The organism is Leifsonia poae, from assembly GCF_050632195.1.
GTDB lineage: Bacteria > Actinomycetota > Actinomycetes > Actinomycetales > Microbacteriaceae > Leifsonia > Leifsonia poae_C.
In genome coordinates, this window is record NZ_CP192580.1 from 3392395 (window position 1) to 3618737 (window position 226343).

Genomic DNA, 226343 nt, shown 5'->3' on the forward strand with positions numbered 1-226343 from the left:
GCCGTCATCGACCGGTGGCGACAGAACTCATCGATCCACGACCGGACGCCCGGAGCTCAGCCGGTGAAGCGTCGCGCCGGAACCCTGCGTGCCATCATCGGCTCGGCGGGCGTCGACCCGATGCATCTCGATCTGCGCACGCAGGGACCGCACGCCCTCGTCGGCGGAACGACCGGCGCCGGCAAGAGCGAGTTCCTGCAGGCCTGGGTGCTCGGGATGGCGGCCGAATACAGCTCGGACCGTGTCACGTTCCTCTTCGTCGACTACAAGGGCGGATCGGCGTTCGCGGATTGCGTGACACTCCCCCACTGCGTCGGCCTGGTCACCGATCTGAGCCCGCACCTCGTGCGTCGAGCGCTCACCAGTCTGCGGGCCGAGCTGCACCACCGGGAGCACCTCCTCAACCGCAAGAAGGCCAAGGACCTGCTCGAACTCGAGAAGCGCGGCGACCCCGAATGCCCGCCCGCCCTCGTTCTCGTCATCGACGAGTTCGCGGCGCTCGTCGGCGAGGTCCCCGAGTTCGTCGACGGCGTCGTCGACATCGCCCAGCGCGGTCGCTCGCTCGGCATCCACCTCATCATGGCGACCCAGCGACCGGCGGGCGTGATCAAGGACAACCTGCGGGCGAACACCAACCTGCGCATCGCGCTCAGGATGGCCGACGAGTCCGACAGCCAGGACGTCGTCGGCGTGACGGATGCAGCGCACTTCGACCCGGGCATCCCCGGCCGCGGCATGGCCAAGACCGGCCCGGGCCGTCTGACGCAGTTCCAGTCCGCCTATGCGGGTGGCTGGACCTCGCGCGAACCGGAGCGCGCCGGTGTCGAGGTCGCGGAGCTCCGCTTCGGCGGCGAGAACCGCTGGGAGGAGCCCCGGCCGGCGGTCGAGGTGGAACGCGACCTCGGGCCGACGGATCAGCAGCGCCTCGTCACCTCGATCGTGCACGCCCAGGCGGCTGCGCGCATCCCCGCCCCACGACGCCCGTGGCTCGATGAGCTGGCGAGCGTCTACGACCTCGGTCTGCTGCGCCAGCGCACCGACGCCGAACTATTGCTCGGAGTCAGCGACGTGCCCGACCGCCAGCAGCAGGCGCCGGTGTACTTCCACCCCGATGTCGACGGAAACATCGCGATCTACGGCACGGGTGGCGCGGGAAAGTCCGCTGTGCTGCGCTCCCTCGCCTCGGCCGCCGCGATCACACCGCGCGGCGGCCCGGTGCGGGTCTACGCGCTGGACTTCGCCGCGGGCAGCCTCAGGATGCTCGAGAAGCTGCCGCACGTCGGCTCGGTGATCCCCGGCGACGACGCAGAGCGGGTCATCCGGTTGTTCCGCACGTTGAAGGAGGAGCTCGAGAGCCGCGGACCGCGCTTCGCCGAGGCGAACGCATCGAGCATCACCGAGTACCGGCGGCTCGCGAACCGGCCGAACGAGCCGCGCATCCTGCTGCTCATCGACGGGTTCCCGAACTTCCGCGAAGACTTCGAGATCCCCGCGGGACGCTCGGCCTGGTACGACGTGTTCAAGGACATCCTGAGCGACGGGCGCCAGCTCGGGATGCACGTGGCGCTCACCGGCGACCGCGCCGGTGCCGTGCCCACCGCGATCCGCTCGCTCGTCCAGCGCAAGGTCGTGCTGCGACTCGCTGACGACGGTTACGGGATGCTCGATGTGCCGAGCGACATCCTCGGCCCGTCATCGCCTCCCGGCCGGGCGATCGTCGACGGGTACGAGACGCAGATCGCGGTGCTCGGCGGGAGCGCGTCGGTCTCGGAGCAGTCCGCCGCGACGACCCGTCTCGCTGAGGCGATGACGCGCGCGGGCGTTCCGGAGGCTCCGACGATCGGGTCTCTGCCGCGCGAGCTGCCACTCGCCGACCTGCCTGATCGGCACCAGGGCGAACCGGTGCTCGGCCTGAGCGATCTGGACCTGGGACCGTTCGGTTTCGACCCGGCGGGGACGTTGCTCGTGGCCGGCCCACCCGCGAGCGGACGTACCAGCACGCTGGCCGCGCTGGCCGCATCCGTCGCCCGGTTCGATCCCGAATCGCGCCTCTACTACCTGGGCAACGCGCGCTCGCCCCTCGCGTCGGCGTCGCACTGGACCGACAAGGCCACGACTCCGGATGCGGCGGCCGCCCTCGCCCGCGACCTCGCGGCCGCTGTCGCGGATCCGGACACCGAAGGTCACATCACCGTGATCATCGAGAGCATCGGCGACTTTCTGCAGACCCCGGCCGACTCGGCGATCGTCGAGCTCGTGCGCGCGGTGCGGCGCAGCGACCACCTGCTCGTGGCCGAAGCGGAGTCGTCGGCTTGGGGTCGTCGTGGCCGCTGCTCGGCGAGGTGAAGAACGGGCGCCGCGGCATCCTGTTGCAGCCGGACTCGATGGAAGGAGACCTGCTGCTGAAGACGCCGCTGCCGCGCCTCAACCGGTCGGAGTTCCCGCCCGGACGCGGCATGTACATCGCGAAAGGCAAGTTCGCGCGCGTGCAGGTGCCGCTAGTCGACTAGGGGCGCCAGCCGCTAGCCCTGTGCGCCCCCGAAGTACGGGGTGAAGATCGCGCCGGTGTCGTCGAAGGAGATGATCCCGCGGATCTGGAAGACGATCTCGTCGCTGCTTCCGGTGCCTGTCGCTCCGTCGGACGTGCGGGTCAGCTTCGCCGTCGCCGTCACGCTGCCGTCCGCCGAGCTCTCGACCGCCCATCCGCCGATGGTCCAGGCCGGGTCGACTCCGATATCCGGCCGATGCACGAGCTGCCAATGCAGGTCGCTGAGCGTGACGGCGTCGTCGGACTGCACAAGGAAAGGACAATCAGCGGGTTCTGCCTCTGTCGAGGCAAGACAGGCGTCGAGCCAGGCATCGACGGCCTGTCGCGCCTGGTCGGTTCCAGCTGAGGACAGTTGGGCCACGAAATTGGTCGGCACGACCTTGTTGCCGGCGGGGATGGACGTGGCGTCGGCATTCCAGACGACGTACGCCGCGTTCGGCGACTGGAACTTCACCGGGTAGGTGCCGGGGAACGCCCGAAGAGTGGTCGCGCTGCCGATCAGCATGCTCGATGGATGCTGGCCGGCGACGGTGAATGTCAGCCCGACCGGGCCCGTGACCAACACGTCGACCAGATCCGTCTCGACCGCTCCGAACTTCCAGAGCGGAAGACCCGGGAGACCGCCTGCGCGCTCGATGGCGAAGGTCTGATGACGGCTGTGGTCGCCCTGCCGGATCGTCGCGTCGATCGTCGCCGAGTTGCCGTGAATGACGGGTCGGGCCAGCGAGAAGGAACTGATGCGGTTGGTCGCTTTGGCGTACGCGGCATCGGTGAGTAGCACATCCCCCGAGTTCGCCTTGATGCCGGCCAGGTGCATGGCGTCGCCGGCCTTGCCGTGCTCCAGCGCGGTCAGATAGTTGCCGACCAGAGCCCTCGGCACGTTCTGATATGCCGCGAGCGTGGCTACGGAGAGCGCCACGGCGACTGCCGCAAGCAGCCCGGCTGCACCGATGACGACCCACCAATACCAACGGACAGACGGAACGGCGGCAGCATTGGACGTCATCGGTCCCCCTTCAAGATGATTCCCGGAGTGTATCGGCGCGCAAACGTGCCGCGCATTCACCCCGTTCGGGGGAGTGGGGGTGGCGACGGATGCGTCACTCGTCGTCGTCGCGCTCCCACGGCCACCGCGGGCGGCCCCGATCGCGGAACCGTCCGACGATCACGAGTTGGTAGAGCAGGGTCACGACGAAGGCTGCGATTCCGACGACGACCGCGTACCAGCTTGCCAACTGACCCAGTGCGAACACGAAGTAGTGGAACGGTTGCGAGGGATCGCCCGCTCCCCCGGCGATGCCTCCGGCCGCTGCGTAGACGATGTACGCGGCGAAGCCGACGATGAGCGCGACCAGCGGCGAGATCCGTTGCTTGTCAGCGTTGACCTGCGTGCCCAGGGAGATGAGGAAGACGAGAACCAGCAGCGTCGCGGAGCCGACCATGATCGGGCCGACGAGCGGGCCCGCATCCGGATCGTCGATCGGGTCGGTGTTGGTGGCGAGCGAGATCAGCCCGAACGCCGCGATCACGATCGCGAGGTAGAGGAAGGCCGCGAAGACGGCTACGACGGCGGCGTATGCACGATCGTCACGCATCTTGCTCCGTGATAGAGGATCAGTAGATCAGTAGCCGCTCTGCTGCGGTGTGGCGTACGCAGCGACGGCCTGGTTCTGGGCGTCGGCCAGCTGCTGGTCGTACTCGGCCTGCGCCTCGGCGTTGCGCACCTTGAGCGCGCGGCCGCGGGCGGCGAGCCAGGCACCGGTCCACATCGAGACCTCGCGAGCGACCACGCCGGCGAGGATCGCGAACGGGTTGACCCACTGGCGGCCGATGAAGAGTCCGGCCTCCTCTGCGGTCAGGCGGGTGAAATCCTGGTCGAGCAGTGAAGACCCGACGTAGGAGGCGTAGACGAGAACGGCGACGACGAGGCCGCCGAGGATGTACGCCCACCAGCGTGCGCGGTTCAGTACCTGGATGAGCAGCACCATGGCGACAAAGAAGACGATGACCGGTCCGCGGAACGCCCACGAACCCAGGAAGTGAACGAACAGGTCGACGAATTCGCGTCCCGGCGTCAGCAAGCCGCCGACGAGCGCCACGACCGCGGCCCACAGCAGTGCGAACACGACGGTTCCGACGAGGGCGATCAGGATGCCGACGCCGCGGTTGCTGCGCTTCTTGGGCGGCTCGGGTCGCTGCACGTAGATCGGGGTGACCGGCTGCGCGGCGTACGCGGGAGCAGTGGCGCCAGCGGCGACACCGGCCGCCGCTGCTGCGGGCGGGGCGTCGTATGCGGTCGTCGCCGCGGTGTCGGTTGTGGGCTGCGCGGCCTGCTGCGCGGCGATGGTCACGGGCGCGGCCGACTCGGCCGGCGAAGCTGTGTCGATGGTCGCGTCGCCCGCGGCAGCTGCTGCGGCGGGGGCCTCACCGGTGTTCGAGCGGGCGACGGCGGCGGCGATGTCGTCGTCGGATGCGACGACGGGCTCGGGCTCGATCGCCGGGGCGGGGGTGGCCGGAGCCGGCGTGGCTGCGGCTGACGCTGCGGGAGCGGTGGCAGGGGCGGTTGCGGTGCCGCTTTCCGCGTCCTCGGGGTGGTTCACGTGTCCGCGAGCGGAGACAGGGCTCGACGGCGGGTTGGCGAGGCCGGGGTCGGTGTCGGGGCTGGAGCCGGCGGCATCCGGGACGGAAGTAGGCTCTTCCGGCGTCGCATTGCTCATGGTGTCACTCCTCGATCGGCCTGGGCAGGCATCCACTGATGGTGACACTGTAGCAATCGGCCCGCCGCTCGCAGGGAGGGCGGGCCGCTAACGCATGCTCTCCTCTTTATTTGCTAGCCGGGGTGGATTCGGTCGATTTGAGGGTGTAGATGAGCCCGCTGATCGTCGCGTCCACGCCGGTGCCGACGGTTGAGGCCTTCGTGACGAACCCGGTGACCAAGAACAGTCGCTGGCCCGACTGAGCGCCCTTCAAGAAGGTCAGGACGTTCGCGTACGGTCCGCTCACCGAGACAGTGACGGGGCTCGCAATGAAGTTGTCTGAAGTGATCAATGTGCTCATCACCGGGGGCAGGCCGGCCACCTTGACGGGAACGGCGGGCGTCGGCGTCGGCGCTGGGGTGCCGGGTGCCGGTGTCGGCGCAGGAGTGGCCGTCGAACCCGCTGCCGGTGCTGCGGCGGCGGCCGCCGGCGCGACGGGAGCCGTATATGCCTGCCCGTCCGCGGCAGTCCACTTCGCCACGGTGACGCCGGCGCCGCTCGCCACTGCGGTCATCTCGTCCATGAACGCGGGCATCTGCACGTCGCCAGGAACCGACGAAGCGAGCGCGGCGAGCTGCGCCTTGAGCGCCGGCAGATCCTTGTACTGCTTCTGCAGTTCGGCGAGCGCGAGCGCGTTCTTCTGGTTGAGCGCCTCGACCTGAGCGGTCTGCGCGTCGGCCGCCGAAGCAGCGGAGAGTTGCGGCTGGATGCCGACGACCCAGCCGAGCGCCACGATTGCCACCATCGCCACCGCCGAGCCGATGATCCAGAGACGGGTCTTGTCCATGGCTACTTCTCCTTCGGTTCGAAACGCTTGGCGAAGGCGCGCTCGTCGACGTGAATGGTGACGGTCGCCGTGTAGATGTTCGTCGACTGATCGAGTGAGATCATGCCGGCGACGCCGTCCACATACCCCGGCAGCGTCTGAAGCGAGCGCATCCAGGAAGGAACGTCCGGCAGAACAGCAGTCTCACCGGTGAACACGACCGTCGCGACGCGCGGTCCCTGGGTCGGGTCGCTCGACTGGGCGTAGATAGCCAATGGCGATGACGAGTCGACGTTGACCGTGGTCACGGAGACGCTCGCGGGAAGCTTCGCCTGGACCTCCGCCAGGTAGGGGCTCCAGTCGATCTCGGTCGACGCACCAACCTGCTGCGCCGCCTGGGCGGTGGCGACTTCGTTCTGCACCGTGCGTACGTCCATGAACTTCTGCTGTTGGGCGAGGATGGTCGCGGTCTGCCCTTGCGTGACGAGGAGCTTTGCCTGCGCGGCCACATTCAACGCGAATCCTCCGCCGACGGCCACGACCATCACGATCACGGTCGCGAGCACACCGTATCCCAGCGCACGACGCGTGCCTCGCGAACGACGCTCGGTACGTACCTCGGGGGAAGCAGATCGACGCGGGGCTCGCCACCGACGACCAGTGCGTTGGGGGCACGCTTGGCGGTCGACCGCGGCTTCGGCGCCGCCTTCAGGCTCTTCGCTCCCGTCTCGGGTTTGGTGCCCTTCGGCGCTTTGCCGGACGCTTCGCGTCCTTCTTCTCAATCGGCTCGGTCTTGGCGTCGGTGGGGCGCCGAAGTGTGATGCTCATGCTGCACTCCCTAGGGCGAGGCCGAGGGCGACTGCGAGCCTCGACCGATTCTGCCGCAGCACGTCCGCGTTGAGGTTGCGCGACAGTGCGACGGTGTGGAAGGGGTCCCCGACTTCGACGGGGAGGCGTGTCATCTCGCTCAACGCGTCAGTGAGGCCGGGCAGCTGTGCGCCGCCACCGGTGACGACGAGTTCGCGGACCGGAGCATCCGGATGCGTGTTCACGAAGTAGCTGACCGTGTTCCGCAGGCTGGTGAGCAGCTCGCTCGTGACGCGATAGATGATCTCGACGACGCGCTGCTCTTCGATGCTGGTGACCTCGCGGGCCAGTCCGATGGTCGCCTTGAGCCGCTCCGCCTCGCCGGGCTCGATCTCCAGTTCGGATCGCAGGGCCTGGGTAAGGTCCGCTCCACCGGTCGGGATGATACGTACGAACTGGGGAACACCTTCGGTGGCGATCACGACGCTCGTGGTGTTGGCCCCGATCTCGATCAGCGCGACGGTGCCCGCCACATGCGGGCGACCGAGGAGCACACGGGTGAGAGCGAACGGGATGAGGTCGACCTCGACCGTCGTCAGACCCGCGAGCTGGGTGGCCTTCACGTTGCCGAGCACCGCATCCTTCACCGCGGCGACCAGGAGACCATGGATGACCGGGCCCGCCTCGGTGTCGCTCTCGGAGATCGGGTAGAAGTCGAGGAGTGCGTCCGCGACCGGCACGGGCAACATCTCCTGCACCTGGTACGGCAGGCTCTCCCGGATGCGCGTGCGCGACATCTTAGGAACCGTCAGGTCGCGAGCGAGAACGCGCTGATTGCCCATCCCGAGCACGACGTCCTTGCTCTTGAAACCGCCCTGGCTCCAGAGCTGACGGAGTGCCGCTGCAACCGTGTTGGGCTCCAGAACCTCGCCTCGACTCACTGCGCCCTCGGGGAGCGGGACCTCGAAGTGGCGCACCAGGGTCGGGCGTGCCTTTCCAGCGTCCGCCACCTCGACGGCACGAATCGTCGAGCTTCCGACGTCGATGCCTACGATGTTCGTGGCCATGCGATCTCCTTACCTATGCGATTCCGAAGAGCGACAGGTAGGCGCCCCACAGTGTGTTGCCGAACAGAATGCCGATCCAGGCGCCCGCGAGCATCCATGGGCCGAAGGGGATGCCGCTCTTGCGGCCCGCGCGGCGGGCGGCGACGAGCGCGAGGGCGAACAGCCCGCCGAGCAAGAATGCCGAGAACGCGCCGACGATGAGTGCACCCCAGCCCAGGTAGCCAAGGAAGAGCCCGAGGACTCCGGCGAGCTTAACGTCGCCGAGCCCCATGCCGCCCGGATACGCGAACGCCATGATCAGGTAGGCGACGAACAGCGCCGCAGCGCCGATGGCAGCGCGAATTAGGGCCGACCAGTCGCCGCCGAGAACGCCGGCCGCGCCGAGCAGAACCGCTCCGACGAGGTAACCGGGCAAAACGATCGAGTTCGGGAGCCGCTTCACGTCGAGATCTATGAGCGCGAGCGCGACGCTCACGCCCGCAAGATAGAGGAACGCGATCAACTCGAGGATCGACGCGACCAAGTCGAAGGTGGTCGTAGCCGAAAGGATCCCAGGAAGACGCCAGAACCCGACGACCGCGAAGAACACACCGGTCGCAGCCTCGACAAGCGGGTACCTGAACGAGATCGGGTTGCGGCAATCGCGGCACTTGCCACGGAGGAGGAGCCAGGAGAGCACGGGGATGTTGTCCCACGGGCGAATGGCGTTTCCGCACTGCGGGCAGGCGCTCGGCGGAGACACGATCGAAGCACCGATCGGGACGCGATACACGACCACGTTGAGGAAGGAGCCGATGAGGAGGCCGAGGACGCCGACGACGGCGATCCCGAAAGCGGTGGCCCAGAGGGCAGGGATGAGGTCGATCACGGGATGGCCGTCCCGTCTGCCGAGTAGGCCGCTTTGACCTCGACGAGCACGTTGACCCCATACGTCGTTGACACCGGCGACAGGAACTTCGGCGGCGCGATATTCCGAAGTCGCGGGTCGTACACGTACTGCTTCGTGTAGCCGGTGGTGCCGTTTCCTGTGCCGACCGTGCCTCGGAACTTCTGAGCGATAGCTCCGGTCACCTGCAATTGGCCGCGGTATCCGCCGGTCGTGTAGTTCTGCACCTGGAAGGAGTGAGCGACCGAGAGGATGGCCGCCTCGATCTTGCGGTTGGTGTTGCCCAGAAGCGATGTACCGGAGGAGTTCACGGGGTTCCAGACCCAGACCGCGCCGGTACCGACGAGGCCGAGTATGTCGTTCTGCGCATCCTCGCGAACGATGTCGCCGACGACGTACACGTAGTGGGAGGCGGCCACGGTCATGGCGGCGTTCACGGTGCCTTGGACGAACACGTCGCCCGCCTGGCAGTCGTAGGACTTTCCCATCGCGGTGTCGTCGGGGACTTTCTCGTTCGTCTTGGGATAGCCGAGACCGTTGCCCACGTCGGTCGTCGTCTGGCCGACGCATTTGAAAGAGCTGTTGTTCGGGGTCTTGTTTGAGGCCCAGTAGTTCGGGTCCGTCGCCGTGGTCTTCACTCCCTGCACGTAGACGAGGTTGTGGTCGAGAATGTGGTTCGTGATCGTGATAGTTTGACCGTTTGCTCCGGACAGAGTGTTCACATTTTGCGCTTCGGACTTCGTGGGGTCCCCCGGGGTGCCGCAGTCGGCGGGCGCGGTCGATCCAGCGACCGTCGGCGGGTCACCGGCGATCTGGGTCTTCTTGGTCCACGGCGAGCGCACGGTCATGGTCCCGTCGGCATTGAACTTGATCGTGGTCGGACCCGTGTAGAGGCAGCCAGGACGCTGCACCGTCTGAGGCAGGTCGTTGCGCGTCTCCTGGATCATCTTCGAGTTCGTGGCCGGCATGCTGATCGGCTTCGCGAACCCGACGTTCAGTGCAGCGCCCGTTCCGTCAGTCGGCGTGTAGGTGGGCGAGCAGCCGATCGTCGTGTATCGCACGCCGTTCTTCAGTGTGGAGTTCGACGACGTGACAGTCTGATCGAACTTCCCTCCACAGATGTCGAGGGTGTCGTTCGAGTGCAGCGGGCCCTTGATCTCATCCGCCTTGACGAACTGGATGACGCAGCTGGAGCTGCGGGCGGTTGAAAGCTCCCAAGCGTGGGCGACCGTGCAGCTGGTCGAGTTGATGTCGGGGTCGAGCATCTCGTAATCGGTGAAGTACAGGAAGTCGATGAACCCCTGCTGCTTGAGGTCGGCGACGATCGTGCGCGTCACATTCCCAACCTTGCCGGTTGACCGCAGTCTCAGGATGCCGGTGGACGAGTACTTCGAGTTATCCACCTCGTACCGGTACGACGCCCGAGGGGTTCCGCCGACCACATCATTACTGCCCGCGACCGTCGCCCACGTACCGGTAGGACCGATGCCGAACGCAGGGTTGGGAGCCGATGTAGGCGGCAGCGCGACCACGTTTCCGGGCACTCCTTTCGCGAACAGCGCGTCGGGGTTGCCGTACTGAACATACGAGTAGTCGTTGGCGAGTCGGCTCTGGTAGTCGCTGATCCCGGCGTACGCGGCCGAGATCGCGCCGGCCCAGTCCTGTTCGCTTGTCGCCTTCGTGATCCCGGAGATCGCAACGCTCGTGACCGAGGTGACCAGCAGGATCAGCACGGCACCTATGCCGACGACCATCGCCATGGCCATACCCTCGTCGTCGTTCTTTCGCCACAACCGGCGGAACCAGAAATCACGCATCACGAACCCGTTCCTGATCGCGTTAGGCCGAGATTCGGCATCGCGACCGTGTTCTGGAGAGTGACCGCCGACCAGTTCGAGCCTGCGGACTTGACGGGCAGCGCGATCGTAATCGCCCTGATGGAGAGGAGCGTCGTCGAATCGGCAAAGCCACCGGTCGGCACGGGTACCGTCGTGCCCTGGTCGGTGAGATAGGTGAAGAGTGGCGCCGTCGGATCGACCGAGTCGCTGAGGACGCGAGGCGATTGAGGTGTCGTATTGAAGTTCCAGTGACTGTTCGTGAGCCCTGTGGCGAGATACTTCGTCTCGATCAGCTGGTTCTTGGCGTTCACCGAGAAGGTGACCTTCACGGGAGTCTCGCTGGCGGAGTCCAAATTAACGTACGCATAAAGCGTGATGCTTCGAAGGCCTGAACCAGCGACGATGGCTGACTCATTCGGATAGACACCGGATGCGGGATTCGCGAGCGGGTTCTCAGTCGCGGCGCGGATCATGCGCGCCATTTCGTTCATCCCATTGGATGCAGACCGGGTGTCCGTGTTGATCTTGTTGTTCTCGTTCGAACTCTTCGTGACGCCCACGAACATAGCGAGAACAACCGCCGCGACCAGGCTGGTGAGAAAGACCGCGATGGTGATCTCGACGAGTGTGATGCCTCGCTCGTCGGCGGCCAGCCGGCGAGCACGAGCGCGGAACAAAGAGCGGCTCATTGGATCACCCGCGGATCGATGGTGATGACGCCGGGAGCGACGTTGACGGGACTGCCGGAGGGCAGCGAGATCGATGTCGTGGGAACGATCGTGGTCTTCGCGCCAGACGTGGCTCCCGAGTAGATGATCCAGGTTCCGAAAGGAAGGGCCAGATTGACATTGCTGGAGGCGACTTTCGTCGTGAACGTGAGCGTCGGAGGCGTCGCGAGCGCGCATCCGGGATCCCCGACGAGGGGGATGCGGTCGCGGCCTGGACCGTCAGGAACTTGCCCTGGACGCCCGAGACGTTCACGACGCCCATGCGTAGATTCGACATTGTCGCGCTCCCGCCGGGAAGGGTCGAGACGTGCTGCGCATCCATTCTTTGGCCCACGACGCCCGCGAGGTTGGGCGTGGTCCACTTTCCGGGATCCGGCGAGATGCAGTCGGGAGCTTTCGCGCCTCCCGGGGTCAGCGACGGAGCCACGTATGGTCCGGTGAACGCGTCGTATCCGTTGGCGAATGGGTGCAACAGGTACCGGACGGTCTTGGAGACGGGCACGCTCACGGGCGTCGAATACACGGCGTTCTCACTCGCCCAGTTGACGACGAGATTGCTCGGGAATTGGATGCCCGAGGTGCCGACATTGCCCGCGAAGATGGCGTCGATCACGCTGGCCTTGTCAAACTGAAAATCGGCCTCGGTCGAATCTCCGGCGACGACAAGCTTGGTCTGGGTCTCGGTCGCCTGCTGCTTTTCGTTCACGTAGTCACCCGCGGTAGTGCTGATCTTCACGTCGTAGTTGCCCGGGGCGACTTTGAGGGCGTAGCTGCACCCCTGAACATCGGTCGCGGCGGGGCCTGGGGTAACCGGGAGCGCACCGTTCGGGTTGGTCGCATTCGGGGTGACCGTCACAGTCAATCCCGGAACGCCGGCGCCGTTGACGCCCGTGACGGAGACCAGGATCGTTCCCATCGTCGGATCGTTGATGCGGCCGTTCGGCGCGATAAGGGTGTCGGCCTGCACTTGAGGGTACAACCTGGCTGCGGCCCTTCCAGTCGACACGCACGTTGATGTGCTTGTACTGGAGAGCGCCGTCAGCCGTGCCGCAGGCGCCGTCTCCACCGCCCGAAGTGACCCAAGCCACTGAGCGGGTGATCGTGTACTGGAGACCGTCGACGACGACGTTCGTCTGAGCGGGGAGGATGGTCATCACGTCGCTGATCGAGCGGGCGACGTCGATGTCCTGCGCTGCGAGGTTCGCGGCGACTTCACGCGAACGGGAGTCTTTGGTGAGGGTGAGGCTGCTGGTCATCGCGGCGGCGACGCCGACAGCGATGATCATGAAGATCATCATCGCGACCATGACCTCGATGATGGTGAATCCTGACTCGCGGTCGGCAGGCTGGTTCAGACGGGCACGGAGCAAGTTCACGATTCACCTCCTCGGGTGTTGGGAATCGATGGTGGTGCGGGGTGGAGCTGAGGTTTTTCTTCGGCGGTAACGGGCTGGCTGTTCGGGTGCCGGGCCCTTTACGCCTCGGGTGGGGCGCCGCTTGCGCGACGCCCCACCCTCGGTCTCTCCGGGCTGGTTACGGTGCGACGAATGCGCCTGTGGCCGAGCAGGATCCTGGGGCCACACCAGTCGAGTCGCTCGCGGCGAACGACGTGCCAGTGGTGCTCGTTGCCGAGATGCAGAACGCGTTGCCGGTCCCCTTCGTCAGAGAGGGGATCGAACCGCCGGTGTAGTTGGCGTCACTCGCCTTCGGTGCGGTGTAGCCGTTGTTTGCGAGGTTGCTCAGATCGTTCGGCATGGATCCGTTTCCGGTAGTCGAGAACGCGACGACAGCCGTCTTTGCGTTCGAGATGTCGGACTTGACCGCGCTGTCCTTCGCGCTGTTCTGGATGCCGAGGTAAACGGGGATGGCGATCGCGGCGAGGATGCCGATGATGATCACAACGACGAGAAGCTCGATGAGCGTGAAGCCCTTCTCGTCCTGTTCGAGGAGTCCCTTGCGGCGGGCGTTCAGTTTGCCCATGAGTCGGAAGTACATTGCGGTGTCCATTCGGTCGGGTGCGGGGTGGTGCGGTCGGTTCGAACGGTGCGAGTTTCCGTTCGGTGGCTTGATGGTATTTGCCAGAAGATTCTCGGCAGAATCCCACGTCCGGGGGTGTTTTTGTTCAGTTATCACCCCAGTTAGAGGGAGGAAACGCGCAACACGTACCCAGGTTGGGGGCGTTTATTTGACGAGCGTGGCAATCTGGAAGATCGGCATGTAAAGCGCCACGACCATGCCGCCGATGACGACTCCGAGGAAGGCGATCATCAAAGGCTCGATCATGGCGGTGAGCTGCTCGGTCGCAGACTCCACCTCCTGGTCGTAGAAGTCCGCGATCTTGGTCAGCATCATCTCGAGGGAGCCGGAGTCCTCGCCGACGGCGATCATCTGCGTCACCATCGACGGGAAGACGGGCTGATTGGACAGCGGGGTGGCGATGGACTCGCCCTGTCGGACCGACTCTGCGACCTTGACGAGCGCATCCTCGATCACCCAGTTGCCGCTCGTCTCCCCCACGATCTTGAGCGCCTGGAGGATGGGGACACCCGAGCCGATCATGTTCGCGAAGTTGCGACTGAACCGCGCGACGGCGATCTTCTTCATCAGCGGACCGAATACCGGCAGCTTCAGCTTGATCGGGTCAATTCTCCGGCGGACCTTCTCCTCGTTCTTATTGCGGCTCCACCAAACGGCCACCACGATGATGATGACCAACAATAGGGGCGCCAGCCAGGCCATGGCGTGCGAGAGCACGACGAGGATCTCCGTAGGCAATGGGAGCTGACCACCCATCTGGGAGAACATCTTCTCAAAGACGGGCACGATGAAGAGCAGCATCGCGATGACCGCGACGAGCGACATGATTAGGACGATTACCGGGTAGGTCAGTGCCGACTTGATGGTGCCCCGAAGCTTGACCTCCTTCTCGAAGTTCGTTGCGATCGACTCCAGCGATTGATCGAGGAATCCGCCGGTCTCACCGGCGCGCACCATGTTGATCATCAGGGGCGGGAACACATCCGCGTGCTTGCGCATCGAATCGGAAATGGAGACACCGGTTTCGACGTCATCTCGCACCGTGCCGAGAATCTTCGCGAGCTTCTTGTTCTCGGTCTGCTCGGCCAGGATGTTCAGGGTTCGCAGCAACGAGAGGCCCGAACCGATCATGGTCGCCATCTGGCGGCTCATGATAGCGAGATCCTTGAGCTTCACTCCGGATCCGAAACTGATGTTGAGGTCGCGGTTCAGTCCCGTGCCCTCCGGCGCCTCGGCGATCGAGACCGGTGACAGGCCCATCGTCTTCAGCCGCGACGCGACAGCGGCCTCGCTGGGCGCATCCACTCGACCCTTGACGATCTTGCCTTCGGCGTCGCGCCCCTTGTAGGCGTATGCGGTTGCTCCAGCCACGGGTTACCTCACCATTCCTGAATAGTTGTCGCCGAAGTCGGGCCCACTGGCCGCGATCGCGCGCGCTGACGCCTCCGTGGGCGATTCGACGCGTTGGATCAGTCGGTGGATGCCCTCGAGGTCGTGCGCCTTGTCGAGCGCGGACTTGCGGGTGATGGTGCCGTTGTTGACCAGGTCGGCCAGATGCTGGTCCATGGTGTGCATCCCGGAGTCCCGTCCGGCCTGCATCATGGAGGCGATCTGGTAGGTCTTGCCCTCGCGGATGAGGTTGGCGATGGCCGGGGTCATCATCAGCACCTCGGTGGCGACGACACGACCGCGGCCGGATGCGCGTTTCACGAGCGTCTGGCAGACCACGCCCTGCAGGGTGGCGGCCAGCTGCGCACGCACCTGGTCCTGCTGGTGGGGCGGGAACACGTCGATGACGCGGTCGATGGTCTGCGGCGCATCCTGAGTGTGCAGGGTCGCGAAGACGAGGTGGCCGGTCTCGGCCGCGGTCAGTGCCACCGAGATCGTCTCCAGGTCTCGGAGCTCACCGATCAGGATGACATCGGGGTCCTGGCGCAGCACGTGCTTGAGCGCGTTATTGAAGCTGTGGGTGTCGTGGCCGACCTCGCGCTGGTTGACGATCGACTGCTTGTGCACGTGCATGAACTCGATCGGGTCTTCGACCGTCACGATGTGGTCTGCCCGGGTGCTGTTGACGAGGTCGATGAGCGCGGCGAGCGTCGTCGACTTGCCGGAACCGGTCGGTCCGGTCACGAGGACGAGCCCGCGGGGCAGCTGCGAGAAGCCGCCGATGCTGTCGGGCACGCCGAGTTCGTGAAGCTGCTTGATCTCGGTCGGGATGAGACGGAAGGCCGCTCCCACGGAGCCGCGCTGCTGGTAGAGGTTCACACGGAAGCGGGAGTTTGCCGAGATGGTGAACGCGAAGTCGAGCTCGAGCTCGCGTTGGAAGACCTCGAGTTGACGCGGGGTCAAGAGGCTCGTGAGGGCGGAGTATGTGCGCTGAGTGCTCCACGGCTCGGTCGTCCCGGCTGGAGTCAGGGAGCCGTCGATGCGCACCATCGGAGCGGCGCCAACGGTGACGTGGAGGTCGGATGCGCGCTGGTAGACGACCTCGCGCAGGGCCGCGACGAGGTCGGGGTCGGCCTTTTCGAGCGCTTCGCGTTCGGCTGGCGAGAGTGTCTCGTCGATGGGGACATCCGGGCGGGATGTCGGCTGCTCAGGTTGAGCGGCTACCTCGGCGGCCTGGGCTGCGCGACGGCCCTCCGGCACCAGACGGGGGCCGGCTGGGGCGGCGGCCGGCGGCGGGTAGTCGAGGGCCGCGGTGGCCGGCGGCGCGTATGCGGCGGGCGCGGCCGGGGCGGCTGGCGCGGGGAAGTCTGCCGCAGGAGCAGCCGGCGCCGGGAAATCGAGCGACGGCAGGTCGTAGGCGACGGTCGCAGCCGGCCGCTCATACGGGGCAGCCGGCGCAGCCGGCGGAACCGGCGACAGCGACGGCGGCGAGAACACCGGCGGCTCGAACGTCGGCGCAGGGATGGTCGCGGTCGGCCCGGTCAGCCCGAACCGTTCAGCAATCCCCTCCCTCGGCGATGCGACAGGGGCAGGCGACGCCGACACGGGCGGCGCAACCGGCGCAGCCAGCGGTTCCGCGATCGGCACCGGCGTTCCCGGCGCCCACCCATCGACCGCAGATCCCGGTGGCGTCACCGGGATCTCGTAGAGGGCTTCGACTGGGGATTCCCCAGTGCTGTCCGTTCACTGCGGCACTGTCCATGTCGGTGTCCATGCGCCCTCCTAGGCGACCACTCTGAGGATTTCTTCGACCGAGGTGAGGCCGAGCTTGGCTTTCGCCCAACCGTCCTGGCGGAGGGTGAGCATCCCCTGCTCCTGGGCGGTTCTGGCGATTTCGGCACTGGATGCACGCGTGACGGCGAGGCGTTCGATCTCCTCGGTCACGGCCATGACCTCGTGCACGGCGATGCGGCCGCGGTAGCCCGTGTTCGAGCAGGTGGCGCAGCCGACGGGCGCGAAGACGACGGGCATCTCGGCCTCGTCGAGACCGAACCGGAGGTGGCGCAACTCGGCCGCCGTGTACTGGGCGGGCTGCTTGCAGCGGTCGCAGAGGCGGCGCGCGAGACGCTGGGCGACCACGCAGTCGAGTGCGGATCCGACGAGGAACGGCTCGATGTCCATCTCCGTCAGACGGGTGACCGCGCTCGGTGCGTCGTTCGTGTGCAGGGTCGAGAGCACGAGGTGGCCGGTGAGCGACGCTTCGATGGCGATCTGCGCGGTCTCGTGGTCGCGGATCTCACCGAGGAGCACCACATCCGGGTCGCTTCGCAGGATGGAACGCAGTGCGCTGGCGAAGGTGAGCCCCGCTTTCGGGTTGACCTGCACCTGGTTGATGCCGGGCATCCGGTACTCCACCGGGTCCTCGACCGTGATCACGTTGATCTCGGGGCGCGCGACCGCGTTGAGGGTCGTGTAGAGAGTCGTCGACTTGCCCGAACCCGTCGGACCGGTGACCAGGATCATCCCGTACGGCTTGGAGTAAGAGGTGCGGTATGTCTCGAAGTTGCGCTCGAGCAGGTTCAGGTCGCGCAGGGTCATGCCGGTGTTCGTGTTGTCCAGGATTCGCATGACGACCTTCTCGCCCCACACCGTCGGCAGGGTGGCGACGCGCAGGTCGATCTGGCGGCCGCCGTGCACGACCGACATGCGGCCGTCCTGCGGCTTGCGGCGCTCGGCGATGTCGATGTCGCTCATGATCTTGAGCCGGGAGATGACGCCGTTCTGGATGCTCTTGGGCGCGCTCTGCATCGCGTGCAGCACACCGTCGATGCGGTACCGCACCCGCACGTCGTGCTCGGCCGGCTCGATGTGGATGTCGGAGGCGTGGTCCTGAATGGCCTGGCTCACGAGCAGGTTCACGAATCGCACGATCGGTGCGTCGTCCTCGGCGTCGCCGCCGATGCTCAGGTTGGTGTCTTCGGAGGGAGCGTTCTCCTCCTCCAGCGTCGTGGTCAGGTCGCTGAGCTCGTCGTCGGCTCGGATGTAGCGGTCGATCGCTGCCAGCAGGTCGGCCTGCTCGGCGACGGCCGGCGAGATCTGCATCCGGGCCGCGGCGCGCACGTCGTCGACGGCGAAGACGTTGCCGGGGTCGGCCATCGCGAGGATGACCATGCCGTCGGCGAAGCCGATCGGGAGGACCATGTGCCGGCGACAGATCGCGCCGTTGACGAGGGAGACCGCCGTGCGGTCGACGGGGTAGTCCGCGAGTTCGACGAAGGGCAGGCCGGCTTGGGCGGCACGAGCCTTCGCGAGCTGGACTTCGCTGATCGCGCCGCGCGAGAGCAGTTCGCGAACGGCCGCGTCATCGGCAGCGGGTTCGCTGGTCACCGCGTCGAGGTACTCGATCGGGAGGTGGCCGTGAAGAATCAGGATTTCTGTCATAGAGGCCACGGGGGTACCTCCTCGGGCAAGGACGATGCCGGGGGTCGGAGTCTCGGCACGGTGCAGCGGGGATGGAACGTCGCTTCTTTCGGGTTGAAGCGTTGTCACACTATTCGCAGGCGTTACTCAGGCACATCCCCCGCTTCCGGTGCCACACATGCGGGGGTCAAGCGAAGAGGCGCGCCGACGGACGCGAAAAGAGCCGAGGGAGGTGAGGCGTCAGCGGCGACGGATGTCGGCGCGACGGCTCGCGAGGTAGACGAGCACGCCCGCGATCACAGCGGACCCCATCGTCGTCAGCCAGAACGGCAGGGTCGTGGCGGCCTGTCCCGTGGCGGCACGAACGATGCCGACCACGAACGACACGACGGCGACGACCAGCAGCACCCCGGCGATGCCGACCATCGCACGGCCGACTGTGTCTGTGTATTCGAGGAGCTGGCGCCACATGGTCTCCATTCTCCCGCATCCGGAGACCCCTCAATAACGAGAACGGCCCCCGATGCCGAAGCACCGGGGGCCGTTCTGGTCGGGTGACCTAGTTGTAGGTTCCCGGGGTGTAGTCGTCAGAGCTGAAGCTGTCGAAGTCGACGAAGCTCAGGTCGTTCTCGTTGAAGGCCGAGTCGTCGGCGAAGATGCGGTTCGGGTAACGCTCCGCCTTCGCCTCCTCGGTGGCTTCGACCGTGACATTGCGGTAGCGAGGCAGACCGGTACCGGCCGGGATCAGCTTTCCGATGATCACGTTCTCCTTCAGACCGATCAGCGGGTCGGACTTGCCCTCCATGGCCGCCTGCGTCAGAACGCGGGTGGTCTCCTGGAAGGACGCGGCCGACAGCCACGACTCGGTTGCGAGCGACGCCTTGGTGATACCCATGACCTCCTGGCGAGCAGACGCGGTCTTCTTGCCCTCGGTCAGAGCGGCACGGTTGACCTCGTTGTACTTCGAGCGGTCGACCAGCTCGCCGGGCAGCAGGTCGGTGTCGCCGTGCTCGACGACGGTGACCTTGCGCAGCATCTGGCGGACGATAACCTCGATGTGCTTGTCGTGGATCGGAACACCCTGCGAGCGGTACACGCCCTGCACACCACCGACGAGGTGCTTCTGCACCTCACGGACACCCTTGACGCGAAGAACTTCCTTCGGGTCGACGGCGCCGACGATGATCTGCTGACCGAGCTCGACGTGCTGACCGTCCTCGACGAGGAGGGTCGAGCGCTTGAGCACCGGGTAGGCGTGCGGCTCGTCACCGCTGTCGGGGGTCAGGATCACCTTGCGGCTACGATCCGTGTCCTCGATGGTGATGCGACCGGCGGCCTCGGCGATCGGGGACGCACCCTTGGGGGTACGAGCCTCGAACAGCTCCTGCACGCGGGGAAGACCCTGCGTGATGTCGTCGGCGGATGCGGAACCACCCGTGTGGAAGGTACGCATCGTGAGCTGGGTTCCCGGCTCACCGATCGACTGGGCCGCGATGATGCCGACGGCCTCGCCGATGTCGACGAGCTTGCCCGTGGCGAGCGAGCGGCCGTAGCAGGCAGCACACACACCGACGGCCGACTCACACGTGAGCACGGAGCGCACCTTGATGTCGGTGACACCGGCAGCGACCAGGCGGTCGATGAGCACGTCTCCGACGTCGTCTCCGGCCTTCGCGACGACCTTGCCCTCGGGGGACACGGCGTCGGCGGCCAGGGTACGGGCGAACACCGAGTTCTCGACGTTGGCGTCGCGGATCAGCACACCGTCTGCACCGGGGGCTGCGATCGGCAGATCGAGGCCCTTGGTGGTGCCGCAGTCGTCCTCACGGATGATGACGTCCTGCGAGACGTCCACCAGACGACGGGTCAGGTAACCCGAGTCGGCGGTACGGAGGGCCGTGTCGGCCAGACCCTTACGGGCACCGTGCGTCGCGATGAAGTACTCCGCCACCGACAGACCCTCGCGGTACGAGGAGATGATCGGACGGGGGATGATCTCACCCTTCGGGTTGTTCACAAGACCACGCATACCGGCGATGTTGCGAACCTGCAGCCAGTTACCACGGGCGCCCGACGTGACCATGCGGTTGATGGTGTTGTCGGCCGGGAAGTTGGCGCGCATGGCCTCGGCGACCTCGTTGGTCGCTTCGGTCCAGATCTTGACCAGTTCCTGACGACGCTCGAGGTCGGTCGTGAGACCCTTCTCGAACTCGGCGGTGACCTTGGCGGCCTTCTTCTCGTAGCCCGCGACGATCTGCGGCTTGTTCGGCGGCGTGAGGAAGTCGCTCAGAGCAGCCGTCACACCGGAGCGCGTGGCCCAGTAGAAGCCGGCGTCCTTGATGCGGTCCAGCGCAGCCGCCACCTCGACCTTCGGGTAGCGCTCGGCGAGAGCGTTCACGATGGCGGAGATGACGCCCTTGTCGGCGACCTCTTCGACGTACGGGTAGTCCGCCGGCAGCGTCTCGTTGAAGAGCGCGCGACCGAGGGTCGTCTCGACGATGGCGGTGATTCCCTCGACGCCCGTGTCGGCAGCATCCGACGGAACGTAGTCGTTCAGACGGATCTTGACCTTGGCGTTGAGGTGCAGCGAACCCTGGTCCTTGGCGAGGATCGCCTCGGAGACCGACGAGAACGCACGGCCTTCACCCTCGGCGCCTTCGCGCACGGTGGTGAGGTGGTGCAGACCGATGATCATGTCCTGCGAGGGCAGGGTGACCGGACGGCCGTCCGACGGCTTCAGGATGTTGTTCGACGCGAGCATCAGGATGCGGGCCTCGGCCTGAGCCTCGACCGACAGCGGCAGGTGCACAGCCATCTGGTCGCCGTCGAAGTCTGCGTTGAACGCAGCACACACGAGCGGGTGCAGCTGGATGGCCTTGCCCTCGACGAGCTGAGGCTCGAACGCCTGGATGCCGAGACGGTGCAGGGTCGGTGCGCGGTTCAGCAGCACGGGGCGCTCGCGGATGATCTCCTCGAGCACATCCCACACCTGCGGGCGCGAACGCTCGACCATGCGCTTGGCGGCCTTGATGTTCTGAGCGTGGCTCAGGTCGATCAGGCGCTTGATCACGAACGGCTTGAAGAGCTCCAGAGCCATCTGCTTGGGCAGACCACACTGGTGCAGCTTCAGCTGCGGACCGACGATGATGACCGAACGGCCGGAGTAGTCGACGCGCTTTCCGAGCAGGTTCTGGCGGAAACGACCCTGCTTTCCCTTGAGCATGTCGCTCAGGGACTTCAGGGCGCGGTTGCCGGTACCGGTGACGGGGCGTCCACGACGACCGTTGTCGAACAGTGCGTCGACGGCCTCCTGCAGCATCCGCTTCTCATTGTTCACGATGATCTCGGGGGCTCCGAGGTCGAGCAGACGACGCAGACGGTTGTTGCGGTTGATCACGCGGCGGTACAGGTCGTTCAGGTCGCTTGTCGCGAACCGGCCACCGTCGAGCTGAACCATCGGGCGCAGCTCCGGCGGGATGACCGGGACGACGTCGAGCACCATCGCTGCCGGCGAGTTGCCGGTGGCGAGGAACGACGAGACGACGCGCAGGCGCTTGATGGCGCGGATCTTCTTCTGACCCTTGCCGTTCGCGATCTGGTCGCGCAGCAGCTCGGCTTCGGCCGCGAGGTCGAAGGAGAGCAGGCGGCGCTTGATCGCCTCGGCGCCCATGTATGCCTCGAAGTACAGGCCGAAGCGGTCCACGAGCTCGTTGAAGTCCGCGTCCTCGGGCTTGAGGTCGCCGACCTTGAGGGTGCGGAACGACTCCCAGACGCGCTCGAGACGAGCGATGTCCTCGTCGTACGACTTGCGGATCTGGCCCATTTCCTTCTCGGCCGTGTCCTTGACGCGACGCTTCTGGTCGGCCTTGGCGCCTTCCTCCTCCAGTGCGGCGAGGTCGGTCTCCAGGCGCTGCAGACGGTCCGCGATGCGCGCGTCGCGCTGGTCGCTCAGCGTCTTGATCTCGAGGCGGAGCTCGTTCTCGAGACCGGGCATGTCGGCGTGACGGCCCTCTTCATCGACCTCGATCACCATGTAGGCGGCGAAGTAGATGACCTTCTCGAGGTCCTTCGGAGCCATGTCGAGCAGGTAGCCGAGGCGCGACGGAACACCCTTGAAGTACCAGATGTGCGTCACGGGAGCGGCGAGCTCGATGTGGCCCATGCGCTCGCGGCGGACGGAGGACTTGGTGACCTCCACGCCACAGCGCTCACAGACGATGCCCTTGAAGCGCACGCGCTTGTACTTGCCGCACGAGCACTCCCAGTCACGGCTCGGCCCGAAGATCTGCTCTCCGAAGAGGCCGTCCTTCTCGGGCTTCAGCGTGCGGTAGTTGATGGTCTCGGGCTTCTTGACCTCGCCGTACGACCAACGACGGATGTCGTCAGCAGTGGCCAGGCCGATACGCAGTTCATCGAACGTTGTTGCGTCGATCAATTTTCCTTCTTTCCTGGAAAAAGTATTCGTCAGTAAGGGTCTGGCTTAGATCTCGTCGATCGACGACGACTCGAAGCGCGAGGAAATGTTGATGCCGAGCTCTTCGGCGGCACGGAACGCTTCGTCGTCCGCGTCGCGCAGGCTGACCTGCTGGCCGTCGGCCGAGAGCACCTCGACGTTCAGGCAGAGCGACTGCATTTCCTTGATGAGAACCTTGAAGGACTCCGGGATGCCCGGCTCCTGGATGTTCTCGCCCTTGACGATGGCCTCGTAGACCTTGACACGGCCGAGGATGTCATCCGACTTGATGGTCAGGAGCTCCTGCAGCGCGTACGCGGCACCGTAAGCCTCGAGGGCCCACACCTCCATCTCACCGAAGCGCTGTCCACCGAACTGAGCCTTACCACCGAGCGGCTGCTGGGTGATCATGGAGTACGGTCCGGTCGAACGGGCGTGGATCTTGTCGTCGACCAGGTGGTGGAGCTTCAGGATGTACATGTAGCCGACCGACACGGGGTCGGGGTAGGGCTCACCGGAGCGACCGTCGAACAGCTGCGTCTTACCGGAGGATCCGATCAGACGGTCGCCGTCGCGGGTGACGGTCGTGGAGTCGAGCAGTCCCTCGATCTCCGCCTCAGCGGCACCGTCGAACACCGGGGTCGCGACCTTGGTGTTCGGAGCGGCGCTGTGCGCGGCCTCGGGCAGACGAGCGGCCCACTTGGGCTTGCCCTTGACTTCCCAGCCCTGCTTGGCGATCCAGCCGAGGTGAATCTCGAGCACCTGCCCGAAGTTCATTCGTCCGGGGACACCCAGCGGGTTCAGGATGACGTCGACCGGCGTGCCGTCGGCGAGGAAGGGCATGTCTTCGACCGGAAGGATCTTGGAGATGACACCCTTGTTGCCGTGGCGGCCGGCGAGCTTGTCGCCCGCGGTGATCTTGCGCTTCTGAGCGATGTAGACCACGACGCGCTGGTTGACGCCCGAGCCGAGCTCGTCGTCGCCGTCCTGCGAGTCGAAGACCTTGACACCGATGATCGTGCCCTCTTCACCGTGGGGAACCTTGAGCGAGGTGTCGCGCACCTCGCGGCTCTTCTCGTTGAAGATCGCGCGCAGCAGGCGCTCCTCGGCGCTCAGCTCGGTCTCGCCCTTCGGCGTGACCTTGCCGACGAGGATGTCGCCGGGGCGAACCTCGGCTCCGATGCGGATGATGCCGCGCTCGTCGAGGTCGGCCAGGAGGTCCGGGCTGACGTTCGGCAGGTCGCGGGTGATCTCTTCCTTGCCCAGCTTGGTGTCGCGAGCGTCGACCTCGTACTCCTCGATGTGAATCGAGGAGAGGGTGTCGTCCTTCACCAGGTTCTGGCTGAGGATGATCGCGTCTTCGTAGTTGTGACCCTCCCACGGCATGAACGCCACGAGGAGGTTCTTGCCGAGCGCGAGCTCGCCGTTCTCGGTGGCCGGGCCGTCTGCGACGACCTCGCCTGCCTCGATGCGGTCGCCTTCGGAGACGATCACCCGGTGGTTGTACGACGTGCCCTGGTTGGAGCGGTCGAACTTGCGCAGGTAGTAGGTCTTCGTTCCGCCCTCGTCGAGCTGGATGGTGACGGAGTCAGCCGACACCTCGGAGACCACACCGGCCTTCTCGTTGATGAGCACGTCACCGGCGTCGATGGCTGCGTAGCCCTCCATACCGGTTCCGACGAGCGGGCTCTCCGAGCGGACCAGCGGCACCGCCTGGCGCTGCATGTTCGCACCCATGAGGGCGCGGTTCGCGTCGTCGTGCTCGAGGAAGGGGATGAGCGAGGTCGCGACCGACACCATCTGGCGCGGCGAGACATCCATGTAGCCGATCTCCTCGGCGGGGATCAGGTCGACCTCGCCGCCCTTCTGACGGGCCAGGACGCGGTCTTCTGCGAAGTGGCTGTCAGCGGTCAGCGGAGCGTTGGCCTGGGCGACGATGAAGTCGTCCTCCTCGCTCGCGGTGAGGTAGTCGATGGTCTCGGTGACCTTGCCGTTGACGACGCGACGGTACGGGGTCTCGATGAAACCGAACGAGTTGATGCGCGCGAAGGATGCGAGCGAACCGATCAGACCGATGTTCGGGCCTTCCGGGGTCTCGATCGGGCACATGCGGCCGTAGTGCGACGGGTGGACGTCGCGGACCTCGACGCCGGCGCGCTCACGGCTCAGACCACCCGGGCCGAGGGCCGAGAGGCGACGCTTGTGCGTCAGACCCGCGAGCGGGTTGTTCTGGTCCATGAACTGCGACAGCTGCGACGTTCCGAAGAACTCCTTGATCGCGGCGACGACGGGGCGCACGTTGATCAGGGTCTGCGGCGTGATGGCCTCGATGTCCTGCGTGGTCATGCGCTCGCGGACGACGCGCTCCATGCGGGACAGACCGGTGCGCACCTGGTTCTGGATGAGCTCGCCCACCGCGCGGATGCGACGGTTGCCGAAGTGGTCGATGTCGTCCACGTCGAGGCGGATGTCGACGGGCTTGCCGTCGCGCACACCCTTGAAGGTGGTCTGGTTGTCGTGCAGCGAGACGAGGTACTTGATCGTCGCGATGATGTCGCTGACGGTCAGGACCGAGTCGCTGAGCGGCGCGTCGATACCGAGCTTGCGGTTGATCTTGTACCGACCCACCTTGGCGAGGTCGTAGCGCTTCGGGTTGAAGTAGAAGTTGTCGAGGAGCGCACGCGCGGCCTCGGCAGCGACCTGCTCACCCGGACGCAGCTTGCGGTAGATGTCCTTGAGCGCCTCCTCCTTGGTGAGGATGGCGTCCTTCTCGAGGGTCAGCTCGATCGACTGGAAGCCCTTGAACTCCGAGAGGATCTCTTCGGAGGTCAGACCGAGCGCCTTGAGGAACACGGTGACGGACTGCTTGCGCTTGCGGTCAATGCGAACGCCGACCTGGTCGCGCTTGTCGATCTCGAACTCGAGCCAGGCACCGCGGCTCGGGATGATGCGCGCCGAGTAGATGTCCTTGTCGGACGTCTTCTCGGGGGTGCGCTCGAAGTAGACGCCCGGGGAGCGCACGAGCTGCGACACGACGACACGCTCGGTGCCGTTGATGACGAAGGTGCCCTTCTCGGTCATCAGGGGGAAGTCGCCCATGAAGACGGTCTGCGTCTTGATCTCACCGGTCAGGTGGTTCATGAACTCGGCCTCGACGTAGAGAGGCGCGGAGTAGGTCTTGCCCTTCTCCTTGCACTCGTCGATCGAGTACTTCTTCTCTTCGAGGAAGGGGTTCGTGAACGAGAGCTGCATGGTCTCGCCGAGGTCCTCGATCGGAGAGATCTCTTCGAAGATCTCCTCGAGACCGGTGTTGCTGGGCAGATCCTGACGACCCTGAGCCTCAGCTTCTACGACTCGAGCCTTCCAGGCGTCGTTTCCGACGAGCCAGTCGAAGCTCTCCGTCTGCAGAGCCAGAAGGTCTGGAACAGTGAGGGTGTCTGTGATCTTTGCGAACGAGAGACGAGATGCGTTTCGTCCGTTCTTGGGTGATGTATTGGTGGTTGCGTTGCGCGCAGCAGCCAAGGAAATAACCTCCGTTGGGCCCCGTCGGGCCTCAAGTTACTGTCGGTCTGGGTGAGTACTGTTGTGGACGAGAACTCCCAGGAGCGGCGCCTATCTGACCGAAGACGGCCCAGGCGCGCGCGAAGATAATTCGGTGCCGACCGCAATATGAGGGCAGGAGATTGTCTGGGAGCGCAAAGTACGAGTATATGTCAAATGGGCGCGCCGTGTCCAGTCTTTTCTTGACCGATCGCCCCGACTCCTGTATAACCTCGACCCTACCCCTTCTATTCCGGCCTCAGGGAGTACAGCGAATCGACCGTCGCGAGGATGGCCTCGTCGCGCGGAATCGGCGTCCAGCCCAGTATTCGTCTGGCCTTTTCCGAGGTTCCGCGCCTCACCTCGCCCATGTCGCCGAGGTTGCTGCGCACCGATCTGCTGAAGGGCGCCGCGGCGCGTAATACCCAGTCAGGTATCAGCTTCGTGCTGATCCGCTTGCCCGACGGACCGAGATGACCCCGGATCAGCAGGGCGAGTTCCTGCGCCGAGATCGGGTCGCCCGAGACCGCGAGAAATCGCTGACCCGCGGCTTCAGGATGCGTCATCGCCAGTCGGTGCAGCGTCGCGACGTCGCGCACATCCACAATCCCAAAGCTCACCCGCGGCAGTCGCGGCAGCTTCCCGTCCCCCACCGTCTTGACGAGCTTCACCGAGCTCGAATAGTCGGTGCCGAGCACCGGGCCCAGGACCCCGACCGGGTTCACCGTCGCGAGTTCGAGGTCGCCACCCTCGCGGGCGATGAAGTCCCAGGCCGCGCGCTCGGCGATGGTCTTCGACTTCACGTACGAGCTGATGTGCACACCGGAGTCGAGTTCGGTCCAGTCCTCCTCCGTGAACGGGCGGGCGGCGGACGCGTGGCCGTAGCCGATCGCCGCGAACGACGAGGTGAGCACTACCCGCTTGGCCCCCGCATCCCGAGCCGCCGTCAGTACGCGCAGCGCGCCGTCGCGAGCGGGAACAATCAGGTCGTCTTCGTGTTTCGGCTCGCCCGTCGGGAACGGGGATGCGACGTGGAGCACGAACTCGCATCCTGCGACCGCCTCGGCCCAGCCGTCGTCCGACATGAGGTCGGCGATGGCGAACGTCAGCTCCTCCCCCACCTCGATGCCGGCCGCCTCCACCTGGGCGCGCACGTCGGCAGCGCGAGCGGGGCTGCGCACGGTCGTCCTGACCGTGTAGCCCGCGGTCAGCAGGTCGACGATGCAGCGTGCGCCCACGAATCCGGAGCCGCCGGTCACCAGCACTTGTTGTGTCATGGCACGATCCTCCGCTCGTCGTGACGCGAGCGCCAGGCCCCCATGGGCCCCGGGAGGCGGATGCTCAGGAACGCGCGAGGGCGATGGCCTGAGCGCGTGTGCGCACGTCGAGCTTCGCGAACAGGGCGTTGATGTGGGTCTTGACCGTGGCGACGCTGACGAACAGGCGGCCGGCGATCTCGCCATTGCTCAGGCCGTCGGCCACAAGCGCGAGCACCTCGGCCTCACGCGGGGTGAGCTGGGGGAAACGGGCGGCGAGCGACGCGGGCACCTCGGGCTCCTGGCCGACGGCCGACGGGGTTCCGGATGCGCTGGTCACCGCGCTCGCGGTGAGACTGTTCACGAGCAACGCACCCACCTCGGGCGCGAAGGTCGATTGGCCGCGGGCGACAGCCCGCACAGCGGCGGCCAATTCGGCGCGACCAGCGTCTTTGGTGAGGTAGCCGCGGGCTCCGGCGCGGAGAGCCCCGAGGATCGAGTCGTCGTCGGCGAACGTGGTCAGCACGAGCACGGCGGTCTCAGGATGCGCGGCCACGATGCGAGCGGTGGCGTCGACGCCGTCGAGCACGGGCATCCTGAGGTCCATCAGGACGACGTCCGGATGCTCACGCGCCACGAGTTCGACCGCTTGCTCACCGTCGGGCGCCTCGCCGACGACCTCGATGTCGGGCAGCAGGGACAGCACGGTGACGAGCCCGTCGCGGATGATCGCCTGGTCGTCGGCGACGACGACGCGGATGATCGGCTCGGCCGGGGTCACGACGTCGCCTCCGCGAACGGCGCTTCGGCGACGACCGTGAAGCGATCGCCGACCACTCCGGCCGTCGCGGTGCCGCCCCGCGGAAGGGCTGCGAAACGTTCGCGCATCCCCTCGAGCCCGTGGCGGCCGCCGGTGGAGGCGAGTTCAGGATGCGCGCCATCGCTCAGCGGGTTGGAGACGGTGAGGCGCACCCGGCCATTCTCCCAGTCGAGCGCCGCGCGCACGGGCTCGCCGGGCGCGTGCTTGCGGACGTTGCTCAGCGACTCCTGAAGGGCTCGCTGCACGGCGGTGGCCGCGGCACGATCGAGCGGCTCAGGATGCCCGGTGACGGTGAGATCGACCACCCCGCCCAGCGAGCGGTGCGCGGCCAGGAAGTCGTCGAGGGTCCCGGCGAATTCGGCGGGGTCGACGCGATCGATGGCTGCATCCGTGGGTGCGGTGTTCGGGTCCCGCAGCGCCGCGACCGCGCGGCGGGCCTCGCCGAGGCCGTCTGCTGCCAGTCGACGCGCATCCGTCACCCGCTGCTGCGCCGCGTCGGTGTCGCCGGCTTCGAGCAGGGCCTCGGCGGCGTCGAGCTGGATGACGAGACCGCCGAGGCTGTGCGCGAGCACGTCGTGGATGTCGCGTGCAACCTCCTGGCGTTCGCCGAGCAGCTCGACCCGTGCCTTCTCCTCGCGCACGGCGAGCTCGCGCTCGCGGAGCTGCGCCGCCTGTTCTTCCGACAGACGGAACTGGCGGCGGCTGAGGCCTGCGAACGCCGCGAGAACGACACCGCCCATCATGGCCAGCACCGCGGGGATCCCCACGCCGAAGGGAACAGCCCCGATCGGGACGAGGGCTGTGGTGACGAGAGCCACACCGAAACCGACGGGAACGGGACGGTAGACCTGGCTGATGATCACCATCACCGCGACCGCGGCAGGGACGATCGCAAGGCCGTCCGTCGGGGCCGCGACGAGGCCTCCGGCGAGCGCGGCGACCACGCTCAGGCCGAGGTCGGCACCGCGCAGTCCGAGAACACCGGCCAGTCCCCGCAGGATCCAGGCACCGACGGCGATGAATGCGACGACGAGCACCCAGGTGGGGCGTGCGCTCAGGTCGTCCCTGATGAGGCCGAACGCGACGGCGACACCGCCGAAGAAGTTGAGCGCGAAGCCCAACCAGGTCGGCGGTGTCGAAGTGTTCACGGAACCATCATCCTGCGTCGGCGGGCGGGGCGGGTGAAGGCGGCCCCGGCACAGAATGCGCTACTCACGCCGTGAGCGCCGCGTGCCGGTCGAGCCGGGCGGCGAACACCGCTGTGCGGGCGGCACGGTTTGCCGCGAGCGTCAGCAGGATCACGCCGGTCGATGCGGCCAGGTGAGATCCGGCCATCCCCGCGAGCACGTCGATGCCCACGCGGACGGCGATCACGGCGATCCACAGCGCCAGCCCCAAGACGCCGGTGCGCGACTCGTAGATCGCGACACCGCGGTCGCGGCCTAGGTGGAGCGGCTCGGGAAGCGGGCGGAAGTGGGCGATCGCGCCCATCCATGCCCCGATGCCGAGGGAGATGACCAGCTCGGCGGCCAGCACCGAGAGGTCGAGCGGGGTGAGCAGGGTCGGCTTGACGGTCTGGACGAGCATGACGATCCCGACCAATCCCAGGATTGCGGGGAACCTCCACATGCGACCGATCGAGACCGCCCGCCAGGTCATCTGGCGAAAGCCGACCCAGCCGATGAGGACGACGATGAGGAGCGCGTTGCCGATCATCTGGATGGTCATGAGGTGTGCCTTTCGGGTCTGTGCGCCGGATTCCCGGTGCTCTTCGAGTCTTCCGGCATCGTGTCCGCGGCGGCACAACCCGCGGGTGGGGATCGGGTGGAGACCGGGTGGAGATCGGGTGAGGTTGTGGCGGCACTCACCCGCTCGCGGCCCGTTAGTGTTGGTGACGTGGCAGAGAATCCGGCGGTCATCCTCGCAGAGAGCGGCTACCGGGCTGTCATCGAGCCCGACCGTTTCGTGCCCGGCGCGTATCAGCTCGTCGTCGACGGCACTCCCCAGTCGCACGTGAACCTCGACGATCCGTCGCAGCTGTTCTTCGAGTACGTGCAGCGGATGGGCAACGTCATCGACCTCATCGGCGAGCCCGGCCAGCCGATCACCGCCGTGCACCTCGGCGCGGGCGCCATGACGCTGCCGCGCTACGTCGCCTACACCCGGCCCGGCTCGCGTCAGCAGGTCGTCGAGTTGGAGACCAACCTGGTCGACCTCGTTCGCGAGAACCTGCCACTGCCGCGCTACGCGCAGGTGCGGGTACGACACGGGGATGCGCGCGAGGTGCTGGGCAAGTTCCCCGCCGGCCTACGCGGCTCGGTCGACCTGCTCGTGATCGACATCTTCAGCGGTGCCCGCACGCCCGCGCACGTGACGAGCGCGGAGTTCTACAGCGCCGCGGTGTCCCTGCTCGCCCCCGACGGCATCGTGCTGGTCAACGTGGCCGATGGCCCACCGTTGAACTTCGCCAAGAGCCAGGTGGCGACACTCGGTTCCGTGGTCAAGAACGTCGCCGCGCTGGCCGAGACCCAGGTTCTGAAGGGCCGCCGGTTCGGCAACGTGGTGCTGGTCGGCTCGAATGCTTCGCTGCCGCTCGACTGGCTGCCGCGCATCCTCGCCGGCGGACCGCATCCCGCCAAGGCCGTCGCCGGAGCCGAGCTCAAGACCTTCGCGGCCGGCGCCCCGATCGTGACGGATGCGACGAGCGTGCCCTCACCGCCGCCCGCGCGCAGCATCTTCCAGACCGGCACCCGCCGCGACTAGTTCGCTGTGCTCGGGTAGATGCCGTGAAATGCTATATATTTCATGCATCAGTCGCAGTGATGCGCGTTTCGCGCTTCGCGGGCTGATGGCGCGTCCGCTCGCACCATCGCTGCCGGATGCGATCCGGACTGAGAGGTGCACGATGAGTAAGCAAACGATCGCGTCCATCGTCGTGGTGGCAGTCGGACTAGTGCTTTGCGTGTTTGCGGCTTCTTCGCTCTACGACAATGGTGCTCAGGCCGATTCGAATGGCACATCGGGCGTGTTGGATCCGGTCATGGTCGGTGCGTTGATCATCGGGATGATCTCGGCGTGCGTGGGAGCAGTGCTCCTCGCATACTCCGTATCGAAGCAGCACAACCGACGGCACCGGTCGAGTGGCGAAGAGTGACCGAACACTGACCGACCTGCGCTGATCCGGCTGAGTGTGGCGTCAGGCGTGGCGGAAGGTGAGGCGCTGGCCGGGGCGTAGTTGGGCAAGCAGGTCGAGCGAGGCGGAGGCGACCACCGCGATCGCAGGATAGCCGCCGGTGACGGGGTGGTCGGCCAGCAGCACGGTGGGGCGGCCATCGGGTGAGACCTGCACCGAGCCTGCGACCATGAGTTCGCTCGGCAGTTCGGCCGTGATCGCGCGTTCGAGGAGAACGGCCGGATGAGGGTCGCGGCCCACCACGTGGGCGGGCTGACGCACGGGGTCGAGCCGCGCACCCACGCGGTTGCTCTCGGCGCTGAACTCCCACTCGACCGAGAAGAAGGCGTCGAGTGCGCCCGCCGTGAACCACTCCGCACGAGGACCGAGGTGCGCGCGTACCTCGACGACTCCATCCGCCGGCGGATCGACCGGCAAGAAATCGAGCAACGGAATCTCGGCGTCAGGATGCTCGCCGACCGGCAGCGAATCCCCGGCCGCGAGCGTTGCCGGGCCGAGCCCGGAGAGCAGATCGCTCGACCGCGAACCCAGTACGGACGGCACGTCGATTCCGCCGCGGACGGTCAGATAGCTGCGAACACCGGCCGTCGGCGTCCCGATCCGCAGCGTCGATCCGGCGGGCGCGAAGAGTGCGCGATGAGGATCGACCGGTTGTCCGTCGAGATCGAGCGGCCCGATCGCACCCGTGACCGCGAACCAGGCTGGGTCGTCGAACCGCACCTCGAAGCCCTCGAGCAGGATCTCGATGCCCGCGCATCCCTCATTGTTCCCGAGCAGACGGTTGCCGAGCCGCAGCGCACCGCGGTCGAGCGCGCCCGACGGGCTCACGCCGATGTCGGCCAGCCCCGGACGCCCGAGGTCCTCGATCACTGCGAGCGGGCCGGGGTTCAGGATGCGCAGGCTCACGAGACCTCCACGAACCGCACCGCGGTTCCCGGCGCGAGCAGCGCGGGTGGTTCGGCGTCCGGGTTCCAGAGTGGCGCATCCGTCGACCCGATGAGCTGCCAGCCGCCGGGGCTCGAGCGCGGATAGACGCCGCTGAACTCGCCGGCGAGGCCGACCGAACCAGCGGGCACGGTTGTTCTGGGCGTCTGGCGACGCGACACGGTCAGCCGGTCGTGGTCAGTGACGAGGTAGCCGAAGCCCGGCGCGAATCCGCAGAACGCGACGCGCCAGAGGGATGCGGTGTGCAGCGCGACGACCTCGGCCGCGGGCATCCTGAGCAGCGTTGCGACCTCCTCGAGATCTTCTCCGTCGTACCGTACGGGGATCTCGACAGTCGGACGTGCCTGATCGGCAACGCGCGACCGCGGCTCGGTCTGGGATAGCCAGCCGTGGGCGGCGCTCAGCGGCAGCACAGTCGGGTCGACGGTCAGCCCGATCGTGCGAGCGGCGGGAACGAGGTCGACGACACCGGTGGGGCGGGATGCGGCGAGCGCCTCGTAGAGGGCGAGCACCGCGTCGAGGTCGTCCAGCTCAACGAGCAGGGCTGCATCGCCGAGCGGCAGGATGCGCCGGGTCGCGCTCATCGGAACGCCGCCACGGTCACGCCGGCCGCGGCGAGCGCGGAGCGCACCGCACCGGCCATCGACACGGCGCCGGGGGTGTCGCCGTGCACGCAGAGGAGTCCACCTCGACGGTCACGTCCGTTCCGTCTTCGGCGACGACCATGCCCTCGGTGGCGATCCGCACAGCCCTGGCGGCGATCGCGTCGTCCCCGGCGAGCACGGCGCCGGGGCGTCCGCGCGGAACCAGGGTGCCGTCGGCGAGGTAGCCGCGGTCGACGAAGGCCTCGCGTACGAAGGCGAGCCCCGCATCCTGAGCCGCGCGCGCCGCTTCGGACCCGGCAAGACCGAGCAGCGCGAGCGACGGATCGAAAGCAGCGACCGCCTCGACGACCGCGCCAGCTTGGGCGTTGTCGGAGACGATGCGGTTGTAGAGGGCGCCGTGCGGTTTCACGTAGGAAACGGTGGTTCCTGCGACCCGGGCGATGCCGCTCAGAGCCGACAGCTGATAGAGGACTTCGTCTCGGAGTTCGGCGGGCGGCACATCCATCGAGCGCCGGCCGAAGCCCGCCAGATCGCGGTAGGAAACGTGCGCGCCGACGGTGACGCCGTTCTCGGCGGCCAGACGGCAGGTCGCGAGCATCGTCGAGGCGTCGCCGGCATGGAAGCCGCAGGCGACGTTCGCGCTCGTGACGAGTCGGAGCATCGCAGCGTCGTCGCCCATCGCCCAGGCGCCGAAAGACTCACCCAGGTCGGCGTTGAGGTCGATGGAACGGTCCACGATTCCAGTTTGGCGGAAGTGCGCCCGGATGTGCGTCCGGATGCACCCGCGTCACCGCTCCGGCGTGCCGTTGTACCGTTCGAGCAGCGCCGCGAAGCGATCGATTTCGTCGGGAGCCCAGTCGGCGAGCCGGTCGGTCAGGGCGGCGAGCGTCACCCGCGTCGACGTGAGCATGGCATGCTCGCCCGCTTCGGTGAGACGCAGCGCCTGGCCTCGACCTCTGGCGGGATCGGTATCCGTCGCCGCCATCGCCTCGGCATTCTCATCGGGGAGCGTCGTGATCAGCCCGAATTCGGCGAGCGCGCCCAACTGCCGCGAGACCGTCGATCGGTTGAGCCCGAAGTGCGCGGCGATGTCCACCGCTCGGCTGCCCGGGTTCGCCGCGATGAAGGAGAGGAGAGACTGGTCGACGAACGAGAGCGCCTCGTTCTCACGTCGCACCCGTGCCGTTCCCCGCCGGGCCACGGTGATCAGCTCTTCCTGCACGCGAGCGATCGCGTTCTCACGGCGTTCGGATGCGGGCATGACGTCAGCCTAGCCGCGCTCTCGGTTGCATTGTGCAACAATGTATGTTGCATTGCGCAACGTTAGCGATCGCATCCCTCCCCGACATCAGATTGGACGCCCATGTCCGCCCACCGCGTCGCGCCCCTCCTTCCCGCCGTTCAGCGACCCTCGTTCTGGCCGACCGCCGTGTTCTGGAAGTCGCTTGGGACGCACATCCTGATCCCCCTGTTTCTCGCAGCCGGCATGGCACTCGCTTACCTCGGTGCGTTCCACCAGCCGACACCGCACGATCTGCCCGTGGCGATCGTCGGTACGGGGCCGGCCACCGAGGTGTTCGCGCAGACCATGAACGACAAGGCTCCGGATGCGCTCGACGTGACAACCGTCGCCGATGCTTCGACCGCGCGTCACCTCGTCGAGACCGAGAAGCTCGCGGCGGCGTACCAGGCGGATGCGACCCACGCCAGGATCATCCTGTCCACGGCCGCCTGCGCCACGACCGCGGAAACGGCGCAGAAGATCTTTCTGCCGATCGCCTACGAGCAGCACCTGCCGGTCACCGTCGACGACGTACGACCCGCAGCGCCTGCCGACCTCACCGGCCAGGGTCTGTTCTTTCTCCTCGTCGCGTTGAGTGTCGGTTCGTACGCAAGCGCCATCGCCGTAGCGGCCGTGACAGCGAAACTTGCGATCGGTTGGCGCCTTGCCGTATCCGCGGCGGTCGCTCTCGTCGTGGCGGGAATCGGTGTGGTCGTGGCCGGTCCGATCTACCACGTTCTCAGCGGCAACGAATGGAGCATCTGGCTTCTCGGTGGGCTGTACGCGCTCGGGATCATCTCGCTCGGCGTGGGACTGCATCCTGTACTCGGCAAATGGACGACCCCGGCGCTCACGCTGCTGTTCGTGATGCTGAACTTCACCAGCTCGGGCGGTATCTTCGCGTCGTACCTGCAACCGGCGTTCTTCGCCGGGCTCAACACTTTCTGGAACGGGGCCGCCTGGTTGCAGGCAGCGAAAGCGCTCACCTACTTTCCCGGCGAGGCATTCGGATTCGCGGGGCTCCGATTGGCGCTCTGGGCCACTGCGGGCATCCTCCTGGTCGTGGTCACCCACGCACTGAGCGTCCGTCGTCGTCGACTCGCGAACGAGTCGCTCGTTGTGAGTGCGGAGGAAGAGGAGTCGGTGGTTGCAGCCTGAGCGTTGCTAGTTCGCGGCCGCTCGGGCCCGGTGTGCTCGCACCTTCGCGCGGTTGCCGCAGCGCTGCATCGAGCACCACCGGCGGTTGCCGCTGCGGGACGTGTCGAGGTAGACGTACTCGCAGTCTTCGGCCGAGCACTCCCGGATGCGCCCACCTGCCGCGGGTCCGAACAGCCGCACAGCGTCCCGGGCGATTGTGCCGAGCGCCTGGTGCGGGCGGGCGCTGCTCCGTCCAGCCTGGCGTGCGCCCCCGGCCAGCACCGGCGGTATGTCCGGCGTGGCCGCGAACAGGTTGACCACATCGACCAGGTCGGGGCTCAGACTCTCGCCGCGGCTGGCCTGGCGCGCGAGTCGCCCGATCGCCTCGCGGAGCGTTCTCGCGTCGGTGAACTCGCGATCTCCGGCTGTCGGGGCGACCTCGGGAAACCGCTCGGCGAACCATTCGTTGAGTTCTCTGGCATCATGGACCGTCTCCCCTTCGGGAGTGGTGAGGTCTCCGCCGGTGTAGGCGAAGTCGAGGGCGACCGAGCCCGCGTCGAACCACCAGTGCTGGCCGTCGGACGAGTCGATCCATTGGCCGGTCCCCCGGGAGTGCAGTGTCTCTGTCGCCATGTAACCAATATAGTCGGTTACGACGAGGAGCCGAATCGACGGATGCGCGATCGCTGGACGCGATAATGGTCGGGTGACTGCGACCCGCCCCGACCCCTCTCTTCCGCTCGACGGAGAGACCGTGCGCCTTCGGGCGCTGCTTCGCGAAGACCTGCCCGCACTGTTCGCGGCGATCGGGCATCCTGAAGTCTTCGCCGGCGGCTGGGGCGGCGGCTCGGCGGGCTACCGCGCCGACTACGAGGGCTGGCACGACTTCATCGATGGCTACCTGCAGTGGGATGCGGGCAACGTCTACGCGGTCTGCCTTCGAGCCGACGACGATCGGATCGTGGGCACGAGTACCCTCGGCGACTTCGATCTGGCCAACGAGTCCGCCCACATCGGCTGGACGGCATATGCCCCCGAGGTCTGGGGCACCCGCGTCAACGCAGAGGCTAAACGCCTGCTGCTCGGAACGGCCTTCGACCACGGCTTCGAGCGGGTGAAACTGCAGGCGGATGTAGTCAACGCACGGTCGCGCGCGGCCATCGAGCGCCTCGGGGCCAAGCCCGAGGGCATCCTGCGCCACACGCAGCGACGCGCGGACGGTACCTGGCGCGACACGGCCGTCTTCTCGGTGCTGCGTGAGGAGTGGCCGGATGTGCGCGACGGCCTGGACGCGCGCCTCGCGACGTCGACGGGCGTCGACCTCGAGAACGCGCGCTAGGAGCCGTTCTCGGCGATCGTGCTGCGCTCCGACTCGCTCGCGGCGGAGGCGGCCGTTCGACGTTTCGCCGCGGTGACCTCGCGGTGCTGCCAGGTGATCAGGTTTGCCGCGTCGAACCGGCGCGAGCACGCCCCGCAGGCGAGGGCGCGCGCGGGCTTGCGGTAGCGGTAATGGGTGTGACCGTTCGGGCACGTTCCCACCCAGGGCGCCAGCTCGTCGGCGATCGCGCCGCCGTGCAGCCGCTTGCCCTCGTAGCCGAGGTCGATGGCGATGGATCGCCAGCGCGGACCGTGCCCGGCACGGGAACCGGCGAGAGCGTGGGCGACCTCGTGCAGCAGGATCTGGTGGATCTCGTCGTCGTCGTAGCGCGAGGCCAGATACCGCGAGACCGTGATGCGCTTGGACGTGTAGTTGCAGAGCCCGGCGCGAGTCTTCGCGTTGTCGAAGTCGAAGCTCCAGACGTTCGTGTCGAGGTGCAGGGCGATGAGCGCGTTCGCCCAGCGCCGCACCCGATCGAGGTCGGCCATCAGCGACCGCTGCTCTCGCGCAGTGTGGTGGCCGACGGGACGTTCATGCTCCGCATACTACGCGGTGGTCCCGACACGGCTGAAGGGGTCGTCGAACTCACTTGCCGGGTTCGCTGCCGGGCTCCGGCGCGGCCGACCCCGGTCGCTCCGACTTCGCCTGGTCGACGAACGACTGCACCACGGCCACGGCGATGAGTGAGCTCTCGATGTCACTCGGGGATGCGCCGAGCTTCTCCCGCAGGAAGACAGCAGCGGTCACATCCGCCAGCGCGTTCTCGTACTCCTTGGCGTCGAAGTGGGTCTTGCCCCGGCTCTGCACGGCGAACGCCTCGAGTGCGGTCCAGTCGTGCGCGCGAGCCTCGTCGACGCATCCGGTGAGCTCGGTGATCGCCTCGTCGAGCTTGCCCTGGTACTGCAGCACCTGCGCGCGGCGCACGCGGGCGCCGAGCAGCTGTTCCCGATCACCCGTGAACCGGGCCTGCCGCACGGCCTCGTTGGCGACGTCCATCGCCTCGTCGAGGCGACCGAGCAGCCGGAGCAGCACCGCCTTCTCGTTGAGGGCGCTCAGGCTGCGCAGGCTTCCGAGTTCGTCGAGGCGCAGTCCCGCCGCGCGAAGGTCGACGCGTTCGCGCAGGGTGGACGGATCGTATCCGAGGATGATGCTCAGTGGTTCAGCTCCAGGTCGATGGACTGCCATCCAGACTAACCCGGCCGCTTGAACGACTGCGCCGGGATGAGCGGCACCTCGACCAGCTTGTCGTCTCCACGCCGCGGGCTGCCGCGGCCGTCGGTGTTGTTCGTGAGGATCCACAGCGCGTTCCCGTGGGCGACGACATCGCGGATGCGGCCGAAGGTTCCGTCGAAGAACGGCTTCGCGGTCACGGGCGCGCCTCCGCCGGTCGTCCAGATCGTCCACAGTCGCTCGCCGCGCAGTGCCGACATGAAGATGGTGTCGCCCACCACGGCCAGACCGCTCGGGCTGGCCTCGCTGGTCTTCCATTGGAAGACCGGATCGGTGTACTTCGGGTCGTTGCCGATGCCCTCGACGTTCGGCCAGCCGTAGTTCGAGCCCGGCTTGATGATGTTGAGCTCGTCCCAGGTGTTCTGCCCGAACTCGCTCGCCCACATCGTTCCATGCGAATCCCAGCCGATGCCCTGGGGATTGCGGTGGCCGTACGACCAGGTCGGCGAACCCGGGAACGGATTGTCGTTCGGCACAGCGCCCTCGGGCGTGAGACGCAGGATCTTGCCGCTCAGCGAGTTGACGTCTTGAGCGTTCGTGGAGTTGGAGGCGTCGCCCGCAGTGACGTAGAGCATCCCGTCGGGCCCGAAGGCGATGCGGCCGCCGTCGTGATTGCCGGCTTTCGGGATGCCCTTGATCACGTCGACCGGCGCCCCGATCGAGTAGCTACCCGGCACGCCGTCGAGCGGCATCCTGACGACCCGGTTGTCGGAGGCCGTGGTCTCGTAGGCGTAGAGGAAAGGCGGCGCGGACACGTTCTGGACGGCCAACCCGAGGAGCCCGCCCTCTCCGTTGTGGACGACGGCAGGGACCTTGCCGACAACGCGCGTTCCGCCCTGAGGGAGTCTCTCGAGGATCGTGCCCGAGTCGCGTTCGCTGATCAGCGCGGAACCGCTCGCCAACGGGACCACCGACCAGGGGGCATCCAGACCCGTCTCGAGGGTGGTGGTCTGGTCGCTGGGCTGCCACGGGATCGCCGGGATGGCCGGAAGGCTGCTCGACGGCGTCGGGCGGTGCGTGGGCGTGCGTGTCGCGCTGGGCTGCGCCGGGGGCGTCGCCGTGCAGGCCGCAAGCAGGGCGGCGACGGCCGCAAGGGCGACCCCCGCGCCGACGGAACGACGTGCTCGCATCAGACCCTCCCCGAACCTCGACGTGCCCGCCATGGTAACGCCCGCCGGTTCGAGAAGCGTGAGTCGCGGCGAATCGACCTTCCGAGGGGAGGGAAGGTCGATTCGCCGCGACTCGAACGCGGGCGCGCGCAGCGCGGGACGCCGGCGCTAGGCGGCCCGGCGGCGCCGGGTGACCAGGGCGGCGCCGAGGAGCGTCAGCACCGTGCCCCACATGCCGATCAGCCAGCCGTCGATGTTCGAGCCCGTCTTCGCCAGCTTCGTCGGGTCCGTCGGGTCGCTCGGCGGATCGACCACGACAACCGACGCGCAGGAGCTGTCCGGGTCGTCGCCGCACGGGTCGCTGACGAGCGGCGGCGTCCACGGGCCGAGCGGCGGAGTCGTGACGGTCGCCCGGTTCACGAAGCTGCCCGCCGCGGGGAACATCAGCGTGACCTGCAGCGCCATCCTGTCACCCTTCTTGAGCTCGACGACAGGCCACGTGACCACGCCGTTCAGCTCGGTGCCGCCCGCGCTCGACGAGACGTACGTCGAACCCGCAGGCAGGGTGTCCGTCACCTTGAAGGCCTTGGCGTCGAGGGCGCCGGTGTTCGTCACGGTGATCGTGTATGTCACCTTGCCGTTCTGATCCACCGCGGCCGAGTCAGCTGTCTTGGCGATCGCCAGCTGGCCGAACTCGTAGGTGTTGGTGATCGTCACGGTCTGAGAAGACGGAACCGCTCCGCTGACCGCGCCCGAGGCGATGTGGACCGAGCCATTCGACACCGATCGGGACGCCTCGCCGTAGCTGCCGGCGGCTCCTGCTTCGGCGATCGTGCAGTCGGCGCCGACAGGGATGCCGTCGATGCTTACCGTGTATCCCGCCGACTTCGCGAGCACCGGACTGGCCGACGCGCCCAGGTCGACCGGCGCTCCGGCAACGGTGCACGCAACATCAGCGGTGAACTCATCGGGCGCGGCCGAGGCCGCAGCGCCGGTCACCTGCTTGTCGATCTGCAACGGACCGGTCGCGATAGTCACGCCCGCTTTGACGGGTGCGCGCCGCACCATTCCGCCGCCCGTGAGGGATGCGGTCGCGCCGAATTGGTTCCACGCGTACGACGCCGGCGCAGCGATCGTGACGGGAGCGCCGTCGGGGGCCGCAGCCGTCGCAGGCCGGTTGACCGTGCGGTACCAAGCGGTGACCGCCCCACCCGCCGGCAGTGTGCGAGCCGCGGTGGTCGAGAAGTCCATAGTGACGCGCACGCCGGTGACAGCCGTCCAGTCGCCCGTGGCGGCGAAGACACCCGAGTCGATCCATGAAGCGGCCACCGGATGCGCGTCGCACGTCGGGTCCGTCGGCCAAGCCGTCGAGCCGTCGGGGTTGAGGCACACCGAGTCCGCCGTCGTGACCTGCCAGGTGACGGTGGTTCCCGCCGGAGCGTCGAAGGTCAGCCCGTAGGTCGGGTCGAACACCGGACGGTAGGTGGAGCCGCGGGAGGAGCCGGTCGCGAGCATCCTGTCGCCCGCGTGGGGAAGCGGCTCGACGAAGACGAGCGAGTCGTAGTTCACGGTCCCGCTGTTGGTCGCGCGCAGACGCCACTCGTCGGTCCCGCCCACCACGGTGTTCGCCGCGCACGGGGTGATGTAGTAGCCGTCGGCGTCGGGCGCACAGGTCGCCGTCGGGACGGATGGGTTGACCGCTCCGCTGACCGTGTGGCCGACGACGTCGCCCTTGACTCCCTTAACAGTGAACAGCGACGGACCGGTCACCGGCTGCACATAGTTCGTCGTGCCGCACTGGGTGGCGGCGAGACCGGTGAGCGTTCCCTGGCCGTTTCCGGAGGTGTTCGTGCACGCCGCGAGAGTCTGGGCCGTGGAGACGACCACTTGGTTCGTCGCTCGCTGCGTTCCGCTCAGCCCGGGCTGCAGAACCAGTCCGATCGCCACGGTGAAGCGCTCGCCGGGGGCCATCCGTGCCTGACCCGCGGGCCACATCAGCGTCAGCTTGCCGGTGCTCGCGTCGAGCGCGACTGTCGGCGTGAGCGAGAGCATCCCGCCCGTGCTGGTGCTGAACACGGGGTCCTCGCCGTCCCAGGCGAGGGATGTGGGCAGCGTGTCGACGAGGTTCCTCACGTCGAGGTAGCCGGTTCCGGTGTTCGCGAACGTGATCGTCCACGTGTTCGGGTCGCCGACACCCACCGTGTGAGTGTTGTTCGCCGGCGACTTGGCCACGTCGAGGGAGAACGTGCCGGGAAGCAACTGCATGGTCGCGGTTGCACCGGCGCTCGCGTCCGCGAAGACCGCCGGATCGTCGGTGCGGTGCGAGACCACGGTGACCGTGTCGGTCAGCGTGCTCGGGAACGGGATGGCGGTTCCGTCACGAGCGGTGTCGAGCAGCTGAACGTGCAGAACAGCACGCGCGGTGTAGTCGTCCGGCACGGCCATCCGGCTGAACAAGCCGCCGTCGGCTCGGCTGAACACGAATCGGATGCCCGTGATCTGATCGAGCGCGACCGTCGGCAGGGCGGCGGTCGCCGCTGCCGTGCCGGCGATCCACGTCCCCGTTCCGCCCGTCTGCACGTCGACGCGCGCCTGGTCGGCGCCCGCCGGCATCGTCACGTCCGACCCAGCGAACGAGGTCAGCTTGAAACGGTTCCAGAAGGCCTGGTCGACATCCGCGACGGTCACCTCGTTGGTGGCGACGGATGCGTTGCCCTGCGTCGCCGTGAGAGTGACGGCGACCGGGTTCTGCCGGTCACGCTCGAGCAGGCTCGAAACGGAGAAGGTCTTCGCCGCGGTGACGTCGAGCTCGCCGGTCGTGAGGGCGAGCGGTACGGCCGCGCTGTCGTTGGGGCGCGACTGCTGACCCGACGGGAACAGCACGGGGTCGTAGCTCTGGCTGAACGCATCCGTGTCGATGCTGATGGCCGTGACATCCCGGTCGGCGTGGCTGCGCTGCGTGACGCGCACCTGGGTGCTGAGCGTCATCGTGAGCGGGGACCCGGAGACAATGGAACCGCCGTTCAGGGCGGGATCCGTCCCCTGGTAGACGACGCTCACGCCGACCACGTCGAGGAGATCGGCCTCACCGAGGGCTGCGGCCGCGGTCATCGTGACCCCCGTCGTCGTGAGCGTGCCGTCGGCGGCTCGGTGCCAGAGCGTGACGAGGGATGCGTTCGCATCCACCTGGTCCGCGGGAACAGTGAAAGCGATCTTCGTGAGGTTCAGCCGCTCATACGGGCTGGCCGTCGAATACGTCTTGCCCGCGAACGGATCAGCCGCCCAGTCGGACGCGTCGGAGACGCACTCCGCAACGGCGCCGCTGCTGCAGGGCGCGGAATCGGTGACTCGCAGGTACGAAGCGCGCGACGTCGCGTCGTTCTTGGCGACGACCGTGAAGGTGTTCCGCGGATAGTCGACGGGGTCGACATCCGTCGACTTCGGCACGACGATCGTCGACCGTTCGCTCGTCTTCGTCACGCTGACGAGCGGCGGCTGATCGATGAGCGCAATGTTGTCCTCAGCCGCGACCGGACCGACGGGTGAGCCGTTCTGCACGCCCGAGACCGAGCTGCGGTTCCAGATCGCGCCGACGTGAGTGTCGTTGAACAGGCGGTGGGCGGTCACCCACGGATCGGGCGAACTCGAGTTGTCGACCCGCACGACGTTGCGCAACTGCCAGACGAGTCCGAAGCTGCGCGTCTCGGTAGACGAGATCGTGGCGATGCCCGAACCGATCGGTGGCACGAGGGCGCTCGTGCTCGCGCGGCGAGCGGCGTCATCCGGTTCGACGGTGATCCGCACGCCGGTGGTGGAGGCCGACTCAAGGTCAGTCAGGGTGTATCCGACGAAACCGGATGCGTTCATCCAGTCGCCGCCGGGCTTCGGCACGGTGGTCCAGGCGCCGTTGCGGAAGAGCTCGATCGCGGTGACCTGATCCCACTGAAGCAGTGGCTGCGACGTGAAGGAGACCGCAGCTATCTTCTTCAGGTCGAACGCATTGAAGACCGTGTTCGCGGGCAGGTTGGCGTCGCTCGCGGGATCGGTCACCGTCACCGCGGTATATCCGGTGTCGGTCACGCCCCAGTTCAGAACGGTGCCGGCCTGCTCACCGGACTGCGAGTCGAGGATGTCGACAGAACCGGTGAGATCGGGCTTGGTCCACTTCTTCGAGCCGCCCAGCGATCCCGAATCGCCCGAATGGGTGACGATGGAGCCGGTCGCTGTCGCGGTCGCCGGGGTGGTCTTCACGCCGGGGCCCGCGCTCGCGTCTGCGGTGCCGAGGTTCTGGTAGACGCTCGCGGACGCATCCGGAACCGAGGTCGGATCTCCCGTGGAGCGGAGGTCGGCCCGCGCTTGTGCGGTCAGAGCCGGGCTCACCGAGGTGCCCTGCGCGAAGCCACCCGTCTTCGTGAAGGTGAAGCGCACGCCCGTGATGTTCGGCACATCGCCGGTCGGGAAGGTGCCGCGGAAGATCTGAGCGGTCGCACCGTCCCCGGCGGGGAGGGTCTTGTAAGTCGCGCCACCGTCTGTCGTGTACTCGACGAGCAGTGTCGCCCCCAGTGGAATCTGGGTGGGCGCGACGGCGATCGGGTTGAAGGCGTTGAAGAAGTCGTCGGCGTTGCCCGAGCGCCACTCGTCGACGACGGTGATCGTGTCGGGTCGCACGTAGGCCGAGTCGGTCGAGGTCGTCGTCGGCAGCTGCGCGACGACCGTGGCGCCAGGAGCGACCGCGCCGCCGGGCGTGATCGACTTCGAGAGCACCAGCTTGATCTCAGGGAAGAAAATCTTCAGGGGCGCGGTCGCGGAAGCGGTCGCGGAGCCGGCGGCGTTCGTTCCGGAGACGCCGAGGGAGTTGGGCGCGTCGGCGGGGCTGTCCGCCTCGGCCACGAAATCATCGGCGGGAGTGATGCCGAACTGCGCCGTCGCGGTGACTCCGCTCGTGATCGCGCCGGTGTACTCGAGCGCGAAGCCGGTCAGGTGGGCGCCCGACACGGCAGGGGCTGGGGCGGTCGGAGTGGAACCGTTCGAGACCGCGATCGTGACGGGAGCGCCGGCCGAGTAGTACCAGACGACGGATGCGGCGGTCGCGCCGGTCGGGTAGGCGAGCGGCGCGGAGAACCCGCCGAACGCGAGCTTGTCGGTGAAGTAGTCGAGGTCGCTGAGCTTCAGCGAGGCCAGCGGCCCGTTCGAGTTGTTCTTTCCGGTGATGGTCGCGATCGCGGTCGTTCCGGCAGGGATGCGGTTGGGCGCGATCGTCTTACCCGCCGCGACCTTCACGTTCAGCGCACCGATCGTGTACGGCGCCTGAGCCTGCTTCGTCACCACGGCATGACCGGGGGCGGCGACAGAACCGGTGACCTTGTTCGTCACCGTAGCGCCGGTGACAAGGGAGGCGTTCGTGATGCGGTTGGTCGAGCGCTGCACGACGTTGAGGGGAACGCCTGCCGACGCGCTGAGGTCGATGGTCGCGCCTGCCGTGCTGGCGAAGGTGAAACGCAGGCCCGCGACATCGGCCGGGATCACGCCGGTGGGGAGCTGCACATCCGCGGCCGCGGTCGGCGGGCCGATCGCCCAGTGCCACGCGCCGGTTCCGGGATCGAACACATAGGCATCGACCTGAACGGTGTCGGCGCCCGACGGCAGCACGACGGTCCCGAACCCGGAGAAGTCGACGAGGGCGAACGGGTTCGCCGAATCCAGCGCGGTGGCCGAGTCGGCCGCGGTCGCCGGCTCCTGCAGCGCGAGGGTGCTCGCGACGACGTTCGACGTGTTCTTGACCGTGAGGCCGATCGTCGAGGCTGTGCCCGGGGCGAACTGCTGGTTCGCGGGCGTCCAGGTCTTGCCGACTTGCACATCCACCGTCTCGGGGATGCTGACCGTCACATCGGCCGTCGACGTCAGCGTCGACGCCGTCGAGGAAGTAGCGGTCGCCGTGTTGTGCACGGCCACGTTGTTGGAAGCCCAGGTGGGCGTGAGGCCCTGCGGAGCCTTCAGGGAGACCGTGACCAGGTATGTGCCGCCGGCCTTGATCCCGACGCCACCCGCATCCAGAGCCTGCCCGAAGGTCACCTCGAGGCTGCAGTTCACGGTCACGGAGGTCGAGCATCCGGAAAGCGTCTTCGTCGCGGGCTGGGATGCCGGGGTCACGGAGGTGCCCACGATGTCGAAGCCGCCGAACTGTGCGGGGAGCGGATCGATCAGCTTGGCGTCGACGCAGTCGTTGTCGTCGCAGCCGATCTCGATCGTGTACTGGAACTCGTCGCCGTTGGCGATCGTGACCGCCTTCTTGTCGTTCACGGTCTTCTCGAGCGTGAGAGAGGCATCGGCCGCGTAGGCGGGTGCGGCCAGCACGGTTCCGCCGACGAGAGCGACCACCAGCGCGGCGGTCACTGCTACGAAAAGGCTTCTGATCGGGTGTTTTTGGGCAGGGCGGAGCGCAAAAGGAGTCACGAAATCGGGTTTTCGGCTTCACGGAGAGTCGGGTGGCGCTCGTGAGGGCGGGATGGGGTAATCCCCTCAGCGGGCGACTCCAGGGTTCGGGTCCAGGAGTATCTCCGTCATTCATTTATATCGGCCGGTATGTCGAAGCCGGAAGACATTCTGTACCCCACCTTGTGGTGACAGTCCTCCAAATGGAGGACCGCAATTCGGCAATGAAAAAGGCCCCTCTCATGGAGAGGGGCCTTGACCGTCACTCGTCTCAGTCGACGACCTGGACGTCCTTCCAGAACGCGACGTAGTTGCTGTAGTCCTTGCCGACGCGCTCGAACGAGCTCGGGTACGGCGTGGGATAGCTCCAGGCGCGGTCCTGCAGCAGGGCCTCGCCGTTCTTCACAGAGAAGTACTGGCACTCACCCTTCCACGGACACGTGTATGGAGTGGGGCTCTTCTCGAGGTACTCGGCGTTGACGCTCGCCGGCGGAAAATACCAGTTGCCCTCGATGCGGATGAGCTCCGACTCGGGTGCCTCAGCGATGACGGTGTCGTTCAGAACAGCTTTCATAGGTCAAACCTCCTGACCGTGGCAACACGACGACCCGGCGGATCATTCCGAAGGTGTGCCGCCTCGCAGAACGTTCACCGAGCTCTCAGTGTCCACACGGCCGTACGGGGCGATCTCGGCCGGCGTGCGGCCCGCGGCGATCTGCTCCTGACCGGAGACGGATGCGGTGAGCAGGTGAGCCACCGCGCCACGCAATCCGGTGAACGCGGCACAGGCGACGGCTGCTTCCGGCGACGCGTAGTCGATGCCGACCGCGGCGAGCGCATCGATCACGGCGCCCGCGCCGAGCTGGTCCTCCACGGCGAAACGCCGCTGGTCGCCCGACGTCGGGGAGCCGGCGGCGACGATCGAGACCATCGCCCGACGGCCGATGCGCACCTGCTCATCGAGAATCCATGCCGCGACGACGGATGCGGTGGTCAGGCCTCCCGCGACGACCGCGGTCGACGCGGGAAGGGTTGCGAGGAGCTCCTGGATCGCGAGGTATTCGCCCGCATCTGCCGGAGCCAGCACGTCCACCCACACGACGATGTCAGCGTCCTGGCCGATGGCGCGTGCGCCGCCTGTGCCCCAATCGAAGCGCACCTGGTACTTGGCCTGGGCTTGCGGGGCGTGCTGTGGGGGCTGGGCCTGCTGGTGGGGCTGGGCGGTCGACTGCTCGGTCACCGAGCCATCGTAGCCCGGCCGGAACGGCGTCTCGCTTGTGGGTCGTCCGGTGACGGCGGCCACATCTGCTGACGGATCACCTCGAAGTCGTGGCGCGAGATCTCGATCACGCCGCGGCGCAGCTGGTAGCCCCAGTTCGGATTGTCCCGGGTGAACTCCAGCACGGGAAGGAGTGGGCGGATGGGCGCCGACACAGCCTCGTGCTCCCAGTCGACCCGTCGCCGCCAGGGCAGGAAGTCACCGGCCGGCCCCCGCATCATCACGCCTTGCGTGACCTGGAAGACGTCGTCGTCGGCGATCCGTCCGATGGCGGTGAACTCTTTCAGCGGCTCCCCGTCGGGGTAGGCCGTCTTCGGGGAGTAGTACACGAATCCGTCGGCCGTGTTCATGTGCACCAGCGGGGCCTTGGCGCCGTGATTCACCTGCACGAACCCGCCCGCGACCCCGCGCAGCACATGCTCGCGCTGCACGACTCCGAGCCAGAACCGGATGGGCATGTTCCAGTTGTAGCGCATCCCTCCGTCACAGGCGGTCGCTCGTGTCGCAAGATGGACGAGCACAATGCGATCAGATTGTTCAATTCCGCGAGGAGACGAAGCAGTGCAGACCGAGGACGAGCGGCGCGAAGAGGCCCGGCGCACGATCGAAGCCGTCTGGCGCATCGAGTCCGGCAAGCTCATCGCTGTTCTGGCGCGTCTCGTCGGCGATGTCGGGGTCGCCGAAGAACTGGCTCAGGATGCGCTGGTCGCCGCCCTCGAGCAGTGGCCGGAATCGGGTGTCCCCCGCAACGCCGGCGCGTGGCTCACCGCCGTGGCCAAGCGTCGCGCCATCGACGGCTGGCGCCGCCAGGAGCGACTCGACGACCGGTACGCACGGCTCGCCCGCGACCTCGAGGTCGAGTTGGGCTCCGACGATCCCGCTCTGGCTGTCGAGGACGAGATCGATGACGATCTCCTGCGCCTCGTCTTCGTTGCGTGCCACCCGGTGCTCACCAAGCCGTCGCGGGTGGCGCTCACGCTCAAACTCCTGGGCGGTCTCACCACTGACGAGATCGCGCGTGCGTTCCTGGTGCCGTCGGCGACCATCGGCCAGCGCATCTCGCGCGCCAAGCGCACCCTCTCGGACTCGCACATCCCCTTCGAGGTGCCCGAGCGGGCGGAGTTCCCGGCGCGGCTCAGCTCGGTGCTCGAGGTCATCTATTTGATCTTCAACGAGGGATACTCGGCGACGGCCGGGGAGGACTGGATCCGCCCATCCCTCTGCCAAGAAGCTCTGCGACTCGGCCGGGTGCTCGCCGAACTCACCCCGCGGGAGCCCGAAGTTCATGGGCTCGTTGCGCTCATGGAGTTCCAGGCGTCGCGACTCGGCGCCCGCACCACGCCGGACGGCGAGCCCGTGCTGCTGCAGGACCAGGACAGGGCGCGCTGGGACCGCATCCTGATCGGTCGCGGTGTTCACGCCCTCGCCCGGTCGGACCGGCTCACCGGCGGTCGCGGGCGCGGTCCGTACGCGCTGCAGGCGGCGATCGCAGCCTGCCATGCGACCGCGCCCAGCGCCGACGACACCGACTGGGAGCAGCTCGTCACGCTCTACGGAGCACTGGCCGACCTGATGCCCTCGGCCGTCGTCGAGCTCAATCGCGCCGTCGCGCTCTCAATGGCGCATGGGCCGCAGGCCGGCCTCGAGGTCGTCGACCGCCTCGCCGCCGAGGGGGCGCTCGATGGCTACCACCTGCTGCAGAGCGTGAGGGCCGACCTGCTGTTCCGCCTCGATCGCCGCGCAGAAGCCCGCGAAGAGTATGAGCGAGCGGCCGCTCTCACCGCCAATCAGCGCGAACGCGCGCTGCTGCTTGCCCGCGCGGAAGCCTGCTGACGGCGAGCGTCGCCGGCATGCTCCACATCTCCCGCATTTCCCCAGCCGCTAGGCCCCGTTTGCGCGAGACTGTATGGATGCGCGTGCTGCTCAAGTTCGTTCTCGACTGCGACCCGGATGCGGCGTGGCGGGCACTCCAGAGCCCGACCGCGTTCCGGGAGGTGGCGTTGCCGTGGTTGGACTTCCGTCCGGAAGGCTCCGACCGGCTCCCCACGGTCTGGGGCACCGAGGAGTACCGCGTCAGCGTGCGTGCGCTGGGGGCCATCGGCGTCGGCACCCAGGCGATCAAGCTGAACGCGATGGGCGCGCGCGAGCCGGGAGTGCGCATCCTGAGAGACAGCGGCGGAGGGACCAGCGGCCTGCTCGCCGCCATCCCGCACCTCGACCACCGGATGGCGATCGCGCCCGACCCGGCGGGACCCGACGCCGACGGTCGCATCCGCACGCTTTACCGAGACAAGCTGGACGTGCACGCGGGTCTGCTGACGCCGCTCGCGTGGTACACCCTGTGGGCGTTCTGGCAGTGGCGCGGGCTCCAGCTGCGCCGGCTCGCGCCGACGTGGGCGTACGATCCGCCGCCGCCGGAGGGCGATCCGGTGGCCGAGCCTGTGGCCTCCGACGAACCTGCGACCGGCGCCACCGCCACCGCTGACCCTGAGCATCCTGACAACCCGGAGGTACCCCGATGACCGACACAGAGACACCGGCAGCCGCAACCCCTCGCGGGCCGTCACAGCCGTGCAGACCGCCGACTGGCGCCGGCGCGTCTTCGGGATGTACGCCTCGGTGCGTCAGCTCGCAGCCACCGACCCCGCCACCGCCCACGCGCACTGGATCTCGTGCCGCAACGACCTGTTCGCATCGCATCCCGCGAGCCCACTGCTCCCCGAGGACCGCGCCGACTTCATGGGCCTCCCGGTCGTGCCGTACGACCCGGACTGGCGATTCGAGGTGCCGATCCTCGCCCCGAGCGAGCCCCGCCGGATGGATGTGGACACGGGCACGGACGGAACCGTGCCGTTCGAGCTGCTCGGGACCGCGCGCATCCCTCTCGCCGGAACACTCGACGTCTGGCGGCTGGAGTCGTACGGCGGCGGACTCTTTGTACCGGTGAAGGATGCGCTGGCCGGCAAACCCGGCGGAACCTACGGCGGCGGACGCTACCTCATCGACACCATCAAGGGCGCCGACCTCGGCCTGGACGCCTCCGACGGCGAGCCCACCCTCGTGCTCGACTTCAACTTCGCCTACAACCCGAGCTGCGCGTACGACCCCGCCTGGGCGTGCCCGCTCGCGCAGGCGGGCAACACCCTCCCGATCGAGGTCCCCGTCGGCGAGCGCTACACCGGCTCGTACTGACCGCCGCGCTCACCCCTCTCCGCCGGCGCCGAGTGGCGCCAAATCGACCCTCCCGCGCCCCCGGAAGGTCGATTTGCCGCGAGTCGCGGCTCGCGCAGGTTCCCGGGCGCGCGGAAGGTGCGTTCGGCGCGACTCAAAGCGCCGGCGCGCGCAGCGTCAGCGCGTGACGAGGGTGAGGCGCTGGGTGGGGCGGGTCATGGCGACGTAGAGGGATGCGGCGCCGCGCGGGGTCTCCGTGGCCAGCGCATCCGGGTCGGCTAGCACCACAGCGTCGAACTCGAGACCCTTCGCCTCGTAGCCGGTGAGCACGGCAATCGGACGCATGAGTCCGGATGCGCCCCGCGCCGCCAGCTCGCCGAACCGGTTCGCCACCGCCTCCGCCACCGCATCCACCTCGGCCGTCGGCGCGATCACGGCCACCGTGCCGCTGGCGTCGATGTCGCGGTCCGCCTGAACGGCGTCTGCGACCGCCTCGGCCAGAGGTGAACCCTCCGCCGAGACGTTCCGGATCGGCCAGTCGCCCTCGCGCACGGCCTGCGTCCGGGTGATCGGCAGCCCGGCCTCCTCTGCCATCCGCTCGGCCTCGCGCGTGATCTGCGCGGGCGTGCGGTAGTTGACGGTCAGTTCTTCGAGCCGCCACGCATCCTTGAAGTGCGGAGTGAGCGCTGCTTCCCAGCTCGTGGCGCCGGCGGCCGATGCCACCTGAGCGATGTCGCCGACGATCGTGAACGACTTCATCGGGCTGCGCCGTACGAGCACGCGCCACTGCATCGGGGAGAGCTCCTGCGCCTCGTCGACGACGACGTGGCCGTAGGTCCAGGTGCGGTCGGCGGCCGCCCGCTCGGCGGTGGTCCCGTTGTCGACCTGCTCCGCGAATCCGTCGGCCAGCTGCTCGGCACTCACCAGACCCTCGACGCCCATGTTCCGGATGGCCGCGCGTGCGTTCTCGAGGTCGCGCTTGCGCTGGCGGTCCCGCTCGCGGGCTCCCGCATCCGGTTTGCCGGGGAATGCCCCGAGCAGTTCCGCCGCCTCGTCGAGCAGCGGCACGTCGCTCACCGTGAAGAGCGCGCTGCGGTCGCGGTGCAGGGATGCGCGCTGCGCGTCGGTCCAGCGCGGCGTCAGCTCGGCGAGCCAGGCGGGCCGCGCGTAGAGGTCCTGGATGAACTTCTCGGGGGTCATCGGAAGCCAAGCCGTGTTGAGCAGCACCCGCACGTCGTACGACGTGCGCAGATCTTCGCGGAGCACCTTGAGGTCGGCCTCGTCGATCGTGGCCCCGCGCTGGCGCAGCTGTGCCGCGAGCTTGTCGGTGAGCTCGCTGAGAGCCTGCTTGACGAACGTGACGCGGGCGAGATTGTGCTGTTTGCCGCTTCGCTGCGCCCGGGCGATCGCGCGGGTCACCAGTTCGGGCTCGACCACGAGACGTTCGCCGTTGATCTCGACCGTCTGCGGTTCCGTCGGCGCCTTCTGCCGAGAACGGACGGCCCGCGACAGCAGTCGCACCATCTGCGCCGACCCCTTCAGCCTCGCGGCAAGGGGCTCGTCGTCGTGAGTGGCCTCGATGCCGGGGAACAGCTCCCCCAGCGTCCGCATGACCACGCCAGTCTCGCCCAGCGACGGCAGCACGGCCTCGATGTACCGCAGGAACGCGACCGACGGGCCCACAACGAGGACTCCGGATGTGCTCAACCGTTGGCGATTCGCATACAGCAGGTAGGCGGCCCGGTGCAGTGCCACCGCGGTCTTGCCCGTGCCCGGTCCGCCCTGCACCACGAGGGCGCCGCGGAGGTCGGAGCGGATGATGCGGTCCTGCTCTGCCTGGATGGTCGCGACGATGTCGTGCATCCGGCCGGTTCGCTGGGCGGTGAGGGCGGCGAGCAACGCGCCCTCGCCCTGCACGACCTCGCTCCCCGCATCCCCACCGTCGAGCAGAGCCTCGTCGAAGACCTCGTCGTCGACGCGGGTGACCTGCCGACCGCTCATCGTGAGGTGCCTGCGGGCGCGGACGCCCATCCGTTCGCTCGCGGTGGCCTGGTAAAAGGCACTCGCCTGCTGCGCGCGCCAGTCGATCAGCAGGGAGACCTGGTCGTCGTCGCGCAGTCCGATGCGGCCGATGTAGCGGTGTGCTGTGCCGTCGACAGGATGCTCGAGCAGCAGCCGGCCGAAGACGAGTCGGGAGTCGACCTCCCGCAGTTGGCCGAGCTGGTCCTCGTAGAGGCGGGCGAAGGCGTCTCGTTCGCTGCGCGCCTGGTGGTTGCTCCCGACGCTCTCACGCCTGACGCGGGTGAGCCTCTCCTCTGTTTCGACACGGAGTGCGTCCAGTCGTTCGTAGAGCCCGGCAACAACGCTGCGCTCACGTTCGAGCTCCGATTCCAGCACGCAGACCACCCTCTCGATCCAGGGCCGATAGTCTACGACCTCCAGCCTGGGAGGCGCTTGGAGCCCGATCCTGTAGACTGGTACCACTTGCGAGTCCAAGAGGGACTCCCTGCGTCGCAGAACGCACCTCGCGCCGCGCCGGGCAACCGCCCCGTGAGCGTCGATTTTTTCTACGGCGAACGATCGTGCCGCACGGCACCTTCGCCATTTTCACCCCGAACGACGCAGCACCGACGTGTGCGGCGGACGCGGGGTCTCGATGCCTGAAAGGCACCACTCCTTTGTCAGAACAGACTTTCTCCTCCCTCGGCGTGCCCGCGCCGCTCGTCGCCGTGCTCGCGGCCGACGGTAAGACCGAGCCGTTCCCCATCCAGGCGGACACGCTCCCCGACACCCTCGCCGGGCGCGACGTGCTCGGCCGCGGTAAGACCGGATCCGGCAAGACCATCGCGTTCGCGCTGCCCATGGTCGCGCGCCTCGGCGGCAAGCTCGCCGGCGGCAAGCGCCGGGCCGGGCGTCCGCTCGGGCTGGTGCTCGCACCCACCCGCGAGCTCGCCACCCAGATCACGGCCGCGATGCAGCCGCTCGCCGACGCGTACGGCCTCAAGTCGACCACCATCTTCGGTGGCGTCAGCCAGCAGCGCCAGGTCGCGGCCCTCAAGGACGGCGTCGACATCGTCGTCGCTTGCCCCGGCCGCCTCGAAGACCTGATGAAGCAGGGCTTCGTCTCCCTCGACGCCGTCGAGATCACCGTGCTCGACGAGGCCGACCACATGGCCGACCTGGGCTTCCTCCCCGTCGTCACGCGCATCATGGACAAGACCCCCAGCGGCGGACAGCGCCTGCTGTTCTCGGCCACGCTCGACAACGGCGTGGACAAGATCGTCAAGCGCTACCTGCAGAACGAGGTGCTCCACTCGGTCGACGAGGCCACCAGCCACGTCGACGCGATGACCCACCACGTCTTCGAGGTCGAGAGCCTCGAGGGCAAGAAGGACCTCGTCGAGAAGCTCGCCTCGGGCCTCGGTCGCCGCATCCTGTTCACCCGCACCAAGCACCACGCCAAGAAGCTGGCCAAGCAGCTGACGGCCTCGGGCATCCCGGCCGTCGACCTGCACGGCAACCTGTCGCAGGTCGCGCGCGACCGCAACCTCGCCGCCTTCGGTGCCGGGGATGTGCGCGTGCTGGTCGCGACCGACGTCGCCGCCCGCGGCGTCCACGTCGACAACGTGGAGCTCGTCGTGCACGTCGACCCGCCCATGGAGCACAAGGCGTACCTGCACCGCTCGGGCCGCACCGCGCGTGCCGGCAGCGCCGGTGACGTCGTGACCGTGATGGTGCCGAGCCAGCGCTCGGACGTCAAGACCCTGCTGCGCAAGGCCGCGATCAACGCTCAGCCGCAGGCCGTCGACGCGACCTCGCCTGCCGTCACGAAGCTCGTCGGCGAGACCGCCGCATACGTGAAGCCCGTTCCGCGCGAGGAGAACCCGCGCGGCAACGGCGGCGGTGGCGGACGCTCGCAGGGCGCGAACGCTCAGCGGAAGCGCGCTGCGCGCGACGGCCGTGTCGAGGGCGCCGGTAACGGCGGCCGCTCGGGCGGACGCAACGGTGGCGGCAACGGCGGACGTAACGGCGGCGGAAACGGCGGCCGTGACGGCGCTCGCGACGGCGCCATCGGCGGCGGCCGCAGCACCGACTCGGGCGCTGGACGTCCGCGTCGCGACCGCTCGGGTCGCCCCGCGGCCGCATCGTCCGGTGCCGCGTCGACTGGCGCATCCCACGGCTCCAAGTCGCAGGGCTCCAAGACGCGCGGCGGCAACTCGGGCCACGGTGCGGGCAACGGCCTGCGCGTCGGCAGCCTTGTCGGCGGCAGCACGCAGCGCGGCAACGGATCGCGTCGCGCCCGCGGCTGATCCGGCACCAATTTTGACAGGCGCAGGATGCGCGGCCCACGGGTCGCACATCCTGCGCCTGTCGCGTTTCAGCACCGCGACCGGCTGATAGCGCCCTGTGCGCGCCCGCCCAGCGGAATGCTCAAGCTGTCTCGCGCGTTATCCACAGCATGGCTACTACTGAAATCACGACGGCCAACCACGACGCCACGGTCTCGGAGGGCATCGTCCTCCTGGACTTCTGGGCCGACTGGTGTGGCCCCTGTCACATGTTCGCACCCGTCTTCGAGAAGGCTTCCAACGAGCACTCCGACATCACCTTCGGCAAGGTCGACACCGAGGCGCAGCAGGATCTGGCTGCCTCGTACGGGGTCCAGTCGATCCCGACGCTCGTCGCCTACCGCGACGGCATCCCCCTGTTCTCGCAGGCCGGCGCCCTGCCGTCCGAGGCGGTCGAAGACCTCATCAGCCAGCTGCGCGCGCTCGACATGGACGAGATCCGCGCCGAGTACGACAAGCAGGTCGCCGAGAACGCAGCCAAGTAGCTCCGGCTACTGGTTCCGGCTGGTCTCGCGTTCCGGTTCCGCATTCACTGAGTCGCGTCCGGTGCATCCTCCCGAGGTTCGGGAAGGTGCGCAGGGCGCGACTCAGTTGTGTTTCGGGGGTTCCGCGGACACAGAGGGGGCCCGGGTGCCGGGGAAGGCTTTGCGGGCGACGAGGATCACGGTGAGGCCCGCCACCATGAGCGCAGCGCCGACCCAAGGCAGTGCGCCAAGTCCCGAGAACTCGAGTGCGGCGGCTCCGATCGCGGCGCCTCCCGCAATCCCGACATTGCTCGTGGCGTTGACCCAGGCACCCGCGATGTCGGGCGACGTCGCGTGCGTGCGCACCGCAGCCGTCTGGAAGAAGGATGGCGCGGCGCCGAACGCGGCGTTCCACACCGCCGCGCCGATCAGCACGGCGACGAACGACGGATAGCCCAGCCCGATCCCGATGATCCCAAGGATCGAGACGCCGATCACGATGATGCCGCTCCAGCGACGCCAGCGGTCGAAGGTCGCGGCGCCGAACCAGAGCCCGAAGAGCCCGCAGGCGCCGATCCCGATCAGCAGCGGACCGACTGCCGCCTCGGTCGCGCCGCTTCCGAGCAGGATGACGGCGACGTACGTGTAGACAACGAACTGGCCGAGATACGTGAGCCCGTTCGCACTGACCGCCGCGACCAGGCGACGACGGCCCTCCCGATTGCCGCTCGTGGGCGTCGGGTTCTCGTTGCTCACACCCGGCAGCACGATCGCGATCGCGACCGTGGTGAGTGCGCTGAGGACGGTCAGCGTCCCGAATGCGACCCGCCAGCCGAGAGCATTGCCCAGCGAGGTCAGCAGGGGAACGCCCAGGATGAGCCCGGCCGATACGCCGGCCGCGACGAGCGCATTAGCGCGGCCGATGAACTCGCGGTCGACGAGTCGCGCCGAGTATCCGATGCACAGCGAGAAGAACAGCGCGTGCGAGACGCCGCCCAGCCCGCGCCCGACGGCGACCAGCGCGAAGTTCGGGGCGACCGTCACGATTGCGTTGCTCAGTACGAACACCACGAGCGTGCTGAGCAGCATCGCCTTACGCGGAAAACGACGGGTCAGGATGGTGAGCGGCACAGCGAGCACGGCAACCGCGATCGCGTAGACGCTGACGAGCAGCCCCGCGATCGACTCCGAGACGTCGAAGGCCCGGCCGATCGCCGGGAGCAGCCCCACCGGCAGAACCTCGGTGGTCACGGCGAGGAACGCGGCCAGTGTCAGGGCGATGAGCCCGCTGAGCGCGGGGCGGATGCCTCGCGCATCCGGATGCGTCTGCGTTCCGGTCTCCCCTTGCCGGATACCCATCAGGCGAGCCTACCGCCCTCGGTTCGGGATGCTCCAGGCCCGGTCGCGCGCAGGATCCGTGACACTATCGTGAGTGAGGCGAAGCACGCCCGGTGGAAACGAAGGTGTAGCCATGAACGATCTGAGCGGCCGCGTCGCGGTCGTCTCCGGCGGTGCGAGCGGGATCGGACTCGCCTCAGCGCGTGCCCTGGCCGAGGCCGGCGCGTCGGTCGCCATCGCCGATCTCGACGGCCAGACGCTGGAGCGTGCGCTCGAGAGTCTCAGCAGCTCCGGCAGCGCCGACGGCGAGCGCGGCGACCACCTCGCACTCGTTACTGACGTCACCGACGAGGCGTCGATCGCTCGCTTCATCGCAGCCGTGCTCGACCGCTTCGGCCGCATCGACATCGCCGTGACCGCCGCCGGCATCCAGACCTACGGCGACGTCGCGGCCACCACAGCGGCAGACCTTCACCGGGTGCTCGACGCCAACTTCGCGGGAACGTTCCTCTTCGTGGCCGGGGCGCTGCCGAGCATCCGGAACTCGGATCACGGATCGATCGTGCTGGTCTCCTCGGTGCAGTCGACCGCGTCTCAGGCGAAGGTGGCGGCGTACTCGTCGACCAAGGCGGCGCTGAACGCTCTCGCGCGCTCGCTGGCCGTGGATGAGGGTCCGCATGGTGTGCGCGCGAACGCCGTGCTCCCCGGGTCCGTCGACACCCCGATGCTGCGGGCATCGGCGCGCAAGTTCTCTGACGGCACGGATGCACAGGTTGAGGCGCTCGTGGAGCAGTGGGGCCGCTCGCATCCCCTCGGCCGGGTCGCGCAGCCCGAGGAGGTCGCCGCGGCTGTGGTGTTCCTCGCCTCCGACCGGGCGAGCTTCATCTCGGGCGCCTCCCTGCCCGTCGACGGCGGCCTGCTCGCCGGCCTCGCCGTCGGGCTGCCCGAATGAGCGACGGTGTGACCGTCGAGACCGTCGCCGAGCTCGGCGCGGATGTCGGCGAGGGCCCGGTCTGGCTTGCGGACACGTCCGAGCTGCTCTGGGTGGATATGGAGCCCGGCCTGCTGCACCGCACTCGCTACGACGGGAGCCTGACCACGAGCACGACGACCACGTCGACGGGCCTCTTCCTCGGTGCCGTCGTTCCTCGCGTCGACGGCGGCTTCGTCGCAGCCACGGGTACCGGGTTCGCACGGCTGGCCGAAGAAGGCTCGGTCGAGCTCGAGGTCTACGTTCTCGACGCCGGCTTCCGGATGAACGACGCCAAGTGCGATCCGGCCGGCCGGTTCTGGGCGGGGAGCACCGATCGGGGGTTCGCGCCCGGGCGGGGCGCTCTGCACATCCTGAGCCCCGATTGGACGAGCCGGGTCGTGCTCACCGGGCTCACCCTGCCGAACGGGATGGGTTGGAGCCCCGCCGGGGACGTGTTCTATCTGGCCGACACCATGACGCATGAGGTCTTCGCCTACGAGGTCGACCCCGACACCGGGCTTCCCGGGCGCAGTCGGCTGCTGCACACATTCAGCGACGGCGACGGGATGCCCGACGGCCTCTGCATGGACGATACCGGATGCCTCTGGGTCGCGCTCTGGGGCGGTAGCGCGGTCGCCTGCCTCACCCCCGACGGCGAGCGCATTCGAACGGTCGAACTTCCTGCAACGCAGACGTCGTCGTGCGCGTTCGGCGGTCCCGACCGGGACATCCTCTTCGTCACCTCGGCCGCGAGCGGGCTCGACCCGACCGAGACCGGACGGAACGAAGGCGCACTCTTCGCCGTGCGCGGCCTCGGCCGCACCGGGCCTGCTCCCGCGCGTTTCGCCGGCTGACCAACCCGACACTCGACCGACCCCCACTCGACAGGACACCATGAGCATCCGCCTCTCCCTCGGACACGTCGACAGCTACGACGACAGGGTCGCCGCTTTCGCGCATCAGCTCGGCCTCAGCAGCGTGCAGCTCCACAACCCGGACAATCTCGACAACACCGGACCGTTCTGGGCGTACGACGACCTCAAGGCCCTGCACGACCGGGTGACCGGCGACGGTCTCGCGATCGAGGGGCTGGAGAACGTGCCGTCGTCGCAGTTCTGGAAGGTGCAGCGCGGTCTTCCTGGGCGGGATGAGCAGCTCGAGAACTACCGCATCACCATCCGGAACATGGCGCGGGCCGGGTACACCGTGCTCGGTCACCACTTCATGCCGACCTACGTGTGGCGCACCGACATGTTCGCTCGCGGGCGCGGAGGCGCGCTCGTCAGCTCGTTCGACCTCGACCGGTCGGCCGAGGTGAACATGCTCGCCACCTACAAGCTCAGCTCCGTCGAGCCCCTCGCCGAGCCGATCGACGCCGAAACGATGTGGGCGAACTACCAGTACTTTCTTGACGCGGTTCTCCCGGTGGCCGAGGAGGAGGGCGTGCGGTTGGCGCTGCATCCGGATGACCCGCCCGTCGACGAGCCGCTGGGAGGTGCGGCACGCATCTTCATCTCGCCCGACTCGCTCATCGAGGCCCACCGCCGCGCCGGCGGCAGCCCGGCCTGGGGGCTCGACTTCTGCATGGGGACCGTCTCGGAGATGGGCGGAGAGGATGCGGTCAACGTCGTCATCGACGCGCTCGGTCCGGTCGGCGCGATCGCGTACGTGCACTTCCGCGACGTGATCGGAACCGTACCGTCTTTCCACGAGGGCTTTCTCGGCGAGGGCAACTTCAACCCGGCGCGCGTGCTGCGCCGGCTCGACGCATCCGGATTCGACGGGTTCCTGATCGACGACCACGTTCCGGCCATGATCGGCGACGGGGACACCTGGGGCGACACGAGTTCGGCCGCATACTGCAGCCGGGGCCGGGCGCACGCGATCGGTTACATCCAGGGCGTGCTGAACGCCCTCGCGTGAGCTGACCCGGCCAGGGCCGGGACCTGGCCTGACGTTCCTCCGCGCCGGTGCTAGCGTCACGAGAGTCCGTTCCCTTCGAAAGGTCCTCATGAAGTACACGCGTCTCGGCAGCACCGGCCTCGAAGTCTCCGTGGTCACTCTCGGGTGCATGAGTTTCGGCGAACCCGATCGGGGTGCGCACGAGTGGTCGCTGACCGAGGACGCGAGCCGTCCGCTCATCCGTCAGGCCATCGAGGCCGGAATCACCACGTTCGACACCGCCAACGTGTACTCGGCGGGCAGCAGCGAGGAGATCGTCGGACGCGCTCTGGCCGACTTCACGACCCGCGAAGAGGTCGTCATCGCGACCAAGGTGCACGGCAGGATGCGGCGCGGCCCGAACGGCGCCGGCCTCTCGCGTGCCGCCATCCTGACCGAGATCGACAACAGCCTGCGCCGCCTCGGCACTGACTACGTCGACCTCTACCAGATCCACCGCTGGGATCCCGAGGTGCCGATCGAGGAGACGATGGAGGCGCTGCACGACGTCGTCAAAGCAGGCAAGGCGCGGTACATCGGGGCGTCTTCGATGTTCGCTTGGCAGTTCGCGAAGGCCCAGTACACGGCCGACCTCGGCGGTTGGACCCGGTTCGTCTCGATGCAGGATCAGTACAACCTCATCAATCGCGAGGAAGAGCGGGAGATGCATCCGTTCTGCCTCGATCAGGGCGTCGGCGTGCTGCCGTGGAGCCCGCTCGCCCGTGGCAAGCTGACGCGTGACTGGGATGCCCAGACCGCTCGGTCGGGTGCCGACAAGTTCGGCGGAACCCTCTACAAGCAGGATGTGGAAGGCGACCAGCGCATCGCCGAGGTCGTCAAAGAGGTCGCGGACGAACTCGGCGTGACTCGCGCGCAGGTGGCCCTCGCCTGGGTGCGGCAGCAGCCGGCCGTCACGTCACCGATCGTGGGTGCAACGAAGCCCCTGCACCTCGAGGATGCGATCGCATCCGTCGAGCTGACACTCACCCCCGAGCAGCTCGAGCGTCTCGAGGCGCCTTACCGCGTTCGCGAGCCGGAAGGCTTCTAGCCCTTCCGCCTGCGGCCGGCTTCAGGCGTCGAGCAGTTCCAGGATGCGCGTCGTGGTCCCCCAGCTGCGCACGGTCATCTGCTGAAAGACCGGCATGCCCATGAACCGCGTGATCCGCGTCTTCGTGGCCCTCGCCGCCACTCGGGAGAAGTAGATCGCTCCCGGCCCGAGCGCCACCGCATCCACACCCTCGCGCAATTCCGGCATCTCGGCGAAGGTCGCGGCGGCAGCCGACGTGTCTTTCAGGAAGAAGACCTCGCTCCTCAGCTCGGAGGAACCGTGGTCGGCGGGCGCCTCGGCGACCGTCTCTGCGAGCTGCTCGCGTGACCGCAGGATGACGAGGATCGGGATCTCGAACCGCGCCTCGAGCATCCGCTCGATCTCCGACTCGAACTTGGTCGTCTATGCGCGGCGTGCGGTGAACAGCACGTTCCCGCTCGCGGCGAGGGTGCGTACGTTTTGAAACCCCGCATCCTGAAAACAGGCAACGAGGTCCGGCATGCCGATCAGATTTCTGCCGCCGACGTTGATCCCGCGCAGCAGCGCCACGAACTCGGTCATCGGCCGGCCCCCGGCTCGAGCCCCAGCACCGCGCCGATGCCGAGGTGGTCGAGACGCGCGGGGTCTGCGAGCACCTGCAGAGCCGTGATCCGGTCGCCCGTGATGTCGAAGGCCATGATCGACGAGACACGGCCGCCGAGCACCGCGGCGACTCCGGGCCGACCGCCGATGAGCACCGGGGTGGAGTGGGCGGCCAGCCGACCGGACAGCACCGCCTGGGCGGCGATCGCATCCGCACCCGAGACCGTCTGGGTGCTGGTGCCGTAGTCCGCGCGGAGCACGGCGCCGTCGTCGAGGAGCGCGAGAAGAGCGGACACGTCGCCGCTCTCGGCGGCTATGAGCCAAGCGTCGATCAGGCGCCTCGCTCGGCGAGGATCGGGGCGGGCCGGATCGGTCGCGTCGCGCACCCGCCGACGGGCCCGGGATGCGAGCTGCCGCGCGGCATCCGGAGACCGGTCGAGGGCGTCGGCGACCTCGTCGAACGGGCGCCCGAAGACGTCGTGCAGCACGAACGCGACCCGCTCGGCGGCGGTCAGCGTGTCCAGTACGACGACGAGTGCCGTCGTCACGCGATCGCCGCGCTCGGCTTCGAGCGCCGGGTCGCCGATCGCGGACTGCGGCTCGATCGGCCAGGGCTCCACCTCCCACGAGCGCTCGCGAGCGCGTCGGGGTGCCCGCAGGATGTCGAGGCTCACCCGGGAGACCACGGTCGTCAGCCACGCGTCCAGGTTCTCGATCGTCGAGACGTCGGTCCGGCTCAGTCGCAGCCAGGCCTCCTGCACGGCGTCGTCGGCATCGGCGGAGGAGGAGAGCAGGCGGGTCGCGATCGCCCGCAGCCGCGGTCGCGCAGTCTCGAACCGGTTCGCCAGAATTCTCTGATCGGTCATGTCACATCCTCCGTGTGTTGCTCGTCACCCTATCGACGGGTCGCACGGCTCGGATGTGACACGACCGACAGGAGAAGCTCATGAACACACCCATCCTCGTGACGGGCGGCACCGGCACGATCGGCCGCCGCGTCGTCCCCCTGCTCCGGGCGGCCGGGCGGGAGGTGCGCATCCTGAGCCGTCACCCTCAGCCGGATGCGCCCGGCGTCCAGCACGTCGCGGGTGACACGGTCGCGGGAACAGGGCTCGCTGAGGCGCTGGACGGCGTCGGGACCGTGCTGCACCTCGCCGGCGGGGCGAAGGGCGACGATGTGTCCGCGCGCAACGTGGCGGCGGCTGCGAACGCTGCAGGCTCGACGCATCTGCTGCTGATCTCCGTCGTCGGCGCGGACAGGATGCCGATCGGCTACTTTCGCGCGAAGGCCGCCGCCGAGCAAGCGGTCGCCGAGTCCGGGGTGCCGTGGACTGTGCTGCGGGCTGCCCAGCTGCACGAGTTCGTTCTGCCCATCGCGCGCGGCCTCGCGCGGCTGCCACTCATGGTCGTGCCGGGCGGGCTGAGGTTCGAGCCGGTGCACGGAGACGAAGTCGCTGCACGCCTGGCCGACCTGACGCTTGGCGCTCCTGCCGGACGTGTGTCCGACATCGCGGGTCCGGATGTGCTGGACGTCGCCGAGCTCGTGACCGCATACACGGCTTTCCACGGCAAGCGGCGGCCCCGTGTTCCCGTGCGGCTTCCCGGTGCCGTGGGACGCGCTTACCGGGCGGGGGACAATCTCGCCGACGCGTCGGCGCTGCGGGGTCAGCGCGGGTGGCCGGAGTTCCTCGCCGAGCAGGCGGCCTCGACGCAGGCCGGGCTGCCCTCGGGCGTCAGACCAGTCGACCCACTGAGGCGAGCGCGGCCTTGAGCAGCACGCCGCGGCCGCCCTCCATCTCCTCCGCGATCTGCTGGGTGACGGCCTCCTCGGGCCGCATCCAGGTGAGTTCGAGCGCATCCTGTCGCGGCTCGCACGTGCCGGTCACGGGGATGACGTAGGCCAGCGAGACGGCGTGCTGGCGGTCATCCGTGAACGGTGTCACGCCCGGCATCGGGAAGTATTCGGCCACGAGGAACGGGATGGGGCTGGCCGGCAGCTGGGGGAAGGCCATCGGACCGAGATCCTTCTCGAGGTGGCGGAAGAGCGCCTCACGCAGGGTCTCGCCGTACATCACGCGGCCGGAGACCAGGGTGCGGGTCATCTCGCCGACAGCGTTCGCGCGCAGCAGCACGCCGACCTCGGTGACCTGGCCCAGCCCATCCACCCGCACCGGAACGGCCTCCACGTAGAGCAGCGGAAGGCGGCGGCGCGCCTGCTCGAGCTCGATGTCGCTCAGCCAGGCGGGCCCCTCCTGGGGCATGTCGTCGGGCGACTGATCGGGGTTCGGGTCTGGGGTGCGAACGCTCATGCACTGATACTACGGAAGCCGAGGCGAGAGAATGGGGAATCCGACCCGACCCACCCGACCACAATCGCCAGGAGCCCACGTGCCGCTGCCAGCGCCAGACCTCACCATCGACCGCGAGGCCGTCCTCTGGTCCGCCTCCGAGCGGGACAGGGCAGGCCGGCCGTTGCTCGTACTCCTGCACGGGTACGCGTCCGACGAGGCCGACCTCTTCGGGATCTCGGCGTACCTCCCGCTCGAGCCGGTGATCGCATCCGTTCGCGCCCCGATCCCCGAGGGTCCCGGGTTCGCCTGGTTCTCCCGGTTCACCAACGTTCCGGGCAACCCGCTGGCCGCGAACGCCGATGCGGCGGCGCGCGCCCTGCTCGAGTGGCTCGACGAGCAGCCGGCCACGCCCACGGGTCTGCTGGGCTTCTCGCAGGGTGGATCGATGGCCTTGCAGCTCCTGCGCCTCGCTCCCGAGCGCTTCGACTACGCGGTTCAGCTCTCGGGCTTCGCGGTGCAGGGTGAGCAGCCCGGGGATGCGCGGCTCGTGGAGAACCGCATCCCCGTCTTCTGGGGCCGAGGCACGCTCGACGAGACCATCCCGACGGCGTCCATCACGCGCACCGCGGAGTGGTTGCCTGATCACTCGGAGCTCGACGCCCGCATCTACGAGGGGATGGGCCACTCCATCTCGTCGCGTGAGCTCACCGACGTCTCGGGCTTCATCCGCCGCCACCTCCCCGCCCCCTCAGCCGCCTGAAACGAGGGGTCGCAACACGCCGTCTGTGCGGCGCACCCGACGGCGTGTTGCGACCCCTCGATTTCTGGGTCGACGAGGACGGGTGACGGGTGTCGGTGGATGGGGAGAGGATAGACGGATGAGCGACGTGCTCGACCGGTTCTCCCCCGCGACCCGTGAGTGGTTCAGCGGGGCCTTCGCCGCGCCGACGCCCGCGCAGGTCGGGGCGTGGGATGCGATCTCCCGCGGCAAGCACGCGCTCGTCATCGCCCCGACCGGGTCGGGCAAGACGCTGGCGTCCTTCCTCTGGGCGATCGATCGTCTTGCGGCGAGCAACGAGTCGGGCGCGCCGAAGACCCCCGGCACGCGTGTGCTCTACATCTCCCCGCTCAAGGCGCTGGGTGTGGATGTCGAGCGCAACCTTCGCGCTCCCCTGGTCGGCGTCACGCAGACGGCCAAACGTCTCGGCGCCGAGCCGCCGCACGTCTCCGTGGGCGTCCGCTCCGGTGACACCACCTCTGCCGACCGGCGCGCGCTGCTGCGAACGCCGCCGGACATCCTGATCACCACTCCGGAGTCGCTGTTCCTCATGCTCACCTCGGCGGCGCGCGAAACGCTCGCGACCGTCGAGACGGTCATCGTCGACGAGGTGCACGCCGTCGCCGCGACCAAGCGCGGCGCACACCTCGCGCTCTCTCTGGAGCGACTGGATGCGATGCTCGAGAAGCCGGCACAACGCATCGGGCTCTCGGCGACCGTGCGCCCGCCCGAGGAGGTCGCCCGCTTTCTGGGTGGCCGCGCCCCGGTCGAGGTGGTCGCCCCCGCCTCGGGCAAGCGCTTCGACCTGACCGTCGTCGTGCCCGTCGAGGACATGAGCGAGCTCGGCACCTCCACTTTCGCCAGCGACAACGACGACGGCTCCCCGCAGACCGGGTCCATCTGGCCGCACGTCGAAGAAGCGATCGTCGACCGGGTGCTCGACCACCGGTCCTCCATCGTGTTCACCAACTCCCGGCGGCTGGCGGAGCGTCTCACCGCGCGGCTCAACGAGATCTATGAGGAGCGCATCCTGGGCGGGGTACCTGTCGAGGAGTCTGGTGGTCAGGGCGCCCGCCCGCCAGCGGAGCTGATGGGCGCATCCGGGCAGACCAAGGGCTCCCGCGAGGCCGTCGACGACGGACCCGAGACGCTCGTCCTGGCCCGCGCCCATCACGGCTCGGTCAGCAAGGAGCAGCGCGCCCTCATCGAAGACGACCTCAAGTCGGGGCGACTGCGCTGCGTGGTCGCCACGTCGAGTCTCGAGCTGGGCATCGACATGGGCGCGGTCGACCTCGTCGTACAGGTCGAGGCTCCCCCGTCGGTGGCGAGCGGACTGCAACGCGTCGGCCGCGCCGGCCACCAGGTCGGCGAGGTGTCTCGCGGCGTCGTGTTCCCGAAGCATCGTGCCGACCTCATCCACTCGGCGGTGGCGAGCGAACGGATGGTCGCCGGGCTCATCGAGACGCTGCGGGTGCCGGCCAACCCGCTCGACATCCTCGCGCAGCAGACAGTCGCCGCCACGGCGCTCGAACCCATCGACGCCGACGACTGGTTCGATACCGTCCGCCGCAGCGCGCCGTTCTCGACGCTCCCCCGTAGTGCTTACGACGCCACGCTCGACCTGCTCGCGGGGCGCTATCCGTCTGACGAGTTCGCCGAACTCCGCCCGCGCGTGGTCTGGGACCGCGACACAGGAACGATCACCGGCCGCCCCGGCGCCCAAAGACTCGCCGTCACCAGCGGCGGCACCATCCCCGATCGCGGGCTCTTCGGTGTCTACATGGTCGGGGAGAAGGCCAGCCGGGTCGGCGAGCTCGACGAGGAGATGGTCTACGAGTCACGGGTCGGGGATGTGTTCGCGCTCGGTTCCACGAGCTGGCGCATCCAGGAGATCACCCACGATCGCGTGCTCGTGACCCCGCCTTCGGCGAGCCGGGCCGATTGCCGTTCTGGAAGGGCGACGGATTGGGGCGGCCCGCCGAGCTGGGCGCTGCGGTCGGTGCGTTCATCCGCGAGGTGAGCGGAGCATCCCCAGCCGACGCCGAACTACGCTGCGTCGAAGCCGGACTCGATCGGTGGGCCACGACCAATCTGCTGTCCTTCCTCGAGGAGCAGAAGACCGCGACCGCCCACATCCCCACCGACCGCACACTCGTGGTGGAGCGCTTCCGCGACGAGCTCGGCGACTGGCGCGTGGTGTTGCATTCCCCATACGGCATGCAGATCCATTCGCCGTGGGCGCTCGCGGTGCAGGCGCGCGTGCGAGACAAGTACGGCATCGACGGCGGTGCCATGGCGGCCGACGACGGCATCATCGTGCGCATCCCTGACACCGAGACCCAACCTCCTGGAGCCGAGCTCTTCGTATTCGAGCCGGAGGAACTGGATGCGCTGGTCACGAGCGAGGTCGGCGGGTCGGCGCTGTTCGCCTCGCGTTTCCGCGAGTGCGCGGCGCGGGCCCTGCTGCTGCCGAAATACAACCCGGGCAAGCGCTCGCCCCTCTGGCAACAGCGGCAGAAGGCGTCGCAGCTGCTCGACGTGGCCCGCAAGTACCCGAGCTTTCCGATCATCCTCGAGACCGTGCGCGAATGCCTTCAGGATGTGTACGACCTCCCCGCCCTCGACGAAGTGACCAAGCAGATCGCGCAGCGGCGCATCCGGCTGGTCGAGGCGAGCACAGAGACCGCGTCGCCGTTCGCCCGGTCGCTCCTGTTCGGATATGTCGCTGCGTTCATGTACGAGGGCGACAGCCCGTTGGCCGAGCGTCGGGCGGCCGCGCTCTCCCTCGACGCGGGGCTGCTCGCGGAGTTGCTCGGGCGGGCCGAGTTGCGAGAGCTGCTCGACCCGGCGGTCATCGAGCGGGTCGAGAGCGAACTGCAGCGGCTCGCACCCGACCGGCGTGTGCGGGGCATGGAGGGTGTGGCCGATCTGCTCCGGATGCTCGGTCCGCTCGCCGTGGACGAGGTGTCAGCGCGGTTGCAAGGGCAAGGGGTCGCCGTCGCTGACGACGCCGAGGCCGCGCCCGCTCCGGCGGCGGACCAGGCCACCGCATCCGCTCACCTGACCGCGCTGGTCGAGGCGAAGCGAGCCCTGCTCGTGACGATCGCGGGCGTCGAACGCTATGCGGCCATCGAAGATGCCGCCCGGTTGCGCGACGCCCTCGGGGTTCCGCTGCCGATCGGCGTTCCCGTCGCGTTCATCGAGCCGGTCGACGACCCGCTCGGCGACCTGGTGAGCCGGTTCGCGCGAACACACGGACCGTTCACGTCCGCCGACGTCGCCGACCGATTCGGACTCGGAGCAGCGATCGCCGCCGACGCCCTGCGCCGGCTCTCCCACGAGCGCCGCGTGATCGAGGGTGAGTTCCGCCCGCATGCGTACGGCGCCGAGTGGTGCGACGCAGAGGTGCTCCGGCGCCTCCGTCGCATGTCGCTCGCCGCGCTGCGCCACGAGGTCGAACCGGTCGACACCGCCACCCTAGCTCGGTTCCTGCCCGACTGGCAGCACATCGGCGGAACGCTGCGGGGTGTGGATGCGGTCGCCTCGGTTGTCGAGCAGCTCTCGGGCACGCGCATCCCTGCCTCGGCCTGGGAGTCGCTCGTGCTGCCGAGTCGCGTCACCGACTACAGCCCGGCGATGCTCGACGAGCTCACGGCGACCGGGGAGGTGATCTGGTCGGGCGACGGCGCGCTCCCGGGGTCCGACGGCTGGGTCAGTCTGCATCTGGCGGAGGCGGCCCCGCTGACGCTCGCGCCGCCCGCCGAGCACGAGACCGACGAGCTGCAGCGCGCGGTGCTGGCCGAGCTCTCGCGCGGCGGCGGCTACTTCTTCCGTCAGCTCTCGGATGCACTCGGCACTGCCGCAGGGTCGCCCGTCGACGACACCGCTCTGGTCACGGCGCTCTGGGATCTCGTCTGGGCGGGGCTGATCACGAACGACACGCTCGCTCCGCTGCGAACGCTGACCGGCGCATCCGGAGCCCACAAACGCCCGAAACAAGCGCCCCGATCGCGGATGTATCGGGGTCGGGCTGCGGCCCGGTCGGCGATGGTCACCCGGATGGGGCCGCCGACCGTCGCCGGACGCTGGTCGATGCTGCCCTCCCGCAACCTCGACGCGACCGTGCGGGGGCACGCGACCGCCGAGACGCTGCTCGATCGCTACGGCGTCGTCACTCGCGGATCTGTGATGAACGAGGGCGTGCCCGGCGGCTTCGCGCTCGCCTACAAGGTGCTGAGCGGGTTCGAGGAGACCGGACGCGCGCGGCGCGGATACTTCGTGGAGACGCTTGGCGCCGCTCAGTTCGCGACCGGTGCGACCGTCGATCGTCTGCGCTCGTTCGTCGTCGACCACACGCAGGAGCCCGAGAACGCGGCTGTTTCGTTGGCCGCGACCGACCCGGCGAATCCCTACGGCGCGGCCCTTCCGTGGCCGACGGTTCCCGGCGACGCGGGCACGGGCCACCGCCCCGGACGTAAGGCCGGGGCACTCGTCGTGCTCGTCGACGGAGCGCTCACCATCTACGTCGAACGGGGCGGCAAGAGTCTCCTGTGCTTCGTCGACGCGAGCGAAACGGGTTCGGAACTCACGCTACGGGCCGCCGCGCACTCGCTGGCTTCGCTCGTCACTCGCGGCCGCGTCGACAAGCTCGCCATCGAGACGGTGAACGGCGACTTCGTGCTGGGTTCACCCCTCGGGGATGCCCTCGGCGACGCAGGATTCCTCGCCACGCCGCGAGGATTGAGGCTCCGCAAGCGAGCCGCCGGCACGGAGCCGTCTGATGCCGGAGGGGGACACCGTCTACCAGGCCGCGCGGCGACTGGATGCAGCGCTGGCCGGGCGCATCCTGACCGCGAGCGACTTTCGTGTGCCCAAGTTCGCGACCGTCGACCTCGCGGGCGAACGGGTGGATGAGGTCGTCAGCCGGGGCAAGCATCTGCTGATCCGGGTCGGTGATGTGACGATCCACAGCCATCTGAAGATGGAGGGTTCGTGGGAGGTCTACGGTCCCGGGCAGCGGTGGCGGCATCCCGCGTTTCAGGCGCGCGTGGTGCTCCGCACCGAGGAGACGACCGCCGTCGGGTTCCTGCTCGGGCTGCTGGAGGTGATCCCCGCGACCGCGAGGACGAGTCGGTGGGCTACCTCGGCCCCGATCTGCTCGGGCCCGACTGGGATGCGGAGGAGGCGGTGCGCAGGCTCGCCGCGCATCCTGAGACCCCGATCGCCGTCGCGCTGCTCGACCAACGCAACCTGGCGGGCATCGGCAATGTCTACGCCAACGAGCTGTGCTTTCTGCGCGGGATGCTGCCGACCCGGCCGGTAGGCGAGGCCGACCTTCCGGCGACGGCATCTTTGGCGCACCGGCTGCTCACGGCCAACCGCGACCGGACGGTGCGGGTGACGACGGGCGACACCCGACGGGGTCGGAACACGTGGGTCTACGGGCGTCGAGGCGATCCCTGCCGGCGCTGCGGAACGCCGATCCAGCGCTCCGAGCTCGGTCGCGTCGAGGGCGAGGAACGGGTCACATACTTCTGCCCGAACTGCCAGACCTGAGGAGGGTCACGCTCGGCCCGCGTTAGCTCGCGGTTCGCGCCAGGTCTCTTGTTAACCGGGCCGCAGACACTCCTGTCGGTGAGGGATGCGCGGGGCCGGGTACGGAAGAGGCGGGGCGCACCACCCCGCGCCCCGCCTCTTTTTCGCGCGAACTCTGCGTTTCGCGCCGCGGCCGGTCAGGCGGCCGCGTTCCGGACGGCCGTCGGGCGACCGTGCTCAGAGGGCCGTGTTACGCGGCCTGCTCCTCGGCATCCTCGTCCTGCGCGCTGCGCACGCCGGCGAGGGCGGTCGACCACGACTCGAGCTGCTCGAACAGCGGGGTGAGGGCCGCGGCCTGCTGAGGGGTCGCCTTCAGCGCCCAGTTCTCGAAGTCGTGCGCGAGGCTCAGGCCGACCTGCGCGGTGACGGTCGCCACCTGCAGGGTCGACAGCACGAGTCGCAGGTGCTCGACGGCGCGAGCGCCACCGAAGACTCCGTAGCTCACGAATCCGGCCGCCTTGTTGTTCCACTCGGCGCCGACGTAGTCGATCGCGTTCTTGAGCACACCGGACGTGCTGTGGTTGTACTCGGGCGTCACGAATAGGTAGCCGTCGAACTCACCGACCTTCGCCGCCCAAGCCTTCGTGTGCTCGCCGACGTACTGACCCATCGCGGCGGGCATGGGCTCGTCGAGGTGCGGCAGCTCCCAGTCCTTCAGGTCGACGAGCTCGTACTCGACACCGGTGCGCTGCTCGGCGTGCTCGAGCACCCACCGCGCGACGGATTCGCCGTTGCGTCCCGGACGCGTGCTTCCGATGATGATGGCGATCTTGGTCATGGAGAGACCTTTCATTGTTGATGACATGTCACCGATCCGAACGCGCACCGCTCACGATCCATTCCCGCGCTATTCATTCCCGCGCCCGCGCATCCGTCGCCCGTTGCCACCCCTGCCGCCGCTCCTCCGCCGTCGAATCGTGCGAAAAGTGCGGTTTCGGGATGCGCGACCGCACGTTTCGCACGACTCCACAGGCTCGCCCGTCCACAGGCACCGCATCCGCACCCGCAGCGCCCTCACGCGCGGGCCCCACACGCGCACTCGGCCGGGTAGGCTCGACGCCCGGGAGAAGGGATCGCCGATGGCCAGGTCGGAGCGCAAGCGGCAGGACGACACGGAACTTCCCGAGAACGCGACCGAGGAGGAGCGGCGGGAGGCGGGCGACCGGCTGCGGGAACGCATCTACGCCACCTTCACGGCGCTGGCCGTGCTGGTCGCGCTCAACAGTCACGCCGAGACGCCCGACGCCGGCGACATCATCTGGACACTGGTGATCTCGGTGGTGGGCGTTCTCCTCGCCGGACTCACCTCCGACCTCATCTCGCACATGATCGTGCACAACACGCTGCCCAACGGCCGCGAGTTCCGGCACATGGCGGCCGTCGCATCCCGTGCCCTCGGGGTTCTCGGCGTGCCCGTGATCGCGCTCGTGGTCGCCGCGTTCGACGTGATCGAGACCGGCACCGCACTGATTATCGCCCTCGTCGCGCTGATCGTGTCGCTCGCGGTGATCGCGCAGCTCGCCGTGAAACGCACCGGCCTCAGCTTCTGGAAGAGACTCGTCGTGCTCGCGGTCATCGTCGCGCTCGGGATCGCCGTGGTCGCCCTCGAGCAGCTCGCCCACTGACCTCGCCCTTAGCCCACGCCCCTCGCCGACCACCATTTGCCACTTCCCGTCGCTCTCAGCCCCTGAAAGCGACGTTTACTGTCATCCGGGCCTCGGCGCCCCTGTCGTGGGAGGATGCCTTATGCCCAGCGCTTTCCCGAAACCCGACCCGCGGAAGCTGACGGCCGACGAGGACGACCTCTTCACCGCCTTCTACCGGATGCGCCGCGGATTCGACCGCGCGCTCGACGCTCAGCTGCAGCGCGACCACGGCGTCTCGATCTCCGAACTCGAGGTGCTGATGGCGCTCGTGCGCTCCCCGGGCCGCCGCCTGCGGGTGCGCGAGCTCGTCGCGATGACCGGCTGGGAGAAGAGCCGCGTCTCCCACCAGGTCACGCGGATGGAGGCCCGCGGCTTCGTCGACCGGCAGGAGTGCGCGGAAGACAAGCGGGCCAGCTATGTGCACCTCACCGGCGAGGGCCGCAGGGTCGTGGTGCGGGCGCTGCCCGAGCACACGGCGACGATCCGGCGCATCCTGTTCAACCCGCTGAGCGACGAACAGCAGGCTGAATTCCTGGAGATCTCACAGCGGATGAACGCCGCCATCGACGAAGAGCCTGAGTCCTCGCATCGCCTCAACTGACGAAAACCGTCAGTTAATGCAGACCGTGTCGCTGTAGTTGTGCGCAGGTGAGCTCGCGGTCGGAGCGGGAACGCTGGTCGCGGGCGTGGATCCGGCAGTCGGTGCGGCGGGCATGATCCCGTCCTCGCCGAGCACGACGGTGACCCCGGTGACCTTCGACGTCTCCTGGACGGTCGCACCGGGCAGGTACGCGGCGACGGCCTTGGCCTGCGCCTCGTGACCCGACGGGTACTGGATGGTCGTGGTCGCGGTGGTGCTCGCATCCCCGGCCGTGCCCGTCTTGAAGCCGGCTGCAGCCAGCGTCTGGGTCGCAGCCGTCGCCGCACCGTTGGCGCTGCCGCCGTTCAGCACGGTGACGGTCGTGTCGGCGGGCTTGGCCGCAGTGGCCTTGTCGTATGCGCCGGGGCTCGGCGGGTTGACCAGGTTCTGGATGAATCCGGGCATCGCCGCCGTGTCCACCTGCACGATCGACAGATTCTGGCCGTTCACCCGGATCGTCGGCGTTCCGGAGATCGGGATGGTCGCGGACTGGATGCCGCCACCGGTCAGCCCACGCATCTGGCCCGCTAGAGAGAGGAAGTTGAGGTCGGGGTCGGTTTCGAGCGAGCCGCTGACCGCATCCAGAACCCTCGTCAGTTTGCCCGGATTGAGAAGCGTGCCCGCCGAGAGGAACTTGTGCGCCTCGACGGAGAGGAAGTACTGCTGACGCACGACCCGGTCGAGGTCGCCCCGAGGCAGGCCGTGGCGCTGACGCACGAAGGCGAGAGCCTGGTGGGCGTCGAGGGTGGAGACACCGGCCGGGAATTTCGCCTGCGAGTACGGGTCGTTGACCGCGTTGTTCAGGCACACCTGGATCGGCCCGAGCGAGTTCGCGATGTCGTAGAAGCCCAGCAGCGAGACGCGCACGTAGTGGTCGATCGTGAGGCCGGTGAGATTCTGCACGGTCTGGATGAGCAGCTGCGCTCCACCCGCCGGGTTGGCATTGCCGCCGCCCATCGAGAACGCCGAGTTGAGTTTGTTCATCCCGTGGCCGGGGACATCGACCCACGAGTCGCGGGGAAGGGAGATGAGAGTCGCCGACTTGCCGTCAGCGGGGAGGTGCAGAACCATCATGGTGTCGGTGTTCGTGCCGCCGCCGTCCGCTGTCGTCCCGAGCTGGTCGAGCTCGGCCTTCGAAGCGTTGTCGGGACGGTGGTCGTCGCCGACGAGCAGGATGTTCTGGGCGGTTCCGTCGGCATCGTTGGCCGGCTTGTTCGACTGCGAGATGGCGTCGACGTGCTTCACGCCGTTGACGAAGCGGAAGTAGCTGTACGCCGCGTAGCCGCCGACGACCAGCAGCACGACAGCGAGGCCGAACGCGGTCCAGCCCAGGATGCGCGTCGAGCGCCTGCGACGCTTGCGGGGCTTACCGGGCTTGCCCGGTTCGCTCGGGCCGTTGCCGCCGTCATCGCCGTTGCCGCCGAAGCCGCCGCCGTTGCCGCGGCCGTTGCCGCCGCCGTTGCCGCTGCCGCTGCCGTTGCCGTTGCCGCGGCCGTTGCCGCCGCCGTTGCCGCCGAAACCGTTGCCGCCGCCGAACCCCGCACCGCCGCGGAACCCCGCAGCGCCGACCCCCGCCGCACTCGCCGCCTGGCTCCCCTCCGCCGGGCGCGTCGCACGCACGGGCCGCCGCGGGTCGCGCTCGGGAACGCGGCCGAAGATCTCGGTGGCCGGGTCACGATCGTCGCGGGGCTCGTCGGATGAGGGAATGGTCGGGCGTCGCACACGCAAACGTTATTGGAACGCGCCTGCGAAAGAACTGGCTGAAACGGGGTTTCCCCAGGAATCGTCAGCGGGCTCTCAGTCGAAGAGCCTCCGGAACACGTTGGTGTCTGCGAGGTCTATCAGCTCGTCGCCGCGCCCCGACATGATCGTCCGCAGCGCGTAGAGCGTGAAACCCTTCACCTGCTCGGCCGTGATCGCCGGCGGAATCGACAGCTCCTGCCGCGCCACCACCACGTCCACGAGCGCAGGTCCGTCGTGTTCGAATGCCGCCCGCAGCGCCCCCTCTAGATCGTCGGGCTGCTCGACCCGCTGGCCGTGGATCCCCATCGCATTGGCGACGTCGGCGAAGTTCGGGTTGTCGAGTCCCGTTCCGAAGTTCACGAAGCCGGCGGCCTTCATCTCGACCTCGACGAAGTTCAGCGACGAGTTGTTGAACACCACGATCTTCACCGGGAGCTTGTTCTGCCGCAGCGTGAGCAGCTCCCCCATCAACATCGCGAGGCCGCCGTCCCCGGCGAGCGCCACCACCTGCCGACCCGGAAAAGCGGATTGGGCGCCGATTGCCTGCGGCACTGCGTTCGCCATCGAGCCGTGCGAGAACGACCCGATCAGGCGACGCGAGCCGTTCATCTGCAGGTAGCGGGATGCCCACACGACGGGCGATCCGACATCCGGAATGAACACTGCATCGTCGGTGGCCAGCTCGCTGATCTGGCGCGCGACGTATTGGGGGTGGATGGGCATGCGGTTGCGGTCGTTCACCGCGAGGTCGTCGAGGCTCTTGCGCGCCTTCGCGTAGTGCGCCGTCGACGCGTCCAGGTGCTTCGTCTCGGTGCGGTCCTTCAGCAGCGGGAGGAGCGCATCCACCGTGTCCCGAACGCTGCCGACCAGCCCCAGGTCGACAGGAGTGCGGTGTCCGAGCTGCTCGCCGCGGATGTCGACCTGGATGATCTTCGCCTTCGACGGATAGAACTGCTGGTACGGAAAATCGGTGCCCAGCATGAGCAGCACGTCGCAGCTCTCCATGGCGCGGTATCCGGATGAGAACCCGAGCAGTCCGGTCATCCCGACGTCAAAGGGGTTGTCGTACTCGATGAACTCCTTGCCGCGTAGCGCGTGGACGACGGGCGCCTTCAGCTTGTCTGCGATCGCGACCAACTGCTCGTGCGCGCCCTCGGCGCCGGCACCGCCGAGGATCGTGACCTTGCGCGCCGAGTTGAGGAGATCGGCCGCCGCCTGCAGCTCGGTGTCCGCCGGGCGCGTGACGCGCGGCGAGTATGTGATCGGCGCCGACTTGCGGCGGCTGATCGCGTCCTTCAAAAAGACCTCGCCCGGGATGACCACCACGGCGACCCCGCGCCGCTCGATCGCCGTGCGCATCGCGATCTCGAGCACGCGGGGAAGCTGCTCCGGGATGCTGACCAGCTCGCAATACACGCTGCACTCGCGGAAGAGCTCCTGCGGGTGCGTCTCCTGGAAGTAGTGGCTGCCGATCTCGGCCTCGGGGATGTGCGCAGCGATCGCGAGCACCGGAACCCGGCTGCGGTTCGCGTCGAAAAGTCCGTTGATGAAGTGCAGGTTGCCCGGGCCGCAGCTTCCGGCGCACACGGCGAGCTCGCCCGTGAGCGCGGCCTCCGCGCCGGCTGCGAACGCCGCCGCCTCCTCGTGGCGCACGTGCTGCCAGGCGACGGCGGCTGCCCGGCGCAACGCATCCGTGAACCCGTTGAGGGAGTCGCCGGGAAGTCCGTAGACCCGTTTCACCCCCGCGTCCTTGATGATCTCCACGATGGTGTCGGCGACGGTCGGCATGGCGGGGCCTCCTAGCGATGGGTCGAACTTTTACGACCATACGCTTGCGGTCCCTGCCCCGATACCTCGGGTCGGCGCGGCCTCCCTGCTGAGACCTAGCTGTCTACCGTTACGGTGGATGGTAGCCGTTTCCGGTCCGGGGGAGCCGGGAACGAGGTCACCTCAGACCCGACCTCAGGAGTCGCCCGCATGGTCAAGCAGGCTCGCGCCCAGCTCACCCGAGACGCCATCATCGCCGGTGCGGCAACCGTGTTCGAGCGGCAGGGATACGGTGCCGCGTCGATCGCGGAGATCGCCGCCGCCGCATCCGTCACCAAGGGCGCCTTGTACTTCCACTTCCCGTCGAAGGATGAGCTGGCTCACGCGGTCATCGAACGGCAGCACGAGATCGCGATGATCGCAGGCGGCGCCATCATGGAGCAGGGGTATCCGCCGGTTGAGACGATGATCCGGCTGTCGGCGGGGCTTGCGGCGCAGCTCGTCAGCGATCCCATCGTGCAGGCGGGCATCCGGCTCACCACCGAGGTATCGAACTTCGAGCGACCGGTCGTCGACCCTTACGAGGACTGGCTGGCCACCATCGAGGGCCTTGCACGGCGGGCTGTCGAGGAGGGCGAGTTCGAGCCGACGGTCGACCCGGCCATCCTCGCCCACTTCATCATCCCGTCGTTCACCGGTGTGCAGCTGGTGTCGGAGACCCTGACCGGCCGTGAAGATCTGCGAGAGCGCGTGCGGCAGATGTGGGCGATTCTGTTGCCGGGGCTCGTGCCGGCCGACCGCTACGAATCGCTCAAGGACCTGCCCGACCTCATCACTGCTGACTGATCCCTGGCGCGCGCGGGCTGCGCGGACCCCAGGAACCGGCAAAGGCGCCGACGGGGACCGTCACACCCCCAATCTGCGACGGTCGGGCAGCGTCGGCGCCCCACCCCTGAATAATACACGCAACCGGACGCACGGTATGTTTCGTGGTTTCACAACGAGGTTTCACAACCAGGGGTCGCAACACGCCGTGAGCACGCGGTGCTCGACGGCGTGTTGCGACCCCTCGTTGATCGGGCGGCGGCGGGAGGAGCGGGTCAGCGCTCCCAGTCGACCTTGATGCCCTCAGCGGCGCCGAAGCGCTCGAGGTGGCTCGCGAGAACGTTCTCGACGCGCTCGAGGGTCTCCTCGTCGTCCGCGACAGCGGTCAGCACGAGCCGACCCGGTTCCACCAGGACGCGTCCCTCGGCGTCGCCGATCTCGAGCGCGTGGCCGTTGGGGACCTCGCGCGTCGTCAGCTTGGTGCTGAGGTGCGAGACGAGCTGCTTGGCCCAGCGTTCCGGGCGGTCGGTGTGCACTTCGGCGCGGGAGGAGAGAGCGTATTCGGTCACGCGCCCCACCATACCCACCGGCGGCACGGCGTCGATAGAGCACATCCGTCGACATCGCCCTGCGGTCGACTCGCACCGCGTCGCTAGGGTGGGCTCGTGCCCGAGACCTTCCCGGCGACCGCCGACTTCACCGCCCTCACGAGGCCGATCACCCCCGCCGACGTCGCAGCGTTCCGCCGCGAGGTGCGTGCCAGCGGCGCTCGGTGGGGCGGAACCTCCACGACGATCATCGTGTGGAGCGTGCTCGGCACCCTGCTGGCTGTCTTCGTGTTCGGCCCGGCGATCTTCTCGGTCGTCTCGGCCCCTTCCCTCTCGGGCGCGATCTTCCTGGCGATAGCGGTGGCAATCGTCGCCGTGGCCGTGACGTTCGCGGTTTTCGCGCGCCGAACGAAGTGGGGCGGCTGGATGCGTCTCGCCCAGTTCGCCCGCGCCAACGGTCTCGCATACAGCCCTGTCGCAGACGCGCCCGGATACGCAGGAGCGATCTTCCACGAGGGCTCGGCCCGGCGCATCCTGGACCGTCTCACCGCGACGGCGGGCCGTTACTTCGACGTCGGCAACTACGAGTACACGACCGGATCGGGCAAATCGCGCCAGGTGCATCGGTGGGGCTACCTCGCCGTGCAGCTCGACCGGCCGATGCCGCACCTTCTGCTCGACGCCAAGAGCAACAACGGCCTCTTCGGCGCCACCAACCTGCCCGACGTCTTCGCCCGCTCCCAGCGCCTCTCGCTCGAGGGCGACTTCGACCGCTACTTCACGCTGTACTGCCCCGCCAAGTACCAGCGCGACGCACTGTATTTTCTGACTCCGGATCTGATGGCCCTCTTCATCGACGAGGCGCAGGCCTTCGACGTGGAAGTGGTCGACGACTGGATGTTCGTCTACTCCTCCGCGCCCTTCCGCATGACGGACGCCTCTGTCGTGCGCCGGCTGTTCCGCATCCTGGCTACCGTCGGCGCCAAGAGCACCGACCGAGCCGGGCGATACAGCGACGACCACGCCGGTGCCGTCCCTGGGCAATCGATCGCCCCGCAGGGAAGGCGCCTGCGGCACTCGTTCCCGCTCCTGGGCATCGCGATCGCCGTGATCCTCGCAGGCTGGTGGCTGTTCAGCATGGTCGTGGCGCGTTGACGCTCAGGTTCTGGACGGCCCCGCCGGTACACTGACTGCGGGGATCACCGACCAGAACCACGGTGACGGATGCGGGGCAGCAGTGAGTACCAATCGCAAGAAGAAGCGGGTGACGCTTCGACTCGTCTTCATCGACGCCTGGTCGAGCGTGAAGCTCGCCTTTCTCGTCGCGCTCGCGCTGGCGGCCGTGACAATGGTGGTCACATTCTTCGCATGGAGCCTGCTCGCGAGCACGGGCCTGCTCGACACGGCACGCAGCCTTCTCACCGACATCGCGGGCGCGCAAGGCTCCTCGCTGCTCGACGGCATGACCTTCAACAGTGTGATGGCGTTCACGGGCGTGGTCTCGCTGCTCGAGCTGATCATCGTGACGGCGCTCGGCGCGGTCTTCGCCGCCCTGTTCAACCTCGCCGTGCGGGTGACCGGAGGCGCGAAGGTCGGCTTCGGCAACGACTGAGGCGGCTCAGTTCGCTGCGGTGGCTTCGGTACGTCGCGCGAGCACGAGCTCGAAGAGGTAGCGCTTGGTCACCCGCCCGCTGAACTGCTCGTCGATGACGTGCCCGATGCAGTCGAGCAAGTTCGCGCGCTGATCGGCCGACAGGCTCAGGATGTTCGAGTACGTCTGCAGCAGAGCGAGATAGTCGGCGGTGGCGTACTCGATCTCGACCGGGAACCGGTGGTCCTCAACGTCTGTCAGCAACGGGGAATTGAGCAGTTCCGCAGTGGCGGGCTCCAACGCATCCTCTGCCGGAAGCTCCTGATCCTTCGGGGTGTCAGGATCGAAGCGTTCGTAGCACTCCCGCGTGGCCGCGAAGAAGCCCTCGGTGCCTCCCGTCACGTGGTGTGTCCACACGATCCCTACGCTGCCGCCCTCCCGGACCGTCCCTGCTGCCCTCGCGACCCTGGTCGAAGGGTCGAGCCAGTGGAAGGCAGTGGCGCAGAAAAAGAGGTCGAACCGCGCATCCGTCGGCTGCCAGCGATCGAAGTCGTCGACCACGATGTCGATCTGCGGAAAGGCCTCGAGATTTCTCTTCGCGACGGCCGCCAGGCTCGCACCGAGCTCCACCGCGGTGACGGTCCATCCCCGCTCGGCCAATGAGCGGGTGGCCTGACCGGTGCCCGGGCCGACCTCGAGCACGCGCGCATCCGTCCCGAGGTCGCCGTACTCCGCGACCGCGTCGAAGAGAGCGGGCGGGTAGGTGGGGCGGGTGACGGCGTATCGTTCCGCATCCCGGTCGAAGGTGTGCCGACGGCTCCCGGTCACGATGGTCAGGCGACGACAGTCAGGCGACGGGGAGTCGCTGGAGGCCGGTGACGAGCAGGGTGACACCGAACGCGAAGGCGTCGGCCTGGTTCTCGGAGCCGTCGAGCGCATCCGGAGTCGCCCCGTCGGCCAGAACGCCGAGGCTGTCGTACTGCAGCCGCTGCTGCTCGTGCGAGACGTGCCCGAGGATGAAGTGCAGCAGGGCGGTCGCGGCACGATGCGCGGTCTCTTCGTCGAAGCCGCCCGCCTCGATCGCCGCGGTCAGACGGGTCAGGGGTGCGGATGCGCCCAAGCCGAGTGCGAAGGTGCTCGAGACCACCTCGGCTCCGTCACGGTAGGCGAGTAGCGCATCCCGGAGCCCCGCCGCTTCGGCACGGGTGCGCTCGACCCAGTCGGCGTCAGGATGCACGGCCGGAGCGTGCTGCGCGACGATCCGGTCGGCGAGTTCGGCGAGCAGCGTCTGCTTGTTCGGGAAGTGCCAGTAGAGGGCGCTCGGCTGAACGTCGAGCGCCGCGCCCAGCCGTCGCATCGTGAGGTCGGGAAGTCCGAGCTCGTCGAGGATGCGGAGGGCCGCCTCGGCGACGTCGTCGCGCGAGTGCCGCACGTATCGGGGGTTCGCGCTTTCGGTTCCGGCCATGGCGCAAGTATAGTGAACGCAGTTCAGGTGAACGGTGTTCAGGTGAACGCCGTTCAAGCCCCATCCGACGCTAGGAACCAGGACCTCATGACGCGCCTTCGCCTCGACACCACCGACATCGCCCGGATCGCCGTGTTCGCCGCCGTCGTCGCCGTGCTCGGCCTTCCGGGCGGATTCTCCGTCTTCGGTGCGGTTCCCATCACAGCTCAGACGCTCGGCGTGATGCTGGCTGGGGCCGTGCTCGGTCCTTGGCGCGGCGCCCTCTCGATGGTCGTTCTGCTGGCGCTTGTCGCCGTCGGCCTGCCCCTGCTCTCTGGCGGTCGCGGCGGGATCGCGGTGTTCGTCGGTCCGTCGGCCGGCTACCTCATCGGGTGGATCTTCGGCGCTTTCGTGATCGGCGCGATCGTGCACGCCGGCGGGCGCAAGCCGAGCTGGCTGCGCACGGCGGTGGGCGTCGTGGTGGGCGGCATCCTCGTCGTCTACGCGTTCGGGATCCCTGTGCAGGCGTTCGTCACACGACTTCCCTCGCCGAGACCGCCCTGCAGAGCACGGTGTTCCTGCCCGGCGACCTCATCAAGGCCGCGATCGCCACGGTGATCACCATGACACTCGTGCGCGCGTACCCGCGGGCGTTCCGGCTCCCCACGAGGGTGCCCGTCGCGCAGAGCACGTCCGACGCGGCCTCGACGGCGACCGACCGCGAGACAGGCAGCCGGGTTCTGTGACGCTGCTCGCGCATCCGGAACTCGTCGCAGCGGTGGCGGGATACGAGACGCCCGTCGAACCCGGACGGATCGTGCCCGTACTCGACGGCGACCCGGTCGAACGGATCGTCGCCGCGTTGAGCATCCGTTCCCGCGGCGGCATCCCCCTGGTCGGCGACGACCGGTGGAGTGCCGAGTATTGCGAGAGTGTGCGCCGACTGGCCGACGAAGCCGGCACACACCCCGAGCAGGCCTGGGCGACTCTCACGTCGGGCAGCACCGGCACTCCGCGCATCCTGTTGCGTACCGCCGAGTCGTGGGCGGCGTCCTTCGGCGCTATCGCTGATCTGCTCGAGCTGACGGATGCGGATGCGATCTATCTGCCGTCGCCCGCCGCATCCTCGCTGAGCCTTTTCTCCGTCGCACACGCGTTCGCCGCGGGGGTCTCGCTCGTCGTTCCGCTCGGACACACCGTGACCGCGGCCGACCTCGCGGAGTCGACGGTCTTCCATGGCACACCGACCTCGCTGCGTGCGGTCGTCGAGGCGGGCGGGGGCCCGCGCCTCCGGGTCGCGCTCGTCGGCGGGGCCGACCTCGATTCGGCGCTCCGGGAGCGGGCCGAGTCGCTCGGGATTCGCGTCGTGGCCTATTACGGCGCCGCCGAGCTATCGTTCGTTGCGGTGGATGCGGGCGATGGTCTTCGCGCATTCCCCAGGGTCGATCTCGCCCTGCGTGACGGAGAGCTTTGGGCCTCCTCGCCCTACTTCGCGTCGCGCGCGCTTTCCGCGCGCGGCGCCCTCCGCAGCGACGACACTGGATGGGCGACGGTCGGCGATCGCGCCGACCTCGTCAACGGTCGGCTGACCCTGCGCGGGCGCAGCGATGACGCGATCCTCACCGCGGCGGCCACCGTGATTCCCGCGGAGGTGGAGGCCGCGCTGCGCCGGATCGACGGGGTCGGGGATGCGGTCGTCTTTGGCTTTCCTGCGCCCGGAGTCGGGGCACTCGTGTCAGCCGTACTGGAACCGGACGGTGCACACCCGCTGCCCGCGGCGGCCGTTCTGCGCGATCTCGTCACGACGGGCCTGGCGTCGGCGTATGTTCCGCGGCGGTGGTTCACGGTCGCGGAGCTTCCGCGGACGGTGACAGGGAAGCCGGCGCGTGCGGAGATCGTGCGAAGCGTTCTGGCCGGGGAGGTGGCGCGGCTTGGCTAGCGTTCCCCTTGTGGTGGCGGCACGGCGGACCCCCATCGGCACACGCGGTCGGGGCCTTGGCGCGCTCACTGTCGATCAGTTGGCGGCGCCGGTGCTGCAGGCGAGCATCCGGGATGGCGCGGAGGCGCTCGGGGCCACCGCCTTCGACCTCGGCGACGTCGTGCTCGGCAACTGCATGGGCCCCGGCGGCAACCCGGCCCGGGTCTCCGCATTGGCCGCTGGTCTCGACGCGACCGTTCCCGGTCTCACGATCGACCGGCAGTGTGGGAGCGGGCTGTCCGCGGTCCTCGTGGCGGCGGACGCCATCCGTGCGGGCGACGAGCGCGTGCGCCTCGCAGGCGGGGTGGAGAGCGCCTCGACCGCGCCCGTCCGCTCGATCGACGGCGTTCCGTACGACCGCGCGCCCTTCGCACCCCACGGATTTCCCGACCCCGGCATGCCCCGAGCCGCGGAGGACCTCGCGGCCGCGACCGGCATCTCCCGCGAGCGACAGGATGAATACGCCGCGCTGAGCCACCGCCGCGCCACCGACGCGGTGCAAGACAGCCGCTTCGCCGCCGAGCTCGTCCCGCTCGCGGGGCTCACCCGCGACGATGCCATCGGTTCGGTCGACGACCGCACCCTCATCCGCTTCCCCACTCTCTTCGAGAGCGGGACGCTCACGGGCGGCAACTCTTGCCGCGTCAGCGACGGAGCGGCGGCCGTGCTCCTCGCACCGAGCGGCCTCGCCTGCGACGCACCCGGACTCGCTCTCCGCTCCCAGGCGACCGTGGGCTGCGATCCCGCACTCCCGGGTCTCGGTGCCGCGTTCGCCATCACCGCTGCGCTCGACCGCGCCGGGGTATCGCTCGCCGAGGTCGCCGCCTTCGAGATCGTTGAAGCGTTCGCCGCGCAGCTGCTCGCCGTGCTCGGCACGCTCGGGCTGGCCGACGACGACCCGCGCGTCTGCACCGACGGCGGGGCCCTGGCACTCGGACACCCCTGGGGTGCCAGCGGCGCCGTGAGTGTCGTCCGGCTGTTCTCGCGGCTTGTCCGTGGGGGCGCGCCCGCCGGAACACTCGGCGTCGCTGCCGCCTCCATCGGGGGCGGAATGGGCGTCGCCGCCGTCTTCGAGGTGCAGCGATGACCGACCTGTCACTCCGCGACGTCACGGTGCGACTGGATGAGCGCATCGCCCTCGAGTCCGTCACCGTCTCACTCGATCAGCCCCGGATCGCCGTGGTCGGCGCGAACGGTTCGGGCAAGTCGACCTTCGCCCGGCTCCTCGGCGGCCTGATCGCTCCGACGGCAGGAACGCTCCGAGTGCACGGCCTTGACCCCGCCCGCGAGGCGACAGCGTTGCGCCGCCGCACGTCGTTCGTCTTCAGCAATCCCGACGCCCAGATCATCATGCCGACCGTCGCGGAAGACGCGGCCTTCTCGCTCCGCGGCGAGCGCCTCCCCCGCGCCGAAGTCGCCGACCGGGTGGCCACCGCGCTGGCGCGATTCGGGCTCAGCGACCTCGCCGACCGCGCTGCGCACGATCTCTCCGGGGGCAGAAGCAGTTGCTCGCGCTCTGCGCAGCCCTCATCCGTCGGCCATCGCTCGTGATCGCGGATGAGCCGACGGCGTATCTGGATGCGCGCAACAGCATCCTGATCGCCGATCACCTGCTCGAGTCTGCCGAGGAGCCGGGGCACCAGCTCGTGCTCGTCACCCACGACCTGCGCCTGGCCGCGCGCTGCGATGTCGCGGTGCGTTTCGAGGACGGGCGGCTGGTCGACCTCGGCAACCCGGGCGACGTGGTCGATCGCTACGAGGAGAGTCTGCGATGCTGACGCTCTATCGACCGGGTTCAGGATGGCTGCACCGCGCACCCGCGGGCCCGAAAGCCGCCGGTCTGCTCGTCATCGTGCTAGCGGTCTCGTTCCTACCGTCGACGTTCTGGGCGGCCGGAGTCGCCGCGGTGATCGCTGTGCTCGGGTTCCTCGTCGCGGGCCTCGGCTGGCGCGAACTCGGTCGCCAGACCGTGGCCGTTCGCTGGGTGATCGTGATCACGCTGGCCGGGCAGCTGCTGTTCCTCGACGCCGAGTCCGCTATCGCCAACACGTCCCGCGTGGTCTGCGCCGTGCTGCTCGCCTCGCTGCTCGTGCTGACGACCCGGGTGTCGGACCTGCTCGACGCTTTCGAGCGTGGACTGCATCCGTTCGCCCGGTTCGGGCTCGACCCAGCGCGGGTCGCTCTGGTGCTCGCGGTCGCGGTGAACACGATCCCGGTGCTGGCTCGGCTCGCCGCCGGGGTGCGCGAAGCCCAGCGTGCCAGAGGTGTGCGCGGCAGCCTCAAGGGGTTCGTGATCCCGTTCCTCGTCGTGTCGCTCAAGCACGCGGACGACCTCGGAGACGCCCTCACAGCAAGAGGCGTAGGGTGACCGGGATGCGCATCCACGGCCAGACGATCGACGAGCAGACCCGTTGCGTGCACTACGGCACCGCGGAAGACGTCATCGCGATCAAATTCGCCTGCTGCGGCCGTTACTACCCCTGCCACCTCTGCCACCAGGAAGATGCCGACCACCCCGCCGAGCAGTGGCCGCTCAACCAGCGCGACCGGCTCGCGGTCATCTGCGGCGTCTGTTCCACGGAGCTCACGATCGCCGACTATCTGCAGGTCTCCGGATGCCCGACCTGCGGCGCCGCCTTCAATCCCGGCTGCAAACTCCACACCCCGCTCTACTTCCAGACGTCCTGACGCCGCCGCGCCGCGCCGCGAGTCGCGGAAAATCGACCTTCCCACCGCCCGGGAAGGTCGATATGCCGCCACTCGACGGCAGGCGGAGTCAGAACGCGAGCACGACCTTGCCACGGGCGCGGCCCTCCGCAAGGTGCCGGATCGCGTCAGCCGCCTGCGCAAGCGGGTACACCGTGTCGATCGCGGGGTCGAGGCTGCCCGCCTCGACGAGCCGCCCCAGCTCCGCCAGGTCGGCGGCGTTCTCCTTCGAGATCAGCCCGAGCAGAGCCTGCTTGGTGAACGGGTTCAGGATGCCCGCGAGCACGACCCGCCCCATCCCGCCGAGCAGCGACCCGCCCGATTCGCCGCCGACGAGCACGAGCCTGCCCTCCGGCGTCAGGATGCGACGCAAGCGCGAGAGCCGTCGGTTTCCCGCGGTGTCGATGATCGCATCCCAGCGTTCGGTGCCGGTCGTCACATCCTCGACCGTGTAGTCGATCACAGCGGCCGCGCCGAGCTCGCGAACGAGGCCTGCCTTGGCGCCACTGCACACACCCGTGACGGATGCGCCGAGCCCGACCGCGAGCTGCACCGCGTAGCTGCCGACGCCGCCCGCCGCTCCAATCACGAGCACGCGCTGACCCGCCTGCACTCCCGCGGCGCGAACAGCCTGCAAAGCAGTGACGCCTGAGATGGGCAGCGCGGCGGCCTTCTCGTAACCGAGCTCGGCGGGCATCCGGACGACCTCGGGCTCCGCTGCCACGAGGTACTCGGCAAAGCTCGCCTCGGCGCTGCCGAACACGTCGTCACCGGGCTGGAACGTCGTGACCTCGCCACCGACCGATTCGACCCGGCCGGCGTATGCGAGCCCGCGCACGGGCTGCTTCGGGCCACGCATCCCGAACCCCATCAGCCGCATGAGAAGGGGGCGGCCAGTGAGCAGATGCCAGGTGCCCGCGTCCACTCCCGCCGCTCGCACCCGAATGAGCACCTCGTTCGGCGCAGGCTTCGGGATGCTCAACTCGGCCTGCTCGAGAACGTCGTACGAGCCGTAGCGGTGCTGCCGGATGGCGCGCATCGTCGTGGTGGAAGTCGTCGCGGACATGGTGGAACCTTTCGAATCAGTCGGGGTACTGGAAGACGGAGTCGAGGGGAACCCCGAACACCTGAGCGATCTGGAACGCCAGCTCGAGGGAGGGCGAGTACCGCCCCTGCTCGATCGCGATCACGGTCTGACGGGTCACGCCGATCCGGTCGGCGAGGTCGGCCTGCGTCATCTCGCCGGCGGCGAATCTGAGCGACCGGATGCTGTTGGTCACCCGCGTCGGCTTCACCATTCGGGGAGTCCCCTGCGGTAGGCGGTGAGCCGGGCGACGGAGCCGACGACGGCCGAGAGCACGAACGCGAGGTAGACGGCGTTGGCGATCCAGAAATAGTCGGTCTGGAACATCGCGAGCACCAACGCGGCGAGCGCGCCGATGACGACGAAGGATTGGCCGACTCGGTCGCCGAACCACCTGATCTGCTTGTCGCGCAGGTCGGTGCGGTCTTGCGGCCGGGGCGATCCAATCGAGACGAGGATGCCCGCGATGATTCCGGCGACGATCGCGCCACCGACTGTCCACAGCAGCGGCGCAACGTAGTCGGCCTGGGCCAGGGTCGTCGCGCCGCCCACCTGGGACAGCACGAGCACGAGGTAGACCGTGTACCCCACCACCGAGATGACCAGGAACGCCCAGGCGTTCTTCTCTTCGTATGACATCATCACTCCTGTAAAACATTGTTGACATTCTCAAGGTAAAACAGAAGCGACATCGTGTCAAGAATTATTTACACACAATCCGGCTGAACGACGTCTCGACCGCGCGCCACCATAAGGAACTTCTCACCCCGCCTCCCGCCCGCTGAGCCGGGATGCCGTCGATAATGAGCAGATGTCCGACTCGCGATCCGAGCCAGTTGCGCGCCAGCGCGTGCGGGTCTCGGTGCGGGTGCGCATCCTGGCCACCCTGCTGCTAGCTGCGGGTGTCGGGATGGCCGTGGCCGGCGCTACTGCGTACCTCGTGCAACGTGAGCGCGTACTGACGACCGTTGACGATCGCCTCACAACGCTGGTCACAGACGCGAAAACGGTGGCTACGGATTCCGGCGCGACCGCGCTGGACGGCGTGCTGTCCGCGATCATTCAGCAGCTGCGCCCGGGAGCGAATGAGTCGAGCCTCGCGATCATCGACGGCTCGCCCGCCCTCTCCCCAGGCGGCAGCGTCGACTTCCGCCTCGACCGCAACCCAGCGCTCGTCACACGGGCCGTCTCCGAGACCGCCGACGGGAAGGTCGTTCGCGGCACGGTGACGTCCGACGGCCGCACCCTGCGCTACATCGCAACGCCCGTCCAGGTGACGTCGGATGCGCGCGCCGGCGTCTTCGTCGCGGCCGTTGACCTGCAGGCCGAACTCGGACCGCTGACCGACGCATTCACGACGTACGCGGTGATCGCCGCCATCGCGCTGGTCGTGGTCGGCATCGTGGGCTGGTTCGTCGCCGGACGACTGCTCAGACCGATCCGATCGCTGACGAACGCGGCCAACCGGATCACGGCGTCCGACCTGTCGGAGCGCATCCCCGTGGCCGGCAACGACGACATCTCCCAATTGACGACGACGGTCAACGGGATGCTCGACCGCCTCGACGGTGCACTCACCGGCCAGCGCCAGCTTCTCGACGACGTCGGCCACGAACTGAAGACGCCCCTCACGATCGTGCGCGGGCACCTCGAGTTGATCGACGTGTCCGACCCAGCGGATGTGGCCGCATCCCGAGACCTGGCGATCGACGAGCTGGACCGGATGAGCGGGCTGGTCAGCGACATCACCAGGCTCGCCGACAGTGGGCGCGCGGGTGCGATCCACCCAGCGCCGGTCGACATCGCCGAGCTGACCGAACGCATCCGGGCGAAGGCCGCAGCCATGGCCGACCGCGAGTGGGTGGTGACGGCGAGCGCCGAGGGCATCGTGGATCTGGACGCGGACCGGATCACGCAGGCGATGCTGCAGCTCGCGGCGAACGCCGTGGCCTACGGGGAGTCGGCGGGCGGCGGGATCGAGCTCGGCAGCGCGCTCGATGGCGAGCACGTCCGGTTCTGGGTGCGCGATTTCGGCCCCGGCATTCCGCTCGACGCCCAGGAGCGGATCTTCGAAAGGTTCCAGCGCGGCCCGTCGACCCGCGGCCGTGGGCCCGGCGGATCGGGCCTCGGCCTCGCGATCGTGTCGACCATGGCCGCCGCGCACGGCGGGCACGTCACCGTCGACTCGCGTCCGGGCGAGGGCGCGACCTTCACGATCGTTCTCCCCGTCACCTCCGCTACCGCGAACCCCGCCTCCCCCTCGACCGCCGCACCGAAAGGAACGACATGACCGGCATCCTCATCGCCGAGGACGAAGACCGCATCTCCTCCTTCATCGAGAAGGGGCTCAAGGCGGCCGGGTTGCAGGCGACCGTGGTTCGCACGGGTCCGGATGCACTGAGCAGCGCATCCACGGGCGACTACGACCTGCTCGTGCTCGACATCGGCCTTCCGGGGCTCGACGGCCACGAGGTGATGCGGAGCCTACGGGCCGCAGGCTCGAAACTGCCGGTGATCATCCTGACCGCGAGGTCGTCGGCCGAGGATGTGCTCACGAGTCTCGAGGGCGGCGCGAACGACTACATGCCCAAGCCGTTCCGCTTCGACGAGCTGCTCGCGCGCATCCGGCTGCGGCTGAGCGATGCTTCGAAGGTGGTGGAGACCGTGCTCGACGTGGAGGGGCTGGAGCTGGATACACGCACGCGTCGGGCCACCGCGAACGGGCGCCAGGTCGACCTGTCGGCGCGGGAATTCGCTCTCGCCGAGGAGTTCTTCCGCCATCCGGGCCAAGTGCTCAGCCGCGAGCAGTTGCTGAGCCGAGTGTGGGGGTTCGACTTCGATCCGGGATCGAACGTCGTCGATGTGTACGTGGGCTACTTGCGCCAGAAATTCGGGGCCGAGCGCATCGAGACGGTGCGCGGAATGGGCTACCGACTCGTCTGAGCCGGCAGCCCGTTCCGAAATGCGATCAGCCGTGGTTCGGGCCGTCGTCGTGTCCGCCACGTCCACTCCCACTGTGCCCGCTGTCGCCGCCGTGGTCATCTCCGGGCTCGACCTCACCGCGACGGTCGCGGTCGCCGACGTGCGGGTTGTCATCGGCATGCGGGTTGTCGTCGACGCTCGGAGCGGGCGACGGGACCGCCGGGGAAGGCGCGACCGGGACCGTCGGCGCAACCACGGGCGGGGTCGGCCGCGGATCGTCGGAGACCGAGGGGGTCGGGGTGGGAGTCGACGACCTGCCCGACGTGGGATCGTCACTCGACGTGCGCTGACCGCCGTTGTCGTCGACGACAAGGCGGCTCTGGTCCGCCTGGGCGGCGTTCGCGGCGACCGCGAAACCGGTGCCGCCGGCGATGAGGGCGGCCGTCACGACGGCTGAGGCGATGAGCTTCGAACGCTTGGTGCTGAGAACGAACATCGATCTTCCCTTCGTCTGCGCCGCGAGGCGGCGAGTGGCTTCTGCCACATCTCCACACTCGTTGGCGACTCTAAGACGCAGGAAAGCTGGCAATGAGAGTGCTCTTAGCCGTCGTCCTTCAGGATGCGCGCATCCCGAGACTCAGCCGTCGTCGCCTCCACCGCCGCCGCCGCCCTTGCCGCGGTTGCCGTTGTCGCCGCCGTGATCGTCTGCCGGCAGCGGCGTGGGAGCGGGAACGACGACCGCTCCCGTGTCGGTCGGCGTCGGAGTCGGGGTAGACGATGGGGTGCCGGTCGGGATCGGTCCGTTGTCCACGGTCACACTGCTGACGCCGACGGATTCACCCGGTTGGTCGGGAAGAGTGGTCGAGACGGCGAAGACGACACCGGCCGACACGAGCACGACCGCGATCGCCGCCGCGCCGAGCGTGAACGCCCACCGCGAAGGCCGCTTGCGCTGCTCCATGTCCCGCCCCGTTCCGGGCGGATCCGCCCTCGCTTCCATTGTCCCCTCCGGCGGAACACCGGACACCGGATGGGGATGAGAATGCTCTTATTGCGTATCCTGAGCCCCGGCGATCGCTGCCCGGGTCATTCATTCATCCCGTCGATGAATGGTAGAAGGACACCCTGTTGGATTCGATGAATCAGCCTGCGTAGCATCGAAATCAGACATGAATACGCCCGACTACAAAATCGAGATCGTGGTCAGGGACCACCTCGGCGCGATTGCTGCCCTCATCACCGACCGCGGCGTCATCGACGCGACGACGGCCTCCGCCCAGATCGCCCGGGGCGAGGCGCGGTACGTCGCCGGCCCCGATTCCTACGTGCGCACGCCCGTCAAGGCGATGCCCGGCATCGGAGGCGGATACCTCTTCGCCAACTGGGACGGCTCGCAACGCAACAACCTCTACGATCTCGCGCCGGGCCGCATCCCGGTACGAGTCTGGCGGCCGGATGTGACGGACGACGAGCCGCGTCGCTCGAGAATCCTGTCGGCGCTAGGTCGCGTTCTGCGGAGGAAGCGCGCGCGGACGAACGCGGACCCGTGTCCGTGTCCGCCGACCGCACCGGCACCCTGCTGAAAGGTGAGTGACTCCCCTCGCGGGTTGCGGACCTCGCGCGTATCGTCGCGACCATGACAACTGTGGGAACGGGAAAACTCCTCGTCCGGCTCGTGGTCGGCGGAATCTTCGTGGGGCACGGGCTGCAGAAGCTCCGTGGCGCATTCGGCGGCCCAGGGCTCGAGGGCACGGAGAAGATGGTCGCCAGCATGGGGATGCAACCGGCGCCGTTGCAGGCGCGCGCCGTCGCCCTCACCGAGACGCTCGGTGGCGCGGCCATCGCCGCAGGCGCCGCCACGCCGCTCGCGGCCGCGGGGCTGATCGCCACGATGGTGACGGCCATCCGCAAGGTGCACTGGAAGAACGGTCTCTGGAACTCGAACGGCGGGTTCGAGTTCAACGCCGTACTGATCTCCGTCGTCACCGGGCTCTCGATCGAGGGGCCGGGACGCGTATCCGTCGACGCCGCCTTCGGCAAGCACCGCTGGGGCATCCTGGGTGGCCTCTTCGCCGTCGGCGCTGGCGTCGCCGGCTCGATTGCCGCAGTCGAGTTCGGCCGCCGCGCCGCCGAGGCCCAAGGGCCCGCCGCCGCGGAGCCCGCCGACACCGACCCCGCCTCGGCCGCGACGGCCGCGGACAACCCCGAGTAGCCCCCGTCGAGTCGCGGCAAATCGACCTTCCGGATGCTCGGGAGGGTCGATCTGCCGCGAGTCGGTGCCCGCTCGATGCCGCTGGTACTCTGTGCCGATGACGTTGCCCTCCATCCTCGCCTTCGCCGGGCTGTGCGTGCTGCTCGCGCTCACGCCGGGGCCGGACACGTTCCTCGTGCTGCGGTACAGCCTGGTGCGGATGCGAGCGGGCGTCGCCGCATCCGTCGGCTCCGGCATCGGGTCGCTGATCTGGGCCGCTGCCGTCGCGTTCGGCCTCGCGGCCCTGCTCGAACAGTCGGCCGAGGCCTATCGCGTGCTCAAGATCGTCGGCGGGCTGTATCTCGTCTATCTCGGCGTGAGCGCGTTCCTCGCTTCGCGCAAGGGCGCGGGCAAGCTCGAGGTCGAGCCGCCGCGTGTACGGCTGCACTCGAGCCTCCTCGCCGGAGCCGTCTCGACTCTGCTCAATCCCAAGGTCGGGCTGTTCTTCCTCGCCGTCGCGCCGCAGTTCATTCCGCAGGACAGTGCATCCATCGGCAACACGATGCTGCTCGGCACGATCGACGCCCTCGTGGCACTCGTCTACCTCGCGATCGTGTCGCTGCTCGCCTCGCGCGCGGTCATCTGGTTGCGGCGCCCGCGGGTGACCAAGACGCTCGAGCGCGTCTCCGCCGGGGTGCTCGCTGCGCTCGGCGTCTTCACCGTGGCGACGAGCTCCGAGTAACCGTCGCTGGCGGATCCGCTCCGAATTCCCTAGGTTGGCTAGGGAATAGCCGCACCGACCGAGGGGACCCGCCATGAGCGAGGCGATCGCACCGACCACCACATCCATCCGACCCATCGCCGACAAGGACCGGTTCGGGCGCCAGCTGGAGCGCCGCGACGGCGTCGACTTCCCGTATTACAACGGCGTGCCGGTGACGATCGGTGTGTGGCAGTGGGTGGCTGTCTGGGCTGCGTGCCTTGCCGGGCTGCTGGCCCTCATGTTCATCCCGACGCCCGGGAACATCCTGGCCCTCATCCCCCGGTTCCTTTTCCTGGCGATCCCGCTCGCGGTGCTGATCCTCGTCGCAGGGCGGTACTGGAAGGCGATCTTCCGCAAGGTCACCGGCTGGGACGTGCTGAACATGTTCTTCTTCTGGGGCCTCAACTTCGTGGTGACGTCCCTCGCCGGCGTGATCGTCAAGGCGTTCTTCCCCGTCGCCGGAAACGCGGCAGCGAACACACTCGGCAAGGACGGTGTTCCGGATGCGATCGCCTTCTACATCGGCACCGGCATCCAGCTGGTCGGCGAGGAGGTCTTCACGATCCTTCCATTCCTGGCCCTGATGTACTTCTTCTTCGCGAAGGCCAAGTTCTCCCGCAAGACCGCGATCATCCTGGCCTGGCTGATCTCGGCCGTCTGGTTCGGCGCCGCCCACCTGCCCACCTACGACTGGAACGTCGCCCAGGCCTTCATCATCATCGGTGTCGCCCGCCTCGTGCTGACGCTCGCGTTCATCCGCACGAAGAATCTGTGGGTGTCGAGCGGGGCGCACATCCTGAACGACTGGTCGACGTTCACCTTCGTGCTCGTGAGCAACCTCGCGCACTAGGTATCGTCGGTGGGGCATGGCACGATTTGTCAGGTGACCACAGCCACGAACACGGATACTCACTCGACCGCGCCGCACGTCGGCGACAGCCATGATGTCATCCGGGTGCAGGGCGCCCGGGAGAACAACCTGAAGGACGTCAGTCTCGAGCTCCCGAAGCGCAGGCTCACGGTGTTCACTGGAGTCTCCGGCTCCGGCAAAAGCTCGCTGGTGTTCGGCACGATCGCCGCCGAGTCGCAGCGGATGATCAACGAGACGTACAGCGCATTCGTGCAGGGCTTCATGCCGAACCTCGCCCGCCCCGACGTCGACGTGCTGGAGGGTCTGACTACGGCGATCATCGTCGACCAGGAGAGGATGGGCGCCAACGCCCGCTCCACCGTCGGCACCGCGACCGATGCGAACGCCATGCTGCGCATCGTGTTCAGCCGCCTCGGACAGCCGCAGATCGGGTCGCCGCAGGCGTTCGCGTTCAACGTGCCCTCCGTCACCGGGGCGGGAGCGATCAGCGTCGAGCGAGCTGGGCAGACCGTCAAGGAGCGGCGCAGCTTCACCGTCACCGGCGGCATGTGTCCGCGCTGCGAGGGCATGGGCAAGGTCAACGACATCGATCTGAGCCAGCTCTACGACGACTCCAAGTCGCTGAACCAGGGTGCCCTGACCATCCCCGGCTATACGGCAGACGGCTGGGGCGTGCGCATCTTCACCGGATCGGGATTCGTCGACGCAGACAAGCCGATCCGCGACTACACCGAGAAAGAACTGAACGACTTCCTTCACCACGAACCGGTCAAGGTGAAGATCGGCGACATCAACATGACCTACGAGGGCCTCATCCCCAAGGTCCAGAAGTCGTTCCTCTCGAAAGACCGCGAGGCGATGCAGCCGCACATCCGGGCCTTCGTCGACAGAGCGGTCACCTTCACGACCTGCCCCGACTGCGGTGGAACCCGCCTGAACGAGGGCGCACGCTCGTCGCGGATCGCCGGCATCAACATCGCCGACGCCTGCGCGATGCAGATCAGCGACCTGGCCGAGTGGGTCCGCGGCCTCCACGAGCCGACGATCGCACCGTTGCTGGATGCCCTGCGCGAGACCCTCGACTCCTTCGTGGAGATCGGTCTCGGCTATCTCTCACTCGACCGGCCCGCGGGCACGCTCTCGGGTGGCGAGGCTCAGCGCACCAAGATGATCCGTCACCTTGGCTCCTCGCTCACCGACATCACGTATGTCTTCGACGAACCGACGATCGGACTGCATCCGCACGACATCGAACGCATGAACAAGCTGTTGCTCCAGCTGCGCGACAAGGGCAATACGGTGCTGGTCGTCGAGCACAAGCCGGAAGCGATCGCGATCGCGGACCACGTCGTAGACCTCGGCCCCGGCGCCGGCGCGTCCGGGGGCACCGTCTGCTTCGAGGGCACCGTCGAGGGGCTGCGCGCCAGCGGGACCCTGACAGGTCGCCACCTCGACGATCGGGCTCGGGTCAAGGATGCTGTGCGCACCCCCACCGGCAAACTGGAGATCCGCGGGGCGACGGCCCACAACTTGCGGGACGTCGACGTCGACATCCCCCTCGGCGTGCTCGTGGTGATCACGGGCGTCGCGGGCTCGGGCAAGAGCTCGCTCGTGAACGGTTCCATCCCCGACGACGCGGGCGTCGTCTCGGTGGACCAGGGCGCCATCCGCGGCTCGCGGCGCAGCAACCCGGCGACGTACACCGGACTCCTCGAGCCCATCCGCAAGGCCTTCGCCAAGGCCAACGGCGTCAAGCCGGCCCTGTTCAGCGCCAACTCGGAGGGCGCGTGCCCCAACTGCAACGGCGCCGGCGTGATCTTCACCGATCTCGGGATGATGGCGACCGCATCCACCCCCTGCGAGGTCTGCGGCGGCAAGAGGTTCGACGCTTCGGTTCTCGACTACCACCTCGGCGGCCGCGACATCAGCGAAGTGCTGGCGATGTCGGTGGACGAGGCGGAGACGTTCTTCGCGTCAGGTGAGGCGCACATCCCGGCCGCGCACGCCATCCTGAAACGTCTCGCGGATGTGGGACTCGGCTACGTGAGCCTCGGCCAGCCGCTCACGACCCTCTCGGGCGGCGAACGGCAGCGTCTCAAGCTCGCCACGCACCTCGCTGAGAAGGGCGGGATCTACATCCTCGACGAGCCGACCACCGGGTTGCACCTCGCCGACGTCGAGAACCTTCTCGGCCTGCTCGATCGGCTCGTCGCATCCGGAAAGTCGGTCATCGTCATCGAACACCACCAGGCGGTGATGGCCCACGCGGACTGGATCATCGACCTCGGCCCGGGCGCCGGCCACGACGGCGGGTTGATCGTCTTCGAGGGGACGCCCGCCGACCTGGTCGAGTCGCGCTCGACGCTCACCGGCCAGCACCTCGCCGCCTACGTCGGCGCCTGAGCGGCGCCGACGCCTGCCCCGGGGTCTCGCTGCCTCGCCACCCGCCGTGAGTCGCGTCGTGCGCAGGTTCCCATACCGTGGGAAGGTGCGCTCGGCGCGACTCAGCGAGCGTGACCGCCGAGTTGCGGCAGATCGACCTTCCCGAGGTCCCGGAAGGTCGATTCGCCGCCACTCGGTGGCGGCCCAGGCCGGCGCAGCGGCGCGCGAAACGGCCGGCGCGAAGCGGGCGGCGCGGCTAGCGCGAAGCGCTCAGCAGGCCGCGGCGGAAGCCCTCGGCGACCGCTGCCGCTCTGTCACCGACGCCGAGCTTCGCGTAGATGCTGAGCAGGTGGGTCTTGATCGTCGCCTCGCTCAGGTGGAGGCGCACGCCCGCCTCGCGGTTCGTCGCTCCGTCCGCCACGAGTGCGAGAACCTGGAGTTCCCGGGCGCTGAGCAGGCTCGCCTCCGGCGTGCGCACCCGGTCGACGAGTCGGGAGGCCACCGACGGAGCGAGCGCGGCGTGGCCCTTCGCCGCGGCATGGACCGCGCGCACGAGTTCGTCCCGTGGCGCATCCTTGAGGAGGTAGCCGGTCGCGCCCGCCTCGATCGCCGGGAGCACATCGGCGTCCGAGTCGTACGTGGTCAGCACGACGACCCGGGCGGTGAGGCCGAGGCGGGCGAGTTCGCGGATCGCGCTCACGCCGTCGGTGCCCGGCATCCTGAGGTCCATCAGCACGACGTCCGGTTCGAGCACTCGGGCGAGTCGCACGGCCTCAGTGCCATCCGACGCCTCGCCCACGACCTCGATCTCCGCATCGGACGAGACCATGCCGACGATCCCATCGCGGACGACCGGATGATCGTCGACGACGAGCAGGCGCAGGGGGCTCACCCGGGCACCTCCGCCCGCACCGCCGTGCCCTTCCCCGGGCTGGACTCGATGATCAAGTCTCCGGCGAGCGCGGCGAGGCGTTCGCGCATGGCGATGAGCCCGTAGCCGCCGCTGACAGAGTCGGCGCCGGGTGACGAGGGATCGAAACCGCGACCGTCGTCGCAGACGTCGAGGCGTGTCGCGCGTCCATCGTGGCGGAGGGTCAGCGTGACGTGGTGTGCATCCGCGTGGCGTTCGACGTTTGCCAGCGCCTCCTGCGCTGTGCGCAGCAGCGCGACCTCCGCATCCGTCGGCAATGCTCGGGCTGCATCGATCGTGCGCACATCGACAGGGATGCCCGTGCGGCTCGACCACCGCCGCGCGGCTTCTGCGATGGCCTCGGGCAGAGCCGCGGTCTCGAGGGCGGCCGGGCGGAGGGCTTGCACCGAACGCCGGGCCTCGCCGAGTCCCTCCCGGGCCAGGGACAGAGCAGCGCCGGTGTGGCGGTCGCGAGCCGCTTCATCCTGAGCCTGCTCGGCGGCCTGCAGCTGGGTCACGATTCCCGCGAATCCCTGCGCCAACGTGTCGTGGATCTCGCGTGCGAGGCGGGCACGCTCGGCCTCGGTGGCCGCGCGCGCCTGTTGCACCCGCATCAACCGGAGTGCCCACGAGAGGCCGCACATGATGATGACGTTGAGGGCCACGACCAGCACTCTGCCCGCCGCACCCACGACGTCGAGGCCGAGGCTCGAAGCCTGCGCGAGACCGGCGACCACGGCTGTGGCTCCGACGGGAAGGAGTTCCCACGGCCATTCGGCGATCGAATACGCGATCGAGAATGTGGCGATCGTGAGAAACGCGAACCAGCTGTCGAGCATGACGAGCGCGAAATTGATCACGATGATGCCCGTCAAGAACACGGCGATCGCGGAGGGTCGTGTGGTCCAGGGCGGCTGAAGATCGCGGAACAGCATCACCAGAAGGGCGTATCCCGCGCAGAGGATCAGTTCCGGGATGACCCGCTCCCACGCACCCCAGCCGACGCCGAGGGCGAAGGCCGCCAGCAGCCCGAGCACCAGGTATGGCGTGACCGTGAGCACGGTCCGCCAGCGCGGATCGACCATATGCCGACCCTACGCGTCCTTCGGGAAGTGGGCTCGCATCTGGGGCAGGTTGGCCAGGATCGCCACGGGCAGCACGAGCGCACCGCAGATCGCCTGCTCGACGCGAACCCAGTCGGGCAGGAACCCGGGGATCAACACGATGACGACGACCGCCACGACGACGATCGGGCTGATGATCCGCAGGCGCACCAGCGCAGGGCGCGATCCGCGGGCGGCGGAGACGGCGATCCAGAGCAGGATGATCGAGCTCCCGAGCACGAGGGAGCACCGGATCCAGATCGCGATGTCGACATCGGTGCCGGTCGCGCTCTGTACGATCAGCACCGCTTCCATCGCGAGGCTCACCACCAGGAAGCCGGTCAACAGGATGAGGATCGGGCGAAATGCCGCCCGACGCAGTGCGCCGGCAGCGGGACGGATGGATGAAGGAGCGGCTGTTTCTGTCATGACTCCAGCGTCGCGTTCGGCGCCGGCGACCGTATCCACCGATCGGCCCGAGTGCGTCATCGTTCGGTGGACCCGGCGATCAATGCCGCGCGTCGAGTTTCCTCGTCGCGTGTGGGGTGGTCACGGTCGCGGCGTTCAGGAGGGACTCGGTGCCGTTGTCGAGGTAGCCGTAGCGGGTGAAGTGGGCTTCGAACGCTTCGACGAAGAGCTGCTCGTCCTTGATGCCCGACCAGGCGGAGGAGAGCGGGTCGTCGTTCCAGGCCGAGTGCAGAATCGGCTCGTGGCCGGTGACGGCGAGGAGGCCGGATGCGGGGTCGCCGTCCACGGAGAGCAGGATCGCGCCGAAGCCGGGCGAGCGGGGGTCGCGACGAGTCAACCGTCCATACCGGGCCTCCGGATCGGCCGCGGCCTCGCCCGCGTAGACGTAGCGGGTGTGGAGGTCGGATGCGGTGGCGATCCTGTTCTCCACACCGGCCGAGCCGAGCATCACGAACGCATAGATGTTCAGTGAGGGGTTGTCGGCGAGCGCGTCGGCCGCCGTCGTTGTGCCGTATGAGTGCGCGATGACGCTGACCGCATCGGGCGGCCGCTTCGCGCGAGCGGCGGTGACCCCGAGCAGGTCCGACGCGAGGCGAAGTGCGCCTTTCGCCGCGAACTCTCCGAGCGTCGCATCGATGCCGGGCGGTGGAGTGACGTATCCGATCCAGGAGACGACCGCTCGTGCTTTCGGCGCCCCGACCCGCCCCTGTGCGTCGTAGATGTTCTGGGCCGACTGGGTCCACAGCTGCATGTCATCGGTGTACGTCCCCATCCCGGGCACGGCGAAAGTGATCTGATCGGCGGTGTCCAGATTGCCGATCGCGATCGCGGCGAGGGGCGGCCGCTCGGGCGTGAGCGTGATCAGGTACCGTCTGGGGCTGTGGTGTCCACCCAATGTCGCCACGATCGCTTTGAGCGCGTGCAGCATCCGTTGCTGGGATGCGTCGGCCGGGTTGGTAGCGAGTCGCTTCGTGGCCGTCGTGATCTCGGCAGCCAGAACTGCGCGGTTGGCCCGGTCTCTCGTGGAGTATGGGATGCCGTCGAGGTTGCCGACGTATTGAGGCAGTAGACGCTCCAGCAGAGCGCGGTCTTGCACGCTCGTTCGTTTCCACGTTCTCGCCGTGTCTTCAGGATTCGTGTTTCCGTACTGCACCGCCAGCGTGGGGTGCCTCATGAGGAAGGCGATCCGGTCGGCGTCGTTCATCCGCCGCACGGTTTCGGCGACGGTGGCTATGTGCTCCGGCCCCGCTGCGGGTGCCACCAGCACGGCGACGACCACGGTGATCGCAGCGAGCAGCCAGGCCAGTCGGCGGTGCCAGTTGGACCACATCCTGTGCCCTCCCCACAGCCCCGAAATTAATTCGGGGGTGCTGAGAGCATGCGTCCTGTGCGGCCGGTTCGGCAATGACCTCTCACGAATCGGACGGCCGAGCGTTCCTCACCACGGGTCAAGTCGTCCTGGAGCCCATCAGGGTTCCGGATGCCAGCACGTGGCCCTCGAGCGCCGACGGCAGAAGCGCCGGCTCGGTGACTGCGGCGAGATCGACCCGGCTGTCGAGGGCGTAGAGGTGGAAGCGGTAGCGGTGCGGACCATGCCCTGGCAGCGGCCTTGGCCCCGCGTACTTGCGCGGGCCGCGACGGCCGGGTGCGAAACGCATGCCCGGCGTATCCGGAGTCAGTGCTCCTTCTGGCAGGCCGTCACCGGTCGGGGCGAATGCGGCCAGCGCGTGGATGCGCGGCATGGCGCCCGGACTGTCGATGTCCTCCATGAGGAGCACGAGGTCGGCTGTGCCGTCGGGAAGTACGCCCCAGGTCAGACCCGGCGAGATGTCGTCGCCGATGAACACGCTGCAGTGCTTAGCGGGGATCTCCTCGCCGTCGTTGAAGCTCGGCGAGCGTAGCTCGAAGTGGGTGTCAGTTGCGAGCTCGGAAGCGCGGGAGATGCTCGCGGTCTCGTCCGCGCGGCGGTTGCGGAATGCTTTGCCGAGGGGGATCAAGAGGACTTCGACGGGGTGCATGGTGCTCCAGTTCAGGAATTGGCGATGCGGAGAAGAAGGGGGCGACGCGCGCGATGTCGTCGCGTTCGGTGGCGCTGAGCTCCGCGAGCCGGCCGTTCAACCAGTCACGGCGGTGGCGACGGGATGCCGCGACCGCGGCCCTGCCCGCATCCGTCAGCGTAAAGGCGACCTTGCGCCGATCCTCGGTGCCGCGGGTCTTCGTCACGTAGTGGAGGTCCTCGATCCGCCGGACCGTCTGGCTCATCGAGCCGAGGGTGACCCGCGCCGCTTCGGCGAGATCGGTGAGGCTCATCCTGTCCTGCTTATCGAGATGGATGAGCACGAACAGGGCGGCATCCGTGACCTCGCCGTCGAGGCGCTCCGAGAGGAATCGGCTATAGAGACGCGTGACCGCACGGCGGAGCTCGGCTCCGACGTCGTCGATATCTTCGGGCACGACATCTCCAATGCTTAGTAGACCTTCGTAAATTACTAAGGCAACCATAGCATTTTTGTCGGGCGGGGTGTCGCGGTCGCTGTCCGACGCGATTACCCTCGGAGCAAGTCCCGAGAACCTGTCGCGAGGCGCATCCTGATCCCGGATGAGGGAGGAACGTATGTCTGCAGATTCCACCGCCGCGTCGGGTCGCGGGATGCGGCGCGCGCTGACGGCCGCCGCATCAGGTGCCACCGCCGGCATCGTCGTCTTCGGCCTCGCGACCAAGGCCAGGCCCGCGAGCTCGTCGAGGACCACTCCCGTCGGCGCCATCGTTCGCGGCGCCGCTGCCGGAGTCGTAGGAACGATGGCTTTCGACCTCTGGCTCTACCTGCAGTACCGGAGGGGCAAGGGCACCGAGCCGTTCCCGGACTGGGAGTTCTCGGCCGACGTGACAGGCTGGGACAACGCTCCCGCACCGGCGCAGGTCGGCCGCCGACTCGTCGACGGCCTCTTCGAGACAGAGCTCCCCAACTCCCGCGCCGCCGGCTTCAACAACGTCGCCCACTGGGCGTATGCGCTCTCCGGGGCGGTCGCATACGGGGTCGTCGCCGGGTCGCTCAGACGGCCGAAGATCGCATACGGCCCCCTCTTCGGCGCAGCGATGTGGCTCTCCGGATACGTGATCCTGCCGCCCATGCACCTGTACAAGCGCATCACGGAGTACGACTCGAAGACCCTCGGAAAGGATCTGCTCGCCCACCTCGTCTACGGGACGACGACGGCGGCAGCGTTCTCGTTGCTGTCACGGCGGCGGCGGTGACCGGGCGAGCGAAAGAGCAACCAGATCGCGCCAGATTCGTGATGCGTCAGACCAGTGCGGTGAAAGTTAACAGAAGGTAAATACTGGTATTTTCTTTGGATGCTCTCAGGTGCGCGTCGACTCTCCTCCCGTGTGCGCGATTCGTGGTGGAAAGTCCCGCGAGCTCGCCGGCTCGAGGTCTACGCGTTCTGGCGTTCGCGGCCTGTGAATCCGAACCAGGTACTTTACGAATCGTTCGCGGGTAACGGGGCGCTCTGCAACCCTGAGGCCCTCTTCCGTAGGCTGCGCGCCGACCCCGAGTTCGCCGGGCTCAACCACGTGTGGGTGCTCTCGGACTCTGACGACAATGCCTCGTTCGTGGCCGAGTTCGCGCGCGAGCGGAACGTTCGCTTCGTGCATCCTGGAACCAGTGGGTACTACCGCGCGCTCGCGACCAGCGGATACCTCGTCAACAACGCGACTTTCCCCGTCGAGTTCAGCAAGCGCGACGGGCAGACGTATCTCAACACGTGGCACGGCACGCCGCTGAAGCGGATGGGCTACGACATCGGTGACGCCGCGGCTCGAGTCGCCAACGTCATCCGCAACTTCCTCGCCGCCGACTTTCTGCTCACGACGAGTCCGTACATGACCGAGCGCCTCTATGAGGAGGCGCACCTGCTGCACGACATCTATCGAGGGCGGGTGATCGATGAGGGCTACCCGCGCGTCGACCACCAGTTCGCTGATGCGGACCACGTTCAGGCGATTCGTGCGCGCCTCGAAGACGTGGGCCTCCGCCTCGGCGGGAGGAAGGTCGTGCTCTACGCCCCCACCTGGAAGGGTGAGTCGTTCGGCGATCCGCACGACGACGCCGAGTTGCTCCTCGCGCGCGTCAGAGAATTAGAGGAACGCCTCGATCCCAGCCGCTACGTGGTCCTGCTGAAGACGCACCAGATCGTGCACAAGTACGCCGCCGGGCGACCCGAGTTCGCCGGACGCCTGATCCCGAACGAGATCCCCACCAACTCCGTTCTTGCCGCGACCGACATCCTCGTCACCGACTACTCGAGCATCTTCTTCGACTTCCTCGCCACCGGCAGGCCGATCGCGTTCTTGACGCCCGACATCGACGATTACGCCGGATACCGCGGTCTCTACCTCGAACCCGGCGAGTGGCCCGGCCCGGTGACCAAGTCGGTGGAGGAACTCGCTGCCGAACTGAACGAGATCATCGCTTCAGGCGTGTCCGAAGACGTCGCCGCGCGCTACGAGACCATGCGACTGCGGACCGCGGCGAAAGACGACGGCGGGGCGACGACCCGCGTCATCGACATCGTGTTCCGCGGCCGACCCGACGGATACTCGGTCGAGCCGATCCGGGGCAGTGAGCGACAGACCATGCTCCTCCACGTCGGCGGGATGCGCCCGGGCGCAATCACCGATGCCGCCGTCGCCCTGCTCGACACCATCGACCACACCCGCTTCGATGTCTCCGTCGTCTTCCCGTACACGCGACGAAAGGCCGTGTTGGAGCAGCAGGCGCGCATCCATCCCGCCGTTCGGCAGTTCGCCCGCGTGGGCAGCTTCAACGGCTCGCAGTTCTCGCAGCTTCTGCACCGCCGCGGCGACAGGGCCACGACGACCTCCGGCGCGACCGAACGACGCCGCCGGCTCTGGGACGACGAGTGGACGCGCTGCTTCGGGATGAGCACCTTCGACATCGTTGTCGACTTCCAGGGCCAGGGCCGACTGTGGTCCCGCCTGATGCTGCACGCTCCGGATGCGCGGCGCATGATCTGGCTGCACGGCGACCTGGCGGCCGCACGGTCCCGCGCCCTCGCCTCAGGCAACCACAAGCGCGCCCGCGAGCTCTCCTCGGTTTTCGCGACCTATCGGGACTACGACGCCCTCGTCTCGCCGACCCCCGAGCTGCGCGAGGCGAACGCGCGCGAGCTCGGGGAATACGCGGAGTCGACGGCGTTCGTCACCGCGGCCGATGTAGCCGGAGCTTGGTGAGACGGACACCGCGTCCTCTCAGGATCCGGAGAAGTCGACGATCGACGCGGAGTGGAACCCTCAGGCTCCGGCACCCCCGTCGACGGGGATCATCGCTCCGGTCACGTACGAGGCGCGATCGCTGAGCAGCCAGGCGGCGACCTCCGCGATCTCGCGCGGTTCGGCCATCCGCCCGAGCGGAATCGTGCTCTTCATCCGTTCGATGACACCGGGGGTCGCAGCCTCCCAGGCGTCGATCATCTCGGTGGCAGTGCCGCCGGGCGTGATGCCGTTCACGCGGATACCGTCGCGGGCCCAGCTCACCGCAGCGGTCTCGGTGATGCTGTTGAGAGCACGCTTCATGGCACCGTAGGCGGGCAGAGCGGGATTCGCCCGACGGCTTCCGATGCTCGAGGTGTTGACGATCGAGCCGGAGCCGGCCCCGTTGCGCCGCATGAGTGCGGCTTCAGCGGCCATCGCGGTCCAGTGGCCCCGGAAGTTCACGGCGAACTGCTCATCGATATCGTCGTCGGACGTCGTGTCGAGCGGCCCCGGATGCTGGATCGCTGCACCGTTGTTGAACGCGCCATCGAGCCGGCCATGAAGGTCTTCGACCCGAGCGACGGCGGCACGGATGCTCGCCCTGTCGGCGAGGTCGAGACCGACCGCGTCGGCGACGCCGCCATCGGCGCGAACATCGGCGACGAGGCGGTCGAGTGCTTCCGCGCTGCGGGCGGCGAGCACGACGGATGCGCCCTCCCGCGCGAAGAGACGGGCCGCCGCCGCACCGATGCCGCGGCTGGCGCCGGTGATGAGCACGACCTTGCCGCCGAGCAGGCCGATGGGAGTGGGATCGATTCGTGTGGAGTCTGTGGTGTTGGTCATGCAGTCAGTGTCGTCGCGACCCGCATCCTGATTCAGGCACAGACGGTACCAGGCTGCGGAGTCGGGGTGAGCGCAGACTGGGGGTATGGACAAGCAGGAGCTCGGAACGTTTCTTCGCAGTCGACGTGAGCGCCTCCGGCCGGAGGACGTCGGTCTCCCGTCAGGCTCTCGGCGCCGCACACCTGGGCTGCGTCGCGAAGAGATCGCGGTGCTGGCACACATCTCCACCGAGTACTACGTGCGGCTCGAGCAGGGCAGGGCGCCGCGGCCGTCCAGCGAAGTTCTCGCGGGCATCTCGGGAGCGCTCCGACTGACGGATGCGGAGTCCGCCCACCTGCACCTCCTCGCGGGCACGGCGCCGATCCAGAACGGGCTCCACTCGCGCGAGGTGCGTCCGAGCATCCTGGCGCTGCTAGAAAGGCTGCCGGGGACAGCAGCGATCGTGACCTCTGCCCTCTTCGAGGTGCTCGCGTGGAACGACCTGGCAGCGGCTCTCATGGAAGACTTCGGCAAGGTGGCCCCCGAACAACGCAACCTCGCGCGAAAGGCGTTCCTCGCGCCACCGGTTCCGGATGCTCCTCCTTACGGAATCTCCGACGGCGCCGAGTTCCGGCAGACCGTCGTCATGCAGCTTCGCACCACACTCGCGCGCTATCCCACCGATCCCGCGGTGGTCGGTCTGGTCGACGAGCTGCGCGAGAGCAGTACCGAGTTCGCGCGACTGTGGGAACGGCACGACGTGGAGGCGAGCCCGGTGCTCACGAAGACCTTCCGGCATCCGGTCGTCGGCGACATCACGGTCGACTGCGACTCGATGTCCCTCACGGATCGGGACCAGCACCTGGTGCTTTACTCCGCGCCCCAGGGTTCCCGTGACGCTGAGGCCCTCGCACTGCTCAACGTGCTCGGCACCGATAGCATCGCGTCAGCGGCTCGGTGACGTGGCCCGGCGTCCATCCGTTCCCGCAACACCCCGAAGGAGACCTGACATGACCCGCGTACGCATCGACCTCTTCGCCTCTCTCGACGGCTACACCGCAGGGATCGATCCTTCCTCCGACAATCCGATGGGTGAGGACTGGGGACGTCTCACCGCGGCATACACTGCGACCCGAACCTTCCGCAAGAACATCTTCGGCGACACGAGCGGCGACGGTACGACCGGGGTCGACGACGCATACGCCGCCGCATTCTTCGAGGGCGTCGGCGCCGAGATCATGGGGGCGACGATGTTCGGCCTGCACGCGCACCCCGATGACGCCGCGTGGAAGGGCTGGTGGGGCGACCGCCCGCCATTCGGTACGCCGGTGTACGTCCTCACCCACACGGCGCCGCGTCCGTCGATCCCGATGGAGGGAGGGACGACGTTCCACTTCCGCAGTGCCCCCATCGAGGACGTGCTCGCCGAGGCTACAGAGGCAGCGGAGGGTCAGGATGTGCGCGTCGGCGGCGGGATCGGCACCGCACTCGACTTCCTCCGCGCCGGCCTGGTCGATGAGCTGCACCTCATGATCGCCCCGATCGTCCTCGGCCGGGGAACACGGGTGTGGGACGACCTGGCCGGTCTCGACCTCACCCACACGGTGAAGACCGAAGTGGCCGAGAGCGGCACGATCCACGTCACCTTCACGCGCTAGGACTCGCACCCAGCGGCCCAACTCCGGATTTCTCGACCACTCGCCTGGGCGACTCAGCCCTTTGGTCCGGACGCCCGGTGACCGGGCGCCGACAGACCGAGAAGCGGATAAGCGACCGCGAAGCCGTCGCCGAGACCTCCCTCAAGGGCGTCGGCTCCATGACCTGCGTGATCAAGCAGTCGCAGTTCTGCATTCATACCGCTGTTCTTGGCCGCCTGAGTCAGTTTCTGAGCGACCTGCATGTAGTGCGTGTCGTCTTTGCTGGCGGTGAACACCGCAGTGCTGTTCAGCGGACCGCGTTGCGCCAGCAGGTTGATGGGCTTCTCTGCGTCGTACGCTGATTGGCTGTTCTTGAACAAGTCGTTCAGGGCGTAGGCCGGGTTCGAGGCTCCGGGGAACTCCTCTCCCGAGACATCGATGATCACGCGATAGAGATCGGGGCGTTTGATCCCCAACGAGACAGCGCACTGACCGCCGTTCGAGTATCCGGCGACCGTCCAGTATTGGTGGTCCTTCGTCACGTTCAGATGGGCTGTGATCCACGCGGTGACATCCTGCGTGAGGTAGGTGTAGACCTTCCCGTACCGGTCGGAATCGACGCAGCCCGTGTCGTTGATGCCTGGTCCCAGTTGATCGGGCACCACTACGATCGGGGCGAGTCCCTCGTGCTGTTCCGCGAACCGATTCAATACCGATGCGATCGGCGCAGGGTCGGGGTTCCCGGGCTGGCCCATGAGCATCACCACGACGGGCAACACAGGCGGATCCGACGTGCGGGCGGCCGGTGGGAGGTAGATCCCTGCCGCGCGCGCACTGAATCCGCTGACGGTGGGCGGAATGGTCACCGTTCCCGTCGTGCCCTGCTTCGGCATGCCCGCCGGCGGTTTCCAGCGAGACCAGAGGGGTGTATCCGGTCGGTCCGCTTCTCCGTTCGACGTCAATGGCGCGAGACGAATCGGCTTGCTGACCACGATGTTCACGAGATTGCCGACGGTGCGGTTCACGCCGAAAACGGCGTTCACCCCCAAGACGCCGCACATCAGGAAGACGACGATCGCTCCGGATGCCACAGCCTTGCGCCACCAGCGCACCCCACGAAACGAGACGACAGCTACCGAGACGGCGATACAGGTCGCAGCCACCCATAAGTAGCTGCCCATTCCCGGCGACCCTCCGAACAGGTCCAACCACCGCACGCAGATCAACCACAATGTGATCGCAGCAGCACCACCGGTCACGACAGCCACTGCGAGGGTGAGGAGACGACGCTTGTCGGGTCTGCGCGCCAGGAGGACGACCAGCCCCGCGAGGCCGAGCACGAAGACGATCGTGATGAGCGGCCCCTCCAACACATCCAGGTTGAGCAGGCCGTCCCACATCCCAGCGAACCCCTTAATTGCCGATATACACATAGAATAGCGTCATCTTACCTGTAGATATATCGGTCAGATTCACCAGTTGCCGGCTTTCTGCCAATATGGGTTCACGCCTGCAAAGTTGCGGGGATGCAAGACCGCCCCCGTTTGGGGGAAACCTGGGAGGTCATTCATGGACGTCAGCGGATTCGTTGGCATTCTCGTCATCATCGGCATCGCGGTTGTCATCGCGATCGTGCTCTTGTTGGTACTGCTGCTGTTCGCGCGCAGCTGGGTCAAGGTCGCCCGAGCCGACGAGGCGCTGGTCATCTCCGGGCGCAAGCAGAAGATCCAGCGCGCGATCGTGACTGCTGACGGCACGACCAGCTCGGAATTGGCCGAATCGCCGGTGACGGTGATCGTCAACGGCAAGTCGCTGGTGAACCCGATCACCCAGCGCCACGAAATCATCTCCCTGCGGTCGCGACAGGTATCCCTCAAGGCCGAGGCTCAGTCGCTCGACAGTGTGACTCTCAACGTCGATGGTGTCGCGATCGTGAAGATCGGCTCCGACCCGCTGTACGTACGTCGGGCTGCCGAGCGCTTCGCATCCCAGGACACGGCAATCGAGCAGTTCACCACCGAACAGCTCGAGGGTGCGCTCCGCGGCATCGTCGCAACCCTCTCGGTCGTCGAGCTCATGCGGGAGCGCAAGAAGTTCTCCGACCAGATCGCCTCCGACGTATCCCAGGAGCTGGCCGAACAGGGCCTGATCCTGGACTCTTTCCAGATCAAGGGAATCACCGACGACGTCGGCTACATCCAGTCGCTCGGAGCCCCCGAGATCCAGGCGAAGCGTCAGGCTGCCGAGATATCCCAGACCAATGCCGATCGTGCGATCAACCAGAAGAACATCGCGAACAAGGAAGCGAACCTCATCGAGCAGACCGCGCTCGACACGAACACGGCCAACGCGGACTCCGGGATCGGCCGCGCTCGTGCCGAGGCTGAACAGGCCGAGGCGCTCGCCCGCGCACAAGCAGAACAAGCTGTGCTGCAGCAGCAGGCCGAGAACAAGCAGGCCCAGCTCGACGCGGACGTCAAGCGTGTCGCCGATGCCCAACGCTACGAGGCCGAGACGCGAGCCCAGGCCGAACTTTTCACTCGCGAACGGGCAGCCGAAGCCGCTGCGATCGAGCAGGTCAAGCAGGCGGAGGCGCGCACCCGTATCGCCGAACAGCAGGCGCAGGCCGACAAGGCTCGCGCCGACGGCGAGTCTGCGGCCGCCATCGCGAAAGCAAACGGTGAAGCGAACGCGCTTCGCGCGCAGGCCGAAGCTGAGTCCGAGGCGCGAAGGTTGCGTGCCAACGCCGAAGCCGACGCCATCCGTGCTGAAGGTGACGCCCGAGCCGCGGCACTCGAGGCGGAAGCGAAAGCCATCGCCTCCAACCAGGACGCGTTCCTCTCGCAGCGCGTGCTCGAAGTTCTGCCCTCGATCATGGCCGAGTTCGCCAAGGGCTATTCAGCGATCGGCAACGTGTCGATCATCGGGAGCTCCGGCGAAGACGGCGCCTCGAGTCTGGTCGGCGCGGACAACGCCAAAGCACTGCGCTCCGTCTTCGACAGCGTTCATGCGGCCACGGGTCTCGACCTCGCCGGCATCATCCAGGGACAGGCGATCGGCCGAGGCTTCGGCACCGGCGTCGCGGAAACCTCCGCCCCGAGGAAATCGTCGCCGACAGCGGGGGCAGCGACCGTCGCACTGACACCCACCGACTAGCTCTGGATCGGCGCGCTACACATTGCGGAGTGCGGTCTACTCGAAGACGGGGCTGAGGAAGCGTCGCTCGTAACGACGGATGCAGCCCGTGTCGCGCGCGAACTGGAAAGCCGCCTGGCACTCGGGGTCGGAGGCCGCCGCCAAGCGGTACTGCTCGTAGTCGGCGAGCGACGGGAACGTGAACAACGCGAAGGCCTCGTCACTGTCACCCTCGCTCGGCATGAAGTACCCGTGATGCGTGCCACCGAGCTTCTCAACGAGCCGGATCCAGCGCTTCCCGTACTCAGTGAAATCGTCCAGCTTTGCGTCGTCGATCTCATAGCGGAGGTGCACGGTGATCACGAAGGGTCTCTCTCTCGTCGGCCGGTGATGTAGTCATCCTGTCAGCTGTTCGACACCCCGGCTTGAACGAGACCGACTCAGGTCGGGTCAGGTGCCTCGACGAGCCCTTCGGTTCCGATGGGCCGGGGAGTGATCCCGGCGCGGAGGAGACGGCGCTCACGGTCCCACCGCGTGTACTCCGCCACGGTGTAATGCCACTTCTTGACACCACGCGGAGCGAGGACGCGGAAGCCGACGACCTGCATGACGAAGCCCATGAAGAAGCCCAGGATCAGGAGGCCGAAGATCCAGTCCCACCAGTGGATGAGTCCCTCCTGATACACGGCGACGATGTACCAGATGGCCAGGGGAAGGTGGCCGAGCACCACCGCACCGAGGCCGGGGTTGTAGAAGAACTTGAGCTTGCGCGTGGTGATGACACCGTGCACGACGAACTGCGCGGGGAAACCCATCAGGATCGGTGCCAGGCCCAGCCACACCTGGTCGGGGAAGAGCACAGCGACGAAGTAGAGGATCCACGCCGTCCCGTTGATCCAGATACTGGAGAGCTCGTTGGTGGGCAGCGTGTCCGGGCGCACGTTCGGGTCCGGCTTGGACAAGAACACCTCGTTGAGCACCCACGGCTCCCCGCCCGGGAACCTGTACTCCTCGAACTGGTGGATGAAGATCACGGCCAGGTTCAGCAGCAGGATGAACTGCACCGTCGGCCAGTGGCCCAGGAAGGCGACGAGGAGCACCGGGACGACGAGCACCCCGCCGACGTCGTACCAGTGGCGCAGGATGAACCTGGTCATGGGACGAGGACTGTCTTTCCCTTGGTGCCGCCCGCTTGCACGTCATTGATCTCTTCGAGTGGGCGTCGGTCCGCGACCCAGACCGTGAGCTGGCCGAGGTCGACCTTTCGTACAAGCTCATCGAGCTGCTCGGCAGAGGCATGCACTCCCATTCGAATGCCCGTGACTCCGGCGCCGGCGTCCTGCTCGATCGGGCTGGTTGCCGAGACGATCCGGCCGCCGGGCTTCACCAGCCCGACGAGAACGTCTGTCGGCGTGGGGGCAACGTTGAACACGAGGTCGACCTCACCCTCGATGGCCTCACGAAGGGGAGTCGCCGTGTGGTCGACGACTTGGGCAGGCCCGTAAGCGCTCACCCTGTCGAAGCTGGCTGGGCTGGCGGTGGCGATGACCTCGGCGCCGGCGAGTACAGCGAGCTGAACGGCATAACCGCCGACGGCACCGCCTGCACCGTTGATCAGAACGCGCTGCCCGCTCTGTAGGCCACCGTGCTCGAAGAGCGCCTGCTGCGCGGTCAGCCCCGTCGCTGGAAGCGCGGCAGCATCCGCCAAAGGAATCGCGGTCGGTGCCGCAGCGAAGAGCTCCGCGGAACCGACTACATACTCCGCCGCAGAACCCGGAGCGTTCATCGGCAGGAATGCGATGACTGCGTCACCTGCCGCCAGGTCCGTCACTCCGTCGCCCACCGACTCGATCGTGCCCGAGACTTCCACGCCCGGCGTATGCGGAAGATCCAGCGGAAGCATGGCCTGAAGTGCCCCGGCGCGAACGGCGCCGTCTGCGGGATTGTTGGCACTTCCTGCGACTTTGACGAGCACTTGTCCCGGTCCGGGTTCCGGAATCGGAACATCCTCGATGACCAGGGGACCGCCGTACTCGTGGAATCGTGCTGCCTTCATTGTCTTGCTCACAATCTCAATAGCCTCTCGACGTTCTCGTGTGCGATCTTCTCCTTGTCCGCGTCCGATATCGGCGCGTTCTCGAGAAACGGGCGGGCGCCCTCCAACCCCATGATCGGATAGTCGACGGCGTACAGGATGCGGTCGACCCCGATCATCTGGATGCACAGTTGCAGATCCCGGTAGTCGAAGATGCCGCTCGGCGAGATGTGGAAATTGTCGACGAAGTAGTCGGTGATGCGCCGGTTGAGCTCTGTCACTCGCGGCGGCATCCTGTCCTCCAGTCGGGGCAGGTAGTAGGGGATCAGCTCTCCCCAGTGGCCGAGGATGATCTGAAGCTCGGGATAGCGGTCGAACACGCCCGAGAGGATCAGGTGCAGAGCGTGCACGCCCGTGTCGACGTGCCATCCGTAGCCGAAGCTGGAGAAGATGGCGCCGACCATCGGGGACAGCCTGGCAGTGGTCGCCGTGCGGATCGCTTCCGGCGGCAGGCCGGGGTGGATGTTGATCGGCACACCCAGATCGACCGCGGTCTTCAGCACGGGGTCGAACTTCTCCGCATCCAGGAACTCGTCCTCGACGCGATTGGTGACGAAGGCGCCGACGAACCCGAGGTCATCGACGCAGCGCTTCAGCTCCACTGCGGCGGCTTCCGGATCCGTCCAAGGAAGCGTTGCGAATCCGGCGAACCGTCCCGGGTATCGCCGAGTCGCTTCGTGAGCGTAGTCGTTCGTCTCACGGATGTGGTCCGCCCGGGTTTCCGGAGATGAGAGCACCTGGAGATCGATCCCGGCCGCATCCATCGCCGCAACCCGTGCATCGTCGACGGCCATTCCCAGTTGGTCCGCGCCGCCGACGAGTGACGGGTCCATAGTGGTGGCGTTCAGCGAGCCGCCTGCGGAACCCATACTCTCCATCGCACTGGTTCCGGGAACGCTGAAGTGCTCCTCGACAGTGATGATCCTCATGCGGCGTCCTCGGGCTCTGCATCAACCTCTTCTTCCGATGGCACGTCGTAGACGCCCATCTGGTTGTCGGGGATGACGTACGGGGACTTCTTGTCCGCGGCGAGGTAGTTCGGGGCGATGACCCCCGCGAGGAGGAACACTCCGAGGGCGCCAGCCGACTTGGCCACGTCCGCACGCGTGATCGGCCCCTTGGCGTGCACCGCGCGAATGGTCGCGATGCCGATGGGAACGTGTAGGAAGAACGACGTCAGGAAGCCCGGGCTGTAGCGCTTGTGAGCGAGCCGAGGCATCAATATTCCGTGTCCGACGGCTTGGAAGATCCCGAGCGCGGCCGCTGGAAGAGTGAGCCATTTCACTTTCGGGAAGAGAACCGGGAGCGCGTAGAACACCGAGAATCCGACGTTGGCGCACATCAGCCCCTGGGTGTTCATGGGGTAGTTCCGCGGCTGGTCGCTTTTGAACATCGTGCGATTGGCCATGCCGGGGAAATAGCCGGGGTCGACGTACTCCTCGTATTGATGAGCGGACATCGCCATCGAGTTCATCGCCGACAGCGCCCTCAAGTTGAGGTCCGACTTCTTTCCGGTGGCCACTAGGACGCTTGCGCCGCCGAGAGCCATTGCAGCGACCGCCCCGACGCGCGGCCACTCTTTGCGATAGAAATCACCAAACTTGCTCATGGAACCCCTCCAGTCATCTCGTTTGTTCACGCATCCGGTTCATCCCTGATCACAGAAGCCGATCGAGGGTGATCGGAAGATCTCGCACCCGCACTCCGGTCGCATGGTAGACCGCGTTCGCGACGGCGGCTGCTGCGCCCGTCACCCCGACTTCGCCGAGGCCGAGCAACCCGAGCGGTGAGGTCGGGTCCGGCTCGTCCAGGTAATCGATGTCGATCCTCGGGATGTCGGCATGTACCGGCACGTGGTATCCGACGAGGTCGGCATTTGTCTGTCGCCCGGTTCGCGGATCTATGAGGGCTTCCTCTGCGATCGCGGCGCTCAACCCCATGATGATGCCGCCGCGCAGCTGACTCGCGGCCAGTTTCGCGTTGATGACGCGACCCACGTCGAAGACACCGAGCCACCGCGAGATGCGGATTTCACCCGTGTCGATATCGACCTTCACCTGACAGAAGTGAGCACCGGTCGCTGCTCGCACGAAACGTCGTCGGTCGCGAATCAGGCCGGTGATGAAGCGCACCTGGGAGAGACTGCGTCCGACCACCGAATCGGATCCTGTTCGCGCCTCCAGATATGGAAGCCCCGCGTTGGCGATGACCGAACCGACAGCCCCTCGCGTCGTCCCGTCGCCGGACTGCTTGCGATCGCGGCTGGCCAACCGTTGCAGGTCATGCGTGATCTGCTCGCACGCTTGGAGCATGGCTGCCGCGAGACTGGCGGTCTGCGCCGACGCGAATGCGCCAGGGCCCGCCGGTTGGTCGCTGTCTCCGTGTTCGACGGTCACGGCTTCGACAGGTACGTGCAGTGCGTCGGCGACGATCTGCGCCTGGGCCGTGGCAGCGCCGACTCCGATCTCGTGGAAGGCGCAACGCACAAGGACGGTGCCGTCCGCATTGAGCCGCACCAAGACGTCGGCCGGCATCTGAGCCGGCAGATAGAACGCGCCGGCCACACCCCATCCGACCAGCCAGCGGCCGTCGCGGGTGGCGCGGGGCAGCGCGGGTCTCTCCGCCCAACCGAACTGCTCCGCGCCACGTTCGTATACCGACCGGCGGGCTCGGCGAGTGAATCGCTTGCCGTCGATCGGACTGCGCTCCGGGTCGTTCAGGAGGCGGAACTGGATCGGGTCCATACCCAGCTCGGCGGCGAGCTCGTCGACCGCCGACTCGAGAGCGAACGAGCCCATCGCCTCGCCGGGCGCCCTCATGAAGGTGTTCGGCAACACATCCAGCTCCGTCGTCGCCTGCCGCAGGAGGATGTTCGCCACGGTGTAGACGTGTCCGGACTGGGACGCCACCGGTTCCACCATCCCGCCGACTCGCCCGACCTGGGAGATCCCGGTGTGAACCAACGCGGTGAGGTGCCCATCCGATTCTGCAGCCAGCGCGACGCGCTGCGCTGTTGGGCTGCGCGCGCCGACGGTGCGATACACGGACTCCCGACTCAGTGCCATGCGGACCGGGCGATCGCATGCGCGAGCGGCCAGGACCGCGAGTACCGTTCCTGCCCACACTGCCGCCTTCCCGCCGAACCCGCCGCCGACATACGTCGCGATGACGCGCACTCCACTGGCCGGCACATCGAAACGGAGCGCTAGATAGCGGCGGGTCCAGTCGATGTTCTGGGTCGCGTCGTAGACAGTGAGGGAGTCGCCCTCCCAGACGGCCGTGGTGGCGTGCGGCTCCAGTGCATTGTGATTGTGCGGCGGCGTCGCATAGTTGTTGTCGACCTTGACGGATGCTGCTGCGAGCGCACCGTCCGGATCTCCGACCTTCGCCTCTCCGACGAAGATGATGTTGTTCTTGATCGTGACCGCGTCCGCCTGCGCCGCGACGAAGTCCGTGACCGCTGGAGACACTTCGTACCGCACCTCGACCAGGCGAGCGGCTTCGTTCGCGGCTTCTTGGGTCTCCGCGACGACCACGACGACAGGCTGACCGTTCCAGAAGACCTCGTCGGTGTTGAGGTAGTTCACCCGAGTGCCGCCGGCAGCGCTACCCGCTTTGAGAAAGTTGACCTTGGGCGGCGACGCCATCCGTGGCGCGTTCTCGTGGGTGATGACCTGGATGACGCCCGGTACGGCCGCCGCAGCGTCGGAATCGATCGCGGTGATCCGGCCTCGGGCGATGGTCGAATGCACCAAGGCCGCGTAGGCAAGGTCGGCGAAGCCGTATTCGGCCGAATACCTCGCCTGCCCAGACGTCTTGACGACTCCGTCTACTCGGTCGACAGGTTTGCCGACGTAGGTGGTCGCCTCTCCCGCCGAGCTGCGTTCGGTCGTCGTGCTCATGCCGCATCCGCCGTCGCTGCGAGAGCGGAGAGGGTCGCCACGATGGTCCTGCACGCGAGTTCGGCTTTGAACGCATTCTCGCCACGACCCTGGGCACTGGCGAGTTCGGCGTCAGCCGCCGCCCGAAAGGTCTCCTCAGTGGCCGGTGCGCCGATGAGGATCCGCTCCGCTTCCACGGCTCGCCACGGCTTGTGTGCCACGCCACCGAGGGCGACCCGCGCGACCGTGATCGTCCCGTCAGCAACTTCGAGCGCTGCCGCGACCGAGCACGAGTGCGAAAGCGAAGGATGCCCGATCGCGCACCTTGCGATACGTCGAATTCTCGCTCGCCGGTCGCGGGATCGCGACGGCGACGATCAGCTCATCGTCCTCGAGAGTCGTGTCGCGCTGCGGCGCATCGCCCGGCAGCCGGTGCAACTCGGCCAACGGGATGCGCCGCTCGCCCCGAACGCTCCGCACGTCGACGACGGCGTCCAGCGCCACCAACGCGACCGCCATGTCCGACGGATGCGCCGCGATGCAGTGCTCGCTCGTTCCCAGAATCGCCGTGTTGCGGTTGAACCCGTCCAGAGCCGAGCAACCGGTACCCGGCTCGCGTTTGTTGCAGGCGGCCGAGGTATCGACGAAGTAGAGACAGCGAGTGCGCTGTAGCAGGTTGCCCCCGACCGTGGCCATGTTGCGCACCTGCGCTGAAGCGCCGGCCAGCAATGCCCTGGCGAGCATGGGATATCGCTGCCGCACCAGGGCATGAGCGGCGAGGCTGCTGTTGCGCACCAGTGCACCGATCCGGATGCTCCCATCGGGGAGCTCTTCGATTCCCGTCAAGGGGAGCCTCGAAACGTCGACCAGCGCATCCGGCCGCGATACTCCGCGCCTCATCAAGTCGACGAGGTTGGTTCCACCACCCAGCGCCACAGCGCCCGGCTCGGCGAGGGCACGTACCGCGTCGTCAGTGCCGGTCACCCGCACATATTCGAACGCCTTCATTGCTCGGAGACCCCAGTGGACACGGCAACCTCGCGGATAGCGGCGACGATCCCGTTGTACGCACCGCAGCGGCAGAGGTTACCGCTCATGCGCTCCCTGATCTCGCCATCGGAGAGCCTGATGTCTGTGGCGCCGATATCCTCGGTGACCACGCTCGGCGCTCCCGCGCGGTACTCGTCCAGCATCGCGATCGCCGAGCAGATCTGACCGGACGTGCAGTATCCGCACTGAAACCCGTCATGCTTGACGAACGCTCGCTGCATCGGATGGGGCGCTTCGGCCGTCCCGAGGCCTTCGATCGTGGTGATCTGTCGCCCGTCGTACTGGACCGCCAGGGCGAGACAGGAAGCGATTCGCTGACCGTCCACGATGACCGTGCAGGCGCCGCACGCGCCCTGGTCGCATCCCTTTTTGGTGCCAGTCAGACCCAGATGCTCGCGCAGCGCGTCGAGCAGGCTGACCCGCGTGTCCACTCGCATCCGGTGATTCTCGCCATTGACCGTCAGCTGCACATCCTGCACGCGGACCTCCCTCATCGCTCCGTGGCATCAGAATAGGACAACACCGTTGACTTACCAAGACCCGTCCGCGAATCGTCGGCGCGCCGGAGCTAAGATCAGCGAGTGGAGACCGGACCCGAGGAGCTCGAAGTCGCGTTCATCCGCGCTCGGAGGCCGGAGCAGAAAGAGCAGCGGTACGCCGCGATCCTCGACGCAGCCAGACAGGTCGCCATGCGCGATGGAGTCGGCGCCGTCAGCCTCGGGACGATCGCCGCGAGCATCGGCATGCACAAGACCGCCCTTCTGAAATACTTCGCCACCCGGGAGGAGATCTTCCTCCGCATCGCCGAGATCGAGTGGCAGTCCTGGGCCGATGCGGTCGTCGCCGAGCTGACCGGTGACAAAGCCGACGACGCCCGGCTGGTTACGGTTCTGACGCGCTCGCTCACCGACCGCCCGCTGTTCTGCCAATTGCTGACATATTCGGCACTCACTCTGGAGCGGAACGTTCCACTCGATGCACTGCGAAGCTCGAAGAGCGCGGCCTTCGGCGCGGCAGGGCGAGTGGCCGACGCACTGCACACCGCCGCTCCGACCCTCCCCCGCGAGGCCTACCTGGACCTGGTGACCATGACCAGCGTGACAGCCGCGGGCCTCTGGCAGGTTGCTCATCCGCCACCCGCGGTCGTCGCCCTGCACGAGGAGCTCGAAGCCCAGGGCGGTTCCGCGTCGATCCGGTTCGACGAGCGAGTCGACCGGTTCATCTGCGTCTATCTCGAGGGGCTGCGCCACCATCCTGAGCCGAATCTTCGGGCGGAACCGGGCACGCGGCCTCGCTCTCAGCGGGCGAGTGGTGCATCGGACCAGAGATACTGCGCAATGGCGAACCGGTTCCGCCGTGGCGCGCAGCCGTGATCTCGGCGAGGATTGAGAGCGCCGTCTCGCCCGGCGTCGAGGCGCCCAGATCCAGGCCGAGCGGCGAGTGGAGCCGGCTCAGCGCGCTGTCGTCCACCCCGGCCTCCCGGAGGAGAGCGGCCCGCCGAGCCACCGTCGCTCGCGCTCCCATCGCGCCGACGAACCCGACAGGCATGCCGAGAGCGACGCGCAATGCAGGAACATCCAGTCGCTCATCATGGGTCAGAACGCAGATGGCGGTGCGCGTGTCGATGTCGTCCCCCGTCAGCGACGACAGGTACTCGTCGGGGAACGCCGTGACGACTTTGTCTGCATCCGGGAACCTGGACCTGGTCGCCAATGACTCCCACGCGTCGCACACGGTGACGGCGTATCCGGCCGATGTCGCGACCTTGCAGAGTGCCGCGGTGTACTCGCCCGCGCCCAGGATGATGAGTCGAGGCATCGGGGCGCGTGAGAGCACGAGCAGGTCGAGCGGTTCGGCTGCTCCGGATGGGGCGGCCGCCGGCACGAGGACGTTTTCCCGACCCGCGACAGCTGCCGGGGCGAACAGACCCGGCTCGGTGATGACGCGACCGCGGCCGGGACCCGAGGTCACGACACCGATCGAGACCGCCTCACCGCTCGCGGCGCGTTCGAGCACCGCGATGTGCTCCGCTCCGACGACGTAGGAGATGACGTCGATCGTGCCGCCGCAGGCGAGCCCGGCCGCGTGTGCGGTCGTGTCGTCGAAACCGAATCGAGCCGTGCCGGTCGTGCCGTTGCGAAGCGTCGTCAGGCCGAGCGCGACGGAGTCGCCCTCGACGCATCCACCCGAGATCGACCCGATGATCGTTCCGTCCGCGGTCACCGCCATCGTCGCGCCCACGCCGTGCGGCGCACTGCGAAGAACCCGGGTCACAGAGATGGCGGCGACTTCCGCGCCGGCGCGCAGGAGCGGAAGGAGACGTTCGGCGAGCTCAAGCATGAGCACCCGATATCGCTACGCTGTGCAGACAATGTCCGGACACGTACACGGCCTGTGCGGCCTCGTTCTCGCCGCCGGTGCGGGCTCCCGCTTCGGAGGGCCGAAAGCCCTCGCGCTCGACGCGGACGGCACCCCCTGGAGCGCCCTTGCTGTTCACATGCTTGTCGATGCCGGATGCGATCGCGTGTTCGTTGCTCTCGGAGCCGGATCGGCGGAGGCCGCCGCGCTTGTCCCCGCACACGCCGAGACCGTACTGGTCGAAGACTGGGCCATGGGGCTGTCGGCGACCTTGCGCGCGGGAATCGCGGCCGCATCCCGCACGCCCGCTGAGGCCCTTGTCATCACGCCCGTCGACACCCCATCCGCTCCTGTCTCGGCAGTGACCCGACTGCTCGCTGCCATCGGGCCATCGCTGAGCGACGGATGCGCCCAAGCCACGTATTTCGGCCGCCCCGGCCATCCCGTCATCATCGGCCGTCGGCACTGGAGCGCGCTGGTCGAGACTTTGACCGGGGATCGCGGAGCCCGCGCCTACCTTGTCGACAACGGAGTTCTGGATGTCGAATGCGGAGACCTGTGGGACGGAGCCGACGTCGACGCGCGCTAGCAACGGACCCTCGTCAGTATCTCGAACCGGCAGGATCAGGGCTCGTGACGCGCTGATCGAATAGTTGGTCGATACCCGCGAAGTACCGTTCGCGATCGAAGCCCGGAACGATCGTCTTCTGCACGACGAGACCCTGGCTCAGTGCCACCATCGTCGGGAGAAGTCGCTCCGCCCATTCGGTCGCCGCGTCGTCGTCGAGGCCATAGTGCTCTCGTGCCCAGTGAACGAGTGGGCGTCGGAAGGCTCGGCTCAGTTCGCCGAACGCGCTGTTCGCGATCTCCGCGAATGCCGGATCCGTTGCGGCTTCGCTCCACAGCTGCAGAACGATTGTCGGCGCATTCGGTTGACGGAGGAACGCGTCGTCCAGAATGCGAAGGACTCCGCTCGGCGGGATGGGCGCGTCCTGGCCGGCCGCGTCGATCGCCGCCGCTCGGCCTGCTCCTTCTCGTCGCACCGCCGCGAGGACGAGTTCCTGCTTGCTGCCGTAGTAGTCGTAGATCGCCCCGGAGGACAAGCCAGACTCCGCGATCACATCCGCCATCGTTGACGCATGAATGCCATTACGCACGAAACAGGCGACCGCAGCGTCGAGGATCTGGTTGCGGCGCGCTTCGCGATAAGCCTCAGTCACCTTGGGCACGGGACCCCTTTCCGAAAGCATCCTATCTCCGCTATGGTTCAAAGCGAACGATTGATCGCTTTTTTGCAGCTGAGGGGTTCCCATGACTACGACGAATTCGACAGGCTCGCCCGAACCGCGTGCACCTCACACTCCGTGGTTGAGGGCCGGTGTGATGGGAGTCCTCCTCTCGGCTGTGGTTTGTGTGATCGTGCTCGCGTTCACCTGGCCGAGCGCGACGCTGAACCCGCAGAACGTGCCGATCGCCATCAGCGGCCCTGCCGAGGCCGTGCAGCAGGTCCAGACCGCTCTCGACAAGCAGGCGGACGGGGCCTTCAAGCTGATCACCGTCTCGGATCGCGACGAGGCCGTTTCGAAGATCAAATCGCGCGACGCCTACGGCGCCGTCATTCTGGGCAGCGCCCCTGAAGTCCTCACGGCATCCGCGGCCAGCTCGGCGACCAACATCCTGATGACGCAGATCCACACCCAGATCCAGCTCATGGCGACGCAGCAAGCCGCTGCCGCAGCTGCCGCTGCGGGTGCCGCAACGGCTCCGACCGTCGAAGTGCCGCTGACCGACGTCGTCCCCCTGATCAGCACCGACCTCCGTGGGGTCGGCCTCACCGCCGCTGCCCTGCCTCTCGTCTTCGGCGGGCTGATCGGCGGCATCGGTATCACGTTCGTCGTGAGCGGCGCCTGGCGTCGGGTCGTCTCCCTCTTCGCCTACGCGATCGTCGGCGGCCTCGCAATCGCGGGGATCATGCAGGGATGGTTCGGATTCCTCGGCGGCTCATACTGGGCGAACGCCGGAGCCTTCGCGCTCACACTGCTGGCGATGGGCGCGACCATCGTCGGTTTCGCTTCACTGCTCGGCCGCATCGGCGTCGCCGTCGGTCCCGTGCTCTTCATGCTGGTCGGCAACCCGATCTCGGGCGCGGCCTTCCCGAAGGAGTTCATACCCGTCCCGTGGGGCACGGTCGGTCAGTTCCTGCCACCGGGCGCCGGCATCTCGCTCCTACGCGACACCTCGTACTTCCACGACGCGAACCCGGCATTCCCCATCCTGGTGCTCTGCGGATGGGCAGTGTTCGGTCTCATCCTCATCGTCGTCGGCCACTTCCGCGACCAGGGCCGAATGACCGTCGAGGAGAACCCCACCGACGTAGCGGCGGAACCCGCGCTCGCGTGACACGAGCGTCGGGTCGCCCTCGTTCGAGCTGAAACATCGACGCGGTCGCCATGAGTAGTGGCCCGGGATTCGTGGGTTCTCCACGATTTCCGGGCCACTCCGTTTGAAGCGCATGACCTGCGCTGGCTGCCATGATCCGTCTAGACGCGAACCCTCGGCACGGTTACAGTCGCCAAACGATCGGTGTTGCGCGTCGATGCCCGATCACAGTCCGAACCCGTGAGGATCAAGACGATGGCTGAGCGACGAAGTTGGTGGCCGTTCCACAAGCAGCACGAGGCTCCGGCCCCACCCCCAGCTGAGGAGGCATCGGCGCAGACAGACTCCGGTCGCGGCGTGCGCATCTTGCTCGGCCTGGCCAGCGCGGTCGTCATCGCGTTCGGGATGCACGCGATCGGCGGGATCCTCGCTCCCGTTCTGCTCGCGCTGATTCTCACGATCTGCGCACAACCGGTGCGCGTCTGGCTCACCAGACACGGAACGCCGGACGGCCTCGCCACGGTCGCCGTCGCTCTCACCGTATTTGCATTGCTCGCTGGTTTCGTCGGGCTCCTCATCCTGGCGACCGCCGAGTTCGTCGGGATGCTCCCTCAGTACACGGAGCAGCTCGAGCAACTGGGTCAACAACTCGGATCGTGGCTGGAGAGCATCGGAATCGGTGCGGCTCAGGTGCAGACGATCGTCTCCGGCTTCGACCCGGGCAAGCTCCTGAATCTGGCGACCAGCGTCCTCGGCGACGCGTTCGGTCTGGTGAGCTTCCTCGTCATCGTGCTGACGATGCTCATCCTGATGCCCGCCGATGCCGCATACACGCCCACCGTCATGAAGCAGCTCCAACCGACGAAGCCCGGCCTGGTCTTCGCACTGAGCGGATACGCGCGCAATGTCCGTCGGTACATGGTGGTCACCGCGGCGCTCGGCATCGTGCAGGGCCTCATCAACGGGTTCGCTCTCGTGATCCTCGGCGTCCCCGCCGCCCTCCTCTGGGCGATACTCTCGTTCCTCTGCAGCTTCATCCCGAACGTCGGCTACTTCGTAGCCCTGATCCCCCCACTCGTGTTCGGCTACCTCACGGGCGGTTGGGGCACGGTCATCGCGGTCATCGTCGTGTACGGGCTCATCAACGCGGTGGTCCAGTCGATCGTGCAGCCGAAAGTCGTCGGCAACGCGGTCGCGCTCAGCCAGACCCTCACGTTCTTCTCCGTGCTGTTCTGGGCGGTCGTCATCGGTCCGATCGGCGCGATCCTCGCCGTCCCGCTCACCCTCTTCGTCCGAGCGATCCTCATCGATGCGGATCCCGGGGCTCGCATCTGGCGAGCGCCAATCGGTGACCTCACCGAGGCGAAGCGGCTCATGAAGCAGGAGTCGCAAGCCCGCAAGGCGCAACGACACAGAGGCCCAGCGGGCGGCCCTGCCGCATCCGGCTCGGGTTCCTGAGCGGCGAGCGGGAGAGGACAAGGCTGTGTGGGATGCACTGGGGCACGTTCTCCCGCTCGCTGTGGCGGGACTGGTCAGCTCGGTACCACTGACGGCGACGATCGTCATTCTCCTGTCACCGAACGCGCGACGGTCGTCGATCCCGTACATGATCGGCTGGGTCGCCGGGATCTTCGTGACGACGGCGGTGTTCTCGCTTCTGGCGCAGGCGCTGCCTCTGTCGAGTCATCGGCAACCGCAAGTAGCGGTCGGCATCGTCGAGATCATCATCGGCTTGGCACTCGTAGTGCTCGCCTTCGTCCAGTGGCGCCGACGCCCGCGTGAGGAGACTACGACGGAACCGCGGTGGTTGCGCGCCGTCCGCTCGTTCGGCCCGTGGACATCGCTGGGCTTCGCGCTTGCCCTCAGTCTCCGGCCTAAGGCTCTACTGCTCAGCGCTGCCGTCGGTCTGGCCATTCGCGGCGCCTATGTGCCCGTGAGCGGAGCTGTCGTGGTGATCACCGTCTACACCGTGATCAGCACCTCGGCCGTCATCGGTCTCGTCGTCTTCGCGCTCGCTTCCCCGACCCGCACACAGCCTCAACTCGAACGCGCAAGAATCTGGATAACGGCAAACAGCGCGATCGTCACCATCCTCGTCCTCGTTCTGGTCGGAGTCTTCATCCTGGGCAACGGCATCTCTCGGCTCGGCTGATCTGTCGGCTGGGCTGATCCGCCGCCGCGGGTACTCATCGCCGCGTGACGCGGTTATCGGGGTAGCAGCAAACCGTTCTCGGATCGGTTCAGGGCCCGACGGGGCCTCGAGGTTCGTCCCAATGGCCGCCCTGCTCGGGTTCACCGGTGGCGGCGAGGATGGTCTCCTCGACCAGCCGGGGGTTCGACGGGCGACGGTCGAGCACAAAGAGGTAGACGGCATCGAGCACGCCCAGCGTGTTCGTCAGCAGCAGGGCGATGAACCACGGCTTGCTGCCGTTCTTGGCGGCGCGCCAAAGCGACGCGCCTTTCCACCCGAGACTCCAGGCGATCGCCACGACGAGGAGCGCGCGTCGAGCCGGCGTGATGTCGGGCATCCGCTTTCTGAATGAGCCTGGGTTCTTTCTCATGGCGTTCATTCCACTGCGGTCGCGCTTCCAGTGTCAAGCGTCGAAAAGGCGCCGGGCGAGGCACCGCTCTCGACGAGGGTCGTACCCTGCTCATCATTCCGGGCGGCCGGGATTCGTGGAATCCTGTGGTGATGGACGCTCACGAGATCCGCAACTCGTACCTGCAGTACTTGGAGAGCAGGGGTCACACGGTCATTCCGCGCGCCAGTCTCGTTCCTCCCGACCCGAGCACCCTCTTCACGGGAAGCGGGATGCAGGCGCTGCTTCCCTACCTCCTGGGCGAACCGCATCCCGCGGGCGTGCGCCTCACCGACAGCCAACCGTGTGTGCGCGCGCAAGACATCGACGAAGTCGGCGACAATCGCCACACCACATTCTTCGAGATGCTGGGCAACTGGAGCCTCGGCGACTACTTCAAAGAGCAGCAGATCCGGCAATTCTTCAGCTTCCTCGTCGACACCGTCGGGTTGGATCCCGATCGGTTGTCGGTGACCTGTTTCATCGGCGACGAAGCTTCCGGCATCCCGCGCGACGAGGAGGCCGCGCGGATCTGGCAGGCCGTATTCGCGGAGCGGGGCATCACGGCCGACATCGCCGCAATCGGCAGCCAGGCCGACGGCGATAGAGCGGGGTGCGTGCCGGGGAACGGATCTTCTACTACGACGGGAACGAGAACTGGTGGTCGCGGGGCGGTTCGCTCGGCGGTACTCCGATCGGCGATCCTTGCGGTCCCGACAGCGAGGTCTTCTACGACTTCGGTCCGGAGCACCACGACCCGGCATACGGCGAGGCGCATCCCGCGAGCGACGGCGGCCGATTCATGGAGATCGGCAATCAGGTCTTCATGCAGTACCGGCGGCTCGACGACGGAACGTTCGCGCCGCTTGCTCGGAGAAACGTCGACTTCGGCGGAGGGCTCGAACGTATCGCGGCGGCGGCCATCCACTCGGCCGATGTCTTTCGCATCAGTCTGCTGTGGCCCATCGTTGAGAAGCTCGAAGAACTCACGGGCAGGCGCTACGAGGATGAGACGCACGCGATGCGGATCGTGGTCGATCATCTGCGGGGAGCGACCTTTCTCGCGGTCGACGGGGTGCGGCCGTCGAACAAGGAGCAGGGCTATGTGATGCGCCGCTTGCTGCGTCGCGCGATCCGGCTCGCACTGTCCCTCGGTCTCAACGAGAACTTCCTGGGTCAGATCGTGCCCGTGATAGCCGACCTCTACGCCGACGACTATCCCGAGGTGCAGCAGCGGCGCGAGGAAGTGATCGACGTCCTGGTCAAGGAGGAGCGAGCGTTCAGGCGCACCATCGAGGCGGGCCTGCGCGCCGTCTCGGCGTTCGCCGGTCGCACGATCACCGGACGCGACGTCTTCACCCTCTCCGACACGAACGGGTTCCCCAAAGAGCTGACCATCGAGGAAGCTGGCCGCCTGGCCATAGACATCGACCCTGACTGGGAGCGCGATTTCGATTCCGCGCTCCAAGCGCAGCGAGATCGCTCCCGCTCTACCACTCGGCTCGGCGCCGCAGGACTTCCCGGAGGTGTCGAAGTCGCTGGCGCCTGATCCCGGGGCTGTCACCTTCGTCCCCGGATCACGGAGACCGCTCAGTCTTTGTGAAGCATGTCGATTCCGGCGGCAGCGAACTGTCGGATCGTCGCATCCGGAAGGAAGGCACGAACCAGACCTTGGCCGATCCGAGCGAGGTCACCCTCATCCCGGTAGAGCAGGTAGATCGGTTCGTAGCGCGGATTGAACTTCTCCTTGAATCGGTGAAGTGACGAGAAGCCGTACACCGGCTCCAACACCGTGGCGAGCTGTCCGAGGAGTTGCGCGATACGCCCCTCCTCGGCACCGACCGCGTGCGACAACGGTGCGCCCGACAACGAGATGATCTGCGCGCCCTCGTCGGCGAAGACTTGGGCTGAGGAACCGATGAGGAACTCCATGACGGCACCGAAGCCGCCATCCCGGCGACGCATCAAGTCGAGCGTCCAGCCTCTATGCCTGCCTCCCGGTCCGAAAACCGGCAGCCACGACACGAACCCTTCGACATCGCCCACGTTCGAGACGGCCAGCGCGAGCCGCACCTCCGGATCTTCTGCTTCGTGCATGGTGCCCAACGTGAACCGCATCTCGGGAAGACCCTTGTCACCGACCCACGACTCTGAGATCGCGCGAAGCTGCTGACGCACACCCCACGTCTCGGCTGCCAGTGTCGTCATCCGAAACGAAACCTCTTCGCGAGCAGCCCGATTCAATGCCGTCCGGACGTGCTGCCATGGCTTGCCAGTGAATGTCAGCCCGGGAAGGTCGACGATCGTGTCGTCGGCGATGACAAGGCTGCGCCAGCCTTCCGGCATCGCATCGCGGGTGAGTTCGCTCGCGCTGAAGAAGCACGGGATGAGCGCGTCGCGCTCGGCCGCGTCGACGAACTCCTCGACGCTCGACGCCGCGGTCGAAGGGGCCCCGAGAGGGTCGCCCAGCACGATCGCGACACCCGCGTGCTTCTGGTACGCCACCATGCCGCCGGTCGTGCGGAAATACTCCATCCCCGACCAGGTCGACATCCACGACAGGGTCCCGCCGCCATCCGTCTCGACGACGATGCGTGCGTCGTCTGGAGTCGGGCTCTGATCAGGATGCGTGCGTCTTGCATTCGCTCCGAGCGCGCGACGTCTGTGTGCACTGAACGCACGACTGGTCGTCACAAGGTAGAGCAGAAAAGCCAACCACAACACGGAAGTTGCGATCGAGACATCGACATCGCCCCAATCGAGTCTCACCACATCCGGGTACAGCAAGGACAGGACCACGTACAGTGCCGCGACCAGCACATTAACGGCGCCCCAGACAACCGACAACACCCACGCCCAGCGCCTGCCGAGCCGCAAGCCGTTCGCCACGAAGACAATGACGACGACGTCGATGACGACGTCGAGCCACGGGCCGGCGAGCGGCGCGGTCGAACCGAAAGGGCCATTCGTCGGCACGAGCAATGCCAGCACCTGGATCGCCCCGAGCGCGACGCTTGCGGCGAAAGCAAGAAGACGCCGTTCCCGAATGCTTGCACGCCGGATGCGGAAGGATCGATCGACAGCCAGCACGAATACGACCGCGAAGGCATGCTCCAGATCCGCGAGAGTCCCTAAAAGAGGACGCTGATGGCAGCGTAGAGGAAGGCGATCAGCCAGCCCCGCTGACGCCACGGTGAGGCAAACAAGCCCACGCACGCCGCAAAGCATGCCACCGTGCCACCGGACGGACCGACGTCCAGCGAGCCGGCGAGCTCAATAGCCCACGGCCAAGGCAGCATGCTGGCGAAGTAGAGGAACGCCGCGGTCGCCAGGATCGCGACCAACTGCCCCGCACCGAAGTATGCGAACGCGGCGCGTGACCCACGCTTCCACTCCAGGAGAGCCATCCAGAAGAACCCGATCAGTGTCGGGATGTACAGCAGGGGTGAGGCGACGAAGAACGTACCGGTCAGCGGTGTCCACCAACGCCCTTGCTGGAAAGAAGGGAGCCCGTACGCGATCGCACTCCACCACGGTTGCTGCTCGGTCGCGGACCAGAGTCCCTGCCCGACAAATCCGACAGCGACAATGACCGCGACAAGTCCGAGCGTGACGGGTACGCGGCCAATGAACGAAAAGACTGCCGCCCGCATGTCCGTATTCGACGCACCCAGCGGTGCCCCTGAGTCCTGCCCGTCCCCCGACCCGGTCATGTCCGCAAGCTCAGATGGGGCGGCCCGCTCGTGCGGCGATCCGTCGTCGGGCCATGGTTCGTCTCCGTCTGTGAGAGATGATGACGTTCACGTAGGTTCGTGCTGCATCTAAAGCTAGCTCGGCGAGCCAAACTTGGCCAGGGCGGGTGGCCAGACCCGAAATCCGAGGAGGCGCGAGCGGCTCTTGTGATCTCGTAGGACCTCACAGCGGCGCACACGTTTGTAGTCAAAATGCTGTCAAAGGCAGACTGAGTGCGCATGTTCTATCAGGGGGCCGACAACGCTGAGCCGGTCGGCGGACATACCACCCGTGTTTGTTAGCGTGGAGCGGCAGCTTCTGGCCGCACCGTTCACCTCGGAGATGGGATGTTCGCCGTGACTGAACTCAGAGTACGACCGCGCGTCTGGATCGGCCTCGCGATCTGCGCCGCCTACCTCGTGGTGGTTTTTCTGATCCAGCTCGCCTCCGGCATCCCGTACACCGCCTGGGGGGACAGCGCGGAGAATCTGTTCCTCGGGGCAGACATCTCACTGATTGTCGCCGGCGCCCTGCTCGCGATCACTACGAGCGTGCTCGGCTGGTGGCGGCCGGCCCTCGTTGACGAGCATCGGAGTAGGTACGCGTGGCCGATCGTCGCACCGGCACTCTTCGCGCTGCTTGCTGTCGTGAATTTGGCGCTGACGGACTGGGGATCGGTCGGCACACCGTTCATCGGCGCGGCGGCCCTGCTCCTGTTGGTTGGATTCACCGAAGAGCTCACAATCCGCGGCCTTCTTCTGGTCGCACTGCGGAGCAGACTCGCAGAGGGCTGGGTGTGGTTCCTCAGCTCGCTGATATTCGCGCTCCTCCACGGTGTGAATGTGCTGCTCGGCGCCGATCTCTTCGGAACAATCGAACAGATGCTTTTCGCGTTCGCCGTGGGCAGCGCGTACTACATCGTCCGCCGCGTGACCGGCTCGCTGATCCCGGCCATGATTCTGCATGCCGTCTGGGATTTTTCAGTCTTCATGGTTACTCAAGGCCATCCGACCGACCTGGCCCAGATCGTCAACGCGGTGATCCCGATCGCCGGGCTGCTGACGCTCGTATGCGTACCATTCGTGATCCGCGGTACCGCGAGACCGGCTGCGGCATTGCGATCGGGGCGGAAGTTGGAGTAGTCGACGCCCGGTTCCGGGTCGCGCGCTACGGGCGAACCGGCGTGGCGGCTCCCTGGCCGACGACCGTCGTCCATGGCCGGGCCACCCACTCGCGGACGACGCCCCCGACGACGTAGGGATCGACTTCCGCGAAGTTCTGGGCAAGCTTCACCGCGTCATCCCCGGCGAAGACGAGGAGGCCCGAGTACGGCCCCTCCCCCAGCGCACCGCCCAGCACGAGATCGCCCCGGTCGACCGCCGCCCACGCCACCTCGAGATGTGCCGCTCGATACTCTTCACGCGCTTCGAGATAGTCGTCGCCGTAGGTGTACTCGAGCACCGCGTGGGTGAGCGCCATTTCTTTCGTCCCTCCAATGACTGGTTTCACCATTGTCTCGCACGCTTCGGCATGGATTGTGTTTCCGCCGCAACCCATCAAGACCGTTCGCACGAGTGAGCCGACGGCCTGGCTACACGAGTAGCAGGCAGGCCGGCGTGGGCACGGATGCGAGCGAGAGGAACTCCAGCGTCCGCGTGTCCTCGTCGAAGCCGAAGACGGCAACGCTGTCACTGTCCTGATTGGCGACGATGACGCGGCGCGCATCCTGAGACAGGATGAGGTCTCGTGGTGCACCGCCACGGCTCGGCTCGCTCGCCACGAGGACCAGACCGGCCACCGGGTCGAACGAGAACACGGCGACCGTGTCGTCCCCTCGGTTTGTGGCGAACACGGTGCCGCCGGTGGGCGAGACCCGCACGGCTGCGGTCGCACTCTCGCCGACCGCATTCAAGGGCCGAGTGGATGCGCTGCCGGCCCGCTCGAACCGGTCGCCGTCGCGCCGCAGAACGTCGACCGTGTTGCCGAGCTCGTTGACGACGAACGCGTGCTGTCCGTCGGGGTGGAACGCCAGATGTCGTGGCCCCGCGGCCCCGGACGAGATCGTCGCGTCCGGGCGCAGGGTCAGCTTCCCGTCAGGGGCGAATCCGTAGAAGAGCACCTGGCCGAGTCCCAAGTCGACGACGACGAGGTCTCCGGTGACGTCGTCGAAGATCACCTGATGCACGTGCGGGCTCTCCTGGCGGCGCGCATCCGGACCGCTGCCGTGATGCTGCACGAAGGCGACCCGTTCGCCGAGAGCGCCGTCGTCGTGGAGCGCGATTACCGAAATCGAGCCGCCGCTGTACGTGCCGACGACCAGGAACCGTTCGCTCGGGTCGAGTGTGAGGTGGTCGGGCTCGGCACCGCCCGCCGATGCCGTGCCGAGCAAGGTGAGCGAGCCTGCGGAATAGCGGGCGAAAGCGGCGACGCCTCCACCCGGTGTCGTCTCCATCACCGAATAGACACGGGAGCCGTCGGTACTGGCGGTGAGCCACGACGGGTTCGGCAATTGAGCCGCGACCTCCGCTCTGGCGACGTTGTCCCCGTCGAAGACCGCGCTCACGATGCCATCGGCGTGACCGTCGACGTCGGGGACCTTCTGTGTGTATGCGCCGATGAGGAGTGCGCTCGTCATCACCCCATCCTCTCAGGGACGGTGCTCAAGGCAGCGTCATCGTCATCCGAGCAGCGCTTCGAGCTCCGGAAGCCGGGCGAACATGTCGGGGAGGCCGCGGAGGCCGTTGCGGACGGACTCCTGCGACAGTGCGAGGTCGGGGCCGGTGCTGGCTGCGACCGGGGCGAGGCAGCGAAGGATGTTCCACCTCGTGTGACCCAGCCAGCTGTCGATCATGTACACGAACCAACTCCGGGCCTGTCGGCGGGAGCGTTCCGCCCCCGTCGACATAACCCTCGAGGACCGACCGGAAGACGGTCGACTCGATCTGGTCGAACCCCGGTCCCTTGGCGATACTGAGCGCAGTCGATCCGAGCTCACCAGCCAGGTCGAGCATGCCCGAGAGCTCCCAGTCGAGCACGACCGGCCGACTGTCGCGAGCGAGCAGGTTCCACGGTTGAATGTCCCTGTGGGTGAGCACAATGGGACCCGGCCGTTCGCACGTGTCAACGAAATGGGCGATCGCGAGGAGGGTCTCGACCTGGGAAGCGAGTTCGTCGGCCCACGGCTGTCCGGTCGCCGCCGCTCGCTCGGCGAGTTCGGGCCAGTCACGAGCGGGCTGGGGCACGAGCGACTCGGGGGCCCACTGGACGTCGAGCGCGTGGATGCGCGCAAGGATCTCACCGACCTCGAACGCGTACGCCGCTGACACCGGCGCTTCTGGCACCGTTTCCCCCTCGACCCACCGGTGAACAAGCGTGTGACGGCTGGCCGATATGGGCTCTGGCATGGGGATGCCGGCGGCAAAAGCTGCTCGCTCGAACCGGAAAACGTCCTCGACGCGGTACGTCCAGCGGCGATCCACGAGGTTCAACTCCTTCACCGAGAACGAACCGCAGTCGGTGTCGAGCCGGTACATCCTGTTAGCGAAGCCACCGTGGACGCGGATCATCGGCCCGAGGGGCGTGCCGAGATCCGACAGATTCACCCACACAATCTAGTGCTGAAAGTTCGTCGGCACACCGGAAATCGCCCGGGGCGACGCAGGCTCCCGCAGCCAATCCTTGATCGGACGGCTCTCCGAATTGCAGCGCTCCGGCGTGCCCTGTGAGGGGAGAGTCGAACGCTACGCGTGCGGCCGGTTGAAGCGCAGGGCGCGCACCCGATCTCGTCGCGTGATCGTCAACGTCCCTCATCGGACTGTCGCGAGCACGCTCCATCGGTTTCTGCGCCGCGGCCTCCGGCGAGGCCGGCGACAGAACGAGCCATTTGAGATCCTCCACGACACGAAAAAGGACAGACTTCGTGGCAGAAAGACAATCCTTCTGGCGGTCGAACGGCGCCACTGTGGATGCGCGCAGAAGATTGGCCCAATCAGCAGCCCTCAAGTGCTTTCGCCAGCAGATTATCCGCGATCTATGCCAAATAAATTGTCCGGGGGCCATAACGTGCAAGCCGTCCCGCTAGAGGATCCCTCAGCGGGCAGCGGGCAGCGGGCCTGCTAGCGCTCGCTGCCGGCAGGCCCGCTTGATCAGGCGCCCTCGACGGGGAGCCACAGCTCGCAGGTGGCCGTGCTGAAGTTCTCGGCCCGGTCGAGTACCGCGACGATGGATGGCCCGGGCCGGAGCCGCCACGGGTTCGACGGGAACCAGTCGGTCGCGGTCGCAGCCCAAGCCTCCTGTAGTGCGGTCGGATACTCACCTTCGGTGCGGAACACTGCCCACGTGCCGGCGGGTACCTCGATCGTGTCGAGATCGTCGTCCACTGTGTCTATGCCTGTGACGGCTACTCCGTGCAGGTAGGTCAGCTCACTTCCCTCGGTGTAGTCCGGGTCGACGTCGGCGCTGACCTGGAGCAGGCCGGCTGGTTCGGTGTCGCTCAGGGCTCTAAGTCGTGCGTGCTCCGCTGCCGGCAGGGAGGCGATGTGGGATTGGATGTGGGGGTTGATGCCCTCGTGGATGAGTGGCACGCGAGTGGCGTGGCCGACCAGGTGAAAGGCCGGTCGATCGGTGATTCGGGTGTGCATGGTGATGTTCCCTTCTACGGTCAGGCGGAACCTGAGCTGCGGTTGCGTTCGAAGGGGGCCGCCGTTTCGCTTGACGTCGCCGACGCTGGCACCGTGCACAGAGCGGAACGCCCGACCAAACGCCTCGGTCGAGCCGTAGCCGTATCGCACCGCGATACTCAGCAGGTCGTCGTCTCCGAGAACCTTTGCTGCCGCGACGGACATCCGGCGACGACGGACGTACTCTGACAGCGGCATCCCGGCCAGCGACGAGAACATCCGCCGGAGGTGGTACTCCGTCGTGCCGAGCTCACTCGCTAGCGCCGCCACGTCGAGGTCGTCGTCCAGATGGTCCTCGACCAGCTCTACCAGTTTGTTCAACTCCGCGATCATGCCGCCTCCTTCGACACCCACACTTCCGGGTCGTCACGATCGGCACCCTACTATCGCGGTCCGATCTGATCGCCTACGTCCTCTAGAACGTGCCCGTTAGACGGTCGACGTCCGAACGACGTTGCGCTGCAAAAGCGAGAGCGACGATGCCAGCAACTAGCCGAAAGCTGAATGCGACGACTCTCCTGAACGAGTACTACATACCGGCCAGCGCTTGCGGAGCTCATCGGACACATAGCTGGTCGCACGATTCTTGACGTCGGTTGTGGCTCAGATCCGATCTCCGCGATGGTGGCGACAATCACACCTCGTTCTTCTCCGACCCCCTCGCGTTTGTCGGGGAGCCGCGTAGCGTTGGCGCCGTTACAGAGCGACGCCGAGGGGATATCGGATATACGCCAGCATCTGTCGATCGACCGATGGAGGCAGGAAAATGAAGGCAGTAGTGTACGAAGGTCCGCGCACGGTCACCGTCCAGGACGTACCGGATGCGCGCATAGAACGTCCGACCGACGTCCTGGTGCAGATCACCACGACCAACATTTGCGGGTCGGACCTGCACATGTACGAGGGCAGGACCGACTTCGAGACAGGGCGATGGTTTGGGCACGAAAACATGGGCCAGGTCATCGAGGTCGGCGACGGCGTCGACAAGGTGCAGGTCGGCGACTACGTCGTCCTCCCGTTCAACGTGGCATGCGGCCACTGCAAGAACTGTGAGCGCGGTCTCACCAATTACTGCCTGACCGCGCAGCCGAACCCGGCCTGGGCGGGAGCCGCCTACGGGTTCGCCGACATGGGACCGTGGGCCGGCGGCCAGGCCGAGTTGCTGCGGGTGCCGTGGGGCGACTTCAACTGTCTGCGGCTCGGGGAGGATGCCGAGGAGCGGCAGACCGATTACGTCATGCTGGCCGACATCTTCCCGACCGGCTACCACGCGACGGAGATGGCGCACGTCAAGCCGGGTGATCAGACAGTCATCTACGGTGCAGGACCGGTCGGGGCGATGGCGGCATACTCGGCGATCATCAAGGGCGCGAGCAAGGTCATGGTCGTCGACCGGCACCCTGACCGGTTGAAGAAGATCGAAGAAATCGGCGCGATCGCGATCGACGACTCGAAGGTCGACCCGGTCGAGGCGGTGAACGAGATGACTATGGGGCTCGGCGCAGACAACGGATGCGAGTGCGTGGGGTACCAAGCCCACGACACCGAAGGACACGAGCACGCGAATATGACGCTGAACCGGCTGGTGCAGTCGGTCCGGTTTACGGGCGAGATCGGGGTGGTCGGCGTCTACATTCCGCAGGACCCCGGCGGTGCCGACGAGTTGGCCAAGCAAGGCGAGGTGGCCTTCGATTTCGGTGAGTTCTGGTTCCGAGGCCAGAAGATGGGCAGCGGCCAGTGCCCCGTCAAGCGATACAACCGCCAATTGCGCGACCTCATCGCCGGCGAGAAGGCGAAGCCATCCTGGATCGTCAGCCATGAACTCCAACTCGATGAAGCGCCCGACGCATACGAACACTTCGACAATCGCGACGACGGATGGACGAAGGTCGTGCTGCACCCGGCAAACGCATAGGACGACGGCAACAGGGCACGGGCGGTGCCGCTCTCGCGTGCACCGCCCCTGTCAGTCGGATCGATAACGGCTTCGCGTCAGCCAAAGATCGTGGCGTGGGCCCGCGTGGTGAGGAGATCGGACTGATCAAGCGTCCAGGCAGGACCGGAGCGGACGCCTAGGGCCAACACGAAGCTACCGCTGAGCTTGGCCGAGGCCAGAGTATTCGCGCAGTGTGCAGTGTTTCCAATCGAACGACCAGACCCTCCCCTGGCGCGACGAAGAAGAAGCCGGCCAGGATCTCCACCGCAACCCCTGCCGCCATACCCCGCCGCAGTCGTATGAGACCGCCCTCCCGCCAGACCAGGAATGGCGCCAGTCAAAACACCCCGATCGGCGCCTGACTATAGAGTCTCCACCACTCCATACAATCCTCTTGATCGTCCAACTCGATGCCCTGAGTGATATGAAATTGGATCCTGCGGCTCGGGCGGCTGCGCACGAACCTTCATAGGCCCACGCGAATGGAGGGGTTTGACGCGAATGGGGCGAGCAGGTTCTGAAAAAACAAGTGACTGGCGCAATCGGCTAGTGCGAGAGGAGTATGTGGTTCATTGAGAGTGAGGGCGGGGCATGGCTGATCAGAAGAGCCCGTCGCCGGCGACGGTGGCAGCAATCGCGGAAGCGAAGTTGCAGTACGCGATGGATGACGTTCAGGACTATGTGGATGCTGAACGCGGTTTGATAGCACCCTTGCCGGGTCCCGTTATGGGGGCGGACGGCCACATCATCGTCGACCCGACCTTGCAGTCCTTTCTGGCGGCAGAGCAGCCGGATTCCGTGGACGCGAGTCTGTGTCGCTGAGCACGAAAGCGCGCTTCGCGGACCCGTTGCTTGAGCCCGGCGAGGACGGTCGCGTAGTCCTCCGGAAGCGCCAGATCAGGTCATGCAGGGAGCCTATCCGGTGCCGCCGACTTCTCACCTGGCCGACCCTCCACGGTTCAAGTGTGGGCAAATCGTGGGCAAATGGCAGTTTCGGACCAAGCAAAACCCCCGGATCCCTTGTAAACACGGGGATCGCGGGGGTTTCACGATGGCGGTACCGGTGGGATTTGAACCTAAAGGTGAGGTCCTTTCATTCATTGGAAATCCGCCCACAGCCCAGTGTTTGCAAGGGTTTTTGAGTGATTATGGGTCAGGATGCATCAGCACAAACCCTCTTGAAAAGGGGGGCAAATGGGGGGCTGGGCGGTAGTCTCCGCTCATGGATGACGATTTCGCGAAGGCCACGAGCGACTACCAGCGGCCGATGGGCGACGATGAATCACTCAGTGAGTACCTCGACCGCATGCACCTTGCCCTTCCTCCCGCCGATTACCCGATCACCGCCAACCTCGTGGCGTTCGTGAAGGCAAGCGTTGACGCGTACGAGACGGTCGACACCGGCGACATGGCCACGCAGCTTCTTGGTGCGGTGTTCGCGCTGGAGACGCGCGTCGCAGCGTTGGAGCACCGCCAGGGGTAGCAGGCCCCTGTGCGCCTGGTGGGGGTGGGATTTCGTCCCCCTCCGATGAGGTAACACCCGCAGGTTGGGTTGAGCGCCTGTACGAGGCGCGTGCGGTGCCGCAGGGAAAACCGGTGGTGACGTCACTACCGGTTTCGCAGGAGCAAGAGTGGTGACGGCACTACTCTTGCACGCCCGGATAGCACCACGGGGAACGCAAAAGCCCCCCGCCCGAAAGGACGAGGGGCCTCGTCGCACCGATCGATGCGACGAGCAGGTGCTGCTACTCCGTGACGGGCACCAGGTCGATGTACCGTCCACGCACCCCCATCGGGCTCATGCCCAGGTCCTTCGCGATGGCCGCCCACGACTCACCTGCGGCCCGCCGCTTCTCCACCAGCTTCCGTTCGGCCTTCCGCTCCGGCGTGCTGGCCGGGTCGATCTTGGCGGGCTTGGCTACGGGCTTCGTGGCGGGGGTCGTGGTGGTGTTCGTCATGGTTGCCTCCTACAGGCGCTCGGCCCCGGGCGGGGCGCTTCGTAGGTACGACCTTCCAGGCGAAGACTGGGCAGAAACTGTCGACGGGCTACTTGCCCGCCCCTTCCAACGCGGACAGTTCGCGCACGATTTCGTTGACAGCCAACAGGCTCTCGTATTCCCACTTCTTGAAGTCCTTCTCCTGTGGGTCATCGAGCATCTTCCTCAGGGCTTCGTCGGTCACGTTCATGCGCCGTTTCCACAGCCTGGGTATGCGCTTCTCGCCGAGGAGGCCCACCAGCGCCATCTGTTCAGCTCCGAGTCGGGCCCGCTCAAGAGGGTCCGTCGATCCTCCCCGGCTGGTGTTGGTGAGGAGGCGCATCGCAAGGTCCAACTCACCCCGGAGGCTCTGGAACTTCCGTTCCCGGGAGGCCTCCTCCGCCGCCGCGCGCCGATCCTTCGCTGCGATGCATAAGGCGATGATCGAGGAGCCAACGGCTGCGATGACGACAGCAATCTGGATGATGTCCGATGTGGTGAGTGGGTCCATACGCTCATCTTGCCGGTGCGGTGCCCTCGCGCGCGCGTCCAGGGGGTGCCTTGTTTTGCGGGGGTACCGGTTCACTACCGGGAAGAGTGATGCGGTGGTGCGCAGCTTGCGATGTTGACTCCTTGCCGAGGGCTTGCGTTGTGCGAGGCGTGGGGGGTCCCTGCGTGCGGTGGGGATGCTGGGTCATCACCTGCGACCGCTGCGCCGCGCAGGTGGGCGTACAGCGCGCATGGTGGAGGCCCGCAGTCTCATGGAAGGAACTGCGGGCCTCGCGCTAATCCGCTTAGCACCTGCATCGTATGTCGCTGGTGCTGTGGTGGCTAGCTCTCTGCGCTGAGGATGGCGAGGCGTAGTGCCAGGGTCTGGGTGGCTGGACTGCGGGGTGTGCTCTTGACCGCGACGACGCTGGTGTCTTGGTTGGCTCCGACCGGGACCAACGAGATTTCGTAGAGGCGGACCTCCTGAAGCTCGTTGGCTTCGGTCCCCCTCCCGCCTTCACGGGTCCGGAGGTGATGGTGTCGTAGGCGAAGGACAACTGGTTGAGCCGCCTGCCTTTCACGAGGCTGTAGACCTGCTGCGCTGTCGGGGTGTCATCGAACTTGCCGTGGACCTTGAGCCCGTGGTCGTCTTCGGCCAGGTCGAGGGTGGCCCCGACGTTCATCGAAGGGTCGTCGGACCGGTGGCCGTAGAGCACCGGGACAACGTTGCCGCTGGCTTTCCAGTCCTTGATGGTCTGCGCGAACGCACCCTGTTTCACCACGTCGCCGTACGCGTCGGGCGTGGTGGTCCAGGTGCTGGCGTATGCGATGAACTCGCCGTCGCCGAGCCCGTCAGCCGGCCCCGCCTTGAGGCCGGTCATCGGGGTGATCTTCGTCTTCATGTCACGCCCCTGCGGTGAGGGTGACCTTGACCAAGCCGCTGGGGCGCAGGATGTCCTGGTTTGCCCTCGTTTCGGCACGGGCCACCAGTTGGTTCTGCTCGAACGCGGTACCGGGTGTTCCCCAGTCCACCCGCATCTGCCCGTCGGTGGACAACTGCACCGCTCCCTGACCGACCGCCCAGGCGGTGCCCGCGGGGACGGCTGCGGTGGGGACAACGGCCACACCCCACGCCTGCTGACGGCCCGCGTTGACCGGGGAACCATCGACGGCCCAGTCGAACGCACCACTCGAATTTCGGGCCAGTTGCGCGGCCTCAAAATCGCCGGGTGCGACCGCGAAGAACGACGGGACGATGCCGACGCCCTGCAGGGAGGTGATCGCGGAGCGGAGGCCGGAAATCAAGTCGGGTGCTGCAGGCACAACCTGCACCCCGCTCTGAGACGCCCAGCCGTGGAACTCTTCGCCCACGCCGGTGCCGTTCACGACCTGGTCTTCGATTGCCCGCTGCACCGCGTAGGACAGCGTGGAGCTGAGGTACTGCTGCAGCGTGGACGAGTCCTCTAGGGCAAAGCGATCTACGGCGTCTGAGAGTGTTGCAACCACCCGCAAGTGATCGTCCACCGAGGTGATCGTGATGGCCGACACCGGCTTCGTTCCACCCGGAGCCACCACGCCCGCATTCGGCGTGAACGCGGACTCCTGGAGGTAGCGATACACGGCGGTGCGCTGCACCGCAGGGATGGCCTCCAGCAGGGACAGCGGGCGCGGCTGCCGGGCTGGATGGCGGGGAGCAGTTCGGTGCCGAGGACGACGCTGCCGGTGCTGATGACGGCTTTGCTGCCTGCGGGCCGGAACGCCGAGAACGCTTTAGCCGGGACGCCGCGCAGGGACAGATGCTTGGACCCGAATTCGGCGGGGCCGTCCTGGTCGGCGCTGTCCGGACTGTACGCGTTCTCAAACTTGTGAATGATGGCCCCGGAACGCTCCGACGCCTTGATGCTGGCATCGAGTCCGGACACCTGGTCGAGGTAGGCGGTGGCCTGGGTCTGTTCGGCGTCGGTGAGGTCGCGGTCTTTCGCGCCGTCGATGATGGTGCGGGCTTGGTCGAGCAGCGTCGCGCGCTGCTCCTGCAGGGTGGGCATGAGTGCTCCGAGGGGATGCGAAAACGACGCGCCAGGACTGGCGCTTGGATGTCGCTTCTGCTCGCCTTGGCCCACACCAGGGTTCGCTGTCCTGGTCAGGCTCCTCGAAGGGCGTCTGCTTGCCCGGTCGCGTCCCGGCCCGGCTGTCCGGCTCCTCGGTCTTGACCTGCGACGGTTCCTCGACCTTGGCCGGAGAGCGGGTGGGGTGCTCTCGTGCTACCTCAAAGAATACGCGGTGTTATGTGCTGACGGAAGGGTTCACGGCTGGGGATGCCACTTGCGTGCATCCCAAGCGTCGGCGTTCTCCACCGGCACCCACATCCACTCGATGGGGGTTCCGGTGTCGTCGTAGGCCAGCGGCACCTCGCGCATGCCGGGAGGGTCCTCGTCACCGAGGAAGCTCATCCGTCTTCACCTTCGTCCGTGACCTCTATCACGGCTTCCAGGTCGGTGTCGAGGATGGCGAGCTGCAGCACACGCTCCGCGTCGATGCCCGGGTGACCCTCCTCCAAGTTCCCGACGGCGATGCCCGCGAGGGTGTCGATGACCTGGATGACTTCCGGGCCGAGCGGAATCGTGCTCATCAGTCGCACCCATTCGTCCTCGTCTTGGCGTTTGCGAGCCAACATCAATTCCAAGGCAATGGTGTTCGGGTTCATCATCGCTTCTTCGCTCTCAGACATGACTTCCTCTCGTCGTATGGGTCCTGCTCTGGCACCCCTATGGGTCTCACCATGGGACCCCTACCCAGGTCTCATGGTGAGACCTGGGTCAACAGGTGGGGTGGCTGGTGAAGCCGTCACTGACGACCGCAGGGTGCAGGGGCAGGCCGCACACCGTGCAGCGCGCCCCGGACCAGCCGGCCTCGGTCAGGCAGGACTCGCACACGCCGAACGGGTCAGTCACCTGGTCATGGTTTGGGCACAACGGGGCTCGACGTTCGGATGCTAGATCTAGCAGCCAACGGTACGGCTGGCCGGGCGTCCTGGTTGCCCACTCCACCGCGCTCATGACAGCCACCCCTCCCGCGACACCCACCGGTTTTCCACCGGGTCGAACTGGGCACCACGGCCACGAAGGTGCTCGGGGACCTCGTTGCCGTTCTTGTCGTACTCGTCTTCTTCCTGTGTGTCCTGCGGACGGTCCCGCGGACTGTCCTGCGGTCTGTCGGGTACGGGTACGGGTACGGGTACGGGAACCTCTACGGCCTGCCCAAACGACAAGGAAGTAGGGGTGGACGCGGACAGGGACAGGGGCTGGATCTGGGACGCAACGATGTCGCAGTTCTCGGGGGTGCAGTACGAGTGGTTGTCTTTGGCGTGCGCTCGCTGGCGTTGCTTGCGGAGTCGATCCTTCTCTTGCGCTGCCGGGTGGGTTCGTCGGGGACGTGGTTCTCGATGCCGATGATGTGCACGCCGTCCGGGATGGGCTGCAGCAGGCCTGCGGTGAGGAGGCCGCGTAGTGCCGTGTCGGGGTCGTCCACGTCGGAGGCGCGTCGGGCGTCGGAGAGTCGAAGGTTGCCGTCCCAGTTTTCGTTGCGGCAGCAGTAGACGATCATGCCGATGAGGTGCCACCGTTCGGGGAGGGTGAGTGCGAGGATGTCGTCGCGTTCGGTCCAGTTGTCATCGAATCGAGCCCACACCATCAGGTGTCCCCTTCCGCAGTGTCGGCGGCCAGGCTTACGATGCTCGTGCGAGCACGGCCCGTCCGGCTGCTTGCGATCTGATAGGTGCTGGTGGCCCGCCGCGGCGAACGGCGGGCTTCCGTCTGTCCGGGGCTCATCGCGCACCCTCCCCGACCGTCCGGCCACGCGGCCCGATCACCGTGACCGGTCGGTCAGGTGTCCGGTCACTGGACACCTGGGAGTGATCCACTCCCACCACGGGGGCACCCTCGTTGTGCCCGGGCTGGACCGTAGACGCCGATCTGACAACGGCAGCAGCATCCCCGGCTACTGAGACACCCTCCGATGCTGTAGTGCTCATTTCAGGACGTTCCGGCCAGGACGACCCCGAGGCTGCTGACCCTTCCACGGTGCGCCACATGTTCGGACGCCGCGTCGGCAGCAACGCCACCAGCGGAGCACACACCAGGCACGGCGGATGCTCAAGCCGGCCGAACCCGATCTGGTGCCCCCACGCCAGTTGTGCGGAGCAGCGTGTGCACAGCCCGTAGCGCAGCGCGTTGTTCCTCGTGGTCTCCCAGGTGGTCGCCTGGCGAGGCGTTTCCGGGGCGTCGTGATAGCGGGTCATGCGGCATCACTGCCGTCCCTCGTGCTCGTGTGCAGCCGCGATTCAAGCCACTCCTGCAGCTTGTCCTCCGGATACACGACCTTCTTGTGGGACAGCTTGATGTAGGGCGGCCCGGTTCCCTTGACGCGAAGCTCGGCCCAGTACGCGGGTGTGGTGTCCGGGACCAGCTCGCAAAGCTGAGCGATCAGTAGAAGTAGGACCATCGCGGTTCCTCCCCTGGGTGGGTGGTGATGGGTGCTCAAGGTAGGCCGATGGTTGTGGGTATGTCAACTCTGGGGTAATCTTACCCATTATGGGAGAAAACAACGAACCCGCGTCAACCGGCCAGATTGCAGCCGACCGGCTGCGATCCATTCGCACCGGCCAGCAGATGAGTCTTCGCCAGCTGGCCGAACGGGTCAACGCCCTCGGGTACCCGTTGAGCCTGGCCATGATCAACAGGATCGAGCTGGGCTTGCGGCGCATGGATGTCGATGACCTCACCGCACTGGCAGCGGCTCTCGGCGTCGCCCCTGCCGCCTTGCTCATGGACCTGGACGTCCGCAGTCAATCGGACATCGTTTCCGCGACGGGTGTGCAGGGTGACGCGGAGGCCATGTGGGACTGGCTCACCGGGCAGAAACCTCCGCCCGGTTATGACGACGACGACGAGGTGTTCAGGCACATTCGCTTCGGCCTACCCTTCTGGATTCGTGCCGGTGCAGCCCAGATGACCTGGCAGGACTTCCTGTCAGCAGGTGTAGAGCCAGAAGAGCGGGCGAGATGGATCGCTGATCGCCTGGGCAACGACATCGCCCCCGGACCCGAAGGGGCGAAGTGATGGGAACCGTAAAGCCGTACGACACCAGCGGGGGCAAGCGCTTCAGGGCGCGTTGGTATAACCCTGAAGGGCGCCGGGAGGAGAAGTGGGGGTTCACCACGAAGCGGGAAGCCGACGACTTCGTTGCCCAGCAGCGCACCAGCATCGTGCGCGGCGACTACGTGGAAGCGAACGCGGGCCGGGTCACCGTCGCGCAGTTGGGTGCGGAATGGTTGGCCGCGCAGACGCGACACAAGCCGTCATACCGGCGCACCGTGGAGAGCACCTGGCGCATCCACGTCCTGCCCCGCTGGGGCGACGTGCAGATCGGTCGGATTCGGCACAGCGCAGTGCGGGACTGGATCGCGGAACTCACCGAGGAGAAGAGCCCGTCAACAGTCCTGCGGGCCCACGGCATCCTTGCCGCGATCCTCGACAACGCGATGGCCGACCGGCTGCTGAGCAGCAACCCGTCACGCGGCCTGAAGAACCTGCCTCGGAGGCAGATGCACCGGCACCCCTACCTGACGCATGCGCAGGTCGAGCTGCTGGCCAGCCACAGCCGCGAGCATGCGACCCTGGTGCGCTTCCTCGCCTACACCGGCCTTCGCTGGGGTGAAGCGACAGGCCTGCGGGTGCAGGACCTGGATGCGCTGCGGCGCAGGGTGTTCGTGACGGAGAACGCGGTCGCAGTCGGTTGGGAAATTGTCACCGGCTCACCGAAGTCGCATGAGCTGCGCTCCGTCCCCGTCCCGGCATTCCTGATCGAGGAGTTGAGCCGCCTCTGCATCGGCAAGCGCCGCGACCACCTCATCTTCGGTCACGGCACCGACCATGTGCGGAGCCCGGACAGCAGGCGCGGCTGGTACGTCGCCGCCATCAGGGACGCGCAGCAGGTCGACCCGTTGCTCCCCCGCCTCACCCTGCACGACCTGCGGCACACTGCCGCAAGCCTGGCGGTCAGCGCCGGGGCGAACGTGAAGGCGGTGCAGCGCATGCTGGGTCACAAGAGCGCAGCGATGACGTTGGACGTGTACGCGGACCTGTTCGATGACGACCTGGACGCCGTGGGCAGCGCCTTGGACGTGGCGCGCACTGCAGCGAACAGGGGGCAAATGGGGGCAAAGCCGTTTGACCGATACGCAAAAGGCCCTGCATCCCAGTGTTTACAAGGGATGTAGGGCCTTCGCTTTGGCGGTACCGGTGGGATTTGAACTCTAGTTCGGGCCCTTGTGATCCTTGGTGCCTGGCCAAACTTCCGCGGAAAATCAACGAAGTTGAGCTCCTGTGATCTCTTACGACCTCATAAGAACTCACACGTTTGTAGTCAAAATGTAGTCAAACGGCAGATTTTCGGAGCTTGGGCTCTGGTGAACGCGTGCCTGCCGAACCCGTCGACGGATCGTACGCCGCACGCGTGGGTCCTGAACTCTAGCCGCGGCCCAGCCCACGCCTACTAGATGTCCCGAACCGGGAAATTCCGGTACTCGTGGACGGTCTTGGACATCGCAGGATCCCCTCGGATTTCACCCGAGTGTCAAATTGTTGTCACGCCCGCGTGCCAACGTCCCAGTGAACAACCGGCCGTTCGGCAACGGTTTTGAGCGACCCGCGTTATCGAGTCCGCGCCTTGTACTTTGCGCGCGCCTCTTCAAAGTACGCATCATCCTTCTTGGCCAGATAGGAAACTGCCTCGTGCGAGTAGACGTGGCTGGGAGCGGTGTCATGCTTCCAGGCATAGCGTCGATCTTCTTTCAACCTGTCGAACCAGATTGCGGCGTCGCGATCGTAATTGGTGAGAGGGCGGCCGATCTTCCTCTTCGAATTGACCAGAGCCAGTAGCGCGGTCGCGCTAAGCGGGTGCCCCTTGTTGGGATCGTAGGCGCGCGTCACAACCTTGCCGGAGGCGTCCTGATTGACGGCCACGGACAAGTCCGCGGCACTCGCCTGCTTCTTGTCGTGCAGGTTCACGTCGTAGTACGTGTAGATCCGGCCCGTATCGCCGCCAGCGTGTTCGACTGATTCGATGCCCTTTCGAAGCTCTGCGAGGAACTCGTTAATGGCTGGGACAGCCCTCGAGTCTGGATCGACCCGCATGAACTGCACCGCTTCGCTTGGGGTTGTCGCGCCGAGAGGCAATAGGTCCCACGTAATTGACTCCGCGATGTCCTTGCCGCTGACGATCACCAGGAAGTCGCGAAAATTGAGCACGGTCTGCTGGAGGTACGAATAGACGACCGCGCCGAGGCCATCGGCGTTATAAAGGTGTGTGGCGCGATTTCTGAACTCTTGAAGGCCTTGTATGTTCACTGAAACGGCGGCTCCATCCAGAGCCGCTGGCCACAGTTTGCGGTTGCGCGCAATCTCCAGGCACTGGTCGAGCGTCAGCGATTCGTACGGGCGCCCCCTTTGTTTCTTCTTGAAGATGCGGATCTTGTTTTGCCGCAGTAGACCCTTGAGCGCAAGCTCCCATGCGTTCACGACCAGGATGACTGTGATTTCGTTGCGGTAAGCGATGCGCGGCTTGTTGAAGAGCTCAATGGCTGACAACATCGCGGAGTGCGCGTTGTCAAACAGCTTGACGTGTGAAACGTAAGGTGGACCGGCCATGGAAGCCCTCTCATTGCCACCCGATGCGGCTCAGAAACCCAGCGGCTTTGCGGAATTCTCAGCATACTGATCCCGGCTAGCGCCCGGTTCGACCGTATTTGCTGAAGGGCAAAACTAGGGGCGTGGTTCGTCTGCCTGGCCTGTTGATCGTAGTTCGCTCTCGCGGTTGCGTGCCGGGCTTTCGCGGCATATCCTCGCTGCGCTCCGGTATTCCACGTCCCGGCACTCCGCCCGCTCCCGCTCTCCTTCGATCCCCTTGCCAGACAGGCGAACAAGAACAGTTGATCGGAGAAGAAACACATGAACGACACCACCACCGTTGCGGGCACCATCGAGCACCTCGACCCGCACACCCTCGTCATCGAAGCCAATGTGCGGCTTTCCGCACCGATCACTCCCGCATTCGTACAGAGCATCCGCGAGAACGGAGTCCTCACGCCGGTACTGGGACACCGTGGCGCGAACGGCACCATTCAAGTGCGGGCTGGGCAGCGGCGCGTCTTCGCGGCGCGCGAGGCCGGATTCACGACTATCCCGGTCTACCTCGTCGACGCGGATGATGTCACCGCGGAGCGGATCGTGCAGCAGATGGTCGAGAACGACCAACGGGAAGCCCTCACGGACGGCGACCGGGCCGCCGCGTTCCAGCAGCTCGCGTTCGAAGGCCTCGCCGTCACGGCAATCGCGCGCCGCACCGGCACCAGGGCGAAGGACGTCAAGACCGCTCTCGCGGTGGTCGAGAACGCCTCCGCGGCGAGCGCTCTTCAGGAACATCCGCTCACGCTGGATCAGGCGGCAATCCTGATCGAGTTCGACGCCGATGAGGAGGTCCGGGCCGATCTGATCGGGGTCGCAACGAAGGATCCGGCGCAGTTTGCGCATGCAGCGCAGCGAGCTCGTGATGAAAAGGCTCGCGCTAAGGTCAAGTCTGGCGTCGAAGCCGACCTGGCCGGACTTGGGTACATCATCCTGGAGAGCGACCCGGGCTACTACGACACCGAGTACACCCGCATCAGCGAACTGCTGACCGCCGACGAGCAGCGCGTCACCATCGAATTGATCGAAAACGTGGGCGGCCGCGCTGCGCACGTGCGCGTGTACGCGGACGGCGACGCCAACGTCACCTACTTCCTCCGCGACGCGAAGGCTGCCGGATTCCACACCTACGGCGGTAGCCAGTCCAAGTCCGGTCCGATGACGGAGGAGGAGAAGGCAGAACGTCGCACCCTGATCGCCAACAACAAGGCCTGGGCATCCGCCGAAGTCGTCCGCCGCGAATGGCTGACCAGTCTCCTGTCCCGCAAGGCCCTGCCGAAGGATGCTGTCGTCGTGATCGCGAAGGGGCTCACCGTCCACCGGCAAGCGATCAGCACAGCAACCCGTGAGGGCAACGAACTCGCCCAGCAGCTGCTCGGACTCGAACCGTCCAGCTACTTCGAGAACGACAAGCTCGCCACACTCATCGAGCAGACACGCGCCAAGGCGCAACAGGTCGCTCTGTCCATCGTGCTGGGCGCGTGCGAGTCCGTCACCAGCAAGCAGACCTGGCGCTACCCGTCCCCGACAGACGCGGACTACTTCACACAACTTGCCGCCTGGGGTTACGGCCTCAGCGAGGTCGAGCAGATCGTCACCACGACAACGACGAGCACGGACGACGATGAAGGGGCGTCCGTGAGTACTAGCGAAAACGACTGACGGACCGAAGCCGGGTCCCGCCCAAGAGGGCGGGACCCGATCCAGTTACCGCAATCGAGCTCAGAACAATTCGTGGGCTCCAGCAACCGGAGCGGCCGGCCCGAGCATCGGGCCACCGCGCTGGGGCACGCGGTTGAACGCCAGAAACGGGACGCACGCCGTTTCCGCCGTCAGCGCGGCCAGCCGGCCGATCGGCGTGCGCGGGTCGGCGGCAATCGCCCACCCATCCATCACATACCGGCTGATGGTCTCCACGCACTCCCGTCTCTCTTCCGCGGTCGGGTCCGTGGATCCTTCCACGCCGATGAGTCCTCCTTGCAGTTCCGGGCCCATGTTTTTGGTGTTAATGATGAATACCCGCATCCCAATCCACTCCCCTTGGTCGATCGACCCTTCTATGGGTCGGTGTCAAATTGGTCTGCCGGGCCGGCCGACCAGGTGGGGGCGTTTGTGCTGTCCTGCTCCTGATCGTTTTTCTTGCCGTTCCGGCACAAAGATCGAGAGCGGGCGGAGGCAGCGCAGTGCCCGGAAGGAGCGGTTGCTAAGCGCAAGGAGCGCAGCGAGTGAAGTCTGCAAAAAGCGACTGGAGGGAACGAAGCTGGCGGAGCTCGCTATGATCGGCTGCCGGATCGGAAAGAAAATCTAGGAAAACAGCACGCCGAAGGCGTTCCCTCCAGCGAAGACAGCGCCGCCTCCGCGCGGCTCCGCCCCCATCCGTCCTGTCAGGATTGCCGCGACGAGGAGCTCAGACGTTCGGCGTTGTGACCTCGAAGGTCGGCATGGTGTAGTTGCCGTCTTGGATGGCTTGGCTCGGTCCGTAAAGCCGGAGGATGAGGTAGGAGTCCTTTTCCGGGATGGGCAGGAAATTCGGGTTGTCGCCATTGATGTCGGTGTCCGAGCCGAGTTCGATCGTGTAGTAGCCGTCGGTATCGGGCGTAAGGGTGCGGTCGCCACGACTGTGCCGGTTGAGCGCGTTGTGCGCCATGAGACGGTTGTCGTCACCGTAGACGGTGAAGGACCAGAACTCGCTGACCTCCGGTGGAAGGAACCGTGCACGGTAGGTCTTCCCGTCGGCGCCGTTCAATGGGAGCCCATCGGACCCGGTCTCGGCTTTCAGATACACCGACTCGATCGGTGGAAGACCCCATTGACCGAGGAAGGTGCCCTCGGCGAACACGTCGCGCAGCTCGTGCTGCAAGTCGTCCCGTGTTCCTAGCAGCCGCTTCGAGTTCGTCATCTGCGGGGCGAGTGTGCGAATGCGTTCCATTCCGAGGCGCTGGCCGCGGTCGGCGGCCTCCAACTGGTTGGCGGTGAGCACGGTGTTGCCGGGTGCGAGGCCGGCGCCGTCGAGGTCGGCGAGCCAGTTCGCATCCGCTGTCGCCATGGACCCGTCGGCCAGGACGAAGTTCACCCGTTCCAGCCACGACGTCGTCGCGGGATCGGGGAACACTCGCTCCACGCGGTCGGGGGCCGACTGCCCAGTGACCTCGGACAGCGGCTGCAACAGCCATCGATCCTGCAGATCCCGTGCGACCACAAGGTCGTCACCGCCGATGGTCATGATCCGACCCATGACCTTTATCAGGTTCGACTCGGAGCGAACAACCTCATCGACCCCTTCGGGGACCTCACCGTCCCACTCGCGTGCGGCGAAGAGGAACCGGCCGCCCTTCACGCCGCGGGTGCGGGATCCGATCATCGCATTCGTGTAGTGCCCAAGATCCATCGTGTGCAGAATCCAGTATCGGCCCTCGTCGAAATCGGGGATCGTCACCAGCACCGGTTCGGCGGCGACGTCGAACCAGCCTTGGAGATGGAGGGTGTCGTTGTTGATCGTCGGGTGAGCGGTGTAGCTGTCATCGGCGAGATCCCGCAACTTCTGGAACGCATTGAACGGCAACCCCGGCGCCACTGTTGTCTCGTAGAGGAACTTGTAGGCCTCATCGATCGAGTAGCCGTACAAGTAGGCCGACGTGGCCAGATCGTCCGAAAGAGGCTCAAGCGTCATGGCTGAAGCCTAATTAGAGCATCCCATTCCCGCATAGGCGCCATCACGCCATCACCGCACTCAACTGCCGGAAGAGCTGACGGGCGATATAGCGCTTCAAGCTTCGCCGGACCTCGCGTTTGCTCTTGCCTTCGGCTAACCGTCTGGCCAGATAGTCGCGGGTCGCGGGATCGCAACTCAACCGGACACGGGCGATAACATCCAGCGCTCGGTTCAGCTGCCGGTCGCCGTGCCGATTGAGCCGATGCCTGGTCGTGTTCCCGCTCGAGGCTTCCAGCGGCGACGCTCCTGCCAGTGCGGCGAATGCTGCCTCGCTGCGGACGCGGCCTGGATGCGAGTAAGCAGTGACCAGGATCGCGCCAGTGACAGCGCCGACTCCAAGAAGCTCCTGCAGGCCGGGTGCGAGCTCCTGAACGTGACCGGCGAGCGCAGCCTGATTCTCCACGAGCTGCGTGGTGAGCGCTTGGACGGAGACGGCCAGCCGTCGAGCTTCCTGCCTGATGGTTGTCATCGCGGCGTCATCCGCAGCGCGCTGACGCCAGCCCGCGACCTCGCGGACCTGGCTATCGGTGAGCGGCTTACGGGCATTCATACCAAGATCGAACCCTCGGAGCAGGGCCGTCAACGCGTTCCGCTCCGCAGTCCGCCGACTGTCCATCGCCTGCCGGGCGACCAAGAGAACCCGCAGGGCCGCACGCGGAGTCGTCAGCCGTTCGACGTCAGAGGCCAGCGCGGTCCTGGCCGCGGCGATGGCGTCGATCTCGTCCGACTTGCCGCGGCCCGCGCGGGCGGTCCGCTTCGGCGGCCGGACGTCGCAAACGTCGACGCCGGCGGCGATCAGAGCCCGCCTGAGGCCCGACCCATAGGAACTCGCGCCCTCGATCGCGACCAGAACGCGGCCTTGGGCGCGTCGTCGCATCCAAGCCAGAGCTCGACTTAGGCCACGCGCCGTTGTCGGGAACGTCGCCGCGTCGAGTCGGCGGCCTGTGCCCGCTTCCAGCACGGCGTAGGTGTGTGTTCGTGCATGCGTGTCGACGCCGACGACGTGGTCATAGTGATCAGCCACGGAGCTCACTCCGATGGTCCCCTTCCGGTTGGCGAACAGTGCAGTTCATCGGTCTGGAAGTGTTCGAGGCGGAACTCTTATGAGTCACGCGAGCCGGTTAACCGGTCGCGGACGACCTTCTATCAAGCCATCGGAACAGACAAACCGACGCCCAGCTCAGCGCGCGGACAGATCGATCGAAAGGCACCCGAGGGCCACTTTTGTTTCGAGTCACGCGACGCCGAACCGAACGTCAGTCTGCCAGCCAGTCCCAGACCAACCGGTCTCATTAGAGTTTTGTTTGCCTTTCCGGCAAGGGGATCGATGGCGAGTGGGAGGTGCGGGAGGGCCGGGACCGTGGAACACCGGAGGGAGCGAAGCGAGTGAGGATATGCCGCGAAAGCCCGGAACGGAAGCACCGGGAACGAGCTACGATCAACGGCCGGGAAGACACACAAACGCGGTAGGAGCAGCGCCGCCAGCGGCGGCTCCATTCGTCTCTTACTGCCGGCGCCCGGCGGCGGTTCCAGTCGATCTCCGACGCCCCCGACTGCTTATCTCCCGGGAGATCGACTGGCGCGGGCGATTGCAAGGCGCCCGATTTCGCAATCCGCAGCGCCCAGCGAGCTCAGCTGTGCCATCGGGACAGCCGCCACCCTGACCTCATCTAAGGAGCCGCTTAGCGGCACAGCCCGTTTGGAGGTCTTTTGTGACCTTTCCGGCCGGTCATCATAGTTCGCTCCGCGCCTACGCCCCGGGCTTTCGCGGCATATCCTCATTCGCTGTGCTCCCTCCGGTATTCCACGACCCGAGCTCCGGCGCTCCCCCTCTCTATCGATTTCTCTCGCCGGAAGGCACAAAAAAACAGGCGTCCACCTCGAGGGAGAGAACCATGACCACCACCCGCCGACCCGGCACGACCATCGAAGAGGAAGAAGGCTCAGGCCGAAGCGCTACACAACTCGATCAGCGACCGGGTGCAGCAGCTGCGCAACTCCGACCGGTGGCGGGCGTTCCTGGACTTCGCAAAAGCCTTCCACGCTTACTCCCTGAACAACCTCCTGCTGATCCTCACTCAGAGGCCCGCGGCATCCCAGGTCGCCGGATTCCGCACATGGCAATCGCTCGGCCGACAGGTCCGCACGGGCGAGAAGGCCATCCGCATCTTCGGCTACAACACCAAAAAGATCACCGAGGAGGACGAGAACGGCGACGAAGTCGAGAAGCGGGTCGCCCGCTTCCCCATCCTCTCCGTGTTCGATATTGGACAGACCGACCTGGTGGACCGCGCCCGGGGCGCCGGAACGATCACGGCGCAGCTCACCGGGGCCGATGATTTCGGCATCGGAGATGCCCTCTCGGCCTACCTCATCCAGGAAGGCTGGACCGTCGAGCTCCGACCCATCGAGGGCCCCAAGAACGGCTACTCCAACCCCGACGAAATGGTGGTCGTCGTCGACGCCGACATGAGCCCCGAGCACATGGCCAAGACCTTGATTCACGAGGCCGCGCACATCATCCTGGGCCACACCGAGGACGTGGCCGGATACGTCGAGCACCGCGGGCTGATGGACACCGAAGCCGAGAGCGTCGCCTACGTCGTCGCCGGCCTGATCGGCTTCGACACCAGCGCCTACAGCATCGGCTACATCGCCGGATGGTCGGACGCAGACACCGACCTGATCAAAGCCACCGCTGCCCGCGTTCTCCGCGCCGCCCACCACATAGCCGGGATCCTCGACCCCGTCGACGAGGGCGACGACACCGAGCACGAGGCATGACTCCGGGGCTTACCGGTCACGAGGTCGGCTATCCCCGTTACCGACCGCGCTGTGGCGATCTCGGTGGGATTTGAACTCTAGTTCGTCCCGTCGTCGAGATGGATCACAGCCGCGTAAAGCACTGGATTCTAAATCCAACGCGAAGCCGAAACCTTTGCGACCGACACTCGAGCCGCTCGCCAACACCCCATTGGAGGAGCTCACGACCTGCGCCGTGCAAGCACATGCTCGAGCTATTCCCGGCTGCGAGGGGGTCCTTGTCCTCAGCGAACGTCGTTCATACACTGGACACGCTGCTGATTCATGTCGATCGCGGCACCGGGTCGATGCTCGATCATCCTCACAGGCCCGACGTATCGGACCGATGGCGATGAGTCTTGACTGACGAATGCGGTGGAGAGGGACATGCCCAAATTCTCGTTGAACGGATACCGCGAGCAGTGGCCACGGATCGGCGCGGTGCTCGGGATGGCCGTCGCAGGTGTCACCGCGCTGACTTCGCCGCGGATGTCGAAACCACAGCTCTTCTCCACGCTCAATTTCGGCGGACTGTTGGTGCATCAATACGAGGAATATGTGGATCCAGGGTGGTTCCCCGGCCAGTTCAATCACGGCGTGCTCAAGAGCGATCAGCCGCGAAACTTTCCTCTCAATCCGAATTCGGCGTTGTGCGTGAACGTGCCGGCGGCGTACCCGTTCTACATTCTTCCTATTCTGTTCCCGAAGGTGAAGTGGCTTGGTTTGGCCCCTGTGTTCTTCGGCATTTTCCAGTCGGTCGCGCATGGAGTCTTCATTCCACGCCTCGCCGGCGACAAGTACAGCCCAGGCTTCCTGGCGTCGATCTTCCTGCATGTGCCGATCGGCATTCGGTACATCCAGTCTCTGAAGAAGACTGAGGGACTGAGCCGTGGTGACATCGTCGGAGGGGTCGTCTACATGATTGCGTTCGCGTTCGTCGGTGTGGTGCTGCCCAACGTCTTGGGCGACAGACGCGACAGCAAGTACGTCTGGGGCAAGAAGCAGATGGGCCGACACGACGTCGGCACAATCGGAAAGAAGCGCTGACGACCACGACCGGCACCGCAGCCGGCGCACCGCCGTCAAGCTAGTTGAGGATCGGCACTCCTGAAGGGATCAGGCCTCCGTCGTAAAGATCCGCAGCCAGATTCTGCAACGCGGCGAGCGCCACCCGCTGGGTAATGGGCCCGTAAGATATCCTGGCCACCCCGAGAGCCTCATATTCCGGCGCGGTCAGCGCGCCGAGGAACGCTCCGGTGATCGACAGGCGACCTCGGCCGAACGCGTCGACGATTCGCTCCACATGCGCCCGCTCGACGACACCGGGAACGAAGACCAGCGGGGCGCCCGCCCCCAGGAACGCGAGACCACGACGAATCGCATCGTCGACCCTCGCCTCCATCGGGGCGTCGCCCCCGCGTACGATCGCGTCCGTCCGCGCGTTCAACTGAAACGGGACGCCTTCCTTCTCCGCGGCTCTCATTGACGCGTCCACGCGGCGGACGGACTCATCGAAGGGAAGGAGTCGATCCTCGATGTTCGCACCCACCACCCCGATTCCGATCGCGCGTCGAACCGTCTCGGCCGGGTCGTCGTATCCGTTGTCGAGATCCGCACTCACAGGAAGATCGACGGCATCCACGACCGGCTTCACCGCGGCGAGGGCCACGTCGGAGGGCATCTCGCCGTCCCGATACCCCAGGCTGGCGGCGATCGAGTGCCCCGCGGTCGCGATGGCCGTGGTGCCGGGTACGGCCGCGATCGCCTTCGCACTCACGGCATCCCACACATTCACCACCTGGAGGATCTCAGGGGACCCATGAAGACGCTGCAGTTCGCGTGCTCTTTCCAAGGTGCTCATCGATGAATACCTTCATTCGCCCGGCCAGTCGTACGCTACTCCTGGCCGCCTCTCGAATGTGATCAGCGACCCTCGCGCGCGAACTCCCGATCACCTGCGAGGTCCGCGCCGGAATCCGCATCCCAGAGGGGGACGGTGAGAAGTTCCGAAATGGCCGCCTCGAGGCTTGCCGCGAGGGGAATGCCGACAGGGTCATCGAGCCACTGCCGCTGCAGCCCCTCCTCGAGAGCGAGCAGTCGGACCGCGCTGGCCATCGGATCAGCACCCGACGCGAGAAGCCCGGCCCGCTGGGCGCCGCGGAGCGCCCACGCTATCCCCGAGCGAACGCGGCGGTAGTTCTCGTGGACGTAGTCGTGGGCAGGATGCTCCGGCGACGTCGATTCGGCGGACACCACGACGTAGAGCTGGACGAGTCCTGGCACAGTCTCGTTGTGGCGCGCGAGCGCGACCATTCCCCTGAGGACGCCGAGCCCATCCGGGCGGCCGGAGTCGTGCGCCCGGAACACGTCGCGGTCCAGCTCTTCCCGGCGATCGAGAACCGCGATGAGGAGTTCCTCCTTCGAACGGAAGTGATGCAGAAGGCCGGCGCGGGTGAGGTTGCACGCTGCTGCGATCTCGAGGATCGAAGCCCCGGAGTATCCGGCATTGGCGAACGCCGTCACCGCGGCGCGGAGGATCTCCTCGCGACGTGCGCGTCCCTTCGCATATCCCATGCGTTCCATTCTCTCCGAATCGATCGGGCGCCCCGAATGGCGCGTGTTGGCCCGATTAGGAAAACCTACACTAGTGAGGGTATCTTGGCCGCGTCGGCACCTCGCCGACCGTGAGACAAGGGAGTCCTCGTGACCACATCCGTCGAGGACGGGCAGCCAGCCCGTGCCGCCACAGCACCGATCAGCCAGACAACAACGCCGCCGACGCGTGAACCGCGCGGGTTCGCAATCACGTACTGGCTCGCGACCTACGGGCTGTTCCTCGGCATCCTGACCCCGATCACAGGTGGACTCGCCGTCCGGGTCCAGAACTTGGTCGGCCTGGACGCGGCGCCCGCGGTCCTCGGACTGGTGATGGGCGTCGGCTCATTCTTCGCCCTCTTCGCTCAGCCGCTCGCCGGCCGCCTTTCCGACCGCACCACGTCCCGATTCGGTATGCGCCGACCCTGGATCCTCGGCGGTGTGATCGTCGCTGGAGTGACGCTCGCCCTCGTCGGCGTCGTCCCGAGCGTCTGGATGTTGCTGATCGTCTGGTGTATCGCTCAGCTCGCGAGCAACTTCGCACAGGGCCCGGAGACAGCAGCCGTCGCCGACCAGGTGCCCCACCTGCGCCGCGGATTCATCAGCGGCTTGGCTGGCACCGCCACGCCGATCGCAATCCTGACCGGAGCCATCCTCCTGAACGCGATGCCCAATGACGCTCTGCGCAGCTTCGTCCCGGCGCTCCTCGCGACCGCGTTCGGCCTCCTCTTCGTGTTCACACTGAAGGATCGAGTACGCACCGAGCCGCCCGCCGAGAAGTTCAACCTGAAGGAGTTCTTCGGTACCTTCTACTTCAACGCCCGCACCCACCGCGACCTCGGCTGGGCGTGGCTCACCAAGGCCATGATCATGTTCGCGTTCGGAGCGCTCGGCGGGTTCCTGACGCTCTTCCTCGGAAGCCAGTTCCACCTCGATGTCGCTCACCAGCTGTCGTTCAACCTGAGCGCGACGATGATCCAGGTCGCCGGAATGGTCGTGATGAGCATCATCGCCGGCAAATGGTCGGACAAGATCAACCGCCGCAAGCCGTTCGTCATCGTCGGCGGAATCCTCGTCGGCCTCGGCGTGATCACGGTCGCACTGTCCACGCTGGCCGGTGACGGAGGCCTCACGATGATCCTCATCGCCGAGGCGATCCTCGGCGTCGGCGCCGGCATGTTCCTGGGCGTCGACCAGGCGCTATGCATCGATGTGCTGCCAGACAAGGACAACATGGCGAAGGACCTCGGCGTGCTCAACATCGCGAACACGCTGCCCGCGATGATCGCCCCGCTGTTCGCCGGCACGATCTTCATCCCGCTCGGCACCGCCCTCTTCGGGGGCGGCTATGCGCTGTGGTTCGCCGTCGCCGGCATCGTCGGAATCGTCGGCGCTCTGCTCGTCCTGCGGATCCGCAGCGTCCGCTAGCCCGTAGCCGCAAACATCTCCAGGATGTACTAACTGATTGATCAGGAGAACGAAATGACATCGACCACCGACAGCCGGTTCCCGTACCAGGACGCCGCGTTGTCGCCCGGACAGCGCGCCGACGATCTGCTCGGGCGGCTCACTCTTGAAGACAAGGCCGGCCTGCTTTTCGTCGCCATCGCCGTCTTCGGAGATCCGACGCAGCCGAGTCCGATGTTCCCGGCGCCCTCGCTGGAGTCGACGGTGTCGAAGCTCCGGATCAATCACATCTACGTGATCGGGGATGCCGAGTCCGCGCGCGAGTTTGCACAGTGGCACAACACTGCGCAGGACATCGCCAGCAGCGTCGGACTCGGCATCCCGATCACCTTCGGAACCGATCCGCGGCACGGGTTCACCTTCAACCCGGGCGCGAGCGCCGCCGCCAAGGTGTTCTCCCAGTGGCCGGAGAGCCTCGGATTCGGCGCCCTCCGGTCGGAGGAGCTCGTCGAACGCTACGCCGACGTCGTGCGCCGCGAATACACCGCCGTCGGGCTGCGGCAGGCGATGCACCCACAGCTCGACCTGGCGACAGAACCGCGCTGGGCACGCATCAACGGCACGTTCGGCGAGGACCCGGCCCTGGTCGCGCGCCTGGGAGCCGCGTACATCCGGGGCCTGCAAGGCGCCTCCCTAGGGAACGGCTCCGTCTCAGCCATGGCGAAACACTTCCCCGGTGGCGGACCGCAGAAGGATGGGGAAGATCCGCACTTCGCCTACGGCAAGGAGCAGATCTATCCCGGCGGCCACTGGGACGACCACCTCAAGCCGTTCATCGCCGCAATCGAGGCGGGCGTCGCGCAGATGATGCCCTACTACGGCATGCCGAGCGGAACGCCGTACGAAGAGGTCGGGTTCGCCTTCAACAAGGCGATCGTGACCGAACTGCTCCGCACGGAGCTCGGTTTCGACGGGATCGTCTGCACAGACTTCGGCCTGGTCTCCGACGTCGAGATGTTCGGAGCCCCGTTCCCAGCGCGCGCCTGGGGTGTCGAAGGCCTGTCCACGCGCGAGCGCATCGCACGGCTCCTCGACGCCGGCTGCGATCAGCTCGGCGGGGAGTTCTGCAGCGCGGAACTCGTGGGCGCCGTCAAGGACGGACTGGTGACCGAGGCGCGCATCGACGAGTCGGCACGGCGTGTCCTGATCGAGAAGTTCACCCTGGGGCTCTTCGACGACCGTCATGTCGACCCCACGCTCGCCGAGCAGATCGTTGCGACCGACGACCTCAAAGAGGCCGGGCTCGACGCGCAACGCTCCTCGATGACGCTGCTGACGAACGGTCCGTCCGACGCTCCCACACTCCCCTTCGCTCCTGGACTGAAGATCTATGCGAAGAACATCGATAGTTCGGTATTCGACCGCTGTGTAAGCGTCGACGACCCCTCGGCCGCGGATGTCGCCGTCGTACGGATCGCAGCGGCCTACGAACCTCGGACCAGCGGCTTCGAGCTGTTCTTCCACGCGGGAAGCCTCGAGTACAGCGCCGAAGAGCGGGACGAACTCCTCTCTCTCTGCGCGTCAACACCTACCGTGATCGTGGTGAACCTGGACCGCCCGGCGATCCTCACCCCTTTTGTCGATGCCGCAGCAGCAATCATCGCCGAGTACGGCGCCACGGACCGGGCCGTCGCCGATGTCCTGCTCGGCAACGCCGGCCCCGAGGGCAGGCTCCCTCTCGATCTGCCGAGTTCGATGGCATCCGTCTCCGCCAATAAGTCCGATACCCCGTTCGACATGCCCGACGCCCTGTTCCGCTTCGGGCACGGCCTTCGCTACACGGACTGAGCGACTCAGGAGGGACCTTGCTTTCAGTGACCGGCTAAGATCCCTGACACATCCGCCGGCGCCCGAACCGCAGTGCGCTTGGGGATGACCGGCACGCGCGAGTTCGCAAGTGCCCGGCTGGCCCCACTATAAGATCCCCCGGTACGTGCACATCGTGGAAAGCTTCCCGATAACCGTCACCGGCAAGCTGCGCAAGGTGGAGATGCGCGCTATGGCGGTCGAAATCCTCAGCGCGCCGACGCACTGATCGGCAGGCCCCGGGATCGACCTCCCTCAACGGGCGATGATGTCAACGGGCGATGAGAGCGGCGTCATGATGACGAAATGAGCGCGCTCGGAGTACGCACCGGCCGACCAGCCAGCGGGGCGACAACCGCTCTGCGATACTCGCCGCAGCTCGGCAAAAGTTCGCGACGGCCGGATTCGGCGGTGCGACGCTTCGCTCGATCGCAACACGCACCGGCGTCGACGTGGCCCTGCTCTCGCATTACATCGGAAACAAAGACAGTCTCTTCGCCGCGACCCTCGAACTCCCGGATAGCATCCGTGAGGCTTTCATCGCCGCGCTCACCGGACCATCTCCGGGCCGTGCGACGGACCGGCCTTTGACGACGCCATCGATCACAACCGAGTGGGCCTGGCGCTGGCAATGACCCAGCTTCTCGGCATCGCAGTCGCTCGCTACCTCACCCACCTCCCGCCGCTGGCGGACATGGACTTCGAAGCCCTCGTCGCCGGAACCGCGCCCGCGGTCCAACTCCACCTGTCGACCACAGCGTAATCCGCTCGACCGTGCCCGGTCTCACGCCTCATCAACTGTTGACATCATTGGTCGTTGACATCAGCATGATTGCAGGCTGAGAGTCGCAGATGGCGGCTGAGCCCAAGGATGTCATCGTGAGATTCCTACTGCGGCACTGGTACGACATCGGCGGAGTTCTCATCATTCCGGTGGTCCTGTGGGCGATCTTCGGAAACCTATCGACGGTCCAGCTGATTCTGGTACTGAACCTCGGGGTGATCTTCTGGCACCAGTTCGAGGAGTACCGATTCCCTGGCGGGGAGCCGTGGGTACTCAACGAGGCATTCATGAAGCCCAGCGGTCACGCAGACCGACTCCCCACGAACGAGGTCTCAGGGATCTGGATCAACATCAGCGCCTGGGTGCTGTACTTACTGGCGGCCATCTTCCCCGACGTGATCTGGCTCGGACTCGCTCCCATCCTCATGGGCTTTCCCGCCCAGTTCGTCGTGCACGGCATCATCACCACCCGCAAGCTCAAATTCTTCTACAATCCCGGCCTGGCCGCGGTCGTCTTCGGGCACACTCCGCTCGCGATCTGGTACGTCATCGTCGTGTACCAGGAGGGTCTCATCCACTGGTGGGACTGGATCTTCGGGTTGCTCATCCTCGGGTTCTTCATGGGCTTCGTCATGCAGGTCGTCGGCTTCCGGCTGATCGCCCCGCGGGCCGCCAACACGCACCCATACACGCCCGACGAGTACAACAAGTGGGACCGCGAGCGCCGCCTTCGGCGGGTCGGCATCGAACCCGGTGTCGTGCCGTCACCGCTCGTCCCCGAAAACACAGAAGCAGGAGTCAACAAATGAAAATCACCGTTCTTGGTACGGGTGGCGCGGCGAAGACGCTGGCCGGCGGCCTCATCGCAGCCGGTCACTCCGTGGTCTTCGGCTCCCGGGATCCGTCGGGGAAGACCGACCTCCCGGCACCGGTGCTCCCCGTCCTCGAATCGACGGAGGGCGCGGAGTTGGTCATCAGCGCGATCATCGGGACAGCTGCCCTGGAGGCGCTGAAGAACTATGAATCAGCACTGGCCGGACACGTGCTTCTAGACATCAGCAATGCCGTCGTGCCTTCGTTCGATCTCCTCTATCCGACGGGAAGTCTCGCCCAGCGAATCCAGGACGCACTGCCACAGACGCGAGTCGTGAAGTCCCTCAACACCCTCAATCTCGGGACCCTCGTCAATCCGGACGTACTTCCGGCCCCGACTCACCTCTTCCTGTCCGGCGATGACAACGACGCGAAGAGTCTGGTTTCCGGCGTCCTGACGAGCCTCGGGTGGCCGACCGACCAGCAGATCGACCTGGGCGGCATCGAAACGGCAAAAGCGCAGGAACACTACTTCCTGCTCTATTTCGGCCTGTTCCGGCGAGCGATGAAGGCCTGCAACATCGCCGTCGTCTACGCGGACTAGTCGGTCGGACCACCCGCTCCTCCCCGTGGGCTCACATCCTGCGGAGGAGGAGCGTCACGTTTTGGCCGCCGAAGCCGAACGAGTTGCTGAGGGCTGCTGGAACCGGCGTCTCGCGGGGGCTGCCCATGACGAAGTCGAGTTCGACGCCCACGTCCGGATTCTCGAGGTTGATGGTGTGCGGCACGACACCGGCTTCGATGGTGCGGGCAGTGATGATCGCCTCCACAGCCCCGGCCGCACCCACGAGGTGACCGATCGAACCTTTCGGGGCGGCCACCATCGCTTGCAACCCGAACACCGAATGGATCGCAGCCGCCTCCGCCTGATCGCCGATCGACGTACCCGTGGCGTGGGCGTTCACGTGGGCGACCTCGTCGGAGTTCATATGCGCAACGTTCAGCGCGTTGGCGATGGCGCGGATCTGCCCCCGTCCAGCAGGTTCCGGTGCGGTCATATGGAAGGCGTCGGACGTCACGCCCCAGCCGGCAAGTTCAACCCGCACGTTCGCGCCGCGTGAGCGTGCGTGCTCTTCACTCTCGAGGATGATAATTCCGGCGCCCTCCCCCAGCACGAATCCGCGGCGATCCCGATCGAAAGGCCGGGACAGTTCGGCAACGGGCCTCCCGTCAGGCTTGGCGAGGGCATGCGCCTGCGCGAATGCGGCGAGTGTGAGGGCGCGATCGCTGCCTCAGTTCCACCGGCGATGACGATGTCTGCCTCGCCCGCTCTGATGAGCCGCGCGGCCGCTGCGATCGCCTCAGCGCCAGAGGCGCAGGCGGCGGCCGTCGTGTAGGTTCCTGCACGAGCGCCGTAGTCGATGCTCAGTTGTGCCGACGCACCGTTCGGCATGAGCATGGGCACCGCGCGTGGCGAAACGCGCCGCGCTCCGGCCGACTCCAGCGTGTCGTCTTCGCGCAGGAGAGTCTGCATGCCGCCGATGCCCGTACCGATCACCACGGCCAGCCGGTCCGGCTCCGGGGCAGGACTCCCGGCGTCCGCCCACGCCTCTGCTGCCGCGATCACCGCGAGTTGCTGCGCCCGGTCGAGTCGTTGCGCGGTCACCCGACCGAGTTGCTCGACGACCTCGACGCCCGCGGGCGCGGCGATCTTCACGGGGAGGGTGTCCCCGCCGGATTCTGGGGCGATCGAACGTACGCCACTCTCGCCGGCCAGCAGGCCGCCCCACAGCGCATCGACACTGTCGCCGAGCGGCGACACGCTTCCATAACCCGTGATGACCACTCGCATCTTTATCTCCTTTTGTATGGCAAACAAGGACAGTTGTATCATATACAACTTTTTGCCTCACTTGTATGCCCTACAATTACGGGATGGGCAACGGGACGAGCGCGCGCGGAGCCGCCACCCGGGCACGAATCAGGGAAACGGCGATGGCCCTCATCTCGGAACGCGGAGAAATCACCACCGTCGCCGAGCTAGCGGCACGGGCCGGGGTGTTTCCCAACCAGATCACACATCATTTCGGGTCCAAGGATCGGCTCTTCGCAGAAGCCGCCTTCGCGCTCCTTCTGCGCGACACGAACCGCTTGCGCGACTCGGTTCGCCGAATGAGGACCCCGGACTCCTTCCGGACGGCGTTGGCCCGCACCGCTTTGTCGATGCCCTCGCTCCCCTTCGTCGTCGAGGCGATCACTCTGGCGCGTAACGACGCCGAACTTCGCCCCCAAGTTCGCCGCGCAACCGGCATCCTCTTCCGCAAGTCGGAAACATATCTCGAGCGCGTGCTCGCCGAGAACAAGTGGACCAGCGAACAAGGGATCAAACGTGACGTGGCCACCTTCTGGAGCACCGTCTTCGGAGCAGTGCTAATCTCCGGCTCCGGATTCCCTGGTGGCCCTTCGGACATCGACCTCGCCGGCTCCCTTAGCATCGTCACTGAGTGAATGGCCGTCGGGCAGTGCTGCGGAGAACAGCGCTAGCCGTCTTGTTGCTCACACAGCCCCGACGACCTAAGGCGCGCGTTGCTCGTCATTCGTCGATGTCTTGCTCGGCGGGGGAACTCTGGCGAAGGCACCACACCGGGCGCGATTCCAGCACGAGTGAGTCGGCGTTCGCGGTTCCACCGACCGTACGCGGACTCGGTGTAGTTGTGGGTGTTCGCTTCGGCCGGACCGAGGGTGCGGAAGCCGATCAGCAAAATGAAGACGATCAGATAGAAGGCCAGGCCGAGGATCCCGAAGATCCAGTCCCACCAGTGGATGAGGTTCTCTTGGTAGACCGCGATGACGTACCAGATCGCCAGTGTCAGGACCGGCTGGATGTATGCCGCGACGGATTCGTGCTATGAGCCAACTCTTTCAAGCGGCGACGGCGCGGCTGCGTTCGGCATGAAGTCAGAATAGCTGGGCTGATTACCAGAACAGCTTGTGTCGCAATGCACTAAGACCACGGGCGAACAGGTCGCGGTTCGCGGTTATCGCCGTTCATGTAGCGGGCCGACACTGTGGACGGCAACACCCTCCTTGTGTGTCATGGTGTCGCGGAACGCCAGAATGGTCGCCAAGAGTCGATCATCCTGCGTGCTCACCAATCGGTCGCGGGGTGATGCCGGCGCGGAGGAGACGACGTTCACGGTCCCACCGGGTGTACTCAGCAAGGGTGTAGTGCCACTTCTCGACACCACGCGGAGCCAGAACGCGGAAGCCGACGATCTGCATGACGAAACCCATGAAGAATCCGAGAATGAGGAGGCCGAAGATCCAGTCCCACCAATGGATGAGTCCCTCCTGATACACGGCGACGATGTACCAGATGGCCAGGGGAAGGTGGCCGAGCACCACCGCACCGAGGCCCGGGTTGTAGAAGAACTTGAGCTTGCGCGTCGTGATGACACCGTGAACCACGAACTGCGCGGGGAAACCCATCAGGATCGGTGCCAGGCCCAGCCACACCTGGTCGGGGAAGAACACAGCGACGAAGTAGAGGATCCACGCCGTCCCGTTGATCCAGATACTCGAGAGCTCGTTTGTCGGCAAGGTGTCCGGGCGCACGTTCGGATCCGGCTTGGACAAGAACACCTCGTTCAGCACCCACGGCTCCCCGCCCGGGAACCTGTACTCCTCGAATTGATGGATGAAGATCACGGCCAGGTTCAGCAGCAGGATGAACTGCACCGTCGGCCAGTGCCCGAGGAAGGCGACCAGCAGCACCGGAATGACCAGCACCCCGCCGACGTCGTACCAGTGGCGCAGGATGAACCTGGTCATGATCTTCTCCTCATCTATTACGTTCGAACATGGCTGACAGTCTCGGCGGCAGTTCGACGTTCCCGTAGCCCGATTCTCTTGTTATCCGCTTCCATGATCGGTGCGTTTCAGCGGAGTGGCGGATGACCGGGCGAGGATGCTCGCTACGGGCACGTTTACACCTAGCACGGTCCTATTTCGGCGGGACGATGGGCAACACGAGGTATGAGTCGTACTGTCCGCCGGAGTGGACGATGTGGGTGCCCGTGTTCCTTGACACCGGAGGAGCGAACATCTGGGCCGACGACGCCAACTCTGCCGGAGCCGGCTCGGCGCCGCTCATGTCGCCCGCGACCTGCAGGCGAAGCTGCTCACCTGCTCTGAACCTGACGGCGATGGGGGCGAGCCCGATCGTGACGGGGACGCGCTCTCCTGGCTCGAGCAGCTGTTCTTCACGGTGAGTGTGATAGATCATGAAGTCCGTCGATCGCTCCTCGTCGATCTCTCGATGTGAGACTCGGAGCCCTTCCACGTTGATCACGCCCTGGAACCGACCATCTACGCCCAACTTGTCGAGCCGCACGAACAGGTCAGCATCCTGGCCATCGGTCACTTCGAGCCAGAGCTTCGCGACGACATATCCGATCACATCGGTGTCCTCGGTGAAGGTGTAGGTGAATGTCGTGCCACCTCCGACCGCCGGGTACTCGGCTGTCGCTTCGTTTCCGAGTGGTTCGTCGACGAGGGCACCCGCCGATGCATCCAGGTGCAGGGTTGCGTAGCGTGTGCGGGCGATGGGCCATTCGTGCTCGGGTCGGTCGACCTCCGCCGCGGGCAGGTAGATGGCGGCGTCGGCGTATTCGTGGTTCGCCTGCTGGTCCGGCTCGAGGCCCGGGTCAAGCACGGCGACGCGCACGCGGGGCGTCGACTCCCAGCCGTTGTTCTCGCCCTTCAGATAGTGGTCGAAGAAGCGCCGCAGGTCAGCAACGTACTCGGGGGCGTATTGGAAGTACCACTCGTCGGTGTTGAAGATGCGCAGCCACTTCTCCTCGGTCGGCAGCTGGCGGAACACCTCGGAGGTGAAGCGGTGCAGGAAGCCGGGCTGGGGGCCGGCGGCGACGTACGCGGGAACCGTCACCTTCTCGACGGCGGCTTCCTTCGCTGCCCAGTAAGCGTTCTTGAGGGGGTACTTGTCGATCATCGCCACGAGGTCCTCGACCCTGTTGCCGTTGAGCAGGTTCGTCATCCAGGTCGGAAAGCCCGGGAGCGGCATGCCGCCGGGAGCGATGAGACCCTCGTAGACGTCGGCGAATCCGTTCCACGGCGCGATGGCGGCGAGATGCGGCGGCTGCTCAGCGGCGATGAACCACTGGATGACCGAGAGCCACGAGTTGCCCTCCAGCCCGACTCTGCCGTTCGACCACTCCTGATCGGCGACCCATTCGACGAGGTCGTAGCCGTCCTTGCCCTCCTTGGTGCCGAACCAGTGCAGGTCGCCTTCGGAACTGTACGAGCCGGGGGCATCCGCATTGATCACTGCGTACCCGTTCGCCACCCATTCCGCAGGGTCTGGGCCCTCGAACTTCTGCAGGCCGGAGATCCACTCCTCGCGTGCGGAGAATCCCATCACGTGGCCGACGGCGTGACTCCAGAAACCGCCCTCCTTGCCGTAAGGGCTCCAGGCGATGATGGCGGGGACGTCTGTGGCGCCCGGCGGGCGATACACGTCGACGAAGATCGTCGTTCCATCGCGCAGCACGACGGGGACGTCGCGTTCGAAGAGGATGTCCACGGGGAGTTCGCGGGTACCGCCGTGCCATCGCGATCCGACCGGATCCTGGCCGCCCGTCGGGCCGTACGTCGAGCCGGCAGGCAGAGTGATCGTCTGTGACTCGAGACCGGGATAGAACGTCTCGGGGTCGGATGCCGGCCGGAGCTGCCGATAGATGATGTCGGACTCGACCGTTACGCCGTCGTCCTGTGGTCCAGAATTCTGATCGGACATCTTCGTCCCTCTTTCGTGCGATTGATTCAAACGGTGGATTGCGTGGGTCGAGCCCGGCCGGATACGCCGTCGGGCGCATCCGGCCGGGCACTCCAACGCGTCAGTGCCCTCCGAACAAGCCGGAGGTGTCGGCCGGCTTCGCGACGAGTGCAGGCTTGGGAATAACCGGCACGAGCAGGTGAGAGTCGTGCGTCCCGCCGGTGTGCAGGATGTGCGTCCCCTGGTTACGCGTCTCCCAGGCGGCCGGGATGAACAACCTCGGCTGTCGATGCCCCGACACCACGAGGCGCAGCCGTTCACCTGCGTACCAGATCCGGCTCGACGGCCAGATAGCGATGTCCACCGGCACGACCTCGCCGGCCGTCAGCAGCTGTTCGCGTTCGTGCTTCTGCACCGGCGCGAACGGCTCTGAAGCGGCCTCATCCAGTTCACGGTGGGATACACGCAGAATGCCCATCGCCCCGGGATGCGCGTTTCCGAGGTAGGCGACCGGAGAGAACTCACCGTCCGCGTCGGCCTTCTGCACGGCGAGGAAGATGTCCATGTCATCGGCGCCCTCCGCCTCCACCCAGAGCCGGAGGCTCATATAACCGGTGAGCTCGGTGGTCTCCTCGAAGGCCAGATCGAACGTCGCCGAACCGGTGAGTGCATCGTACGAAACGGACGACTCGGTCGCGACGGGCTGCTCGGACAGGCTGAGAGCACCGGCGTCCAGGTGGAGCTTCTTGTACTGGGTTCGGGGCAGCGGGAAGTCCTCCTCCCCGCGGAGCGACTCGTAGTTGATGTGAGCGGTGTCCATCACGTCCACCCGCACCCGCGGGGTCATCTCCCAGCCATTGCGGATTCCCTTCAGGTAGCGATCGAAGAACCGCTTGAGGTCTTCCATCGTCTCGGATTCGTAGTAGTCGGGCCACTCGAACTCGCGGTGCGCGCGCAGCCACTTCTTGTCCGTGTTCAGGCGCCGGAAGCCATCGATCGAGCCCTTGGTGTGCAGCGGGTTCGTCCACCCTGCGCTGACGTACACAGGGATGGAGATCTCCTCCACACGCGCAATCTTGTCCAGCCAGTACGCATCTTTGACGGGATGCGTTCGACCCATCTGGACAGAGTCCTCAACCCCGTTGTTGCCCTGCATGCCGGCGATCACCGCCCCGCAGAAGCCCGTCTCGAGAACGCCACCGGGGACGAACAAGGAGTCATAGGCATCGACGAACCCGTCCCACGGTGCGATGCATGCCAGGTGCGGCGGCTGCTCCGCAGCGGCGAACCACTGGCTCACTGCGAGCCAGGAGTTGCCGGTCATCCCCACCTTGCCGTTGCTCCACTCCTGCGCAGCGACCCACTCGATGAGATCGGCCGCATCGCGGCCCTCCGCTGAGCTGAAGGTGAGCACATCTCCCTCGGAGTTGCCGGCTCCGCGGGCGTCCGGATTGATGACCGCATAGCCCTGGTAGCACCAGTAGTACGGGTCGGGACCCTCCATCTTGGTGGCCGGGGAGTATGTGTCCGGGCGCACCCCGGGTGTCGGCCAGGACGTCGCGTATCCCGCGCGCTTGCCGTACGGGCTCCACGCCACGATGGCCGGGAGCAAGCCCGTGGAACCCTCAGGACGATAGACATCGGTATAGATCGTGGTTCCGTCCCGCAACTGGACGGCGACATCGCGATCGTAGACGATCCCGTCAGCCACCGTCTGGCCCGGGGTGAAGGCATTCGACTCGTGGACCGGGCCGGCGTCGACATAAATCACATCAATCGGCTGACCTAGGAATGTCCGCGATTCTTTCCAGTTCTTGCGTTGTTCCGTCATTCTCTTACTCCTCTTCGAGCGTTCAATCGGGTGGGGTGCGGTGTGGGAGGTCAGACATGCGCGACGCGCTCCTCGACGACGGGGTACTCACCAGGCGTGATCCCGGCGCGCAGAAGCCGGCGCTCCCGGTCCCAGCGGGTGTACTCGCTGACGCTGTACGCCCAGTTCGTCGCACCACGCGGCGCGATGATCCGGAAGGCGATGATCTGCATGATCACGACGATGAAGAACAGCATGTAAACGATGGCGAGCGCCCAGTCCCACCACTGGATCATTCCCTGGCGGTAGACCTCGACGATGTACCAGATGCCCAGTGGAAGGTGCCCGAAGATCACTGCGACGACACCGGGGTTGTAGAAGGTCTTCAGCCGGCGGTTGGTCATGAAGGCGTGAGAGAACAGCTGCAGGACCGCCCCGAAAAGGATCGGAGCGAGACCGAGCCAGACCACCGTTGGGAAGAAGATGGGCACCAGGTAGAAGATCCACGCGGTTACATTGACCCACACCCCGCTCAGCTGGTTGGTGGGCCGCCGGTCGATCGGCGGGCCCTTCGGCATCACCACCTCGTTCAGCACCCACGGCTCGCCGCCAGGAAGGCGGTATTCCTCGAACTGATGGGCGAAGAGCACCCCGAGGTTCAGGACCAGGATCAGTTGGACCGTGGACCAGTCGCCCAACCAGGCCCACAGCGCCACCGGGATGATGAGCACACCGGCGATGTCATACCAGTGCCGAACGAAGAACCTCATCGCAACTCCCTTGTTGTCGACGGTGGTCGGCATCTGACGACGCCGTTTCGAACATAATGTGCTCAACAGGCGTTGATGTCAACAGTTGATGATGTGCGGATAGGCTGATGCCATGGCGACCGGCGACCTGTCCAACCGTGACCGGATCCTGCGGGCGGCGCGAGATGAATTCGCTACGCACGGCTTCCGCGGCGCGACGATGCGGTCCATCGCCGCGGCGGCGGGCTTTGATGTGGCCCTGCTTGCGCACTACTTCGGCAACAAGGATGGTCTGTTCGCGGCCACGTTGCAGATGCCAGATGGAGTGCTGACGAGTCTGAGGGGCGCGTTCGATGGCCCTCAGACCACACGCGGCGAGCGCCTCACCCGGCTGTATCTGACCACCTGGGAGGAGGGCCCCACCGGTAAGCAGATGCAGTTGCTCGCCCGTTCCGCCCTCAGCAACGACGCCGCTGCTGCTGCGATCCGCCAGATGTTCGGCGGCGGACTCGCCGAGGAACGCGCGATCGCGATCGCCGAAGGTCGCCAGTACGGGACCACCTTGGCCATGACCCACTTGTTCGGGGTAGCGTTTGGTCGCTACGTCCTGCGCGTCCCACAGCTCACCGAACTCGACCTCGACGCTCTGGTCGCTCGAACGGCACCCTCGGTCCAGCTCCTCCTCGATACGCCCGACAGCACGTCGGTCGCGGGCGAATAGCGGCAGGCTACGGAATGAAGCCGGCGGCCTTGGCGCGCAACACCGCCTCGTAGCGGGTGCCTGCGCCCAGCTTCCGCATCGCCGACGACACGTAAGCCTTGACCGTGGTCTCCCGCAGGTGAAGCAGTTCGGCGACGCGTGCGTTTCGCATCCCGAGTGCCACATGGGCGAGGACGTCGAGTTCGCGTGCGGTCAGGTGGACCTCGGAGTCCGCCGAGCGAAGTTCGATGAGGGATGCAGCGATCTGGTCATAGCGTCGCCCTGCCGCCGCATGTTCGCCGGTCCGGGTAGCGACGCGCAACTGGGCGAACTCTTGACGATCAGCGAGCGTCTGACGGCCCGACGTGTTGCCGGCCGCGATCATCTCGTTCTCGGCGAAGATCTCGTCGAGACGTCGCTCGACCTCGTCGCGCACGGTCATCTCCCATTTCATCCGCTGCGCCGCGGTCACAAGCGCATCGAGCGATTCTGAGCCGACGTGCGTCGGCGCCCGGAATCCGCCGTAGAGGATGGCGCGCACGCGCTCTCTGACGACCACGGGCACGGCTGCGATCGACACCATGTGCTCTGCAGCGACCTCGCGCTCGTAGCGGTGCGTGATCGTGTTCGAACGCAGGTAGTCGACGGTGACGCCCGGCGCTCGAGTGGTCATCACGCGGCCGCCGAGACCCTCGCCGGGTTGGATGAGCAGGCCGTGGATGCTCTGACCAATGGTGTGGGCGAACGCGCTCAGTTTCGCGTTCTCCGTGTCGACCAGGCCGCCGAATCCCACGTCGAACCCGCCCTGCTTCGTCGCGTAGGCAACGGATTCACCCATCAGTCGAGAATCTCGTGACGCCATCGTCGCCTCCTATCGAGAGGATAGTCCTCTCTGCGCCCGACGGAGCTCACTACGACTTTTCGTAAATACCCCGGTCCGGGGGTCCACTCGCATGCAACCGTGCCGGCGCGAGACACCATCCTTAGGAGGTAGCGGACGGTGCCGACCGGCTTGATCCTTTTGCTATGCGCAAAGAAGCTCAGCCGTCATACGGATCCGGAACCTCCACGACTGCCCTCCTCGGAGACACCATCGCGGACAACTTCGACCGCACCGCGTCCCGCTACGCAGACCGCGAAGCACTCGTGGACGTGGCGACCGGTCGCCGGTGGAGTTACGCCGAGCTGCAGCGGGCCATCGACGGACTCGCGAAGGGTCTGATGGCGCGCGGAGTCGCCAAGGGTGATCGCGTAGGGATCTGGGCGCCGAACTGCGCTGAATGGGTTCTGACCCAGTACGCGACGGCGAAGATCGGCGCGATCCTCGTCAATGTGAACCCGTCGTACCGGCTGTCCGAACTCGAGTACGTCGTCGGTCAGTCCGGCATGACGCTCATGGTCAGCGCGATCGCGCACCGTACCAGCGACTATCGAGGCATGCTGGAGGCGATCGGCTTCGCCGAGACGGTCTTCATCGACGACTCGAGTTGGGATGAGCTGATCGCGTCCGGCCGCCCCGTCGACGACGAAGCGCTCGCCCAGCGTGCCGCCCAGCTGACCTTCGATGACCCGATCAATATCCAGTACACCTCCGGGACCACCGGGTTCCCGAAGGGTGCGACCCTGTCGCACCACAACATCCTGAACAACGGCTACTTCGTCGGCGAGGGCGTGCATTACACCGAGGAAGACCGGATCTGCGTGCCGGTGCCGCTGTATCACTGCTTCGGAATGGTCATGGGCAACTTGGCCGCCTACTCGCACGGCGCCTGCATCGTGCTGCCGGCTCCAGCTTTCGATCCGGAGGCGACGATGGCCGCCGTGCAGGCCGAGCGCTGTACGTCGTTGTACGGCGTTCCCACCATGTTCATCGCGCAGCTGAACCACCCCGCTTCAGGGACTTCGACTTCTCGAGCCTTCGGACGGGCATCATGGCGGGCTCTCCGTGCCCTGTCGAGGTCATGCGACGCGTCGTCGACGAGATGCACATGTCAGAGGTGGCCATCTGCTACGGGATGACCGAGACCTCTCCGGTCTCCAACATGACCCAACGAGACGACACATTAGAGCAGCGCACGGCCACGGTCGGCCGCCCGATGCCCCACGTCGAGGTAAAGATCACTGACCCGGAGACCGGGCTGATCGTGCCGCGCGACCAGGCCGGAGAACTGTGCACACGTGGATACTCCGTGATGCTCGGCTATTGGGATGATCCCGAGCGCACCGCCGAGGCGATCGACGCTGCCCGCTGGATGCGAACCGGAGATCTCGCGACAATGGACGACGACGGCTACGTCAATATCGTGGGCCGCATCAAGGACATGGTGATCCGTGGCGGCGAGAATATCTACCCGCGCGAGATCGAGGAGTTCTTCTACCAGCACCCGGATATCAGCGACGTGCAGGTCATCGGGGTTCCGGACGAACGGTACGGCGAGGAGCTGATGGCCTGGATCGTGCTGCGTCCAGGCGCCGAGCCGCTGACCGCCCAAGCACTGGCCGCGTTCGCCCGCGACCACCTCGCTCACTACAAGATCCCCCGCTACGTGCACATCGTGGACGGCTTCCCGATGACGGTCACCGGCAAAGTGCGAAAGATCGAGATGCGGGAGATGGCGGTCGAGATCCTCAGCACACCCGTCTGACCGTGCGGCGTCGCGGGGTGCTCAGCTGAGGGATCGGACCGTCAGCGTCTGCTCGGCTCTTCCCACCGGACCCGACTCGTCGTGAAGCTCGGTGCTGGTCAGTCCCTGCCCGGCTGGGCCGAAGGTGACCGTCGTGTCGAGCCCGACCCACTCGCCGGCCGGCTGCCGGAAGAGGTGGATGGTCAGGTCGAGGTTCGGGAACATCCACTCCGTCGGAGAGCGGCGCACTGCGACGCCGTTGGCGGTGTCGACGAGCGCGATGAATGCGGCATCGCGGCTGACCTTCTCGCCTCCCACCAACTGACTGTCCGTGCGAAGCCACGCCGTCGCGCGACCAGGCCGAGGCGCCTCGGCAGCGCGCATTTCGAGGGACGCAACGTAGCCGCCCGGCCACGTGTCGGTGATCGGCCAGCGATGCTCCGGTCCGGGGATGCTGAGCGACGGCGACTCTCCCCGGCGATCGCCCTGGTGTCCGAAGCCATCGTGTACCAGGCGCGCGCGAGCACAGCGGGCCGTCCTTTGATGATCACGGTGGCCTGGATTAGCTCGATCGTTCGGCCGGGGCGGATCGTCTCGACCTGCACCTGGCACACGTCTGCCGCGAGGAAGCCGAGAATGTCGAAGCTGACGCGGGCGAGGACCATACCGGCTGCGTCGCCCTGCAATGCGCGATGCTCGTCGATGGCATGGACGATTAGGCCGCCCAGCGGGCTGAAGTGAATCTCGCCGTCCTTCCACGCTCCTCCCGCCTCCGCGGTCGGCCGGTAGCGGTCGACGGCGACCCGTTCGAAGTACGGCAACTGATTCGGCGTCATTCCGCGAGAGTAGGAGTTCCTCACGCGGTCACGCTCCATCTGGCCCGAGTGTTGCCGAATCGTCAGGCCGCCGTAGCCGGAACGGCCGTTCCGGCGTCTCCACGAGCCCGTCGGAGCCGATTGGTTGGGACGCGGCTCGCGCGCGGAGGAGCCGGCGCGCGCTTCACTGAGCCGTCGGCCATGCCCACCTCTGGTGAGCAAGTGCGCTCAGATTCGACGTACAGAGGACTCGGTGGGTCAGCCAAAGAACTAATCGAGGCGGACGGTGACCAGAGGCATGAGGAAGGAAAGGACACCCCACGGATAAGAGAGAAGAAGAGAACGGAGCAGGAAAAGCAAAAGCGAGACGAAATGGACGGGACATGAGACGAATGAGCGAGTGATACAAGAGCAATGCACGTAGGCACTCTTTGAGATGTGCGCGCCGCGTGCGCGCCAAAATGAGCGCGCGACCGGAACGTGTAGGTGTGCGAGGTGGAGTGGCGCGCTGGAAGCGCGGGCAAGCAGCCCAAGGAGTGAAGCAGGCGGTGCGGTATGCCTTCGGCGGGGTCTGCGACGCGACCCTGACTGCGAGGACCGCCGAGGGGGCGTTGGCTGCAGTCGGGTACGCGGATGCCGTAATGACCCGGTACATCGTGGAGGACGGCGCGATCCGTGACGATCTGCTCACCCGCTCCCAGTTGAGGGATTGGGTCGACGGGTTGGACCCGCTCACCGGTGAGCGACGCGGCCGGGACCTTGAGTCGCCGGTGGCGGATCTGATTCTGGATGCGACGATCAACGCGCCGAAGTCGTTCTCGATCGCGGCGATGTTGGATCCGGAGTTGGCGGCCGCGTACGAGGATCTGCAGGACCGGTTGCGGGATCGGATCATCAAGTTGTGGCAGAGCGAGCTCAACGCCCGCCGAGGCAAGCAAGGATCCATCCGCGAGGACCTCGCACGGATCGAGGTGGTCGAGCTGCGGCACGAGCGCTCCCGGTCCCTGGACCCGCACAAGCACCGCCACCTCTGGTTGAACGTCAAGGTCCAAGGCCTCGACGGCAAATGGTCGAACATCGACACCCGCGTCGCCTTGCGGTTCCAGAACGTGATCAACGCCGAAGGCGATCTTGCCACGCGTACCGACCCGGAATGGATCCGCGCCCTAGCTGCGAAGGGATTCTCGCTCAATGAGGACGGGGAGATCACCCAGTTGCAGCGCCTGGTGCGTCCGCTGTCTAAGCGGTCCGCACAGATCGAAGCCAACAGGATCGCCCGCACCGTTTGGTGGAGACACCAGCATCCAGGGCAGGAGCCGTCACACGATGTGCTTGCCCAGATCGATCATTGGGCGTGGGCTGTCGGCCGCCCCGACAAGCCGGGTGAGCTGGACGAGGGCGGATGGGCTGCACTCGTCCGTGAAGAACTCTTCACCGCCGACCCTGCGCTGGGCATGCGACGCGCACCCGCACCGCTACCTACTGTCGCCATGCAGGATCTCGACCTCGAGTTGCTGGCAGCCAAGGCCGTTGTCGACGCGGACGCCCGTTCGACCGGCAGCGGTGGTCGGTTCAGCGTAATGGACGTGCGGGCGGGCGCGCTCCGCGCGATCGCCGCGACAGGTGTTGTCGCCGACCGAGACGAACTCACGAAGCTCGCTGAGGAAGTCGTCGCGCACTCGCCTACGGTGACGCTGATTTCCGAACCGGACGCCCCGAAGCACGTCAAGCACCTCATGGCAGTTTCCACCGCCACGTTGAAGGCCACTCTCGCGCAGGAGGTCGATGCGTTCTCCGCATCCGGACAGATCCTCGACACAGGCGAGGTCGCCGTGATCGGTCACGCAATCGAGCCCAATCACCCGCTCGACGACGAACAACTCGCTGGTGCTGCCGCGATCGGTGGCACATCCCGTAACGTGGTCATCTCTGGCCCGGCCGGCACCGGAAAGACCACAATGCTCAAGGTCGCGGGCGCTGCTCTGCGGCGACGCGGCCACAAGATGATCGTCGTCGCGCCGACCAAGAAGGCTTCCGCCGTGGCGGGACGCGAGACGATGAGCTCGTCGTCATCCCTCCACCAACTGCTCCACGAGTATGGGTGGCGCTGGGCGACCTCCGCGTCTGGCGCAACTCAATGGCGACGGCTCTCGATCGGTAAGGTTGACCCAACTTCGGGCGCCGTCTATCGCGGCCCCCGAATCAGCATCAACCCTGGAGATCGCATCGTCGTGGATGAGGCCGGCATGCTGGACCTCGAGGCCGCGTCGGCACTTCTAGACGTGGCGCACGCGACCGGCGCGGGAGTCGCTCTCGTTGGCGACCAGCGACAGGCCTTGCCGGTGGGGCACTCGGGCGCCATGGCGCTGTTCTGGCGCCGCTCGCCTGATCGCGTGGAGCTCACAACTACCCACCGCTTCAATGACCAAGCTTGGGCAGAACTCACGCTTCGTCTCCGCCACCCCTACAGCGAGGACCAAAGGCGCGAGGTGGCCGAGGACCTCATCCGTACCGAGCATGTCGTACTGACAGATAACGACGTCGCCGCGCGTGAGGCGATGGTCGAAGGATGGTTCGACGCCACGCGGCGCCACGAGACGATCGCGCTAGTTACGGCGACGCACGCTGAAGCGCAGGAGATCAGCGAAGCCGTCCAGCACCGCAGGCTCGAATCCGGCGCGATTCGCCCCGGGCGAGCATTCTCCGGACAGGCGGGGCAGGCGATATTCGTCGGTGATGTCGTTCAGACCCGGCGCAACGACAGTGCTGCGGACATCCAGAATCGCCAAAACTGGACCGTTAAGACGATTGGCAGGGACCACGCGATCCTCGCCGCGAGCACCGACTCGACCGACCTGAGGAAAGTCAGCCTCGCTTATGCCGAAGCGCATATCCACCTCGCCTACGCCACGACGGTCTACGGAGTTCAGGGCGAGACAACAGACTGCGCCCTCGTGGGACCCGGAGTCGATGGCGCCGGCCTCTACGTCGGCCTCACCCGAGGGAAGCGGCACAACGCCGCGGTGCTGGTCGCTCCGACCGCGGACTCGGCAAAATCGCAACTTGTCGAGATGATGCAGCGTCAGACGCTAGAAGAGACGATGGAGAAGTCGCGAGCGGCAGCGCAGACCGAACTCAGGCGGGCTGCCCAAGCCTCTGCTGGACCGATCATTCCTGCACACGATGCGCAACGCGCCCCGAGTGGCGTCACATGATTCGGCTAACGGCTCTACCCGACGATCCCAGCCGCGCACAACTCTCGGCCGAGCTGGTTCACTCCGTCCAGAGTCCCGCCTTCTGGGTCGAACCCGAAAATGGCGATCCCGAGTTCGTCGGCAGCAACCCGAGCAGCTGGGATCACACCGTCACGGACGAATATCAGCGCCCGACGACCGTCCGCCGCCGAGACAGAAGCCGCTCTCTCCACGCATCGGACCTCGAGATTGCCTCGTTGGTTGTCGACCCACGCGAGGCTTCTCGCACTGTAGATGTCGCAGACTTCGGTAGTCGTTCCGGAAGCGGCAACCGCGTCCATAGCACCGAGGTAGATCATCCACTCGCGGCACAGTTCGATTGCTTCATCGTCCGAAGCGCCCCGAGGCTTCGGCTCTGGCGGCTGCCGTTTCACAAGACCAGTGTGCCCCAGACCGCCGTCCTCCCTACGTGTCAACTGCACCGAGAAGGCGGGATGTCGGCGCTCGCGCGTAGCCTGACGCCACCCACCTCATCGCTGGGCAGAGCCGCGAGAGGCGATTGGAGCTGAGGTATGGGCAGCATTCACGCTTACGAAACGGCCAGCGGCAAGCGTTATCGGGTCCAGTACAGAACGCCGGAGCGCGACCTCACCGGCAAGCGCGGCTTTCGAACGAAACGAGACGCCGAGCTCTTTCTAGCCTCCGTCGAAGTCGCGAAGGCCCGTGGCGAGTTCGTCGATGCTCGAGCATCACGATCGACCATTAGCACACTCGGCGGTGAGTGGCTGGCCAACCAGCATCATCTGAAGCCCTCGTCACTTCGTCCCGTCGAGATCGCCTGGCGGCTGCACGTAGAGCCGAAATGGGGCAGCCGGCGAGTGGGCGAGATCCGCCATTCGGAGGTGCAGAACTGGGTGACGGCCTTCACACAAGGCGACGGCAAACCGCGCTCCGCAACGACGGTACTCCGCGCCTATGGCGTACTCGCGGGCATCTTGGATACCGCGGTCTTGGATCGCCGAATTCCCTCGAACCCGCGCGCGGCGTCAACCTTCCTCGTAAGCTCAAGGGCAAGCACAGGTACCTAAGCCACGCCCAAGTCGAGCTCCTCGCGGAGAATGCGAAAAAGCACCGGACCATGGTTCTCTTCCTCGCCTACACCGGGCTGCGATGGGGCGAAGCAACGGCCTTGCGAGTTCGTGACGTCGATCTTGGTCGCCGACGCGTGGACGTTCATGAGAACGCGGTGGAAGTCTCGGGCATTATCCATGTCGGAACGCCAAAGTCCGGCGAGTCCCGGAGCGTTCCTTTCCCGCCATTTCTCGCGCCGCTCCTAGCGACAACCATCGAGAACAAGGCCCCGTCCCAGTTAGTGTTCGGCGATGGGAACAGCCACCTGCACCAGCCAGATCGTCGTCGAGGTTGGTACGTATCGGCGATCGCTAGGTCGCAGTCCGCCGACAAGACCTTTCCACGCGTCACGATCCACGACCTTCGACACACTGCGGCGAGCCTGGCGATCAGCGCTGGGGCCAACGTGAAGGCCGTTCAGCGAATGCTTGGCCATTCCTCAGCCGCGATGACCCTCGACACTTATGCAGACCTTTTCGATGATGATCTCGATGCCGTGGCTGTAGCCCTAGACCTCGCTCGAGCTGTCGCCAACACGGCACGAGTCTCCGGGTCAGTTGCGCCCACCCGCTCAGCGACGTAACGATGAAGCTCGCCAGGCCGCACTCGGGCGAGAATCCTGGCAACGGACAACACGGGTGGTTGGCTTGTGGCCGCCGAGCTACCTACGTGAGGCGACCGACGCCGGTGAAACTGTATCCGAGTCGAGACCCACCAAAATGGCAGATCAGTCTTCGGTGCTCGCCTCGGAGGCCTTGCGGGCGGCAGCACGCTGGCGGCGCTGACGGGAGACCTCAGCGTTGCGAAGCACCCGCTCTGTGAGGTCCTTCCGCACGTTGGGGTCTTCGAGGTCGTAGACGCGCACGGCACGGGGGTTCGCCAGAGGAACCGTTCCTGCAGCTGCTGCGATCGTCATGTGTTCAGTCTACGACGGAGGGCTGACGTTTTGCCGGAGATTCTTCCCGGCGCCAGCACGCGAAGACCACGGCAGCGATGCCGGCCACCAATCCAACCTCGTCGACGTTCTCTTCGGTGATGTCGTCGGTGTACACCGCATCGAGCGTGACCATCCCGTACGCGGCGGCGCTCGAAGTGACCGGGTAGGCGATGAAGGTGTTGTACCCCTTACCTGAGCCAGCCCAGTCGTTTGGCGCGTCGGCGATGTCGGCGACGAACAAAGGCTTGTTGCTCCTCACGCGATCCATCGCGAGCTTGCCCCGCTTTGTGCCCTCCAAGAACGGACCAGCTGCGTCGCGGCGGCCGTGTGAGACTTGGCCGACGACGTTCATGTTCCGGCGCGCGTCGTCAAACGTATAGACGACCGCCCGCAGGCCCTCGACACCGCTGTAGACGAAGCGGAGCGCTTCGAGCAACTCTTTGACGAGGACCTGAAAAGTCGCGTCGCGCTCGGCCTTGTTCTGGATCACCATCGCGGCAGCCGCACGCTGAATCGGCTCCAGCGTGGTCGCCAACAGCCCGAACCGCTTAGCCTGGCTAAGGTAGTCCTCGCGCGCTGCATCCTCAGCGGCTTCGAGCTGTCGCTTGTAGTTCTGCTCTGCAAGACGAGCCACACGCTTGGCCCAGAGATTGGAGCTCACCTGGGACACCATCAGCAGGATGGCAAGCGAGCCACCAACGATGAAGAACACGAACGAGGCGGACGCCTGCGTCAACAGGAGCCCGGAAGCGAGCGTCAGGGCCGGCTGGATGTATGCCGCGACGGTTTCGTGCCATGAGCCCACTCTTTCAAGCGGCGACGGCGCGGCTGCGTTCGGCATGAAGTCAGAATAGCTGGGCTGATTACCAGAACAGCTTGTGTCGCAAGACACCCAGATCGCGAGCGAACAGGTCGCGGTTCGCGGTTATCAGCCGTGCTCGCTTCGGCGGGCAGGGTACGCTCTTCTTGGTCACTTACCCAAAGTTCGGAGATGACGGGGGGCGCTTGGCACAATCAACCGTCTAGCGAATGTAGTCAAAATGTAGTCAAACACCCATTTCGTGGCAAGCAAAAGCCCCCGGATCCCTTGCAAACAAAGGAATCGCGGGGGCTTGCACGTGGCGGTACCGGTGGGATTTGAACCCACGGTGGGCTTTCACCCACACAACTTTTCGAGAGTTGCACCTTCGGCCGCTCGGACACGGTACCGCCGACTACTTTACGTGATGCGATCCTTACGCGCCAATTGACCGATCCGCCTCCGCGGAGGAGGGTCGCCACGCGGAGTAAAGTCTCGCTAGTGGGGACGAAGAAGAACATCGCGCTGGTGACCGCGGGAGTCTCGACTGCCGCTGTCGGCGTCGGCGCGTGGGCGGGCATCCGGAGGGCACAGGCGAAGCTCGCGCAGGGGCGCACCGCCATCAATGAGACGCTCCCTGTGCACTCGAAGTGGTGGCGGGATACGGCCAAGGCAGAGGGAGAGCTGCTCTACGTGGCACTCGGCGACAGCGCTGCGCAAGGTATCGGCGCCTCCGCCCCCAAGAACAGCTACGTCGGGGTGATCGCCGACCACATCCGCACCGTCACCGGCAGGACCGTGCGCGTCGTCAACCTCAGCGTCTCCGGAGCGACCGTCGCGCTCGCTGTCGCCGACCAGCTGCCGCGGTTCGCGACGTTCCAGCCCGACATCGTCACCTGCGCCATCGGCGCGAACGACATCGCAGCCTTCGAGCCGGAATTGTTCGAGGCGGGCATCCGCAAGGTCTTCGCGGCACTCCCCGACGATGCGATCGTGGGCGACCTCCCCTGCTTCTACCTGCCCTGGAACGAGAAAAAGTCGCCGTCGGCAACCAGATCCTGCGCCGGGTCGCCGCCGAGCGCGGGCTCACGGTGGTCCCCCTCCACGACACGATGAAACGCGAAGGGGTGCGCGGGATGCTCACCCAGTTCGCCGAGGACCTCTTCCACCCCAACGACCACGGCTACCGCGTGTGGGCGTCGGCTTTCCTGCCGGAGGTCACCGCCCGGATGGCCGCACGCTTCCCGCGCCGGCCGCGCAAGGTCGAGACCGCGACCGAGCGCGGCGTCGGGAGCGGCGAGAGCGCCGACGTGAGCGCCGCATCCGGAACCACAGAACGCCCCGCCGCAAGCGCCTGACTCAGTCGCGCAGCGTTCCCGGAGCGAGGTGCGACAGCACCCGTTCCCAGGCCGGAATCACGACGAGATGCCCCGCGCCCGGGAACATCTCCATCCGCGCATCCGGAAGGCTCTTCTGGTACCAGCTCGCGTGAGCGCTGCCCGCGATCGCGTCACCTCGACCCGCCACGATCAGCGTCTTCGCGGCGACGTCGCCGACATCGAAGCCCCACGGATGCGCCGTGTAGCTCAGGATGTCCGCCGCCACACCGCGCGGCCCTTGCCGGAACGCGTCGCGAACCATACGAGCCAGTCTGTCGCGCGCACCCGGGAGGCGCAGCACCTCAGCGTCCACCCCGGTGTCACCGAGGAGATCGAGCGGAACATCGGCGTCGTCGGTGGCGGCCTTCACCGCATCCGCCTGCGGCTGAAGCATCGGGGCGAGCTGATCGAGCGCCGTGTCGGGCGGCAGTTTCGCGAGTCGATCCGACTCCGCCTGCAGCTGCGGGTCGATCCACTGCACATGCTCGTTCGGCGCGGGCGTGGCGATGATGGCCACCCGGTCGACGAGCTCAGGATGCCGGGCTGCGAACGCCAGGGCGACGCGCCCACCGGCCGACCAGCCGGCGATTCCGACCGTGCGCGGCCGCACGACGCCGAGCTCCGACTCCTCCCGCCGCACTGTCGCCAGGTATTCGGCGATGTCGTCTGCGTACCTGGGGATGCTCGGCGCCGTTCCGAACGGAAGCGGATCGGACGACCCGTAGCCCGGTCGGTCGATGGCGATGATGTGCACGTCGCGGGTCGACGAGACCCCCGGATCCGGATCGAAGTTCGACGAACCAGGGGCGGAGTGACAGAAGACGACAAGGCGGTCCGCAGAAGGATCGCCGAGCGTTGTGATGCCGACCCTGCGGCCGGATTCGAGGGTGAAGGTCAGATTCGCCATGCCGCCCATTGTGCTCCGGGCCGCCGACGCTGGCTAGGAGTTGTCCACAGGCCGAACGATGGGCCTCCGGATGACAGTGGCCGGCCATACAGTGAGACCCGTACCAAGGAGGACGAGTGGCGAAAGCGCAGCTGAACTACCGCTGTACCGAGTGCGGCTGGACGACCGCCAAATGGGCCGGGCGCTGCGGCGAATGCCAGGAGTGGGGCACCGTCATCGAGGCCTCCGCGCCGACCGGAGTACTCCGGGCGCTCAAGCCCGTCAGCATCGGCGGCGACCGCGTTGCACGCGCCATCACCGACGTCCAGTCAGACTCGGTCACCCACTGGCCGACCGGTATCGCCGAATTCGACCGGGTGCTGGGCGGCGGAATCGTTCCGGGCGCCGCAATCCTTCTCAGCGGCGAGCCCGGGGTGGGCAAGTCGACGCTGCTTCTCGAGGTCGCATCCCGTGCCGCCCATGCACGCTCGCGCGTGCTCTACGTGAGCGCCGAGGAGTCCGTGAGCCAGGTCAAGATGCGCGCCGAGCGCACCGGCGCCATGCACGACCACCTCTTCCTCGCCTCCGAGACCGATCTAGCCACGATCGTCGGCCAGATCGACGCTCTCGACCCGCAACTCGTGATCGTCGACTCCGTACAGACCGTGTCGAGTTCCAACGGCGAGGGGCTGGCCGGAGGTCCCAGCCAGGTGCGCGAGGTCGCGAGCACGCTCATCCGGGTCGCCAAAGACCGCAATCTGCCGGTGCTGCTGGTCGGCCACGTGACGAAAGACGGCTCGATCGCGGGCCCGCGCCTCCTGGAGCACCTAGTGGATGTGGTCTGCCAGTTCGAGGGCGACCGCCAGACCGCCCTCCGCTTCGTGCGAGCGCTCAAGAACCGCTTCGGGCCGACGGATGAGGTGGGCTGCTTCGAGATGACCGGTGACGGCATCGCCGAGGTCGCCGACCCCAGCGGGCTGTTCCTCAGCCGCACCACGACTCCCGTCTCGGGAACCTGCGTCACCGTCGCCATGGAAGGCCGCAGGCCGCTGCCGGTGGAGGTGCAGGCGCTCGTGGTCTCGACGACGGCTCCGAACCCCCGACGCGTGACCAATGGGGTGGACTCGTCGCGGGTCGCCATGCTGCTCGCCGTGCTCGAACGGCGGGCGGGCATCCGTCTCGGCGACAAGGATGTGTACGTCTCGACCGTTGGCGGCGTTCGACTCACCGAGCCGGGCGCCGATCTCGCCATCGCCCTCGCGATCGCGTCGGCCGCGAACGAGAAGCCCATCCCCCACACGCTCAGCGCGTTCGGCGAGATCAGCCTCGCCGGCGAGATCCGTCCGGTCTCCAGCGGCAAGCAGCGCGTCGCCGAAGCCACCCGCCTCGGGTTCACGACACGCATCGACTCGACGAGTCAGAGCATCCGGGAAGCGCTACGTCTCGCATTCACCGCCGCGACCAGTTCCCGCGAACGGGAGCTCGACGCCGCATTCTGACGACGCTGGACCGACCAGCGGTCAGTTCAGGATGCGGGCAGAACCGCTCAGCTCAGGATGAACTGCTTGGTCGCCGCCGCCTCGATTCCCGCCACCGACACCGACAGGTGATACGAGGCGCCGCCGGCTGGAACCGGGGTACGCGTCGCCTGGCAGGTCGAGGGGTCGGACCGGGTGCGGTCCCACTCGATCGGGGTCTGCGACGAGATGGTCTTGCCGGGCTGCAGCAGCACCTCGGCGTCCACCTTCTCGGCCTGGCAGTCGGTTGACTTCCAGTACACCTCGCTGCCGCTGGTAATGGTGAAGACCTGCTGGGAGGTGCCGGCGTTCAACTTGCAGGGGACAGTGCCCTTGTTCGTGACCGAAACCGAGAGCTTCGGCAGCTGATCGGCCGCATACGTGGTGGCATCCGTCACCGCCTCGACCGTCACATCGGAGGGTTTGCAGGGATCACCGCTGGCCGTCGTCGGCTCGGTCGGGATGCTCGTGGTGTCGGCCGCCGGAGTGGTGACCGTTTTCGGAGTGTGGGTGCTCGCCGGGGCGCCGCTCGAAGATCCGGGGCGCACGACGATGAGCACGATGATGACGATCACGGCCAGGAGGCCGAGGCCGACGAGAAGCCGACGTCGCCAATAGACTTTGCTCGGCTGCGGGCCGACAGGGTGCTTGAACGTCGACATGCCTGCAGGATAGCCGCGAGCACGCGCAATGCCGCGGCAACTCGCTACAGAAGCTTCAACATCCGGGTATTTCCAAGGGTGTTCGGTTTGACCCGTGCCAGGTCCAGGAACTCGGCAACACCCTCGTCGTGCGAGCGCACGAGCTCGGCGTACACCTCGGGATCGACGGTTTCGTTCCCCATGTCGACGAACCCGTTGCGCTCGAAGAAGCCGACCTCGAACGTGAGGCAGAAGAGCCGGTCGAGTTCGAGTTCGCGTGCATCCGCCTCGAGCCGGCCGAGCAGGGCCCGCCCGACGCCCTTGCCGAGCCACGCATCCGCGACCGCGAGTGTGCGCACCTCCGCGAGATCCCGCCACATCACATGCAGAGCGCCGACGCCGATCAGCTCGCCATCGGCCGTCTCGGCCACACGGAACTCCTGAAGCGACTCATAGAAGACCACCGCATCCTTGCCGAGCAGGATGCGTCGCTGCACGAGAGGTTCGACCAGGTCCCGGATGCTCGCCACGTCTCCCGCGCGTGCCCGACGGATGCTGTATCCCGCGTTCTCACCACTCACCCGTCCAAGCCTACTGAGTTGCGGCAGATCGATGCTCCCGCTCCCCAGGAAGGTCGATTCGCCGCAACTCGACGAGCCGCAACGGACCCGTCCGCCCGCGCACACGAAAGCGGGGCCGCCCCCGAAGGGACGGCCCCGCTTGTCGTGGAGACGCGCTGCGCGCTACTCGCCGGAGGAGGCGGCGAGGTCGGGCGTGACCGGGCCAGCGCCGATCGCGGCCGTGGCGTTGATGCCAGCACCCACGGGCTCCTTGCGGGACTCCGTGGTGAACACGAACTCGCCGTCCTTGAAGTCGACGTGCACGTGGTCGCCGGCGTTCAGCTCACCCTGCAGGATGCGCTCGCTCAGTCGGTCCTCGATCTCGTGCTGCACCGCGCGACGCAGGGGCGCGCACCGAGTGACGGGTCGAACCCGACCTCGATGAGGTGCTCCTTGGCCGGAACGGTGAGCTCGATGGTCATGTCGCGGTCGAGCAGACGGGTCGAGAGGCGCTTGATGAACAGGTCGACGATCTGCAGGAGCTCGACCTTGTTCAGCTGCGGGAACACGATGATCTCGTCGACGCGGTTCAGGAACTCGGGCTTGAAGTTCTTCTTCAGCTCCTCCTTGACCTTGCCGCTCATCCGGTCGTAACCGGTCTGCGAGTCACCCTCGACCTGGAAGCCGACGGGGCCGCCGGTGATGTCCTTGGTGCCGAGGTTGGTGGTCATGATGATCACGGTGTTCTTGAAGTCGACGACGCGACCCTGGCCATCCGTCAGACGTCCCTCCTCCAGAATCTGGAGCAGCGAGTTGAAGATGTCGGGGTGTGCCTTCTCGATCTCGTCGAACAGCACGACGCTGAACGGCTTGCGGCGAACCTTCTCGGTCAGCTGGCCGCCCTCTTCGAAGCCGACGAATCCGGGAGGGGCACCGAACAGTCGCGAGACCGTGTGCTTCTCGCCGTACTCCGACATGTCGAGGGAGATCATGGCCGACTCGTCGTCGAACAGGAACTCCGCGAGCGCCTTGGCCAGCTCGGTCTTACCGACGCCGGTGGGGCCGGCGAAGATGAACGAGCCGGAGGGACGCTTCGGGTCCTTCAGACCGGCGCGGGTGCGGCGGATCGTCTTGGAGAGCGCGGCGATGGCCTCCTCCTGACCGATGACCCTCTGGTGCAGTGCCTTCTCCATGAACACGAGGCGAGCGGACTCCTCCTCGGTGAGCTTGAAGACGGGGATGCCCGTGGCCTGAGCCAGCACCTCGGCGATGAGTCCCTCATCCACCTCGGCCGTGGTCTTCACGTCGCCCGAACGCCACTGCTTCTCGAGGCGCAGACGCTCGCCGAGGAGGTTCTTCTCCTCGTCGCGGAGCGAAGCAGCCTTCTCGAAGTCCTGGTCTTCGATCGCGGCTTCCTTCTTGGAGCGCACGGCCGAGATCTTGTCGTCGAACTCGCGCAGCTCCGGCGGGGCCGAGAGGATCGACAGACGCAAGCGGGCACCGGCCTCGTCGATCAGGTCGATGGCCTTGTCCGGCAGGAAGCGGTCCTGGATGTACCGGTCGGCGAGGTTCGCGGCCGACACGATCGCGCCGTCGGTGATCGACACCTTGTGGTGCGCCTCGTAGCGGTCGCGCAGTCCCTTGAGGATGTTGATCGTGTGCGGCAGCGACGGCTCGTTCACCTGGATGGGCTGGAAGCGGCGCTCGAGGGCCGCATCCTTCTCGAAGTGCTTGCGGTACTCGTCGAGCGTGGTCGCACCGATGGTCTGCAGCTCACCACGGGCGAGCAGCGGCTTCAGGATGCTGGCCGCGTCGATCGCGCCCTCGGCGGCACCCGCACCCACCAGGGTGTGGATCTCGTCGATGAACGTGATGATGTCGCCGCGGGTGCGGATCTCCTTGGTGACCTTCTTCAGGCGCTCCTCGAAGTCACCGCGGTAGCGGGATCCGGCGATCAGCGAGCCGAGGTCGAGCGTGTAGAGCTGCTTGTCCTTCAGCGTCTCCGGAACGTCGCCGCGCACGATCGCCTGGGCGAGACCCTCGACGACGGCGGTCTTGCCGACGCCGGGCTCACCGATGAGCACGGGGTTGTTCTTGGAGCGGCGAGACAGGATCTGCATGACCCGCTCGATCTCCTTCTCGCGGCCGATCACGGGGTCGAGCTTGTTGTCGCGCGCAGCCTGGGTGAGGTTGCGGCCGAACTGATCGAGGATCTGGCTGCCGGCCTGCGCGGTCGCCTGATCGTTGCCGCCGACCTGCACCTGCTCCTTGCCCTGGTATCCGCTGAGGAGCTGGATGACCTGCTGGCGGACGCGGTTGAGGTCTGCGCCGAGCTTGACGAGCACCTGGGCGGCGACGCCTTCGCCCTCACGGATCAGGCCGAGCAGGATGTGCTCGGTGCCGATGTAGTTGTGGCCGAGCTGCAGGGCCTCGCGAAGCGAGAGCTCCAGCACCTTCTTGGCACGCGGAGTGAAGGGGATGTGGCCGGTCGGCTGCTGCTGACCCTGGCCGATGATGTCTTGCACCTGCTCGCGCACGGCGTCGAGCGAGATGCCGAGCGACTCGAGCGCTTTGGCGGCGACACCCTCGCCCTCGTGGATCAGGCCGAGCAGGATGTGCTCGGTGCCGATGTAGTTGTGGTTCAGCATCTTGGCTTCTTCTTGGGCCAAGACGACGACCCGGCGGGCTCGGTCGGTGAATCTCTCGAACATGTCTACTCCTCAGACGCGGTTGCAGGGGTCGCGTCGATACAAAGAGAGTAACCACCCGCACCCCCGAAACTGCCCCTGTTCGCCGTGGGCGTGAAGGGATGGACGTTCTTCCCAGGGTGTGCCGCAGGCTCGGCCCCAGGACGGGCGTCAGAGTCAGCCGCGCAGGCCGGGCAGGGTCAGGGTCGTGTCGGGGAGCATGATGGACACATCCGAGGTCGTGGTGACACCGCTCGGCGTGGCGAACACTGTCGTGTGCGGCACGTAGTCGCGGGTACAGATCCCGCCGGGAGCCGGTGCGAGGGTCGCTTTCATCTGATTGCTCGCGGTGACGGATACCGAGGCGACCTTGGGTGGGCAGCTGGAACTGCCGTAGAGGGCGATCGCGAACTGCGCGCCGTCTTTCAGCCACACGGCGAAGGCTGCACCACCGGCGCTGGATGCGGGCGCGTCGACGCCTTTAGGCTCGCCTTTGTAGTCCTCGATCGGCTTGCTCGACGCGCCGGAGCATCCGGCGAGCGCGAGTGCGACCAGTACGACGCCTGCGGCTGCGAAGGGGAGACGGACGCGGGCAGCGGGGCGTGAGATCAGGGGCACGCGACCATTCTAGGAAGCAGCGTCGTCAGCCCGCTGGGCGAGTCCTAGGATCCTCATATGAGCAACCTGGAACGCGATCCCGCCGAGCTTGTGGCCGGCGACACCGCCGTGATCGAGACGGGCACGATCGAGGTGCTCGAGCCGCGCGACGTCCCGCTCGGCGGCCCGCGGGCGATGACCGTGCGACGCACGCTCCCCCAGCGCAAACGCTCGCTCATCGGCGGCTGGTGCTTCATCGATCACTACGGCCCCGACGACGTCTCGGTGAGCGGCGGGATGCGCGTGCCGCCGCATCCCCACACCGGGCTGCAGACGGTGAGCTGGCTGTTCGCGGGGGAGGTCGAGCACCGCGACAGCGTCGGGAGCCATGCGCTCGTGCGGCCGGGCGAGCTCAACCTCATGACGGCGGGCCACGGCATCAGCCACTCGGAGGTCTCGACCGAGCGCACGACGACCCTGCACGGCGTTCAGCTCTGGGTCGCTCTGCCGTCGGCGTCTCGGGATACCGCACCGTTCTTCGAGCACAAGGTGCCTGTCGTCGGGTGGCTTGGCGATGCCGAGGTGCGAACCTTCGTCGGCTCGCTCGCCGGGAGCGGAACGGACGCGACGGTCTTCAGCCCGCTCGTGGGCGCACAACTCACCGTGCGGGCCGGATCGACGATCGTCGTTCCCCTGGATCCGACGTTCGAGCACGGCATCCTGGTCGACTCCGGCGAGGTGACCGTCGACGGAACTCCGGTGCCGGTCTCGCACCTCGCATACGCGTGCCCCGGCCGGTCGTCGATCGAGGTGACGATCGGGGCTCAGGATGCGCGCCTCATCCTCCTCGGCGGCGAACCGCTCGGCGAGCAGATCGTGATGTGGTGGAACTTCATCGGCCGCAGCCACGACGACGTCGTGCGCTCTCGCGCGGAGTGGCAGCTCGAGGTCATCGACGACATCGATCCGGATGGGCGTTTCGGCCACGTCGCGGGCTACGACGGCTCCCCGTTGCCCGCTCCTGAGCTGCCCACCGTGCGGCTCAAACCGCGCGGCTAGTGCTCGCTCCTACTGGAGCGCCGAGGTCAGGCGGGCGAGGTTGTCGAGCACGGTCGAGCGCAGAGGCTGACGCATCCACTCGTCGAGGGTGAGTTCGCGGCTCTGGCTGCGGTAGCCGTCTTCGACCTCGCGCATCTGGTCGACGAACGACCGACCGCGCACCATGAGCGAGACCTCCATGTTGAGCTGGAACGAGCGCATGTCCATGTTGCTCGATCCGATCACCGCCACGTCGTCGTCGATCGTGAAGTGCTTGGCGTGCAGGATGTACGGCTTCTTGTACATCCAGATGCGCACGCCCGCCCGCAGGAGCGCCTCGTAGTACGACCTCTGCGCGTGGTAGACGAGAGCCTGGTCACCGATCTCGGAGACGAACAGCTCAACGGCGATACCGCGCTGCGTGGCGGTCGTCACGGCGGTGAGCATCGACTCGTCCGGCACGAAATACGGCGAGGTGATGACGATGCGCTCCTGCGCGTAATAGAGCAGCGCGAGAAAGAGCCTGAGATTGTTCTCACCTTCGAATCCGGGCCCGCTGGGCACGACCTGGGCGTCGAGGGACTCGTCGGTCAGCTCGGTCAGGATGGGCTCGGTCTCGCGGCGGAGCAGCTCGTCGGTCTCGCTGTACCAGTCGGTGATGAAGATGGCGTTCAGACCGGCGACGATCGGGCCCTCGAGGCGCACGATCAGCTCTTTCCATTTGAGCCCGCGACGGATGTTCGACTTCTTGTTGTACGTGCGGTCGATCACGTTCTGGGAGCCCATGAAGCCGACCCTGCCGTCGACGATGAGGAGCTTGCGATGGTTGCGCAGATCCGGTCGCTGGTACTTGCCCTTGAACGGCTGCACGGGAAGCATGAGCTGCCACTTGGCGCCCATCTCGGTCAGCCGTTTGAGTGTGTGCTTGTAGTCGCGCGTGCGATACGAGGCGATGTGGTCGAGCAGAACACGCACGGTCACGCCGCGTTTCACCGCCGCCTCCAGCGCGTCGAAGAAGGGCTTCGTCGTCTGATCGCAGGAGAGGATGTAGAACTCCACGTGGACGTACCGCTTGGCCTTGCCGATCTCGGCGGCCATCGAAGCGAGCGATGCCTCGTAGTCGCCGTTCAGTGACGCGTGATTGCCACCGACGAGCGGCATCGCGCCGAGGTTGCGGTTCAGCTCGACGACCGACTCCAGCCATGGTGGCCAGGGATGATCGCGGCTGACCCGCTCCATACCCTCGGTGCTCTCGATGATGAAGTTGTTGATCTCGACCTGCTTCTCGCGCCGGCGCTTCGGCAGCTTATAGCTGCCGATCAGCAGGAAGAACAGGACTCCGATGTACGGGATCAGAAAGATCGCCAACAGCCAAGCCGTCGCCGATGTGGGCTTGCGGTTGCGGGGAACGATGATCACGGCGATCACACGGATCACGAAATCGATGAGGAGCGCCAGACCAACGATGATCGTCCACAAGACGGCAGCATCCACAGGCGCGAGTTCCCTCCGATAACGGATGCGGCACGCTCGTTGCGCGCCGCTATCGCTACCGTATCGAAGCGTGGCTCGGATTGCTCGCTAGGGCTTGTTCGGGAGCCCGCGGCGAGCGCGCTCCTCAGCCTCCATGCGGGCGTACGCCTTACGCTCGGTTCGGTCGGCGCGGATGATCGCGCGCATGATCAGCCAGAAGAGCAGCCCGACGAGAACGGTCGGGGCGAGCGACCAGACGATACCTGCGACGACGTCATTCATAACCCGATCATCGTAACGCGCCAGACTGTGAACGGAGTCATCACGCCACCACTCACCACCTTCCTCACGACCTGGCGGGTCGACCCCGTCGCAGTGGTCGTCATCCTGATCGCAGGAGGGCTGTATCTGTCCGGGATCCTGTCGCTCAGGCGGCGCGGTCACCGCTGGCCGCTGCGACCCACCGTCTTCTTCTTCGTGCTCGGTCTCGGGTCGTACGCGTGGATCTCATTCGGCTTTCTGGGGGCCTACAGCTCCGAGCTGCGCTGGGCGTTCAGCACACGCATTGCGCTGCTGTTGTTCGTGGTGCCGGCTTTCCTCAGTCTGGGCAAGCCGATCGGGCTCGCCCGCGCCGCACTGCGGGGCAGCGCCCGACGGGTGACGGACTCGCTGGTGGGCTCGCGCATCGTGCGCCTCTTCGGAAACGCGATCTTCGCTCCCCTGTTCGCCTGCGCCGCGTTCCTGGTGTTCCTCAGCCCGATCGCCGCTGTCTTGCGCGACAGCCCCTGGTCGGAGTGGACCATCACGGCGCTCGTCCCGTTCGCGGGGCTGCTGATGGTGCTGCCGATAGCGACTCATGCCGTCGTGCGCACCACCTTCTTCATCACGGTCGAGTTCCTGCTCGCCTTCGTCGAGATGCTCCTCGACGCCGTGCCGGGCCTGCTGCTGCGACTGAACAACGGTGTGGTGGACCATGCTCCCGCGGTGCTCGGGCGACTTCCGCTCTGGTTTCCGAACGCGCTGCACGATCAGCACCTCTCGGGCGACCTGCTCTGGTTCATCGCCGAGATCGCGGACATCCCCGTGCTGATCTACCTCTTCGTGCGTTGGACGCGGAGCGACCGGCGGGAAGGGAAGACGCTCGACGAGCTCACGGACGAGCAGATGGAAGAGCTCACGCAGGCGCACCTGCGAGCGCGCGGCTGACGCCCGGTCGATCTGACGCTCGGCGCTCTGCCCTGGCTCCGCCTTACTTCTTGACGAGCGGGAACAGGATGGTCTCCCGGATGCCGAGCCCGGTGAGGGCCATCAACAGGCGGTCGATCCCCATCCCCATCCCGCCCGATGGCGGCATGCCGAACTCGAGCGCGCGCAGGAACTCCTCGTCGAGCTGCATCGCCTCGCCGTCGCCGGCTGCGGCGAGCTTGGCCTGCTCGACGAAACGCTCACGCTGCACGACGGGGTCGACCAGCTCGGAGTATCCGGTAGCCAGTTCGAAGCCGCGAACGTAGAGGTCCCACTTCTCGACGACGCCTTCGCGCGAGCGGTGGGCACGCACGAGCGGGCTCGTGTCGACAGGGAAGTCCATGACGAAGGTGGGGCGCGCCAGCGTGCCCTTGACGAAGTGCTCCCACAGCTCCTCGACGTACTTGCCGGGGAGCGGGTGCTCGATCTCGATTCCCTCCACAGCCGCGATCTCGCGCAACCTCTCCACAGAAGTGGCCGGGGTGATCGGTTCGCCGACCGCGTCGGACAGGCTGTCGTACATGCGAATCCGGTCCCACTCACCGCCGAAGTCGAACTCGGTGCCGTCGTCCCAGGTCACCACGTGCGAACCCGAGATGGCCTGCGCCGCGTTCTGGATGAGGGTCTGCGTGAGGTCGGCGATGGAGTTGTAGTCGCCGTACGCCTGATAGGCCTCGAGCATCGCGAACTCGGGCGAGTGCGTGGAGTCCGCACCCTCGTTGCGGAAGTTGCGGTTGATCTCGAAGACGCGGTCGATGCCGCCGACGACGGCGCGCTTGAGATAGAGCTCGGGCGCGATGCGCAGGTAGAGCTCGGTGTCGAAGGCGTTCGAGTGGGTGACGAACGGGCGGGCGGATGCTCCACCGTGCATCACCTGCAGCATCGGCGTCTCGACCTCGACGAAGTCACGGTCGGCGAAGGTCTGGCGCAGGCTTGCCACCGTCTTGGCACGGTTGATGACGTTGGTGCGTGCCTGGTCCCGGGCGATCAGGTCGAGGTAGCGGTTGCGAACGCGCACCTCTTCGCTCAGCTCGTTGTGCAGGTTCGGCAGGGGCTGAATGGCCTTGGCCGCGATCTCCCATTTGGCGACCATGATCGACAGTTCGCCGCGCCGACTCGAGATGACCTCGCCGGAGACGAAGAGGTGGTCGCCGAGGTCGACCAGCTCTTTCCAGGCGACCAGCGACTCTTCGCCGACAGCGGCGAGCGAGACCATGACCTGGATGCGCGAGCCGTCTCCGGCCTGCAGCACGGCGAAGCACAGCTTGCCGGTGTTGCGCAGGTGCACGACACGACCGGCGATGCCGACGACCACGCCCGTGGTCTCGTCTGCCTGCAGGTGGCCGTACTCCGCGCGTACCGCGGGAATCGTCGTAGTCAGGGGAACACCCACCGGGTAGGCTCCACCGCCGGGCGTCTTGGCTTCAGCGATCAGACGCTCGCGCTTGGCCAGGCGAACCGCCTTCTGCTCGCTGATCTCGTCATCAGTGAGTTCAGGCTCGGTGGTCTGCGCGTCCGTCATGAGTGTCTTTCTTTCGGTGGCGGTGCCGTTGCTAACGGGAGGGGTGGGGCTCAGGGGATGCTGATGCGTTCGTTGTCGATCAGCCTGGTCGTTCCGAGGTGGGCGGCGACGAGCACGACGGCCTGGCCGTGATGCTCGGCGTCGACGCTTTGGAACGTGTCCGGGTCGACGACCACGAGATAGTCCAGCTTAACGGCAGGCTCGGTGTCGAGCTGTTCGCGGGCGGCGGCCAGAACGGCGTCTGCGCCCTCCTGCGCGGCCGCAGCGGCCGCAGCGAGCGCTCGGGAGAGCACGACCGCCGCCTGCCGCTGCCCGTCATCGAGGTAGCGGTTGCGGCTCGAGAGGGCGAGTCCGTCGCTCTCGCGCACCGTGTCGACGACGGCGATCGTCACGGGAAGGTTCAGGTCCTTCACCATTCGGCCGACCAGGTGCACCTGCTGCGCATCCTTCTGACCGAACACGGCGACGTCGGGGCGCACGATGTTGAACAGCTTCGCGACGACGGTGAGCATCCCGTCGAAGTGGCCCGGACGGATGGCGCCCTCGTACAGTGAGGCGACCTCTCCCGCGCTGACCCGCGTATTCGGAGCCCCATCGGGATACATCTCGGCGGCGCTCGGCGCGAAGACGACGTCGGCGAGACCCTCGAGGCTGGCGATGTCCGTGTCGAGCGTACGGGGGTAGCGGTCGAGGTCTTCAGTCGGACCGAACTGCAGAGGATTCACGAAGATCGAGACGACGACGATGCCACCGAGATCCCTGGCGCGACCGACGAGCCGCACATGTCCGTCGTGCAGCGCGCCCATCGTCGGTACGAGGACCACTCGTGCGTCCGGCGCATCCGAACTGCCCTCACGAAGGGCTGTCTCCCGCGCTTCAGCCAGGCGGCTGCGCAGCTCGGCGACGGTGGTCACGACCTCAGGCATCTGCTCCCCTACGGCCGTCGCGCCCGGCGGGACGCTCACGGAAAACGGCCGGAGTTCCAGGCTACTCGGCGTTACGGCCACGCGGGTGGCCGATGGGGCCCCGATGGCTTCGGCTTCGCGACTACGCGCGAGGCGCGGCTGGTCCTTCGTCGTCGTCGCCGCGTATCCCGAACTCGTCCAGGACAGCGCTGGTGTCGAGTGGGGAGGGGGCGGACGATCGGGTGAGCGCGTTGTCGACCGCCGAACGCACCAGCGAGCTGAGGAACGGTCCGGCGTTGTCGACGCCGATGTCGCGGAGGATCCCTGTGGCTTGCTCGACGATCGCCCTCGAGAACGAGGTCGCGGTCGCGATGGCTTCCGCGTACGCGGCGCGGTCTCCCTCGGCTACGACCACGGGCTCGCCTCCCATCTCGACGACCAGTGCCTGCGCGATCGGGAGCACGGGGGCGGGGGCGGTGACGGCGAAGTAGCTCTCGGCGAGCCGCGCGAGGTCGAGGCTCGTGCCGGTGAATTCGAGGGCGGGATGCACGGCCAGAGGAATCGCGCCCGCCGCCATCGCGGGCGCGAGCACTCCGACGCCGTACCCGGGAGCGGTGTGCAGCACGATCTGTCCGGGCTGCCAGGAACCCGTCGCGGCGAGACCGGCCACGAGCGCGGGAAGCTCCTCATCGGGCACGGCGAGGATGACCAGCTCGCTCCGCTCGACGAGCACGGGGACGTCGAGGATCGGCACCCCGGGGAGCATCGCTTCGGCGCGCTCCCGGCTCGCCTCGGAGACGGCGGAGATCCCCACGATCGCGTGCCCGGCGCCGGCGAGGGCGGCACCGAGGGTGGGGCCGACCTTGCCCGCGCCGACGATACCGAGGCCGAGTCGTCCTGAGCGTTCCATCACGAGCCCTCTCGTTCGGTGCCGGGAGCAGCGGGAGGCTGCATGGGCGCCGGCGGAGTATTCCCCGCCGCCCACCGATGGCTCCGGTCCGACTGCGCCGACGCGACGGCGCCGGCCGACACGGTGTCGAAGAGCGAAACACTGTGGTCGCGGTCGACGCCGGGCAGCCGGGGACGCACCGGTCCCGAGACCGTGTGAAGCCGCGCGGAGGCGAGGCCGAGCATCCGGTCGATCGGTCCCTGCTCGATCTCGAGGCTCTGCAATCGCGCGAGCGGCACGATGGCCAAGCTCTGCCAGACGACGCCGCGGCGCAGCAGGATGACGCCGTCTAGGATGCGGTATCCGGTGCGTTGCCAGGAGAAGGGACGGATCCACCGGGCGCGACGAGGGCTGCCGACGAAGTCATCCCGCCCACGCGACGACATGCCCGCTGCGATGGTCGCACGGTGCTCCTCGGTGGCAAAACCTGGCAGCACCAACGACAGCACCCGGGCCACGTCTTCGGCGTCGCCGACCGGAAGAATCGTCGTGTTGGCCTGCCCGGCCGCACCCTTCTCCTTGGAGTGGCCGGCGGTGTCGATCCGGATCTGCCACCAGCCGAACGGGCGCCACATCAACGGCTGCATCACCTCGACCGCGTGGATGCGCCCCGGCGGCAGCGTCTCGTTGCTCGTACTGAGCAGACCGAAGCCCACCCGTACACCGTCGGGAGTGCCGGCGATCGAGTAGCGGAGCGACTTCGTGAACCGGTTGATGTAGAAACTCGCGGAACCGATCAGACCGGGCAGCACGACGAACAGCAGCCAGTAGCGGCCCGTCGAGGCGCCGACGACGAGCACGACGGCAACGATGATGACGAAGATCGTGAATCCGCTCAGGATGAGCGACCCGAGCAGCCGTACCGGCGGGATCTTCACGACGGAGTGCGGCGGCGCGACGTTCGGATCGAGTTCGGGCGCGAGGAACTCGTTCACCCGACGGTTGACCATGCCGGACACCGCGCTGGCGGCACCTGCTGCACCCGAAACGACAGCGCCCGCGGGCGTGCTCGCACCGTCAGTCGCAGCCGCCGTGTCACCCTCGACACCGACCCCCGCCACCTCCTGCTCGGCCGCCCGGACTCCGGATGCGAGTCGCAGCACGTCCGCACGCAGCCCGTCGGCGAGCACCGACCCGAGGTAGCTCAGCTGAACGTTCGCGTCGTGGCCCGCGACCGAGATGTCGAGTTTCGCAGCCCCGAAGATGCGGGCGAGCAGCGGACGCACGACGTTGATGCCCTGGATGCGGTCGAGTCTGGCCTTGCGCTGAGTGCGGAAGAAGATGCCGCTGCGCACCTCCACGGCGTCCCCCGTGATGCGGAAGGAGTGCATCCGCCACGAGAGATAGAACGCGCCGATGGCGAGGCTGAGCGCGACGATGATGGCGAGCAGGGCCCAGCCCTCCCAACCGTGATCGTAGATCTGGTCGATCGGGTCTCCGCTGCTGTAGTAGTCAGGGGCGCCGACGAAGAAGTTGATGATGCGATCGCGCAGATTGGAGATCACGAGGCCGAGGACGGCGACGAAGAAGATGCCGCCGCGCAGAAGCGGCGTCGCGGGGTGCAGTCGGTGCCATTCGCCGTCGGTGAATCGCTCGGCGGCCTTCTCCGATGCGCTCAGCGGACCCCGGGCAGGCGACTCACAGTCCCGCCCGCCTGCTCTCCGCCAGCTCGACGAGCCGGTCGCGCAGCTCCGAGGCCTCGGCTTCTGGGAGACCCGGGATGAGCACACCGGTCGCGGCGGCGGCGGTGACGAACTTGAGGTCGGCCAGACCGAGCATCCTGCTGACCGGTCCGCGGTTGATGTCGATGAGCTGCATACGCCCGTACGGCACCGAGACGAACCGCTGGAACATGATCCCGCGTCGAAAGAGCAGGTCGTCATCGCGCATCAGGTAGCCGATGGCCCGTGCCCGGCGGGGCGCGATGATGAGGCTGATCAGGGTGATGACGACGATCGCTGCTAGTAGCACCCAGCCCCAGGTCCAGCCGGCGATCAGCCACAGGAAGGTCGCGACAGCTGCGGCTACGACTCCACTGATCAGCGCGCCGACGATGACGACGACGACGTACTTCGGCGACACCCGCTTCCAGTCGCCGACGGAGAGGTCAAGACGTGGGGGCATGGGCGTTCTCCGGGTCGTCGTCTTTGTCATCCGGGGGAAGGGTGCAGAGGAACTCGGCCACCAGGCCGGCCGCAAGGAGGATGGCGGCGCCGACCGTGGCGGTCACCGTGTACACGATCGACGAACTGGCCGGAATGACGGCACGGCTCAGCAGATACACGAGGAAGCCGATGCCGGCGCCGGTGAGCAACGATCCGCTGAGGCTGCATGCCTTGGCGAGCACGACGACACGCGTCGCCTGGAACGGGTCGATGCGTCGGGCCGTACTGCCCTTACGCGGATGCGTGGCCCGCCGGATCGGTACGGCGAAGGCCACGACGATGATCGCGATCGCCACCAGGGTGATGGGCAGCGTCAGCGGCGGGATGAAGACGGCGAGGCCCGCGCCGGCGGCGGCCAGCTCGACGAGAAAACCGATCACTGCACCGATCACGCCGAGCGCGATCAGGCTCGTTGCTCGTGTGCGCCTCACGAGGCTCCTCCCTGGGCCGGCGGTTCAACGTAGAGCGTCACGGTATCTGTCGCGCGAGCGGCGAGCGCGGCGACCGGTCCGTGGCCGGTGAGCACCGCATCCTGATCGACGTCGAGCCAGGGCACCAGCACGAAGGCACGCTCGGCGGCACGGGGATGCGGGAGGGTCAGCCTGTCGTCGGAGCTCTCGCGGCCGTCGAGGTCGACGATGTCGATGTCCAATGTGCGGTCGCCCCAGCGTTCCTCGCGCACGCGACCGAATTCGTTCTCGACCTCGTTGACGGCGTCGAGCAGGGCATGCGGCGGGAGGGCCGTGTGGATGCGTGCGACCGCGTTGAGGTAGGCGGGCGCGTCGTGATCCACCCCCGTCAGCTTCAGCGCGGGAGTCTCGTAGAGCGCCGACACGGCCTCGATCCGGATGCCCGGCACGGCGTCGAGCGCTTCGAGCGCCGCACGGATGGTCGCCGCCCGGTCTCCCTGGTTCGATCCGAACGCGAGCACTCCCTGCACACCGACCCGCAGCCGCTGGGGCTTCGGGCGAACTCCCCGCTCATCGACGCTCCCTCAGGATGCGCACGGCGACATCCTCGAACGGCACCTCGATCGGCGCATCCGGCTTGTGCACGGTCACCTCGACCGCGGTGACGGGCGTGTGGGCCAGCACCACCCCGGCGATGCGCTCGGCGACGGTCTCGATGAGGTCGACGGGATCGCGGCGCACCGCATCCGTCACCTCGAGTGCGAGCTCGCCGTAGTGCACGGTCGCCTCGACATCGTCGCTCGCGGCCGGCGTCGACAGGTCGAGCCACGCGGTCACATCGATCACGAAGTCCTGACCGTTCTCGCGCTCGAAGTCGTAGACGCCGTGGTTCGCGCGCACTCGCAGCCCGGTGAGGATGATCGAGTCGGTTCCGGTGGTCGAAGCTGGCCTAGTCATCTCGTCCAGCTTGCCATGCGCGGGCGACGTCGAGGGCGAGGCGGGTGGATGCGACATCGTGAACCCGCACGGCCCAGACACCCGCTTGCGCTGCGAGCGCGCTGATCACCGCGGTCGGCGCATCCCGATCGACCGCAGGAGACCCCTCCGGCAGCAGGGCAGACAGGAAGCGTTTGCGGGATGCGCCGATCAGCACCGGATACCCCAGCGTCTCGAACGCCGGGAGATTGCCGAGCACCTGCCAGTTGTGATGGGCGTTCTTCGAGAAGCCGAGACCCGGATCCACGATCAGCTTGGACGGATCGACGCCTCTGTCGAGAAGGTCGGTGAGCCGGGCGCTCAGTTCTGAGCGCACCTCCGCGACCGTGTCCGTGTATGTGGCGAGAGCGTCCATGGTGTCACTCTGCCCTCGCCAGTGCATGACGACGTACTGGAGGCCTGTGTCGAGCACGGCCTGGGGCATCGCCTCGTCGGCCAGGCCGCCGGAGACATCGTTGATGATCGCGGCTCCGACGTCAGCCGCGGCGCGAGCGGTCGAGGCGTGCATGGTGTCGACGCTGACGGTGATGCCGCGGGCGGCCAGCGCGCGGATGACCGGCACGACCCGCTGCTGCTCCTCGACGGGGTCGACGCTGCGAGCACCGGGCCGGGTGGATTCGCCGCCCACGTCGATGATGTCGGCGCCTTCGTCGACGAGGTCGACCGCGTGCGCGATCGCCGCATCCGGCTCCAACCAGAGACCGCCGTCGCTGAACGAGTCCGGCGTCACGTTGAGGACGCCCATGATGAGCGTCACGCGACGCCACGCCCGATCAGGGCGACGATCTCGGCGCGGGCGGCCGGCTCGGCCAGCTCCCCGCGGGAGGCGATCGTCACGGTGCTGCTCTCGGTCTGCCGGGCGCCGCGGGTGGTCACGCACTCGTGCTGCGCATCCAGAACCACCAGTACACCCCGGGCTTGGGCGCCGTGTTCGATCGAGTCGGCGATCTGCTCGGTGAGACGCTCCTGGAGCTGCGGGCGTGCCGCGAGCGTCTCGATCACGCGCGGGATGCGTCCGAGCCCGACCACGCGCTCGCCCGGCAGGTAGGCGACGTGTGCAACGCCGAGGAACGGCAGCAGGTGGTGCTCGCAGACAGACCTGAACTGGATGTCTCGCAGGATCACCGTCTCGGCTTCGTGCCCCTCGAGCGGCACCGGCTCGCCCAGCTCGGCCAGCGGATCCTTGCCGAGACCGGCGAAGAACTCCTCATAGGCGTCGGCGACCCGGGACGGAGTGGTCTCGAGTCCCGGACGCGACGGATCCTCGCCGATGGCGGCGAGGATCTCGGCGACGGCTGCCTCGATGCGCGGACGATCGAATCCGGTCATGCGCGCTTCGGCTCTACGCTGTGGCCGGGCGCGGCTTGCGAACGGGGGCGCGCTTCGGCTTCGACGGCGACTCGGAGTCGACGCCGCCGTCCACGGCACCCGCGTCGATCAGGGCCTTGGCCCGCGGGTAGTCGATCGGCGGCACGTCGGAGAGCGGACGCTTGTCGCTCGACAGCCACTGCGGGCGCTCGGGCAGCTTCTCGACATCCTTGAAGATCTCCGCGATCTCGTTGTGGTCGAGCGTCTCGTGCTCCAGCAACTCGGCGGCGAGCCGGTCGAGGATGGCGCGGTTCGCGTTGATGACCTGCCAGGCCTCGTCGTGCGCCTTCTCGATCAGCGCGCGCACCTCGGCGTCGACGCGCTCGGCGATCGTCTCGGAGTAGTCGCGCTGGTGACCCATGTCGCGGCCGAGGAACATCTCGCCGTTGGCCTGGCCGAGCTTGACCGAACCGATGTTGGAGCTCATGCCGTACTCGGTGACCATCTTGCGAGCGATCGAGGTCGCCTTCTCGATGTCGTTCGAGGCGCCGGTGGTCGGGTCGTGGAACACGATCTCCTCGGCGACACGGCCGCCCATCGCGTAGGCGAGCTGGTCGAGCAGCTCGTTGCGCGTCACGGAGTACTTGTCTTCCAGTGGCATGACCATCGTGTAACCGAGGGCCCGGCCGCGCGGAAGGATCGTGATCTTGGTGACCGGGTCGGTGTGACGCATCGCGGCGGCGGCGAGGGCGTGTCCACCCTCGTGGTACGCCGTCATCAGCTTCTCCTGGTCCTTCATCACACGCGTGCGCTTCTGCGGACCCGCGATCACGCGGTCGACCGCCTCGTCGAGGGCGCGGTTGTCGATCAGCTGCGCGTTGGAACGCGCGGTCAGCAGCGCGGCCTCGTTCAGCACGTTCGCCAGGTCGGCACCGGTGAAGCCGGGCGTCTTGCGGGCGAGCACTTCGAGGTCGACGGATGCGGCGAGCGGCTTGCCGCGCCCGTGCACCTCGAGGATCTTCTTGCGGCCGAGCATGTCGGGCGCATCCACGCCGATCTGACGGTCGAAGCGACCCGGGCGCAGCAGCGCGGGGTCGAGGATGTCGGGACGGTTGGTGGCCGCGATCAGGATGACGTTGGTCTTCGGGTCGAAGCCGTCCATCTCGACGAGCAGCTGGTTGAGCGTCTGCTCGCGCTCGTCGTGCCCACCGCCGAGGCCTGCGCCACGGTGACGGCCGACGGCATCGATCTCGTCGACGAAGATGATGGCGGGCGAGTTCTCCTTGGCCTGCTGGAACAGGTCGCGGACACGGCTCGCACCGACACCGACGAACATCTCGACGAAGTCGGAACCCGAGATCGAGTAGAAGGGAACGCCCGCCTCACCCGCGACAGCGCGAGCGAGCAGCGTCTTACCGGTTCCGGGAGGACCGTAGAGCAGCACGCCCTTGGGGATGCGCGCTCCGACCGCCTGGAACTTGGCCGGCTCCTTGAGGAAGTCCTTGATCTCCTGCAGTTCCTCGATGGCCTCGTCGGACCCGGCGACGTCGTCGAAGGTGACCTTCGGCGACTCCTTGGTGACGAGCTTCGCCTTCGACTTGCCGAACTGCATGACCTTGTTGCCGCCGCCCTGCATGCCCGACAGCATGATCCAGAAGAACACGCCGATGAGCAGCACCGGGATGAGGAAGCCGAGAGCCGAAAGCAGCCAGTTGGGCTGCGGGACCTCGTCGTCGAATCCCTTGCTCAGGCTGGCACTGTCGACCGCCTTGACGATGTCGGCACCACGAGGGGTGACGTAATAGAACTGCACCTGCGTGCCGAGGTTGCCGTCGGCCTGCTTCAGCGTGAGGTCGACGCGGTTCTCACCGTCGACGATCTTCGCGCTGGCGACCTTGTCGTCTTGGAGGAGTTCGAGACCCTTCTGGGTCGACACTCCTTTGAACCCCGACATCGTGATCAGGCTCGAGCCGATCCAGACGGCGACGATGGCAAGCACGATATAGAGGAAAGGCCCGCGGAAGATCTTCTTGGCGTTCATGGTGGTGCAAGGGTATCGCGCGGGGACTGTATGGCGGCTGCGTGTTCGCTTTGGGCGACACGAGCGTTCCGGCGGCGGCCACCGGGCTGCTTGCGCTGTCGCTCAGCGCGTCGGTCAGTGGGTCAGCGCCAGGTACTGATGCGCGTAGGCGATGGCCATCCCGCCCTCGCCGACGCCGGCGGCGACACGTTTGACCGAACCCGAGCGCACATCCCCGATCGCGAAGACGCCCGGGGCGCTGGTCTCGAGCGAGAACGGACGACGCTCGAGCGGCCAAGAGGAGCCGGCCGCCGCATCCCCGCCCGTGAGGATGAAGCCGTGGGAATCGCGATCGATCGACGGCGGGAGCCAGCCGGTGACCGCATCCGCCCCGATCATGACGAACACGACCGGAAAAGGGCGCATGGTCGTGGCGCCCGTCGAAGCGTCAAGCACATCGATGGCCTGCAGGCTGCTGTCGCCGTGCAGCCCGACGACCTGACTGCGAGTCTCGACGCGGATGCCGCGGTTCGCGCCGATCTGCTCGATGAGGTAGCTCGACATGCTCGCCTCCAAAGACTCTCCGCGCACGAGCATGGTGACGGATCGCGCGTGCCGCGAGAAGAAGATGGCCGCCTGCCCGGCGGAGTTGCCCGCCCCGATGATGCAGACATCCTGACCCTGGGCGATTCCGGCGTCGCTGCGGGCGGCCCCATAGAAGAGGCCGTTGCCGAGGTATCGCTCCACCGACGGCAGGGGGAGCGTGCGCCACTCGACACCGGTGGCGACGATCACCACGGATGATCGAAGGGTGTCGCCGCCGTCGAGTTCGATCTCGTGGCTGGTCGGATCGATCGCGCGCACGGTGCGGGTCACGACGATCTCCGCGCCGAGGCGCTTGGCCTGGGTGAGGGCGCGGCTGGCGAGGTCGTCGCCGGAGATGCCGAACGGGAAGCCCGTGTAGTTCTCGATCCGAGTGGAGGTTCCGGCCTGACCGCCGGGGGCGAGGCTCTCGATGACGACGGTGCGCAGCCCTTCGGCCGCGCCGTTCACCGCCGCGGTGAGGCCCGCCGGGCCGGCGCCGAGGATCACGACGTCATAATCGGCCTCGGTCGGCTGCACTTCGAGTCCGACGGCTTGGGCGACGTCGCGGATCGCGGGCGCGACGAGCTGTGAGCCGTCGCGGAGTTCGAGGATGGGGAACGGCTGGTCGTGTGTGGCCGCATCCGTCGTGTCCGTCGCATCCGTCGCATCCGTCGCATCCGTCGTCACTCGGTCGAACGGCACGTGGTTGCGGGTGAGGAACGTCGTGATCTCGCGCACCTTCGCGTCGAGCCGCGGACCGATCACGCGAGCCTCGGCATCCGGCTGCTCGGCTGCGAGCTCCTGGAGTGAGTCGAGATAGCGACGCGCAAGCCCGGCGACCTTCGTCGGAACCGACGGCGCCATCGCGGCGAGTGTGTAGTACGCCGTGACGTCGAGCTTGATGATGCGTGCGGGTTCGACCGCCCGGCCGCTCGCCGGGAACTGCGTGCTCAGGGTCATCGGCACCTCGCCGAAGAACTGTCCGGGCTTGCGCACCCCGATGACGCGCTCCTCACCGTTGACGACCTTGGTGAGCTCCGCCCGGCCCTCGATCACGACGAAGAGCGCGCGTTCGTCGCCTTCGTGCGCGAAGTACTCGCCGGGGAGCAGCTGGATGTCTTCGACAGTGTTCGCGAGATGGGCGAGGGTCGTCGGGGGAAGTGGGGCGAAGATCCGGATGCCACGCAGTTCTTCGACCGTGATCATGCGCTGAAACTATCCACACCGCCGCCCCAACGCAATCGAGTCCGGCCAAAATCCCGAAATCAGCGCGTGAATAAGGGGATTTTGGCCGGACTCGATTGCGTTAGTCGCGGAGCGCTCGCGACGCGGGCGCGACGCGGTCGCGGAGCGGGCGGAGCGGCGCGGCGCGGAGCGCGGGGTCAGCTGTAGACGGCGGGGGCGAGGATGCCGACGCCGCGCAGGTTGCGGTACTTCTCGGCGTAGTCGAGGCCGTAGCCGACGACGAACTGGTTCGGGATCTCGAAGCCGACGTACTTCACGTCGATCTCGACGCGGGCAGCCTCCGGCTTGCGCAGCAGCGCGACGATCTCGATCGACTCGGGGCCGCGCGAATGCAGGTTCGCCAGCAGCCACGACAGGGTGAGACCGGAGTCGATGATGTCCTCGACGATCAGCACAGTCTTGCCCTGCAGGTCGGTGTCGAGGTCTTTCAGGATGCGCACGACGCCGCTCGAGGCCGTGCCCGAACCGTAAGAGCTGACCGCCATCCAGTCCATCGTGACGGGGATCTTCAGCTCGCGGGCCAGGTCGGCCATCACCATGACCGCACCCTTGAGCACGCCGACGAGGAGCACATCCTTGTCGGCGTAGTCGCGCTCGATCTCCCGGCTCAGCTCGGCCAGACGGGAGCGGATCTGCTCCTCGGTGATGAGAATCTCGGTCAGGTCGTCGTGAACGTCCGTGAGTTCCATGAGGGCGGTGCTGTCCTTAGATGTTGTCCGAAAAGATGAGCAGTCCGTTCTGCCTGACAACTCTAACGCCTGGGAGGCTGAGCGGTTTCTGGCCGTGCCAGTCGGTGATCAGCTCAGCGACTGCGAGCGTATGCGCGCGACTGAGCGAGACACCGAACTCGGCGGATACGACCAGCCGGATGATCCGCTGACGCAGTGCGGGCGGGTCGGCGGCGAGGCCGCGGACGTCGAGCGCGACGCCTCCCTCATCCGTCTGGCTCACGAGCTCGAGTGCCCACTCGAGAGCGAGGCCATCGAGTGCCTCGTTGTCCTCCCGCAACTGATCGGCTGTGCGCGCCAGAGCCTCGGCGACTCCCGGCCCCAGTTCGCGTTCGAGCACGGGGAGAACGGATGCGCGCACGCGCACCCGCGCGTACGCCGGGTCCTCGTTGTGCGGGTCATCCCAAGCGGCGAGTCCGCTGTCGACGCAGAACGACCGGGTCGTCTCTCGTCGCACACCGAGCAGCGGGCGAAGCAGCCGCCCGGTGTCGGGCAGCATCCCCTGCAGGCTTGTCGGCCCCGAACCGCGGGCAAGACCGAGCAGCACCGTCTCCGCCTGGTCGTCCAGGGTGTGGGCGAGCAGGATGCGCTCGGCGCCGGTCGCCACGAGCGCACGGTCGAACGCGCCGTGTCGCGCCTCACGCGCCGCGGACTCGGGACCGGAGGCGTTCGCATCCACGGTCACGGATTCGATGAGAACGGGATCGAGGCCGAGCTCGCGAGCCTGCTCGGCCGCTCTCTCGGCTACCGCTTCCGAACCCTGCTGCAGATTGTGGTCGACGATGATCGCGCCCGCGCGGAATCCGGCCCGCGGCGCCTCGAAGGCTGTTGCCGCCGCGAGGGCGAGCGAGTCGGCCCCGCCGCTGAGACCGACCAGCACCAGTGCATCCTGAGCCAAGGGATGCGGCCGGCGCGGCCCGTGGTCGTCGTGCGGGTCGGGCGCGGGCAGGGCTGCAGCGGCGGCGAGCGAGTCGCGCACCGCGCGACGCACGTCGGCGATCGGCGGAGTCAGGCGGGGGCGCCGGGACGGCGTTGGCTGAGAAAGGTCCGGTGAACCGTCTACGTGCATCCAGTAACGTTATTCCAGTCTTTTCAACACGAGGGAGAAACAGTCATGGCCGAATACGACGTTGTCGTAGAAATCCCCAAGGGAAGCCGCAACAAGTACGAGGTGGACCACGAGACCGGTCGCGTGTACCTCGACCGCGTGTTGTTCACCAGCTTCGTCTACCCGACCGATTACGGGTTCTTCGAAAACACGCTCGGACTCGACGGTGACCCGGTGGATGCCCTCGTTCTGCTCGAATACCCGGTGTTCCCGGGTGTGGGCGTCAAGGTTCGCCCGGTCGGCGTGCTCAACATGAGCGACGAGGCCGGCAGCGACGCGAAGGTCATCGTCGTTCCTTACAAGGACCCGCGCTGGCAGCACATCCAGGACATCTCAGATGTTCCGGAGCAGACGCGCAACGAGATCGAGCACTTCTTCGCCCGCTACAAGGACCTCGAGCCCAACAAGTGGGTCAAAATCGAGGGCTGGGGCGACGCCGCCGAAGCCGACGCGATCGTGCAGGCCGGCATCAAGAAGCTCGCGGACGAGGGTCACTGAGCTTCCCACGGTTAACGAAGAACGCTCCCCGATCGGTGATCGGGGAGCGTTCTTCGTTTGCTGACTTGGGGTTCGCCGTTTAGCCCGGGCGGGCCACCTGCTGCCACGGCGAACCCCACACGGACTGGATCTTGACGACGTCGCCGGTCTGCGGAGCGGCGATCATCTTGCCGCCGCCGATGTAGATGCCGATGTGGTAGAAACTGCCCGGGCCGCTCCCCCAGAAGATCAGGTCACCGGCCTGACGCTGGCTGTACGACACGATCTTGCCGCGCTTTGCGAGCGTGTACCACTGGTCGTTCACCGAGTGAGCACCGATGTAGATACCCGCGTAGCTGTACGCCTTCATGGTGAGGCCTGAGCAGTCGTATGTGCGCGGACCCTCCCCGCCCATCGCGTACGGCTTGCCGAGCTGAGCCTTCGCGTAGTTGATCGCGGTTTGGACCACATTGCCGTTCGGCGGCGGGACCGGCGTCGAGCCGCCACCGCCACCGCCACCACCACCGCTCGTCGGGGGCTTGTGCGCCGCGGCAGCAGCCGCGGCCGCAGCAGCATCCGCCTCGGCCTTCGCCTTCGCCGCCGCTGCAGCAGCGGCCTTGACCCGCTCGCCCTGCAGGTAGGCGGCCTCGGTCACGGCGGTCGTGTTCTTCAGCGTCGCGAGCTGCGCGACGAGCTCGGTGGACTTGGCCTGCTGAGTGGCGAGTGCTGCTTCGACCCTGGCCTGCGCATCCTGAGCCGCGGCCAGAGCGGTGCTCGCCTTGGTCGCGAGGTCTTCGCGGGCGGCCTTCGCGACCTTGGCCTGGGCGGTGAGCGACTCGGCCGTGTTCTTGTCGGACGTCGCCTGCTCGTAGACCTGCTTCGACTGGTCGGTGAGTTTGTTCATCGTGCCGAGCTGATACAGCAGCTTGTCGGCCGCGTCGCCGGAGCCGCCACCCTTGAGCATCAGGCTGCCCGCGACGTCTCCGCCGCCGGACTTGGCCAGGTGCGAGGCCAGGAGCCCCGCCCGCATGCGCGACGTGTCGGCCTTCTCGGCGGCGGCGCTTGCCTGGCTGCTGAGGTCTTCGGCCTTGGCGGTGGCAACGGCGAGAGCGTTCTTCGCCTCGAGGTAGGCCTCTGCCGCCTTGGCCTGCTCGGTGCGTGCCGCGTCGACCGAGGACTGCAGCCCGGAGATCAACTTGGTGATGTTGTCCACCATCGCCTGCTGGTTGGCCTGGCTCGCCTTCGCCTGCTGAACGTCGTTCCAGGAGGGGTAGTCGACCGCGAACGCCGGCGGAGTGATGACGCCGATGGATGCGGTCACGACGCCCATCACTCCGGCGCCGATCGCGACGCCGGGGCGCACTCGGAATGCTTTCTCGTTGTCAGCCAAGAGGAGCCTGCCTTTGTCTCATGAAGGGGATTCCGTCGATCTTCACGCCGTTGACGCGAACCTCGAAGTGCAAGTGGCAGCCGGTGGAGGCGCCGGTGGATCCGACGTGGGCGATCGGCTGGCCCGCGCCGACGTGCTGGCCGTTGCCCACCATGATGCCGCCGTTGACGATGTGGGCGTAGCCCGTGTTGATGCCGCCGCCGTTGTCGATCAGCACGAAGTTTCCGTACGAGCCGCTGCGGCCCGCGAACTCCACGGTTCCGGAGTGCGCCGCGTAGATGACGGAGCCGCATCCCGCGCCGATGTCGATGCCGAGGTGGTACGTGCTGCCGCCATCGCCCGGCGAGGGGCGAGGACCGAAGCCGTCGGTGATGTGACCGCGCACCGGATTTGCCCAGCCCTGCGGACCGACGTAGCCGCCCGGGAGGCCCGCCGAACCTCGTGCTGCCGCGGCCGCTGCTGCCGCGGCAACGCCCGCCTGGTATCCGGCGACCGTCTGCGCCGTCTTGTCCTGGAGAGCCGCCAGCTGCGCCTGCATGATGACGATCTGCGACTGCTGCTCGGCGAGCTTGTCTTCCGCGGCCTTCGCTGCGGCTGCCGCCGCTTGAAGTGCCTGCTCGGCCGCGATGCGGAGCTTCTCGCGCTCCGTCTTCGCGACCTTCGCCTGCTCGGCGAGCGACTTCGCGGTGTTCTGGGCCGTCTTAGCGTCGGCGTAGACCCGGTTGGACTGCTCGACCAGGCGCGACATGCTGCCGAGGTCGGAAAGAAGCTTGTCCGGGCTCTTGTCCGAGGCGCCATTGCCGCTCAGGAAGAGGTTGGCTGTGAGGTTGCGGCCGCCAGAGCGGTACAGCTGGGCCGCGAGCTTGCCTGCCTGCGCGCTCGCCGCATCCGCCTTCGCCTTGCTGTCGTCCGCCTGCTTCTGAATCAGGTCGGCTTTGATGTTCGCCTCGTCGAACTTGGTCTGTGCGACCTCGAGCTCGAGGCCGCGCTTGTCCGCCTCGGCCTGGGTCGCGGCGACCTCGTTCTTGAGCTGCGCGATCAAGTTGTTGATGGCCGTGACCTGCGCCGCCGCCGTCGCTTCGTTGGCCTTGGCGTTCTGGACGTCCTGCCAGCTCGGATAGTCGGCGTATGCGGGGGCTGCTACGAGACCGACCGCGGCGATGACCGCGATCGCAGTGCCGGCGATCACCGAGCGGATGCTGCGTCGGTGCGCCTCGAAATGCCCGCGCGGGCGAGTCCGCCGGGCTAGGGGGAGACCGTTTCAGTACGTTTCATCGTTCCTCGAACCCGTCTGCTCTTGCGCGGCTTCAGTCACATGAGTCACACGGATCCCGTTGTCAACATCTGTCACTTTAGCAACAGCAACTTCCTTAAGCCCAGTGTCGGTAGGCGAAAAGCGGTCGGTCGAGGGGCGGGGGTGGCGTGTGAGAACACGGACGACCCGAGCGGCCGTCGATGCGAACGTATCCGGATGCGCGGCCTAATCCGTGGAGATTTGCGGGCTGGTCGCGGGATCGGCGAACGCGACGTGCCCGGGCCGCAGGCTCGATTGGCATTTGCCGCGGGGATTCCGTATGCTTATGCGTCGGTGGTCATGCGGATCGCGGAAGCGTTTCGAGGCTGTCCGGCCCCATCGTTTAGTGGCCTAGGACGCCGCCCTTTCACGGCGGTAGCACGGGTTCGAATCCCGTTGGGGTCACTGGCACAACATATAATTGAACAGCTTCACTATGAGGCCCTGTAGCGCAGTTGGTTAGCGTGCCGCCCTGTCACGGCGGAGGTCGCGGGTTCAAGTCCCGTCAGGGTCGCCACGGCGCGAAGCCCTTCCGAGCGGTTGTCCGCGAGCGAAGGGCTTCCGTCTAGAGGCCAGTCTTCTGGCTTCGGCTCTGTAGCTCAGTTGGTAGAGCGTTCGACTGAAAATCGAAAGGTCACCGGATCGATGCCGGTCGGAGCCACTGCCCCGTTTCCAGGCTTCTACTGGGAGCGGGGCTTTTTCGTAGCCTCCGCGAGGTAGTCAAAATTGGCGTCTGACTACATTTTGACTACAACTGAATTCGTAGCTACGTCATTCAGTGCGACCGCCACGGCATCCAGGTCGTCATCGAAGATGTCCGCATATACATCAAGCGTCATCGCGGCCGACGCGTGGCCGAGCATCCGCTGAACAGCTTTCACGTTCGCGCCCGCCGAGACCGCGAGCGACGCCGCGGTGTGACGCAGATCGTGGAGAGTCAATCGCGGGAAGGTCTCGTCCTTCTCCATACAGCGCGCGACCGCAGCGTTGAACACTCGGTTGCGATAATTGCCTGCGCGGAGAACACCGCCGTCAGACCCAGTGAAGACTGGATCTTCAGGGTCCCGCCTTGAGCACCGTTTTTCGAGCAAGCCAGACAAGACGTCCGGGAACGGAACCGATCGTCGCTCATGGTTCTTCGGCGTGCCCCAAATGATTACTCCGCGAGGCTCAGAGACGGCTCGCGCCACATCAATGCGACGACGGGCGAAGTCGACCCGATTGATTATTGACCTGCCATTTCGCCCCATCGAAGCCCCGTGTACGCAAGGAAGAGCACCACATCCCCTTGCTCCCCACACTCCTCCGCGAGGGCACGGACTTGCGGGTGTGTGAGATAGCCATGTTCGCGCGACGCTAGGCGTGGGAGCTGAATTCCTTCGGATGGGTTGTTGACCAGCCGGCCGTCCCGGATCGCATATCGAAACACTCCCGCCAGAACCAGATGGATTTGTCTGACCATCGAGGGGCCGAGAACTTCTGACAGCTCGCCAACCCACGCCTGGACATCGCCATGACGTACCTCAACAAGTCGCGTATCCCCCCATCGAGGCAAGACATACTTGTCAAGATGAAATCGATAGCCGGACCGAGAAGTTGGTTTGACTTGAACCTGCGCTCGGAACCAGTCCTCCGCGACTTGAGCGACGGGAGTCCGCGCTTTGGTCGGGCCGACCCCACTCCCCTCTGGCCTTTGCCACTTCGACGGTCGCCAGGAAAAGCTCGGCGTCACGCTTCGTCGTGAAGCCGCGCTTCATCGTGTTTCTGCGATCCGGCGTCCGGTACTGCACCCGGTAGCGTCTGCCTGAAGCCGTTTCGTATGACTCGACCGAGCCCACGTCGACACCCCCTGTCGTCCTCCCCTGATTATCCGCTCGAGGGCCGACATCTGCTGATCGGCTACCAGCCGAACGAGAGCGTCGATTGCTCTATCCGACCGATGGTCTCGGTCGATCTAAAGTTGGCCCGGGCGACGAACCCCGAGACGAACTAACTCAGCCCCCGGAGCCGGACCTTGGCGATGAACAGCCGCTCAGGAGGACGTCGAAGCGGAATAGGGCGACTGACCCGCAGGTTACGCGATCTGCCGCGGACGCCACTGCGACCACTGACGAACACCCAGTGAGGCCGCGGGCCCCGTGTCACGCCATTGATCCGAGACCCGCGGAGTCGGTGGGGGTATGGGCCGACTCGGCCGGAATCAGTCCAGGTGAAAGACCTCAGGCAGCACCTTCCACCATTCGCCTTCCTCTCGGTCTACGACAGGGCTCTGCAGGGGACCGCAGACTTCCCACCATGCTTGCGTGATCGGGTCTGCGGCCATACGGGCAAGGTCGGCTTCGAGGTCTTCGCCCACGTACTCCATGTAGGCAAACAGCAACTCGCCGTACCGGAAGATCGAATAATTGCGAATGTTGGAGGCTGTCAACTGTGCCAGAACCCCAGGCCAGGCGTTGGCGTGCAGCTCTTCGTACTCTGCGCGCCCGTCCGCGGGCAGTCCGATCACCGAGGAGATTCGCCGCATCAGACGCCTCTAACGGTGTCGAGTCGGAAGTCTACGTTCGCTTCCAGCCAGGCATGGGCGATGAGTTCATGGCCCAGAGCTGAAGGGTGGACGCCGTCCGGGGCTATCGCCGTAACTCCGAACTCGCTTGCTGCGGTAGTCAACATCTCGTGAGTCCTCACCAGACGGGCGCCGATCTCGGAAGCGATTCGCTCGATCGCCCGCTGCTTTCCGGCCAGCTCGTCGAGCCACTCCGTAGGCCGTTCAACCTGGGAGACGAGACAGAAGGGCTCGATGAACGATAGACCCTTCCCACGGTCGGCCACCGACTGGGCAAGCGACCGGTACGCGCGCTCGAAGCTGACATCATCGGTTGGGTCGTCGCTGTCGAAGCGTCTCCAGACATCGTTGACACCGACCGCGATCGTGACGTGGTCGAAGTCGAGCTCGAGCACTTGCGTGTTCCACCTGCGGACAAGGTCTCCGACACGGTCGCCTCCCACACCGAGATTGATGACGGTCGCCTCGCGATCGCGGGCCGCGAATTCGCTTGCGATGCGGACGACGTAGCCGTTGCCGAGCGACGAGCGGTCATTCCGGTCACGGCCGGCGTCGGTGATCGAGTCTCCAGCGAAGACGTAGCTGTGGGGATGCACGTGGCCCCCGACCGAAGCCATCATCGTCGTGGATCCCAGTCCCTGCCCAGTAGAGGCGCGGGGACCGCGGACGACGAGACGGGCACCGGGCTCTGACCAAAAGACGACGACTCGATCGCAAGCATGACGTCGAGGACATGGCGCGCAAGCTCGCCGCTCGCACGATGCGGACGACCTTCGCGGATCGCTTCGGCCATCTCTGCGACACCGATGCCTCGCGTGAGGCCGGCCGACTCGACGGTGTACTCCTCAGGCTCGAAGGAACCGGGTCGGTAGAGCCGAACCGTGCCGCCGAACTGATTCGGGTCAGGGAAGACGAGCGTTCCCTCGGTGCCCGTGATTTCGATGACCCCTGTGCGCACCAGGGCGGAATCGAAGCTGAAGACGGCCTGGCCCGCAGCGCCGTCCCGGAACTTCATTTGGGTCGAGTAATGGGTCGCCGTCGTCACATCGAACCCGGTCCCTGCCCGGGGACCGACCTGGATCGTACGTTGCGCCTTCGACGTCGACGCCGCAGCGTTGACGCTTGCGATTGGTCCTAGCGCTTGCACGAGGGCCGTCAAGTAGTACGGACCCATATCGAACAGCGGTCCTCCGCCCGGAGCAAACAGGAACTCCGGGTTTGGATGCGACACCTCCGGTCCCGGCGTCATGAACGCGGCATTCGCGAAGACCGGCTCACCGATCGCTCCGTCGCTGATCAGCCGGAGAGCACGCTGCACTCCGCGCCCGAGGAAGGTGTCGGGAGCACATCCGACCCGGACCCCCTGGCTCTCAGCGTCACTGAGCAACTCCCGCGCGTTGTCTCTGGACGTCGCCAACGGCTTCTCGCTCCAGACGTGCTTGTCCGCGTTCACGATCGCCCGAGAGACCTCCGCGTGCACTGCCGGGATCGTCAGATTGATGACGATCTCGATGTCATCCCTCTTCAGGAGCTGCTCGGGCGTTCCCGAGTTCGCGACATCGAACTTCTCGGCTTGGCTGCGCGCGCGATCCTGGTCGAGGTCCGCGAGGAAGCGAACGTCCATTCCTCCGAACGCGGTCAGATTCGTGAGGTACTGGTTGCTGATCATCCCGGTGCCGATGACACCGATTCCGACAGTTCTCATCTCGTTCATTTCTTGCTCTTCCATGCCGTGTGGCTCACCATTCGGTGAACGCGCCGTCGTCTGTTCGCCATGTCGGGGATCGCCATCGATGTCCACGTGATGCAGCGTGGGCGACGGCCTTCTCGTCGATGTCGACGCCGAGTCCCGGCTTCTCCCACGCCGGGATGGCGCCGTCGCGTAGCTGGAATGCATCGGGATCGACGAGGTAGCTGGTCAGATCGGCACCCACGTTGTAGTGGATGCCGAGACTGGTCTCCTGGATGAGGAAGTTCGGTGTTGCGAGGTCGAGCTGTAGACATGCCGCGAAGGCGATGGGGCCTAGCGGGCAATGCGGTGCAATGTGTGCGCCGTAGGTTTCGGCCTGGGCCGCGATTCGCCTGGACTCGGAGATTCCTCCGGCGTGCGAGAGGTCGGGTTGAACGACTGATACTCCTGCTTCGAGAACTGAACGGAAGTCCCATCGGGAGTACAGGCGCTCACCGGTCGCGACGGGGATCGCCGTGTTTGCCACGATCGACCCGAGGGTCGTTCCGAGTTCCGGCACGACGGGCTCTTCGATGAACATCGGCCGAAGCGGTTCGAGCAGTTTCGAGAGTTGACGTGCTGCCGCGACGGAGAGCCTCCCGTGGAAGTCCACAGCGACTCCTCCGTGCGGTCCCATCACCTCCGAAACTGCGGCGACGCGTTCCACGATCTCGTCGAGCTCGCGAGCGCTCGGATGAGCCGTCAGCCGTCCGGAGGCGTTCATCTTCACGGCTGTGAACCCCTGGTCGCGCCTCAACTCCGCTTGAGCGGCGACGTCCTGCGGGTGATCGCCGCCTATCCAGGAGTAGGTGCGGATCCGGTCGCGGACGCGACCGCCCAACAGCTGATGGACGGGTAGCCCGACATGCTTGCCGTAGATGTCCCAGAGCGCCTGATCGATTCCCGAGATCGCGCTCGAGAGGATGGGGCCTCCCCTGTAGAAGCCGCCCTTCGTGAGGACCTGCCAGGTGTCCTCGATCCGGAGTGGATCCGTCCCGACCAGATAATCCGCCATCTCGTCGATGGCTGCCCGGACCGTGTGGGCCCGCCCTTCGACGATGGGCTCGCCCCAACCGGAGGGGCCGGTGTCCGTGTCGACCTTCAGAAAGAGCCATCGTGGTTCCACGAGGTAGGTGGTCAGCGCTGTGATCTTCATCGTCGCCTGACCTCAGTAGCCGCGATCCGAGCGGACCATGCCTGCCAACTGGAGCTTTTCGCCGTCTCCCCGCTGCCGGGAAAACTCGCGAACGTTTTCTTCGGTCCGCTGGGCGAGGAGTCGCCAGTATGAGCGCTCCGGATTAGCCGAGTGGGAGGTGACGATGACATTGGGGAACTGCCAGAGCTCGTGACCCTCTGGCAGGGGCTCAGGGTCGACGACATCGAGGCCGGCACCCGCTATGGTTCCGGCTCGGAGCGCAGTCACAAGATCACTGGTCGCGACGAGGTCACCGCGGCCGACGTTGATCAGCCACGCCTCTGGGCGCATGAGCCCCAGCTCCGCGCTCGATATGAGGTGCCGTGTTTCCGGTGTCGATGGTGCCGCGAGGACCACGTACTCTGCGCGCGGCAGCCACTCGCGGAACGCCTCCCGAGGCACCACTTCATCCGCACCCGGCACGTCGTGCTGAGCGACGACCACAGCCCGCACGCCCAGCACTGTGAGCATCGGGAGCAACGCGGAGGTTATGCCCCCACCCCCGATGACCAGCGCCGTCGCGCCCTCGACCTGGGTGGTCAGCTTGTCCAGCTGCCAATGGGGCTCCCGGATGTGACGCGGAAGGTTCCGTGCGGCGGCGAGCATCAGCGCGACGACGTGCTCTGCGACCGCTCTGCCGTACAGTCCTGCGCTGCAGGTGAAGGCGACGGGCAGTTCGAACAGCCCTGCGCGCTGCCACGGCTCGACGCCTGCGTGGGGGAGCTGGACCCAGGCGATTCGGTCGTGGATGAGCTCGCGGAGTTCTTCGGGCTCGTCGGAACCGAAGTACACAATCGCTTCGGCGACCCCGAGCTCCGAGAGTTCGCCCCCGCCCGCGACGACGGCGGCCTCGAGCTCGGGGACGGACGCTGGGCCGACGAAGACGCGCCGTCGCACGCCATCGTCCAGTTCGGGAGCGGTCATGGCTGAATAGTATGACTAAACTGACTTTTAAGCAAAAGCGAATGATGGCGTAATTGTATTATTGATGTGATCGTTCAACGGCTGGAGGCATGGATGGGCATCGAAGACTTCCCGGCGACGATGTCGCGCCTCGCCAACGATGGCGGCCGCCTGTTCGACCAGCTGGTCGAGGAACTCGGCAGATCGATCGTCCTCGGCGTGTTCCCACCCGGCGAGCCGCTGTCAGCCGACCGGATCATCGCGGAGTTCGGGGTGTCACGCTCCGTGGTTCGTGAAGTTTTCCGGGCACTCGAGACCAAGGGGCTGATCGTGGCGCGACCGCGGGTCGGGACACGGGTCACACCCCAGGAGAATTGGAACTTCCTCGACCCCCAGGTGCTTAACTGGAGACTGCTCGGGCCCGAGCGCCAGAAGCAGATCACCGAACTGTTCCAGACGCGCTCGGCGATCGAGCCGATGGCAGCGAAGCTCGCCGCGACCTCGGAGACAGATGCGCTGATCGCCACCCTTGAGCGTGCGGTGTCGATGATGAGGGCTGCGCTCGAGTCTCGGGACGTGCACGCGTTCACTGAGGCGGACATTATTTTCCACACCGTTCTCCTGCGCGCGAGCGGGAACATGATGTTCGTCCGCCTCGAGGGTGCGCTCCGGGCTGCGCTGCGAGCGCGGGAGTCGGTCTTCGTGCCACTGACCGATCGAACGCGCCGCGGGCTCGCGCTGCATGACGAGCTCATCGAATCACTCCGGTCCGGCGATGCTTCGGGGGCCGAGTCGACGATGAGGACGCTGCTCGCCGGGGCGCACGAAGAGGTCAACGACACCGTTCGCGCCGAGTAGTCACCTGTTGGCGCCAGCGATCGCGGCGGTCAACCGTCCGATCTCCCCCGGCCGGCCCAGGCTCGATCCAACACCCAGAGCACTGGCCCCGGCTTCGATGAACCGGGCGGCGTTCCGCGAGTCGATGCCTCCCGTGGCGACGAATGACGCCTCCGGAAACGGCCCCGCCACAGCAGCGAACCATTCGGGCCCAAGCGCATCAGCCGGGAACGCCTTCATCCAGGTTGCGCCGAGATTCATGGCGGCTTGCACCTCGCTCGGTGTCGCCACGCCGGGCAGATGCGGCATACCGAGATCAAGGCTGGACTTCATGACGTCGGGATCGAAACCTGGGGAGATTGTGAAGGTCGCCCCCAGCCGACGAGCTCGCACGACGCCCTCGCGCGAGATCACGGTCCCGGCTCCCACGACCTCGCCCATTTCGCCCGCGAGCTCCGCCAAACGGACGAACAGCCGTTCCGACGCAGGACCTTGCACGGGAACCTCGACGATTCCGACTCGAGTGCCCCAGATGTCGCACGCGATCGGTCGGGCTACGTCCCACTCCATTCCGCGCAGGACCGCGATGATGGGCTTCTCGCCAATGACGCCGGCGAAATCGATCGTCATCGCACGACCTCCCCGGCCAATTCACTAAGCAGCTCAAGAGTCTGCCCATCGAACGGCGCCACATCCGCACTGCTCCGTAGTGCCACAGCGGCGACGATATGCCCCGCGGCGAGTTGCTCCGCGAGCCCGAGTCCGCTGTCCCACGCCCAGAGGAAGCCGGCGACGAACGCATCTCCCGCCCCGACCGGCTCGACCACGTCGACGCTCAGCGCGGGCGCGAAAGCCCGCTCGCGTCCAGCGAAGACATGCGCTCCGTTCGCCGCGTCCCGGACGACGACGATCTGAGGACCATCGAGCAGTTCTCTGACCTCGATCGGCTCGGCGACGCGCCAGAGCTCCCTTGCCTCATCGAGGCCGACGAAGACGATGTCGGCATTGTCGGCCAATTCCCGGAGCATGGGGGCCGCCTCGGACACACCCCAGAGACCGGGCCGATAGTTGACGTCGAACGAGTAGACGGTGTTCGGGATCGGTCGAGTCTCGAGGCCGAACCGGAGGAAATCGAGAGCGCCCTCCGACAACGCAGCCGTGATCCCGGTCAGGTGCGTGACTCGGGGGCACAACTCGCCGAGCGATTCCCACCAGCGGCGGTTCACCTCCGAGCCCGCAGACCCCTTCCGGTAGTACCGGACGCGAGTGCCTGCCGGCCCCGGGTCCTTGAAGAACACACCCGTCGACGCGGCGCTCACCCGAACTGTCGATACATCGATTCCATCGGCCGCGAGCTCCGCAAGAACGCGGGCGCCGAATGGATCATCGCCGACGCCCCCGCACCACGCCGAGGTCATCCCGAGCCTCGCTGCGTATCGAGCCACAGTCGACTCCGCCCCGGTCACCGAACTCGAGAAGCTCGCTGCGGTTCGCAACGGCCCGATGGGATCGGGCACGAGAACGATCATCGTCTCGCCGACCGCAAGGAGATCGACGGTGTCCTGTGAGCGGTTGACCCGACCGGAATTCATACGTCATACTAATCACACTAAATCGCTCAGAGGAAGTCGGATGGCCCGAAGCAGCAGCCCGTACACGAGAGTCGTACTCGATGTGGGCGGGCGAGACGTAGAAGTGCGTATCTACTATCCCGAGGGTGACGCGATGGATTTTGCCTCGCTGATCTGGCTCCACGGAGGCGGGTTTCGCCACGGATCCCTCGATATGGTCGAGTCCGATCTCGTCGCTCGCGAGGTCTCATCGCTGTCGGGCCACGCCGTGGTCTGCGTGGACTACGCGCTCGCGTCCGCGACCGCCCGGTATCCAACGCAGTTGATCGAGCTCGAATACGTCTGGCATTGGCTGCTCGATAAGGGCCAGGGTTATCGCTTGGACCCGCACCAGCTCCGTATTGGTGGTGCGAGCGCCGGCGGAAACCTCGCCGCCGCGGTGGCGCTGGCTGTGCGAAATGAGGAGCTCCGACCCGTCGGGCTAGCACTCGTCTACCCGGTGCTCGAGTGGGACATCCCACAGGATCCACAGCTCGCGGAGCAGATTCCGGAGCGCACTCTGATCTCCACTCGATCGTTGCGGTCCATGTTCGAGGCGTACACGGGAACGGATCTCACCCGCGTTCCGGCTGGAGCCGTACCCGGTCGATCGACAGCGCTCTCTGCCCTTCCAAGCACTCTCATAGTCACCGCGGAGCTCGACACTGTCCGCTACTCGGGACGAAGTCTCGCCGCGTCGCTCGCCCAGCTCGGGGTCCCTCACGTGCTGACGGAGCTCCCCGGTGCTCTCCATGGATTCCTCGACGAGCAGGATTCCGCTGACTTCCACGCTGCGGTCGACGAGATCTCGCGGTGGCTCGTCACCGAAGGCGAACTGTGTAAGAAGAACCGAACGCGAACACATCGAATGGACGGCACATGCCCGACTTGACCACGGAGATCAAACGCACGAGACCCGACTACACGGTCTTCGCGCCCGCGAGCACCGATCCGACGGGAGCGACCACCGGGAACGAGCACTTCCTCGTCGAGAAGATCCCTGGCGGTGGGCTGATCGCCGTCTGGACCCAGAGCAGCATCGAGGGAGCCGACGACCAGCACATCGTATTCGCGCGAAGCCAAGACGAGGGCGAAACCTGGTCGGAGGCTAGGACCATTGCGGGTCCCGACGCGGCTACCGGCACAGGAATGGCGAGCTGGGGGTTCCCGCTCGTCTCCGAGCGCGGGCGCATCTACGTCGTTTTCAGCCGGCACACGGGCGTCAACGACATCTACACGCACACCACCGGCGTGATGACGGCGATCTACTCCGACGACCTCGGTGAGACATGGTCGCAGGCTGCCACGCTCGACCTGCCACGCTCGATCTGGGACAACCCCGATCCGGCGGTGCCTTCGAACTGCATCGTGTGGCAGAAGCCCACGCGCGTCTCCGACGGCAAGCACTTCGTCGGTCTCACTCGATGGATCAGTCCGGCCCTAGGCGAGGACCGCGTCGGGTCTGTTGTCGAGTTCCTTCGCTTCCCGAATGTCGACCTGCACCCCGAGCCGCAAGACCTGCAGGTCGAGGCCTTCTCGACGAACGAGCACGCCCTGCGCCTAGACGGGCACGTCCTCCAAGAGCCGAGCATCGTCCCGCTTCCTGACGGACGACTCTTCTGCGTCATGCGTTCCAACGCGGGCAGCCCGTTCTGGTCGCAGTCCTCGGATGCGGGCCGGAGCTGGTCCCAGCCACGTCCGCTCCTCCAGCACGACGACGGTCCCGTGATGCCTCACCCGCTCAGCCCATGCCCGATCTACGCGGGACCCGACGAGGAGTACGCGTTCTTCTATCACAACCACGATGGGCACTTCCAGCGATTCGTCCCGGCCGACTGGGAGCCGCATCGCCGCCCGATCTGCCTTGCGCGCGGCCGCTTCAGGGCAGGGGCCGAGCAGCCCGTGTGGTTCTCCGATCCGTTCTACTTCATGGACAGCGGGGGCGTGAAGCTCATCCGCGAAGGGATGTCGCTCTACAGCTCCGTCACCGAGACCGAGGACGGGATCGTGCTGTGGTACCCGGACCGGAAGTTCTTCCTCCTCGGACGCCGCATCACCACTGCGGAGCTCTCGGCGCTCGAGATCGTCGACCCTGCCGTCCCGGACAAGAAGTTCACGCTCGGAGTGATCGGATGACCGCACAGGATCGGCTGATCGGGTCGACCAGGCGCGCGGCCGTTCAGCTGTTCACCGTCCGCGACGCCGTGGCACAGGGTCTGGAAGCGACACTCGACCGCCTCGCGGATATCGGCTACCACGAGGTCGAGCTGTACGACTTCGTCGATCAGCCTGCTCGATTCGCGGACGCGCTCGCTCGGTCCACTGTGCGCGCGCCGGTAGGACACGCCCCGTTCCTGCATCTGGACTGGACGCGGATCTTCGATGCCGCCTCCACGCTCGGCCTGACCACGGTCATCAATCCGAGCAGCGCCGCTGCGTCATGGAGCGACCCGGACTACTCTCTCCGCCTCGCCGACACCCTGAACGACGCCGCCGACCAAGCGCGGGCCTACGGACTCACCGTCGGCTATCACAATCACTCCTACGAATTCGAGAACCTGCGGGGCGACGAGCCCGCGTTCCTGGGATTCGCGCACAGGCTGGATCCTCGGGTCGTGCTCGAGGTCGACACGTACTGGGCTGCCGTCGGGGGCGTGAATGTCATTGAGCTGTTGACGGAGCTCGGCGATCGCGTGCGGTACCTGCACGTGAAGGACGGCCCGTTGACCAAAGTCGGCGCGGAGCAGCTCCCGCTCGGCGCAGGCCTGATGCCGGTTGCGGAAATCCTGGCCGCAGCTCCCCGTGCGCTGGGCATCGTCGAGATGGACGGATACGCCGGCGGTGATGTCTTCGACGCTCTCGCCGAGAGCCTGCGATTCCTCGAGGACCACGGCTGGAGCGCTTCATGAGATTCGGGAGAATCGGTGCCCCAGGGTCGGAAATCCCCGCGCTCTGGGACGACGGCCGCTGGTTCGACCTGAGGAAGATCACCGACGACATCGACGGAGCTTTCCTCGCAGCGGGAGTCGATACCGCCCGGACACATTTCCGCAACGGCGACCTGCGCGAGATTCAGCCTCCAGGAGGCCGGATCGGCGCCCCAATCGGCCCGCCGAGCAAGATCATCTGCATCGGGGTGAACTATGCAGACCACGCCGCAGAGAGCGGAATGGCGACACCCGAGGAGCCGGTGGTCTTCATGAAGGACCCCGGCACGATCGTCGGACCACACGACGACGTCCTGATTCCGCCCGGCTCGACCAAAACCGATTGGGAGGTCGAACTCGGCGTCGTCATCGGTGCAGAGGCCCGGTACCTCGCGTCGCCCGACCACGCAGCCGACGTCATCGTGGGCTACGTGCTGTCTCACGACGTCTCGGAACGCGAGTACCAACTCGAACGAGGGGGCCAGTGGGACAAAGGAAAGAGCTGCGACACATTCAACCCGCTGGGACCGGTTCTGGTCACACATGACGAGGTCCCCGACCCGCAAGCCCTGGGTCTTCGGCTCTGGGTCAACGGTTCAGAAAGACAGAACGGTTCGACGTCGCAAATGGTCTTTGGCGTGAATCATATCGTCTGGTATCTGAGCCAGTTCATGGTCCTTCGGCCGGGTGACCTGATCAACACGGGCACCCCGGCCGGAGTCGCGCTCGGCCTTCCTGACCAGCCATATCTTCGGGCCGGCGATGTCGTCGAGCTCGAGATCGAGGGGCTCGGAAGAGCTCGGAACGTTTTCATCGATACCAAATTTGCGAGAAACGCATGAGCGAGTTCAACGGGTTGGTCGCCGCGGTGACCGGCGGCGCCTCCGGCATCGGGCTCGCCACGGCGATTCATCTCGCTGAACGCGGTGCAGAGGTGGCAGTACTCGACCTGGACGGCACCTCCGTCGAGCCTCCGCTCATCGGCTTCTCGGCCGATGTGACGTCGCGTACATCTCTATCTCAGGCGTTCGCACGAGTCGAAAACCAGTTCGGTCGACTCGACATCCTCATCAACAACGCCGGAATCAGCGCGGTAGGCACGGTCGAGGAGAACGACGACGACGAGTGGTCGCGCGTGCTCGATATCAACGTTGTCGGCATGGCGCGAACGTCGGCGCTCGCCCTCCCGCTGCTGCGGCGCTCACCCGCTGCCACCATCGTCAATGTCTGCTCGATAGCGGCATTGAACGGGCTCCCACGTCGCGCGCTCTACGGCGCGTCGAAAGGGGCCGTGCTCGCCCTGACCTACGCGATGGCGGCCGATCACGTTCGCGAAGGCGTCCGTGTCAACTGTGTGAGTCCCGGCACGGTCAGCACGCCGTTCGTCGACCGGATGCTGAGGTCCTTCCCTGACCCGGTCGCCGAGCGCGCCGCTTTGGACGCACGCCAGGCGACCGGCAGGATGGTTACGCCGGAGGAGGTCGCGTCGGCGATCGCCTATCTTGCGAGCCCGTCGTCCGGATCGACGACAGGGACCGCGCTCGAGGTGGATGGCGGCGTCCACACGTTGCGCGTGCGCCCCGCCTAGCCTTCGTTCGAACCCTCGGTCATCCAGGCCGACCAGAAGTCGGCGTCGACCCCACGCTCGTACAGGTCGAGGTTGCGCCGGACTTCGGTCGTGTTCCGCATCCCGAGCACGACGCTCGCAACGTGAGGAGACGTCAACGGGAAGGCAATCGCCGCGGCGGGTACCGTGATGCCGAATGACGTGCAAAGGGGCCCGAGGGCCGCCACTCTGCGCCTTACGTCGCCCGACGCAGGGAGGTATTCGAAGGTGGCTGCCTCATCCGGGACGTCGGTCGCCAGTATCCCCGAGTTGAACGCTCCGGCCGCGATGATCGAGCGGCCATTGCGTTGTGCTTCGGGGAGCGCTGCAGCACCGGCCGATTGATCGAGCAGCGTGTAGCGGCCTGCCAGCATCGCCGTCGTTGCTCCTTGAGCGAATCCTTCGACAGTGGCTTCTGACGAGTTGGTTCCCGGTCCCGCCGCGCGGATCGTCCCGTGCGCCACGAGGCTGTTCAAAGTGTCTATCGCTTCCGCAAGGGCCGCAGGGTGGTGCTGGTCGGGGTCGTGCGCGAAGGCGATATCGATGTGCTCGACGCGGAGTCGCTCAAGGCTCTGCTGAAGTGACTGACGAATGCCGTCCGGAGAGAAGTCCCAGACGCGTACGCGATCGTCGGGAACATCGAATCCCTCCGTGTCTCGCCCCTGCGGGTGCGCATTAGGGGCCAAGAGCCTGCCGACCTTCGTCGAGAGCACATACTCGGAGCGCGGGTACGGCGCCAGCGCACGCCCAAGGCGTTCTTCGGCGAGACCGAGTCCGTAATGCGGCGCTGTGTCGAAATAGCGCACACCGCCCTCCCAGGCAGCGTCGACCGCACGGCGAGCGTCGTCTTCCGAAACAGTCGTTCGAAGGTTGCCGAGCGAAGCTGAACCGAACCCCACCTCGGTGAGGACGATTTCGGTGCCATGGAGATGGCGCGCCTTCATGGATCCCCCACCTGATAGATCTCAACAGCCGTGCCAGCCCAGAACCGCTCCGCCTCGCGCGGCGAGAGATCGCACATGAGTTCAGAGGCGATCATCAACCACTGCGCATAGGAACCATCGCGCAGGACGAGAGGCCAGTCCGACCCCCACATGAGACGGGCGGGGCCGAAGCTCAACAACGCCACGTCGCGGATCCGCCGGCCGTGGATCTCGTGAGCCGATCCCTGCAGGGCGGACAGCCGGAGCCCCGAGAACTTGGCAGCCGTGTTCTCGGCGGCGGCAATGGAGACAAGAAGGTGCTCCCACGTGTCCAGCGCGGCTGCATCAACCGGCGGGTAGCCGAGATGATCGAGCACGAACTGCACATCGGGCAGCGCCTGAACCAGATCGGGGATAAACGGAAGCTGCCTGGCGTTGACGACCAATTCCACTGGGAGGCCAGCCCTGCCGACCGCTGCGATACCTCGCCTGACGTCGTCGCGTTCCAGCCAGCCGGTGTCGGGTTCGAGATGGGTCAAGTGACGCACTCCGACCAGCTTGGCGCCTCCTTGCCGGGCACGGAGATCCGCGATTTGGCGACCGACGTCAGTACCTACGAGATCGACCCATCCCACGACACCCGCGGCGCCCACCTGCGCGGCGACATCGAGCAGCCATGCCGTCTCTTCCTCGGTGTTCACCGTCTGGACGAGGATCGCGCTTTCGATGCCTGCGGACAGGAGGAGTTCGCGGTGTTGTACAGGCCCGAAGTCTCGGGCAAGCTCCGGCATCATGACGGGCTCAATCCACGGCTGCGGGGTACGAGACAGCTCCCAGAGATGCTGATGCGCATCCACGATTACCCGGTCGGGATTCTGGCTCACGCCGAGGCTCCTATGTCGGAAGCGCTGATCAGGATCCGCGCCTCGACAGCGTGCGGTTCCAGGTCATACGCGCTCAGCGGCCCGGGTCCGCACGCGGCGGTTCCGATCCCGTGCTGAGCGAAGTCCAGCTCGACGTACGTGTTCCCGTCTGGGGCGAGAAGGTCGACGTGGTCGATCCGTGTCAGATCGGCGGTCGACCAGTGCCGGGCCGAAAAGCTGAATGCGCGGCCCTCGATGAGAAGCGATCGGCGACCATCGTCCAAGCTCACCGCGGTGACATCGGCTCGCGAACCGTTCTCCTGCGGCCGGACATAGGGCGTCGAGAGTTCGGACACGCTCAGCGTGTGCCTGCCCCATCGGGTCGCCTGCCCGGTATCGGGATACTTCGGTCCAGGCCCGGAGCCCACCCAGCTCGACGTCGTGAACTCGTGGGCGAAGACCATGACGACTCCGATCCTCGGCCAGGTGCCCGTCCACCCCTCATCCGGTCTGACGCGCACATCCAGCGCGAGACGGCCGTCATCGCGACAGGTCCAGCTCAAGTCGAACGCGATCTCGCGGTCATCTCCCGGTGCGGCCACCATGTATTCGACGTCGATTCGATCCTGTTCGATCACTGTGGATGCGCGGCGCTGCACGAGCCGATCGAGGCCGTCTTCCCTCCAACGTATGTCCGAAGGCACGGGCCGGCGTCGGTCGCCCTTGCCTCGATCGTTGTCCGTAGGAGCCCGCCACAGCTGAAGCTCGGGACCGCTCACTGGGATTCCGCCAAGGAGGACCAGTTCACCCGTTTGCAGATCGAACTCGCCGGCTCCGAGTCGCAGCTTGCCGTCGGGTGAAGACGTGGCGATGATCGCGGCGGCGGCCGGTGTCGGGTGGCCGGGCGAGTTCGGGTGCCGGGACTGCGCCCACGCGATCTCGTGACCGGCGGAGCACCATGCGGTGGCGTGTCGCGTGACGACCGACATGATCATGGTGGCGCTGTCCGCCCAGATCCGGTGCATCTCCTCGCCGCGCGGGATGGGAATCGTGGTGGACTCGTGCGGCGGACACTCAATTGGCGGGAGCGAGCCGCGAACGACAGTGCCATCGATCGTATCGACTCGCCACTCGACATCGAATGTCGAGAGGTCGACGAAATCGTGCATATTGACGATCGAGAGGCGACCCCAGGAGTCGTCGATCGTCATGCGGATCGGCTCGATGACCTTCTTGAAGTCGAGGAGGCCCGGACGTGGGCGGCGATCGGCCGACACCAACCCGTCGATCACGAAGTTGCCGTCGTGGACGACCTCACCGAAGTCGCCGCCATAGGCGAAGCCGGCGTCGTCGGGAGACCGCCTGATCCCGTGCTCGAGCCATTCCCAGACGAACCCACCGGCGAGTCGTGGATACCGTTCGAAGAGCTCCTGGTACTCCGTCAATCCGCCTGGGCCGTTCCCCATGGCGTGGACATATTCGCAGAGCACAAACGGCAGAGTCCTCCGATGCGCGTCGGCGTCAATCTCTTCGAGCGGCGGCTCTTCGAAGCGGCCGATCAGTTCGACCTCCTGGTGCGTCGCGTACATCCGGGAGTAGACGTCTACCTGCGTGCTCGCCCACTCTCCTTCATAGTGGATGAGGCGCGAAGCGTCGCGCGAGCGTGCTGCTGCGGCCATCGCTTCGATGTTCGTCCCGGTGCCGGCTTCGTTTCCCAGAGACCACATGATGATGGATGGGTGATTCTTGTCGCGCTCGATCATCCGCGACATCCGGTCCACCAGCGCATCCCGGTAGGCGGGATCATCCGTGGGGTTCGCTCGCCAGTCGGCGAGCTGGAAACCGTGGGTCTCGAAATCGCACTCGTCGATGACATAGAAGCCGAGTTCGTCGGCGAGGTCGAGCATGTCGGGGCGCGGCGGATAGTGCGAAGTGCGGATCGCGTTGATGTTGTGCTGCTTCATCAGTTTCAGCTCGTCGACCACGACCTCGCGCGGCACGGCCCGGCCGAAGTCCGGGTGATGCTCGTGGCGGTTCACCCCCTTCAGCACGATCGGCCGGCCATTCAGGCGCAGCTCGGCATCGACCACCTCGACCGTGCGGAAACCGATGGGAATCGAGATCGTCTCATGCGCCGTGGTGACGGTGAGTTCGTAGAGCCGCGGCGTCTCGGCGGACCACCCGCGTACTGGACCGATATCCATCAGGTCGCCCGTTAGGTTGACCGTTTTCAGTTCGGCGATCGTCGACTCCGCGTCGATCCGGCTCCCGTCTGCACCCGAGACATCGACGCTGATGAGTCCATGCCCGTCGGAGAACGCCGTTCGCACGAAGACGTCCTCCACGGCGCCAGGCGGCGTCGACAAGAGGGTGACATCACGGAAGATTCCTGGAAGCCACCACATGTCCTGGTCTTCGAGATAGCTCGCGGCCGAATACTGCGAGACGCGGACGAGCAGGACGTTGTCAGTCTGTCGAAGGAGCGGGCTGACGTCGAATTCGCTCGGGAGCCTGCTCCCCCGCGTCGTTCCCAAGCACTGCCCGTTGAACCAGACCTCGCCGGCCGAGTCGATGCCATCGAAACGGAGTCGAGCGCCCCGGAGGAACTCGGGCTCGACATCGAACCTCAGCAGATGATCGGCTGTCGGATTGGCATCGGGCGGGAACGGAGGCGTGAGCGGGAACGGATAGCGACGATTGGTGTAATTCGGCGCGCCGTACCCGTGGATCGGCATCGACCACGACGACGGGACGGGTATCGACTCCCAGCTCGAGTACGTCTCGGCATGAGTCCACACGTCTGCCGGCGCATCAACGCGTGACGGCCACCAGGCGAAGCTCCATGTTCCGTTCAGGCTCATACTGGGCAGCGTCGTCGTGAATCGCGCGCGCGGGGCGAGGGCCCCCCAGCCGGGTCCGGCGTTCGTCAGGTCGTCCGCGACAGGCTTATCGCTCATTCTTTGGACGAGCCTGCGAGCATGCCGGCGACCAGGGTCCGTTGGGAGAATAAGAACAGGACGAGCACTGGAAGGACGGCGAGGATCACTGCGAGCGCCAACTCGGGTCGGTTGATGTCCAGCTGCGCGCCGCCGACGGCCGGGTTGAACGCGGGGGTGGACGAAAGCAGCTCCTGAAGGCCGAGTTGGATCGGGTAGTCGTCGTTCTTGGCCAGCATCACGAGCGGAACGAAGTAGTTGTTCCAGTTGGCGACGAAGCTGAAGAACGCCAGCAGGGCGATGATCGGCTTCGCGAGGGGGACTGCGATCCGCCGGAAGACGTCCCACTCGGAGCACCCGTCGATGCGTGCAGCGTCGAGCAGGTTCTTCGGCACGCTCGTGGAGTAGTAGATATAGGTCAGGTAGACGCCGAACGGGTAGAACGAGAACGGCAGGATCACGGACAACGGAGTGCCTGTCAGGTGGACGCTGCTGAGCTCCAGGTAGATCGGGAGAACGAGCGCCGACCCGGGCATGAGCATCACAAGAAGCGTGAGGCTGAGGAGGATCCTCCTGCCGCGGAAGCGGGTCATGGCGAGTGCGTAACCGGCGGGAACGCTCGCGATCACGGTGAGCAGGAGCGCTGCGATTGAATAGAAGGCCGAGTTCCTCAACCACACCCAAATGGCGCCGTCTTGGAACGCCGCCAGGTGATTCCACGCGGCGACGACGTTCTCGAAGGAGCCGAACGCCAGCGGGTTGGTGTGGGCGAGCGACGAGTCGACCTTGGTCGGCGTGACGACGAGCCAGATCACCGGAACGACGAAGAAGATGAGCATGAAGAGCAGCAACACCCATATGAGCGTTCGGGACACAGCCTTCCCGGCGATACCTGTGCCGCGTCTTCCGCGGGCTTCGTGAGCGTAGGTCATGCGTCATCCTTCGTGCTGAAGAGCCCGGTACGAGAAACGATGAGCGCCGCCGCTACTAGGCCGATCACGAGCAAGTACAGCGAGATTGCTGCGGCACCGTTGAAATCGTTGTTGTCGAATGCGTACGAGTACGCGAGCTGGTTGGGCGACCAGGTCGGATTGATCCCGCTGCCGCTCGCGTTGTACACGAGCTGAGGCTCCGCGAAGATCTGCGTGCCGCCGGCGAACGCGAGGATCGCCATGTACGCGATCCACTGCTTGATCATTGGGATTTGAATGCGCCACGCGATCTGCCACGTGGACGCGCCATCGACGCGCGCCGCGTCCATGATCTCCAGCGGGATGTTGTTGAGGGCCCCGTACATGACGACGATCCACCCACCGGCGCCCGTCCAGAACGCCATGATCACGAAGATCGTCGCCAGGTTGCCAGGCGCGATGACCGCAGTGAAGCTGGTGAATCCAAGCGCGTTGAGGAGCCCGGACGCCGGGCTGACGGCTGGGTCAAGCATGAATAGCCAGACCAGGATGCCAGCCACGCCGACGAGTGCGCCAGGGAGATAGAAGACGAACCGGAACGCGGACGACACCGCGCGGGCTCGCTGATGCAGGATGAGGGCAAGTCCGATCGTCATGACCAGAAGGACGACCAGCCAGATCACAACGTATCCGGCGGCGTTCAGAAAGGCCAGGGGGAAACGGAAGTCCTGCGCCGTGCGGATGAACTGACCGAGGCCGACGAATTGACCGTCCGCGTTGGTCAACGCCAAGTAGATGGCATAGAAGGTCGGCAGGACGCCGAACACTGTCAGCAGGATCGCATACAGCGATACGAAGCCGTAGCCGGCCAAGCCGGATCGCCGCGCGACGCGACGACCCGGCTTCGACTGGCCAACCGTCACAACTGCAGGGCGAGCCTGAGTGTTGAGAGTTGACATTTCTACAATCTCACTTCTTTACTGTGTATCCGACCGTGCCGGCGAGCTGCTCTGCCTGAGCCTGCCAGGTCGGGAGGGTGGAAAGCACGGTCTTCTTCGCAACTAGCTCGGGAAGGATCGTGTTAGCCCAGATCGTCTGCTGGTTGACGCGGCTGGTCTGGGACCATCCTGACCAGATGCTCCCCGCCGCCTTTGTGAAGGCTGGAGCCACGTCGTTCGCGAAGTAGCTCGTGTTCTCCGGGTTGGCGAGCCACCGCCTTCGCGGCCGGCGCGTAAGCGGGGTAGGTCGGCGCGGACGCCTGCGCAGCGTTCGAGGTCGTCAGCCACTGGACGAGCTTCGAGGACGCTGCGAGGTTCTTGCTGTGCGATGAGATCCACCACAGTCCGCCACCGACGTTGCCGGTGGACTTCGTGCCGTCGTTCGCCCAGGTGAGGGTGCGGCCGCCGCCATCTGTCCGGAGGGGACCTTCAGAGCGGCGTCGAAGACGTACTTGCCGTACCAGGACGGACCCACGAGAGCGAGCGTCTTGTCGCTGTACTTTTGGGTGTACGCGGCACCGCTGAACACTCCGTCGGTCACAACGGTGCCGTTGGCGATCATGTGGTCGAGCAGGTTGGCCACGCGGGTGCACTTCTGCGAGGACGTGTCAGAGGAGAACGTCTTGCCGTCCAGCGTGTTAGCCGGGCACTCGCTCGCCCAGAAGTACACCAGCGGAGCGTTGTTGTCGCCTACGGTCCCCAGGACGTATCCCGGGTGGTCTTTGGCGACCTTGTCCGAGAGATCCTGCAGGTCCTCCCACGTCTTAGGTACCGAATAGCCGAACTGGTCGAATAGCGTTTTGTTGTACCAGAAGACATTCTGGGCGACGTCGTTCCGGATGCAGTACAGGCGGCCGTTCACCGTGCAGGGGTCGAGAGACCCCTTCGCGAAGCCGTCGATCTTGCTCTGGGGGAAGATGCCCTGGTCGAGCGGCGCGGCAAACGGCGTCTTGCCGGAGGTCGAGGTCTCGATCCCGCTCATCGCCGTCGTGAATACGACGTCCGGCCAACCGCTGCCGGCACGGTCGAACAGTGCGACCTTGGTTTGAAGCGTCCCGGGAGCGCCGTCGTACGTGACGATCTTCATCTTCACGTGCGGGTTCTCTTCCTGGTATTTCTGAACGGTCGGCAGTCGCGAGGAGTCCGCCCAGACCGTGATCGTGGAGTTCTTGTCTTGCTTCGCCTCCTTGAAGCTGCCACTGGTGGCTGCAGGCGCGCTCGCGCTCGCGCAACCGGCCAGCGTCACGGCGATCGCTGCTGCGGCGACCACCGCCTTGATCGTTCGGCGTCGACTTTCGGGTGACGTCATCGTCGTTCCTTTCGTGATTGTTGGGGGTTCATAGTGCGAGGGTCGGGTCGAGCAAAGGGTCGCCGAGGGCGACGTCGAGCGCATCCGTGCGACGCTCGCGTTCGATGTAAGTCTCCAGCGCCGCCGGGTAGTCCAGGCCTACGGGCAGGCCGATCCCCGGCGTGCGCGGCGCATGGACCAGCCCGTCCGCAGTCACGATGGACTCCCTCCGCACCGGGTTCGTGGTGACCAGCGACTCGTAGTAGCTGGTGTTCGAGATCATCATGGCAAGGTGCTGGTTCGGCAGGTCCGAGCCATGCACCTCCGCCCTCAAGCGGAAGGCGTCCGCGAGGTGGGCCGTGCGCAGCGATCCGGTGATCCCGCCGCGAAGGGCTGCGCTCGCCCGCACGCCGAACGTCGCGGCACCCGCCCGGATGAAGTCGCCCGAGTTCATGTGCGCTCCATCCGAGGTCTCGGCGACCAGCAGCGGCACGCTCACGCTCTTCGCGAGCTGGGCGTAGGCGCTCACGCTGAACTCTCGCATCGGCTCTTCGTACCAGAGGTAGTCGGCGTCCGAGAGCGCCCGGCCGAGTCGGATCGCGTCCGGCAGGTCGAACCC

209 protein-coding genes, 4 tRNA genes and 14 pseudogenes (2 of these 227 only partly in view) are annotated in these 226343 nt (G+C 66.6%); 85 read left to right on the plus strand and 142 right to left on the minus strand.

The window, feature by feature from the left end; all coding sequences use genetic code 11:
* Positions 1-2346, plus strand: partial view of an FtsK/SpoIIIE domain-containing protein gene (locus ACQ86A_RS17120; RefSeq protein WP_431278134.1) — the 3' portion only. It extends 1983 nt beyond the left edge of the window; 2346 of the gene's 4329 nt are visible here — the last part of the coding sequence; its start codon lies off the left edge, out of view; its stop codon occupies positions 2344-2346.
* On the plus strand, positions 2313-2510 hold the full coding sequence (locus ACQ86A_RS17125; RefSeq protein WP_431278135.1) for a hypothetical protein: 198 nt from the start codon (positions 2313-2315) through the stop codon (positions 2508-2510). Before ACQ86A_RS17120 ends, ACQ86A_RS17125 begins: the two co-directional genes overlap by 34 nt.
* A 12-nt stretch (positions 2511-2522) precedes the next feature.
* Here the strand turns inward: ACQ86A_RS17125 and ACQ86A_RS17130 are convergent, their stop codons facing one another.
* The 21 genes from ACQ86A_RS17130 to ACQ86A_RS17230 form a co-directional block, all read right to left on the minus strand.
* Entirely contained in the window at positions 2523-3554 is a 1032-nt protein-coding gene (locus ACQ86A_RS17130) for a hypothetical protein (RefSeq protein WP_431278136.1), read from the minus strand.
* 94 nt (positions 3555-3648) lie between these two features.
* On the minus strand, positions 3649-4143 hold the full coding sequence (locus ACQ86A_RS17135) for a DUF6121 family protein (RefSeq protein WP_431278137.1): 495 nt from the start codon (positions 4141-4143) through the stop codon (positions 3649-3651).
* Between the two features lie 27 nt (positions 4144-4170).
* Positions 4171-5265, minus strand: a complete 1095-nt coding sequence (locus tag ACQ86A_RS17140; protein WP_431278138.1) for a hypothetical protein — start codon at positions 5263-5265, stop codon at positions 4171-4173.
* Between the two features lie 106 nt (positions 5266-5371).
* The gene (locus ACQ86A_RS17145; RefSeq protein ID WP_431278139.1) at positions 5372-6091 is read right to left on the minus strand and encodes a hypothetical protein; all 720 of its coding nucleotides are present in this window, start codon (positions 6089-6091) and stop codon (positions 5372-5374) included.
* A gap of 2 nt (positions 6092-6093) precedes the next feature.
* On the minus strand, positions 6094-6636 hold the full coding sequence (locus ACQ86A_RS17150) for a hypothetical protein (RefSeq protein ID WP_431278140.1): 543 nt from the start codon (positions 6634-6636) through the stop codon (positions 6094-6096).
* Between the two features lie 258 nt (positions 6637-6894).
* Positions 6895-7944, minus strand: coding sequence for a type IV pilus assembly protein PilM (gene pilM / locus ACQ86A_RS17155; RefSeq protein ID WP_431278141.1), 1050 nt, complete (start codon positions 7942-7944; stop codon positions 6895-6897).
* 13 nt (positions 7945-7957) lie between these two features.
* Positions 7958-8812 (minus strand): prepilin peptidase, encoded by an 855-nt coding sequence (locus tag ACQ86A_RS17160; RefSeq protein ID WP_431278142.1) that lies wholly within the window; start codon positions 8810-8812, stop codon positions 7958-7960.
* Positions 8809-10647, minus strand: coding sequence for a hypothetical protein (locus ACQ86A_RS17165; RefSeq protein WP_431278143.1), 1839 nt, complete (start codon positions 10645-10647; stop codon positions 8809-8811). The genes ACQ86A_RS17160 and ACQ86A_RS17165 overlap by 4 nt, the downstream gene beginning before the upstream one ends.
* The gene (locus ACQ86A_RS17170; protein ID WP_431278144.1) at positions 10647-11357 is read right to left on the minus strand and encodes a PulJ/GspJ family protein; all 711 of its coding nucleotides are present in this window, start codon (positions 11355-11357) and stop codon (positions 10647-10649) included. Before ACQ86A_RS17170 ends, ACQ86A_RS17165 begins: the two co-directional genes overlap by 1 nt.
* A gap of 4 nt (positions 11358-11361) precedes the next feature.
* Positions 11362-12363, minus strand: coding sequence for a carboxypeptidase-like regulatory domain-containing protein (locus ACQ86A_RS17175; protein ID WP_431280515.1), 1002 nt, complete (start codon positions 12361-12363; stop codon positions 11362-11364).
* Between the two features lie 566 nt (positions 12364-12929).
* Positions 12930-13391: a type II secretion system protein gene (locus tag ACQ86A_RS17180; RefSeq protein ID WP_431278145.1), complete on the minus strand. Its 462-nt coding sequence runs from the start codon at positions 13389-13391 to the stop codon at positions 12930-12932.
* Between the two features lie 186 nt (positions 13392-13577).
* The gene (locus ACQ86A_RS17185; protein ID WP_431278146.1) at positions 13578-14804 is read right to left on the minus strand and encodes a type II secretion system F family protein; all 1227 of its coding nucleotides are present in this window, start codon (positions 14802-14804) and stop codon (positions 13578-13580) included.
* A 3-nt stretch (positions 14805-14807) separates the two neighbouring features.
* A complete protein-coding gene (locus tag ACQ86A_RS17190) occupies positions 14808-16517 on the minus strand; it encodes a type IV pilus twitching motility protein PilT (RefSeq protein ID WP_431278147.1) in 1710 nt (569 codons plus the stop codon).
* Positions 16518-16604: 87 nt separating this feature from the next.
* Positions 16605-18272, minus strand: coding sequence for a GspE/PulE family protein (locus ACQ86A_RS17195; RefSeq protein ID WP_431278148.1), 1668 nt, complete (start codon positions 18270-18272; stop codon positions 16605-16607).
* Between the two features lie 210 nt (positions 18273-18482).
* Positions 18483-18713, minus strand: coding sequence for a hypothetical protein (locus tag ACQ86A_RS17200; RefSeq protein ID WP_431278149.1), 231 nt, complete (start codon positions 18711-18713; stop codon positions 18483-18485).
* A gap of 88 nt (positions 18714-18801) precedes the next feature.
* Complete coding sequence (locus ACQ86A_RS17205; protein ID WP_431278150.1) at positions 18802-22677, minus strand: DNA-directed RNA polymerase subunit beta'; 3876 nt, start codon at positions 22675-22677, stop codon at positions 18802-18804.
* A 45-nt stretch (positions 22678-22722) separates the two neighbouring features.
* Complete coding sequence (gene rpoB / locus ACQ86A_RS17210) at positions 22723-26217, minus strand: DNA-directed RNA polymerase subunit beta (RefSeq protein ID WP_431278151.1); 3495 nt, start codon at positions 26215-26217, stop codon at positions 22723-22725.
* Between the two features lie 266 nt (positions 26218-26483).
* Positions 26484-27512 carry an SDR family oxidoreductase gene (locus tag ACQ86A_RS17215; RefSeq protein ID WP_431278152.1) on the minus strand — a complete coding sequence of 343 codons (1029 nt, stop codon included), beginning with the start codon at positions 27510-27512 and terminating at the stop codon, positions 26484-26486.
* Positions 27513-27576: 64 nt separating this feature from the next.
* Positions 27577-28272: a response regulator gene (locus ACQ86A_RS17220; RefSeq protein ID WP_431278153.1), complete on the minus strand. Its 696-nt coding sequence runs from the start codon at positions 28270-28272 to the stop codon at positions 27577-27579.
* The gene (locus ACQ86A_RS17225) at positions 28269-29459 is read right to left on the minus strand and encodes a sensor histidine kinase (RefSeq protein ID WP_431278154.1); all 1191 of its coding nucleotides are present in this window, start codon (positions 29457-29459) and stop codon (positions 28269-28271) included. Before ACQ86A_RS17225 ends, ACQ86A_RS17220 begins: the two co-directional genes overlap by 4 nt.
* Positions 29460-29523: 64 nt before the next feature.
* Positions 29524-30039, minus strand: a complete 516-nt coding sequence (locus ACQ86A_RS17230; protein WP_431278155.1) for a hypothetical protein — start codon at positions 30037-30039, stop codon at positions 29524-29526.
* A 168-nt stretch (positions 30040-30207) separates the two neighbouring features.
* On the opposite strand from ACQ86A_RS17230, the gene ACQ86A_RS17235 reads away from it, so the two are divergent.
* Entirely contained in the window at positions 30208-31074 is an 867-nt protein-coding gene (locus tag ACQ86A_RS17235; RefSeq protein ID WP_431278156.1) for a spermidine synthase, read from the plus strand.
* 142 nt (positions 31075-31216) lie between these two features.
* A complete protein-coding gene (locus ACQ86A_RS17240) occupies positions 31217-31465 on the plus strand; it encodes a hypothetical protein (RefSeq protein ID WP_431278157.1) in 249 nt (82 codons plus the stop codon).
* Positions 31466-31507: 42 nt separating this feature from the next.
* Here ACQ86A_RS17240 and ACQ86A_RS17245 read toward each other — a convergent pair whose 3' ends face one another.
* The 4 genes and pseudogenes from ACQ86A_RS17245 to ACQ86A_RS17260 form a co-directional block, all read right to left on the minus strand.
* Entirely contained in the window at positions 31508-32410 is a 903-nt protein-coding gene (locus ACQ86A_RS17245) for a biotin-dependent carboxyltransferase family protein (RefSeq protein ID WP_431278158.1), read from the minus strand.
* Positions 32407-33033 carry a 5-oxoprolinase subunit B family protein gene (locus ACQ86A_RS17250; protein WP_431278159.1) on the minus strand — a complete coding sequence of 209 codons (627 nt, stop codon included), beginning with the start codon at positions 33031-33033 and terminating at the stop codon, positions 32407-32409. The genes ACQ86A_RS17245 and ACQ86A_RS17250 overlap by 4 nt, the downstream gene beginning before the upstream one ends.
* Positions 33030-33733, minus strand: a pseudogene (locus ACQ86A_RS17255) (LamB/YcsF family protein). Before ACQ86A_RS17255 ends, ACQ86A_RS17250 begins: the two are co-directional and overlap by 4 nt.
* 108 nt (positions 33734-33841) lie before the next feature.
* Positions 33842-34315 carry a MarR family winged helix-turn-helix transcriptional regulator gene (locus ACQ86A_RS17260; protein WP_431278160.1) on the minus strand — a complete coding sequence of 158 codons (474 nt, stop codon included), beginning with the start codon at positions 34313-34315 and terminating at the stop codon, positions 33842-33844.
* 102 nt (positions 34316-34417) lie between these two features.
* Between ACQ86A_RS17260 and ACQ86A_RS17265 the strand changes: the two genes are divergently transcribed.
* Complete coding sequence (locus ACQ86A_RS17265; protein ID WP_431278161.1) at positions 34418-35494, plus strand: hypothetical protein; 1077 nt, start codon at positions 34418-34420, stop codon at positions 35492-35494.
* 6 nt (positions 35495-35500) lie between these two features.
* Here ACQ86A_RS17265 and ACQ86A_RS17270 read toward each other — a convergent pair whose 3' ends face one another.
* Complete coding sequence (locus ACQ86A_RS17270) at positions 35501-36106, minus strand: CGNR zinc finger domain-containing protein (RefSeq protein ID WP_431278162.1); 606 nt, start codon at positions 36104-36106, stop codon at positions 35501-35503.
* 73 nt (positions 36107-36179) lie between these two features.
* On the opposite strand from ACQ86A_RS17270, the gene ACQ86A_RS17275 reads away from it, so the two are divergent.
* Positions 36180-36812, plus strand: coding sequence for a GNAT family N-acetyltransferase (locus ACQ86A_RS17275; protein ID WP_431278163.1), 633 nt, complete (start codon positions 36180-36182; stop codon positions 36810-36812).
* Here the strand turns inward: ACQ86A_RS17275 and ACQ86A_RS17280 are convergent.
* The 7 genes from ACQ86A_RS17280 to ACQ86A_RS17310 all read right to left on the minus strand — a co-directional run bounded on the left by ACQ86A_RS17280 (position 36809) and on the right by ACQ86A_RS17310 (position 47422).
* Entirely contained in the window at positions 36809-37339 is a 531-nt protein-coding gene (locus tag ACQ86A_RS17280; protein ID WP_431278164.1) for a SprT-like domain-containing protein, read from the minus strand. The genes ACQ86A_RS17275 and ACQ86A_RS17280 overlap by 4 nt on opposite strands.
* A gap of 97 nt (positions 37340-37436) precedes the next feature.
* Complete coding sequence (locus ACQ86A_RS17285) at positions 37437-38036, minus strand: hypothetical protein (protein ID WP_431278165.1); 600 nt, start codon at positions 38034-38036, stop codon at positions 37437-37439.
* Positions 38037-38041: 5 nt separating this feature from the next.
* Complete coding sequence (locus tag ACQ86A_RS17290) at positions 38042-39211, minus strand: PQQ-dependent sugar dehydrogenase (RefSeq protein WP_431278166.1); 1170 nt, start codon at positions 39209-39211, stop codon at positions 38042-38044.
* A gap of 147 nt (positions 39212-39358) precedes the next feature.
* Positions 39359-45583, minus strand: a complete 6225-nt coding sequence (locus ACQ86A_RS17295; RefSeq protein WP_431278167.1) for a DUF5979 domain-containing protein — start codon at positions 45581-45583, stop codon at positions 39359-39361.
* A 310-nt stretch (positions 45584-45893) separates the two neighbouring features.
* On the minus strand, positions 45894-46196 hold the full coding sequence (locus tag ACQ86A_RS17300) for a DUF427 domain-containing protein (RefSeq protein ID WP_431278168.1): 303 nt from the start codon (positions 46194-46196) through the stop codon (positions 45894-45896).
* Positions 46197-46238: 42 nt separating this feature from the next.
* Complete coding sequence (locus tag ACQ86A_RS17305; RefSeq protein WP_431278169.1) at positions 46239-46862, minus strand: 2-phosphosulfolactate phosphatase; 624 nt, start codon at positions 46860-46862, stop codon at positions 46239-46241.
* A complete protein-coding gene (locus ACQ86A_RS17310; RefSeq protein WP_431278170.1) occupies positions 46859-47422 on the minus strand; it encodes an EVE domain-containing protein in 564 nt (187 codons plus the stop codon). The genes ACQ86A_RS17305 and ACQ86A_RS17310 overlap by 4 nt, the downstream gene beginning before the upstream one ends.
* 40 nt (positions 47423-47462) lie before the next feature.
* Here ACQ86A_RS17310 and ACQ86A_RS17315 point away from each other — a divergent pair, with 40 nt between their 5' ends.
* The 3 genes from ACQ86A_RS17315 (at position 47463) to ACQ86A_RS17325 (ending at position 50093) form a co-directional block, all read left to right on the plus strand.
* Complete coding sequence (locus ACQ86A_RS17315) at positions 47463-48734, plus strand: RNA polymerase sigma factor (RefSeq protein WP_431278171.1); 1272 nt, start codon at positions 47463-47465, stop codon at positions 48732-48734.
* Between the two features lie 77 nt (positions 48735-48811).
* Positions 48812-49423: a hypothetical protein gene (locus ACQ86A_RS17320; RefSeq protein WP_431278172.1), complete on the plus strand. Its 612-nt coding sequence runs from the start codon at positions 48812-48814 to the stop codon at positions 49421-49423.
* Between the two features lie 85 nt (positions 49424-49508).
* Complete coding sequence (locus tag ACQ86A_RS17325; RefSeq protein WP_431280478.1) at positions 49509-50093, plus strand: DUF1684 domain-containing protein; 585 nt, start codon at positions 49509-49511, stop codon at positions 50091-50093.
* Between the two features lie 156 nt (positions 50094-50249).
* Here ACQ86A_RS17325 and ACQ86A_RS17330 read toward each other — a convergent pair whose 3' ends face one another.
* Entirely contained in the window at positions 50250-52469 is a 2220-nt protein-coding gene (locus tag ACQ86A_RS17330; RefSeq protein WP_431278173.1) for a HelD family protein, read from the minus strand.
* Positions 52470-52750: 281 nt separating this feature from the next.
* On the opposite strand from ACQ86A_RS17330, the gene ACQ86A_RS17335 reads away from it, so the two are divergent.
* Entirely contained in the window at positions 52751-54382 is a 1632-nt protein-coding gene (locus tag ACQ86A_RS17335) for a DEAD/DEAH box helicase (protein ID WP_431278174.1), read from the plus strand.
* A gap of 149 nt (positions 54383-54531) precedes the next feature.
* Positions 54532-54906 (plus strand): thioredoxin, encoded by a 375-nt coding sequence (gene trxA, locus ACQ86A_RS17340; protein WP_431278175.1) that lies wholly within the window; start codon positions 54532-54534, stop codon positions 54904-54906.
* Between the two features lie 102 nt (positions 54907-55008).
* Here trxA and ACQ86A_RS17345 read toward each other — a convergent pair whose 3' ends face one another.
* Entirely contained in the window at positions 55009-56244 is a 1236-nt protein-coding gene (locus ACQ86A_RS17345; protein ID WP_431278176.1) for an MFS transporter, read from the minus strand.
* 112 nt (positions 56245-56356) lie between these two features.
* Between ACQ86A_RS17345 and ACQ86A_RS17350 the strand changes: the two genes are divergently transcribed.
* From ACQ86A_RS17350 to ACQ86A_RS17365, 4 genes are all read left to right on the plus strand, one after another.
* The gene (locus tag ACQ86A_RS17350) at positions 56357-57175 is read left to right on the plus strand and encodes an SDR family NAD(P)-dependent oxidoreductase (protein WP_431278177.1); all 819 of its coding nucleotides are present in this window, start codon (positions 56357-56359) and stop codon (positions 57173-57175) included.
* Positions 57172-58050, plus strand: coding sequence for an SMP-30/gluconolactonase/LRE family protein (locus tag ACQ86A_RS17355; protein WP_431278178.1), 879 nt, complete (start codon positions 57172-57174; stop codon positions 58048-58050). Before ACQ86A_RS17350 ends, ACQ86A_RS17355 begins: the two co-directional genes overlap by 4 nt.
* Before the next feature lie 40 nt (positions 58051-58090).
* Positions 58091-59119 carry a mannonate dehydratase gene (locus ACQ86A_RS17360; protein WP_431278179.1) on the plus strand — a complete coding sequence of 343 codons (1029 nt, stop codon included), beginning with the start codon at positions 58091-58093 and terminating at the stop codon, positions 59117-59119.
* A gap of 88 nt (positions 59120-59207) precedes the next feature.
* Positions 59208-60185: an aldo/keto reductase gene (locus tag ACQ86A_RS17365; RefSeq protein ID WP_431278180.1), complete on the plus strand. Its 978-nt coding sequence runs from the start codon at positions 59208-59210 to the stop codon at positions 60183-60185.
* 21 nt (positions 60186-60206) lie between these two features.
* On the opposite strand, the pseudogene ACQ86A_RS17370 reads toward ACQ86A_RS17365, so the two are convergent.
* A pseudogene (locus ACQ86A_RS17370) lies at positions 60207-60746 on the minus strand (DUF1697 domain-containing protein).
* Complete coding sequence (locus tag ACQ86A_RS17375; RefSeq protein WP_431278181.1) at positions 60743-61633, minus strand: sigma-70 family RNA polymerase sigma factor; 891 nt, start codon at positions 61631-61633, stop codon at positions 60743-60745. The pseudogene ACQ86A_RS17370 and the gene ACQ86A_RS17375 overlap by 4 nt, the downstream one beginning before the upstream one ends.
* 80 nt (positions 61634-61713) lie before the next feature.
* On the opposite strand from ACQ86A_RS17375, the gene ACQ86A_RS17380 reads away from it, so the two are divergent.
* Positions 61714-62538, plus strand: a complete 825-nt coding sequence (locus tag ACQ86A_RS17380; protein ID WP_431278182.1) for an SDR family oxidoreductase — start codon at positions 61714-61716, stop codon at positions 62536-62538.
* Here the strand turns inward: ACQ86A_RS17380 and ACQ86A_RS17385 are convergent.
* Positions 62501-63076 carry an NUDIX hydrolase family protein gene (locus ACQ86A_RS17385; protein ID WP_431278183.1) on the minus strand — a complete coding sequence of 192 codons (576 nt, stop codon included), beginning with the start codon at positions 63074-63076 and terminating at the stop codon, positions 62501-62503. The genes ACQ86A_RS17380 and ACQ86A_RS17385 overlap by 38 nt on opposite strands.
* 79 nt (positions 63077-63155) lie before the next feature.
* On the opposite strand from ACQ86A_RS17385, the gene ACQ86A_RS17390 reads away from it, so the two are divergent.
* The 3 genes and pseudogenes from ACQ86A_RS17390 (at position 63156) to ACQ86A_RS17400 (ending at position 69392) form a co-directional block, all read left to right on the plus strand.
* Positions 63156-63818, plus strand: coding sequence for an alpha/beta hydrolase (locus tag ACQ86A_RS17390; protein WP_431278184.1), 663 nt, complete (start codon positions 63156-63158; stop codon positions 63816-63818).
* 118 nt (positions 63819-63936) lie between these two features.
* A pseudogene (locus ACQ86A_RS17395) lies at positions 63937-68750 on the plus strand (ATP-dependent helicase).
* Positions 68668-69392, plus strand: a pseudogene (locus ACQ86A_RS17400) (DNA-formamidopyrimidine glycosylase family protein). The pseudogenes ACQ86A_RS17395 and ACQ86A_RS17400 overlap by 83 nt, the downstream one beginning before the upstream one ends.
* Positions 69393-69621: 229 nt before the next feature.
* Here ACQ86A_RS17400 and ACQ86A_RS17405 read toward each other — a convergent pair.
* Complete coding sequence (locus ACQ86A_RS17405) at positions 69622-70209, minus strand: NADPH-dependent FMN reductase (protein WP_431278185.1); 588 nt, start codon at positions 70207-70209, stop codon at positions 69622-69624.
* Positions 70210-70510: 301 nt separating this feature from the next.
* Here ACQ86A_RS17405 and ACQ86A_RS17410 point away from each other — a divergent pair, with 301 nt between their 5' ends.
* Positions 70511-71056 (plus strand): hypothetical protein, encoded by a 546-nt coding sequence (locus tag ACQ86A_RS17410; protein WP_431278186.1) that lies wholly within the window; start codon positions 70511-70513, stop codon positions 71054-71056.
* A gap of 121 nt (positions 71057-71177) precedes the next feature.
* Positions 71178-71678, plus strand: coding sequence for a MarR family winged helix-turn-helix transcriptional regulator (locus ACQ86A_RS17415; RefSeq protein ID WP_431278187.1), 501 nt, complete (start codon positions 71178-71180; stop codon positions 71676-71678).
* 9 nt (positions 71679-71687) lie between these two features.
* Here the strand turns inward: ACQ86A_RS17415 and ACQ86A_RS17420 are convergent, their stop codons facing one another.
* Together ACQ86A_RS17420 and poxB are read right to left on the minus strand one after the other, a co-directional pair.
* Positions 71688-73439: an LCP family protein gene (locus tag ACQ86A_RS17420; protein WP_431278188.1), complete on the minus strand. Its 1752-nt coding sequence runs from the start codon at positions 73437-73439 to the stop codon at positions 71688-71690.
* Between the two features lie 75 nt (positions 73440-73514).
* On the minus strand, positions 73515-75248 hold the full coding sequence (poxB, locus tag ACQ86A_RS17425) for a ubiquinone-dependent pyruvate dehydrogenase (protein ID WP_431278189.1): 1734 nt from the start codon (positions 75246-75248) through the stop codon (positions 73515-73517).
* A gap of 189 nt (positions 75249-75437) precedes the next feature.
* On the opposite strand from poxB, the gene ACQ86A_RS17430 reads away from it, so the two are divergent.
* Positions 75438-76073, plus strand: coding sequence for a ScbR family autoregulator-binding transcription factor (locus ACQ86A_RS17430; protein WP_431278190.1), 636 nt, complete (start codon positions 75438-75440; stop codon positions 76071-76073).
* Between the two features lie 254 nt (positions 76074-76327).
* Here the strand turns inward: ACQ86A_RS17430 and ACQ86A_RS17435 are convergent, their stop codons facing one another.
* A complete protein-coding gene (locus tag ACQ86A_RS17435) occupies positions 76328-76621 on the minus strand; it encodes a DUF2218 domain-containing protein (RefSeq protein WP_431278191.1) in 294 nt (97 codons plus the stop codon).
* A gap of 96 nt (positions 76622-76717) precedes the next feature.
* On the opposite strand from ACQ86A_RS17435, the gene ACQ86A_RS17440 reads away from it, so the two are divergent.
* On the plus strand, positions 76718-77755 hold the full coding sequence (locus tag ACQ86A_RS17440; protein WP_431278192.1) for a hypothetical protein: 1038 nt from the start codon (positions 76718-76720) through the stop codon (positions 77753-77755).
* Positions 77756-77837: 82 nt separating this feature from the next.
* Complete coding sequence (locus tag ACQ86A_RS17445; RefSeq protein ID WP_431278193.1) at positions 77838-78212, plus strand: DUF3566 domain-containing protein; 375 nt, start codon at positions 77838-77840, stop codon at positions 78210-78212.
* Between the two features lie 6 nt (positions 78213-78218).
* Here the strand turns inward: ACQ86A_RS17445 and ACQ86A_RS17450 are convergent, their stop codons facing one another.
* Both ACQ86A_RS17450 and ACQ86A_RS17455 read right to left on the minus strand, forming a co-directional pair.
* Positions 78219-79019: a class I SAM-dependent methyltransferase gene (locus tag ACQ86A_RS17450; protein WP_431278194.1), complete on the minus strand. Its 801-nt coding sequence runs from the start codon at positions 79017-79019 to the stop codon at positions 78219-78221.
* 19 nt (positions 79020-79038) lie between these two features.
* Complete coding sequence (locus ACQ86A_RS17455) at positions 79039-79656, minus strand: TetR/AcrR family transcriptional regulator C-terminal domain-containing protein (RefSeq protein ID WP_431278195.1); 618 nt, start codon at positions 79654-79656, stop codon at positions 79039-79041.
* An 87-nt stretch (positions 79657-79743) separates the two neighbouring features.
* Between ACQ86A_RS17455 and ACQ86A_RS17460 the strand changes: the two are divergent.
* The 6 genes and pseudogenes from ACQ86A_RS17460 to ACQ86A_RS17485 all read left to right on the plus strand — a co-directional run bounded on the left by ACQ86A_RS17460 (position 79744) and on the right by ACQ86A_RS17485 (position 84301).
* Positions 79744-80381, plus strand: a pseudogene (locus ACQ86A_RS17460) (biotin transporter BioY).
* Positions 80378-81574, plus strand: coding sequence for an AMP-binding protein (locus ACQ86A_RS17465; RefSeq protein ID WP_431278196.1), 1197 nt, complete (start codon positions 80378-80380; stop codon positions 81572-81574). Before ACQ86A_RS17460 ends, ACQ86A_RS17465 begins: the two are co-directional and overlap by 4 nt.
* Entirely contained in the window at positions 81567-82700 is a 1134-nt protein-coding gene (locus ACQ86A_RS17470) for a thiolase family protein (protein WP_431278197.1), read from the plus strand. The genes ACQ86A_RS17465 and ACQ86A_RS17470 overlap by 8 nt, the downstream gene beginning before the upstream one ends.
* A pseudogene (locus tag ACQ86A_RS17475) lies at positions 82697-83391 on the plus strand (energy-coupling factor ABC transporter ATP-binding protein). Before ACQ86A_RS17470 ends, ACQ86A_RS17475 begins: the two are co-directional and overlap by 4 nt.
* Positions 83385-83981, plus strand: coding sequence for an energy-coupling factor transporter transmembrane component T family protein (locus tag ACQ86A_RS17480; protein WP_431278198.1), 597 nt, complete (start codon positions 83385-83387; stop codon positions 83979-83981). Before ACQ86A_RS17475 ends, ACQ86A_RS17480 begins: the two are co-directional and overlap by 7 nt.
* Positions 83982-83986: 5 nt before the next feature.
* Entirely contained in the window at positions 83987-84301 is a 315-nt protein-coding gene (locus ACQ86A_RS17485) for a CHY zinc finger protein (RefSeq protein ID WP_431278199.1), read from the plus strand.
* A gap of 88 nt (positions 84302-84389) precedes the next feature.
* Here ACQ86A_RS17485 and ACQ86A_RS17490 read toward each other — a convergent pair whose 3' ends face one another.
* The 3 genes from ACQ86A_RS17490 to ACQ86A_RS17500 are packed head-to-tail and all read right to left on the minus strand — an operon-like array spanning position 84390 to position 86042.
* Positions 84390-85385, minus strand: coding sequence for an NAD(P)-dependent alcohol dehydrogenase (locus ACQ86A_RS17490; RefSeq protein ID WP_431278200.1), 996 nt, complete (start codon positions 85383-85385; stop codon positions 84390-84392).
* 16 nt (positions 85386-85401) lie between these two features.
* Positions 85402-85617: a helix-turn-helix transcriptional regulator gene (locus ACQ86A_RS17495; protein ID WP_431278201.1), complete on the minus strand. Its 216-nt coding sequence runs from the start codon at positions 85615-85617 to the stop codon at positions 85402-85404.
* Entirely contained in the window at positions 85611-86042 is a 432-nt protein-coding gene (locus tag ACQ86A_RS17500; protein WP_431278202.1) for a hypothetical protein, read from the minus strand. Before ACQ86A_RS17500 ends, ACQ86A_RS17495 begins: the two co-directional genes overlap by 7 nt.
* A 172-nt stretch (positions 86043-86214) precedes the next feature.
* On the opposite strand from ACQ86A_RS17500, the gene ACQ86A_RS17505 reads away from it, so the two are divergent.
* Entirely contained in the window at positions 86215-87693 is a 1479-nt protein-coding gene (locus tag ACQ86A_RS17505; RefSeq protein WP_431278203.1) for a sensor histidine kinase, read from the plus strand.
* Complete coding sequence (locus ACQ86A_RS17510) at positions 87690-88346, plus strand: response regulator transcription factor (RefSeq protein WP_431278204.1); 657 nt, start codon at positions 87690-87692, stop codon at positions 88344-88346. Before ACQ86A_RS17505 ends, ACQ86A_RS17510 begins: the two co-directional genes overlap by 4 nt.
* Positions 88347-88371: 25 nt before the next feature.
* Here the strand turns inward: ACQ86A_RS17510 and ACQ86A_RS17515 are convergent, their stop codons facing one another.
* Together ACQ86A_RS17515 and ACQ86A_RS17520 are read right to left on the minus strand one after the other, a co-directional pair.
* Positions 88372-88821 carry a hypothetical protein gene (locus ACQ86A_RS17515; protein WP_431278205.1) on the minus strand — a complete coding sequence of 150 codons (450 nt, stop codon included), beginning with the start codon at positions 88819-88821 and terminating at the stop codon, positions 88372-88374.
* 141 nt (positions 88822-88962) lie between these two features.
* Entirely contained in the window at positions 88963-89325 is a 363-nt protein-coding gene (locus ACQ86A_RS17520; RefSeq protein WP_431278206.1) for a hypothetical protein, read from the minus strand.
* Positions 89326-89494: 169 nt separating this feature from the next.
* On the opposite strand from ACQ86A_RS17520, the gene ACQ86A_RS17525 reads away from it, so the two are divergent.
* The 5 genes from ACQ86A_RS17525 (at position 89495) to ACQ86A_RS17545 (ending at position 94553) form a co-directional block, all read left to right on the plus strand.
* Entirely contained in the window at positions 89495-89908 is a 414-nt protein-coding gene (locus ACQ86A_RS17525) for a hypothetical protein (protein ID WP_431278207.1), read from the plus strand.
* A 53-nt stretch (positions 89909-89961) separates the two neighbouring features.
* A complete protein-coding gene (locus tag ACQ86A_RS17530) occupies positions 89962-90537 on the plus strand; it encodes a DoxX family protein (RefSeq protein WP_431278208.1) in 576 nt (191 codons plus the stop codon).
* A 97-nt stretch (positions 90538-90634) separates the two neighbouring features.
* Complete coding sequence (locus ACQ86A_RS17535) at positions 90635-91258, plus strand: LysE family translocator (protein ID WP_431278209.1); 624 nt, start codon at positions 90635-90637, stop codon at positions 91256-91258.
* A 73-nt stretch (positions 91259-91331) separates the two neighbouring features.
* A complete protein-coding gene (locus ACQ86A_RS17540; protein ID WP_431278210.1) occupies positions 91332-92129 on the plus strand; it encodes a lysostaphin resistance A-like protein in 798 nt (265 codons plus the stop codon).
* A gap of 33 nt (positions 92130-92162) precedes the next feature.
* Positions 92163-94553: an ATP-binding cassette domain-containing protein gene (locus ACQ86A_RS17545; RefSeq protein ID WP_431278211.1), complete on the plus strand. Its 2391-nt coding sequence runs from the start codon at positions 92163-92165 to the stop codon at positions 94551-94553.
* Between the two features lie 235 nt (positions 94554-94788).
* Here the strand turns inward: ACQ86A_RS17545 and ACQ86A_RS17550 are convergent, their stop codons facing one another.
* The 6 genes from ACQ86A_RS17550 to ACQ86A_RS17575 all read right to left on the minus strand — a co-directional run bounded on the left by ACQ86A_RS17550 (position 94789) and on the right by ACQ86A_RS17575 (position 99467).
* Positions 94789-95424 (minus strand): response regulator transcription factor, encoded by a 636-nt coding sequence (locus tag ACQ86A_RS17550; protein ID WP_431278212.1) that lies wholly within the window; start codon positions 95422-95424, stop codon positions 94789-94791.
* Positions 95421-96527 (minus strand): sensor histidine kinase, encoded by a 1107-nt coding sequence (locus ACQ86A_RS17555; protein ID WP_431278213.1) that lies wholly within the window; start codon positions 96525-96527, stop codon positions 95421-95423. Before ACQ86A_RS17555 ends, ACQ86A_RS17550 begins: the two co-directional genes overlap by 4 nt.
* Positions 96528-96536: 9 nt before the next feature.
* On the minus strand, positions 96537-96974 hold the full coding sequence (locus ACQ86A_RS17560; RefSeq protein WP_431278214.1) for a hypothetical protein: 438 nt from the start codon (positions 96972-96974) through the stop codon (positions 96537-96539).
* A 79-nt stretch (positions 96975-97053) separates the two neighbouring features.
* On the minus strand, positions 97054-98343 hold the full coding sequence (locus ACQ86A_RS17565) for an alpha/beta hydrolase (protein ID WP_431278215.1): 1290 nt from the start codon (positions 98341-98343) through the stop codon (positions 97054-97056).
* A gap of 118 nt (positions 98344-98461) precedes the next feature.
* A complete protein-coding gene (locus ACQ86A_RS17570; protein WP_431278216.1) occupies positions 98462-99031 on the minus strand; it encodes a YbhB/YbcL family Raf kinase inhibitor-like protein in 570 nt (189 codons plus the stop codon).
* Positions 98928-99467 carry a MarR family winged helix-turn-helix transcriptional regulator gene (locus tag ACQ86A_RS17575; RefSeq protein ID WP_431278217.1) on the minus strand — a complete coding sequence of 180 codons (540 nt, stop codon included), beginning with the start codon at positions 99465-99467 and terminating at the stop codon, positions 98928-98930. Before ACQ86A_RS17575 ends, ACQ86A_RS17570 begins: the two co-directional genes overlap by 104 nt.
* Positions 99468-99627: 160 nt before the next feature.
* Between ACQ86A_RS17575 and ACQ86A_RS17580 the strand changes: the two genes are divergently transcribed.
* A complete protein-coding gene (locus ACQ86A_RS17580; protein WP_431278218.1) occupies positions 99628-100269 on the plus strand; it encodes a hypothetical protein in 642 nt (213 codons plus the stop codon).
* A gap of 99 nt (positions 100270-100368) precedes the next feature.
* Complete coding sequence (locus ACQ86A_RS17585) at positions 100369-102267, plus strand: CDP-glycerol glycerophosphotransferase family protein (protein WP_431278219.1); 1899 nt, start codon at positions 100369-100371, stop codon at positions 102265-102267.
* Between the two features lie 60 nt (positions 102268-102327).
* Here the strand turns inward: ACQ86A_RS17585 and ACQ86A_RS17590 are convergent, their stop codons facing one another.
* Positions 102328-103131 carry an SDR family NAD(P)-dependent oxidoreductase gene (locus ACQ86A_RS17590; RefSeq protein ID WP_431278220.1) on the minus strand — a complete coding sequence of 268 codons (804 nt, stop codon included), beginning with the start codon at positions 103129-103131 and terminating at the stop codon, positions 102328-102330.
* 85 nt (positions 103132-103216) lie between these two features.
* Between ACQ86A_RS17590 and ACQ86A_RS17595 the strand changes: the two genes are divergently transcribed.
* Together ACQ86A_RS17595 and ACQ86A_RS17600 are read left to right on the plus strand one after the other, a co-directional pair.
* Positions 103217-104071: a helix-turn-helix transcriptional regulator gene (locus ACQ86A_RS17595; RefSeq protein WP_431278221.1), complete on the plus strand. Its 855-nt coding sequence runs from the start codon at positions 103217-103219 to the stop codon at positions 104069-104071.
* A gap of 49 nt (positions 104072-104120) precedes the next feature.
* Entirely contained in the window at positions 104121-104768 is a 648-nt protein-coding gene (locus ACQ86A_RS17600) for a dihydrofolate reductase family protein (protein ID WP_431278222.1), read from the plus strand.
* A 53-nt stretch (positions 104769-104821) separates the two neighbouring features.
* Here the strand turns inward: ACQ86A_RS17600 and ACQ86A_RS17605 are convergent, their stop codons facing one another.
* The gene (locus ACQ86A_RS17605) at positions 104822-106147 is read right to left on the minus strand and encodes an alpha/beta hydrolase (protein ID WP_431278223.1); all 1326 of its coding nucleotides are present in this window, start codon (positions 106145-106147) and stop codon (positions 104822-104824) included.
* 169 nt (positions 106148-106316) lie between these two features.
* Between ACQ86A_RS17605 and ACQ86A_RS17610 the strand changes: the two genes are divergently transcribed.
* Positions 106317-107903 carry an SPFH domain-containing protein gene (locus tag ACQ86A_RS17610; RefSeq protein WP_431278224.1) on the plus strand — a complete coding sequence of 529 codons (1587 nt, stop codon included), beginning with the start codon at positions 106317-106319 and terminating at the stop codon, positions 107901-107903.
* A 36-nt stretch (positions 107904-107939) separates the two neighbouring features.
* Here the strand turns inward: ACQ86A_RS17610 and ACQ86A_RS17615 are convergent, their stop codons facing one another.
* The 9 genes and pseudogenes from ACQ86A_RS17615 to ACQ86A_RS17655 all read right to left on the minus strand — a co-directional run bounded on the left by ACQ86A_RS17615 (position 107940) and on the right by ACQ86A_RS17655 (position 115387).
* Positions 107940-108245, minus strand: a complete 306-nt coding sequence (locus ACQ86A_RS17615) for an NIPSNAP family protein (RefSeq protein WP_431278225.1) — start codon at positions 108243-108245, stop codon at positions 107940-107942.
* A gap of 77 nt (positions 108246-108322) precedes the next feature.
* Complete coding sequence (locus tag ACQ86A_RS17620) at positions 108323-109039, minus strand: HXXEE domain-containing protein (protein ID WP_431278226.1); 717 nt, start codon at positions 109037-109039, stop codon at positions 108323-108325.
* A complete protein-coding gene (locus ACQ86A_RS17625) occupies positions 109036-109950 on the minus strand; it encodes an NADP-dependent oxidoreductase (RefSeq protein WP_431278227.1) in 915 nt (304 codons plus the stop codon). The genes ACQ86A_RS17620 and ACQ86A_RS17625 overlap by 4 nt, the downstream gene beginning before the upstream one ends.
* The gene (locus ACQ86A_RS17630; protein WP_431278228.1) at positions 109947-110906 is read right to left on the minus strand and encodes an amidohydrolase family protein; all 960 of its coding nucleotides are present in this window, start codon (positions 110904-110906) and stop codon (positions 109947-109949) included. Before ACQ86A_RS17630 ends, ACQ86A_RS17625 begins: the two co-directional genes overlap by 4 nt.
* Positions 110903-111586, minus strand: a complete 684-nt coding sequence (locus ACQ86A_RS17635; RefSeq protein ID WP_431278229.1) for an HXXEE domain-containing protein — start codon at positions 111584-111586, stop codon at positions 110903-110905. The genes ACQ86A_RS17630 and ACQ86A_RS17635 overlap by 4 nt, the downstream gene beginning before the upstream one ends.
* Before the next feature lie 49 nt (positions 111587-111635).
* Positions 111636-113879 carry a xanthine dehydrogenase family protein molybdopterin-binding subunit gene (locus ACQ86A_RS17640; RefSeq protein WP_431278230.1) on the minus strand — a complete coding sequence of 748 codons (2244 nt, stop codon included), beginning with the start codon at positions 113877-113879 and terminating at the stop codon, positions 111636-111638.
* Positions 113876-114199: a hypothetical protein gene (locus ACQ86A_RS17645; RefSeq protein ID WP_431280479.1), complete on the minus strand. Its 324-nt coding sequence runs from the start codon at positions 114197-114199 to the stop codon at positions 113876-113878. The genes ACQ86A_RS17640 and ACQ86A_RS17645 overlap by 4 nt, the downstream gene beginning before the upstream one ends.
* Positions 114180-114866: pseudogene (locus ACQ86A_RS17650) on the minus strand (FAD binding domain-containing protein); the annotation flags it as partial. The gene ACQ86A_RS17645 and the pseudogene ACQ86A_RS17650, both read right to left, overlap by 20 nt.
* Entirely contained in the window at positions 114863-115387 is a 525-nt protein-coding gene (locus tag ACQ86A_RS17655) for a 2Fe-2S iron-sulfur cluster-binding protein (RefSeq protein WP_431278231.1), read from the minus strand. The gene ACQ86A_RS17655 and the pseudogene ACQ86A_RS17650, both read right to left, overlap by 4 nt.
* A gap of 210 nt (positions 115388-115597) precedes the next feature.
* Here ACQ86A_RS17655 and ACQ86A_RS17660 point away from each other — a divergent pair.
* A pseudogene (locus ACQ86A_RS17660) lies at positions 115598-116089 on the plus strand (hypothetical protein); the annotation flags it as partial.
* Between the two features lie 37 nt (positions 116090-116126).
* Here the strand turns inward: ACQ86A_RS17660 and ACQ86A_RS17665 are convergent.
* A complete protein-coding gene (locus ACQ86A_RS17665; RefSeq protein ID WP_431278232.1) occupies positions 116127-117248 on the minus strand; it encodes an XdhC family protein in 1122 nt (373 codons plus the stop codon).
* 31 nt (positions 117249-117279) lie between these two features.
* Here ACQ86A_RS17665 and ACQ86A_RS17670 point away from each other — a divergent pair, with 31 nt between their 5' ends.
* Positions 117280-117855: a nucleotidyltransferase family protein gene (locus ACQ86A_RS17670; protein WP_431278233.1), complete on the plus strand. Its 576-nt coding sequence runs from the start codon at positions 117280-117282 to the stop codon at positions 117853-117855.
* A 13-nt stretch (positions 117856-117868) separates the two neighbouring features.
* Here the strand turns inward: ACQ86A_RS17670 and ACQ86A_RS17675 are convergent, their stop codons facing one another.
* The gene (locus ACQ86A_RS17675) at positions 117869-118495 is read right to left on the minus strand and encodes a TetR/AcrR family transcriptional regulator (protein ID WP_431278234.1); all 627 of its coding nucleotides are present in this window, start codon (positions 118493-118495) and stop codon (positions 117869-117871) included.
* A gap of 82 nt (positions 118496-118577) precedes the next feature.
* Here ACQ86A_RS17675 and ACQ86A_RS17680 point away from each other — a divergent pair, with 82 nt between their 5' ends.
* The 3 genes from ACQ86A_RS17680 to ACQ86A_RS17690 all read left to right on the plus strand — a co-directional run bounded on the left by ACQ86A_RS17680 (position 118578) and on the right by ACQ86A_RS17690 (position 121797).
* The gene (locus ACQ86A_RS17680; RefSeq protein ID WP_431278235.1) at positions 118578-119666 is read left to right on the plus strand and encodes an ABC transporter permease; all 1089 of its coding nucleotides are present in this window, start codon (positions 118578-118580) and stop codon (positions 119664-119666) included.
* Positions 119667-119900: 234 nt separating this feature from the next.
* Positions 119901-121103 carry an AI-2E family transporter gene (locus ACQ86A_RS17685; RefSeq protein WP_431278236.1) on the plus strand — a complete coding sequence of 401 codons (1203 nt, stop codon included), beginning with the start codon at positions 119901-119903 and terminating at the stop codon, positions 121101-121103.
* Positions 121104-121128: 25 nt separating this feature from the next.
* Positions 121129-121797: a GAP family protein gene (locus tag ACQ86A_RS17690; RefSeq protein ID WP_431278237.1), complete on the plus strand. Its 669-nt coding sequence runs from the start codon at positions 121129-121131 to the stop codon at positions 121795-121797.
* A gap of 88 nt (positions 121798-121885) precedes the next feature.
* Here ACQ86A_RS17690 and ACQ86A_RS17695 read toward each other — a convergent pair whose 3' ends face one another.
* Complete coding sequence (locus tag ACQ86A_RS17695; RefSeq protein WP_431278238.1) at positions 121886-122206, minus strand: DUF5652 family protein; 321 nt, start codon at positions 122204-122206, stop codon at positions 121886-121888.
* Positions 122207-122337: 131 nt separating this feature from the next.
* Here ACQ86A_RS17695 and ACQ86A_RS17700 point away from each other — a divergent pair.
* A pseudogene (locus ACQ86A_RS17700) lies at positions 122338-122712 on the plus strand (alanine--tRNA ligase-related protein); the annotation flags it as partial.
* 125 nt (positions 122713-122837) lie between these two features.
* On the plus strand, positions 122838-123773 hold the full coding sequence (locus ACQ86A_RS17705) for an alanine--tRNA ligase-related protein (protein ID WP_431278239.1): 936 nt from the start codon (positions 122838-122840) through the stop codon (positions 123771-123773).
* Positions 123774-123814: 41 nt separating this feature from the next.
* On the opposite strand, the gene ACQ86A_RS17710 is transcribed toward ACQ86A_RS17705, so the two are convergent.
* Positions 123815-125440 (minus strand): bifunctional lysylphosphatidylglycerol flippase/synthetase MprF, encoded by a 1626-nt coding sequence (locus ACQ86A_RS17710; protein WP_431278240.1) that lies wholly within the window; start codon positions 125438-125440, stop codon positions 123815-123817.
* On the minus strand, positions 125356-125877 hold the full coding sequence (locus ACQ86A_RS17715) for a hypothetical protein (RefSeq protein WP_431278241.1): 522 nt from the start codon (positions 125875-125877) through the stop codon (positions 125356-125358). The genes ACQ86A_RS17710 and ACQ86A_RS17715 overlap by 85 nt, the downstream gene beginning before the upstream one ends.
* 435 nt (positions 125878-126312) lie before the next feature.
* On the opposite strand from ACQ86A_RS17715, the gene ACQ86A_RS17720 reads away from it, so the two are divergent.
* Positions 126313-127098: a CPBP family intramembrane glutamic endopeptidase gene (locus ACQ86A_RS17720; protein WP_431278242.1), complete on the plus strand. Its 786-nt coding sequence runs from the start codon at positions 126313-126315 to the stop codon at positions 127096-127098.
* Between the two features lie 25 nt (positions 127099-127123).
* Here the strand turns inward: ACQ86A_RS17720 and ACQ86A_RS17725 are convergent, their stop codons facing one another.
* The 5 genes and pseudogenes from ACQ86A_RS17725 to ACQ86A_RS17745 all read right to left on the minus strand — a co-directional run bounded on the left by ACQ86A_RS17725 (position 127124) and on the right by ACQ86A_RS17745 (position 130968).
* Positions 127124-127435, minus strand: coding sequence for a YciI-like protein (locus ACQ86A_RS17725; RefSeq protein WP_431278243.1), 312 nt, complete (start codon positions 127433-127435; stop codon positions 127124-127126).
* Between the two features lie 112 nt (positions 127436-127547).
* Positions 127548-128591 carry a lactonase family protein gene (locus ACQ86A_RS17730; RefSeq protein WP_431278244.1) on the minus strand — a complete coding sequence of 348 codons (1044 nt, stop codon included), beginning with the start codon at positions 128589-128591 and terminating at the stop codon, positions 127548-127550.
* A 42-nt stretch (positions 128592-128633) separates the two neighbouring features.
* Positions 128634-128807, minus strand: a complete 174-nt coding sequence (locus ACQ86A_RS17735; RefSeq protein WP_431280516.1) for a hypothetical protein — start codon at positions 128805-128807, stop codon at positions 128634-128636.
* A 157-nt stretch (positions 128808-128964) separates the two neighbouring features.
* Positions 128965-129522 (minus strand): annotated as a pseudogene (locus ACQ86A_RS17740) (phosphotransferase family protein); the annotation flags it as partial.
* A 579-nt stretch (positions 129523-130101) separates the two neighbouring features.
* Positions 130102-130968, minus strand: coding sequence for an AraC family transcriptional regulator (locus ACQ86A_RS17745; protein ID WP_431278245.1), 867 nt, complete (start codon positions 130966-130968; stop codon positions 130102-130104).
* A 433-nt stretch (positions 130969-131401) separates the two neighbouring features.
* On the opposite strand from ACQ86A_RS17745, the gene ACQ86A_RS17750 reads away from it, so the two are divergent.
* From ACQ86A_RS17750 to ACQ86A_RS17760, 3 genes are all read left to right on the plus strand, one after another.
* Positions 131402-132550, plus strand: a complete 1149-nt coding sequence (locus ACQ86A_RS17750) for a glutathione-independent formaldehyde dehydrogenase (RefSeq protein WP_431278246.1) — start codon at positions 131402-131404, stop codon at positions 132548-132550.
* Between the two features lie 612 nt (positions 132551-133162).
* Entirely contained in the window at positions 133163-133393 is a 231-nt protein-coding gene (locus tag ACQ86A_RS17755) for a hypothetical protein (protein WP_431278247.1), read from the plus strand.
* A gap of 400 nt (positions 133394-133793) precedes the next feature.
* Positions 133794-134054 carry a hypothetical protein gene (locus tag ACQ86A_RS17760; protein WP_431278248.1) on the plus strand — a complete coding sequence of 87 codons (261 nt, stop codon included), beginning with the start codon at positions 133794-133796 and terminating at the stop codon, positions 134052-134054.
* 262 nt (positions 134055-134316) lie between these two features.
* Here the strand turns inward: ACQ86A_RS17760 and ACQ86A_RS17765 are convergent, their stop codons facing one another.
* The 8 genes from ACQ86A_RS17765 to ACQ86A_RS17800 form a co-directional block, all read right to left on the minus strand.
* Complete coding sequence (locus tag ACQ86A_RS17765; protein WP_431278249.1) at positions 134317-134529, minus strand: hypothetical protein; 213 nt, start codon at positions 134527-134529, stop codon at positions 134317-134319.
* Positions 134530-134617: 88 nt separating this feature from the next.
* Positions 134618-135058, minus strand: a complete 441-nt coding sequence (locus ACQ86A_RS17770; RefSeq protein ID WP_431278250.1) for a hypothetical protein — start codon at positions 135056-135058, stop codon at positions 134618-134620.
* 283 nt (positions 135059-135341) lie between these two features.
* On the minus strand, positions 135342-135938 hold the full coding sequence (locus ACQ86A_RS17775; protein WP_431278251.1) for an HK97 family phage prohead protease: 597 nt from the start codon (positions 135936-135938) through the stop codon (positions 135342-135344).
* A 1-nt stretch (position 135939) separates the two neighbouring features.
* Positions 135940-136611 carry a phage major capsid protein gene (locus ACQ86A_RS17780; protein ID WP_431280480.1) on the minus strand — a complete coding sequence of 224 codons (672 nt, stop codon included), beginning with the start codon at positions 136609-136611 and terminating at the stop codon, positions 135940-135942.
* A complete protein-coding gene (locus tag ACQ86A_RS17785; protein ID WP_431280517.1) occupies positions 136515-137081 on the minus strand; it encodes a hypothetical protein in 567 nt (188 codons plus the stop codon). Before ACQ86A_RS17785 ends, ACQ86A_RS17780 begins: the two co-directional genes overlap by 97 nt.
* A 258-nt stretch (positions 137082-137339) precedes the next feature.
* Positions 137340-137486 (minus strand): hypothetical protein, encoded by a 147-nt coding sequence (locus ACQ86A_RS17790; protein WP_431278252.1) that lies wholly within the window; start codon positions 137484-137486, stop codon positions 137340-137342.
* On the minus strand, positions 137483-137764 hold the full coding sequence (locus tag ACQ86A_RS17795; RefSeq protein ID WP_431278253.1) for a hypothetical protein: 282 nt from the start codon (positions 137762-137764) through the stop codon (positions 137483-137485). The genes ACQ86A_RS17790 and ACQ86A_RS17795 overlap by 4 nt, the downstream gene beginning before the upstream one ends.
* Before the next feature lie 1565 nt (positions 137765-139329).
* Positions 139330-139536 carry a helix-turn-helix transcriptional regulator gene (locus ACQ86A_RS17800; RefSeq protein WP_431278254.1) on the minus strand — a complete coding sequence of 69 codons (207 nt, stop codon included), beginning with the start codon at positions 139534-139536 and terminating at the stop codon, positions 139330-139332.
* 89 nt (positions 139537-139625) lie between these two features.
* On the opposite strand from ACQ86A_RS17800, the gene ACQ86A_RS17805 reads away from it, so the two are divergent.
* Together ACQ86A_RS17805 and ACQ86A_RS17810 are read left to right on the plus strand one after the other, a co-directional pair.
* Positions 139626-140153 carry a helix-turn-helix domain-containing protein gene (locus ACQ86A_RS17805; protein ID WP_431278255.1) on the plus strand — a complete coding sequence of 176 codons (528 nt, stop codon included), beginning with the start codon at positions 139626-139628 and terminating at the stop codon, positions 140151-140153.
* A complete protein-coding gene (locus ACQ86A_RS17810; RefSeq protein WP_431278256.1) occupies positions 140153-141313 on the plus strand; it encodes a tyrosine-type recombinase/integrase in 1161 nt (386 codons plus the stop codon). The genes ACQ86A_RS17805 and ACQ86A_RS17810 overlap by 1 nt, the downstream gene beginning before the upstream one ends.
* A 433-nt stretch (positions 141314-141746) precedes the next feature.
* Here the strand turns inward: ACQ86A_RS17810 and ACQ86A_RS17815 are convergent, their stop codons facing one another.
* Positions 141747-142742, minus strand: a complete 996-nt coding sequence (locus ACQ86A_RS17815; RefSeq protein WP_431278257.1) for a DUF3644 domain-containing protein — start codon at positions 142740-142742, stop codon at positions 141747-141749.
* A gap of 300 nt (positions 142743-143042) precedes the next feature.
* On the opposite strand from ACQ86A_RS17815, the gene ACQ86A_RS17820 reads away from it, so the two are divergent.
* A complete protein-coding gene (locus ACQ86A_RS17820) occupies positions 143043-144440 on the plus strand; it encodes a ParB/RepB/Spo0J family partition protein (protein WP_431278258.1) in 1398 nt (465 codons plus the stop codon).
* Between the two features lie 60 nt (positions 144441-144500).
* Here the strand turns inward: ACQ86A_RS17820 and ACQ86A_RS17825 are convergent, their stop codons facing one another.
* The 3 genes from ACQ86A_RS17825 to ACQ86A_RS17835 form a co-directional block, all read right to left on the minus strand.
* On the minus strand, positions 144501-144803 hold the full coding sequence (locus ACQ86A_RS17825; protein ID WP_431278259.1) for a hypothetical protein: 303 nt from the start codon (positions 144801-144803) through the stop codon (positions 144501-144503).
* 382 nt (positions 144804-145185) lie between these two features.
* The gene (locus ACQ86A_RS17830) at positions 145186-146448 is read right to left on the minus strand and encodes a DUF1254 domain-containing protein (protein ID WP_431278260.1); all 1263 of its coding nucleotides are present in this window, start codon (positions 146446-146448) and stop codon (positions 145186-145188) included.
* A 43-nt stretch (positions 146449-146491) separates the two neighbouring features.
* Positions 146492-147523, minus strand: a complete 1032-nt coding sequence (locus tag ACQ86A_RS17835; RefSeq protein ID WP_431278261.1) for an IS110 family transposase — start codon at positions 147521-147523, stop codon at positions 146492-146494.
* 947 nt (positions 147524-148470) lie between these two features.
* On the opposite strand from ACQ86A_RS17835, the gene ACQ86A_RS17840 reads away from it, so the two are divergent.
* Together ACQ86A_RS17840 and ACQ86A_RS17845 are read left to right on the plus strand one after the other, a co-directional pair.
* Positions 148471-149274 (plus strand): ArdC-like ssDNA-binding domain-containing protein, encoded by an 804-nt coding sequence (locus ACQ86A_RS17840; RefSeq protein ID WP_431278262.1) that lies wholly within the window; start codon positions 148471-148473, stop codon positions 149272-149274.
* 405 nt (positions 149275-149679) lie between these two features.
* Positions 149680-150339: an HXXEE domain-containing protein gene (locus ACQ86A_RS17845; protein WP_431278263.1), complete on the plus strand. Its 660-nt coding sequence runs from the start codon at positions 149680-149682 to the stop codon at positions 150337-150339.
* A gap of 40 nt (positions 150340-150379) precedes the next feature.
* Here the strand turns inward: ACQ86A_RS17845 and ACQ86A_RS17850 are convergent, their stop codons facing one another.
* Both ACQ86A_RS17850 and ACQ86A_RS17855 read right to left on the minus strand, forming a co-directional pair.
* On the minus strand, positions 150380-151153 hold the full coding sequence (locus tag ACQ86A_RS17850) for an isocitrate lyase/PEP mutase family protein (protein ID WP_431278264.1): 774 nt from the start codon (positions 151151-151153) through the stop codon (positions 150380-150382).
* A 62-nt stretch (positions 151154-151215) separates the two neighbouring features.
* Complete coding sequence (locus ACQ86A_RS17855; RefSeq protein WP_431278265.1) at positions 151216-151866, minus strand: TetR/AcrR family transcriptional regulator; 651 nt, start codon at positions 151864-151866, stop codon at positions 151216-151218.
* Positions 151867-151995: 129 nt separating this feature from the next.
* Between ACQ86A_RS17855 and ACQ86A_RS17860 the strand changes: the two genes are divergently transcribed.
* From ACQ86A_RS17860 to ACQ86A_RS17885, 6 genes are all read left to right on the plus strand, one after another.
* On the plus strand, positions 151996-153315 hold the full coding sequence (locus tag ACQ86A_RS17860; protein WP_431278266.1) for an MFS transporter: 1320 nt from the start codon (positions 151996-151998) through the stop codon (positions 153313-153315).
* Positions 153316-153369: 54 nt separating this feature from the next.
* Entirely contained in the window at positions 153370-155142 is a 1773-nt protein-coding gene (locus ACQ86A_RS17865) for a glycoside hydrolase family 3 protein (RefSeq protein WP_431278267.1), read from the plus strand.
* A gap of 383 nt (positions 155143-155525) precedes the next feature.
* Entirely contained in the window at positions 155526-155795 is a 270-nt protein-coding gene (locus ACQ86A_RS17870; protein ID WP_431280481.1) for a TetR/AcrR family transcriptional regulator, read from the plus strand.
* Positions 155792-155923, plus strand: coding sequence for a hypothetical protein (locus ACQ86A_RS17875; RefSeq protein ID WP_431278268.1), 132 nt, complete (start codon positions 155792-155794; stop codon positions 155921-155923). The genes ACQ86A_RS17870 and ACQ86A_RS17875 overlap by 4 nt, the downstream gene beginning before the upstream one ends.
* A 116-nt stretch (positions 155924-156039) precedes the next feature.
* Positions 156040-156753 (plus strand): HXXEE domain-containing protein, encoded by a 714-nt coding sequence (locus ACQ86A_RS17880; protein ID WP_431278269.1) that lies wholly within the window; start codon positions 156040-156042, stop codon positions 156751-156753.
* The gene (locus tag ACQ86A_RS17885) at positions 156750-157361 is read left to right on the plus strand and encodes an NADPH-dependent F420 reductase (RefSeq protein ID WP_431278270.1); all 612 of its coding nucleotides are present in this window, start codon (positions 156750-156752) and stop codon (positions 157359-157361) included. Before ACQ86A_RS17880 ends, ACQ86A_RS17885 begins: the two co-directional genes overlap by 4 nt.
* Before the next feature lie 31 nt (positions 157362-157392).
* On the opposite strand, the gene ACQ86A_RS17890 is transcribed toward ACQ86A_RS17885, so the two are convergent.
* Both ACQ86A_RS17890 and ACQ86A_RS17895 read right to left on the minus strand, forming a co-directional pair.
* The gene (locus tag ACQ86A_RS17890; protein WP_431280482.1) at positions 157393-157815 is read right to left on the minus strand and encodes a hypothetical protein; all 423 of its coding nucleotides are present in this window, start codon (positions 157813-157815) and stop codon (positions 157393-157395) included.
* A 126-nt stretch (positions 157816-157941) separates the two neighbouring features.
* A pseudogene (locus tag ACQ86A_RS17895) lies at positions 157942-158651 on the minus strand (beta-ketoacyl synthase N-terminal-like domain-containing protein); the annotation flags it as partial.
* 41 nt (positions 158652-158692) lie between these two features.
* Between ACQ86A_RS17895 and ACQ86A_RS17900 the strand changes: the two are divergent.
* Entirely contained in the window at positions 158693-159265 is a 573-nt protein-coding gene (locus ACQ86A_RS17900) for a TetR/AcrR family transcriptional regulator C-terminal domain-containing protein (protein ID WP_431278271.1), read from the plus strand.
* Between the two features lie 627 nt (positions 159266-159892).
* On the opposite strand, the gene ACQ86A_RS17905 is transcribed toward ACQ86A_RS17900, so the two are convergent.
* From ACQ86A_RS17905 to ACQ86A_RS17920, 4 genes are all read right to left on the minus strand, one after another.
* The gene (locus tag ACQ86A_RS17905) at positions 159893-160588 is read right to left on the minus strand and encodes an HXXEE domain-containing protein (protein WP_431278272.1); all 696 of its coding nucleotides are present in this window, start codon (positions 160586-160588) and stop codon (positions 159893-159895) included.
* A 172-nt stretch (positions 160589-160760) separates the two neighbouring features.
* Positions 160761-162572 carry a CocE/NonD family hydrolase gene (locus ACQ86A_RS17910; RefSeq protein ID WP_431278273.1) on the minus strand — a complete coding sequence of 604 codons (1812 nt, stop codon included), beginning with the start codon at positions 162570-162572 and terminating at the stop codon, positions 160761-160763.
* 100 nt (positions 162573-162672) lie between these two features.
* Entirely contained in the window at positions 162673-164382 is a 1710-nt protein-coding gene (locus ACQ86A_RS17915; RefSeq protein ID WP_431278274.1) for a CocE/NonD family hydrolase, read from the minus strand.
* Between the two features lie 50 nt (positions 164383-164432).
* Entirely contained in the window at positions 164433-165164 is a 732-nt protein-coding gene (locus tag ACQ86A_RS17920; RefSeq protein WP_431278275.1) for an HXXEE domain-containing protein, read from the minus strand.
* Between the two features lie 79 nt (positions 165165-165243).
* On the opposite strand from ACQ86A_RS17920, the gene ACQ86A_RS17925 reads away from it, so the two are divergent.
* Complete coding sequence (locus tag ACQ86A_RS17925; protein WP_431278276.1) at positions 165244-165831, plus strand: TetR family transcriptional regulator; 588 nt, start codon at positions 165244-165246, stop codon at positions 165829-165831.
* Between the two features lie 7 nt (positions 165832-165838).
* Here the strand turns inward: ACQ86A_RS17925 and ACQ86A_RS17930 are convergent, their stop codons facing one another.
* On the minus strand, positions 165839-166648 hold the full coding sequence (locus ACQ86A_RS17930; RefSeq protein WP_431278277.1) for a response regulator transcription factor: 810 nt from the start codon (positions 166646-166648) through the stop codon (positions 165839-165841).
* Positions 166649-166836: 188 nt separating this feature from the next.
* Here ACQ86A_RS17930 and ACQ86A_RS17935 point away from each other — a divergent pair.
* Positions 166837-168455, plus strand: a pseudogene (locus ACQ86A_RS17935) (AMP-binding protein).
* Between the two features lie 21 nt (positions 168456-168476).
* Here the strand turns inward: ACQ86A_RS17935 and ACQ86A_RS17940 are convergent.
* A complete protein-coding gene (locus tag ACQ86A_RS17940; RefSeq protein WP_431278278.1) occupies positions 168477-168818 on the minus strand; it encodes a hypothetical protein in 342 nt (113 codons plus the stop codon).
* Between the two features lie 182 nt (positions 168819-169000).
* Positions 169001-169309 (minus strand): annotated as a pseudogene (locus tag ACQ86A_RS17945) (acyl-CoA thioesterase domain-containing protein); the annotation flags it as partial.
* A 581-nt stretch (positions 169310-169890) separates the two neighbouring features.
* On the opposite strand from ACQ86A_RS17945, the gene ACQ86A_RS17950 reads away from it, so the two are divergent.
* The 3 genes from ACQ86A_RS17950 (at position 169891) to ACQ86A_RS17960 (ending at position 174157) form a co-directional block, all read left to right on the plus strand.
* Positions 169891-172464, plus strand: coding sequence for an AAA family ATPase (locus ACQ86A_RS17950; RefSeq protein WP_431278279.1), 2574 nt, complete (start codon positions 169891-169893; stop codon positions 172462-172464).
* A 551-nt stretch (positions 172465-173015) separates the two neighbouring features.
* Complete coding sequence (locus tag ACQ86A_RS17955) at positions 173016-173531, plus strand: hypothetical protein (RefSeq protein WP_431278280.1); 516 nt, start codon at positions 173016-173018, stop codon at positions 173529-173531.
* A gap of 50 nt (positions 173532-173581) precedes the next feature.
* On the plus strand, positions 173582-174157 hold the full coding sequence (locus ACQ86A_RS17960; RefSeq protein WP_431278281.1) for a site-specific integrase: 576 nt from the start codon (positions 173582-173584) through the stop codon (positions 174155-174157).
* Between the two features lie 144 nt (positions 174158-174301).
* Here the strand turns inward: ACQ86A_RS17960 and ACQ86A_RS17965 are convergent, their stop codons facing one another.
* The 3 genes from ACQ86A_RS17965 to ACQ86A_RS17975 form a co-directional block, all read right to left on the minus strand.
* Positions 174302-174490, minus strand: coding sequence for a hypothetical protein (locus tag ACQ86A_RS17965; RefSeq protein WP_431278282.1), 189 nt, complete (start codon positions 174488-174490; stop codon positions 174302-174304).
* A 4-nt stretch (positions 174491-174494) separates the two neighbouring features.
* Positions 174495-175352 carry a GAF domain-containing protein gene (locus ACQ86A_RS17970; RefSeq protein WP_431278283.1) on the minus strand — a complete coding sequence of 286 codons (858 nt, stop codon included), beginning with the start codon at positions 175350-175352 and terminating at the stop codon, positions 174495-174497.
* Positions 175353-175630: 278 nt separating this feature from the next.
* Positions 175631-175720, minus strand: a tRNA-Ser gene (locus ACQ86A_RS17975).
* Between the two features lie 91 nt (positions 175721-175811).
* Here ACQ86A_RS17975 and ACQ86A_RS17980 point away from each other — a divergent pair.
* Together ACQ86A_RS17980 and ACQ86A_RS17985 are read left to right on the plus strand one after the other, a co-directional pair.
* Entirely contained in the window at positions 175812-176426 is a 615-nt protein-coding gene (locus ACQ86A_RS17980; protein WP_431278284.1) for an SGNH/GDSL hydrolase family protein, read from the plus strand.
* A gap of 20 nt (positions 176427-176446) precedes the next feature.
* Positions 176447-176668: a hypothetical protein gene (locus tag ACQ86A_RS17985; protein ID WP_431278285.1), complete on the plus strand. Its 222-nt coding sequence runs from the start codon at positions 176447-176449 to the stop codon at positions 176666-176668.
* A gap of 1 nt (position 176669) precedes the next feature.
* Here ACQ86A_RS17985 and ACQ86A_RS17990 read toward each other — a convergent pair whose 3' ends face one another.
* Positions 176670-177596, minus strand: a complete 927-nt coding sequence (locus tag ACQ86A_RS17990; RefSeq protein ID WP_431278286.1) for an alpha/beta fold hydrolase — start codon at positions 177594-177596, stop codon at positions 176670-176672.
* A gap of 116 nt (positions 177597-177712) precedes the next feature.
* On the opposite strand from ACQ86A_RS17990, the gene radA reads away from it, so the two are divergent.
* Complete coding sequence (radA, locus tag ACQ86A_RS17995; RefSeq protein ID WP_431278287.1) at positions 177713-179074, plus strand: DNA repair protein RadA; 1362 nt, start codon at positions 177713-177715, stop codon at positions 179072-179074.
* A gap of 47 nt (positions 179075-179121) precedes the next feature.
* Here radA and ACQ86A_RS18000 read toward each other — a convergent pair whose 3' ends face one another.
* The 4 genes and pseudogenes from ACQ86A_RS18000 to ACQ86A_RS18015 all read right to left on the minus strand — a co-directional run bounded on the left by ACQ86A_RS18000 (position 179122) and on the right by ACQ86A_RS18015 (position 183598).
* Positions 179122-179754: a hypothetical protein gene (locus ACQ86A_RS18000; RefSeq protein WP_431278288.1), complete on the minus strand. Its 633-nt coding sequence runs from the start codon at positions 179752-179754 to the stop codon at positions 179122-179124.
* A gap of 44 nt (positions 179755-179798) precedes the next feature.
* Positions 179799-180314: an amino-acid N-acetyltransferase gene (locus tag ACQ86A_RS18005; RefSeq protein ID WP_431278289.1), complete on the minus strand. Its 516-nt coding sequence runs from the start codon at positions 180312-180314 to the stop codon at positions 179799-179801.
* A 162-nt stretch (positions 180315-180476) separates the two neighbouring features.
* A pseudogene (locus ACQ86A_RS18010) lies at positions 180477-183004 on the minus strand (ATP-dependent Clp protease ATP-binding subunit).
* A gap of 153 nt (positions 183005-183157) precedes the next feature.
* Positions 183158-183598 (minus strand): hypothetical protein, encoded by a 441-nt coding sequence (locus ACQ86A_RS18015; protein ID WP_431278290.1) that lies wholly within the window; start codon positions 183596-183598, stop codon positions 183158-183160.
* 57 nt (positions 183599-183655) lie between these two features.
* On the opposite strand from ACQ86A_RS18015, the gene ACQ86A_RS18020 reads away from it, so the two are divergent.
* Positions 183656-184636 carry a pirin family protein gene (locus tag ACQ86A_RS18020; RefSeq protein WP_431278291.1) on the plus strand — a complete coding sequence of 327 codons (981 nt, stop codon included), beginning with the start codon at positions 183656-183658 and terminating at the stop codon, positions 184634-184636.
* Positions 184637-184645: 9 nt separating this feature from the next.
* Here ACQ86A_RS18020 and cls read toward each other — a convergent pair whose 3' ends face one another.
* Together cls and ACQ86A_RS18030 are read right to left on the minus strand one after the other, a co-directional pair.
* Complete coding sequence (gene cls / locus ACQ86A_RS18025) at positions 184646-186094, minus strand: cardiolipin synthase (protein WP_431278292.1); 1449 nt, start codon at positions 186092-186094, stop codon at positions 184646-184648.
* A gap of 102 nt (positions 186095-186196) precedes the next feature.
* Complete coding sequence (locus ACQ86A_RS18030; RefSeq protein WP_431278293.1) at positions 186197-186370, minus strand: hypothetical protein; 174 nt, start codon at positions 186368-186370, stop codon at positions 186197-186199.
* A 27-nt stretch (positions 186371-186397) separates the two neighbouring features.
* On the opposite strand from ACQ86A_RS18030, the gene ACQ86A_RS18035 reads away from it, so the two are divergent.
* Entirely contained in the window at positions 186398-187294 is an 897-nt protein-coding gene (locus ACQ86A_RS18035) for a cytochrome c oxidase assembly protein (RefSeq protein WP_431278294.1), read from the plus strand.
* A gap of 43 nt (positions 187295-187337) precedes the next feature.
* Here ACQ86A_RS18035 and lysS read toward each other — a convergent pair whose 3' ends face one another.
* The 14 genes from lysS to tilS all read right to left on the minus strand — a co-directional run bounded on the left by lysS (position 187338) and on the right by tilS (position 201235).
* On the minus strand, positions 187338-188855 hold the full coding sequence (gene lysS / locus ACQ86A_RS18040) for a lysine--tRNA ligase (protein WP_431278295.1): 1518 nt from the start codon (positions 188853-188855) through the stop codon (positions 187338-187340).
* A 50-nt stretch (positions 188856-188905) separates the two neighbouring features.
* Positions 188906-189781, minus strand: coding sequence for a pantoate--beta-alanine ligase (gene panC / locus ACQ86A_RS18045; RefSeq protein ID WP_431278296.1), 876 nt, complete (start codon positions 189779-189781; stop codon positions 188906-188908).
* A 121-nt stretch (positions 189782-189902) separates the two neighbouring features.
* A complete protein-coding gene (locus ACQ86A_RS18050) occupies positions 189903-190670 on the minus strand; it encodes a Rossmann-like and DUF2520 domain-containing protein (protein WP_431280483.1) in 768 nt (255 codons plus the stop codon).
* Positions 190670-192214 (minus strand): PH domain-containing protein, encoded by a 1545-nt coding sequence (locus ACQ86A_RS18055; RefSeq protein ID WP_431278297.1) that lies wholly within the window; start codon positions 192212-192214, stop codon positions 190670-190672. Before ACQ86A_RS18055 ends, ACQ86A_RS18050 begins: the two co-directional genes overlap by 1 nt.
* Positions 192215-192347: 133 nt before the next feature.
* Entirely contained in the window at positions 192348-192833 is a 486-nt protein-coding gene (locus tag ACQ86A_RS18060; RefSeq protein ID WP_431278298.1) for a PH domain-containing protein, read from the minus strand.
* A complete protein-coding gene (locus ACQ86A_RS18065) occupies positions 192817-193305 on the minus strand; it encodes a DUF3180 domain-containing protein (protein ID WP_431278299.1) in 489 nt (162 codons plus the stop codon). Before ACQ86A_RS18065 ends, ACQ86A_RS18060 begins: the two co-directional genes overlap by 17 nt.
* Positions 193302-193805, minus strand: a complete 504-nt coding sequence (gene folK, locus ACQ86A_RS18070) for a 2-amino-4-hydroxy-6-hydroxymethyldihydropteridine diphosphokinase (protein WP_431278300.1) — start codon at positions 193803-193805, stop codon at positions 193302-193304. Before folK ends, ACQ86A_RS18065 begins: the two co-directional genes overlap by 4 nt.
* Before the next feature lie 49 nt (positions 193806-193854).
* On the minus strand, positions 193855-194241 hold the full coding sequence (folB, locus tag ACQ86A_RS18075) for a dihydroneopterin aldolase (RefSeq protein WP_431278301.1): 387 nt from the start codon (positions 194239-194241) through the stop codon (positions 193855-193857).
* Positions 194234-195037 (minus strand): dihydropteroate synthase, encoded by an 804-nt coding sequence (gene folP / locus ACQ86A_RS18080; RefSeq protein WP_431278302.1) that lies wholly within the window; start codon positions 195035-195037, stop codon positions 194234-194236. The genes folB and folP overlap by 8 nt, the downstream gene beginning before the upstream one ends.
* Positions 195034-195609, minus strand: coding sequence for a GTP cyclohydrolase I FolE (gene folE / locus ACQ86A_RS18085; RefSeq protein WP_431278303.1), 576 nt, complete (start codon positions 195607-195609; stop codon positions 195034-195036). The genes folP and folE overlap by 4 nt, the downstream gene beginning before the upstream one ends.
* 13 nt (positions 195610-195622) lie before the next feature.
* Positions 195623-197629: an ATP-dependent zinc metalloprotease FtsH gene (gene ftsH, locus ACQ86A_RS18090; protein WP_431278304.1), complete on the minus strand. Its 2007-nt coding sequence runs from the start codon at positions 197627-197629 to the stop codon at positions 195623-195625.
* Between the two features lie 114 nt (positions 197630-197743).
* The gene (locus tag ACQ86A_RS18095) at positions 197744-199399 is read right to left on the minus strand and encodes an FAD-dependent oxidoreductase (protein WP_431278305.1); all 1656 of its coding nucleotides are present in this window, start codon (positions 199397-199399) and stop codon (positions 197744-197746) included.
* 176 nt (positions 199400-199575) lie between these two features.
* A complete protein-coding gene (gene hpt / locus ACQ86A_RS18100) occupies positions 199576-200127 on the minus strand; it encodes a hypoxanthine phosphoribosyltransferase (protein WP_431278306.1) in 552 nt (183 codons plus the stop codon).
* 16 nt (positions 200128-200143) lie between these two features.
* Positions 200144-201235 (minus strand): tRNA lysidine(34) synthetase TilS, encoded by a 1092-nt coding sequence (tilS, locus tag ACQ86A_RS18105; RefSeq protein ID WP_431278307.1) that lies wholly within the window; start codon positions 201233-201235, stop codon positions 200144-200146.
* Positions 201236-201280: 45 nt separating this feature from the next.
* On the opposite strand from tilS, the gene ACQ86A_RS18110 reads away from it, so the two are divergent.
* Positions 201281-201772 (plus strand): inorganic diphosphatase, encoded by a 492-nt coding sequence (locus ACQ86A_RS18110; RefSeq protein WP_431278308.1) that lies wholly within the window; start codon positions 201281-201283, stop codon positions 201770-201772.
* A 79-nt stretch (positions 201773-201851) separates the two neighbouring features.
* Here the strand turns inward: ACQ86A_RS18110 and ACQ86A_RS18115 are convergent, their stop codons facing one another.
* Positions 201852-203141 (minus strand): NlpC/P60 family protein, encoded by a 1290-nt coding sequence (locus ACQ86A_RS18115; RefSeq protein ID WP_431278309.1) that lies wholly within the window; start codon positions 203139-203141, stop codon positions 201852-201854.
* Complete coding sequence (locus ACQ86A_RS18120; protein ID WP_431278310.1) at positions 203134-204330, minus strand: M23 family metallopeptidase; 1197 nt, start codon at positions 204328-204330, stop codon at positions 203134-203136. Before ACQ86A_RS18120 ends, ACQ86A_RS18115 begins: the two co-directional genes overlap by 8 nt.
* A 437-nt stretch (positions 204331-204767) precedes the next feature.
* Between ACQ86A_RS18120 and ACQ86A_RS18125 the strand changes: the two genes are divergently transcribed.
* From ACQ86A_RS18125 to ACQ86A_RS18135, 3 genes are all read left to right on the plus strand, one after another.
* A tRNA-Glu gene (locus ACQ86A_RS18125) sits at positions 204768-204840 on the plus strand.
* A 35-nt stretch (positions 204841-204875) separates the two neighbouring features.
* Positions 204876-204952 (plus strand) — tRNA-Asp (locus ACQ86A_RS18130).
* A gap of 71 nt (positions 204953-205023) precedes the next feature.
* A tRNA-Phe gene (locus tag ACQ86A_RS18135) sits at positions 205024-205096 on the plus strand.
* Positions 205097-205172: 76 nt separating this feature from the next.
* Here the strand turns inward: ACQ86A_RS18135 and ACQ86A_RS18140 are convergent.
* The 7 genes from ACQ86A_RS18140 to ACQ86A_RS18170 form a co-directional block, all read right to left on the minus strand.
* Entirely contained in the window at positions 205173-205685 is a 513-nt protein-coding gene (locus ACQ86A_RS18140; RefSeq protein WP_431278311.1) for a site-specific integrase, read from the minus strand.
* Positions 205661-206167, minus strand: a complete 507-nt coding sequence (locus ACQ86A_RS18145; protein ID WP_431278312.1) for a tyrosine-type recombinase/integrase — start codon at positions 206165-206167, stop codon at positions 205661-205663. The genes ACQ86A_RS18140 and ACQ86A_RS18145 overlap by 25 nt, the downstream gene beginning before the upstream one ends.
* 468 nt (positions 206168-206635) lie before the next feature.
* Positions 206636-206959: an L-rhamnose mutarotase gene (locus tag ACQ86A_RS18150; protein ID WP_431278313.1), complete on the minus strand. Its 324-nt coding sequence runs from the start codon at positions 206957-206959 to the stop codon at positions 206636-206638.
* Positions 206959-207618, minus strand: coding sequence for an SGNH/GDSL hydrolase family protein (locus ACQ86A_RS18155; protein ID WP_431278314.1), 660 nt, complete (start codon positions 207616-207618; stop codon positions 206959-206961). The genes ACQ86A_RS18150 and ACQ86A_RS18155 overlap by 1 nt, the downstream gene beginning before the upstream one ends.
* Complete coding sequence (locus tag ACQ86A_RS18160) at positions 207615-208703, minus strand: Gfo/Idh/MocA family protein (RefSeq protein WP_431278315.1); 1089 nt, start codon at positions 208701-208703, stop codon at positions 207615-207617. The genes ACQ86A_RS18155 and ACQ86A_RS18160 overlap by 4 nt, the downstream gene beginning before the upstream one ends.
* A gap of 34 nt (positions 208704-208737) precedes the next feature.
* The gene (dgoD, locus tag ACQ86A_RS18165; RefSeq protein ID WP_431278316.1) at positions 208738-209883 is read right to left on the minus strand and encodes a galactonate dehydratase; all 1146 of its coding nucleotides are present in this window, start codon (positions 209881-209883) and stop codon (positions 208738-208740) included.
* A 12-nt stretch (positions 209884-209895) separates the two neighbouring features.
* Complete coding sequence (locus tag ACQ86A_RS18170; RefSeq protein WP_431278317.1) at positions 209896-210846, minus strand: NAD(P)-dependent oxidoreductase; 951 nt, start codon at positions 210844-210846, stop codon at positions 209896-209898.
* Between the two features lie 93 nt (positions 210847-210939).
* Between ACQ86A_RS18170 and ACQ86A_RS18175 the strand changes: the two genes are divergently transcribed.
* Positions 210940-211683, plus strand: a complete 744-nt coding sequence (locus ACQ86A_RS18175; RefSeq protein WP_431278318.1) for a FadR/GntR family transcriptional regulator — start codon at positions 210940-210942, stop codon at positions 211681-211683.
* On the opposite strand, the gene ACQ86A_RS18180 is transcribed toward ACQ86A_RS18175, so the two are convergent.
* A complete protein-coding gene (locus ACQ86A_RS18180) occupies positions 211684-212292 on the minus strand; it encodes a bifunctional 4-hydroxy-2-oxoglutarate aldolase/2-dehydro-3-deoxy-phosphogluconate aldolase (RefSeq protein WP_431278319.1) in 609 nt (202 codons plus the stop codon).
* Positions 212289-213254, minus strand: a complete 966-nt coding sequence (locus ACQ86A_RS18185) for a sugar kinase (protein WP_431278320.1) — start codon at positions 213252-213254, stop codon at positions 212289-212291. The genes ACQ86A_RS18180 and ACQ86A_RS18185 overlap by 4 nt, the downstream gene beginning before the upstream one ends.
* A 40-nt stretch (positions 213255-213294) precedes the next feature.
* Here ACQ86A_RS18185 and ACQ86A_RS18190 point away from each other — a divergent pair, with 40 nt between their 5' ends.
* Genes ACQ86A_RS18190 through ACQ86A_RS18210 form a run of 5 tightly spaced genes read left to right on the plus strand, consistent with a single transcriptional unit; the run spans position 213295 to position 217787 of the window.
* Positions 213295-214164 (plus strand): alpha/beta hydrolase, encoded by an 870-nt coding sequence (locus ACQ86A_RS18190; protein ID WP_431278321.1) that lies wholly within the window; start codon positions 213295-213297, stop codon positions 214162-214164.
* Complete coding sequence (locus tag ACQ86A_RS18195) at positions 214152-215408, plus strand: sialidase family protein (protein WP_431278322.1); 1257 nt, start codon at positions 214152-214154, stop codon at positions 215406-215408. Before ACQ86A_RS18190 ends, ACQ86A_RS18195 begins: the two co-directional genes overlap by 13 nt.
* Positions 215405-216181 carry a sugar phosphate isomerase/epimerase family protein gene (locus ACQ86A_RS18200; protein ID WP_431278323.1) on the plus strand — a complete coding sequence of 259 codons (777 nt, stop codon included), beginning with the start codon at positions 215405-215407 and terminating at the stop codon, positions 216179-216181. Before ACQ86A_RS18195 ends, ACQ86A_RS18200 begins: the two co-directional genes overlap by 4 nt.
* Entirely contained in the window at positions 216178-217041 is an 864-nt protein-coding gene (locus ACQ86A_RS18205; protein WP_431278324.1) for a fumarylacetoacetate hydrolase family protein, read from the plus strand. The genes ACQ86A_RS18200 and ACQ86A_RS18205 overlap by 4 nt, the downstream gene beginning before the upstream one ends.
* Positions 217038-217787: an SDR family NAD(P)-dependent oxidoreductase gene (locus ACQ86A_RS18210; RefSeq protein WP_431278325.1), complete on the plus strand. Its 750-nt coding sequence runs from the start codon at positions 217038-217040 to the stop codon at positions 217785-217787. Before ACQ86A_RS18205 ends, ACQ86A_RS18210 begins: the two co-directional genes overlap by 4 nt.
* On the opposite strand, the gene ACQ86A_RS18215 is transcribed toward ACQ86A_RS18210, so the two are convergent.
* From ACQ86A_RS18215 to ACQ86A_RS18250, 8 genes are all read right to left on the minus strand, one after another.
* Positions 217784-218749 carry an aldo/keto reductase gene (locus ACQ86A_RS18215; protein WP_431278326.1) on the minus strand — a complete coding sequence of 322 codons (966 nt, stop codon included), beginning with the start codon at positions 218747-218749 and terminating at the stop codon, positions 217784-217786. The genes ACQ86A_RS18210 and ACQ86A_RS18215 overlap by 4 nt on opposite strands.
* The gene (locus ACQ86A_RS18220; protein ID WP_431278327.1) at positions 218746-219612 is read right to left on the minus strand and encodes an amidohydrolase family protein; all 867 of its coding nucleotides are present in this window, start codon (positions 219610-219612) and stop codon (positions 218746-218748) included. The genes ACQ86A_RS18215 and ACQ86A_RS18220 overlap by 4 nt, the downstream gene beginning before the upstream one ends.
* On the minus strand, positions 219609-222548 hold the full coding sequence (locus ACQ86A_RS18225) for a glycoside hydrolase family 2 TIM barrel-domain containing protein (RefSeq protein WP_431278328.1): 2940 nt from the start codon (positions 222546-222548) through the stop codon (positions 219609-219611). The genes ACQ86A_RS18220 and ACQ86A_RS18225 overlap by 4 nt, the downstream gene beginning before the upstream one ends.
* Positions 222545-223459 (minus strand): carbohydrate ABC transporter permease, encoded by a 915-nt coding sequence (locus ACQ86A_RS18230; protein WP_431278329.1) that lies wholly within the window; start codon positions 223457-223459, stop codon positions 222545-222547. Before ACQ86A_RS18230 ends, ACQ86A_RS18225 begins: the two co-directional genes overlap by 4 nt.
* A complete protein-coding gene (locus ACQ86A_RS18235; protein ID WP_431278330.1) occupies positions 223456-224397 on the minus strand; it encodes a carbohydrate ABC transporter permease in 942 nt (313 codons plus the stop codon). Before ACQ86A_RS18235 ends, ACQ86A_RS18230 begins: the two co-directional genes overlap by 4 nt.
* A 10-nt stretch (positions 224398-224407) precedes the next feature.
* A complete protein-coding gene (locus tag ACQ86A_RS18240; protein WP_431278331.1) occupies positions 224408-224608 on the minus strand; it encodes a hypothetical protein in 201 nt (66 codons plus the stop codon).
* Positions 224609-224716: 108 nt separating this feature from the next.
* Positions 224717-225745: an ABC transporter substrate-binding protein gene (locus tag ACQ86A_RS18245; protein WP_431278332.1), complete on the minus strand. Its 1029-nt coding sequence runs from the start codon at positions 225743-225745 to the stop codon at positions 224717-224719.
* 28 nt (positions 225746-225773) lie between these two features.
* Positions 225774-226343: the 3' end of an enolase C-terminal domain-like protein gene (locus ACQ86A_RS18250; RefSeq protein ID WP_431278333.1), read on the minus strand. 585 nt of this gene lie beyond the right edge of the window; 570 of the gene's 1155 nt are visible here — the last part of the coding sequence; its start codon lies beyond the right edge, outside the window; it ends in the stop codon at positions 225774-225776.

What these genes read in the sequence shown, in the direction of transcription:
- ACQ86A_RS17130 (WP_431278136.1), bottom strand. Translation starts at nt 3,554, where the DNA reads ATGACGTCCAATGCTGCCGCCGTTCCGTCTGTCCGTTGGTATTGGTGG.
- ACQ86A_RS17135 (WP_431278137.1), bottom strand. Translation starts at nt 4,143, where the DNA reads ATGCGTGACGATCGTGCATACGCCGCCGTCGTAGCCGTCTTCGCGGCC.
- ACQ86A_RS17140 (WP_431278138.1), bottom strand. Translation starts at nt 5,265, where the DNA reads ATGAGCAATGCGACGCCGGAAGAGCCTACTTCCGTCCCGGATGCCGCC.
- ACQ86A_RS17145 (WP_431278139.1), bottom strand. Translation starts at nt 6,091, where the DNA reads ATGGACAAGACCCGTCTCTGGATCATCGGCTCGGCGGTGGCGATGGTG.
- pilM (WP_431278141.1), bottom strand. Translation starts at nt 7,944, where the DNA reads ATGGCCACGAACATCGTAGGCATCGACGTCGGAAGCTCGACGATTCGT.
- ACQ86A_RS17165 (WP_431278143.1), bottom strand. Translation starts at nt 10,647, where the DNA reads ATGCGTGATTTCTGGTTCCGCCGGTTGTGGCGAAAGAACGACGACGAG.
- ACQ86A_RS17170 (WP_431278144.1), bottom strand. Translation starts at nt 11,357, where the DNA reads ATGAGCCGCTCTTTGTTCCGCGCTCGTGCTCGCCGGCTGGCCGCCGAC.
- ACQ86A_RS17180 (WP_431278145.1), bottom strand. Translation starts at nt 13,391, where the DNA reads ATGTACTTCCGACTCATGGGCAAACTGAACGCCCGCCGCAAGGGACTC.
- ACQ86A_RS17200 (WP_431278149.1), bottom strand. Translation starts at nt 18,713, where the DNA reads ATGTGGCGCCAGCTCCTCGAATACACAGACACAGTCGGCCGTGCGATG.
- ACQ86A_RS17215 (WP_431278152.1), bottom strand. Translation starts at nt 27,512, where the DNA reads ATGACACAACAAGTGCTGGTGACCGGCGGCTCCGGATTCGTGGGCGCA.
- ACQ86A_RS17230 (WP_431278155.1), bottom strand. Translation starts at nt 30,039, where the DNA reads ATGACCATCCAGATGATCGGCAACGCGCTCCTCATCGTCGTCCTCATC.
- ACQ86A_RS17240 (WP_431278157.1), top strand. Translation starts at nt 31,217, where the DNA reads ATGAGTAAGCAAACGATCGCGTCCATCGTCGTGGTGGCAGTCGGACTA.
- ACQ86A_RS17250 (WP_431278159.1), bottom strand. Translation starts at nt 33,033, where the DNA reads ATGAGCGCGACCCGGCGCATCCTGCCGCTCGGCGATGCAGCCCTGCTC.
- ACQ86A_RS17260 (WP_431278160.1), bottom strand. Translation starts at nt 34,315, where the DNA reads ATGCCCGCATCCGAACGCCGTGAGAACGCGATCGCTCGCGTGCAGGAA.
- ACQ86A_RS17265 (WP_431278161.1), top strand. Translation starts at nt 34,418, where the DNA reads ATGTCCGCCCACCGCGTCGCGCCCCTCCTTCCCGCCGTTCAGCGACCC.
- ACQ86A_RS17270 (WP_431278162.1), bottom strand. Translation starts at nt 36,106, where the DNA reads ATGGCGACAGAGACACTGCACTCCCGGGGGACCGGCCAATGGATCGAC.
- ACQ86A_RS17280 (WP_431278164.1), bottom strand. Translation starts at nt 37,339, where the DNA reads ATGGCCGACCTCGATCGGGTGCGGCGCTGGGCGAACGCGCTCATCGCC.
- ACQ86A_RS17285 (WP_431278165.1), bottom strand. Translation starts at nt 38,036, where the DNA reads ATGGCAGTCCATCGACCTGGAGCTGAACCACTGAGCATCATCCTCGGA.
- ACQ86A_RS17290 (WP_431278166.1), bottom strand. Translation starts at nt 39,211, where the DNA reads ATGCGAGCACGTCGTTCCGTCGGCGCGGGGGTCGCCCTTGCGGCCGTC.
- ACQ86A_RS17300 (WP_431278168.1), bottom strand. Translation starts at nt 46,196, where the DNA reads ATGAAAGCTGTTCTGAACGACACCGTCATCGCTGAGGCACCCGAGTCG.
- ACQ86A_RS17320 (WP_431278172.1), top strand. Translation starts at nt 48,812, where the DNA reads ATGCGCGTGCTGCTCAAGTTCGTTCTCGACTGCGACCCGGATGCGGCG.
- ACQ86A_RS17325 (WP_431280478.1), top strand. Translation starts at nt 49,509, where the DNA reads ATGTACGCCTCGGTGCGTCAGCTCGCAGCCACCGACCCCGCCACCGCC.
- trxA (WP_431278175.1), top strand. Translation starts at nt 54,532, where the DNA reads ATGGCTACTACTGAAATCACGACGGCCAACCACGACGCCACGGTCTCG.
- ACQ86A_RS17345 (WP_431278176.1), bottom strand. Translation starts at nt 56,244, where the DNA reads ATGGGTATCCGGCAAGGGGAGACCGGAACGCAGACGCATCCGGATGCG.
- ACQ86A_RS17350 (WP_431278177.1), top strand. Translation starts at nt 56,357, where the DNA reads ATGAACGATCTGAGCGGCCGCGTCGCGGTCGTCTCCGGCGGTGCGAGC.
- ACQ86A_RS17355 (WP_431278178.1), top strand. Translation starts at nt 57,172, where the DNA reads ATGAGCGACGGTGTGACCGTCGAGACCGTCGCCGAGCTCGGCGCGGAT.
- ACQ86A_RS17360 (WP_431278179.1), top strand. Translation starts at nt 58,091, where the DNA reads ATGAGCATCCGCCTCTCCCTCGGACACGTCGACAGCTACGACGACAGG.
- ACQ86A_RS17365 (WP_431278180.1), top strand. Translation starts at nt 59,208, where the DNA reads ATGAAGTACACGCGTCTCGGCAGCACCGGCCTCGAAGTCTCCGTGGTC.
- ACQ86A_RS17375 (WP_431278181.1), bottom strand. Translation starts at nt 61,633, where the DNA reads ATGACCGATCAGAGAATTCTGGCGAACCGGTTCGAGACTGCGCGACCG.
- ACQ86A_RS17380 (WP_431278182.1), top strand. Translation starts at nt 61,714, where the DNA reads ATGAACACACCCATCCTCGTGACGGGCGGCACCGGCACGATCGGCCGC.
- ACQ86A_RS17385 (WP_431278183.1), bottom strand. Translation starts at nt 63,076, where the DNA reads ATGAGCGTTCGCACCCCAGACCCGAACCCCGATCAGTCGCCCGACGAC.
- ACQ86A_RS17405 (WP_431278185.1), bottom strand. Translation starts at nt 70,209, where the DNA reads ATGACCAAGATCGCCATCATCATCGGAAGCACGCGTCCGGGACGCAAC.
- ACQ86A_RS17410 (WP_431278186.1), top strand. Translation starts at nt 70,511, where the DNA reads ATGGCCAGGTCGGAGCGCAAGCGGCAGGACGACACGGAACTTCCCGAG.
- ACQ86A_RS17415 (WP_431278187.1), top strand. Translation starts at nt 71,178, where the DNA reads ATGCCCAGCGCTTTCCCGAAACCCGACCCGCGGAAGCTGACGGCCGAC.
- poxB (WP_431278189.1), bottom strand. Translation starts at nt 75,248, where the DNA reads ATGCCGACCGTCGCCGACACCATCGTGGAGATCATCAAGGACGCGGGG.
- ACQ86A_RS17430 (WP_431278190.1), top strand. Translation starts at nt 75,438, where the DNA reads ATGGTCAAGCAGGCTCGCGCCCAGCTCACCCGAGACGCCATCATCGCC.
- ACQ86A_RS17455 (WP_431278195.1), bottom strand. Translation starts at nt 79,656, where the DNA reads ATGGCCGGAACCGAAAGCGCGAACCCCCGATACGTGCGGCACTCGCGC.
- ACQ86A_RS17480 (WP_431278198.1), top strand. Translation starts at nt 83,385, where the DNA reads ATGCTGACGCTCTATCGACCGGGTTCAGGATGGCTGCACCGCGCACCC.
- ACQ86A_RS17485 (WP_431278199.1), top strand. Translation starts at nt 83,987, where the DNA reads ATGCGCATCCACGGCCAGACGATCGACGAGCAGACCCGTTGCGTGCAC.
- ACQ86A_RS17490 (WP_431278200.1), bottom strand. Translation starts at nt 85,385, where the DNA reads ATGTCCGCGACGACTTCCACCACGACGATGCGCGCCATCCGGCAGCAC.
- ACQ86A_RS17495 (WP_431278201.1), bottom strand. Translation starts at nt 85,617, where the DNA reads ATGGTGAAGCCGACGCGGGTGACCAACAGCATCCGGTCGCTCAGATTC.
- ACQ86A_RS17500 (WP_431278202.1), bottom strand. Translation starts at nt 86,042, where the DNA reads ATGTCATACGAAGAGAAGAACGCCTGGGCGTTCCTGGTCATCTCGGTG.
- ACQ86A_RS17505 (WP_431278203.1), top strand. Translation starts at nt 86,215, where the DNA reads ATGTCCGACTCGCGATCCGAGCCAGTTGCGCGCCAGCGCGTGCGGGTC.
- ACQ86A_RS17510 (WP_431278204.1), top strand. Translation starts at nt 87,690, where the DNA reads ATGACCGGCATCCTCATCGCCGAGGACGAAGACCGCATCTCCTCCTTC.
- ACQ86A_RS17515 (WP_431278205.1), bottom strand. Translation starts at nt 88,821, where the DNA reads ATGTTCGTTCTCAGCACCAAGCGTTCGAAGCTCATCGCCTCAGCCGTC.
- ACQ86A_RS17520 (WP_431278206.1), bottom strand. Translation starts at nt 89,325, where the DNA reads ATGGAAGCGAGGGCGGATCCGCCCGGAACGGGGCGGGACATGGAGCAG.
- ACQ86A_RS17525 (WP_431278207.1), top strand. Translation starts at nt 89,495, where the DNA reads ATGAATACGCCCGACTACAAAATCGAGATCGTGGTCAGGGACCACCTC.
- ACQ86A_RS17530 (WP_431278208.1), top strand. Translation starts at nt 89,962, where the DNA reads ATGACAACTGTGGGAACGGGAAAACTCCTCGTCCGGCTCGTGGTCGGC.
- ACQ86A_RS17535 (WP_431278209.1), top strand. Translation starts at nt 90,635, where the DNA reads ATGACGTTGCCCTCCATCCTCGCCTTCGCCGGGCTGTGCGTGCTGCTC.
- ACQ86A_RS17540 (WP_431278210.1), top strand. Translation starts at nt 91,332, where the DNA reads ATGAGCGAGGCGATCGCACCGACCACCACATCCATCCGACCCATCGCC.
- ACQ86A_RS17555 (WP_431278213.1), bottom strand. Translation starts at nt 96,527, where the DNA reads ATGGTCGATCCGCGCTGGCGGACCGTGCTCACGGTCACGCCATACCTG.
- ACQ86A_RS17560 (WP_431278214.1), bottom strand. Translation starts at nt 96,974, where the DNA reads ATGACAGAAACAGCCGCTCCTTCATCCATCCGTCCCGCTGCCGGCGCA.
- ACQ86A_RS17565 (WP_431278215.1), bottom strand. Translation starts at nt 98,343, where the DNA reads ATGTGGTCCAACTGGCACCGCCGACTGGCCTGGCTGCTCGCTGCGATC.
- ACQ86A_RS17570 (WP_431278216.1), bottom strand. Translation starts at nt 99,031, where the DNA reads ATGCACCCCGTCGAAGTCCTCTTGATCCCCCTCGGCAAAGCATTCCGC.
- ACQ86A_RS17580 (WP_431278218.1), top strand. Translation starts at nt 99,628, where the DNA reads ATGTCTGCAGATTCCACCGCCGCGTCGGGTCGCGGGATGCGGCGCGCG.
- ACQ86A_RS17585 (WP_431278219.1), top strand. Translation starts at nt 100,369, where the DNA reads ATGCTCTCAGGTGCGCGTCGACTCTCCTCCCGTGTGCGCGATTCGTGG.
- ACQ86A_RS17590 (WP_431278220.1), bottom strand. Translation starts at nt 103,131, where the DNA reads ATGACCAACACCACAGACTCCACACGAATCGATCCCACTCCCATCGGC.
- ACQ86A_RS17595 (WP_431278221.1), top strand. Translation starts at nt 103,217, where the DNA reads ATGGACAAGCAGGAGCTCGGAACGTTTCTTCGCAGTCGACGTGAGCGC.
- ACQ86A_RS17600 (WP_431278222.1), top strand. Translation starts at nt 104,121, where the DNA reads ATGACCCGCGTACGCATCGACCTCTTCGCCTCTCTCGACGGCTACACC.
- ACQ86A_RS17605 (WP_431278223.1), bottom strand. Translation starts at nt 106,147, where the DNA reads ATGTGGGACGGCCTGCTCAACCTGGATGTGTTGGAGGGGCCGCTCATC.
- ACQ86A_RS17610 (WP_431278224.1), top strand. Translation starts at nt 106,317, where the DNA reads ATGGACGTCAGCGGATTCGTTGGCATTCTCGTCATCATCGGCATCGCG.
- ACQ86A_RS17620 (WP_431278226.1), bottom strand. Translation starts at nt 109,039, where the DNA reads ATGACCAGGTTCATCCTGCGCCACTGGTACGACGTCGGCGGGGTGCTC.
- ACQ86A_RS17630 (WP_431278228.1), bottom strand. Translation starts at nt 110,906, where the DNA reads ATGAGGATCATCACTGTCGAGGAGCACTTCAGCGTTCCCGGAACCAGT.
- ACQ86A_RS17635 (WP_431278229.1), bottom strand. Translation starts at nt 111,586, where the DNA reads ATGAGCAAGTTTGGTGATTTCTATCGCAAAGAGTGGCCGCGCGTCGGG.
- ACQ86A_RS17640 (WP_431278230.1), bottom strand. Translation starts at nt 113,879, where the DNA reads ATGAGCACGACGACCGAACGCAGCTCGGCGGGAGAGGCGACCACCTAC.
- ACQ86A_RS17665 (WP_431278232.1), bottom strand. Translation starts at nt 117,248, where the DNA reads ATGCTTGAGCTCGCCGAACGTCTCCTTCCGCTCCTGCGCGCCGGCGCG.
- ACQ86A_RS17670 (WP_431278233.1), top strand. Translation starts at nt 117,280, where the DNA reads ATGTCCGGACACGTACACGGCCTGTGCGGCCTCGTTCTCGCCGCCGGT.
- ACQ86A_RS17680 (WP_431278235.1), top strand. Translation starts at nt 118,578, where the DNA reads ATGACTACGACGAATTCGACAGGCTCGCCCGAACCGCGTGCACCTCAC.
- ACQ86A_RS17685 (WP_431278236.1), top strand. Translation starts at nt 119,901, where the DNA reads ATGGCTGAGCGACGAAGTTGGTGGCCGTTCCACAAGCAGCACGAGGCT.
- ACQ86A_RS17695 (WP_431278238.1), bottom strand. Translation starts at nt 122,206, where the DNA reads ATGAGAAAGAACCCAGGCTCATTCAGAAAGCGGATGCCCGACATCACG.
- ACQ86A_RS17715 (WP_431278241.1), bottom strand. Translation starts at nt 125,877, where the DNA reads ATGCGGGCGGCAGTCTTTTCGTTCATTGGCCGCGTACCCGTCACGCTC.
- ACQ86A_RS17725 (WP_431278243.1), bottom strand. Translation starts at nt 127,435, where the DNA reads ATGGCGCTCACCCACGCGGTGCTCGAGTACACCTACGGCGACGACTAT.
- ACQ86A_RS17730 (WP_431278244.1), bottom strand. Translation starts at nt 128,591, where the DNA reads ATGACGAGCGCACTCCTCATCGGCGCATACACACAGAAGGTCCCCGAC.
- ACQ86A_RS17735 (WP_431280516.1), bottom strand. Translation starts at nt 128,807, where the DNA reads ATGATCGACAGCTGGCTGGGTCACACGAGGTGGAACATCCTTCGCTGC.
- ACQ86A_RS17745 (WP_431278245.1), bottom strand. Translation starts at nt 130,968, where the DNA reads ATGATCGCGGAGTTGAACAAACTGGTAGAGCTGGTCGAGGACCATCTG.
- ACQ86A_RS17750 (WP_431278246.1), top strand. Translation starts at nt 131,402, where the DNA reads ATGAAGGCAGTAGTGTACGAAGGTCCGCGCACGGTCACCGTCCAGGAC.
- ACQ86A_RS17755 (WP_431278247.1), top strand. Translation starts at nt 133,163, where the DNA reads ATGGCTGATCAGAAGAGCCCGTCGCCGGCGACGGTGGCAGCAATCGCG.
- ACQ86A_RS17760 (WP_431278248.1), top strand. Translation starts at nt 133,794, where the DNA reads ATGGATGACGATTTCGCGAAGGCCACGAGCGACTACCAGCGGCCGATG.
- ACQ86A_RS17765 (WP_431278249.1), bottom strand. Translation starts at nt 134,529, where the DNA reads ATGACGAACACCACCACGACCCCCGCCACGAAGCCCGTAGCCAAGCCC.
- ACQ86A_RS17770 (WP_431278250.1), bottom strand. Translation starts at nt 135,058, where the DNA reads ATGGACCCACTCACCACATCGGACATCATCCAGATTGCTGTCGTCATC.
- ACQ86A_RS17775 (WP_431278251.1), bottom strand. Translation starts at nt 135,938, where the DNA reads ATGAAGACGAAGATCACCCCGATGACCGGCCTCAAGGCGGGGCCGGCT.
- ACQ86A_RS17785 (WP_431280517.1), bottom strand. Translation starts at nt 137,081, where the DNA reads ATGCCCACCCTGCAGGAGCAGCGCGCGACGCTGCTCGACCAAGCCCGC.
- ACQ86A_RS17790 (WP_431278252.1), bottom strand. Translation starts at nt 137,486, where the DNA reads ATGAGCTTCCTCGGTGACGAGGACCCTCCCGGCATGCGCGAGGTGCCG.
- ACQ86A_RS17795 (WP_431278253.1), bottom strand. Translation starts at nt 137,764, where the DNA reads ATGTCTGAGAGCGAAGAAGCGATGATGAACCCGAACACCATTGCCTTG.
- ACQ86A_RS17800 (WP_431278254.1), bottom strand. Translation starts at nt 139,536, where the DNA reads ATGGTCCTACTTCTACTGATCGCTCAGCTTTGCGAGCTGGTCCCGGAC.
- ACQ86A_RS17805 (WP_431278255.1), top strand. Translation starts at nt 139,626, where the DNA reads ATGGGAGAAAACAACGAACCCGCGTCAACCGGCCAGATTGCAGCCGAC.
- ACQ86A_RS17810 (WP_431278256.1), top strand. Translation starts at nt 140,153, where the DNA reads ATGGGAACCGTAAAGCCGTACGACACCAGCGGGGGCAAGCGCTTCAGG.
- ACQ86A_RS17815 (WP_431278257.1), bottom strand. Translation starts at nt 142,742, where the DNA reads ATGGCCGGTCCACCTTACGTTTCACACGTCAAGCTGTTTGACAACGCG.
- ACQ86A_RS17820 (WP_431278258.1), top strand. Translation starts at nt 143,043, where the DNA reads ATGAACGACACCACCACCGTTGCGGGCACCATCGAGCACCTCGACCCG.
- ACQ86A_RS17825 (WP_431278259.1), bottom strand. Translation starts at nt 144,803, where the DNA reads ATGCGGGTATTCATCATTAACACCAAAAACATGGGCCCGGAACTGCAA.
- ACQ86A_RS17830 (WP_431278260.1), bottom strand. Translation starts at nt 146,448, where the DNA reads ATGACGCTTGAGCCTCTTTCGGACGATCTGGCCACGTCGGCCTACTTG.
- ACQ86A_RS17845 (WP_431278263.1), top strand. Translation starts at nt 149,680, where the DNA reads ATGCCCAAATTCTCGTTGAACGGATACCGCGAGCAGTGGCCACGGATC.
- ACQ86A_RS17850 (WP_431278264.1), bottom strand. Translation starts at nt 151,153, where the DNA reads ATGAGCACCTTGGAAAGAGCACGCGAACTGCAGCGTCTTCATGGGTCC.
- ACQ86A_RS17855 (WP_431278265.1), bottom strand. Translation starts at nt 151,866, where the DNA reads ATGGGATATGCGAAGGGACGCGCACGTCGCGAGGAGATCCTCCGCGCC.
- ACQ86A_RS17865 (WP_431278267.1), top strand. Translation starts at nt 153,370, where the DNA reads ATGACATCGACCACCGACAGCCGGTTCCCGTACCAGGACGCCGCGTTG.
- ACQ86A_RS17875 (WP_431278268.1), top strand. Translation starts at nt 155,792, where the DNA reads ATGACCCAGCTTCTCGGCATCGCAGTCGCTCGCTACCTCACCCACCTC.
- ACQ86A_RS17885 (WP_431278270.1), top strand. Translation starts at nt 156,750, where the DNA reads ATGAAAATCACCGTTCTTGGTACGGGTGGCGCGGCGAAGACGCTGGCC.
- ACQ86A_RS17890 (WP_431280482.1), bottom strand. Translation starts at nt 157,815, where the DNA reads ATGACCGCACCGGAACCTGCTGGACGGGGGCAGATCCGCGCCATCGCC.
- ACQ86A_RS17900 (WP_431278271.1), top strand. Translation starts at nt 158,693, where the DNA reads ATGGGCAACGGGACGAGCGCGCGCGGAGCCGCCACCCGGGCACGAATC.
- ACQ86A_RS17905 (WP_431278272.1), bottom strand. Translation starts at nt 160,588, where the DNA reads ATGACCAGGTTCATCCTGCGCCACTGGTACGACGTCGGCGGGGTGCTG.
- ACQ86A_RS17910 (WP_431278273.1), bottom strand. Translation starts at nt 162,572, where the DNA reads ATGTCCGATCAGAATTCTGGACCACAGGACGACGGCGTAACGGTCGAG.
- ACQ86A_RS17915 (WP_431278274.1), bottom strand. Translation starts at nt 164,382, where the DNA reads ATGACGGAACAACGCAAGAACTGGAAAGAATCGCGGACATTCCTAGGT.
- ACQ86A_RS17920 (WP_431278275.1), bottom strand. Translation starts at nt 165,164, where the DNA reads ATGCCGACCACCGTCGACAACAAGGGAGTTGCGATGAGGTTCTTCGTT.
- ACQ86A_RS17925 (WP_431278276.1), top strand. Translation starts at nt 165,244, where the DNA reads ATGGCGACCGGCGACCTGTCCAACCGTGACCGGATCCTGCGGGCGGCG.
- ACQ86A_RS17930 (WP_431278277.1), bottom strand. Translation starts at nt 166,648, where the DNA reads ATGGGTGAATCCGTTGCCTACGCGACGAAGCAGGGCGGGTTCGACGTG.
- ACQ86A_RS17940 (WP_431278278.1), bottom strand. Translation starts at nt 168,818, where the DNA reads ATGCGCGCTGCCGAGGCGCCTCGGCCTGGTCGCGCGACGGCGTGGCTT.
- ACQ86A_RS17950 (WP_431278279.1), top strand. Translation starts at nt 169,891, where the DNA reads ATGACCCGGTACATCGTGGAGGACGGCGCGATCCGTGACGATCTGCTC.
- ACQ86A_RS17955 (WP_431278280.1), top strand. Translation starts at nt 173,016, where the DNA reads ATGGGCAGCATTCACGCTTACGAAACGGCCAGCGGCAAGCGTTATCGG.
- ACQ86A_RS17960 (WP_431278281.1), top strand. Translation starts at nt 173,582, where the DNA reads ATGGTTCTCTTCCTCGCCTACACCGGGCTGCGATGGGGCGAAGCAACG.
- ACQ86A_RS17965 (WP_431278282.1), bottom strand. Translation starts at nt 174,490, where the DNA reads ATGACGATCGCAGCAGCTGCAGGAACGGTTCCTCTGGCGAACCCCCGT.
- ACQ86A_RS17970 (WP_431278283.1), bottom strand. Translation starts at nt 175,352, where the DNA reads ATGCCGAACGCAGCCGCGCCGTCGCCGCTTGAAAGAGTGGGCTCATGG.
- ACQ86A_RS17985 (WP_431278285.1), top strand. Translation starts at nt 176,447, where the DNA reads ATGCTCACCCAGTTCGCCGAGGACCTCTTCCACCCCAACGACCACGGC.
- ACQ86A_RS17990 (WP_431278286.1), bottom strand. Translation starts at nt 177,596, where the DNA reads ATGGCGAATCTGACCTTCACCCTCGAATCCGGCCGCAGGGTCGGCATC.
- ACQ86A_RS18000 (WP_431278288.1), bottom strand. Translation starts at nt 179,754, where the DNA reads ATGTCGACGTTCAAGCACCCTGTCGGCCCGCAGCCGAGCAAAGTCTAT.
- ACQ86A_RS18020 (WP_431278291.1), top strand. Translation starts at nt 183,656, where the DNA reads ATGAGCAACCTGGAACGCGATCCCGCCGAGCTTGTGGCCGGCGACACC.
- ACQ86A_RS18030 (WP_431278293.1), bottom strand. Translation starts at nt 186,370, where the DNA reads ATGAATGACGTCGTCGCAGGTATCGTCTGGTCGCTCGCCCCGACCGTT.
- lysS (WP_431278295.1), bottom strand. Translation starts at nt 188,855, where the DNA reads ATGACGGACGCGCAGACCACCGAGCCTGAACTCACTGATGACGAGATC.
- panC (WP_431278296.1), bottom strand. Translation starts at nt 189,781, where the DNA reads ATGCCTGAGGTCGTGACCACCGTCGCCGAGCTGCGCAGCCGCCTGGCT.
- ACQ86A_RS18050 (WP_431280483.1), bottom strand. Translation starts at nt 190,670, where the DNA reads ATGGAACGCTCAGGACGACTCGGCCTCGGTATCGTCGGCGCGGGCAAG.
- ACQ86A_RS18060 (WP_431278298.1), bottom strand. Translation starts at nt 192,833, where the DNA reads ATGCCCCCACGTCTTGACCTCTCCGTCGGCGACTGGAAGCGGGTGTCG.
- folB (WP_431278301.1), bottom strand. Translation starts at nt 194,241, where the DNA reads ATGACTAGGCCAGCTTCGACCACCGGAACCGACTCGATCATCCTCACC.
- folE (WP_431278303.1), bottom strand. Translation starts at nt 195,609, where the DNA reads ATGACCGGATTCGATCGTCCGCGCATCGAGGCAGCCGTCGCCGAGATC.
- ftsH (WP_431278304.1), bottom strand. Translation starts at nt 197,629, where the DNA reads ATGAACGCCAAGAAGATCTTCCGCGGGCCTTTCCTCTATATCGTGCTT.
- ACQ86A_RS18095 (WP_431278305.1), bottom strand. Translation starts at nt 199,399, where the DNA reads ATGATCACGGTCGAAGAACTGCGTGGCATCCGGATCTTCGCCCCACTT.
- hpt (WP_431278306.1), bottom strand. Translation starts at nt 200,127, where the DNA reads ATGGAACTCACGGACGTTCACGACGACCTGACCGAGATTCTCATCACC.
- tilS (WP_431278307.1), bottom strand. Translation starts at nt 201,235, where the DNA reads ATGCACGTAGACGGTTCACCGGACCTTTCTCAGCCAACGCCGTCCCGG.
- ACQ86A_RS18110 (WP_431278308.1), top strand. Translation starts at nt 201,281, where the DNA reads ATGGCCGAATACGACGTTGTCGTAGAAATCCCCAAGGGAAGCCGCAAC.
- ACQ86A_RS18140 (WP_431278311.1), bottom strand. Translation starts at nt 205,685, where the DNA reads ATGGGGCGAAATGGCAGGTCAATAATCAATCGGGTCGACTTCGCCCGT.
- ACQ86A_RS18150 (WP_431278313.1), bottom strand. Translation starts at nt 206,959, where the DNA reads ATGCGGCGAATCTCCTCGGTGATCGGACTGCCCGCGGACGGGCGCGCA.
- ACQ86A_RS18155 (WP_431278314.1), bottom strand. Translation starts at nt 207,618, where the DNA reads ATGATGGCTTCGGTCGGGGGCCACGTGCATCCCCACAGCTACGTCTTC.
- ACQ86A_RS18160 (WP_431278315.1), bottom strand. Translation starts at nt 208,703, where the DNA reads ATGAGAACTGTCGGAATCGGTGTCATCGGCACCGGGATGATCAGCAAC.
- dgoD (WP_431278316.1), bottom strand. Translation starts at nt 209,883, where the DNA reads ATGAAGATCACAGCGCTGACCACCTACCTCGTGGAACCACGATGGCTC.
- ACQ86A_RS18170 (WP_431278317.1), bottom strand. Translation starts at nt 210,846, where the DNA reads ATGACCGCTCCCGAACTGGACGATGGCGTGCGACGGCGCGTCTTCGTC.
- ACQ86A_RS18175 (WP_431278318.1), top strand. Translation starts at nt 210,940, where the DNA reads ATGGGCATCGAAGACTTCCCGGCGACGATGTCGCGCCTCGCCAACGAT.
- ACQ86A_RS18180 (WP_431278319.1), bottom strand. Translation starts at nt 212,292, where the DNA reads ATGACGATCGATTTCGCCGGCGTCATTGGCGAGAAGCCCATCATCGCG.
- ACQ86A_RS18185 (WP_431278320.1), bottom strand. Translation starts at nt 213,254, where the DNA reads ATGAATTCCGGTCGGGTCAACCGCTCACAGGACACCGTCGATCTCCTT.
- ACQ86A_RS18190 (WP_431278321.1), top strand. Translation starts at nt 213,295, where the DNA reads ATGGCCCGAAGCAGCAGCCCGTACACGAGAGTCGTACTCGATGTGGGC.
- ACQ86A_RS18195 (WP_431278322.1), top strand. Translation starts at nt 214,152, where the DNA reads ATGCCCGACTTGACCACGGAGATCAAACGCACGAGACCCGACTACACG.
- ACQ86A_RS18200 (WP_431278323.1), top strand. Translation starts at nt 215,405, where the DNA reads ATGACCGCACAGGATCGGCTGATCGGGTCGACCAGGCGCGCGGCCGTT.
- ACQ86A_RS18205 (WP_431278324.1), top strand. Translation starts at nt 216,178, where the DNA reads ATGAGATTCGGGAGAATCGGTGCCCCAGGGTCGGAAATCCCCGCGCTC.
- ACQ86A_RS18210 (WP_431278325.1), top strand. Translation starts at nt 217,038, where the DNA reads ATGAGCGAGTTCAACGGGTTGGTCGCCGCGGTGACCGGCGGCGCCTCC.
- ACQ86A_RS18215 (WP_431278326.1), bottom strand. Translation starts at nt 218,749, where the DNA reads ATGAAGGCGCGCCATCTCCATGGCACCGAAATCGTCCTCACCGAGGTG.
- ACQ86A_RS18225 (WP_431278328.1), bottom strand. Translation starts at nt 222,548, where the DNA reads ATGAGCGATAAGCCTGTCGCGGACGACCTGACGAACGCCGGACCCGGC.
- ACQ86A_RS18230 (WP_431278329.1), bottom strand. Translation starts at nt 223,459, where the DNA reads ATGACCTACGCTCACGAAGCCCGCGGAAGACGCGGCACAGGTATCGCC.
- ACQ86A_RS18235 (WP_431278330.1), bottom strand. Translation starts at nt 224,397, where the DNA reads ATGTCAACTCTCAACACTCAGGCTCGCCCTGCAGTTGTGACGGTTGGC.
- ACQ86A_RS18245 (WP_431278332.1), bottom strand. Translation starts at nt 225,745, where the DNA reads ATGACGTCACCCGAAAGTCGACGCCGAACGATCAAGGCGGTGGTCGCC.